A 230686-nucleotide genomic window follows, 5' to 3' on the forward strand; every position below is an offset into this window, starting at 1 on the left:
GGTTGAAACAGCTGCTCCGCGGCGTACTCCTGGAGAGGCTCATTCGCAGCGGCGCTCAGCATGGCAGTCGCAAAAACCGGGTTCACGTCGGTGTATTCAAAGTCGCTGCCCGGCGCAAAGTGCGTGTCGGTATTCGCGACCAGCTTCAAACGATCCGGCGAGCCAAAATAAATGGGGTCGTCTTCCGGGTCGAAATCGTAGGCCAGGCCTGACGCCATCGACAGCACATGGCGCAACTGGATGGCCTGCTTATCCGCTACCTGCTCTGCCAGGTCTGGCCGCGCGTCGGTGATAATCGAGGCGATATCGTCATCGAGTCCAATGCGGCCCTCCTCGATCAGCATGCCGGCCAGTAACGCGACCACGGTTTTGGTCACGGAATACAGCTCATAGTTGTGATCCCGGGTCAGCTCATTGGTGTAGCGCTCAAAGATCAGCGCGTTATCCTTGACCACCAGCAGGCTGCGAATGTCGTAGTTTTCCTCACGCAGCCATTGGGAGAGCGCCATCAATGTGGCGGAATCGACCCCCTGACTTTCTGGCGTGGCCACGGGGATATCAGTGGCCGGCGCGCTCTGGCTCGCGGCCACGGCGGTAAACGGCAAAGTCAGAGCGCCTGCCAGAAAAAGTGACGCGCTATAGCGCGAAACATGCTGAAACCTGCCCCGCGAGCAGGGCACCTTGGGAGCAGCAGCGCCCAGAGAGTTATCATTACGCATAATGGCCTCGTCTTGTTGCATCTTGTTGTTATGCATCTACCGGCTGGCGGCCGACTAACGCGGCAAGCGGCGCACCCAGGCCCTGGCATGGCTTGGTCGGGGGTTGGGTATAGCTGCCGGCGGCGGGCGTCTGGGCGGCCATATCGACCATGGCCTGAGCCTGGATCAAGGCACAGGTCACGCCATCCAGCGCGGGAACCGGCATACGGTCAGCCACTGAGCGAGCCAGGCCCGCCAGCGGCGCACCGGCAAGGATCAACACGTCGGCACCGTCTTCTTCCACGGCGCGGCGGCCCAGTTCGATCAAACGCTCGCCCTGGTTCTCCTGCACCTGACCGATATGCTGCAGCGGTTCGTCCAACGCGCGAATACTCGCCAAACGCCCTTCAAGGCCATAGGAGGCGATGCATTCGCGGTACCAGGCCTGAATGCGCTGGGAAATGGCGATGACCGAAAAGCGTCCGCCTTGCTGGCAGGCGCTCAGCACGGCCGCCTCCGTCATCCCCACCACGGGGATCGGCATGATCTCACGCAGGGCGGTCAGGCCCGGATCACCAAAGGCGGCAACCACAATGGCATCGTATTGCTGATAATGCTCTGCCGCAATTTGCATGGCGGCATAACCGCCAATCAGCGACTCTGCCCGGGTCTCGATATAGGCCACGCCGAAAGGGGCGGTGGCCATGGTCAACTCGGTGTTGGGCCGAATGCTGCGCGAGGCTTCCGCCTCGATCAGGCGCGTCACGTCCTGGGACGTATTGGGATTGATGACCAGCAGTTTCATGGCAGGCTCTTTAAGTCGGATAAATAATGTAGGCGTCGAGCCCGGCTCAGTAGCCGAGGGCGTGGGGCAACCAGGTCACGATACCGGGGAACAGAAAGCATGCCGCCAGCACCACATACTGGAAGGCAATGAACGGCCAGGCGCTCTTCATCAGTTCGCTGAGGCTGATATTGGAGATACCGCACATCACGAACAGCAGCACGCCCACCGGAGGCGTCATCATGCCCACCACCAGGTTCATCACGAACAGAAAGCCGAACAGCAAGGGATCAATGCCATAGGACATGGCGATCGGTGCCAGCAGCGGCACCAGCATGATGTAGGCGGCGTTGGATTCGATGAACATGCCGATCAGGATCAGCAGCCCCATGACCAGCAGCAGGAAAATCTGCGGATCAGAAGTGAAGTCCTTTAGCCAGCTGGCCAGCTGCATCGGGATCAGATCGATGGTGAACGCAAACGTCATGGTTGAGGCAAAAGCGATCAGCGCACCGACCATGGCAGCCGTTACTGCCGCGTTAAACATGGCCTTGGGAAGGTCAGACAGCCGCAGCTGACGCGTGACGAAAAATCCCATGAATATCGCGTAAATCACCGCGATTGCCGCGCCCTCGGTCGCCGTGAAAGCACCGGCCACGATGCCGCCAACGACCACGATGGGCATCAGCAGGATAGGCAAGGCGCGCCAGGTCTGAACCAGAATATGCTTCAGCCCCAGGTTGCCCCCGGACAAGGGATAGCGCCGCTTTGCCGAGATAAATGACGCCAGCCCCATAAAGCCCACGGCCAGAATGATCCCCGGCACCACGCCGGCCATAAACAGCCCGCCGACGGAGACGGTAGAACCTGCCATCAACGCATAGACGATCATCGCATTGCTGGGGGGAATAATAGCGCCGAGGTTAGCGGCAGAGGCCACCACCGCGCTGCTATAGCCGGTGCCATACTTCTCACGCATTGACGGCACCAGGGCACTGCCCAGAGCGCTGGCGCTGGCCACGGCGGCGCCGCTAACGGCTGCCAATACCATTCCCGCAAGAATCGCCACGTGGGCCAGGCCGCCGTGTACGCGCCCCACCAGGGAATTGGCGAAGTCGACCAGGCGCTGCAGGATGCCCGCCGCGACCATCAGTTCGCCGGCCAGCATAAACAGCGGAATAGCCATCAAGGGGAAGTTATCGATGGAGTGCATCATGCGCTGGGGCATGACGGAGAAGTCCATATCACCGACGAACAGCCCCACCAGCGAGGCCAGCCCAAGGGCAAAGGCAAGCGGCATACGCAAGAGGGCAAAAACCAAAAAAGTGATGACGATAGACAAGGTCATGAGGTTTCTCCTTCCTTGATCGCCGCAGGCGCGCTGGGCAGCGGCTCCACCTGCCAGATTTGCGCAATCAAATGCAGCAGGCTATGGCCGGCGCTGATCAGCACTGCGATATAAAACATGGCGGCGGTCACGGGAACGGTGGGCATCAGCTGCTGCCATTTGTCCGCCACCGCGCCCAGCGACAACCACACCAGGGTCACCATCACCAACGCGCTGGCCAGAGCCATCACGCGAGTCAATTGCCGCTGCACCGCCGCGGGCAGCAAACCCGCTATCGCATCAATGCCCACATGAATACCCACTTTTATCCCGTGGGGTATGGCCAGAAATATCGCCCAAACGAAGAACAGCCGCGACAGCTCATCGGCCGAATCAATCGATGTCGAGAGTACATAGCGGGCAAAAACCTGGGCAGATACCAGTAGCGTCATCGATCCCATGGCCAGAATGATGGCGTAATAGGACGTGCGGTCTATCGCCAGCATCGCCACAAGAAAACGTTTTTGCGTGGGGCTGGAAGCATGCGCTTCCAGCCATGGGGCTCTGGACTTCATTTATCCAGCTCCGCCTGAACGGTTTCCACGATGTCCGCGCCGAGACTGTTCTTCAGTTCATCGACGACCCCTTGAGTCTCTTTGCGCAGGGCCTCGCGGGTTTCGTCAGAGAGCGAGGTGAATTCCATACCGCGGTCGATAAGCGTCTGGCGGGCGGCCTTATCTTCCTCGGCGGCTTTGCTGCGCTGCCATTCAACGGCAACATCCATCGAGTCCCGGACGGCTTGCTGCTCTTCGTCGCTAAGACTCTCGAACTTATTCAGGTTAGCAATAATGACGATGTAGTCGTAGAAGTGGCGGCTATCGGACAGGTACTTCTGTACTTCATCAAGACGCCGGGTGGCGATCACGCTGTAGGGATTTTCCTGGCCATCGATCACGCCCTGCTGAAGCCCGCTGTAAACCTCCTTGATCCCCATGGAGACGGGATTGGCACCCAGAGCCCGGAACGTATCGAGGTGGGTCTGGTTGGGTTGCAGACGAATCTTGAGCCCTTTGAAGTCTTCCGGCTCTTTGATGGGGTGCTCATTATTGGTGACGTTACGGAACCCCAGCTCCATATAGCCAAGGGCCGTAAACCCTTTTTCAGCCAGTTTTTGGTTGAGCATATCGCCCACTTTGCCGTCTATCACGCGGAAGGCATCTTCACGGTTATCAAACGCGAAGGGCAGGCTTAGTGCTTCAAACTCCGCCACGATGCGCGATAGATAGGCGATACCTACCCAAGTGCCCATGACCGCGCCGGAGCTCACCTGGTCGATGTTTTCACCCGCGCCGCCTAGCTGCATGGCGGGGAAAAGTTGAGCAGTAAGGTCGCCGTCGGTGCGGTTAGCCAGTTCCTCCTGGAAGATTTCCATGGCTTTGCTGCTGGAGTGATCGTTCGGGAAGTTGCCGCCAAAGCGCAGGGTATCCGCGCTGGCGAGCATCGGCGTGCCGAGGCCCAGGGCCATAAGCAAGGTGCAGCAGTGGCGGGTTATGCGTGTTGTTGTTGTCATAATGAAAGTTTCCTTTGTGCGGTTTGTGAAGAGTCGCGCTACTCAAGGCAAGAAAACGATGCCTGAAAACACCATAGTCAATCACTGTTAAAATACAATATACAAAATACTGTTTTTTTACTTTATGTTTAAAAACAATAATTTATAATTTTAAAAAATACGCTTCTGGAGGAAATTACGACAAGGGCGCACCGAGGAAAGGGCTGTCTGGAATCACCCGGGCGTATGCACACCGTCAGGCTCGTGCAAGGCGCAACATACAAGCTGGATTGCTTCAGCGAGGGCGCCGGCAGAGGCTCATTATTCAGCCAGAAACGGGCTGCCCCTGCGCGCACAGCATGGGCTTTCCAGCCTTTGTTCTGGTAGCTACGCTTGAGCTGACGCCGTTTTGTGGTGTATCACGGTAGGCGGATATAAGTTAAAACAGGGAAGCAAACGAGACACAAGGGCATCCCGTGACCCCGCCGCGCAGAGGAGAATTGTCATGCCGAATCAACCATTTCTGACTGATATCAAGACCATCCGCGAACGTGCCCGCCAGCATATCGAGCGTGGGGCGGTCACCGAGGGCTATACCGCGGATCGTGAAAACGTCATCAGCCTGCTGAACGAGGCGCTGGCCACGGAAATTGTCTGCACGCTGCGCTACAAGCGCCATTACTATATGGCCGACGGCCTGAGCGCGAGCATCGCCAAGGCCGAGTTTCTGGAACACGCCCAGCAGGAACAGCAGCACGCCGACTGGCTGGCAGAGCGCATCGTGCAGCTGGGCGGCGCGCCGAACTTCTCGCCGGAGGGGCTGTTAAGCCGCTCCCACGCGGAATATACCGAAGGCGACTCGCTGCGCGAAATGATCAAGGAAGACCTGATTGCCGAGCGTATTGCCATCGATAGCTACCGGGAAATCGCCACGTATCTGGGCGATAAAGACCCGACCTCACGGCGAGTGATGGAAGATATTCTGGCGCAGGAAGAAGAACACGCCGACGATATGGCCGGCCTGCTAGAAGGGCTGGATAACAGCACTAACCGTAACGCTTAACGCGTCAGCAAGCCGTTCTCGCAAGACAAGCGGCCGCCCTCATCGGGGCTGATGAAGGAGTCATTCAAGGAGCGCTTCGGCTGGCGGCCGAAGCGCTCCCATGTATTACAGCAACACCAGCGATAGCACGTAGATCAAGCACATCGCGGTAACACCCTGAACCAGAGTGGCAAGCGTTTGCGCGCGGTACGCCAGCCCTACGCTCATACGGCTGAAGCGGGACACTACCCAGAAGAAACTGTCATTGGCGTGTGAGACGGTCATGGCACCCGCACCAATGGCCATGACGGTGAGCGTACGCCCGATATCACTGCCCAGCCCCAGAGAGTCAACCATGGGAGCCACCAGCGCCGAGGTGGTAACCAGCGCAACGGTGGAAGACCCCTGCGCCGACTTCAAACCCGCCGAGACGATAAACGGCATCAAAATACCGATGCCCAACGTTGAGAGCGTACTGCCCAGATAATCCCCCAGCGGCGAAGCACTCAGCACGGCACCAAACGCGCCACCGGCACCGGTAATCAGCAAAATGGGCGCGGCCGATACAATGCCTTCACTAATGCGATCGCTGAATTCGACGATCTTGTTATCACTTTTCAGCAGCACGCAGGACAGTAGCAGGCCAATCAGCAAAGCGGTTAGCGGCTGGCCCAGCAGGCTTAGCACCGCCATGGCCGTGCCTTCGCCGAAAGGCGATGCCGGCAGGCGCGCAACCGTACCGATACAGATCAACAGAATAGGCATCACGATGGGCGCGAACGCCGCCATCGGGCTTGGCAGGCGGCCATAGCTGGCCCTGAGTGCCTCCCAATCCTGCTGCTGGTCAGCAGCGTCCGGCTGCGTATCCTGCACATCGGGCTCGGTATTGGCAAAACGCTTGGCCCAAAGCATGCCGGCCACGGCAGCCACCGCGGCAATGGGAATACCCGCGGCAATCACCAGCCCGAGATTGGATTCCAGCCCCAGATTACCCGCCGCGGCAATGGGCCCAGGCGTTGGCGGAACAAAGGTGTGCGTGGCATAAAGCCCGGTCGCCAGTGCAACGCTCATCGTAATCGACGATGTATGAAGCTTTTTGGCCAGAGACTCTTTAAGCGAATTGAGGATGATAAAACCGGAATCGCAAAAAACCGGCACCGATACAATATAGCCAATGGCCGACATGGTCAGCGTAGGAAAGCGCTCACCGAGCCGTGCAATCATGAAATCGGCCATGGTGATGGCCGCCCCGCTTTTTTCCAGAATCACGCCGATGATGGTGCCCAGTACGATCACCAGGCCAATGTAGCCAAGAATGCCCCCGAACCCTGAAGTGATCGTGTCGACCACCGAGTCAATCGGCAAACGGTAGGCAAACGCCGCGATAAAAGACGCCCCCAGCAGCGCCAGAAACGGATGCATTTTCCACTTGCTGGTGGCCAGCACGATAAACCCCACCACGACCAGCAATATCAAGACCAGCCCCATGACCTTCCCCTTGTTTCGTTGTTGCTGTTGATTGATACATCCCACGACACGCCCGGCACTCTGCCACGCGCGGGGCGGCAATCATAAACGGCTCAAGGCAGCTTCGCTATGGGCATCGTCTTGCCCGCCCCGCTCCCTGCACGGTCTGCGCCGGCACTATGCTTCCGCAGTATCAGGCAATCGCACAGCCCCATCTTGAGCAATCGCTCAATAAGGACTACAGTCATCCGCAGGGCTTGTTTGAAGCCAACTTCTGCCCTTTTTTGAGTGATCGATCAAAAATAGATAACACCACATACATGCCGTTATCTTTATTCTTTCCGACCCTGTCACGAGGAGTCACTGCATGACCGAGTTCACCCTTCACGATAAGCAAAGCGCACCGCAGGAAAGCCAGCAGCTGCTTGATGCTTCCATCCAGACGTTCGGCATGGTGCCGAACCTGCACGCGGTGATGGCCGAAGCACCCGGGCTGCTCGAAGGTTACCAGCAGCTTCACCAGCTGTTTCTGGACAGCAGCTTTGATGACGAAGAGACCACCGTGGTGTGGCAAACCATTAACGTCGAACATGCCTGTCACTACTGCGTGCCTGCCCATACCGGCATCGCCAAAAGCATGAAAGTCGATGATGCCATCACCGACGCGTTGCGCAATGAAACACCGTTGCCCACGGCACGTTTGGAAGCCCTGCGTGATTTCACCCTCGCCGTTGTGCGTGGCCGTGGCAACGTCGATGACAACGCCGTACAAGCATTTCTCAAGGCAGGCTTCACCCAACGTCACATCCTCGAAGTGGTTCTGGGCACGGCGCAAAAAGTCATGAGCAACTACACCAACCACCTCGCCGATACGCCGATCGATGAACCCTTCAAGAAGTTCGAGTGGCACAAGGTAAACTGAAAAAGGTACACGACATGAACAACCTGACAGCGGTCGATGAAAGCAGCTATGTCGATGAAGTAGTGGAAAGCCAAAAACCAGTGCTAATCAAATTCTGGGCACCGTGGTGCGCTCCCTGCAAAATACTTGATCCGGTGGTCGAATCCATCGCCGAGGAGCAGGGGGAGGCCCTCAAAGTGGTGACCCTCAATGTCGATGAGGCACCGGGCCTCGCCGCTCAACACGGCGTACGCAGCCTGCCTACCGTGACACTGCTCAAGGGGGGAGAAAAACTCGAAGCACTCAGCGGCGTGCAATCCAAGGCAAGCCTTGACGCTCTTCTGACTCGCCACATCCAAGGCTAAGGAGCCAGGGTATCGAGCAGCTGGGCAGCGCTTGATCGCGAACCCACGCCCTGAAACAGGTTCGCTTCACCCAGCAACGCAACATGCAGGAGTAAGGAAAGCATCATGCTGACATTTTATTATCACCCGACCCCGAATCCGCGCAAAGTCGCTCTGTTCCTCGAAGAGGCCGGACTGCCGTTTACGCTGGTACCCGTGGACACCGCCACAGGCGAACAACACGATGCGGCTTATCGCGCCGTGAATCCTAACGGCAAAGTGCCGGCCATCGACGATGACGGCACCCTGGTATTCGATAGCAACGCCATTCTTCTCTATCTGGCGGAAAAAACCGGCAAGTTTCTTGGCGACCCGGCAGATCGCGGCGACCTGTTGTCGTGGCTGATGTTCATTGCCACCGGTTTGGGCCCTTTCTCCGGCCAATCGGTGCATTTTCACCGTGTGGCGCCAGACAACATCCCCTACGCACAAAGCCGTTATCGGAAAGAGACCGAGCGGCATTACGCTGTGCTCAATAAGCACTTGAAGGGGCGTGACTTCATCGTCGGCCACACCTTTACCATTGTGGACATCGCCGCATGGGCCTGGGTCGATCGCGCCGCGTTAACCTTGGGTGAGGAACGCTTGGGTGAATATCCGGAAGTGGAACGCTGGTTCCAGGCGATAGACGCTCGGCCGGCCGTCGCCCGCGCGCGCCTGATAGGTCAGGATATTGAATTCAAAACGCCCGGCGACGAGGATTCTCGACGCGCGCTTTATCCCAGCAATTATCCGGATTAACGCTCACGCCACCGTGTCTTTGCGTAGCGCCTCCAGGGATAACGCCATGTCCTCGGCCAAAGCATGCACCGCGGCACTGTCGACATCGCGCTGGGCAAAGGAGCGCAGCCCCATCACCTCGGCCTGCAACCGCCGGCCGAGACGGGTGGGGTCCAGCTGGCTATCCAGCTCTCCCGCCCGCTGGGCTGTCGCAAAGCGATCAATAAAACGTGTTTCCATGCCTGCCAGCAACGCTTCAGCCTTATCCCGGGCGGCCTGCTCCCGTTCGCCCAGTTCCAACAGGCTCTTGACCAGCATGCAGGCACGGCTGGGCAGCTCTTGATCGCGAAGCCCGCCAAGCCGGCGCAAATAGGCGGCCAGCCCCGCCAACGGTGACGCCTGGGCACTCAATATGCGTTCGAGCTCAATCAGCGCCAGCCGGGCATAGCGCTCCAGCGCCTCCTCGAACAGCTGGCCCTTGCTACCAAACGTGGCATAGATGCTGCCCGGACGCATATCGAGCGTGCGCTCCAGGTCTTTCAGCGAGGTGGCATGAAAGCCCTTGTGCCAGAACAGCTGCAAGGCGCGTTCCAGAGAATCCTGCCGGTTGTGAAGCGTTGCGCGAGACATGTCCCCTTCCCGTTACGACAGAGCCGCGAAACAACACGGCAACCAAAAAATTGAGTTATCGCTCAATGTTATCTTGCTTGAGCGCTCGATCAAAACCGACTGGCGGGGCCCGTGTCATGGCTTATGGCGTGCGCGAGGAAAAACTTAGCGCCGTGACCGCCAGCAGAATCAGCCCGATCCCCACAAGCTGGATCGCGGACAGGCTCTCGTTTAACACCATTACCCCGAACAGCGATGCCGTGACCGGCTCCACCATGGCGACAATGGAGGCCACTGCCGGTGCGATATGGTTAAGCCCGATGATATACAGAATAAACGACAAGCCGGCGCCCAGTCCCCCCAGTAAAATGAACAGCGGCAAGCTTCTGTCACTCAACACCGCCAAGGTCTGCTCGGCATCCGCTAGCCACAAAAGAATAAACACAAGTACCGCCAACGCGATAACCAGAATCGACTGAGGGCTGCCATGAGGAGCCGCATACTTGAAGCCGAAGATAAAAACGGCATAAGACAGCCCGGCAAGCAGCCCCGCGATGCCGCCCACCAGGGTAACACTGCCCGCCCCGACAGCATAAACCCGGGTCAATAGTACAATGCCCAGCATAGTCATGACGATCGCCCCCCACTTGGGCAACGTGGGGCGTTCCAGCTCAAGGGCAAAGGAAACGCAATAGACAAACACCGGAGCGCAGTACATCAGCGTGGCGGCCACTGCCACGTTGCCCTCGGCGATGCTGATAAAATAGAAGGTAAAATTGCCGGCCACACCCAAACCGGCGATGACCGAACCACACCATAGCCGACGGCCGAGCAGCCCGCTGCCGTGCGGACGCAGCGCCAGCCAGATGAGCACAAACACCAGCCCAATCGCGCCCCGGTACAAAGAGACCACAAGCGGCTGCCAGCCGTCGGCTATCAGCAGGCCGGCAATGCCGCCGGAAAGCCCCCAGGCCAACGCGGCCAGCATCACAAACAACGTGCTCAGACCTGACATGGCGCCTCCCGGGGACGATGGCAAGACCCCCGTTTTGCCTGACGTCGGGCAGTGACACCTATGGCTCTGGCGTTCGCCTGCCGCAAAGCAGGAATCAACCGAGGGTGGATGTTCTGCCTGAAAGATAGACGGATCGCGGATAAAATTGAAAACAAGGCACAGTCGGCAAAGGATTGTGCCTGCTTCTCGAGACGGCCACCCGTTATGGCCTAATAAGGATGCCCCATGTTTCCCACGACATCGCCGTCGATTATCGTGTTCGACGTTAACGAAACACTGCTTGATATCACCCACCTCGAACCGGTGTTTGGTCGCGTCTTCGGCGATCGGCTGGTTCTACGGGAGTGGTTTGCGCAGCTGGTGCTCTATTCGCAGACCATGACGCTTTCCGGCCTCTATACGCCTTTCGGTGAGCTTGGTGTGGGGGCGTTACGGATGGTCGCCGACATTCATCAGGTCAACGTCACCGAGGCAGATATTGCAGAACTGAAGGAACGGATGAGCACGATGCCGGCCCATGCCGACGTTGTCCCCGCGCTCACCCGGCTGCGCGAGGCCGGATTCCGGCTGATGACGCTGACCAACTCGGCCGGCAGTGCCTCGCCCACCCCACTGCAAAACGCAGGACTCAACCACTTTTTCGAACGCACGTTCAGCATCGAGACGGTAGGGAAATTCAAACCGGCTCCTGAAACATACCGTCTGGTCGCTGAGGCGTTATCTGTCGAGACGTCAGACATGTGCCTCGTCGCCTGCCACTTATGGGATACCCTCGGTGCTCAGGCGGCTGGCTGCCGTAGCGCCTTTCTCGCACGCCCGGGCAACGCCGTTTTGCCGGCAACGGGGGTACCGTTGCCGGATATTGTCGCCCCGGACCTGACCGCTCTGACCGACCGGCTGACGGGGGTGATATAAACGTAGCGCATCGGCCAAACGACGCTTTAAGACAACTCATTGTCGTCTTTTGTACATTTATGGCCACGCATCCAGGGGATACTCCCGGCAACGTTTCGCAAGGAGTTCCCCATGAACCGTAATGTCATCCTGACCTGCGCCGTAACCGGCGCGGGCGATACCACCGGCAAAAATCCCAACGTGCCGGTAACACCCCAACAGATTGCCGACAGCTGCATCGAGGCCGCCCGGGCCGGTGCCAGCATCGCGCACATCCACGTGCGCGATCCGGAAACCGGCGGTATCAGCCATTCCACCGACCACTTTCGCGAGGTCATGGAACGGGTCCGCGAAGCAGATACCGACATCGTCATGAACATCACCGCCGGCGGCGGCGGCGACTGGATTCCGGACGTCGAAGACCCGACCCGCGGCGGCCCCGGCACCGACATCCAGACCCCGGCCCAGCGCCACGAGCCGGTGGGTGAGCTGCTCCCGGAACTCTGTACCCTGGACTGCGGCAGCCTCAACTTCGGCGATATGGTTTACGTCAACACCGCCGACTGGCTACGCGAGCACGCCCGCCTGGTTCAGGCCGCCGGGGTCAAGCCGGAGCTGGAATGCTTCGATCTGGGCCACGTCTGGTTCGCCCGCCAGCTGCAGCAGGAAGGCCTGATCGATGGCGACCCGCTTTATCAGCTGTGTCTGGGTATCCCCTGGGGCGCGGAAGCCGATCCCGAAACCATGCTGGCCATGCGCAATAAGCTGCCGCAAGACGCCAACTGGGCCGCCTTCGGCATCGGTCGCCATCAGATGCCCATGGTTGCCCAGGCAATGTTGCTGGGGGGCCACGCCCGAGTCGGCCTGGAGGACAACCTCATGCTCAAGAAAGGCGAGCTGGCCACCAACGGCGGCCTGGTCGAGAAAGCCGGCGGCATCATCGAGAACCTCGGCGGCCGCGTCATGACGCCGGCCGAGACCCGCGCGCACCTCAAACTACGCGACCCGGCCACCGGCCGGACCGTCGGAACAGCCGCAGGAGGTGACGCATGAGCCAGCAGAACGGGAACAAACAGTTAAGCGTTATCGGCACCGGCGTCATCGGCAACGGCTGGATCGCCCGGGCGCTGGCCCAGGGCTGGGACGTGGTCGCCTTCGATCCGGCTGAAGGTGCCGAGGCGCGCACTCGAACCTTCGTCAAAAGTGCCTGGCCGGCGCTTGAAAAGCGGGGGCTGGCCGAACGCGCCGACCCCGCGCGGCTGACCTTCGTGGACAGCCTGGATGCCGCCGTTGGGGGCGCCGATCTCATTCAGGAAAACGTCCCCGAGCGTCTTGAGCTCAAGCGTGAGATTTTGGCCAAGCTGGACGCCGCCGCTGCGCCGGAGGTGATCATCGGCTCGTCCACGTCGGGCTTCAAGCCCAGCGACTTGCAGCGGGACTGCCTGCAAGCGCCGGGGCGCGTGATCGTCGCCCATCCCTTTAATCCGGTTTACCTGCTACCGCTGGTGGAGCTGGTGGGCGGTGAGGCCACCCGCGACGACCATACCGGCACCGCCCAGAGACTCTACCAGTCGTTGGCCATGCGCCCGCTGATCGTGCGTCGCGAGATCGAAGGGCATATCGCTGACCGGCTGATGGAAGCGCTGTGGCGCGAAGCGCTGCATCTGGTCAACGACGGCGTGGCCACTACCGAGGAAATCGACGCCGCCGTGGTCTACGGCTGCGGCCTGCGCTGGTCGCTGATGGGCACCTTCCTGACCTTCCATCTGGCCGGCGGCGAGCCGGGCATGCGCCATATGCTCGAGCAGTTCGGGCCGGCGCTGAAGCTGCCCTGGACCAAACTCGAAGCGCCGGAGCTCACCGATGAACTGATCGACAAGGTCGTCGAAGGCTGTGAGTTTCAGGCCGCTGGCCGGCCCGTCGCCGAGCTTGATCGGCGCCGCGATGATTTCCTGGTCGAAATGCTCGACCTGGTGCAGAAGTACTGGCCCGAGGCAGAAGGCCTGGAGGGGCGCATCTGATGGCATTACTCGAGACCCGCGTCGCCCCGGAATGGGTCGACTACAATGGCCACATGAACGACGCCGAATACGCCCGCGTCTTCTCCCAGGGCGTGGAAGCACTAATGGACGCCATCGGCCTCGACGAGACCGGCTGCCGGCGGCATGGCTACACCATCTACACGCTGGAGACCCACCTTTGCTATCGGCGCGAGGCTCACGAGGGTCAACCGCTCAACGTCGAAGCGACGGTGCTCGACCGCGACGCTAAACGTGTGCATGTGTTTTTCGAAATGCGTGACGCCGAAAACAATTTACTCGCTACCAGCGAGCAGATGCTGATGGGCATCGACAGCGACGCCGGCCGGCCAGCGCCCTTCCCGGCGCCCGTCGAGGCCGCCATTGGCCAGCTTCCGAAGGCTGCGCCAGACGCCTGGCCGCCGCTTGCCGGGCGTCGCATCGGGCTGCCCGCTAAGCGTTGACGTATGGCCTGCTTAGCGAACCTGTCGGGGCGAACAGCCGTAGCGCTGGCGAAACGCCCGGGAGAAGCTGGGGCTCGACGCGAAGCCGCACGCCAGACCCACCACCAGCACATCAAGATCGGTTTCGGTTAACAGGTAGTGCGCTTGCTGCAGGCGCAGATCCAGATACCAGTCGCGAGGCGAACGGCCTAGCTCGTGCGCAAAAATGCGCTGCAACTGGCGCAGCGAAACCCCGCTGCGCCGTGCAATATCGGTCAGGGCTAATGGCGCTTCCAAATGACGCTCCATCAGATCCACCGCCTCCACCAGCCGAGCATTGTGGGTATCAAGTCGTCGTGCCAGGGTCATCCGCTGCTGATCATGGCGCGTACGCATACGCTCATGGACCAGCTGTTCGGAGACGTCGATGGCCAAACGCTGCCCGTGGCGGCGGGCGATAACGTCGAGCGCCATATCCATGGCGGCGGTACCCCCGGCACACGAGAAACGCCGCGCCCCGAGTTCAAAAAGTTCGTTTGAGGTGGCAATCGCCGGAAAGCGTTCCCGAAAGGACGGCAGGCTCTCCCAGTGAAGCGTGACGCGCTCGCCGTTCAATAGCCCCGCCGCCGCCAGCGGGAAACAGCCGGTATCGATCCCGCCCAGCACGCAGCCGGTAGCGGCCAGCCGGTGCAGCCAGCGCTTCAGAGCGCGGCTCAGATAACGTTCGGGATCGAAACCACTACATAAAGCCAGCGACGGTAGATGATGCACCGCGTCAATGGCTTGATCAGCGAGCAGCGTCATACCGTTGGAGGCGGTCACGGGACTACCATCTTCGCTGATCAGCCGCCAATCAAAGAGCGGCCGGCCGCTAATACGATTAGCGATTCGCAGCGGCTCGACAGCCGAGAAGAAAGCCATCATCGAGAAGCGCGGCAATAGCAGGAAACCGATTAGCTCGGGAGTCGGACCGGAATAGTCGAGGCGCATGGGACAAGGTGTCAGGAAGGCTGCGAGCCGCCCATCATGGCCGTCTCACTTCGCCTGAACAAGTAAAGGGTTCAAACAATCGCACGTCGCCCTTTGTTCTTATGGATTCACTTCACCACCCAGACTCTACCGCGGGCATGTGAGCCGCTCATGGCATGTGGGAACGGCCTCATGCAGAGTAGAAGCTGGATCTATCGACAAGAGGAACCATTATGATCACAACATTCACGAAACAACGCTGGCTAATGGCGGGGGCGCTGTCTACCGGCCTGTTCGCCCTGGCCACCCTACCCACCGCACAGGCGGCACCGTCCGAGCAGCCTACGCTCGACGAAATCCGCTTTGGCGTGCCGCCCTGGCCGGGCATCACGGTCAAGAGCGAAGTCGCCAGCCAGCTGCTCGAGGCACTCGGCTACAGCACCCGGCAGCGCCAACTGGCGGTCAGCATAATCCTCAACTCAGTCGCTGAGGGTGATCTCGAGGTGTATCTTGCCGGCTGGTATCCGCAGGAAGCCGATATGCTGGCACCGCTACTCGAGGATGGCACGATCATTGAAATCGTCGATAACGTGCCCTCGGCACTGACGGGCATCGCCGTCACCGAGGATGCCTGGCAGGCTGGCGTGCGCAGCATTACCGATCTGGACAAGCACGCCGATCGCTTTGAGCGCCGCATCTACGGTATCGAGGCCGGCTCGGGGATCAACGATGCCGTCCTCAGCGTCATCGACGATGATCTGTTCGGTCTTGGCGACTGGCAACTGCAGGAATCCAGCAGCCCCGCGATGCTCGCCCAGGTGGGCCAGCAGATCGAAGCTGGCGAGTGGGCAGCCTTCATCGGCTGGCGGCCGCACTGGATGAACGTCACCTACGATATGCATTACCTGAAGGACGCTGACGATTCCGGCGCGGCCGAGCTCGAAGGCCGTGTCGCAACCGTCGTGCGTTCCGACCTTGCTGAGCTGGACCCCAACGTCGCGCATTTCTTCAAGCAGTTCGTGGTGGGTAGCGAGATCCAGAGCGAATGGGTCAACGCGTACTCTCGTGATGAACGCGCGGCCGAGGAAGTCGCCAGCGAGTGGATTGCCGAACACCAGGACACCGTCGCCGAATGGCTCGACGGCGTCACCACCCACAACGGCGAGCCCGCCATGGAGGCGATACGCAACCAGCTGTAGTGATCCGCCGGCCTGGTACCGCCTCGGTGCCAGGCCCACGGCTTCCCAAGACCCTACCCCTAGAGGAAGGTGAGCCCCAGGCTGATAATCCCCCCCGTGATAAACAACAGCACCAGACAATACCCCATGATGTCCTTGGCCTTCAGGCCGGCGATGGCTAACACGGGAAGCGCCCAGAAGGGTTGCAGCAAGTTGGTCCAGGCATCGCCCCATGCCACAGCCATGGCTACGCGTGGAATTTCAGCGCCTAATGCCTGAGCGGCGGGAATCATGACAGGGGCTTGAACAGCCCACTGACCACCGCCAGAAGGCACAAAGATATTCACCAACCCGGCGCTGATGAAGCTCCAGAATGGCAATGACCTTTCGGTAGCGATAGAAGCAAAGCCGCTGGAGATCGTGGCCGCAAGGCCGGATTGGATCATGACCGCCATGATGCCGGCATAAAAGGGGAATTGGATGGCAATCCCGGCACCGCCCTTGATCGCCTCATTAAGGCTGTTGAGCAGCCGGCGAGGTGTCTGGTGCAACACGATAGCCAGGAACAGAAACATGAAATTGACGATGTTCAGGTTCAACCCGCCGCCCTTAACAAAATATTGGAACAGGAAAGCGAGCCCGGAAAAACCCACCAACCAGGCTAAGACGCGACTATTCTCAAGGTGCTCGGCCGGCCGTGTGATCTCAGGGTCACCTTCATACGCTTCCTCAAGATTTTTCGGATCAACGAAGGTGCTTTCCTCCTTCGGCGGCAACATCAGCCGGTTAACCAGAGGGACAACAAGAAACAGAGCGATCACGATGGCCAGGTTAAAAAAGGCAAAGATGGTTTGGTCGGTCCCGATAATCCCGATCATATCCTGGGAAAAGTGCCCTTCCGTGGCGATAGTCAGAGGAATGGAGCCCGCCAAGCCAGCGTGCCAGACAACAAAGCCCGAGTAGGCGCTGGCTACCAGCAGTGGGTAGTGCACCTGGATGCGACGCGCCAGCGCTTTCGCGAACAGGGCACCGACGACCAGCCCGAAGCCCCAGTTAATCCAACTTGCTGCCAAGGCTACGAACGTAACTAAAAGAATGGCCTGTCCGGGAGAACGGGCGAGAGTCGCAAGCCTGTCCAGCATACCCTTGACCAGCGGCGTGTTAGCGAGCATAAATCCGGTGACTAGCACCAGTAGCATCTGCATGGAGAAAGTGAGCAGGTTCCAGAACCCCTCACCCCACATGGTCACTACGGCTGCTGGCGATTGCCCCTCGACCACCATGGCAGCGATAAAGGCCGCCAGCGTGAGGAGCAGCACAAAAATATAGGGATCCGGCAGATAACGTTCGACGAGCCGAACGAAGGGTTTAGACACGCGATTCAACATGAGTAACTCCGATTATTATGGTTGTGGAGCAAAGGAGCATCTGGACAACAGCCTAAATCAACAAACTTCTCCGTGATGAGGCATTGCTGTATGACTGTTCAGGCGACACGCTGTAGCGACCTTAATCAGCCGGAGATATGCATTTCCGGGACATGCTCGGGAATCACGAGCTTGCCCGCTGTTTTTTCGACAATTTCGTCGACGCTGACGCCCGGCGCGCGCTCCTTGAGGACAAAAGCGCCTTTTGTGACTTCCAGATAGGCCAGGTCCGTCAGCACTCGCTTGATGCAGCCAGCGCCGGTAAGAGGCAAGGTGCATTCCGAGAGCAACTTCGATTCCCCCGATTTGGACGCGTGCGTCATGGTGACGATGATATTGTCAGCCCCGGCCACCAGATCCATGGCACCGCCCATGCCCTTGACCAGCTTCCCCGGTATCATCCACGAGGCGATATTGCCGTTAACGTCGACTTCGAACGCGCCGAGAACGGTAAGATCAACATGGCCACCCCGGATCATCGCGAATGATTCAGCTGAATCGATAATGGACCCACCCGTACGCACCGTAACCGTCTCTTTGCCGGCGTTAATCATGTCGGGGTCCAGTTCGTCTTCGGTGGGATACCGGCCCATACCCAGAACGCCGTTTTCCGACTGAAGCATCACTTCGATGTCGTCGGGAACATAGTTGGCGACCAGGGTAGGGATGCCAATGCCCAGATTGACGTAGAAACCGTCTTCCAGTTCGCGGGCGACGCGTTGTGCCATTTGTTCGCGAGTAAGTGCCATTGTCCGATCCTCGTGTTGTGCGTGGTATTCAGCTACCGGTTTTCTGTTATGCCCTGACCGTGCGCTTTTCGATCCGCTTTTCGAAAGATCCCTGGATCAGGCGATCAACATAGATACCCGGCGTCTGAATCTGATCGGGATCAAGCATGCCCGGCTCAACGATTTCCTCGACTTCGACGACGGTAATTTTTCCGGCCATCGCCACCAGCGGGTTAAAATTCCGGGCAGTCTTGCGGTAAATCACGTTGCCGTAAGTATCGGCCTTCCAGCCTTTGACGATGGCGAAATCGCCGAGGATGGCTTCTTCAAGGACATAGTGACGATCGCCGAACTGACGGATTTCCTTACCTTCAGCAACGGGAGTGCCATAACCGGTTGCGGTATAAAACGCGGGGATACCGGCGCCACCGGCACGCATACGCTCCGCCAGATTGCCCTGGGGGGTGAGTTCTACCTCCAGGTCGCCTGCCAACAGCTGCTTTTCAAAAAGTGCGTTTTCACCCACATAGGAAGCAAGCATCTTCCGAATCTGGCGATCTTCCAATAGCAGCCCCAGACCGAAACCGTCCACGCCGCAATTATTGGACACCACGGTCAGATCGCGGGTACCGCGACGCTTTACTTCCGCGATCAAATTTTCCGGAATACCACAGAGGCCGAAGCCACCGGCCAGCAGGGTCATGCCATCCTCAAGCCCAGCCAGCGCGTCCTGGTAACTGCTTACACGTTTATCGAATCCGGCCATGGAGCCGCCTCCTCATGTCGCTATTTTTTTATGGGGTTAGTAGCCCGAGTCTCATGCTGCCCAACTTATTTGTTAAGTTTGTTTTTACAATTGATTAATTTGTTATATTAAACAATGGAGTCAGCAGAGTGGGGTGATAGATGACCGTGAAGCAGATTCGAGCCTTTCTGGCGGTGGCTCAGACGTTGAGCTTTGTACAGGCCTGTGAACGTCTGCACCTGTCACAACCGGCATTAAGCTTGGCGATTAAATCGCTGGAAGAAAATCTGGGAGGGCAGCTATTCAACCGCACGACCCGAAGCGTTCGGCTGACCCCGGAAGGCGAAGCACTGCTACCATTAGCGCGCCGCTTGATCACGGACTGGGACAACGCACAGGAGGAGTTACAACAACGCTTCTGCCTGGATCTCGGGCGGGTGACGGTGGCGGCGATACCCTCATTTTCTGGAAACCTGCTGCCAGCCATTCTCAAAACATTCCGCACTAACCATCCGGGCATCAGCATCAAGATTCAGGATGTGATCAATGAACAGGTCATCGAAATGGTCCAGGTTGGCGATGTAGAACTGGGGCTGGCGTTCGAACCTCATGCAGTCTCAGGTCTGCATTTTACCCCCTTGTATACCGACCGATTTGTGGCGGTGGTTCCCGGCAATTCTCCTTTGGCGCAGGCCCACCATGTGCGCTGGGAGCATCTGCTGGAGGAGCCATTCATCGCCCTTCAACGCCCATCGGCCGTGCGCTATATGCTCGAGGATGCCTTGGTGGCTTTAAACCGAACGCTGCCTGTCGAACTCGAAAGCCACCAGCTGACAACCGTGGCTCGCATGGTAGCCAGCGGATTAGGCGTGAGCGTGGTTCCAGCGCTTTGTGTGAGTCAGATGGAAGCACTCGGAGCCCGCTGTTTACCGCTGCACGATCCTACGGTTGAGCGCCCTTTCGGTGTTCTTCAACAGCCCGGCCATGAACTGTCGGTGGCCGCACGAGCCCTTTTTGATACGCTGCTCGCAACACAGTGGCGATCTCAAATTCCCGATGCAACGCACTTGTAGGGTAGAAAAATCCACGGTCGCGCTCTTGAATTCAAGAAAACAGCCCACCTCACATGGGAGGCCAGAGACGCATCCTCGCGTTTGACCGCTACGCCAGCCTCTACCATATTGAAAACGGAACCTGCACCCCCGTCGCTCAGTAGAGGCCAACAATGAAAACAACAAAATCCACGCGCTTGTCTGCGGTTATTCTTGCTTCGCTCGCCATGGGAACCGGGCTTGCGTCGTTCGCTGCCTCAGCCCAGGAAACCTATACGGTGGGGATCGAGTCTTCCTTCCCGCCATGGGCCTATGTGGAAGGCGGTGAATACAAAGGGATTGCCATTGATGCCATGGAAAAGATCGCGGATGAGGCCGACATGGACATCGAATTTAAAGACATGCCGTTTCCGTCCTTGATTCCGGCGCTGGCGGCGGAAAAAATCGACATGCTGGCCACCGGACTAACGGTCACCGAAGAACGCAGCAAAGCGATTGACTTCACCATTCCCTGGTGGGAAACCAACGATGTGGTGGTAGTCCCCGAAGACTCCGACCTCAACGTCTTCACCGCCGTATGCTGCGGCTCGAAAATCGGCGTACAGGGCGGCTCATCCCAGCAGGCATGGCTGGAAGAGAACATCGTCAACCCCGGTGACATCGACATCGAGCTGGCCAAGTACGATAGCTATGTTACCGCCGTGGACGACATGGCTATCGGCCGGATAGGCGCCGTCATCGTTGATGACACCTCGGCTCAGGAGTATATCCAAGCGGGTAAGCCGGTGAAGATCGCGGGCAAGATCTATATTCGTGCGCCGCTGGCGCTGGCCGTCAGCAAGGGCGACCCGCAGGACGTTCTGGGCAAGCTGAATCAGGGCATTCTCGCTATTTATGAGTCGGGCGCCTGGCAGGATATCGTGCATGACTACATCCCCAACATCACCGTCCCCACCATCCCCGGCAACATGCCCGATTACGTCGATACCTATCAAAAGCCGATTAAAGGCTTGCCCGACCTCGGGAACGAATAAATAACCTACAGGAGCGCCCGTTGCCGTTAAGGCAGCAGGCGCTCCTTTCGTGACGGAAGCGCTGATGGATATTTATGACGTTCTGCTGCGAGACTTTCCTTTTTTACTGAAAGGGCTGGGCGTAGCCCTCGTGTTGCTCGCCCTGCTGCTGGTGATGGGTTTTATTCTGGGCCTGGCTATTTGCCTGATTCAGCTCTATGGCCCCCGCAGCCGGTTCATCCAGTGGCCGCTGATTGCCTACGAGCGGGTTTTTCGCGGCATCCCGATCATCATCATGCTGTTCATCTTCTATTATGGAATGTCGGGCCTTCTGGACATCACCTCCTTTGGCGCGGCCGTACTGGCGCTTGGCTTTCGCTCTAGCGCTTATCAGTCGCAGATATTTCGCAGCGCCTTTCAGTCCGTTCCTGCAGGGCAAATGATGGCGGCGCGCGCCATGGGAATGTCCAAGCTCAAGGCGATTCGTCATATCCTGTTTCCTCAGGCCGCACGGCATGCCATCGGCCCCTGGACAAATGAGTTCTCCTCGGAGATCAAGGAGACGTCGCTAGCCTATGTGATCGGCGTCGTCGAGCTGACCCGGCAGGCCCACTACATCATCACCAGCACGCAGGGTAACGTCCTGACCGTGTTTGCCGTTGTTGCCCTGCTTTATTTCATCGTTAACCGCGCCGGCAATAGCGCGCTATATGCGTTCGAGAGAAAGCTCGCCGTGCCGGGCTTTGAAAAATAACGCTGGAAAATAGCGTTGAACAATAACAAGGAGGAACGGTGAATGTCGGAGAGTCTGATTCTGGATGTGCGCAACGTGACCAAGCGTTACGACAGCCTGGAAGTCCTCAAGGGCATTACCCTGGGGCTCAACAAAGGCGAAACCAAGGTGGTGATAGGCCCCTCAGGCTCTGGCAAGAGCACGCTGCTACGCTGCATTAATCATCTGACCACGCCGGACTCGGGCGAGATTTATCTGGACGGTGAAGAAATACGAGACGCCAACATCAACGCCATGCGAGCGCGCATGGGCTTTGTTTTCCAGGACTTCAACCTGTTCTCGCACCTGAACGTGCTCGACAACGTGCGAATCTGCCAGATGAAGGTAAAAGGGGCTGACAAAAAAGCCGCGACACATCGCACAGAACAGGAACTTGCCAGAGTGGGGCTGGAAGAAAAAGCGGGCGCCTACCCGGCTGAGCTATCGGGCGGCCAGCAGCAACGCGTCTCCATCGCCCGCGCATTGGCCATGGACCCAGTCGTACTGCTGTTTGATGAGCCGACCTCGGCGCTGGACCCCGAGCTGACCGGTGAGGTGGTACGGGTCATGCAGCAGCTGGCCGCCGATGGAATGACGATGGTGGTGGTCACCCATGAGATGAGCTTTGCGCGTCAGGCGGCGGACGAAATCATCTTCATGGAAAATGGCCATATCGTGGAGCAGGGCAGCCCCGATGCCATGTTCACCAGCGCTAACAATGAGCGGACCCGCGCTTTTCTCAACGTCATCGCCGATCATGGGTGAGTGCTATGCCGGAATTTATCACCTTTGGTATCAAGTGGTTGCCCGAATTACTCAAGGGCGTCCCCATCACGCTTTCGCTCTGGATCATCGCCATCACGCTGGGTTTTTTCCTTGGCTTGGCGCTGGCGTGGGCCAGAGTTTATGGCAACCGCGTGTTTTACTGGTTAAGCACGGTCTACATCGAGCTTTTCCGCGGGACGCCAATGCTGGTGCAGATGTTCTTCATCTACCTCGGGCTGCCCCGTTTCGGCATTGTGTTCGATGCCTTTACCGCGGCGGTTATTGCCATCACGCTCAACAGCGCGGCGTATCAAGCCGAATATTTTCGCGGCTCAATCCTTTCCGTGCCCAAAGGCCAACTGACCGCCGCGCGGGCCTGTGGCATGACGCAGTGGCAAGCCATCCGCTGCATCATGCTGCCCCAGGCGCTGCGGCGTGTTCTGCCCCAGTGGTCCAACGAGGCCATCGTCGAGCTCAAGTTTACCTCCATCGCCTACACCATCGGCGTCGTGGAGATCACGGCGCTCGCGTCGGATATCGGCTCGCGTACGCTGGATTTCTTTCAGATATTTCTTTGGGCGGGCCTGGTCTATCTCGTGCTGACGTCGAGCGTTGCCAGCTTCCTTGGCTGGTTGGAACGCAAGACGTACGTGCCGGGTGTCACCAACGTATAGCGGCGCGGCTGGCGTATCGGAGCGTTTCAGTTGCGTATGCCAGGAACCCGACCTAATCTCAAAAGGCCTACCTCAACCCATAACAATAACTGCCCCGGGAGTCACTCCATGATGGTTTCTCACCTCAAGCCTCTGGTCGCGGCGATGCTGCTGAGCCCGCTACTGCTGAGTGCGGCGCAGGCCGCCACTACCGTCAACCTGAGCTATAACGGCGCGCCGGACCCGGACAAAAACGCGGTGCACGCGTTCGCCACGAATCTCGAAACGCTGGTGGAAGAGAAGACCGGCGGCGAGATCAAGCTCAAGCTTTACCCTAACAGCATGCTGGGCGAGGAGCAGGAGCGCATGGAGCAGGTGATGAGCAGCCCCTCGCTCAACGTCGCTTCTTTCGCCGGCATGTCGCCGGTGGTGCCCGAGATCTATGTCAGCGCCATTCCGTTTCTGTTTGACGACTTCGACGATGCGCGTAGCTTCTTCGACAACGGCGATTACTGGCAACAGGTGCAGAGCGACCTGAACGAGCGCGCCGGATTAAAACTGCTGGCCGTGGTCGAGGAAGGCGGCTTTCTGGCCTTCACCAACAACAAGCGCCCCATCGCCTCCCCCGACGACTTCGAGGGCCTGCGCTTTCGCGCCATGGACCCCAGTCAGGTCGCGCTGTACGAGGCCTTCGGCGCCTCCGGCACGCCCATCCCCTGGACCGAGACTTACATGGGACTGAAGACCGGCGTTGCCGACGGCCAGATGAATCCGCCGATGTACATCATCCTCGGCAGCCTGGATGAGGTGCAGAAATACCTGACGCTGGCCAATATCCAGTATTCCGATCAGTTCCTGGTCGGCAATGCGGCGATGATCGACGGCTGGGACGACGACCTGCGCGAAGCCTTCCTTGAGGCAGTGCAGGAGGCCAACGACAAGGCCCGGAAGTACAACGAAGGTAAGGTCGATGAACGCATCGCCTATCTCGAAGAACAGGGCATGGAAGTGATCCGCCCCGACGAGGAGCAGCTCACCGCCTTCCGCGAGCTGGGCCAGCCGGCGTATCTGGACTGGCTGAGCGAGCAGGATATCGACCAGAACTACATCGACATGGCGCTGGAAGATGCAGGGTTTGAGAAAAAGGGTGAAGAAAAGAACGATAGCGACAGCGACAGCGAATGACGCAATTTCTGCGCTGGCCGGCCACCTTGGTCCAGCGGCTCGCCCTGTGGCTGGCCAGCGCCATGCTGGCCATCGACCTACTCGCCATTCTGTACGGTGTGTTCACCCGCTATGTGGCCGGCGGCGCACCGATATGGACCGATGAACTGGCCCGCTACCTGATCATCGGCGCGGTGATGCTGGCGATGGGCACCGTGTGGATAGAGGGCGGTCACATGCGCGTGGCGCTGATCGAGCGGTTGCTGCCCCGAGCGCTGGGCCGGCTGCTGTCGTGGTATCAATGGCTGCTGACGCTGGCACTGGCCCTTGGGGGCGCCTGGGTCAGCTACCGCTATGCCCAGTCGGTGTCCATGTTCACCAGCCAGGGGCTCGGCATCAGCCGCACGGTGCCGGTCATGGCGATGCCTATTGGCTTCACCCTGCTGGCGCTGCTGGCTCTCTGCCACGGCCCCAGGCCGCTGCCAACGCTTCATGATGAGACAGAAGAACCAAAGCCGGAGACAGCACCATGACGCTGGCCATGCTGGCAGTTTTTTTGATCCACGTGCTGCTTGGGCTACCGCTGTTCATTGCCTTGCTGACCACCGCTGTGGTCGGCTTTTTCTTCGTCGACCCGAGCATGATCCCGCGGATGATGCCACAGCAGTTCTTCGGCGGGATCAACGCCTTCGCGCTGATGGCCATTCCGCTGTTCATCCTCGCCGGTAACCTGATGAATGCCAGCAAGCTGACCGACCGGCTGATGGCACTGGCGCGGCTGTTAGTCGGCCATCTGCGTGGCGGCATGGGCCACGTTAACGTGGTTTCCAGCGTGTTCTTCGCCGGCGTCAATGGCTCAGCGGTGGCCGACACCTCGGCGCTGGGCTCATTGCTGGTGCCGGCGATGCGCAAGGAAGGCTACTCCACCGCCTTTGCCGCCGGGCTGACCGCCGGCAGCTCGTTGATCGGCCCAATCATCCCGCCCAGCATTTTCATGATTCTCTACGCCTCGCTGACCAACACCTCGGTGGGCGATCTGTTTCTCGCGGGCGTTATTCCCGGCCTGTTGCTGGGCGCTGCGTTCATGACCATGAACGCCGTACATGCCTGGCGCATCCGGCTGCCCAAGCGCGGCGGCTGGCCCAGCAAGCGCGAGCTGGCCGTGACTGCCCTCGGCGCACTGCCCGCGCTGATCGCCCCTTTCATCATCGTGGCGGGCATCGTCATGGGGGTGGTCACGCCGACGGAGTCTGGCGCCCTCACCGCGCTCTACGTGGCGCTCTACGGCGTGGTCGCCGGTAACCTGACCCTGTCGGGGCTATGGAAAGCGGCCGTCGACACCACCCGGCTGACCGCCGCCATCTTTGTCATCATGGCCGCCTCAAGCATCGTCAGCTGGCTGCTGTCTTACGCCCAAGTGCCCAGCCAGTTCGTCGAGCTGCTCACCCCCTACATCGACAGTCCGGTAATCATCCTGCTGCTGCTAAGCCTGATTACCTTCGTCACCGGCATGTTCATGGAAGAAGTCTCCGCGCTGATGCTGCTCACGCCGATCTTCGCCCCCATCGCCATGCTGGCCGGTATCGACATGGTGCATCTGGGCATTATCATCACCCTGAACATCACCATCGCGCTGATCACTCCGCCCATGGGCGCCTGTGTTTATGTGGCCGCGGCGGTCAGCCGGCTGGAAATCACCGCGCTATTTCGTACCATCTGGCCCTTCGTCATCACCGCGCTGGTCGTGCTGATGGCGCTGATCCTGTTCCCCTCACTGGCTCTGTGGCTTCCCACCACCCTTGGATGATTTCATGACCGACCCCGCACAGTGGGTATCAACGCCTATTCCTTCACTAGCCGAACCCGACTGGCCCGCGCTCTCGCGCCTGCCGATTACCGGCTCCGCCGAGCGGCTGGTGCCGATGAGCCTGGCGCCGCCGCCGATACGTGTGTTTCCTGCCTACGCACGCCTGGGCGTTCCCGACGCGGTCAACGAATGCTACCTGCGCGAAGGCGTTTATCGCCGCCTGCTGGCCGTGGCCCGCTCGCTGCCCCAGGGCCTGACCCTGCTGGTGCTCGACGGCTGGCGCCCCTGGCGCGTGCAGCAATACCTGTTCGAGACGCTCTCTGACAGCATCCGCGACGCCAGCCCCGGCATCGATGAACAGGCACTGCTTGAGCGCACCCGCGAGTTCGTCTCGCTACCCAGCCGTTCTCCCGACGCCCCCAGCCCGCACCTGACCGGCGGCGCGGTTGATGTCACCCTGTGTGATGCCGACGGCTTACCACTAAACATGGGCACGCTGTTCGACGAAGCCGTCCCGGCCTCTCATGCCGCCGCGCTGGAAACGCAGGCGACGGCTCAACTGCCCAACTCGGCCCGCGATAATCGCCGCCTGCTGTACCACGCCATGCTGGCCCAAGGCTTCACCAACCTGCCCAGCGAATGGTGGCACTTCGACTACGGCGACCAGCTGTGGGCGCATTATCACGGTCACGCCCAAGCGCTATACGGCCCGGCAGAACTCGACACCATTGAAAACCGCTGGCGTCGGCAGCTATAACAGCAATTCTTCCGCACGTCCGTTCTCCGCCATACAATCCCATCATACAGTCAGGTGTTTTTATCATGTCCAAACGTATTCAGTTTTCGCACACCGGCGGCCCCGAGGTGCTCGAGTTCGTTGATGCGCCCCCCGTTGCCCCCGGCCCCGGTGAAGCGCGGGTGAAAAACGCGGCCATTGGCCTGAATTTCATCGACATTTACGTGCGTACCGGCCTGTATCCCACACCGTCTCTGCCCTCCGGGCTGGGTAGCGAGGGCGCCGGCGTGGTCGATGCCGTGGGCGCAGGCGTGACGCACCTGCGTGAAGGCGACCGGGTGGCCTATGCGCAGGGGCCACTCGGCGCTTACGCGCAGTACCATACGCTGCCGGCCGACAAACTTGTGTCACTGCCCGACGCGGTGAGCTTCGAGACAGCGGCAGCCTGCATGCTCAAGGGGCTAACCACCCAGTACCTGCTGCGCCAGACGTATCCGCTCAAGGGCGGCGAAACCATCCTGTGGCACGCCGCGGCCGGCGGAGTTGGCTCCATTGCCTGCCAGTGGGCGCGTGCGCTGGGCGTGCGCCTGATCGGCACCACCAGCTCGCCGGAAAAAGCCGCACTGGCGCGCCGCAACGGCGCCTGGGAAGTAATCGACTACAGCCGTGAGAACGTGGTTGAGCGAGTGCGCGAGCTGACCGACGGGGCCATGTGCGATGTGGTCTACGACTCGGTGGGCAAAGACACCTGGGAGACATCGCTTGACTGCCTCAAACCGCGCAGCCTGATGGTCAGCTTTGGCAACGCCTCGGGCGCGGTAGACGGCGTTAACCTGGGCATTCTCAACCGGAAGGGCTCGCAGTTTGTCACGCGCCCCAGCCTCAACGGCTACGCCGATACCCGCGAGCGCCTTGAAGGCATGGCCAGCGAATTGTTCGCCATGCTCGAAAGCGGCCAGGTGAAGGTCGACATCGCCCAGCGCTACCCCCTGGCTGAGGCAGGCGAGGCGCAGCACGCGCTGGCCGAACGCCGCACCACCGGCTCAACCATTCTGCTGCCATAATTCGCCCAAGCGCCTTCACTCGCTCGGCGGCGAAGGTTCATCCAGCATCGCCCGAGTATGCTCGCGCTGCTGGGTTATCGCGTCGTCCAGCACGGCCAGCAACTTTTCGTAGTCCGCCGGCATTTGCTCATCCATGCCGGCGGCTTCAACGCGGGCGAGGGTTTGCTGGGTATCGTTGATGACGGCCTGAAGCTCATCAATCACCTGCTGGTGGTTATCGGGGGTCATGGCGCTCCTGAAGCAGTGAAGATTTGGAGAAATGGACTCGATTTTTCTGATTCTGTCAGCGCGAGCGCAACGTGGCGACCTTATATGCCTGTGCTGGCAAACCGCGAGATACACCAGCCACAGAATATTTACACCAGCTACAAAGGTACTCTCACCGGGCATGGTACCGCCCTCGTATAAGTCTGCTTCAGCGATATGGATTGTAGTGGCATAGTCAATTTGGCCAGCTGGTTTTGAGTGTATGATCACTCCGAGAGAAAATCAGGTGGACATGATGACCAAGAGAAGAAATTTCAGCCCGGCATTTCGTCTGGAAGCGGCGCAACTTGTCGTTGATCAAGGCTATACGCTGAAGGCAGCTTGCGAGGCCATGGGGATAGGCAAAACCACCATGGAATCCTGGGTTCGCAAGCTACGCGCAGAGCGGGCAGGCAATGCGCCGCAAAAAGGTGAAGCGCTGACACCTGAGCAGCGTGAAATTCAGGATTTAAAGCGGCGGCTACGGCGATCTGAGGAAGAAAAGACCATCCTAAAAAAGGCTACCGCTCTCTTGATGTCCGACTCCCTGAGCAATTCTCGTTAATCGAGCGACTTGAAGAGAGCTATGCGGTGCAGCGCTTGTGTAGCGTATTTGGGGTGCACCGCAGCAGTTACCGCGCATGGCGTAACAGAAATACGGTACCAAGCCAGGAAGAGCGAGCCCTGCTGCAGCGAATCGTCGATACCCATGCAGCCAGCAAGGGCTCTGCAGGGGCGCGGAGCATTGCCAAGATGGTGACCCAAGCAGGAGTGCCGCTGAGCCGCTACCGTGCCGGAAAACGGATGAAACGGCTTGGGTTGGCGAGCACACAGCCGCCGCGCCATGCCTACAAAAAGGCGATGCAGCCGCACCTGGCTATTCCGAATCGGCTCGACCGGCAGTTCGATGTAAAGACGCCCAACAAGGCTTGGACTGGTGACATCACCTATATTTGGACTGGATCACGCTGGGCGTATTTGGCGGTGGTTATTGACCTTTTTTCACGCAAGCCGGTGGGCTGGGCGATGTCGCCGTCACCGGACACAGAGCTCGTTAACAAGGCGTTGATGATGGCGTATGAATCTCGCCATGAACCCAAGAGCGTTCTTTTTCATTCGGACCAAGGTTGCCAATACACCAGCCTGGGTTTCCGGCAATGCCTCTGGCGCTATCAGATGACACAGAGCCTGAGTCGCCGAGGGAATTGCTGGGATAATGCGCCAACGGAACGCTTTTTCAGAAGCCTGAAAACAGAGTGGGTACCAGCAACGGGCTATCTCGATATGGCGGCGGCGAAGCAATCCATCACTGAATATATAATCAGCTACTACAGCTGCCTCAGGCCGCACACACATAACGATGGGCTGCCACCGAATGCGGCAGAAACGACATACTGGAATGCTCAAAAGGCCGTGGCCAAAAACACTTGACCACTACAGTCGCGCAGCAGAGCTGCCTTTACACCCGGTTTTTGGGTGCTCCTACAATCAATGAGTGCGGCACTGGGCAGGTGTTGTAAGAGGCCGGCTTTTGCCGGGCGAAGCAGGCCTTGGCCTGCCAAGTCGTGCCACCGTGACTTCCGCCACAACACCACATTCGCTGAATAAATTCAGCTCCCACAACATCACTGCCCAAGCATCTGCTGCGTATGCTCGCGCTGGCGGGTCACGGTGTCGTCCAGGATGGCCTGAAGCTCGTCGATGACCTGCTGGTGGTCGTCCGGGCTCATGATGGCGGCTCTTCATTGGTAACGGCATAGCCCTTTGCATTCAAGCCCAGCAGCGCTTGTATACGTTCACCGCCCTGTATCGCGGTACGCTGCAGGGTATCCCAGCTATCCGGCGGATGGCCTTTTTCCAGCATTTTGTAAAACGTGGTGTAGGCATCGTGTTTGCTGCCATAGGCGCGACGGGTGGAGGCGTCGTTGACCCACGCATAGATCAGAACTTTGTGGGCAAGGTCGTAACGAAAAAACAGCCGGTACTGCTGGTAAAACTTGGCCCGGCACCAGTGGCTATGCGCCGGGCCCAGCGTATTGCCCTGACGATACTGAGCCCCCTGCGGGTTTTGCGGGATATCCTCCAGCACCAGCTTGACGATCGCCGCCAAGCGCTTGGTGGCGGGCCGGCTGCGATACCCGCCCGGGTCTTTAGCTGCCAGCTGTGTGACCCGTTCGGTCAGCGCCTCGACCTGCTCAAGAAACAGCGGGTGGGCATAGATTGTCCATCCGTTGATGGCAAGCGGGGTCATTCGTCATCGTCTTCGGGCAGGGCTTCGTCCAGGTCTGGCTCCATGCCCGCCGTTAGCCGCTGGGCTTCAGCAAGGCTTGACGCCGTGACCGGGCGAATATTCTGCGGGTGAGCCTGCATATCCTGCTCAAGGAAGGCCAGAAAGCTGGCCATGGCCGGGTCCGGCGAACGCTCAGCGCGTGACATCACCACCTCGCCGTTGCTGCGCACCTCATAACGAATACGGTCGCGGCGGCCCAGGTGCAGCGCCTTGCGGATGGACGCCGGAACGGTCGTCTGGTTCCGGTCCGTCAGGGCAGAGCTATCTTCTATGGTGGCTGCTTGCATAGTGGCTTGGGATTCAGTGGCCGTGTTCATCATCGCCCCCTTTGATGGCAATGCAAAAACAATGCATTAAAGGTAATGCAGATGCATTGGGGTGTCAAGCAGCGAGCTTTCGTTGGCAACGCTCAGGACGAAGCAGGCAGGGTTCACGGACTATGCCACTACAATGCCGTCGCGCAGCAGAGCTGCCTTTACACCCGGTTTTTGGGTGCTCCTACAATCAATGGGTGCGGTGCTTGTAGTGGCGTAAGAGGCCGGCTTACCCATACCCCGGGCACAAGTGTAGTGGTTCAATGAAACCGGGCACTCACATGGGTGGTAAGATCGCCACCCCGAACGAGGTGTCTGATGACCAGAAAACGACGTTCCTTTTCCACGGAATTCAAGCAGGAAGCTGCCAGCCTGGTGCTGGATCCGACGCTTCATCAGCAAGTAGATGACACCATCGCGCAGCTAAAACTGGACGATACGGGAAATCGTCATAAAAGGGCGACTGACTTTCAGGGCTTCGTGGAAGGCGACTACACAGCGGAATTCCTACGCAAACGCTCGCCCTTTGTGTACCGGGAAGCCATGCGCCAAGGGCTGCTGACATAGCTCAGGGTTCAGGAGTCAAATTGGCTGAGCGCTGTCGCCGTCAACGGACACAAGGCTCGTCACTGACACTCCCCGCCCGCCGCGCTAAGCGCTTTGGGCGAGGGTTCTTGGGTTGCCCCGAGAACCTTCCTGCTTCAACACGCCTTCACTAGACAGTGGCTACGCCGCTGCCCCCGATCCAGTCGCTCCACAGGCTAACCCCGCCAGCCCGGCGGTTCGGATATTGTTGGCTGCGTTAATGTCGCGGTCGATGGCCTGGCCACAGCCCTCGCAGTGCCAGTGGCGCTGCGATAGCGGTAGCTTTTTAACCTTGTGCCCGCAGCCGTGGCACATCTTGCTGCTCGGCAGCCACTGGCTCACTTGCACCAGTTGCCGGCCTGCCCATTCGGCTTTGTAGGTGAGCTGGCGCACAAACTCGCCCCAGCCCGCATCGCTGATGGCCTTGGCCAGCGCCCTATTTTTTATCATGCCGGTGATGTTCAGCGTCTCAACGCAAATAACTTGGTTTTCGTTAATGAGCGTTCGAGTCGCTTTATGGATGGCATCGCGGCGGCAGTCGGCAATACGGGCATGGAGCCGCGCCACTTTTTGGCGCAGCTTGTGGCGGTTATTCGAGCCCTTTGTCTTCTTGGCCAGGCGGCGTTGTAGGTACGCCAGCTTCGCTTCATAGCGTTTTAGGTGACGAGGATTGCCGGACTTCTGGCCGTCGTGGGTGATGAACAGATCGGTCAGCCCCAGATCAATACCCACGGTGTTGGGTGTGATCGGTAGTGTCTTGGGCGTGAACTCGCACAGGCAACTGATGAAATAGCGACCGGCGCGATCTCGTGAAAGGGTGATGCTGGAAGGCGCGCTGGCTAACGGGCGGCTCCAGCGAATCGGCAGCGGCACCTTTGTCTTGGCAATGGTGATCTCGCCGTCCCGATAACGAAAGGCTGCTTTCGTCAACCGGATCGACTGGCGGCCATCCTTGCACTTAAAGCGCGGATAGCGTGCCTTGAGCTTGGGGTTGAAGAAATTATCGAACGCGGCTTTTTGATCGCGCAGCGTTTGTTGCAGGATCACGCTGGAAACGTCCTTCAACCACGGATAGTCCGCCTTGAGCGCCACCAGCCGTTTTTCCGCTACCGAATGCGATACGGATTCGTCCCGCTGCTGATAAGCCTCGGTGCGATAATTCAGGGTATTATTCCAGACAAACCGCGCGCACCCGAACGACTGTGCAAGCAGCAACGCCTGCTCGGGCGTGGGATAAAATCGTTCTTTGTAGGCGCGCTTTTTCATGCTGTATATTTATCAGGTATGGATGGTCATATCAAGACAAGCACCGCAATGCGGTGCGCCCTTATATCACCGCCCGCATTGGGCGATGCTTTACGGGCGATTTGGTAATCGGTACCAGCCAGCGCAAAATGCTGGATTTGCGCGCCTGGCAACGAGATGTCGTCAATAAACTCCCTGGGGCCAAACTCAACTCTCATGCTCTGTCCTTCTATGGCGTATCTTCTGCGCGCTATGGACCTACTTTTCACCAAGCAAGGCTTTGTCGTAGTAGGCAAGCAGCTCTTGAAGGCCAGGCATCATGGGCCCGCAAAGCAATAGCCAATAAAAAACCCGCACGATTTGAGCGTGAAGACCGGAATCTACATAGGCTTGGCGGGTATGTTGCCCATAATGATAAGGGCACCGCCTTTATCATGACAAGATATTCTTGTCATTGCTTGCGCATTTTGGCGCGCATCGGCCCGACGTCAGGCATCTGCTTCAACCTGGGCGTAGCCCCGGGCCTGCAGGTAGTCCTCGGCCAGCGCCGCATTGCACTCGGCCAATAGTCGATAGGGCAGATCGTGAATGCCAAATACCGTATCCAGCGCAAACGCCAGCCGTTTGCGCTGGTTATCGTCAAGCGCGGCGAGGCGTTTTAACGCCGTGGCGGTCTCCTTGCGGTGCCGGTGGCGAGAACCCCGAGATCGCGTCGGCAAGCTCGCGATGACGCAGAGGCCAGGCCGCTCCCTTACCGATTACTCCTGCCCCAACATCGCTTGGGTATGCCCACGCTGCCGGGTTATCGCCTCACCCAGCACGGCAAGCAGTTTTTCGTAGTCCGCCGGCATTTGCGCATCTATGCCGTCAGATTAGGCATTCAGGCAACCCGCTACTTTGACACTGGCTGGCCAAAACGCTGTAGCTGCATTTCCTGCAAACGGCTCAACGTGCGGCGGAAGGGAAAGGCTAGCGCGCCGTTGCGGTAGAGCTCGTTTAACGGCACGGCTGCATCCAGGTAAAGCGGCACGCCGCGGTCGTAACACTCATCAACCAGCGCAATGAATCGGCGCACACCATCGTCCTGATGCGATAGTGCCGGCAACTGACGATCCCCAGCCTCCACCTGCATCACACCATCCTCGGTACCACGGGCGATAGCCGCTTGCTGGCTACTACCGGTCAGCCGGGGCACCTCACTCAAGAAAACATCGGAAAAGCGATCACACAGCTCAATAAAATCCTGTGCTGCCAATTTTTGCTCGCATAGGTCGTCGTAATGGCACCACAGCGCATGCTGGCTGCGCTGCACGATCGGGATCTGACGGTGCCCCAGCAGCAAGGGGTCACTGTGAGGTTGCTCGCCCTCGCTGAGTCGTTCGGCAAAGGCGTTTTCCAGCGCTTGCGGCTGATTAACCCAATAACGTTGCTGGCGCTCCCCGGGGTGCAGCCGGTGATCCTCGCCACCATCAACGCTCACCACCTGCATGTGCTGTTTGATGGCCGCAATAGCCGGCAGCAGACGGTCACGATTGAAGCCGTCTTTGTACAATTCATCAGGCGGCTGATTAGACGTACTCACCAGCACCAGACCCTGAGCCAGCAACTGCTGAAACAAGCCACCTAACAGCACCGCATCGCCGATATCGCTGACAAAAAGTTCGTCCAGACACAGCACACGCGCCTCAGACGCCAACTCCTGCGCAAGCAAACCCAGCGGGCCTTCCTGCCCGGTTAGCTGAAACAGGCGCCGGTGTACCCAGCGCATAAAGTGGTGAAAATGCTGCCTGCGAGCCGGCACGGTTAACGCCTGGTGGAAGCGATCCATCAGCCAGGTTTTACCCCGCCCCACAGGCCCCCAGAGATATACCCCCTGAATATCCGACTGGCCCGCCTGCAGCTGTTCATAGCAGCGCTGCAAGCACAGGGCTGCCGCATGTTGAGCCGGGTCGTCTTTAAAGCCGGAGGCCAGCGCCTGCTGATAGGCTGAGTAAGGAGAAGGCGCCGTTATCGTTGAGCTGGGAGGCCGCATATAGCTGTCGAATCCCGCATGATTTATAACCCGCCTGTTAAATAATTCAGGTTGCGTGACACTAAACTATGCGCTCAGCCCATGAGTACGCCCGGTGGCATCTGCGTAGGTGCGTGTCTGTAACGGTAGTAACGCCTTACGCAACGGGCCTGATGTCTCATCCAGCCCCCAACGACGACTTGGTGAGTAGCGCCCGTGTGTTGGCCTGGTGACAGCCCCAAACAGCTGTGCGTGAAACTGTTCGGTCAGCATTTGCAGGTGGCGTGCCGTCTTGCTCTGGCACACGGGATACTGACTCAGCAGTTCCAACACGCAAAGCATGCGTTGAAACTGCTGGCGATCTGCCGTGCGCCGCAGGCCTTCCAATTCTTCCAATGTGGGGCAATAGCCACGGTACCATACGGCTTCCGCCAACTGTTTTACATCACTCACTGACCGATCAAGAGGCTGCTTTCCTGCACGGTACAGCCAACTATTGGAAGAAACAGCCACCATATCTAACCTCCGTTGTGGTAGTCGTCCAGCACCACGTTCAAATTACCCTTAATGGGCAAGTGGCTGCCAACGTAGTAATCAATCGCTTCCCGCGCCAAACGCTCAAACTCCTCGACCTCAACGTTAGGCAACCGCAATAGCGCTTGAATATCACTCTGGTCACGCTCCCCGAATCGACCAAGCTTTGAAATCGCTACATCCATCGCGCCCGCTATGTAGACTTCGACATTATCCACACCGCTCTGCGTCACCAGCCGAATCACGCGATCCTCATAGTCTTCATGCAGTGGTCCAAGCGTCGTATTGAAGCCGGGGTCTAGCTCAAGTATCTGTGATACTCCTGCTTCATCCGCAAACAGGTAGGCATCGTCATCAAGCAAGCCAATCACCTCTTTTTTATCGGCATACCCGTGTGATGCCACTTCTGCATCAACATCAGCACTCCCCCGAGCCTGCGTATGAACATGGACAGCGCAACCGCCAAACACGATGACCTGAAAGACACCATTTTCACCATCAGCGAATATAGGCTCCAGTACATCAAAAAACGCCACAAGAGCTTGGCCCAAGGCCGTATCAGGCTGAATTGTGGGATAAACTCCAAGTTCTATTGGCATGTGGGCCCCTGTCTTGATTGACGGCATTATAGCACACGCCACCAGCCAAGCCGTGCTGGGGCCATACCATGCGCCTATCGGCATCGCTGGGCACGGGTTGGCCGCTGGGGTGGTTGTGAACCAGTATCACAGCGGCGGCATTGTGGTAGGCGCTGGCGGCGTCGATGGTGCCCCGGAATAATTCGTCAAAGGTCAAAGGTAAGACAGAAGCGCAGGAAATCGATAAGCGGCTGCGTACCGTGCTCAGCGACACCGACCCTTTTTGGATGCGTTGGCGGTTTGTGGCCGAAAAGAAAGGGTGGCTGGAATGATCCATGTGCCCCAGCAGCCTGAACCTGCAAGCTTTGACCACCGCGTGCGCCTATCTCTGTGTGCATATTGAGCGGGTGACCGGCGGTGCAACGGTCGATCATTTCATCGCCAAATCACCACGACCTGACTTGACCTACGAGTGGGATAACTACCGCTTGGCATGCTCGGTGATGAACAGCCGTAAAGGGTCGTTCAACAAGGTGTTGGATCCCTTTCAGGTACAAGACGGCTGGTTTCGGCTCGAACTGGTCAGTGGAGCGATTGACCCTGCACCGGGGTTGGATCCGACGCTTCATCAGCAAGTAGATGACACCATCGCGCAGCTAAAACTGGACGATACGGGAAATCGTCATAAAAGGGCGACTGACTTTCAGGGCTTCGTGGAAGGCGACTACTTTTGTCAGGCGACACCAAGATTTCGCCGGGCTTCTTCGAGGTCATAGGCATTTTGTAGACGCAGCCAGTACCCCTCGGATGTGCCGAAGTACCGGGAAAGACGTAGGTCTGTATCGCCCGTGATGCTCCTTCGTCCAAGGCTGATTTGTCCGATCCGCGTAACGTGGACGCCGGTTTTTCGTGCCAGCGCGGACTGGCTCAGCCCCATCGGCTCCATGAAGTCATGGAGTAGTACCTCGCCTGGGTGAATGTTCGGTAGCCTGTTCATGGTGCCATCCTCCTATCAGCGGTGATAATCGACGATTTCAACGTCGTAGGCATCCCCGTTCTCGAAACGAAAACACAGTCGCCATTGATTATTGATGCGGATGCTGTGCTGTCCTTCGCGGCCGCCTTTCAGCGGCTCTAGCCGATTGCCCGGCGGTATGCGCAGATCGTCCAGCGTACCCGCTGCCTCAAGCTGACGTAGCTTGCGCAGCGCCACGCGCTGCATATCTTGCGAAAACTTTCGTGAGACGTTGCTGTGCGCGATTTTTTCGGTTTCACGGCATTTGAATGAGTTGAGCACTCGCGCCCCTTTATTATCTGCGCCACCTCCACATTATAGCGCACAACGCTAAGGTAGCGCAAAAACGCCAGGCATGCGCCCCGGCGAGACCCAATTTTCATAGTCCGCCGGCATTTCTTCGTCCATGCCGGTGGCTTCAAAGCGGGTCAGGGTGCGCTGGGTATCGGTGGTGACGGCCCGAAGCCCGTTGATAATCTGCTGGTGTTTGACGGGTGTCATGGGGCAACCATACAACAGGCTCCCAAAACCCGTTAGGCTGGCTACCCGCTTTCCTGCCACTATCCGGGTGAATGATCCTTGATGACCTTTTTCCAGCCTGCTATCGCCTATCCGCCTGCCAAGGAGGCAATCCTATGACGCCTGCTGTTTCGCTTGATCCTGATGATTGGGACGCGCTGGATAGTGCTTTCCGCCAGGCGTTGCGCGCTGGTTTTGACCACTTACAGTCATTGGACGACCAGCCCGTGTGGCAGCCGGCGCCGGAATCCGTGAAGGCGAACTTTCGTGCCCCGCTGCCGCGCGAGCCTAAGTCGCTAGAAAGCCTGCTGGTGCGCTTTCGTGACGACCTGCTGCCTTACAGCAACGGCAACACGCACCCGAGCTTTTTTGGCTGGGTGCACGGCGGCGGCAACCTTTACGGTGCCTTGGGCGAGCTATGCGCCGCGCTGCTGAATAATAATCTGGGCGGGCGCGACCACATTGCCCATCACGTTGAGCATCAGGTGCTGCAGTGGAGCCGCGAGCTGTTTGGCTATACGGCCAGCAGTACCGGCCTTTTGACCAGCGGCACCTCGATGGCAACGGTGATCGCACTTTCCGTCGCGCGTCAGGCCGCCGCCGGGCCGGAGATGAAAACCCAAGGGCTTCAGGGGCGCAGCGCGCCGCTGGTGGGCTACTGCTCGGCGCAGAGCCATAACTCGATTCTCAAGGCCTTTCAGCTGCTGGGGCTGGGCAGCGAGGCGCTGCGCGCTGTACCGGTGAACGATGACTTCACGCTGAATACACGCGCGCTGGAACAGGCCATTGCGGCCGACCGCGCCGCTGGTGTCCAGCCCTTCTGCGTGATTGCTACAGTGGGCACAGTCAACACCGGCGCCATCGATGATATCGCTACCGTGCAGGCGCTATGCCAGCGCGAAACCTTGTGGCTGCATGTGGATGCCGCCTTTGGCGGTGCCGCTGCGCTACTGGACGAATACCGCGACGCCTTTGCCGGCGTAGGCCAGGCGGACTCGCTGGCGTTTGATTTCCACAAGTGGTTTCAGGTGCCCTACGCCGTGGGCGGCTTGCTGGTAAAAGACGGCGCGGCGCATCAAGCCACGTTTTCCGAGCGCAAGGAATACCTGACCACCGATGCCCAGGGTCTGGCCGCCGGTGCGCCTTGGTTCTGCGATTTTGGCCCCGAGCTGTCGCGCGGGTTTCTCGCGCTCAAGGTGTGGTTTACCTTGCAGGGGCTGGGCAGTGAACGGCTGGCTGCCGTGGTGCGTAAACATTGCCGTTTAGCGCGCGTTACCGCCGAGCACGTGGATGCATCTCCCACCCTGGAGCGGCTGGCGCCGGTGCCGATGAACATCGTCTGCCTGCGCCATGTACCGCCTGACTTACACGGCACTGAAGGCGAGCAAAGCGCCTATTTGGCCGCGCTCAACCGCGCCATTGTCACCCAGCTGCAAATACAGGGGCTGGCCGCGCCCTCTACCACTACGCTTGACGGCCAGCTGGCCATCCGCGTTGCCATCGTCAACCACCGCACCGAGATGCCCCATATGGAAAAGCTGATCGACGATATCGAAACGCTAGGCAAGCGCATCAATTCCCGCTTTGCCGCGCTGCTTAACCCCGCGCACTGGCATTTGATGCAGGGCGGCGATGCCCGGCTGATCGTCAACCCGGACACCGGCCTGAATCGCTACGGCTGCTCGCCCTCCCCGCGCGAGGCGGCCTTCACCTTTGCCTCGTCGACCGCCACGTCGATCTCGACCACGGCTTATCAAGCCACCGATGCCTATCGCCAGCGCCTGCTTCACGACTGCATACAGGCTGATTCACTCGCCCCGTTGGCCACCCACTGCCGAACGCTGGAGCAAGAGTTGGCCGCGGTTCTGGGGCTAGCCGATCTCGCGCCGGATGTTCACCTTTCGCCTTCCGGCACCGATGCCCAGCTGCACACCGTGGCCGCGCTCACCACCGCGCAGCCGGGGCGTTGGATCAGCATCGTTTGCGGCGCGGATGAAACCGGCAGCGGCACGCCGTTTTCGGTCACCGGCTGCCACTTTGACGACACCACCTGCCTGGGCCACCGTGTGACCAAAGGCGAGCGACTGGCCGGCATGGCACCGATTGAATTTGCCGGCATCGCGTTCCGCGACGCCAGCGGGCGTTTGCGCAGCCTTGAGGAGTTGGACGACGCCATTGAAGCCCGCGTGCATGAAGCCATAGAGCAAGGCGAGCGCGTGATGCTGCACGCGATGGATCAGTCCAAATTTGGCTGCTGGGCACCCAGCCCGGCGCGGCTGGAGCAGCTTCGCCACCGCTACGGCGAGCGCTTACAGGTGATTATCGACGCCTGCCAACTACGTCTGGACGCCGACGACCTGCGTGACCACGTGGCGAAGGGCGATATTCTGCTGCTGACTGGCTCCAAGTTCTTTACCGGCCCGCCGTTCAGCGGCGCTGCTGTCTTCCCCGAGGCGTTGGCACGCCGGTTACAACAAAGCGAGCGGCCGCTACCCAGCGGCCTTACCGACTACCTGCCCCAGGCCGATACCGGCGCATGGCAGGCGCAGCTACCCGGCGCCCCCGCGCCGCTGACCATCGGCATGTATCTGCGCTGGTACGCCGCACTCGCCGAGATCAAGCGTTACTATCAGGTACCCAAAGCCACGCGCATCAATGCGCTGGAACACTTTGGCCGCGAGGTCATGGCGCTGATTGACGCCCATCCCCACGTTGAGGCGTTGTTTCAACCGGCCAGCCCCTGGTGGGCGCGCACCGGCATGCACGGCGATGAGCTAAGCTCACGGCGCAGTATTTTTGCGTTTTTGATTCGTGATGCTGAGGGGCACTGCCTTGAGCAAGCGCAGGTAAAAGCGCTCTACGAACAGCTCAACCGCAACGCAAGCGACACGCCCGGCCTGACCGCTGACGAACGCACGCTGGCCGCGCAGTGCTGCCACATCGGCCAGCCGGTCAAGATCGACGGCAAGCGCACCTCGGCGCTGCGCATCAGCATGGGCGCGCGCATTATTGCCGACGGCCAGCACAATACAAACCACCTGGAAGAAGAGCTGCGTCAGGTACGCACCGTGCTGGAAAAAATCACGCTTTGTCTGCGGGTACAGTCGTAGCCAGGTGAACACAGGTCAAACAAGCAAAAGCCCCGGCCTTGATGGCCGGGGCTTTTATGTAACGACGTCGGCTCGCGTCAACGGAGGCGAAAAACAGAGCGCTCGGCGCGCTTTTGCGCCTCTGCTGCCGTCAGGCTGACCTTTACGTCGCCCCGCTCTTTTGCCTGTATATAGCGCCGGCGAGCCTCGCGCATTTTAGCTACCTTGCGCTGCTGGGGGGCGGTTACAGCGTTATCTACGTAGGAATGCATAACATGTTCCTCCTGTGGAGGTGTATGGCTCCAAGCCTTTAGCTTTGAAATGAGCGCCATATCTTCGGTAGAGCCTCATGTAATAGTAGCTCAGCCGTAAATTGTCATCAACGGCACAACCATAATAGCCCGAGCAGGTGACATGCTTATCAAACATATCAATGGATGCCAGCAAACCACCTCCCAAAAGGTTCAGCTCTTTCAGGGTGTAAGGCGGCAGTCCCAATTCAGCGCGGGTACGAAAGCCATGAGCAGGGTGGGTGTCGTACAGGCTTTCCAAGGTATCAAACTTGATTTCATACGCGTCTGGCGGCAAGCCAATACCCAGCTCGCGTGAGACCTGAATTGCTGTGCTGTCATCCCAGGCCGTGCGAGGGACAAACAGTGCACCGTAATCGGTACCAGCCAGCGCAAAATGCTGGATTTGCGCGCCTGGCCACGAGATGTCGTCAATAAACTCGCTGGGGCCAAACTCAACTCTCATGCTCTGTCCTTCTATGGCGTATCTTCTGCGCGCTATGGACCTACTTTTCACCAAGCAAGGCTTTGTCGTAGTAGGCAAGCAGCTCTTGAAGGCCAGGCATCATGGGCCCGCAAAGCCATAGCCAATAAAAAACCCGCACGATTTGAGCGTGAAGACCGGAATCTACATAGGCTTGGCGGGTATGTTGCCCATAATGATAAGGGCACCGCCTTTATCATGACAAGATATTCTTGTCATTGCTTGCGCATTTTGGCGCGCATCGGCCCGACGTCAGGCATCTGCTTCAACCTGGGCGTAGCCCCGGGCCTGCAGGTAGTCCTCGGCCAGCGCCGCATTGCACTCGGCCAATAGTCGATAGGGCAGATCGTGAATGCCAAATACCGTATCCAGCACAAACGCCAGCCGTTTGCGCTGGTTATCGTCAAGCGCGGCGAGGCGCTCCGGCGTGGGGATGAACAGCGCCTCTGCGTTTGTTAGCTGGGTCGCCTGGGGGCGTCGGGTATACTTGCCGGCAGGAAAGTGGGTACGGTACTGCGGCTCATTCAACCGGTAGAAGGCAAAGCCGTGGCGGCTGGCCCAGTGGCTTATTTCGGCCAGGTTGGGCTGACCCGCGTGGGTGGGTGCAAAGGCAATGCCCACCTGCAGCAGCAGCGTATCGGCAAGCGCGCGCCCGCCGTTTTCCAGCACCGCGAGGGCATCGCTCAGTTCGTCAAGAATCAGCCAGTCCAGACTTGCCAGCCCTTCAATATCGTCCAGCCGCAGGGTATTAACGGGCAGGCGCGTGAGCACCCTGGCACCGTCGCGCAGGCTTTCCGGCAACTGTGCGGCGGGCAGCGGCTCAAGGGGGGCGGTAAGGGTTTCATCCAGGGTGGCGTAAAGCGTAGCCGGTTTGCCATCGCCCAGCAGCGCGTGGGGAATATGCTGAAACTCCTCCACGTTGGCGACTGTGTCGGCGGCGACGCGGCTGGCCGGGTCAAACGCCACTACGGCAAAAGCGTTGGTTGCCATGCGCTCATGAAAGTTGGCCTCGCGCGGCAGGCGGGCGGCGTTATCCACCGTGATCAGCCGGTCAGTAAACCGCCAGTCAAACGTCGGGCCAAGCGGCTCTTCCTCTTCTGCCGGCTGGCCGGGGTGCAGCTCAAAGCCCCACGGCTCCATTCCCGCGCGCTCGGCAAACATGCTGTTGGCGGCATGCACGGCACGATAAGACGCGGCGTACTCGGGGGTGCCCGGCGAAAGCTGATCGAGAAAGTTGCGCATGGCCGGGTTGGTTTCAAACACCACCAGTTTGCCGGCGTTTTCCGGCTCGGTGAGCACGGCAAAATCGACCCCCAGATAATCCACACCTACGCCGGCCAGCGCGTCTTCCAGCGCCTGCCACTGGCCCTCGGGCAGCATTTCGGCCGGGGCGGCAAAGTAATCACGCTCCCATTCGTCAATCAGCCAGGGAAAGCGCTTCACCGTGGGCTTGTGCTCGGGCATGTGCACGTTCCAGTCGCCGTGGCCAAAACGTACGTGCGTAGGGTAAAGCCGGCCGTTGATCCAGAAGGCGCGGTATTTGGGGTACAGCGTCGCCCCCGGCGCGCGAGGGTGGTCCAGCCCGCTGTCGTGGTAGTGAATGCAGTACAGCGTTTCCGGCCCTTCAGCCAGCAGCGCGTCGATGTTGGCGAAGTCGTGGGTCTCCACGTCTTCTACCTTGTGCATCAACTTGCCGTTCTGGTAGCCCGCTACCCGCACAATCAGCGGCAGCGTCAGCTCTTGGGTGTGCAGGGCCTCGCGGATGGCATCGCGGCAGTTTCCCGTTACCCCTTCCAGCTTGACGCTGCGCGGCAGAATAATCTCCGGGTGATCTTTAAAGCGCGCATAGTTACCCTCGCGGGAAGCGCCCAACACCGCCTCTGGCGGGTTAATCACGGGTTTGCCCAGCTTGCGGCACAGCTCATCTGCCAGACCCAGCGCGTGTTCGCAGCGCTCGGCGTCGGTAATGCCGTTGTAAATAACATCCACAGCCGGCAGCTTGCGCAGTATCTCAGGGTGACCGGCCAGTTCGTCCACGTAAATAACAACGGGCCGTATGTAAATGTCATCCAACAGCCCGGGTAAGTTGTTGTGCCCTTCACCCAGCTGAATGGTGAAGTCTTTGCGGCTGATGCTCCAGTCCGTTGAATAGGCTGTCTGCAACACCAGCACGCGCAGCCGAGTCTTATCAATGTCAGCACCAAATTCGGAGAACGGCTTTTCCTGGACGGCTTTACGCCGCCACTCGCCTGCCTCTACGTTGGTTCCCGTGACAAAGCACAACGCAGCCAACAGGCGCTTGATCTCGACGTTTTTTGGGGCAAGCTGATTGCAGCGACGCAGCGCACCCAGTGCGGCGCGGTCGTGGCCCAGCCGGACGTGCTGTTTGGCTAGCTGGTAGAACAGTTTGAAGTCGTTGGGCCGCAGATAAGAAACTTCCACCAACGCACTCAGCGCCCGCTGTGGCTGCTCCAAGTTGGCGTGGGCATACCCGCGCAGGCACTGCGCCTCGGCACTGCCAGGGTGCTCGGCCTCCAGCGTATCCAGCCGCTCAAGTGCCGCTTCCCAGTCGGCTTTTTCGCTTGCGTTTATCAGCTGGCGAACGGCCTCAAGTTCGGCGTTGAGATCAACGGCGGGCGCGGCATGTTCGGTCATGGAGGCTCCTGGGTGGCGGCAAGGGGGATGTGTGGGCACTATCAGTTAGCGCACTCATACAAAATTCATATAAACTCTATAGTCCAAGCACTGTGATTACTGAACATCCGTTACCCAGTGGCTCCATGAATACGCGGTAATTTTTAGTGCCGACTACTACATACTGAGCAGTAACATCTGCAGGTCGGATTCCAGCTTGGCACTTATCTGTTATCCATTTAACGAAGTCCACCTTCCCCCCAACATTACCGGCAGTTATTATTACACCCTTCCCATTAATCTTATTTTTTGATATATAAAAAAATTTTTCGTGCATAACGCACCCCATTCAAATTGATTCATCAAAAATATATCAATGCATTTTTCACTAACAGTCAGCAATACACTAAGTGAAGGTTTGACTAAAAATATGGCAGCCACACCTTCCACAAAACGGGCCCCTCTCGGGGCCCGTCATCAGTCTCTTCTCAAAACCGCCCCGAGGGGCGGTTTGGGAGCTCAGCTTAGCCCAGCAGCGAGAGTACGTTCTGCGGCAACTGGTTGGCCTGGGCCAGAATCGAGGTACCCGCCTGCTGGAGGATCTGGTTCTTGGTCATATTGGCTACTTCTGTCGCATAGTCAGCATCTTCGATGCGCGAGCGTGCCGCAGAGAGGTTGGTCTCGTTGGTGCTCAGGTTGGTGATGGCCGACTCGAAGCGGTTTTGTACCGCACCAAGGTCAGAGCGCAGTTCATCTACCTGGTTCAGCGCATTATCCATCTGTTCCATCGGGTTAGCGGTAGCACCACTCAGCAGGTCTTTGGCTCCCAGCTCGCTACCCTCAACGGTGAACGCAGCGGTAGTAGCAGCAGTAGTGATATCGGCTTCAGCCGGATCCAGCGCAACCTGGAAGGTCTGCGCATCACCAGCACCAGTTCCTGCGAAGTCAAAGCCTTGGCGGTTCAGTGCTTGTACTTCCGCATCGCTTTGAGCTTGAACGCTTACCTCAGCGTACCAGTTGCCGGCTTCATCAACTTTGGCATCGCCTGTATCTGCAGTAACAGCAGCAGCACTAACACCCAGCTCAGTTGCAAGATCGTCAGCAAAGTCGGTGACAGAGCTATCGGCAACACCTGTAGACGTACCGTAAGCGTCTGCAAAATCCGCCGCAGCCGCGTCTGCAACTGCACCCTGCGGGCCGTTAACGTTGAAGCTATCCAGTTTCAACGTTTTCGAGGTGATTTCCTCCAGTTTAACGTCGATGGATTCACCGTCGTTGGCTCCTACCTGAATGGACAGGCTCTGGTCTTCAGACAGTACCTTGACGCCGTTGAAGTCGGTCTGCTCGGAGATACGGTCGATCTCGGTCAGACGCTGGTCGATTTCTGCCTGGATGGAAGCCTTATCCTTGGCGGAGTTGGTGTCGTTCTGTGACTGAACGGTCAGCTCACGCACACGCTGCAGGTTATCGTTGACCTGGTTGAGCGCGCCTTCAGCGGTTTGCGCGACGGAAATACCGTCGTTGGCGTTACGCTGGGCAGTAGACAGACCGGTGATCTGTGCGCTCATGCGGTTGGCGATGGCCTGACCGGCGGCATCATCCTGGGCGCTGTTGATGCGCAGGCCGGAGGACAAACGCTCCATGGAGGTGGTCAAGTCATTTTGTGACTGGTTCAGGTTTTGCTGGCCGATCATCGCGGTGATGTTTGTGTTGATCACTGACATGGTGATTCTCCTTTCGATTACACAGGCCCTGTAGGCCGGCTTTTCGGCCACGTTGTGCGCCGTTGTATTAGTTAACGGCCCAGCGCGGAGAACCTTTAGGGTTTGGCGTAAAAAAGTTTGTAATTGTTTGTAATGAGGGAAGTGGTACGAAGGTGGTGAGTTGCGGTGGCGCGGCCGGGCAGGCCTGCGGCCTGCTTCGCCCGGCGCTTGTGCCCGGGGTGTGGGTATAGCCAGCCTCCTACAAAGACGGCTGGGTGCAAGGGCATCGTGGTGACGCAGCGAGAGAACGCAGCGGCGAGAGCGCTGCAGGTGCCGTTTGAGCCAGCGGGTAATGAAAAGCGGGGATCAGTGCTTATCTGCCATGCGTAATCTGGCGATGTCAGCCATCGTTAACTCTGTCGCCCCGGCAATCTGCTGATCGCTCAGCACACCCAACTCCAGCAGATGGCGGGCCGTATTGCGTTTGCTTTCTTCCACACCTTCCATGTGACCTTCCATGCGGCCTTCCAGGTGGCCTTCCCTACGTTCTTTCTGAACCCAGTTTTCAAGATTTTCAGCCAACATTGCTTTGTCCTCCATCACACTATTCAACCGGCTCAGGTCGATCCCGGCCCCAAGCCGCTGCAGGTGCCGTTTGAGCCAGCGGGTAATGATTGCGTCAACGTGCGCTTTGTCAGGGTCTGCCTCGATGATCGCCACTACCCGATCCACTGCCTGTTGCAGGGCTTTGTACCCTTCGGTAGCGTTTTCGATACTGAACACGCCGCTCAGCGGGGTATGCCGCCTGGCCAGGTCATCATCCGTGTAGCGCCCTTCATCAACCAGATAATAGCGCAGGTGAGGTTGGTAGGCGCGTAAAAACGGCGGCGGTTCCGGCTGCACCATGCCGTAAATATCTTGTTCCGCCGACCAGCGTTGCGTTCCATTATAAAGCACGATGGGAAACACGGGCGGCAGGCCTTGATGGGGCGTGGTCACGCGGGTTTTGAGCAGGTGATCGTAGAAACAGGCCACGTAGTGCATCATTCGCAGTGGCATGCGCTGATCCACCGTCGATTGAAACTCCAGCAGGATGTACAGATACACCCGCTGGGTGGTGCCCTGCCAGGTAGCCTCCACCGACCACACCACGTCTTCAAACTTTTCCTCGAACAGCGGGTACAGGCTCCTCGTGACGACACGAGAGCTTTCAAAGACACAAAAAAAGGGCCTACGCATTAACGTAGGCCCTTGAAAACTGTTTTGAAAAAATGTCTTTAAAACCGTTTTTAAATCTGGTGCGCCCAGCAGGATTCGAACCTGCGACCCTCGGCTTCGGAGGCCGATACTCTATCCAGCTGAGCTATAGGCGCTTGGTGGTTGCGTATCCTAACCGCCTCGGCGCCGTGTGTCTAGCGGTGGCGGGCGAACCGAAAAACGACGTGGGTCACCTTCAGCGTTACTGAAACGCCGTCTGCACAAAGCTCTGCCTTGCGCTGACGCGGTGGTGCCATTGCGCTAGCCGGGGGTGCTGCTCTGCCCAGCTTACCTCGGGCAGGCGGAACGTCAGGTAATCGAGCGCTACCGCGACTACAATGTCTCCAAGGGTGATGCTCGATGATGCCTGAGAGGCATCAAGCTCGTGCGCCAACCGCGCCAGCGTTCGTTGAATGGCCCGCTGGCGCCGCTGCCCCAGCACGCTGTCGTCAGACTCGTTGCCCTGATGTTTGCGGCTGATCACCGTGGTGAAGGCGGCGTCCATCAGCGCTTGGCCAAGCCCGGCGAAGTGTAGCGTTCGCGCCAGATAAGCCGGCGGAATGAGGGGCTCGCGGCGGCCAAGGCCATCCAGGTAGACGGCAATGAGCAGGGATTCGCTCAGCGTGGTGCCGTCATCGGTCATCAGTGCGGGAATACGCCCTGCGGGGTTGGCCGCAAGCAATGCGGCATCGTCAGCCCAGGGGTCGCACCAGCGCAGCGTGACGGCCTCAGCCAGACCTTTCTCCAGTGCTGCTTTCTCCAACACTGTTTTCTCCAATACCACAATGCGCACCAGCCGTGCGTAGGGTGAGGTCGCGTTGAGAAAGAGTTCCATGATGATGGCCTCCCGGGCGGGGCGATTGCAGGCTGAATCGGCGCAAACAAACCGACGCTACAACCGAATAGCGCAATATGAAACAATACCAACGCATAAGATAAAGCGATATATCCATATAGCCTTTTCCTTTTTTAGTGAAAAGGACTATAGCTAACAACCGAGGTTTTTATGACGTCAACAGAACAGCGCGATCGTGAGGATCTTGCCGCCGCTTTCCGCTGGACGGCGCGGCTGGGGCTTCACGAAGCCGTATCGAACCATTTCAGCCTGGCGCTGGACGACCAGGGTTCAAGGTTTCTCGTGCAGCCCGCCGGCCAGCATTTTTCGCGGGTGCGCGCCAGTGATCTGCTCGTGGTTGACGCTAACAACGAAGTGGTTGGCGGCCAGGGTGTGGTCGACCCTACGGCGCTGGGCCTGCACGGTGCCATTCACCGCTCGGTACCCAACGCGCGCTGCGTGCTTCACACCCACATGCCCTACGCCACCGCGTTGACCTGCGTGGAAAATGGCCGGGTCGAGCCGATCAGCCAGAATGCCCTCAAGTTTTACGAGCGCATTGCCTACGATAACGAGTTTGGCGGCATGGCCATGGACGACGACGAAACCGACCGCATCTGCGCCCTGCTGCAAGACAAGCCGGTACTGCTGATGGGCAATCACGGGGTCACCGTTGTGGGTAATACGGTCTCGGAGGCCTTTGACCGGCTCTACTTTCTGGAAAAAACCTGCGAAAGCCAGGTGCTCGCCATGTCGACCGGCCTGCCCTTGAAGTACGTCGATGAGGCAACCGCGCGGCGCACCCGCGATCAGTGGGAAAACTATCCCGGCCTGGAAGACAATCACTGGTCAGAGATCCACGCGATGCTGCAAGCCGAGCATAGCGACTATCGTGACTGACAAGCCGTGACGAACGTTCTGTGACTGAGCGCAGAACGCACCGACAGACCAACAATTAGATAGATTGGTTTCTTAATGGGGTTTACACCCAACGAGATTGCATGAGTTCAAAAAAAACCTACACCGCAAGAGACGTCAACAACAGCTTCGACCCGACGTTGATACTGGTCAGCCTGAGCGTCATTGTGGCGCTGATCGTCGGCCTGGCCATTGCGCCGGAGGCGGGCACCAGGGTTGCTAACGCGATATTCACCACCCTGACCAATATGTTCGGTTCCGCCGTACTGCTGTTCACCTTCGGCTGCGTGATATTTCTGACCATCATCGCGCTGAGCCGTTACGGCGAGATCCGCCTGGGCGACGGCCCTCCCGACTTCACTACCAAAAGCTGGATTGCGATGATGCTCACGGCGGGGCTGGGCTCGGCCACCGTCTACTGGGCGTTCATTGAATGGGCGTTCTACTATAATACCCCCGGCCTGGGCATCGAGCCGCAGTCGGACGCTGCCTACTCCTGGTCGCTGGCGTATAACTTCTTCCACTGGGGCATCAGCGCCTGGAGCCTTTACTGCATGGCGGTGCTGCCCATCGCCTACCACGTTTATGTGCGTAAAAATGAAGGGATGAGCCTGAGCTCTCTCGTCGCCCGCATCCTCGGCATCCGTTCGACGGGGCTGGTCGGCAAGCTCATTGATATCATCTTCATCTTCACCTGTATCGGCGGGTTGAGCATTACCCTGGGCCTGAGCGTGCCGCTGTTGTCGCAGGGCATTGCCCGGGTGCTGGGCATCGAAAGCAGCTTTACCCTGAACCTGATCCTTGTTGCCCTGATTTCCGTTGCCTTTACCCTAAGTGCGTACCTGGGCATCGAGAAAGGCGTCAGGCGGGTCACCAACTTCAACACCATTCTGGCCATCATCTTCGTGGCGCTGATTCTGGCGATCGGCCCGACGCTGTTCATCATCGACAGCTCGGTCAACGCGCTGGGGCTGATGTTCAACAACTTCATCCATATGAGCCTGTGGACGTCGCCGGTGGCGGGCGATTCCTTCCCCAAATCGTGGACGATGTTCTATTGGCTCTACTGGATTACCTACACGCCGTTCATGGGCATCTTTGTGGCGCGTATTTCCAAGGGGCGGCGCATCAAGGAAGTGATCATGAACATGCTGATCACCGGCAGCGTAGGCTGCTGGGTGTTCTTCGGCATCCTCGAAAACTTCAGCATGGACGCCAATATCAAGCAGCTGGTAGACGTGGCCGGCAATCTGTCGGTGGATGGCGGTAACGCGGCCATTCTGAACGTCATGAGTCTGCTGCCGGCACCGAGCCTGTTCATTCTGTTCTTCGTCGTCGTCTCCATGCTGTTCCTCGTGTCTACGCTGGATTCAGCGTCGTATACTCTCGCCGCCACGGCGACCCGCCACCTGAGCAACCATCAGGATCCGGGGCCGGGCCACCGTGTGTTCTGGTGCGTGATGGTTACCGTGATGCCGCTGATGATGATCTTCATCGACGCGCCGCTGGATACGATCAAGACGGCGGCCATCGTCACGGCCATACCGCTACTGGTGGTACTGGTGATCATGAACTACGGCATGATCCGCTGGATGCGCGAAGATTACGGCGATGTTTCACGGGAGGCCATTCGTAACGCCGGCGTGCGGTAGTAGACGAAGTAACGATGTGGGGCGCGACCAAGCAGGCCTGCGGCCTGCATCGCCCGATACTTGTGCCCGGGGTGTGGGTAAACCGGCCTCCTACAAAACCTGACCAATGCACCATGTCTAATTGTAGGAGGGCAGCTGCGCTGCGCGACCGGCGTGGCCACTGAGGCTAATTGCCACGTTTGTGGCAATTAGCTACACTTGGTTTAAAGCCCCCAATAGAGGCAAACATCATGGCAACAACCAGCATACGGTTAGATCAGGAGCTGATCGAAAAAGCGACGACAATGGCCAAAGCGCTCAACCGGACGCCGCCCAAGCAGATTGAGCACTGGGCTAAAATTGGCAAGATCATGGAAGACAACCCCGACTTGCCTTATGAATTCGTCAAGCGAGCGATTGTCGCGGAGGCGGAGCGAGAAGCGGGCGAGCTCAAGGATTACGACTTTGGCTAAAGCGACCCGGGTTTTACAAACACCCACGTTCAAGAAGGCGGCGAAAAAGCTAAAGCCGAATCAGAAGCAGGAGCTGGATGCCGCCATCAAAACGCTAATGGCCACGCCTAAACTGGGGGAGCTAATGAAAGGCGACCTGGCCTTTCTGCGCGTCTACAAGTTCAAGATGGGCCAACAACTCACCCTGTTAGGCTACAGCTTTGATGATGGCACCCTAACGCTTGAGTTGATGGCACTTGGCTCCCACGAAAACGTTTATCGGGACACCAAACGGCGCTCGTAGCCACGGCATAGACGATAAAACATGAAAAAACGGGCACCGCGTTGGCGGTGCCCGTTTTCATTAGCGCGTCTTGCAAGACTGGGGTTCAACGCTCCCCGTTAAAGCTCTTTCCCGTTAAAACTCTTCCCAGTCGTCTTCGCTGGTGGTGACCGGCGTGCGGGCCGGGGCCTGGCTTCTGGGGGCCGGGGCTGGCGCCTGACGCGACGGGGCAGACGATGACAGCGCCGGGCGTTTGAGGCCGGGCTGGCTGGCGTCTTCACCGAGGACGAAGGTGTTGATCAGCCCGCTCAGGTGCTCGGCGTGGCGACGCATGTCGGCGGCGGCAGTGGTGGATTCCTGCACCATGGTGGCGTTTTGCTGGGTCATGGTGTCCATTTCGGCTACGGCGGTGTTGATCTGGCCGATGCCCGCGCTTTGCTCTTTGGCGCCCGCGGTGATCTCGCCGATCACGTCGGTCACTTTGGCGACGCTGGCGACAATCTCACGCATGGTGCTGCCGGCATTGCGTACCAGCTCGGCGCCCGACTGGGTGTGCTTGACCGAGGTGTCGATCAGCCCGCGAATTTCGCGCGAGGCATCGCTTGAGCGGCTGGCCAGCGTACGCACTTCCTGGGCGACCACGGCAAAGCCGCGCCCGTGCTCGCCGGCGCGGGCGGCTTCGACCGAGGCGTTAAGCGCGAGGATGTTGGTCTGGAAGGCGATGGCATCGATCATGGTGATGATTTCGCTGATGCGCGTGGCGGAGTCGTTGATGTCTTGCATGGTGGTTTCCACCTGCCCCATCGCATCTTCGCCCTGATGCGCCACCTCAGCGGTCGAAAGCACCAGCTGGTTGGCCTGCTGGGCGTTGTCGGCGCTGTGGTTCACCGTGGAAGTGATTTCTTCCATTGAAGCGGAGGTTTCCTGCAGGTTGGCCGCGGCCTGCTCGGTGCGGGTAGCCAGCTCGTCGGCGCTTTGGGACATATGCCCGGTGGCATTATGAACGCTGACACTGCTGCGGCGCACGTCCAGCAGTGTCTCCTGCATGCGGCTGACAAAGGCGTTGAACTGCGTGGCCAGATTGCCCACCTCGTCGTTGCTTTCCACCGTGAGGCGGCGGGTCAGGTCACCGCGCCCTTCGGCGATGTCGCGCATGGCGTCGGCGGTGCGGCGGATGGGCCGGGTGATGTGAATAGCGCCCCAGTAGGCCAGCCCGAGGAAAATAAGCGCGAGCACCAGCCCGGTCAGCAGGGCACGCCAGGTCGCCTGATTCAGCGCGCCATAAATCTGCTGCGAGGGAACTTCCATGACCACGCGCCAGCCGCCGAACGCCAGCGGCGTGCTGAGTGCGACATAGTCAGCGCCGTTCTGGTTGAACTCGGCAAAGCTGACGTTTTCCTCCGCCGTGGTGGCGTTATCCCGCAGCAGCGTTTGCATCGTCTGTGCCGACATGTGGCCGGACATCTGCTTGTTGATCATGCTCTCGTCGGGGTGAATGACGATGCTGCCGCCTTCGTCGACCATATAAACGATACCGCTGTCACCGAAGCGGAAATCGCGGATCAGGTCGCTCATGGTGTCCATGCCCATGCCGATGCCGGCAATGCCCAGCGGCTCGCCGTCGGCTTCCACGCGCCTGTTGATGTAAAGAGCAAAGGTGTCGTCGGCTTTGTCCTTATCAAGGCTGTATTGCTCGGTGACACCGCTATCCAGAAAGTCGTAGAACCAGTCGTCTTTCCCCTGCCCTTGCTGATCGAGCGTACGCACCAGCCCTGCATCGGTGTAGTAATTGCCACTTTCAAGCGGAATAAAAAACGCGGCATGGGCCCCCAGATTCTCGCGAACCTGAGAGAGAAATCCCGTGACGGAGTCCAGTTCGTAGGTCGGCTCACCGCGCTCCGCCCAATCCTGCATCAGGGTGTTGTCGGAAATAGCCCAGGCGGCGGTGATCGGCCCGGTCAGCTCGGCATCAATTTCATGGGCAATAGAGGCGGTGCTGACCGGCAGAGCCGTATCGATCAGGTAGCGGTCCAGCAGCCCTTTTATCTGGGCAATGTTGAGCCACAGCATGGCGCCAATACAGGTGAGAAGGGCAATAGCCACTCCGAGAATAAGTTTTGCGCGAATCGACATGGTTAGCTTCCTGGCCCAGGGGTTCCAAAAAAGACGAACTACAACTACAAACGAATAGGCGCGGCGATGCCGACGTTGCGTATCAATCCGCCCTTGGGCGTTTATCGGCATGCGCTGGAATAAGTTGAGACTTTAGAAGGGATTAATATAAAAAATTACACTGGCACACAAACTTTCACACTGAAGCTGGCGCCGCATATAGAATGATCGTTCTATCTTTATTCGACCCGCCACCATGGCTATGCTAAGATATGCCGACTTTTTATATCGCGCCATTCAATGAATGGCGTTTTTTTTTAACTATTTTCCCCATCCGACCGTTTTTTCACGCCAACGACCTTCTCAACGCAACGACTTTATCAACCACTTCATCAACCACTTCCCAACTTGAACGGTGTAACGCATGCCTCAATCGTCTGATAGTACGTCTGATAGTACGCCCCAACCTAAAGGGCTTCGCGCTCTTGGTGATCCGGTAGTACTTATTTTAAGCATCGGCTTTATCATCGCCTTCATACTGCTGTCGCTTTATGACCTCGATATGGTGGCCAACGGCGTCAGCGCTGGCTTTGCCTGGACGGCGGTTACGCTAGGCTCCTACTTTCAACTGCTGCTGCTGGCGACGTTTTTTATCGCTATGGGCCTTGCGGCAACGCCGGCGGCCAAGGCCAAGATCGGCAATCTCGATAAGCCGGAGATGAGCACCTTCAAGTGGCTGTCGATCATCCTGTGTACGCTGCTGGCCGGCGGCGGGGTGTTCTTTGCCGCAGGCGAGCCGGTGTATCACTTTGTGGTCACCCCGCCGGCGCTGGATACCGAGCCGGGCACTGCCGGCGCCGTTGCCGGCGCGTTGGCGCAGTCGTTCATGCACTGGGGCTTTCTTGCCTGGGCGGTGCTGGGCACGCTCGCCGCGATTGTGCTGGCACACGCGCACTACGTAAAAGGCCAGCCGCTGCAGCCGCGCACCCTGCTTTACCCGGTGCTGGGCGAACGCCTGATGAGCGGCCCGCTGGGCGGCGTGATTGATGCACTGTGCGTTATTTCCATGGTCGCCGGCACCGTAGGGCCCATCGGCTTTCTTTCTACCCAGGTCAGCTTCGGCCTGCACGAGCTGTTCGGTGCGCCGGATAGCTTCGCCACCCAGGTGGCGGTGTTGATCACGCTGGCCGCGGTCTACGTGATCTCGGCGATGACCGGTATTCATCGCGGTATCCAGTTTTTGAGCCGCTTTAACGTCTTTCTGGCGCTGGCGATTGGCGCGGTGATTGTCCTCTTCGGGCCGACGCTGTTTTACATCAATACCTACCTCTCGAGCATGGGCTCCTACGCCACCAATTTCTTCGCCATGGCGACCATGACCGCAGACACCGCGCCGGACTGGTGGATGCAGTGGTGGACGGTGTTCTTCTTCGCCTGGTTTATCGGCTACGCCCCGCTGATGGCGATCTTTGTCGCGCGGATTTCCCGCGGGCGCAGCATCCGCGAGATGATTATCGCCGTCGCCGTGATAGCGCCGATTGCCACCACCGTGTGGTTTACCCTGCTGGGCGGCTCAGGCATCTACTACCAGCTTGAAGGCGTGATTGACCTGACCGACGCGCTGAACAACTTCCAGTTTGACGTCGCAACGCTCACCGTGGCCCAGGCGCTGCCCGGCGGCACCTGGATGGCGCTGGCGATCCTGCTGCTGACCACTATCTTTGTGGCCACCACCGGCGACTCCATGAGCTATGCGATTGCCGTGGTAGGCGCTGGCCACGACGACCCGAGCCCGAAAGTGCGTGCCTTCTGGGGCCTTGCGATGGCGCTGATGGCAGGCATTCTGCTGCAAATGGGTGCCGGCCAGGTCGGCGCGCTGCAGCAGTTTATCGTGCTGGCGGCAGTGCCGGTGTCACTCATACTGCTACCGACGCTGTGGAACGGCCCGCAGGCGGCCTACGCCATGGCGCGCGAGCAGGGCATTATTGAATAAGCACTTGCTTGTAAGACGTTAGCTCACGCTTAACGTCGTCCCAAACGCCAACGGGCCGCTATTTAGCGGCCCGTTGGCGTTTCTGCATGGTGCTTTTTTCTACCCAGTGCTGAGGCGTCTCTACCTCAGTCCACGTCGTCATCGGTGGGTTTGGTGTAGTCCGCATTTTGGCCGGTCTGCACGCCGCGGCTTGGGTCGTCGCGGCGCTTAGGTCCGGTGCTCTCGACCGAGGTGGAATCGAGCACGCGGATGTTGGCCGCCGGCGCGCTGCCGTCCTTGCGCTCGCCGAAGTACAGCGTGGTATGCGGACGCGGGATCTCGATGCCGGCGTCGTCGAAGCGCAGCTTGACCAAGCGGTTGTAGGCACGGCCCACGGCCCACTGATCGCCCGGCGTGGTCATGATCATCACGCGGATGTTCACCGAACTGTCGGCCAGCGAGGTCACACCGGCCACGGTCAGCTCTTCGAGCAGTTTGTGGCTGTGCTCGTCGCTTGCCTGCAGATCAGCAAAGGCGACCTGCAGCTGCTCAACCGCATGGTCGATGCTTTCATTGTAGGCAATGCGGTACTCACCCACGTGATAGGCAAACTCGCGCATGTAGTTGGCCACTGTGTCCACGCTTGAGAACGGCACGATGTGGTAGGTGCCGGCAAGATCGCGGATGCCCACCGAGCGAATACTGAAGCGCTCGGCGGTGCCGGTCACGCCGCCCGCGGTGACGACATCACCGGTGTTCATGGCGTTTTCGATCTGGATGAACACGCCGGTAATCACGTCTTGAACGAGCTTTTGCGAGCCAAAGCCGATGGCCAGGCCCAGCACACCGGCGCCGGCAATCAGCGGCCCGATGTTGATGCCGATTTCGGCCAGCACGATCATGCCGGTCATGGTGATCATGGTAATGATCAGCGCGTTGCGAAACAGGCTCAGCAGCGTTTTGGCACGCGCCGTGGGTTCGCCCCTGCCGGTGTCGGGGTTGAGCTTGTGCTCGATCAAGCTAGCCAGCCCCAACCATACCGCCAGCGCGACGATCAGGATAATGACTACATGGATGAGCTTGCTGACCAGTGCGATGCCCTGTTGGGAGGCGTACCAGGCGGCCAGGTCAAACACGTACCAGGCGTTCAGCACCACCATGATGACCGCCACCAGAATGAAGGTGCGCAGCACGCGCAGCATGTTGGGCACGTAGCTGTTCAGGCGTTTTTCGAGCATCGGCAGCTTGCGGTTCATGTCGGCCGAGAGCTGAATGCGCCGCCCGATGGTCTGCGACAAAAACGACGACAGCAACAGCCCCACCACCACGGCGATGAGCGTTTGCAGCGTGGCAAACAGCACGAACGGCAGCGCCTCAACGGGGCTCAGCAGGGTAATCACAAACACCCCGATAAAGTAGATCAGCGCCAGCAGATGCCAGGTGCGAGCGAGCAGCTGCAGCGCAATGCGGCTGGCGGCAAGCGTGCTGCGCGCGGCGGCAGCGTTAATGCTTGTACGCAAACGCAGGCGGTTTTTGAGTACCACGACCACCGCGTAGATAAAGGCGGCGACGGTAATCAGCGTACCCAGCGCCTGACCGAGCGAGGCGGCGAGGTAGTAGTTGACCAGCGGCACGGCCACCATCTGCCCGTAGCCGACCATGCCGACCAGCCGCGCGATCCAGCGGTTCCAGTAGGACGCCTCGGGGGCAGAAATGGGCAGCAGGCGTAGTCCTTCGTAGCGCGAAGAAAACAGCATGCGCACCGCCGCCTTGATCAGCTCGATGACCAGAAAGGCGTTTAAAAACAATGAGGCGCGGGTAGAAAGGTCACCGCTCTGACCCACCGCAAAGGTGGCGATCAGGTTGCCGCCCACGTAGGCCAGCACCACGATCAGCACGTCGATCAGCGCGGCCACCGCCACGCAGGCCACCAGCCGCAGTACCGGCGTGTAGTCGCCGCGCCGCGACCAGCCGCTGATGCGGGTGAACAGCGGCTTGGCCAGCCGGCGGCAAGCGATAAACAGCAAAAACGTCGCAGCAATGACCAGCCCAAGGTTAATCGTGGCGCTGACAAACGCGCCGGTATCAAAGCTGCCGGCACCGTCGCCGCTAACCAGCCCGCGGGCAATCTCCAGCAGCTGCCCAAGCTGGGTGCCCACGCCACCGACCACGTTACTGGTGACCTCGGCGATCTGGCGTGGCAGCGAAACATCTTCGGGGGCGATGTCGCTGCCCTGGGCGGCTTGTGCGGGCAACTGCTCGGGGAGCTGCTGCTGAACGGCGCCTTCCGGCAGATCAGCGGCCTGGTTGCGCAGCAGCTCGACCAGCTTCTGGCGAGACTGGTCGTTTTCCAGCAGGTCGGCCAGTGTGGCGTAGGTGGCCGTGTCGCCTTCGGCCCCGGCGGCATCGCTCGGCGACGTTTGAGCCAGCGCCGGGGCGCTAAGCATCACCGCGGCCAGCAGCCACAGGCATAGCCAGGCTCCCAGCTTGGGTAGCAATCGTAATGGCGTCACACCGTTGTCTCCTCGGGGTTGGGTGAGTCGGATGATTTGGCAACGCAAGGTGCCGATGATCTTTCTTACGCCAAGGAGAATCAAGGTGTTGTCCACGAAGCACAAGGCTCTTTTCAGACCCAGCCTAGCTTGGCACCTGCCCACCCAGCTGCGCGGTGATCTCGGCGGCGGTGTCCTGCACCAGCCCGCCAAGCTCCATCAGCCGCGTCTCGGGGATGCGCGCCATGGGGCCGGAAACCGAAATCGCCGTCAGCGGTGTGCCGTGCTCGTCGTACACGCAGGCAGCCACGCAGTGCAGGCCGATGGCGTGTTCTTCGCGGTCGCAGGCAAAGCCCTGGGCACGGATGCGCGCCATTTCGTCCTGCAGCGTATCCGGGGTGTACAGGGTATTTTCGGTTACGCGGGTCAGCTCACGGCCTTCCAGCAGCTGTACACGCTCGTCGTCGGGCGTCCAGGCCAGCAGCGCCTTGCCCACGCCGGAGGCATGCAGCGGCGCCCGCGAGCCCAGCCGGGTAATCATGCGCATCATCTGCGGAGATTCGTGCTGGGCGAGAAACACGGCAGTGGCGCCATCGCGGATGCCGAGGTTGGCGGTTTCGCCGGTGACGCTGGTCAACCGGCGCAGGTAGGGGCGGCTGGTGGCAATGAAGTCGCGCGCTTCCAGAAAACTGTTGCCGATGCGAAACGCCTTGACGTCAATGCGCCAGAGTCCCTGCTCGTTTTCCTGGGTGACATACCCCTGGCTCTGCAACGCCTGAAGCAACCGGTGCGCGGTGGAAGGCGCAAGTCCGGCCATATCGGCAAGCTCGGATAGCGACAGCCCCTGGGGGCTGACCGAAATATGCTCAAGCAGTTTGAGGCCGCGTACCAGCGACTGGCTGTGGCCGCCGCTGGCCTTGGCAGAACTGGCCGGCCGGCCAGCGGATCGGCGCTTCACTTCACTCACCCGACTTCCTCCTGAATCCCTGTGCGCACAACTGATATGTAAAAACCTGTGCGTAAAAAAGTCAGGATAACGTGCTTTCCCCGCCGTTGTCGCGTTTATGGAAATGGTTTCCACAAAAGTAGCAGACGCGGGCCGCGCGCCCGGGGGATCAGGCCTTTTTGCGACGCGGGTTATGCCCCAGCGGGTGCGGCTCGCCCCGGGCCTCGGCCAGCTCGATCTGGCGCTGGCGCTCGCGGGCGCTCGCGCGGGTTTTCTCGGGTAGCGAATCAATGCAGTACGGGCAGCTGATGCCGGGCTCGTAGGCCGATGAGCGCATATCCTCGGCGGAGACCGGCCGGCGGCAGGCGTGGCACTGCTCGAACGCGCCCTCGCCCAGATCGTGACGCACAGTGACGCGGTTGTCGAACACAAAGCATTCACCGCGCCAGAGTGACTGTTCTTCCGGGACTTTTTCCAGATAGTTAAGCACGCCGCCCTTGAGATGGAACACCTCGTCAAAGCCTTCCTTGAGCATGAAGCTGGAGGCTTTTTCGCAGCGAATGCCGCCGGTGCAAAACATCGCGACTTTTTTATGCTGAGCGGGGTCGTAGTGCTCGCGCACGTACTCGGGAAACTCGCGGAAGGACGTGGTCTTGGGGTCAACCGCGCCTTTGAAGGTGCCGATATCCACTTCGTAATCGTTGCGGGTATCGATCACCAGCACCTCGGGGTCGCTGATGATGGCGTTCCAGCGCTCGGGCTCGACGTAGGTGCCGACGGTATCGTTGGGGTCGATGTCAGGCACGCCCATGGTCACAATCTCTTTTTTGAGCTTGACCTTGGTGCGGTAAAACGGCGCTGCGTCGCACCAGGATTCCTTGTGGTCGATATCGGCAAAGCGGGTATCAGCGGTCAACCAGCCCAGCAGTGCATCGACGCCTTCTCGGCTGCCGGCCACGGTGCCGTTGATGCCTTCCCGCGCCAGCAGCAAGGTTCCTTTGATGCCGCTGTCCAGCATCGCCTGATGGAGCGGCTCGCGCAGCGCTTCATAGTCGTCAAGGCTGACGAATTTATACAGCGCGGCGACGACGGTCTGGGCTGACGCAGCGGGGTCGGTCATGGATGAATCGGTCATGGGGCTCTCCTGGAAATCGCCCGCGTAAAGGGCGGCCTGGATGAAAAAACCCGCGTAGTTTAACCGATCGCTGTTTAACCGGCTATCGTTTAACCGACCGCCCCGCCGCGTCCTGCCGTCTAGCTGTTGTGCGACGAATACAGCACGCGCACTTTCAGCGTATTGCCGACCTGCTTCAGCGCTTCCAGCGCCGCCTGGCCGTAGGCCTTGTCGACGTCCATCACTACGTAGCCCACGGCCGCGTTGGTTTGCAGATACTGGCCGGAAATGTTGATGCCGTTTTCCGACAGCACACGGTTGATCTCGGACATGACGCCCGGCACGTTATTGTGGATGTGCAACAGGCGATGTTTGTCGGGGTGCGCGGGTAGCGCCACTTCGGGGAAGTTGACCGAGGTAATGGTGGTGCCGTTATCCGAGTAGGTCACCAGCTTATCGGCCACTTCAACGCCGATATTTTCCTGCGCCTCAAGGGTGGAGCCGCCAATGTGCGGTGTCAGAATCACGTTCTCCAGACCGCGCAGCGGGCTCTGAAACTCGTCGGCGTTGCCCTTGGGTTCAACGGGAAAGACGTCGACCGCCGCGCCGTGCACCTTGCCGGCCTTGAGCGCTGCCGCCAGCGGTTCGATCTCGACCACGCTGCCGCGCGAGGCGTTGATGAAAATCGCCCCGGGCTTGAGCGCGGCGATTTCTTTCTCGCCGATCATCCAGCGGGTGGCGGGCACGTCGGGGACGTGCAGGCTGACCACGTCCGAGCGGCCGAACAGCTCGTCGAGGCTTGCGACCTGGGAGGCGTTACCCATGCCCAGCTTGGCGATGACGTCGTAATACAGCACGTGAAAGCCCAGCGACTCGGCAAGCACGGAGAGCTGCGCGCCGATGCTGCCGTAGCCGACAATGCCCAGCGTCTTGCCACGTGCCTCGTGGGAATTCTTGGCCGATTTCAGCCAGCCACCCTGATGCGCGCGGGCATTTTTCTCGGGGATGCCGCGCAGCAGCATGATCGCCTCGGCCAGCACTAGCTCGGCCACCGAGCGGGTATTGGAATACGGCGCGTTAAATACCGCAATTCCACGCGCAAGCGCCGCGTTCAGGTCAACCTGGTTGGTGCCGATACAGAAACAGCCCACGCCGACCAGCTTCTCCGCCGCGGCGAACACGCGCTCATTAAGCTGCGTACGCGAGCGCAGCCCGATAAAGTGCACGTCGCGGATCTTCTCGATCAGCGTGTCTTCGTCCAGCGACGTCGACAGGTGCTCGATATTGGAATAACCGGCGTTATGGAAACTATCCACCGCGCTCTGGTGGATGCCCTCGAGCAGCAGGATCTTGATCTTGCTCTTGTCCAGGGACGTTTTAGCCATGGCTGAATCAACCTCTGTGGACGGCGTACGCCGTGTATCGGTGCATGAAAAAGCACGGGGAAGGTGCGTCGTGAAGGGCGCCTACATTACCACAGCGGCGGCCTTTAAGCGGGGCCCAGGCAGATGAAAAGTGTGCGCTTTGGCCATGAAGCCAACGCATATTCGTCGATCACGGGCAGACGCCACGGGGGGGATGCGGTGTATACTCGGCGTTTTATTCGTTTGGTTTATCTTTTTCAGCAGGCTTTCACCCATGAGTGACACTGAAACGTCAGCGCAGGATTTTGCCACGACGGTCGAGCAGCTTGAGTCGCTGGTAGAGCGTCTGGAAACCGGCGCGCTGTCGCTTGAAGATTCTCTCACCGCGTTTGAGCAGGGCGTGCGGCTGGCGCGTCAGGCACAAACACGCCTGGACGACGCCGAGCTCAAGGTACGTGCGCTGAGCGAAGACGGCGCCGGTGGCCTTGAAGTGACGCCGTTCGCCGCGCCGGACGATGCCAAAAAAGCGTCTAAGGAAGGTGTCAGGGACAGTGATTCATCGAGTAGTGAGTCATCAAGTAGTGGTACATCGAGTCAGGAGACGCCGCCATGGTAGCCGTTCAAGCCGCGACGCTTAGCGCGCGCCGTCAGACCAGCAGCGCGCGGGTAGAAACCACGCTGGCGGCGCTGTTTGATGCCCGCCCGGCGCCGGCGCCCAGGCTTGAAGCCGCCATGCGCCACGGCTTGCTGGTGGGCGGCAAACGCCTGCGCCCGCTGCTGGTCTATCTGGCCGGCCAGGCGCTGGGCGCTGACGACGACGCGCTGGACGCTCCCGCCGCCGCGGTGGAGCTGGTTCACGCCTATTCGTTGATTCACGATGACCTGCCGGCAATGGACGACGACGACCTGCGCCGCGGCCAGCCTACCGTGCACAAGGCGTTTGACGAGGCCACGGCGATTCTCGCCGGCGATGCGCTGCAGGCGCTGGCCTTTGAGGTTATCGCCGGCACGGGCCACCCGCGTCTTGGCGCGCTGATCAAAACGCTGGCCGCCGGTGCCGGGCGTGACGGCATGGTCGCCGGTCAGGCGCTGGATATGGCCGCCGTGGGCCAGCCCATTGACGTCGCAGCGCTTGCCACCATGCACGCCCACAAAACCGGCGCGCTGATCGAAGCCGCCGTGCGCCTGGGCGGGCTGACCGCCGTGGCCGGGGACGACCCGCGCCTTGACGCACTGGCGCACTACGCCCGCGCCATCGGGCTGGCGTTTCAGGTCCACGACGACGTGCTCGACGTGACCGGCGACAGCACCACGCTGGGCAAAGCCGCCGGCGCGGACGCCGCCCGCGATAAGCCCACTTACCCCGGCCTGCTGGGGCTTGACGGTGCCCGGAACAAGGCCCAGGAGCTGATCGACGACGCCGTGGCTGCGCTTGCGCCGCTTGGCGAACGCGCCCAACCCCTCGCTGACCTTGCCCACTACATCATCGAGCGCGACCATTAAGCTATGACCATGAAGCTGTTCGACGAGATCCCCCGCGAGCGCCCGGCCACGCCGCTGCTCGATACCTTCGACCATCCCGCCGCGCTGCGCGCCATGTCGCCTGCCCAGCTTTCCCAGCTGGCCGACGAGCTGCGCGCCTACCTGCTGTATAGCGTGGGCGTTTCCGGCGGCCACTTTGGCGCCGGCCTGGGCGTGGTTGAACTCAGCGTGGCGCTGCACCACGTGTTTCATACGCCCCACGACCGGCTGGTGTGGGACGTGGGCCATCAGGCCTACCCGCACAAGATTCTCACCGGCCGGCGCGAGGCTCTCCTCCGCATTCGCCAGCACGGCGGGCTGGCGGCGTTTCCACGCCGCGCCGAGTCCGAGTACGACACCTTCGGCGTGGGGCATTCCAGCACCTCGATTTCTGCCGCGCTGGGCATGGCGCTCGCCGCCCGCGCCCAGGGCAGCGACCGCCGCGTGTGCGCGATTATCGGCGACGGCGCGCTGACCGCCGGCATGGCGTTCGAGGCGCTGGCGCACGCCGGCCACGTCAACGCCAACCTGCTGGTGGTGCTCAACGACAACGAAATGTCGATTTCGGAAAACGTCGGCGGCATGGCGACCTATCTGGCGCGGATGCTATCCAGCGCGCCCTACCTGAAGATGCGCGAAGAAAGCAAAAAGGTGCTCTCGCACCTGCCCGGCGCGCTCAGCCTTGCCAAGCGCACCGAAGAACACATGAAAGGCATGGTCAGCCCCGCCACGCTGTTTGAAGAGATGGGCTTTCACTACGTCGGCCCCGTCGACGGCCACGATCTGGACGCGCTCACCCAGACGCTCGACACCCTGAGCCGCGCCGACGGCCCGCAGTTTCTGCACATCAAAACCTGCAAAGGCAAAGGCTTTTGGCCCGCCGAGGCCGACCCCATCGGCTACCACGCGATTACCAAGCTGGAAAAGCCCGGCGACGGCAGTGCTAAAGCCCAAGCCAACGCCAAAGCGCCCCGGCCGCCCGCGCCGTCCAAACGCAAATACTGCGCGGTGTTCGGCGAGTGGCTGTGCGACATGGCCGCCGCCGACCCGCGTCTGCTGGGCATCACCCCGGCCATGCGCGAAGGCTCGGATCTGGTGCGTTTCTCGAAGGAATACCCCGAGCGCTACTTCGACGTCGCGATTGCCGAGCAGCACGCCGTGACGCTTGCGGCGGGCATGGCCTGCGAGGCGGCCAAGCCGGTAGTGGCGATTTATTCGACCTTTCTGCAGCGCGGCTACGACCAGCTGATTCACGATGTGGCGGTGCAAAACCTCGACGTGACCTTCGCCATTGACCGCGCAGGGCTGGTGGGCGAAGACGGCCCGACCCACCACGGCAGCATGGATCTGTCGTATTTGCGCTGCGTGCCGGGCATGGTCATCCTCGCCCCGGCCAACGAGGCCGAATGCCGCGCCATGCTCAGCGCGGCCTATCATCATCCGGGGCCGGCGGCGGTGCGCTATCCGCGCGGCACGGGGCCAGGCGTTGCCGTGCCTGAGCATCTTGAGCCCGTTGCCATTGGCCAAGCGGAACGCTGCCGCGAAAGTCGTGTCGGGGTAGACGATAGCGAGCACCATGGCCCGCGCATTGCACTGCTGGCGTTCGGCAGCATTAATACCGCAGCGGCCGAGGTCGCCGAGGCGCTGGACGCGACGCATTTCAACATGCGCTCGGTTAAACCGCTGGACCGCGACGCCGTGCTCCACGCCGCCGACGAGCACGAGCTGTTGGTCACGCTTGAAGAAAACGTGATTGCCGGCGGCGCCGGTAGCGCGGTAGGCGAGCTTCTGGCCGCTGAAGGCATGCAGATCGAAATGCTGCATTTAGGCCTGCCCGACGCCTTTGTCGAGCACGGCACACCGGCCGAACTGCTGGCCGACTGCGGGCTGGACGCCGCCGGCATCGAGCGCGCCATTCGCCGGCGATTGGCCATCGACTAACACCCTTTGCCAACCCCGTTTTGACTCACCCATGCAATGACTGACACAACCTCAAGAGAGACGCCATGTTGATAATCACCCTGATCGGCGCCTTCATCGGCTATAAAATAGGCGGCCTGATCGGCCTTTTGATCGGCGGCGGGCTGGGCTACTGGCTGGTTAAACGGCTGCGCCAGAAAATGGTCGGCAAACTGCTCGGCGCCCAGCAGCAGTTCCTGTCGTCGACCTTTGCGGTGATGGGCTGCATGTGCAAAGCCGATGGCCACGTCTCCGAAGACGAGCTGGAAGCCTCGCGCCAGCTGTGGGACAAGCTGCGGCTTAATGAAGCGCAGCGGGCGCAAGCGCGCGCGGACTTCAACCGCGGCAAAAGCGACGACTTTGACCTGGATGCCGAACTGGCCAAGGTGCGCCTGATGGCCAGCCGTCAGCCGGCACTGCGCCAGCTGTTTTTGCAGGTACAGCTCACCGCCGTGGCCGCCGACGGCGTGCTCCACCCCGCCGAGCGCGAGATGATCATGCGTGTGGTGCATGGGCTGGGCTGCTCCGAGGCGGAAATCGCTCAGGTGGAAGCCATGCTGCGCGGCGGCACACACACCGCCGCCAACGAGGGGCCGTCGCTTGAGGATTCTTACCAAGTGCTGGGCGTCTCATCCGAGGCCAGCGACGCCGAGGTGAAAAAGGCCTACCGCAAGCTGATGAGCGAAAACCACCCCGACAAACTTGCTGCCAAAGGGCTGCCCGAAAGCATGCGCGAAGTTGCCAAAGAGCGCACCGCCGAAATCGGCAACGCCTACGAGCAGATTCAGAAAGCCCGTGGCTAGGGCGAAAAGGCACTTGCCCTAGCGCTTGCGCTCAATATCAATGGCGCTTGCCCGCCTTGGTCGAAAGGTAGTGTTCATTGTGCGGGTTGAGGCCGGTGGTCAGCGCCACCCGCTATAGCTGAAAAAAACGACGGTTGTGCATTGCATGCCACCTCGAACACGCCCGCAGCTACATCGCCGGCATTCGTCCCCAGTCTTCCAGAGTCTCGCCGTCCCGGGCGATGCGCACATTGGGCGGTAGCACCGGCGGTTCGTCCAGACACTCGGCGTCCAGATCGTGACCGATATGGGTGAAATACGCCCGGGGCGGATCGAGGCGAGTGATGATGTCGAGCGCCTGGGTGATGGTGTTGTGGTTGCGCGGCGTGGCGTAGGACGCAGGGTGGCAGGCATCCAGCACTACCACATCGGGCTCCCAGGCACGCAGGAAACGCTCGGTTTCCATCGGCAGGCCGAGGGTATCGGTGAGATAGGCAAGCCGCGTGCCGCCGTCATCGAGACAGTAGCCAAGCGTCGGCCTGGAGTGGTTGAGCGCTACCGGCGTCACCGTCAGGCTCTCGAGCTTAATGGGCTTGAACGGTTTGAGTCCGGGCTGAAAGTCCAGCACGCCCGAATTTCGATACAAGTCTGCACAGCCATGGGCGTCCTTCGGGCCATACACCGGAATCGGCTCTCCCCCACCCCAGCGCAAATGGAACAGCCCTTGAACATGGTCGGCGTGATAATGCGTGATCAAAAAGGCCGCGGGGCGCTCGATCTCGCAGCTATGGGCCAAGTCCATGCGCCCGGCATCGAGCAGATAGCGCTTGCCGTCGACGTGGATCTCGGCCGCGCATGGCCCGCGCTGCAGGCTCGTAAACACCCGCGCTCGATTGCAGGCCGCACAGTCGCAGCCAAAGCGTGGCACCTGGGCACTATCACCGGTGCCGGCAAATCGAAACTCCATCGATAGCTCCCCTGCCATGACTTTCCGAGACCTTAAATCCGGGACGAACAACGCCCTTCGATCACCGCTGTCAGTTCCGCAAGACTGTCGGAAAGACTCCCGCCGTTGTCGATCCGGGCGAGCCTGGGAAAGGACTCGGCCAGTTCACGCGCTACCTCCCGGTGGCGCTCGAGTCGGCGTTCGATCTCGCCGGGCGATTCCCGTCCGCGCTCCACCAGCCGCCGACGCAGCACCTCGGAGGGCGCAGTGACCACTACCGCCACCAGCGCCTCGCCGAAGCGATCACGCGCTCTCGGCAAGGCCCGTCGACTGCCGTTAAGCAGCACCGTAGTGCCTCTGGCAAGCCATGCTTCGACCTCCACGCCAATGCCGTAATTCAGGCCGTGGGCGTGCCAATCAAGACACAGCAACCCGAGTTCGCGGCGCACCGCGAACTCGGCGTCGCCAAGCGCCACGCAGTCCTCATCGGCACCGCTTGCCCGGGTCAGGTAGCGATGCGCCACCAACCATTCGGGATACGCGCTGCGTGCAGCCTGCAGCAGGCTATCCTTGCCGACACCGCTGGCGCCAATGAGATAGATCAGCTGGCCCATCAGTGCACCTGCTTACCGGCACACCACACCCGCTGCACCAGCGGGTGGCCGTCAACTTCCTTCACCCGAATGAGATCGGCGCGCAGGCCCTCGGCGATGCGGCCACGATCGCTTAGCCCCACCGCTTCGGCGGGACGCCGCGAGGCGCAGGCCACGGCACGAGGGAGGTCGTAGCCGTTATCCATCACGGCAACCCGGAATACCGCGTCCAGCAACGCGGCGGGGTAGTAATCCGAGGACAGGATATCGAGCACGCCGAGGCGCACCAGCTCACTGGCGGCGATATTGCCGGAATGGGAACCCCCGCGAACCACATTGGGGGCGCCCATCATCACCGCCAGGCCATTGTGGTGGGCGGCACTAGCCGCCTCTTGGGTGGTAGGGAATTCCGCCACCCGGGTACCGTATTCGAGACTCTCCGCCACGTGCTCCACAGTGGCATCATCGTGACTTGCCAGCGCCAGACCGCGCTCGCGACAGGCATCAGCAATAGCCTGGCGATTGACGCTCGAATACTGGGCACTGAAGGCCTGCTGCCGCTCGATGAAGGCTTCAAGGCCGGCGTCATCGAAGCCGTGCTTGCCCTTGTAATACACCCGGTAGGCGTCAAGGCTGACGAACTGGCGCTGTCCCGGCGAGTGATCCATCAGCGATACCAGCCCAAGCTCAGGCGTTCCGGCCAGAGACTGAAAGCGCGACAGCGTGTCCGGGTGACAGACCTCGCAGCGCAAGTGAAGGCGATGATCAACCCGGGCCATGCCGCTGCGATTGATCTCGGCCAGAGCCTCGACCATCTGGTGCAGAGCGCCGTGGCGCATGCTCTGGTCATCGACGTCACCGATGGAGACGGCATCGAACACAGTGGTGATACCGCTGGCCGCCATTTGGGCATCATGGGCCAGAGCCGCCGACCGCGCCGGCCACGATACCTTGGGTCGCGGTTGGAAGTACTTTTCCATGTTGTCAGTGTGCAGCTCGATCAGTCCGGGGATCAGCAGATCGCCTTCGCAGTCGATGGCACCGGGCAGTGCGACAGGCCCGCGCTCGACGGCCTTGATTCGTCCGTCCTTGATCACGAGGCTGCCGTGGACGACTTCGTCGTCAAGCACCAGGCGGGCGTTGGTCAGAACTTGGGCATTAGCACTCATCAAAGCGGCTCCTGGGTGTCGCTTTTGTGGCGGTTGGCGTGGCAGTCGAGAGAGAGCCGGGCTGGGGTTTAGAGAGCATCGCCTCATCGGCGCCCAGCATATGCCCTTCCATCGGCAGCAACCGGTCGGCGACGCATGCACGCACATCCTCGTCGTGGAAGATACCCAGCATCGCGGTGCCGCGAGCCTTGGCTTCCTGGATCAGTCTGACCACCACATCTCGGTTGGCGCTATCCAGCGAGGCGGTGGGCTCGTCCAGCAGCAGCAGCGGATGCTCGGCGATGAAACCCCGGGCAATATTGACGCGCTGCTGCTCGCCGCCGGAAAACGTCCCCGGAGCCAGGTCCCACAACCGCTCGGGGAGATTGAGCCTGGCGAGCAGTGTCTCGGCCCGGCTGCGCGCCTCATGCGCTTCAAAGCCACGGGACAAAAGCGGCTCCATCACCACTTCCCGGGCCGAGACCCGCGGTACCACGCGCAGAAACTGGCTGACGTAGCCAATCACATCACGGCGCAGCACGTGCCAGGCTTGGCCCGGCAGGTCGGAAAGCTCAAGCTCACCATCGTCGAAGTGCAGCGTCAGGCTGCCGCCGGAGACGCGGTAATTGCCGTTGACCATCTTCAACAAGGTGCTCTTGCCAATACCGCTGCGCCCGGCCAGCACCAGGCATTCGCCCGGCGCCAAGCTCAGCTCGAGGCCACGCATTACGGTCAGTTGCTGGCCACCCTGGGCGTGCAGCTCGAAAGTCTTGTCGAGCGCTGATGCGCTCAAAAAAGGTTGACTGATCGCCGTCATAGCGGGCTCCTGAAGGTAGAATCCTTAAGATGTACGCGGCTCATGGTGTTAGCACCGATGACACCAGCAGCTGGGTATAGTCGTGCTGCGGGTCGTCAAGAATCTGGTCGGTCAGCCCAGCCTCTACCACCCGACCGCGGCGCATCACCATCAGTCGGTGGGCCAGCAGGCGGGCCACCGCCAGGTCGTGGGTGACCAGGACAACCGACAGGCCAAGTTCCCGGGTCAGCGTTCGTAGCATGTCGAGAAGGCGCGCCTGGACCGAGACGTCGAGCCCACCGGTGGGCTCATCCATGAACACCAGACGCGGCTTGGTGACCAGGGTGCGGGCGATCTGCAGACGCTGCTGCATGCCACCGGAGAAGGTTATGGGCGCATCATCGATGCGCCCGGGATCGAGTTCCACCCGGCCCATCCAGTCCTGGCCAGCGGCTCGCAGGTCGCCGTAGTGGCGCTGGCCAAGCGCCATCAGACGCTCGCCGACGTTGGCTCCGGCGGACACGCCAAGGCGGAGGCCGTCGCGAGGGTTCTGATGCACCAGCCCCCACTCCATGCGCAGCAGCGCCCGGCGCCGCGCCTCACTGATGGCGTACAGGTCAAGCTCGTCACGGGCCTCACCGGCCACGGCACTGGCCTGGTCAGTGCTGTGATAGAACACCTGGCCAGCATCGGGCTTCTCGAGCCCCGACAGCACTCTCAGAAGGGTCGATTTTCCCGAGCCGGATTCGCCGACGATGCCGAGCACTTCGCCCTGGTGCAGGGTGAAATCGATGTCCTGGCAGCCCTGGTTGGGACCGTACAAACGGGTGATGTCGCGCGCCTCCAGCAAGGCGGGACGAGTAAGCTGTGGGCGCTTCATGCCACCTCCTCGCAACGGTCCTGGCAGTAGTCAGTATCTGAGCAGACGAACATGCGCCCGCCGCGGTCGTCGGTAATGACCTCGTCGAGGTAGCTGTCGGTGGCCCCGCACAAGGTGCAGGGCTCCTCCCAGGCCTGGATCTCGAAGGGATGGTCCTCGAAGTCCAGACTCTTTACTCGGGTATAAGGCGGGAGGGCGTAGAGGCGCTTTTCACGCCCGGCACCGAACAGCATCAGGGCCTCGTTCATGTCGAGCTTGGGATTGTCGAACTTGGGGATCGGCGAGGGATCCATGACGTAGCGCCCGTCGACCTTGACCGGATAAGCATAGGTGGTGGCAATGTGGCCGTGGCGAGCAATGTCCTCGTAAAGTTTGACGTGCATCACGCCGTACTCCTCAAGGGCGTGCATCACCCGGGTCTCCTCCTCGCTCGGCTCGATAAAGCGCAGCGGCTCCGGGATCGGCACTTGGAACACCAGTATCTGGTTCTTGGACAGCGCACGCTCGGGGATGCGATGGCGGGTCTGAATCACACTGGCCGCCCGAGTTCGGGTAGTCGTCTCGACCCCGGCCACGCGCTCAAAGAAAGTACGGATGCTGACGGCGTTGGTGGTGTCGTCGGCGCCTTGGTCGATCACCTTAAGCACGTCGTCAGCGCCGAGGATGCTGGCGGTGAGCTGCATGCCGCCGGTACCCCAGCCGTAGGGCATCGGCATTTCACGGCCGCCGAAGGGCACCTGGTAACCGGGAATCGCCACCGCCTTGAGCAGCGCGCGACGGATCATGCGCTTGGTCTGCTCGTCCAGGTAGGCGAAGTTGTAGCCGCTGTAATTGCTAGAGCCACTATCGGTCTTATCATCAATGCTGGCGTTCATGCCGGACTCTCCTGGGAACGCTGAGGGTCAAAGGATTCGCGCTTATCGGCGGATGGCGTTTTGCTGCCCGCGTTTTCCCCACGGCCGGTCTCTGAGCGGGCAGTATGCTCACGGCGCAGGCGCCGCAGCAGATCGAGCTCCGACTGAAAATCGACGTAGTGCGGCAGCTTCAGGTGGGAAACGAAGCCGGAGGCCTCGACGCTGTCAGCGTGGGCAAGGACGAACTCGGCCTGCTGGGCCGGGCCCTGGATCGGTTCGCCAAGCTCTTCGGCACGCAGAGCGCGGTCGACCAGCGCCATGGCCATGGTCTTGCGCTCGTTGCGCCCGAAGGCCAGACCATAGCCGCGGGTGAACTGCGGTGCCTTCTCGCGGCTGCCGCCGAACTGGTTGATCATCTGGCATTCGCTGAGGACGATCTCGCCGATGCACAGCGGGCCATCGAAACCCTCCACTTCGATTTCCACCTCGACGGCGCCCTGGCGAATCTCCCCGGCGAAGGGGTGGTTACGTCCGTAGCCCCGCTGGGTCGAGTAGCCCAGCGCCAGCAGATAGCCCTCATCGCCCCGGGCCAGCATCTGCAGGCGGGTGGCGCGATCGACCGGAAAATCTGGCGGATCCCGGGTGATGTCGCAGGGCTCTGCGCCGTCATCGTTCTCTTGTTCGATCAGTCCTTCGGCGTCGAGGGCATCAAGGATCTGCGGACAGGCCTCAAGCGCTGCTTCGGCCTTCTCGGGCGCGGGCTTCTCGCCGTCGGCCAACAGCATGAAATCGAGCAGACGATGGGTGTAGTCATAGGTTGGCCCCAGCACCTGGCCACCAGGCACATCCTTGAAGGTGGCGCTGATGCGCCGCTCGACGCGCATGTTGGCGGTTTTGAGCGACACGCTGTCGGCGAGTCTTGGCAAGGTAGTGCGATAAGCGCGCAGCAGAAACACCGCTTCGGTCAGATCGCCGCTGGCTTGTTTCAGCGCCAGAGCGGCGAGCTCCGGGTCATGCAGCGAAGCTTCGGCCATGACACGGTCCACCGCGAGCCCCAGTTGATCGCGAACCTGGTCGACCCTGAGTTCACCCTGATCGCGGTCGCCACGACGGCGGTCCGCCATCCAGCGATGGGCGTTGGCGATGGCCTGTTCGCCCCCTTTGACGGCAACGTACATCAGGCGTCCTCCTCGGTTGGGGTGGCAGAGCCATCCGGCGACGTAGCGCCAGATAGCCTCTCGATTCGGGTACTGCGAGGAATAGCGGCAAGACGCTCTGCCGAGGTCAAAATAGCGTCGAGACCAAGTGGAAAACCTGCGCGATTGGCGGCTAGCCGCGTCATCAGCGCATCAGCCGTGACGTTGAGCTCAAGCACTCGACTATCAAGAATGCCCGGGCCGCTCAAGCGCCAGCGCTCGTTGCCTGCGACGCAGCGTTTGTCGACAACCTCGCTGAGGCTCTCGAGCACCACGATCAGCGTGGTGCTGCGATCCGGATAGCTGTCGCTGCCCCCGGCGAAGCTCGGCATGGTCTGGCAGCGCTGTGGTGTCAGCAGCGCAAAATCGGCCTCTTCGGCTCGGGTCACGGTGCGCGCCCCGGTGTGAAAGGCGATGGCCTCCGCCAGGCCATCACGGTTAAGTTCTTCGGCAATCCACACCCGAGAATCCAGATCACACAGCGCCAGCAGCGCTCCCCAGGCCGCGCTCGACAGCGCCACACCCTCAGGCAGCGGGGCCAGGTCAATCTCGGCGAAAGTACCAGGCTCGGCCATGGCGCCCAGCAGCTGACGAAACAGTCGTTGACCGTGGTGGACTGCGTCATCTAGTGATGGCCAGTCATGGGGCCGCGGCTCGCCTGCGGCATCGCTGGCTGAAGCCGGGTCTGCTGAAACCTGATTTACTGCAACATCGCTCATGGTTATTCCCCCCGAACCATGGTGAAAAAGTCGACCCGGGTCGCCGCCGCTTCCCGAGAATTCTCGGCATGCTCAGCGGCCAGGGTTTGGGACAGCGGCTTGATCAGTTCCGAATCGATGTGTCTGGCCCAGCGCTGTTGCCGTGCGCAGGCATCAATCAATGCGATCAGTTCGGCGTGTTCGCACTCTCGTCCGGCCACCCAGCCGTGGCCCAGAGCACCGCCTCCCGGAGTGTCATCATCGAGGGCGACGCTGACGCGAGTCAGGGTCATCTCGCCCAGGTTGAACAGATTGCCCGAGCCACCCATACGCCCGCGAACCATGGCCATACCAGTCTCCGGCCCCCGCACGCGACGGTGGCCAACCTGGATGCCGAGCGTTTCCCAGCCCTCGCTGAGGCGCGTGAAAGGCGTCAGCGCGAGAATGCGGTGACGTTGTTCTGGAGACATACGCTCTGGAGACATACGCTCTGGAGACCTGAATTCAGGAGTCATGATAAGCCCTCGTCGTTGTCGGCCTGGCTGAGGTAAAAACCTCGTTAACCTTCATGTTCATTAGGAAAATCAAAGTGATAAGCGACGCGATCAGCTCTGGCGCGGCTCACAGAGACCTCCACCAAGCGCTGTGTCTCGTCGACGTTGTCGCTGGTCAGCACCAGCAGCGGCGCAAGCCGGGAGCACTGCAGCAATCGGCTGTCGTCGCGGTCAGCCTGGCTCGCCTCAAGGCGCACCCCCGAACGCGATAGCCGCAGGCCGTAGTGCTGGTCGAGCAGCGCGCGAGTCGAACCGCCGCGATAGCGCTCGCACCAATCAGGCAAGCGTTCGGCGTCGAACCAGTGGCGCAGGCGCAAAAGCGGTGCAGCGCCCACAAAGCGCAGCGTATCCACACACAAAAGCCGCGCGTCTTCAGCCAGTCCAAAGCGCTGGGCGATGGCCTCGGGCGGTCGTATCAGGCCCTGTTCTAAACAGCGGGTCTCGATATTGAGCCCGAGCTCTGCGAGGTTATGGGTGACCTTGCTACCGGCGCTAACCATGTAATCCAACCGCCGATCCACCACCTGAGTGCCCCACCCCTGGTGACGGGTCACCATGCCCGCTGCCACTAATTCATCGAGGGCCCGACGCACGGTATGGCGGTTTACCGCGAAGCGTTTGGCCAGGGCCGCCTCGCTCGGCAGTTGGGTACCAGCGCGGTGCTGGCCACGAATCTCCCGGGCCAAAACGCTTGCCAGCTGCCGATAGCGCGGCTCGCTGTCCTTCTCGTTGCGTTGCGGCGTCAGTTGTCTAGACATGTTGGCTCCTAAAAAACTCTCGACTCTGGGCCTCTCTGTCTGCCCATTTTATTCCCGGCCCTAGATGAAGCGCTTGCGCAAGCGCTGGGACGCCATATCAAGAAGTATCACGGCAACGATGATCACCAGCATGATGGTGGCAGTCTCGCCGTACTGGAATCCGCGCATGGTTTCCCATAGCGCCACCCCAATGCCGCCGCCGCCGACCATGCCGAGTACCGTGGCAGAGCGAATGTTCGACTCGAAGCGATAAAGGCTGACTGAAATCCACAGTGGCAGTACCTGGGGAATCAGCCCGAAAACGATTTCCTCGATACGCCCGGCACCGGTCACGCGAATGCCTTCCATGGGGCCGGCGTCGCTGGCCTCGACGGCTTCAGAGAAAAGCTTGGACAATACCCCGGTGGTATGGACGAACAGCGCCAGGGTGCCGGCGAAAGGTCCAAGTCCCACCGCCACCACAAACAGCATGGCGAAGACCAGCTCATTGATGGCGCGGGTAGCGTCCATCAATCGACGCATGGGCTGATAGACCCACCAGGGCACCAAATTCTCCGAGGACAGCAGGCTGCAGGGCACTGCCACCACTATCGCCAGCAGCGTGCCCCAAATCGCGATCTGAATAGTCACCAGCATCTGGTCGACGTAGCGGCCGATATTGCCCCATGACGGCGGGAAGAAGTCGCCGGCCAGGGTCGCCATGTTGTCGGCATTGTCGATCAACATGCCTGGGCGCATCTCGGCGCCCTGCCAGGACCAGGTCAGCACGCTGATCAGCGCGAACCAGCCGATTAGCGTGGTCCAGCTACGCCGCTTGGGCAGCGTGAGCGGTGAATGGGGAGTTTGCGTATTCATGGTTTCTCCGGGCGGTACGAACGAGCCACGCTCGTACCGTCATGCAGGGCCTATTGGCAGTGATGGGATCAACCAGCGGTGGCGTCGGTGCCGGCCTCCGCGGCCTGAACTTCCTGCAAACGCTGATCGAGGACGTCGATCTTGGCGTCCAGCTCAGTGAGCTGCGCTTTACGATCGGCATCCGACAGGCCATCGTTCTTGGCGACTTCGGCGCGCTGTTTGAACAGCGCCAACTGACGAATCGGCAGCAGTTGGTCGTTGTCGGATGCATCGAAACGAGCCCACTGCAACGGCTCGAGAATCGCCTGCTCGTCGGCGCTGTCACCGTAAGTGAGGAAGAAGTCGCGCAGATTAGTCTTGGTTTCTTCAGCCAGGTTAGTGCGCCACACCAGCGGGTCGGACGGGATCAACGGCGACTTCCAGATCGCGCGTAGCTGCTCGGCTTTCTCCGGCGCGGTAATTTCCAGACGCTCCATGCCTTCGGTATTGAAGGTGGCGACATCCACCTGATGGTTGGCGACCGACAGTGCATTGGTCTCATGGCTTGAGTTCAGAGTGCGTTTGAAGGCAGTAGAGGCATCGATGCCGTTCTTGGCAAACACGTAGTAACCCGGCACCAGGTAGCCCGAGGTGGAGTTGGGATCACCATTGCCGAACACCAGGTCAGAGGCATTGGCCAGCACGTCGTCGATGCTTTGCAGGTCGCTGTCTTGATTGACAATCATCAAGCTCCAGTAACCCGGTTGGCCGCCTTCCGGTATGGTCTGGGCAAAGATTTCGCCACCGGCGCGATCCACGGCTTCCATGGCCGACTTGTTGCCGTACCAAGCCAGATCGATCTGGTCGAAACGCATAGCCTGAATCACCGCGGAGTAATCGGTAGCGAAGAAGGGCTCGACTTCCATACCGAGACTCTGTGACATGTCATCGAGGAACGGCTGCCACAGCGGCCGCTGGTTCTGGCTCGACTCGGTGGAAATGATGCCGAACTTGAGCGTATCGGCGGCAGCAAGCTGAGCACCGACGGCGAGGCCGAGTCCAGCGATTAGCGGCAAGGTCAGGCGACGAAAGGACGCGAAAGCCATGGAATTCTCTCTAGCAGTCTGTCGGACTTTCCGCCGCACCGTGAGATACTAACCGCTGTCACCCCGAACTGAGAACATCGCCATGAGCCGCTTTATCCCTGTGGACCGTCAGACCGATTACTTACTGCCGCCTTCGGTAGACGAGTGGTTGCCGGATGGCCACTTGGCGCGGTTCGTCGTCGATGTCGTCGAGCAACTGGACCTCTCAGCCCTGACTCGGCGTTACGCGGGCCGGGGCTCCAAGGCCCATCATCCCGCGGTACTGCTGAACCTGTTGGTCTACGGCTACGCTACCGGCGTGGTCTCCAGTCGCAAGATTGAGCGTGCCACCTATGACTCGGTGGCGTTTCGCTATTTGGCCGCCAACACCCACCCCGATCACGACACCCTGGCTACCTTTCGTCGGCGTTTTCTGCCGGAACTGGAGCAGCTGTTCGTTCAAGTTCTGCTGCTGGCCCGAGAAATGAAGCTACTCACGCTCGGCACCATCGCCTTGGACGGCACCAAACTCAACGCCAATGCCAGCAAGCACAAGGCATTGTCATATGGTCATGCCAAGAAACTGGAGGCGCAGTTCAAGGCTGAGGTGAAGGCGCTGACCCAGCGGGCTGCATCGGCGGACAAGGATGACGCGGCCGACGGCATGGATATTCCTGCCGAGATAGCCCGGCGTGAAGCACGCTTGGAAGCGATCGCCGTAGCGAAGACCAAGATCGAGGCTCGGGCCAAGGAGCGTGAGGCCGCTGAAAAAGCGGCCTACCAGGAAAAGGTGGCACGGCGTGATGCGCAGCGGAAGACGGGAAAGAAACCTCGCGGACGTGACCCTGAACCGCCAACAGGTGGCCCGCGTGACAAAGATCAGGTTAACCTTACTGATCCGCAGTCACGCATCATGCCGGTCACAGGCAAGGGCTTCGATCAATGCTATAACGCCCAGGCCGCAGTCGATACTGACAGCATGCTGGTGACTCATACCCATGTCACCCAAGCGACCAACGACAAACAGCAGGTCATGCCGCTACTGACGGCGTTGGCGAGACTCCCCGCACCGTTAGCAAAACCAGACCACTTACTGGCCGATACCGGCTACTTCAGTGCTGCCAATGTTCAAGCCTGCCACGACCACCGTATCAAGCCTCTGATAGCAATGAAGCGCGATGTCCACCATCCCCCGGTCCTTGAGCGCTTTGCCGCTGACCCGCCTACTCCAGCGAGCAAGGAGCCTGTTGAGCAAATGGCACACCACTTGAAGACACAGGCGGGGCGAGCGCTTTACGCGTTGCGTAAACATACCGTGGAACCGGTCTTCGGGATCATTAAACACGTGATGGGGTTCCGGCAGGTCTCGCTGCGAGGGCTGGAGAATGTCAGCGGTGAGTGGCGGCTGGTCACCATGGCATGGAACATTAAACGGATGCACCGGTTGGCAGCGGGCTGAGGCGCGTAGCGCTCAGCCGGTAACGACGGATAATCACCTCGCAGAGTAGAAGCCGAGGGGCAGGTTAAGGGTCATATACCATCACCAACATAAGGGATGGTTGAAAGACCTACGTCTCAATGCCTTTATCAACATCAAGTCCGACAGACTGCTAGGTGATGGAATTGTCTGATGCGAGTGTGCTGCAGTTGGAAGATCGTTCGGTACCGGGCGGCCAACGATAACGATCAGGCTCAGGCCATGACCGGCGTTGTCGGAGGTTGAGTGGTATCGCTCTGACGATTGAGAGGCGACGCATGGGCCCCCAGAGCTTCGCCAGCACGCAGTTCATCGAGGCCGGCATTCTCGTAAAGCGACTGCAGACGCGCATCGGTGAGCTCGCTAATGGCTCCATCGAAGTACAGCCGGCCGTCCTTGAGGGCGATGGCGCGATGGCAGTAGCGGCGAGCGACATCGACCTGATGCAGGGTAACGATCACGGTGCGGCCATCTTCGGCGTGGATACGGCTCAGAATTTCCATGACTTCGCGGGCACTGCGTGGATCCAGTGAGGCAATCGGCTCGTCGGCCAGAATGACGTCGGCGTCCTGCATCAGCACCCGAGCAATGGCGACCCGCTGCATCTGGCCCCCGGACAGGGTATTGGCGCGCTGATTGGTCATTTCTTCCAGACCAACTCGAGCTAAACAGGCTCGCGCCCGCTGGCGCTCCTGTTCAGTGAATCGCCCAAGCAGTGCCCGGGCGCGGGGCATGCTGCCGAGCCGCCCGATCAACACGTTGCTCAGCACACTCAGACGACCGACCAGATTGAACTGCTGGAAGATATAGCCGATGCGACAACGCTCGCCGCGACTGGCCCGACGCAGGCGACCACTGGCCTGAACTTCTCGTCCCATCAGTTCAACACGACCGCCCCGCCCGCGATTGCCGCAGGTCAGGCCGACCAGATGACGCATTAGAGTAGACTTACCGGAACCGGACGGGCCGATCAGCGCGACCATCTCGCCCGATGTGACGCGAAAATTAACCTCGTCGAGCACCTGACGGTGACCAAAGGACTTGTGCAATTGCTCAACGATAATGGTGGGAATGGACATGACACCTCTCCTCTAGGAATGGCGCCAGTCTGGGTGTCCAAGATGAAACTCAGTTGTCTAAAATATGTCAGTTTGATGATGATTTTCGCGATTTCGCACTCATCGCTCTCGAAGTTCTAAGAAAATATAGAACAATATCAACACATTATTTTTTATTGTCATCGTGTTGACATCCTTATGCCGCTAAAATGTCACCTGTTTTTCTGCGTTTTCGCTTTAAAGGGCAAACATCGTAAAGTGATCTTGCCCTAGCGCTTGCGCTCGATATCCACGGCGCTGGCCGGCGTGAAGTCGCCCAGCGTCATCATGTGACCGAGCTTGCCCGCCTTGGTCGAAAGGTAGTGCTCGTTGTGCGGGTTGAGGCCGGTGGTCAGCCCCACCCGCTCGACCACGTTGACGCCATCGCGAGACAGCGCATCGACCTTGCGCGGGTTGTTGGTCATCAGCCGGAGTGCCTTGACGCCCAGATGATCGAGCATCGGCACGCACAGGTCGTAGCGGCGCATGTCGGCGCCAAAGCCCAGCTGCTCGTTGGCTTCGACCGTGTCGGCGCCACCGTCCTGCAGGTGATAGGCGCGGATCTTGTTCAACAGGCCAATACCACGCCCTTCCTGACGCAGATACAACAGCACGCCGCAGCCCTGTTCGGCGATGCGCTTCAGCGCCTCCTGAAGCTGGTAGCCGCAGTCGCAGCGCATGGAAAACAGCGCGTCGCCGGTCAGGCACTCCGAATGTACCCGCCCAAGCACCGGCGCATCGCCGCTGACGTCGCCAAGCGTCAGGGCTACGTGGTCCTTGCCGGTGGCTTCGTCTTCGAAACCGTGCAGGGTAAATGTCGCCCAGGGGGTGGGCAGCCGGGATGCGGCAATGAAGCGAATCGTCACAGGTTACCTCGATGGTCAGACACACCCGCAGTAAAAAGCGCGTCGTGGTGCGCTTTGTGTCGGGATTAGCCGTCGTTTTTAGCCGTCGTCGTTAACAGGGGTCTTATGTCAAACGGAGCGTAAGTTTAGCAAAACACCTTCCATGCCATACAATCTATCTTACACCCTCGGTATGCCTCCCAGGCAGGCAATTTTTCAAGAGCTTGTATTCTATGACTTCAGCATCTGCGGCTTCGGCTGCTACGGCGTCAACGCTACACAACGATCGTTTTCTGCGCGCGCTGGCGCGCCAGCCGGTCGACCGCACCCCGGTATGGATGATGCGTCAGGCGGGCCGCTATCTGCCCGAATACCGCGCCAAGCGCGCCGAAGCGGGCAGCTTCATGGACTTGTGCCGCAATCAGGATCTGGCCTGCGAGGTAACGCTGCAGCCGCTTGAACGCTACCCGCTGGACGCAGCCATCCTGTTCTCGGACATTCTCACCATTCCCGACGCGATGGATCTGGGGCTTTACTTCGTTACCGGTGAAGGGCCGAAATTCAAAAAGACCGTGCGCACCCCGGCCGAGGTCGAGGCGCTCAAGGTGCCCGACGCCGAGCGCGATCTGGACTACGTGATGCGCGCCGTATCCACGATTCGCGGCGAGCTCAACGGCCGCGTGCCGCTGATCGGGTTTTCCGGCAGCCCCTGGACGCTGGCCACCTATATGGTCGAAGGCAGCTCGAGCAAGGACTTCCGCCACGTCAAAGCGATGCTCTACGACACGCCGGATGCCATGCACCAGCTGCTCGACAAGCTCGCCCACTCGGTCACCGACTACCTTAACGCCCAGATTCGTGCGGGCGCGCAGGCGGTACAGATTTTTGATACCTGGGGCGGCGCGCTGTCCACGCCGGCCTATCTGGAATTCTCGCTGCGCTACATGGAGCAGATCGTCGCGGGGCTGATCCGCGAGCACGACGGGCGCCGCGTGCCGGTGATCATGTTCACCAAGAACGGCGGCCAGTGGCTGGAGCAAATTTCCGCGGCCGGCGCCGACGGCGTGGGGCTTGACTGGTCCACCGAGCTGTCCGATGCCCGCCAGCGTGTAGGGCACCGCGTCGCGCTGCAGGGCAACCTCGACCCCAACGTGCTGTTCGCCCGTCCCAGCGCCATTCGCGCCGAGGTCGCGCGGGTGCTGGAAAGCTACGGCCACGGCCCGGGTCACGTGTTCAACCTTGGCCACGGCATCAGCCAGTTCACCAATCCGGACAACGTCACCGCGTTCATGGATGCGTTGAACGAGCTCAGCCCCCAGTACCACCGCGACATTCCCACCCAGCAAAGCGGCGTTTAAGCCAGCGAGCCCTCTCACGTTTCCACCGGCCACGCCGGTGGAAACGCCTACCCGGCGAGGTTTTAACGTCGCCCCACCCGCGTAATACTCGCCGGTTCCAGCGCTGGCTGGCGGCGGTGGCCGGTCAGCGGCTGGCCGGCCAGTACGGTGAGTAAAATCTGCAGCGGATCGCCATGGCTGACCAGCACGATGGTCTCATTGGCGGTGCGCGCCTCCCAGTCCAACATCACCTGCTGCATCCGCGCGGCGACGTGGCTGACCGCTTCCACGCCGTGGCGCCTGTGCTCGGGGTCGGCGGCATCCCACTCCCATACGCTTGCGTAATGCTCGCTCGATTCGCCTTCGAAAGTGCCGAAATAGCGCTCGCGCAGGCGCGGCTCGGGGTCGAGCGTCAGCCCGAAATGCTCGGCCACGCAACCTGCGGTTTGCGCGGTGCGCAGAAAGTCGGAATGCACCACGCGCGTGGGCAGCGAATGCTGCCAGTGGGCCGTTACGTCATCGAGCTGACGCTGCCCCGTGGGCGACAGGCCGAAGGCCTGAAGACCCCGCGCGGGGTCGCTGACGATGCGCCCCTGCTGGTTGGCCTCGCTGTGGCCGTGACGCATCAGCAAATAGCGGTTGCGCCAGGGAGTTGAGTCGCTGGATAACACAGTTGACATTGTCTTCGAGTCACACCTAGATTGAATTGAGTGATTGCGAAAATAGCCGCGTTCATCCGGGCGTATTTACGTTCGCTATAGAAAAAACAGGCTATTTAATGATCACTAATGAATGCACAACGCATAAGGCAGCGCGGCGCTCAAACCCGCCGTTGCCACCACCATCAAGCACAACGTAATCGCAATATACAGCAGCTAGCATTACCACGATTCGTATGAGAACGGCTCATATGACAAGAGCACAGTACAACAACGTATAATGAGGCTTACATCATGGTGACTTTTCCGCTTCGCAAGCGTCCGCTTGTCTGGTTGGCCGCGTGTTCCGTGCTGCCGTTTGCCGCGCTGACGGCACAGGCGCAAGACGATTGCCCCCACGGCGATCTGGACGCGATCTACTGCGATACCAACGGCGATATGGTCGCCGACCGCCCCGACGATAAAAGCCAGTGGGCCAATCCCGACACGCTGATCTTTGCCTATACCCCGGTAGAAGATCCCGCCATTTATTCCGATATCTGGGCGCCGTTTATCGAGCACCTGGAAGACGTTACCGGCCGCGATGTGCGCTTTTTCGCCGTGCAATCCAACGCCGCCCAGGTAGAAGCCATGCGCAGCGGCCGCTTGCATATTGCCGGTTTTTCTACCGGACCGACGCCCTTTGCCGTGAACCTGGCCGGCGCGGTGCCGTTTGCCCTGATGGGCTCGGACGACGGGCGCTTTGGCTATACGCTGCAGCTGTTTACCCATGTGGACTCCGATATCCACGAGATCAAGGATCTGAAAGGCAAGCGCGTGGCCCACACCTCACCCACTTCCAACTCGGGTAATCAGGCTCCCCGCGCCCTCTTTCCCGAACTGGGCATTGTGCCCGGGGAAGACTACGAAGTGGTGTATTCCGGCAGCCACGACCAGTCAATGCTGGGCGTTGTGGCGCAGGATTACGACGCCGCGCCGGTCGCTTCTGAAGTGGTCGAGCGCATGGCGGCACGCGGGCTTTACGACGAAGACGACGTCCGGCTGATTTTCGAGTCCGACCGTTTCCCTACCACCTCGTATAACTATGCTCACGATCTGGATCCCGAGCTCGTCAAGAAAATCAAAGAGGCGTTTTTCAGCTTCGATTTTGCCGGCACCGAGCTGGGTGAGGAATTCGACGGCGTCGAGAAATTCGTGCCCATCACCTACAAGGACAACTGGCGCGTAATCCGTCAGATCCAGTCGGCCAACGGCGTCAGCTACACCCCCGACAATCTGTAATTGTCGGCTGCGGTGACACGCCTTTTCGCGGCGCTGCCGGCAAGGCAGCGCCTACGGCTTCATGATCCTTTGGGTGGATGCTTGCCTTCATGCTGGAAATTAAACACCTGACCAAGCGCTATGGCCGCAACGAAGCCGTCCTACAGGGGCTCGACCTGCACGTTGAGGGCAACAGCGTGGTCGCGATTGTCGGCGCTTCGGGCGCCGGTAAAAGCACGTTATTGCGCTGCATCAATCGACTGGTCGAACCCAGCTCCGGCTCGATCAAACTCAACGGCCACGAGCTGGTCAACTTGAAAGGCGGCGATTTACGTCGCGCGCGACGCAAAATCGGCATGGTGTTTCAGGGCTTTAACCTGCTGGACCGCCTTACCGTGATGGAAAACGTACTGGCCGGGCGGCTGGGCTACTTAAGCCTCTATCAGGCGGTCATGCGGCGCTACCCACCGGCGGATATCGAACGCGCCTTTACGCTCATGGAACGCGTGGGAATCGCCCACTATGCCAACAAGCGCGCGGATGAGCTTTCCGGCGGGGAGCGCCAGCGGGTGGGCGTGGTGCGCGCGCTCATGCAGGAGCCTGACGTGCTGTTGGCCGACGAGCCCACCGCCTCGCTCGATCCGCGCACGTCCGAGCAAATCATGGTGCTGTTGCAAAGTCTGGCCAGCGAGCTGTCGCTGCCGGTGTTGATCAATATTCATAACGTCACCCAGGCCAAGGCGTATACCGAGCGCATTGTCGGGCTGCGTCACGGCAAAATGATCTTTGACGGCGTGCCGGCCGACTTTAATCAGGACGCGTTGGACGCCATTTACGGCGGTATCGAATCACCCGATGAATCCAGCGGCGACGGCGACGCGGAACAAGGGGCGCTGCCATGACCCCACAGCGCCACTGGAAAAAGCCGCCGTTTATTCAAAATCCCTGGCTACGCTACGGCCTGTGGGCAGGCGCCACGCTGTATCTGCTCGTGGCGCTATGGTCACTGCCGTTCGACTGGGCGCGCATTACCGAAGGCCTGCCCCGGGCAGCGCGGATTTTCAGCGGCGGCTTCCCGCCCAGCTTCGAGCGTCTGGACCTGCTGACCAAAGGCTTCAAGGAAAGCTTTCAAATCGCCATTCTGGCGACGCTGCTGGGCGTCGCGCTGTCTATCCCCTGCGCGGTCATGGCCGCGCGCAATATCTCGCCGCTGCCGGTTTACCTGTTCGGCCGCGCGGTGATTATCGTCTCGCGCAGCTTTCATCCGGTGATTGTCGCCATTCTGTTCGTCGCCGCCGTCGGCTTTGGCCCGCTGGCCGGCATTATCACCCTGACGCTGTATTCCATCGGCTTTGTCGGCAAATTGCTGGCCGAGGAGATCGAAGAGATCGACTGGGGTCAGGTCGAGGCGGTGCGCGCCGCCGGGGGCGGCTTTATGGCCATGCTCTGCTACGCGGTGTTTCCGCAAATACTGCCGCGTCAGGTGGGGCTTTCCATGTATCAGCTGGACAGCAACCTGCGCGCTTCGGCGGTGGTCGGCATTGTCGGCGCCGGCGGCATCGGCAGCACGCTGATGAATGCGTTTGGCCGCTACGACTACGCCTTTGCGTTCGCCATTCTGCTCATCATCATCGCGGTGATTCTGGTTAGCGAAGGAATCAGCGGCTGGGTAAGGAAAAAAATATGGTAGATCACGCACACAAGCTGGCCAATCGTGTCTGGCAGCGCCATAGCCGCAAGCAGCGTTTATCGCGCTACGGCGTGTTTTTCATCACGCTGCTGGTGGTGGTCTGGGCCGTCCGCGATATCGACATTTTCTGGCCCTGGGTATGGGACGCGCCGACGCAGATTGCCAACCTCGGCGGACGCATGTGGCCGCCCAGCGCCGCCGGGCTTGGCGCCATTATCCGCGCGCTGATCGAGACGGTGCATATCGCCACGCTGGCGACGTTTCTGACCATTTTCATCGCCCTGCCCGTAGCCTATATCGCGGCGCAAAATACCACGCCGAACCGCGCCTGCCTGTGGCTGGGGCGCTTTATTCTCGTTTCCAGCCGCTCGGTCAACACCATTATCTGGGCACTGCTGTTCGTGGCCATCTTCGGCCCCGGCGTGCTGGCCGGCATTCTCGCCATCGCGTTCCGCTCGATCGGCTTTATCGGCAAGCTGATGGGCGAGGCCATCGAGGAGATCGACCGCCGTCCGGTCGAAGCCATGCAGGCCACCGGCGCCTCCAAGGCCAAGGTGATTGCCTACGCCATTGTGCCCCAGGTCATGCCGGCCTTTTTTGCCATCGTGATTCTGCGCTGGGATATCAATATCCGCGAGTCGACCGTGCTGGGGCTGGTCGGCGCCGGCGGCATCGGCGTGATTCTGCAAAGCGCGATTGATACCTTCGCCTGGCCCACCGTGGCTACCATCCTGATGGCGATTATCGTGCTGGTACTAATCGGTGAAGCCATCACCAGCCTGCTACGCCGCCGGGTCATGTAGCGTGCCCTGCACAGCACGTCAGTTGACCTTCATCACCCCGCTTGCCATGGTGAAGCTATCGTTTCAACCCCGGTCGCTTCAACCCCGGCCGCCCCACCCCCAACCATCTCGACCAAGGAGGATGCGCAACGATGACAACCTATATCGTAGTAGCCGACGCCGCGCGTGCGCGCATTTTTACCCGCGATGCGCTGACGCTCATCGAACAGGAGAATCTGGTTCACGCAGAGGGGCGCCTGCACGAGGGCGACCTGGTGACCGACAGCCCCGTCGCCGAGGCGACGTCAAGCGCTGCCCGCACCTCGGATGAAGGCACAGCCTCCCAGCATGAAAAAGAGATGTTTGCCAAGCAGGTCGTCAAGCGCCTGTACACGGCACGCACCGAGAACAGCCTGGAAAAACTGATCCTCGTCGCCCCGCCCAAGTTTCTGGGACTGCTGCGCGACAAGCTCGATGCGCCCACGCAAAAGCTGCTGATCCACACCCTGCCCAAGGACCTCAGCAAGGCAACGCTTGAAGACATTCAAAACGCCGTCAGCGACATGCGCTGATAACGTTATGCCGGATCGCTCAAGATAATGCGGCGGCTGCCGATAAGGTTCAGGTTGACCCAAGCACCGCGTGGCACCCGCGCGGCGCTGCTTACCTCCATCTTATCCGGAGCAGTCCCCCATGTTCGTGTCACTTCGAGCCCGCCTGCTTGCCGCCGCCTTAACCGCGGTGGTGCTCGCCCTGATCGCCAACGGTATTGCCAGTTACGTGACGGTGCAAAACCACAACGACGAGCAGATTTCCGAAAACCTTGATGCCGTCGTCAGCGGTAACGCCCAGGCGCTTGATACCTGGTTCAACGCCCGCTTCAGCATGCTCACCGCGATGGACGAAGCGGTAAAAAGCGATGCTCCCCGCGCCGCGCTGCGCCAGCTCAACGCCTCGGGCGATTTCATGGCGACCTACCTCGCCAATCCGGCCACCGGCGAAACCCTCTTCTATAACGATTGGACACCGCCGAGTGACTTCGACCCTCGCGAACGCGACTGGTACAAGCGCGCCGTCAGCGAAAAAGATACCATCGTCACCAAACCCTACGTCGATGCGCAGACCGGTGATCTGGTAGTGACCTTTGCCCGCCCCTACTATCAGGGCAGCCGGCTGGTGGGTGTCATCGGCGCGGATATTACCGTGACCGCCGTAATCGATATCGTCGACGATATTTCCCCGACGCCCTCAAGCTTTGCCTTCCTGACCGCCGCCGATGGCACCCTGATTGCCCACCACGACCCCGAGCTGACGCTAAAGCCCGCCTCGCGGCTCAACGAACAGCTGAACGCTGCCATGCTGACGACGCTAGCCAATGCCAAGCAGCCCACGGCGCTGTCTCTGCAGGGCAGCGAAAAGCGCCTGCTGGGACGTCACGTGGGCGGCCAGAGCGGTTGGGAACTGGTGGTCGCGCTGGATGAACACGAAGCCACCGCGGGGCTGCGCGCCATTGCCAGCACCACTACCATCACGCTGATCATCGTAGCGATCATTACCGCCGTGGCGCTGAGCCTGCTGCTCAAGCTGCTGCTGCGCCGCCTGCATTCGGCGCGTAACGCCATGCACAACGTGGCCTCGGGCGAAGGCGATTTAACCCAGCGCCTGCCCGAAGAAGGCAACGACGAAATCACCCAGATTGCCGCGGCGTTCAACCGCTTTGTCTCGCGTATGGAAGACGTGCTGCTTGAAGTCCGCAGCGGCAGCGAAGCCGTGCACACCGCCGCCTCGGAAATCGCCAAGGGTGGCCATGACCTGTCACGGCGCACCGAAAGCACGGCTTCCAGCCTGCAGCAGACCTCCGCCTCGATGGAAGAAATCACTTCTACCGTAGAGCACACCGCCGCCTCATCCCGCGAAGCCAACCAGCTCTCCAAGGCCGCCACCGAAGTGGCTGAACGCGGCGGTCAATCGGCCGCAAAGGTCGCCGATACCATGCAGGAAATTGCCGCGTCATCGAACAAGATCGGCGATATCGTCAGGCTGATGGACAGCATTGCCTTTCAGACCAACCTGCTGGCGCTGAACGCCTCGGTCGAGGCCGCTCGCGCCGGCGAACAGGGTCGCGGCTTTGCCGTAGTTGCCGACGAGGTGCGCAAGCTCGCCCAGCGCAGCACCGATGCCGCGCACGAGATCAAGGCCCTCAACGAAGAGTCCCAAGGCAAGGTAAAAAACGGCACCACGCTGGTGCACAGCGCGGCGCAGACCATGGAAGAGATCGTCGCCCAGATTACCCGGGTGACCGACGTGCTAGGCGAAATCACCTCCGCCACCGGCGAGCAAAGCGACGGCATCGGCCAGGTTAACGTCGCCGTGGCCGACCTTGACCGCATGACCCAGGAAAATGCCGCCATGGTGGAAGAATCCAGCACCGCCGCCGAGCAGCTGCAGGAACAGGCTGACCACCTCACCGGCGTTATTGGCCGCTTCAAGCTGTCGGGCAGCAAGCTGGCTCAGGGGGCGCTACCCGGTAGCGCAGGGCAGACGCCGGCACTGAACGCGCCGCGCTAATCTGTCGCTTCTGCCCCGTAGCCGCGCCGTCAATGATAAAGTAGGCAAGATAACGCAGGCCGCCAGAGCCAGACCTCTGGCCGGCCTGCGGCCTGATTGATCATCGTCGCGCAATTGCCAAAAGGAGCCCCAATGAGCAAGTACGCCACTGCCGAAGTGCTTAGCGTTCACCACTGGAACGACACGCTGTTCAGCTTTCGCACCACCCGGGAGCAGAGCCTGCGTTTCAAGTCCGGCCAGTTTGTCATGATCGGGCTGGAAGTGGACGGCAAGCCGCTGGTACGTGCCTATTCCATCGCCAGCCCCCACTACGAAGAGCACCTTGAGTTTTTCAGCATCAAGGTGCAGGACGGCCCGCTTACCTCGCGCCTGCAGCACCTTGAAGTGGGCGACGAGATTCTGGTCAGCCGCAAGCCCACCGGCACGTTGGTCACCGATGACCTGCTGCCCGGACGCAACCTGTATCTGCTCTCCACGGGCACCGGCATGGCGCCGTTCATGAGCCTGATCCAGGACCCCGACGTCTACGACCTGTACGACAAGGTGATACTGGTGCACGGCGTGCGCCATGTCTCCGAGCTGGCCTACGCCGACTTCATCAGCAAGGAGCTGCCGGCACACGAATACCTGGGCGAAGAAATCAGCGAAAAGCTAGTTTACTACCCCACCGTGACCCGCGATGAATTCCACACTCAAGGGCGGCTGACCGACCATATCCGCAGCGGCAAGCTCGCCGCAGACACCGGCCTGCCGGCCATCGACCCGAGCAAGGACCGCGCCATGATCTGTGGCAGCCCCGCCATGCTCGACGACACCAGCGCCCTGCTCGATGAACTCGGCTTCAAGATTTCGCCGCGCATGGGCGTACCCGGCGACTACGTGATCGAACGCGCTTTTGTCGAAAAATAGTCATCGGCCAAAAGTAGCCAAGCCATAAAAAAACCCCGGCGGTCATACTGACCTCGGGGTTTTTTGACGGCTCCGTAACGCCGTTACACGGCATCCTTGCCGGTTTCGCCGGTGCGGATGCGGATCACCTGCTCAAGCGGCATGACAAAAATCTTGCCATCGCCAATCTTGCCGGTGTTGGCCACCTCGGTAATCGCCTCGATCACCTGCTCGACCAGTTCATCGTCCACGGCCACTTCCAGCTTCACCTTGGGCAAAAAGTCCACCACGTACTCGGCACCGCGGTACAGCTCGGTGTGGCCTTTCTGGCGCCCGAAGCCTTTCACTTCGGTGACGGTGATACCTTGCACGCCGATATCGGAGAGCGATTCGCGCACGTCATCAAGCTTGAACGGTTTGATAATCGCAGAGATCAGTTTCATGGCGGTATCCTTTAACGCTGTTGATAAGATGGCACTTGTCGGGGTAACGCAGCAGGCAAGGCGGTTACCATTGATGATGCCCAAGGATACACCGCCACCCGCCGATAATAAAAAACCGGTCGTCGTGACCTAGCGATGCTCAAGACGAAATTCCGGATAGGCCTCCAGCCCGCACTCCGCCACATCAACGCCTTCATATTCATGCGCCGCGCTGACGCGGATGCCCATCACGCTCTTGAGCAACCACCACACGGCCAGACTGGCACAGAATACCCAGGCGAAAATCGCAACGCCGCCCACAAACTGCATGCCAAACGTTGTTTCCGGGTTGGACAGCGGCACGGCCAGCACTCCCCAGATTCCGGCGACGCCGTGCACGGACATGGCACCGACCGGATCATCCAGCCGGCAGCGGTCCAGCATCACGATCGCCACCACCGTCATCAGCCCGCCCACCATGCCAATCGCTGCCGCACCGGCGGCCGACGGCGACAGCGGATCTGCGGTAATCGCCACCAGGCCGGCCAGCGCACCGTTCAGGGTCATGGTCAGGTCCGCCTTGCGAAACCACAGCCGTGCCAGTATCAGCGCGCCAAGCACGCCGCCCGCCGCCGAGGCGTTGGTATTTACCAGCACCTGCGCCACATTATTGGCCGAGCCGATATCCGAGATTTTCAGCTCCGAACCACCGTTGAAGCCGAACCAGCCCATCCATAGAATCAGCGTCCCCAGCGTGGCGAGCGGCATGTTGGCACCGGGAATGGCGAACACTTCCCCGCGCTTGCCGTATTTCCCCCGCCGCGGCCCCAGCACCAATACGCCGGCAAACGCCGCCGCTGCACCGGCCAGATGGACGATGCCGGACCCCGCATAATCATGATACCCCAGCGCCGCAAGCCAGCCGCCGCCCCAGGTCCAGTAACCCGAAAGCGGATAGATAAAGGCCGTCATAACCACGGCAAAGGCCAGAAACGCCCACAGCTTCATGCGCTCGGCCACCGCACCCGACACAATCGACATCGCGGTTGCCACAAACACAACCTGAAAGAAGAAGTCGGCACGGTTGGCATAGTACGGCGCATCGCCCCCTGCCAATACGGCGTCCGTGGTGTTTTCAGCGCCCAGCAGAAAACCGATATTCGGCAGGATGCCGCCGGCGTCACCGCCGTACATGAGCTGGTAACCCACCGTCAGGTAAAGCGTGCTGGCAATGGCGAACAGCGCCACGTTCTTGGTCAGGATTTCCGCAGTGTTCTTGGCTCGCACCAGCCCGGCCTCCAGCATGGCGAATCCCGCTGCCATCCACATGACCAGCACACCGCATAGCAGAAAATACAGCGTATCCAGGGCATAACGCAGTTCTATCAATTCGCTCATCGGCATTTCTCCGCAGCACAATCGGGCAGTTAACGCAGGCAGGCAGCGCCTGTCCTGTACTCCCTTTGCTATGCGTAATACGTGCCATATTTGTTTTTGTACTTATCCTTCAAATGGTTACATTAATAAATTGCCCGTCTATCGCCCTGGGGAAACGCGCCGGCACGGCATCGCCGCCGATCAACACGCCTTTATGCACCATGATGGTTCATGGCGGTGGCGCTTTTCTGCATGCGTATTGGTAATGGGTTGCGTATCCTGATTACGTATACTGTGCCTTTTGGCGAACCAAGGAGAACGCAATGGCTGCTCAAGACCGTATTAGCCAGCTCGCCCAGCAGATCGGCGACCGCCTGCAAAACGCCTCGCAGGCGCCGGAAGATATTCACAAAGGCGTGCAGCAGGTGGTACGCGGCGCCTTTGATCGCCTGGAACTGGTCTCGCGGGAAGACTTCGACATCCTCATGGACGTGCTGCAGCGCACCCGCGCCCGGGTTGAAGCGCTGGAAAGTCAGGTCGCCGCGCTGGAAGCCGCCGTTGATCCCAAGGCTGATGGCGCACCGGCGAAAGCAGACACAACCTTTCCCAGGGCAGACGACGCCCCGGCAACGGACAACAGCGACCGGTAAGCGGCGCCACTCCGCTTAAACGCGAATCACTTTCATTGACAACCTGTGCCGCTATGCTAGCCTTTCGCCACGCTTTTCATGCCGCGAGAGGCTCCCATGTCGGCTCTGCAATGGCTTCACCAGGACGCGCACACGTTAACACCGGCGTCGCTCTGCCGGCTTGGCCAGCGCCTGGGCGCACTACCGTGCACCTGCTGGACAAGGAAGCTGTTCTTACTCATGCCGTATATTCGCTTCCCGCTGGCTGCACGTTTGGCCCTGAGCGCCGCGCTCAGCCTGACGCCCTTCTTCGCTCTGCAGGCCAGTGCCGCCGAAACGCCGCCAGCCACCCCACGCTTTGCGACGCTGGACTGGACCATCGCAGAAACGCTACTCGCGCTTGATGCACCGCTGCGCGGCGTGGCGCAGGCCGACGCCTACGGTGACTGGGTCAAAACGCCCGTCATTCCCCCGTCAACGGCAGACCTCGGGCTGCGCGCCCAGCCCAATCTGGAGCGGCTGGCCGCGCTCGCGCCTGAGCGCATTTTCATCTCGCCCCTGTTCGCAAACCTTGAGCCGCGCCTGTCGCGATTGTCCCCGGTGACCACGCTGCCGCTTTATCAACCCGGCACCGACACCTGGCAGGCCATGCAAACGCTGACCCACCGGCTGGGCGAACACACCCATCGCCGCGACGAGGCCCAAGCGCTCATCAACGATACTCAGGCGCTGATGGCGGCGCTGCGCACCACCCTGCCCGCAACACGCCCTCTGCTGATGGTGCAATTCATCGATGCCCGCCACGTACGCGTGTTCGGCAAAAACGGGCTGTATCAGGCCGTGCTGAAGCAGCTGGGCATCGCCAACGCCTGGCAGCAACCCACCAACGCCTGGGGATTTTCCACCGTAGGCATCGAGGCACTCGCCGAACACGCCGACGCCCGGCTGGTCGTGGTCAAACCGCTGCCCAGTGGCGTCAAGCCTGCCCTTGCGCAAAGCGGGCTGTGGCACCATCTGCCAAGCGTGAAGCGGGACGACGTTATCATGCTGCCCCCGGCATGGAGCTTTGGCGCCCTACCCTCCGCCCAGCGCTTTGCCCGGCTGCTGAGCGATGCGTTGACAACACCAACGGCTATTCAGCGCCGACTATCCAGCGGCAGGTAAATCGGCTAGCTTAGGAAGCTGTTGAGCACAAACACGTCACCAGCGAGGGAACGCCATGACGCTTGCGATAGTTGCCACCCGGGCAGGGCTGGGCCTTGAAGCGCCGCCGGTTCAGGTAGAAGTGCATCTGGCTAACGGCCTGCCGGGGCTAACGCTTGTCGGCCTGCCCGAAGCCGCGGTGAAGGAAAGCCGCGAGCGGGTGCGTAGCGCGCTGGTCAACGCCGGCTTTGATTTTCCCAATACCCGACGGATTACCCTCAACCTCGCCCCGGCGGACTTGCCCAAGGAAGGCGGGCGCTTTGATTTGCCCATTGCGCTGGGCATTCTCGCCGCCTCCGGCCAGCTGCCGGTGGAGGCGCTCGAAGGAATGGAGTGCGCCGGCGAGCTGGCGCTTGACGGCAAACTGCGCGCCGTTCCCGGCGTGTTGCCACTGGCGCTTGCCACCAAAGCCGCCGGCCGTCAGCTGATCATCCCCCGCGCCTGCGCCGATGAAGCCGCTTTGGCCGGGCGCGGCCTGACCGTGCTACCGGCGGACTCGCTGTGGGAAGTGGTCGCCCACCTGCTCGACCAGCAGCGTATTACCCCGCACCAGCTTCCCGCACCGCCCGCCGCGACCGAACCCATGGCCGATCTGGCCGACGTGCGCGGCCAGCAGCAGGCGCGCCGAGCGCTGGAGGTCGCCGCGGCTGGCGGCCATAATTTAATTTTCGCTGGTCCTCCTGGAACAGGCAAAACCATGCTGGCCAGCCGCCTGCCGGGCATTTTGCCGCCGCTTTCCGATGACGATGCGCTGGCCGTGGCCGCGGTGCGCTCGGTATGTGGTCTGCCGCTGGAAAAACACTGGGGGCAGCGCCCGTTTCGCCAACCCCACCACAGCGCCAGCGCCGCCGCGCTGGTAGGCGGCGGTTCAAAACCCAAACCCGGCGAAATCTCGCTGGCGCACCACGGCGTATTGTTTCTCGATGAACTGCCGGAATTCTCCCGCCACGTGCTGGAAGTGCTAAGACAGCCGCTGGAAACCGGGGAAATTCATCTGGCACGCGCCAGCCACGAGCGCCGCTATCCGGCCAATTTCCAGCTCGTCGCGGCGATGAATCCCTGCCCCTGCGGGCACCTGGGCGACCCGCGCATCCGCTGCCAGTGCACCGCCAGCCAGATCCAGCGCTATCAGGCAAGGCTCTCCGGCCCGCTGCTGGACCGCATCGATTTACAGGTGGAAGTGCCGGCGCTGCCACCGGAGCAGCTTACCGCGCAAACCCAGGGCGAATCCTCCGCCGCGGTGCGCGCCCGCGTGCTTGCCGCCCGTGAACGCCAGTCCCAGCGCGGCGCGCTCAACAGCCAGCTCAGTGGCAAAGCGCTTGAAGCCGCCTGCGCGCTGGAGGCCGACGAACGCGCCTGGCTGGCCGACGTGCTGGAAAAACTCAAGCTCTCGGCCCGCGCCTACCACCGGGTGCTGCGGGTCGCGCTCACCCTGGCCGATCTGGAAGGCGCACCCAAACCCACCCAGCCGCATTTCATCGAAGCCATCGGCTACCGCCAGCTCGACCGTCTGCTGAAGGGCCAGTAACGCTGCGTTGAATATCCGTTCGCGTATACCTTGACCGGTTTTGGCTGCGCGGCTAGTCTTGGATCGTGACTTGACCGAAAGGTCAGGAAATGGCGAAACCCTCGCCACAATCCGACGACACATCCAGCCACAACAACAACAAGGTATGGGTATGAACGAGACAACCGCTCGCTCCACCGATATGGACGGCGCAGATAAAACGCGTCGCCTGCCGTTTCTGGACCGCTTTTTCAACGTGACCCAGCGCGGCTCAACGCTAAAAACCGAAATACTCGCCGGCCTTGCCACGTTTCTGGCCGGCATGTACATCATCGTGGTGAATCCGGCCGTGCTCAGCGATGCCGGCATCCCCTTCACCGCCGCGCTGTCGGCCACCGTGCTGATCAGTTTCATGGGCAGCCTGGCCATGGCTTTTTATGCCCGCAACCCCATCCTGGTCGCGCCGGGCATGGGCATGAACGCGCTGTTCACCTACACCCTGGTGCTGGGCGCCGGGCTCAGCTGGGAGGTGGCGCTGGGCTGCGTGTTCTGGTCCGGGGTGATGTTTGCCATTCTGGCCATGTTCAACGTGCGCAAGGCCATCATCGAGGCCATTCCGCTGTCGCTGCGCTATGCGATCACCTGCGGTATCGGGCTGTTCATTACTTTCATCGGGCTGCAAAACGCCGGGTTCATTACCGGAAGCGACGCCACGCTGGTGTCGCTGGGCAATATGGACGCGCATCTGGCGACCTTCTTTCTGGGGCTGATTGCCACCGCGGTGCTGGTGATCATGCGCTTTAACGGCGCGCTGGTGATGGGCATTGCGCTGACCACGCTGGCCGCCATCCCCATGGGGCGTTTGTGGGGCGGCGATGAGGTGATGGTGGCCTGGACAGGGCTTGCCGCCTGGCCGGATTTCAGCGCGGTGATGAAGGTGGATATCATGGGCGCGCTGAAAGTCGCCTACCTGCCGTTCATCTTCGTGATGCTGTTCACCAACTTCTTTGATGCCATGTCGTGCTTTATGGCGCTGTCGGAATCTGCACCGGAGCTCAAGGACGAAGACGGCAATCCGCGCAACCTGCGGCGCTCCATGACCGTCGATGCGTTTTCCTCGATGATTGCCGCACCGCTGGGTACCAGCGCCGCGCAGACGTTCATCGAGTCCGGCGCGGGCGTGGCCCAGGGCGGGCGCACCGGGCTGGTGGCGCTGGTGATTGCGCTGCTGTTCCTGCCGTTCCTGTTTCTCTCACCGCTGCTCACGCTGGTGCCGTCCATTGCTACCGCGCCGGCGCTGGTAATGGTGGGGCTGTTCATGATGGCGCCGATCAGCAAGATCGACTGGGAACACTTTGATCAGGCCTTTCCCGCCTTTCTGGCGATCATCCTGATGCCGCTGACCTACTCGATCACGCTGGGTATTGCCTTCGGTTTTATCAGCTTTGTGCTGATCAAGGTGTGCACCGGGCGCTTTGTCGAGATCAAACCGGCCATGTGGATCACCGCCGCGCTGTCGGTCGTCATGCTCATGACCACCTGATCAGAGGCAGTCCGACCCTCAGCGATCCGCCGCCTGTATAGCCTCGGGCGGCGTGTCCACGGCAGCCGGACGTTGAATGCCGCAGCCCTTGATCACCACTTGAATCAAAAACCGGGTGATATCTTCCAGATCTTCGTCATCGAGTGCCTTACGGCCGGTAATACCCAGCACCTGGGTTTCAAAGTCGGCGTAGTGCTGGGTGGACGACCAGATCAGAAAAATCAGCCACACCGGGTCGACCGGATCCATCAGCCCGCGCTCGGCCCACTGGCGAAACACCGCCGCGCGGTTTTCCACCCAGCCGCGCAGCTCGCCCTGGAGGTATTCCTGCAGGAACGGCGCGCCGCCCAGAATCTCGCTGGCGAACAGCCGCGAGCCGGCGGGGTGGCTGCGGGACAGGCGGATCTTGGCGCGGATAAAGGCGGAAATCACCTCGACCGGATCATCATCAGGAGAAATGCTGTCCAGAATCGCATTCCAGCGCGCCATCATGCGTTCCAGCAGGCGCACGTAGAGCTTGCGCTTGCTGCCCATGTAATAAAGCACGTTGGACTTGGGCAGGCCGGCCTGCCGGGCAATTTCCTGCAGGCTGGCACCGCGGTAGCCGTGGCGCGAAAAAACGTCTTCGGCCGCCTGTAAAATCGCCTGTTCGTTGCGCCGGCGAATGGTGCCGGCTTCGTGTTCGCTGGTGGAATCAGCCTTGGCCATGGCGCTCGCTCTATCGTAGACATGCTTTAGCAAAGCTAAAGCTTGCCTGAAAAGCCGGTGCCAAGGCAATTCAGCCGCGCAGCGCCTCACCGGCAAAGTGCCGGCAACGCGCTAGAATTAATCCAAAGCATCACAGCAAAAAACTTGATAAAGCTGACCACATGGTCAAGAATTGAAATGTCCTCTACACTCGGCCAACAGCATAATCCGCCACGACAATGACAACCGGAGCCGACCATGATTGATTTCTACCTCAACGGTAAGCGCCAGCGCCTGACCAGCGTCAGCGCCGATACCAGCATTCTGGAGCTGGTGCGCGAGCAGCTCGGCCAGACCGGCACCAAGGAAGGCTGCGCCTCTGGCGACTGCGGCGCCTGCACCGTGGCCATCGGTGAGCCCGACGCCAACGGCACGCTTCACTACCAGAGCGCCAACAGCTGCATTACCCCGGCCCACCAGCTTAACGGCTGCCATCTGGTCACCGTGGAAGGGCTTGCCGACGATGCGCATCTGCATCCGGCGCAGGCGGCCATGGTCGAGTGCCACGGCAGCCAGTGCGGCTTTTGCACGCCGGGCATCGTGATGTCGCTGTTTACCCTATATGAAGATCAAAACAAGCATGAAGAGCAGAACCAGCGCCCGGCTCCGCTAACCCAGCAGCGGATGGAAAGTGCACTGGGCGGCAACCTGTGCCGCTGCACCGGCTATCGCCCGATCCGCGACGCCGCGCTCACCATGCAGGACTACCCCAAAGCCACGCCCGACTGGGCCGCCAATGCGGCACTGGGTACAGACGTCGCGGCGCTGGCCAAAGACGTCAGCGACACCGGCACCGACAGCGACACGACGGGCTACGCCATGCCCCGCGACATCGCCGCGCTGCGCGAGCTCAAAGCCAAGCGCCCGGGCGCGCGTCTGGTCGCCGGCGGCACCGACCTGTGGCTGGAAACCACCCAGCAGGTGAAGGATCTGGTCGATATCATCGACGTGCGCCAGGTGGCCGAGCTGACCCGCGTGGAAGACACCGACAGCGGCTGGTGGCTCGGCGCCTCCGTGACGCTCTCACAGCTTACGCCGCTGCTGGCCGAGCACTATCCGGCGTTCGAGCACTTGATGCACCGCTTTGCCTCATCGCAGATCCGTAACCGCGCGACGCTGGGCGGCAACGTGGCCAACGCCTCCCCCATCGGCGATACCCCGCCGGTGCTGCTGGCTCTGGACGCGCGGCTGCGACTGGACGGCCCCCGGGGCAGCCGCGAGCTGGCGCTGGCGGACTTTTTCCTCGACTACAGGAAAACCGCGCTTGAGGCAGACGAATTCATTGCCGCAATTTTTCTCCCGCGCCCGGCTGCCGACCAAAACCTCAAGGTGTGGAAGCTGTCCAAACGCCGTGAGGACGATATTTCCGCCGTGCTGGGCGCGTTCGCCTGGCGCCTGGAAGACGGCCTGATGCGCGACGTCCACCTCGCCTTTGGCGGCATGGCGGGCATCCCGCGCCGCGCACCGGCCGCCGAAGCCGCGCTTGAAGGCAGCCGCCCGGATGCGGCGTCGTTTGCCCACGCCCGCGCCGCCTTGGCCAAGGAGCTTAAACCCATGGCCGACGTGCGCGGCAGCGCCGAATACCGCACCCTCGCCGCCGGCAACCTGCTGGAACGGCTACGCCTGATGATCGCCGCCGAATCCCAGCCCGCCTCCAACGACGGCGGCGACAAGCACAACGACAAGAACGGCACAGCAACCAAGGTGACTCTCGATGCGTACGCTCACTGATCTCGACCAGCCCCGCGGCACTCAAGACGGCACTCAGAACGACATCCGGCACCGCAACCAGGGCGATGCGCCCCTTGCCCGCGATGCCGTCGCCAGCCGCGGCGGTGCCGGCCATGCCCGCGCCCACGAGAGCGCGATCAAACACGTGACCGGCCGCGCCGACTACATTGATGACCTGCCAAGCCCTGCCCGCACGTTGCACGTCATGGTCGGCCAGTCACCCGTGGCCCACGGCCGCGTCACCCGCATGGATCTGGAAAAGGTCAAGGCCTACCCCGGCGTGGTTGACGTGATCAGCCTTGCCGACGTGCCCGGGCACACGGATATCGGCCCGGTATTTCCCGGCGACCCGATCTTTGCCTATGACGACATCAGCTACGTCGGCCAGAGCCTGTTTGCCGTCGCTGCCGACAGCTACAAAGCCGCGCGCCAGGCGTTACAAGCCGCCGTGGTGGAAATCGACGAGCAGCCGGCAAGCCTTGACCCGGTGGCCGCCGCCGAGCGTGAAGAGCTGGTGCGCCCCACCCACGTGCACGAACGCGGCGACTGGCAGGCCGCCCTTGACGGCGCTACCCACGTGCTTGAAGGCACCCAGTTTGTCGGCGGTCAGGAGCACTTCTATCTGGAAGGTCAGGCCTGCCTGGTCGAGCCCAGCGAAGACGAAGGCGTTGTCGTACATACCTCCAACCAGCACCCCAGCGAAACGCAAAAGCTGGTGGCCGAAGTGCTGAACATTCCGTTCCATGCCGTGACCGTTTCCACCCGGCGCATGGGCGGCGGCTTTGGCGGCAAGGAAACCCAGGCCTCGCCGTGGACGTGTATCGCCGCGATTATTGCCCGGCGCACCGGCCGCGCGGCCAAGGTACGCGTGCCCCGGGCCGACGACACCCGCGCCACCGGCAAGCGCCATCCGTTCCATAACACTTACAAGCTGGGCTTTGACGAACGCGGCGTGCTGACCGGCGGCGATATTGACGTGATCGGCGACTGCGGCTACTCGCCCGACCTGTCCGAAGCGGTGGTCGACCGCGCCATGTTCCACGCCGACAACGCCTACTCGCTGGGGTCAGCACGGGTCACCGGCAAGCGCGCCAAAACCCACACCGCGTCCAACACCGCGTTTCGCGGCTTTGGCGGTCCTCAGGGCATGATGATCATCGAGCGCGCCATGGACGACATCGCCCGCTACATCGGCGAAGACCCGCTGACCGTGCGCAAGCGCAACCTCTACCGCGAAAGCGACGCCGACGGTACGCCGCGCAACGTCACCCACTACGGTCAGCGCGTCGAGCAGCTCAGTCTGCTGCACGATATCGTGGCCCAGGTGGAAACCGAAAGCGACTACTGGAATCGCCGCCGCGAAATCACCCACTTCAACGCCCAGAGCCCGATCATCAAGCGCGGCCTTGCCTTGACGCCGGTGAAGTTCGGTATTTCGTTCACCGCCCAGCATTTGAATCAGGCCGGCGCGCTGCTGCACGTGTATACCGACGGCAGCGTAATGATCAACCACGGCGGCACCGAAATGGGCCAGGGGCTGCACACCAAGGTCTGCCAGGTGGTGGCTCGCGAACTGGGGCTCGACCTTGAACAGGTGCGCATTACCGCCACGCGCACCGACAAGGTGCCCAACACCTCGCCCACCGCTGCCTCCAGCGGCACCGACCTGAACGGCATGGCCGCCCGGGACGCCGCCAGCAAGCTGCGCGAGCGCCTGTTTGATTTCGCCGCCGTGCACTTTGAGCACGACGCCGGCGGGCTTGACCGCGAAACCATGCGCCTGGAGCACGGCCAGCTGGTGGCTGGCCTGGGCGAGGCCGAGCAGCGCATCGACTGGGGTGAACTTGTCCAGGCCGCCTATCTCGGGCGCATTTCGCTGTCCGAAAAAGGCTTCTACGCCACGCCGCTGATCCACTACGACCGCGCCACCGGCCGCGGCCGCCCGTTCTACTACTACGCCCACGGCGCCGCGGTGTCCGAGGTCGAGGTCGATACGCTGTCCGGTGAATATCGCGTCAGCCGCGTCGATATCATTCACGACGTAGGCGACTCGCTGAATCCGGCCATCGATATTGGCCAGGTCGAAGGCGGCTTTATTCAGGGCATGGGCTGGCTAACCAGCGAAGAGCTCAAGTGGAACGATGCCGGCCGGCTGATTTCCGACGCGCCCTCGACGTACAAAATCCCCGCGTTTGGCGATTTACCCGAGACGTTTAACGTCAAACTGCTGGAAGGCCACCCCAACTCCCAGGCCAACATCTACCGTTCCAAAGCGGTGGGCGAGCCGCCCTTCATGCTGGCGATTTCGGTGTGGTCAGCGCTGCGCGACGCGCTGGCGAGCCTTGCCGACTACCGTTTCTGCCCGGTGCTGGATACCCCGGCCACGCCCGAGCGCGTGTTGATGGCCGCCGAGACGCTGCGTCAGGCAAAACGCAGCCGTTACAACGACAGCGTGAGACCCGACCATGAACCGGTCTGACGTCTGGCACAGCGCGCTTGATCGCCTGCAGCGCGAAGCCCGCCCCCACGCGCTGGCAAGCGTAGTCGGGGTGGCGGGCTCCACCCCGCGGGAACCCGGTGCCAAGATGGTGATTACCGGGGAGGCCATCCACGACACCCTCGGCGGCGGCAACTTCGAGCTGCAGGTCATCGAGGCCGCGCGCGACGCGCTCGCCCGGGGCGAAAGCGGCACCCGGCTGGAAGCGTTTCCGCTGGGCGGGCGCAGCGGCCAGTGCTGCGGCGGCTACGTCCACGTGCTGCTGGAGCTTTATGCCGGTGCCGAGATGCGCGTGGCGCTGTTTGGCGCCGGCAACGTCGGCCGGGAACTGGCCGGGCTGCTGGCCCCGCTGCCCTGGCAGCTGCTGTGGTTTGATAGCCGTGAAGACGCCTTTCCCGACGCGCCGGGCAGTGATCGCCAGCAGCGCCGACGCATCATGCCCGGCACCGGCGGCGAGCCTGATATGGCCAGCGCCGTTGCCGGGCTACCCTCTGGCTGCCACGCGCTGGTGATGACTCAGGATCACGGTGAAGACCGCGCCATTGTCGATGCGCTGCTCAAGCGCGGCGACTGCGCCTCCATCGGGCTGATCGGTTCACGCTCCAAATGGGCGAGCTTTCGTCGTCGGCTGCAGGATGCCGGCCACGATGACGCCGCGCTCAAGCAGGTGCGCTGCCCCATCGGCGTCGCCGGCGCCCACGGCAAGCGCCCCTATGAAATCGCGCTGGCGGTGACCGCCGAGCTTTTGACCTTCAAGCCCGCCGACGCTCACCCCGACCGCCGTGGCGTCGCCCCCGAAACGCTGCGCGCCGCCTTTCATCCGGTCGCGCCCGGCCCACAGAAACAACGTGCCTGACCCGACGGAGATTTTATGACCGACCTGACGACTGACACCCGCGTACTGCGCGGCCCGCTGTTGAGCTTTGCCGCCGACCCCGGCGACGGTGACACCCCTGCACCGGGCAGCGTTCGCCACCTTGAAGACGGCGCCGTGTGGATGGTCGACGGCCATATTCACGCCGTGGGCGACTACGCCGAGCTGGCACCGCACCTGCCGGCCGGCATCGACGTGGTGGACTATTCCGGCAAGCTGATGATGCCGGGCTTTATCGACAGCCACGTGCACTACTCGCAGCTCGATATCATGGCCTCCTACGGCCGCCAGCTGCTCGACTGGCTCAACGACTACACCTTTCCCGAAGAGTGCCGCTTTGCCAATCGCGTTCACGCCGACGCCGTGGCCGAGGCGTTTCTCGACGAAACCCTGCGCGTGGGCACCACCACCGCCCAGGTCTTCTGTACCTCGCACCCGGGCTCGGTGGATGCGTTTTTCAGCGCCGCCAATCGCCGCGGGCTGCGCATGCTGGCGGGCAAGGTGTTGATGGACCGCAACGGCCCCGATGCCCTGACCGACGACACCCTGGGCGGCCTGGCCGACAGCGAACGGCTGATTGCCGACTGGCATGGCAAAAACCGGCTGGGCTACAGCCTGACACCGCGCTTTGCGCCAACCTCCACCCGGGAGCAGCTGGAAGCCACCGGCGCGGTGCTGCGCAACGCCCCGGACGTGCACCTGCAAACCCACCTGTCGGAAAACGAGGGCGAAATTGCCTGGGTATCCGAACTGTTCCCCGAAAGCAAAGACTACCTCAACGTGTATGAGCGCTACGGGCTGGTGGGGCCGCGCAGCACCTTCGCCCACGGCATTCATCTGGACCAGGGAATGCGCCACCGGCTGGCAGACGCCGGCGCCAGCATCGCCTTTTGCCCCACCTCGAACCTGTTTCTGGGCAGCGGCCTGTTTGACCGTCAGGCCTGCCATGAGGCCGGCCTGGCCACGAGTTTGGCCAGCGATGTGGGCGGCGGCACCGATCTGTCGGGGCTGGCGACGCTCAAAGGGGCGTATCAGGTCGGCCAGCTACTAGGCCAACCGCTTACCGCCTGGCAGGGCTTTTACCGGCTGACGCTGGGCAACGCCAAAACCCTGCACCTTGACCAGCACATCGGCCAGATCCGCGAAGGCGGCGAAGCCGACATCGTGGTGCTCGACCCTCAGGCCACGCCGCTGCTGGCGCGGCGCACGGCGCACTGCCAGACGCTTTCCGAAACCCTGTTCGCGCTGATGATGCTCGGCGACGACCGTACCGTTTACGCCACCTGGGCCGGCGGCCAGCGGGTTCACGCCCGGGACGCCGCCTAGGTCGCCCGCTCATCGAGAAAGCGCACCAGCGGGGCGAACAGCGCCTCGCGTATGGGCTCGGCTTCGTTGACCAGATGGTGGCGCGCCAGCGGATGGCGATACACCTCGGCACGCGGAAATTTTTTCGCCAGCACGCCGAGGTTATACGGCCAGTCGACGGTATGATCCTGCTCACCCTGAATCATCAACACGGGCAGCGAGCGTGGCGATTGTGCCAGCAGCTGCGGCATCCAGCGGCGCATGGCGCTGACCCAGGCAAGGCTCAGCTGCCCCGGCTGCAGCGGATCCTGCTGGTGCAGAAAGGCGACAAAGGCGGCATCGGTGGAGTTGGGCCGGTAGCGCCGCGGCACCGCGCGCACAAAGGGGCTGACCAGACGATGCAGCGCACTGGCCTGATGCCACCCCCAGGGGCGCACCAGCGGCGCCAGCAGGATAAGCCCCTCCCAGGGTGCTTCATCTTGCAGGCGGAGCGCATCGGTAGCGAGTATCGACGCGCCGGTGCTCTGCCCGATCCCCACCCAGGGCGCGGGCGCCAGCGCCTGCGCTGTTAACGTCGCCTGCACCACGTGCAGGCAGTGGCGGTAGGTCTCAAAATCATCGATCGCTGCCCGCTCGCCGCTCGACAGGCCGTGGCCGGGCAAATCCCACAGCACCACCTGCCAACCGCGCGCCAAAAGCTCTGCCAGCAGATGGCGATAAAGCCCCAGATGGTCAAAATAGCCGTGCACCACAAACACGGTACCCACCGGCTTGAGTGGCGCCCAAACCTGGCACCAGAGCGAAAACTGCCCGCTTTCGATAAAGCCCGCGTAAACCTGCCTGGCCCCCCGCCAAAGGGGCGTCAATCCGTAGCGGTTAAAGTACGGCTCTACCGCCCGGGCCTCGCCGCTGCCCGGCGACAACGGCACCAGCCGGACGTCTCCCGCGTGGCAAAACGCGGCCTTCAGCGCGTCAAACTCGTTCATCCGCCCTCTCTTGCTGTGTGACCGTTGCGACCCGTTTGTCGGCCCGGTACTCGACCTAATTCTCATCGCGATTTAACAATGCTCGCCAAATAAGGTAAAATCGTCCGCATTTGGTCGAGCCTCCTGCCGCACTGTCAAGCAAGCAAGAGCGACGCTATTTACATGCCTGCACATTTATGGAACTATTTTCCACAAGTTTTCCATAACTTATGCTGCCGGCATCTGCGTCAGTGCTGTCATTTGCACTTCGACCGGCATGAAATAGTAATTGAGACAGTGGTTGAGACGGTCGTTGAAACAGCCGTCGTATGCACTGTTGTATTCACTATGGCCGTGGCGGGCATCTGGTACCACGATTGGCCACGGACACTCTAAGGGAGAGTTTCCATGAGCGAGCGTATCACGCGTCACCGTTTACAGGTGGCAGCTGAACTTGATCGCTTTATCAACGAGCAGGCGCTGCCTGGCACAGGCGTTGATCAAGCTGCCTTCTGGGCGGGCGTTGACGCGCTGTTCCACGATCTGGCGCCGAAAAACCGCCAGCTGCTCGACGAGCGCGACTCGCTGCAGGAAAAACTCAACGCCTGGCACCGTGAAAACCCCGGCCAGATCAGCGACATGCCGGCCTACCGCCGCTTTCTCACCGATATTGGCTATCTGGCCAAGGTGCCTGCAAAAGTCGCCACCACGACCGACAACGTCGACCGCGAGCTTTCCGTGCAGGCCGGCCCCCAGCTGGTGGTGCCCGTCAGCAACGCACGCTACGCGCTGAACGCCGCCAACGCCCGCTGGGGCAGCCTCTACGACGCGCTCTACGGCACCGACGTCATCTCTGATGCCGACGGCGCGGAAAAGACCCGCGAATTCAACTTCAAGCGTGCCGAGAAAGTCATTGCCTACGCCCGCGGCGTGCTGGACCGCATGGCCCCGCTGGCCACCGGCTCTCACCGAGACGCCGTCAACTACGCCATCCGCGATGGCCACCTGAACGTCACGCTGGAAGGCGGCCGCGATACCGGCCTGCAAGATGCTGCCAAGCTGATTGGGTTTGAAGGCGACGCCGCCGCGCCGACGTCGATTCTGTTGGCCAACAACGGCCTGCACGCCGAGATCCAGATCGACGGCGAAAACCCCATAGGCAAAACCGACCCGGCGCGGATCAAGGACGTGGTTGTGGAAGCCGCCATTTCCACCATCATGGACTGCGAAGATTCCATCGCCGCCGTCGATGCCGAAGACAAGGTTGGCGTTTACACCAACTGGCTTGGCCTGATGAAGGGCGATCTGCAGGAAACCATCGTCAAGGGCGACAAATCGTTCACCCGTGAACTGCACGGTGATCGTACCTGGCAGACCACCGACGGCAACAGCGTCACCCTGCAGGGCCGCTCGCTGATGTTCATCCGCAACGTGGGCCATCTGATGACCACGCCGGCGATTCTCGACGAAAACGGTGCTGAGCTGCCCGAAGGCATTCTCGACGCCGCCGTGACCTCGCTGATTGCCCTGCACGACCTGCAGAAGAGCGCCGACCAGCCGCGTAACTCGCGCACCGGCTCGGTGTACATCGTCAAGCCGAAAATGCACGGCCCCAAAGAAGTCGCGTTTGCCGACGAGCTGTTTGGCCGCGTCGAAGACATTCTCGGCATGACGAAAAGCACCCTGAAAATGGGCATCATGGACGAAGAGCGCCGCACCAGCGCCAACCTCAAAGCCTGCATCAACGCCGCCAGCGCGCGCGTGGTGTTCATCAACACCGGCTTTTTGGACCGCACCGGCGACGAGATGCACACCATCATGGAAGCCGGCCCGGTCGTGCGCAAAGGCGACATGAAAGGCACCGCCTGGATCGGCGCCTACGAGAAGAACAACGTGCAAATAGGCCTGGCCTGTGGCCTGCGTGGTCGCGCCCAGATCGGCAAGGGCATGTGGGCCATGCCGGACCTGATGCACGACATGCTGGAAAAGAAAATCGGCCACCCGAAAGCCGGTGCCAATACCGCTTGGGTACCGTCCCCCACGGCGGCCACCCTGCACGCGCTGCACTACCATCAGGTAGACGTGGCCGACGTGCAGCGCGAGCTTGAAGGTCAGGGCGAGCCCGATCTGCTCGACGACCTGCTCAGCATTCCGGTAGAAGCCAACCCCAGCTGGAGCGCAGACGACATCCAGCAGGAGCTGGACAACAACTGCCAGGGCATTCTGGGTTACGTGGTTCGCTGGGTTGAGCACGGCGTGGGCTGCTCCAAGGTGCCGGATATCCACAACGTCGGCCTGATGGAAGACCGCGCGACGCTGCGCATCTCCAGCCAGCACATTGCCAACTGGCTGCACCACGGCATCGTCGAGAATGCGCAGGTAGAAGACACGCTCAAGCGCATGGCCAAGGTCGTCGACGAGCAGAACGCCGGCGATCCCAGCTACACGCCGATGAGCTCGCACTTTGACGATTCCACCGCGTTCAAGGCCGCGTCTGACCTGATCTTCAAGGGTCTGGAACAGCCGTCCGGCTACACCGAGCCGCTGCTCCACGAGTGGCGCCGGATAGAAAAGACAAAAGCGGAAAAAGCCAAAGCGGCAAAGGCCAGCACGCAGTAACACGCGCAAGGCGCTAGCCAAACCCCCTCATGGCCCGTCCTGAGGGGGTTTTTGTTTATGGCGTCGGCGGTTTGTTATCTTGACGTCGCTGGCCTGCAGGCGGCAATGCCCAGCGCCAGCCAGCCGGCAATCAGCAACAGGCCGCCAAGCGGGGTTAACAGCCCCACGCCCAGCCCGCCCAACGCCAAAGCGTAAAGCGAGCCGGAAAACGCCGCGATACCCAGCGCCCACAGTGCCATGACCGGCCACAGGCGTGCTTGTGGCTCAAGCCGCTGCCAGATCAGCACCGCCACGAGCGCCAGCGTGTGCCACATCTGATAGCGCACGGCAGTATCCACCGTGGCGATCGTCGCCTCGCTGGCCCACGCGGACAGCCCGTGGGCGGCATAGGCGCCGAGCATAACGGCGGCCGCGCCGGAGAGCGCCACGCCACACCACGCGGCCTTGTGGTACCCGCGGGAGGCGCTGGGCTCTTGGGGTATACGTTTTTCTGACGGCACGAAAGTGCTCCTGTGTTGTGGGCCACGGATTGTTGGCCACACGCTGTATAACGCGCAAGCGTTGACGCGAGCAGCTGCCGGAAAGCGCTAAAATCGCTACAATAGCGCGACTGCGACACCCACTAAAGCGGTAGGAAAATGACTGAGATGACAACGCATGCCATTCAGCTCAACGGCGAGCCCCATTCTCTCGCGCCCGATACCAGCGCTGCCGATCTGGTCGCGCAGCTCGGGCTCGGCGGCCGCCGCATCGCCGTTGAAATCAACGAAGAAATTGTTCCCCGCAGCCAGCTCGCCGAAACGCGCCTGGCCAACGGCGACAAGGTCGAGATCGTCCACGCCATCGGTGGCGGCTAGGGCGGGCACACTCCAAGGAATATTTATGACAACACTCAACGACGCGCCGCTGACCGTTGCCGGCCGCGACTTCCATTCTCGCCTGCTGATCGGCACGGGTAAATACAAGGATTTTGACGAGGCCGGCGCGGCGATCAACCAAAGCGGCGCCGAGATCGTCACCTTCGCCGTGCGCCGCACTAATCTGGGCCAGGAAGCCGGCGCGAACCTGCTCGACGTCGTCTCACCGGATCGCTATACGCTGCTGCCCAACACCGCCGGCTGCTATAACGCCAAGGACGCCGTGCGCACCTGCCGACTGGCGCGCGAGCTGCTCGACGGCCATAATCTGGTCAAGCTTGAGGTGCTGGGCGACGATGACACGCTCTACCCCAACGTCACCGAAACGCTCAAAGCGGCCAAAACGCTGCTCGACGACGGCTTCGACGTCATGGTGTATACCAGCGACGACCCCATTGTCGCCCGCGAACTTGAAGCCATGGGCTGCTCGGCGATCATGCCGCTGGGCTCGCTGATCGGCTCCGGCCACGGCATTCAGAACCCGCACAACGTGCGCCTGATTGTCGAGCGCAGCAATGTGCCGGTACTCGTGGACGCGGGCATCGGCACCGCCTCGGACGCGGCCATGGCCATGGAGCTGGGCTGCGACGGCGTGCTGCTCAACTCGGCCATTGCCCACGCGCGCGACCCGGTACGCATGGCCCGCGCCATGCAGCAGGCGGTACAGGCCGGCCGCGACGCCCTTCTCGCCGGGCGTATGCCGCGCCGCCAGAGCGCTGATCCTTCTTCCCCCTTTGCCGGCCGTATCAACGGCTGATGGATGCTCGCAGTAACATGACCGATACACATACAACCGACGACGACGCGACCACCGGCCCGGAAAGCGCCGATGCCCCCCTGCACCGCCGCGGTATCAAAAGCTACGTGATCCGCGCCGGGCGCACCACCCAGGCACAAACCCGCGGCCTGATGGATGTCTGGCCGCGTCTGGGGCTCAACGTTGCCGACGGCCGGCAGGATCTCGACGCCCTGTTTGGCCGCCGCGCACCCCGCGTGGTCGAAATCGGCTTTGGCATGGGCAACTCGCTGGTCGAGCAGGCCGAAACCCATCCGGATAGCGACTTTATCGGCATCGAGGTGCACGCGCCGGGCGTGGGCAAGCTGCTCGACGAAGCCGACAAGCGCGGGCTGACCAACCTGCGGATCTACCGCGAAGATGCCCTGGCCGTGCTCGAGCAGTGCCTGCCCGAAGGCAGCATCGATACCCTGCAGCTATTCTTCCCCGACCCCTGGACGAAGAAAAAGCACCACAAGCGGCGCATCGTGCAGCCGGCCTTTGTCGAACTGGTGCGCTCGCGCTTGGCACCCGGCGGTCGCTTTCATTTGGCCACCGATTGGGAAGCCTACGCCGAGTGGATGGCGGAAGTGCTGGACGCCGCACCCGGCTTTGCCAATACCGCCGACGCCGCCACGGCGCCCTACGTGCCGCGCCCGGCGTTTCGCCCGCTGACCAAGTTTGAGTTACGCGGCGAGAAGCTGGGCCACGGCGTCTGGGATCTGATCTATCGCCACGACACAGCGCCCCACGAGGCGCCATAACGGCGCCAACCGCGCAAAAAAAAGCCGCTCTGAAAAGAGCGGCAATAAGACCGTGACTAGCTATCATGAATAGCCGTCTTGACTAGCAATGAGAGGGAGAAACCATGGCAGTTAACTGGCGGTTACTGCCGTGATTTGCGGCGTCTCATCAAACGCCACCCCTGCAATGTAATCATTCTCATTTACCCCGTCAACACAAATGCGACGCTTTTTTATTTAACTCTTCTTATCAGGCGACCAACTGCAGCCATAGCGGCAGGGTGAGCATCGCCAACAGCGTCTGCCCGGTAATAATGGCGGCCATCATCTCGGCATCGCCGCCCAGCTGGCGCGCCAGAATATAGGCCGACGTCGCCGTCGGCAGCGCGGCAAAGAGCAGCGCCACATCGCGGCTGACGGGGTCCAGATGTAATAGCCAGGCAAGCGCCAGCGCCAACCCCGGCATCAACACCAGCTTGACGCCCGCCGCGGCAAACACGCCCCGGTTCAGGCGCAAGAGCGCCGGCAAGCGCAGTGCCACGCCCACCGCCAGCAGCCCGAGGGGCAGCGCGGCGCGACCCACCAGCGTCACCGTCTCTTCACTCCAGCCGGGAAGTCCCACGCCGGAAAGGTTAAGCCCCACACCCAGCAGGCAGGCAATAATCAGCGGATTTTTCATTAGCGCCAGCGCGCTTTTCCCCAACCCTCCGCGCCCCAGGGTGCCGGCGGCCACAAACCCCGCCACGCAAATCACGTTGACCGTCGGCACCATCAGCGCCACCGCGACCGCCGCCACGGTCGCGCCCGGGCCGGCGTGAAGCGCGGCGGCACCGGCCACGCCCACATAGGTATTAAATCGCAGCGCCCCCTGAAACACCGAGGTAAACGCGGCGGCCTCAAGCCCCAGCCGATGGCGCAGGCGCCACAGTGATAAGGCAAATACCGCCATGGCGCCCAGCAATACAATGGCCAGACGCCCCACGGGTACCCGGCTGATTTCCGCCGTGGCAAGCGTTCCCACCAACATGGCGGGAAACAGGACGAAATACACCAGCCGCTCCAGCTGCGGCCAGAAACCGGCCGGCAGAAAACGCCCCGCGCCCAGCACGGCGCCCAGAGCTATCAGCGCAAAAAGCGGCCCCAGCGCGTCAATGATGCTCGTCATGCATATCTCCCATAGGCCACCCTCTTCCACATTACGTCAGCTGGACAGAGCCCGCTAACCTGCGACATCCCAGCACAGGGGGGCCGGCGTAATAGCTGCTACCATGTGAGAATTGATGCTGCCTTCCCGGCGCTATCTTTCTCCCATCGCTTGGGTAGCAATAAATGTTGACTCTGTCATGAACCTTGCCAAGAGCCCTGCCATGAAACAGACGCCAGATCCCGCCGATGGCGCGCGCTTCCCCGTTCTCAGAGTGCTGATTCTGGTCACCGGTATCGCGCTGGCGGCGTTTAGCTGGTATGCGCTGTCCAACTGGCTGCGCAGCGACGACGATGTTACCTGGTACCCTCCCACGCAGGAATGCAACCTTCATCAGGGGGCCTGCTCCACGGCGCTGGGCGATAACGGCCGACTCGCGCTTCAGGTGCCCGTCAGCGGGCGTATACAGGCGCTGGAGCGGCTACCGCTAACCGTTGAGGTCGAAGGCGTGAACGCTCAGGCTGCAGCGGTAGACTTTATTGGCCGCGGCATGGATATGGGGCTTAACCACTTCCCCCTGCAGGCCGCCGGACAGGGGCAGTTCAGCGGGCAGGGGCAGGTGGGTGTCTGCACGCAGGACATCATGCCGTGGCGCGCGCGGGTGATTCTGGACACGCCCGACGGGCGCATTGGCAGCTGGTTCGATTTCGACGTGGCAAGGAGCTAGGCCATCGACCACGGCGAGATTCTTGAACAGGTATGCTTCCACCAACCCCGAAGGGCTGGTGGAAGCATTACAGGCCGCATTGGAACGGCAGGCTTAGCGGGGGGTATCCGGCGATTCCTGCAGGCGGCCGAGCATGTCCAGCAAGGCGCCGGCCTGAGTGCCGTCGCGGGTATCATGAAGCGGGTACAGCTGCCACGAGCTTTCGGCAAAGCCCCACCAGTCCCAGCAGCCCTGCGGGTTGGCCAGCGAGCTTTCGGCCTGGGGATAAAGCACCACTTCGTCGTGGGCGTCAGCCCAGGCATTGAGCCCGCTGTTTCGAGCGAAGGTATCGCCAAGGGTCTCGGCACTCATCTGGCAGCCGTGCAGCGCCAGCGTCGCGCCGCAGCCGCCGGCGGTGCACGCCTCGGGCACGTAGACGTAGCCACTATCGGCAAGCCCGCGGGCTTCAAAATCGCTTTGGTCAAAGGCGCGCAGCTCACCGGCAGCGGACGCTTGTTCAGCGCGACGCTCCGGATACAGCCAGTCCAGCATGTCGCCGGCCACCTTGTCCGCCGCTTTCGGCCAGCCGTGGCCCGCCTGCTCATCACGTTCAACCTTGAGCTGATCGCTGCTGGCCAGCCACTGATCAAGCTGTTCGGCCAGCAAATCGCCCAGCACCGGTTCAATGACGTCGTCTTGCTGGCCGTGCCAGACAAAGGCGCGCAGCCGGCTTAGCGCGGCGTCTTCGCCCAGCTGCCCCCGGGACTGATAATCAGCGCGACGCTCGTCAAGCACCGCCAGCGACGGCTCGCCGACGCGCGTCATCATGCACTGGTTGAGCGCCAGGCTCAGCTTGCCCTGCGCGCACCCCCAGGGGCCTGCGGCCAGCACGCCAAGCCCGTGAAAGCGCTCCGGCCAGGCCACCGCCAGCTGGGTGGCCATGTAGCCGCCGGACGACACGCCCACAACGCTTGCCTGATCGGCCACGGTACCCAACGCCGGCAGTGCCGGCGGCGGTATTGCCTCTTCCGCAGCCGCGCTTGATAGCGGCACGAGAAGACCTGCGACCACCCCTAGCCACGGTGCCATGGCTTACTCGTCGTCCTCTGCATCCTTCTTGGTGTCCGCGGCGCTCTCGGCTTGCTCGGCGCTCTCGACGTCCAGCAGTTCAACGCGGAAAGTCAGCACTTCGTTGGGGCCGATGGGACCCTGGCCGCGCTCGCCGTAGGCAAGCTCTGCGGGGATGTAGAGTTTCCACGTATCGCCCACGCTCATCAGCTGCAGCGCTTCCTGCCAGCCTTCGATCACCTGATTGACCTTGAAGCTGACCGGCTCGCCGCGCTCGATCGAGCTGTCGAATACGGTGCCGTCCAGCAGCGTGCCTTCGTAGTCGACCTTGACGGTATCTTCCGCACCCGGGGTCTGGCCGTCACCGGACTCAAGCGCTTCGTACTGCAGGCCGGAATCGGTCACGGTTACCGCATCGCGCTCGGCATTTTCTTCCAGAAACGCTTTACCCTGCTTCTGGTTTTCCGTGGCGACCTGCGACGCTTCTTGCTGGCGCGCTTCCATGGCGTTTTGCTGGAACGTCGCCAGCGCGTCAGCCATTTCGTCTTCGTTCAGGGCCAGTTCGTTGTCGTCGAACACGTCGCGCATGCCCTGGGTAAAGGTGTCAATATCCAGATCTTCGACATCGGCGTGCATGCTTTCGCCAAGGGTGACGCCAAGGCTGTAGGCCAGGCGCTCTTCTTCGCTTTCCGGAGCGGCAAGCGCCAGCGGGGCGGCCACCAGAGCGGCCAGCGAAACGGTAGTCAGCAATGTTTTCATGGCAGAGCCTTATCAATAAACAAAATGGGTGACTTGGAGCGATGCTTTGCGTCTCAAACATCGCATATCAAACATCGCGTTACCATAGCAGGCGAAGCGCACAGACGCACCTAAACCCCCGTTCTATTGGCTAAAACCCGGACCTTTACCTTGACATAACGCCATGATTACTCTTCTCTAAGTATGTCATTACAAAAAGGAGCACAATAATGAAACTGCACAAACTAGTAGCCGGTATTACCGCTTGCGGTCTTCTCAGCGTTGCCGCGTCAGCGAACGCGGAAACGTGGCGTTTTGGCCTCGAAGAAATCGAGGGCAGCGTGCAGGACGGCTATGCTCAGGAATTTAAAAAGCTGATCGAAGAAAAATCCGACGGTGATGTTACCGTTGAGCTGCTGCCCTACGGCTCTTGGGGATCAACGTATTCCGCCCTTTATGATGCAGTACAGAATGGCGCCATTCCGCTTGGCTTTGGTTCAGGTGCCCTAGGCGGTACCGTGCCGGAAAGCCAGCTGCTCAGCCTGAACTTTGTTATGCCCGCCGATCAGATGGAAACGGCAAAAGTGCTGAACTCCGACGAATTTCTCAAAAGCGACGCTTGGCAAGACTCGTTCCGCCAGCGCGGCCTGGTGCCCATCGCCGAACTGGCGGAAGGCTATCAAGTGTGGACCACTAACAAGGAAATCCGCGAGCCCAAAGATATGAAAGGGCTGAAAATCCGAGTGATGGATAACAGCCTGCTGCGCGAAGGCTATAAGGCCTACGGCGCTGCCCCCATCACCATTGCTTACGGCGAGCTTTACAGCGCGCTGCAGCAGGAGCAGGCAGACGGCAACATCCAGCCGGTCTTTGCCCACGAAGAAATGGGCTTTTATGAAGTCCAGGACTACATGATCTTTGCCAAGCAGTCCCAATTCGTCGCCACGCTCATGGCCAACGAAGAGTGGTACGACGGCCTTAGCGACGAGCAGCAAAGCATGCTCGACGACGTGACCGGCGAGCTGGTCCAGACGGGCTACGACATCCAGGACAAGTTCAATAGCGAGCGCCTGGAAACCATCAAGGAAAAGAGCGATATCGAGATCATCGAGCTTACCGATGAGCAGCGCGACAAGTTCCGCGAAATGGCCAAGCCGGTACGTGACAGCTTCGTTGATGACGTAGGCGAACGCGGCGGTAAAGCACTCGATGCCCTGCTTGCGGCCTTCGATGAAAAAGACGGCGACTCTGCCGACATGAAATCGTCTGACAAAGATTCTGGCGACATGAAGTCTGACGACGACATGGAATCTGCCGACATGGAATCAGAAGAGAAATAACGCGCTGCATCAGCACGCGGATCGACCCGCCGTAAAAAGCAGGTCGTAAAAAGCAACAAAGCCGAGTGGTTTTCACCACTCGGCTTTTTTTATCGATGCTACATTGTTCACTGTTCCGTATGCCGCGTTAGCTACATGTTAGTTACCCAGCGAAGGCAGCAGTAACGAGATCTGCGGGAACACGATGAGGAGTATCGTCGCCAACAGCATAATCACGATAAACGGCGGCGTGCCACGAATGACGTCCAGATAAGGCCGACGGAATACCGCAATCGCGGTGAAGATATCGCAGCCGAAGGGCGGCGTCGCCGAACCGATAGCAGCCTGCAGCGTCACGATAACGCCCACGTGGATGGGGTCCAGCCCTGTTGATATAACCAACGGCTTGAAGATCGGCACCAGGATCAGGATCACCACAATGGGGTCAACGAACATACAGCCCACGAAGAACGCCGCGGCAATCAGCGTTAATGCCAGTAGCTGACTATCACCGATGCCGTCGATCAACGGACCAAGCATCTGCTCGGGCACACCGGCGGTCCCCAGTGCCTGCGAGAACGCCGCGCCGATGGCCACCAGAATGAACACCACGGCGGTAATCATGCCGGTAGACAGCGCAAGGCCCCCCAGGTCGCGAATCGACACCTGGCGGTAAATGACCACTTCAAGAAGCAGTGCGTAGGCAACGGCAACGGCCGAGGCTTCTACCGCGCTGAAAAAGCCGCCGTAAATACCGCCAACCACCAGCACCGGAAAGCCCATCGGCAACATGACTTTGCGAATCGCGTAAAAACGCTCTTTCCAGGTTGCACGCGGTTCCGGCTCAATGCCTTTGATGCGCGCATCGATATAGCAGTAGATGGCGAACAGCATCAGAATCATTACGCCGGGCAAAATACCCGCGAGAAACAGGTCGCCGATGGATTCTTTCATCACCACGCCGTAAATGATAAAGCCGATGCTCGGGGGAATGAGCAGGGCAATATCACTGGCGTTGATAATCAGCGCCAGCGTGAAGCTATCGGTATAGCCTTTTGCCAGCAGGCGTGGGCGCATGGGGCCACCCATGGCGACTACCGTTGCCTGGGTCGAGCCGGAAACAGCGCCGAACAGCGCACAGGAGGCGGCGGTCGTTATCGGCAGGCCGCCGCGAATGTGGCGGGTAAAGGCATCGACCACGTCGAGCAGCCGGTTGGCCGTATATCCCTTGGTCAGGATGTCGGCGGCAAAGATGAACATTGGCACCGCCGCGAGTACCCAGCTACCGACCCCGTTAATCATCCAGCTAACGGCCTGATCGGGGCCAAAAAAGGTCATCCCAGTGAACATCATGTAGAGCGTTCCTGCGGCTAACGGCACCATCATGGGGAACCCCAGCAGCAGCAGCAGCAGCATCATTATCCCGAGTACAGCTAGCATGCGATTATCCTCAGTGTTGTTATTGGCATTGCGCTACAAGCTACAACATGGGTTAGCCACGCCGACGCTAAAGGCCTGGCGACGCGATCAGATACCGTCCGTCGGCACATCAGTAAACTCTTCTTTTTCCCTGAAGTTGCGATAAATATCTTTGCTGATCATATTGCGTACGGCGGTGAGCACGTACTGCACGCCGGCAAGCGTAAAGCCAATCGGCAACGACGTGTACACTATCCACATGGGGATATGCAGCGCGGAGCTGGTACGCCCACGGCTCTGCATCGTAGTGACGTAGCCCAAGGATTTGTAAGCAAAGTAAAACATCAGCGCGGCGGTGCCGATGCAGATAATAATCAACAGGCCCTTGCGCAGCCGGCCGGTTAACTGCTCGTAAATGGCCGACATGCTGATATGACGCGCGTGACGCGCCGCGTAGCTCACCCCCACAAAAGTGATGATCACGATCAGCATTTCGGTCACCTCGTAGGTACCGGAAATCCCCGCGTTAAAGATCAGGGAGCTGACCACGTGGGTGCTCATCAAAAGCGCCATGCCCAGGATGCTTACGGTAATAATCCACTTTTCGATGGTGCCAAGAACCCTGTCAAAGACGCTAAGCGCATTAAGGAGGGCATTGCTTCGCTGAGGTTTCGTTTGGGGCTGTTGGGTCATAGTGATTCACCTTAATGGCTTGCCGCCAAGATGCGGCGGCGATCTCAAGCCAAAGCCCAAAAGCAGCAGGATGTGGCTACTTTGGCTTGGCGCATTGTTGACGTTATTAGCGCGTTGGGTCATCCGTATGTCGTCGGGCTGTCGGTGGTCAAAGTCATTGGGCGTCATACTTATCACAGCATAGCGCAAGGTCGACGAGTCGCTTGCACGAAGCCGCATTTATCGCGGCAAACGCTAAAAAATCATCGCCCTACGGCTTTAACGTTAGCGTACCCGGGCAGGTGCTTCAACGCAGCGGCTCCCTCGACTGCGCCCAAAGCGCTGTCAGATCGCGCGACTGTGCCTGCGTATCAGCAAGCGGATGCGCCTCGTTGGGGAGCGCTTTCTGAACGTATCCGGCCTGCCGGGAAAGTGCCTCCAGGCGGTTAAGCGCGACTTTTTCCGCCATCAGCTCGGCCTCCTTGAGCGTGTGGCGCAGGCGTGCCAGGGCGGGGTCATCCGCCGCGGCAGACTTTAGCCAGCGCCGCCTGTCGCGCAGCGGCCAAGTATAATCGCGCTGCCAGGCGACCACCTCAGCCAGCGCTTTTTCGGCTTTTTCTGTAGGCGCCAAGCCGTGACCGTTCAGCCACAGACGCCACAACAGTACACATACATCCATACCAACCTCATCCTGCAGACGCAGCAGGCACTGCGATACGCCGGGGCGCGCGTAAAACACCAGCGCGAAATCCCACAGTGAATTCTGCTGAATGCCGGCCAATCGGGTAGAATCACGCATCAGCTATGTTCATAAACTATTTTCACCCACCATCTTCATAAATGATGCCCACCTTTTTCGGGAGAACGCATGATCGCACTGCGCCAAGTCGCTCTGCAACGCGGCACGCAAACGCTCTTGGATAACGCCGACCTGATGCTGCACGACGGCATTAAAGCCGGCATTATCGGCCCCAACGGCACGGGCAAATCCAGCCTGTTCAAGCTTTTGCTGGGCGAAATCGGCGCTGACCAGGGCGAGGTTGAAATGAGCGGCGGCCAGCGCATTGCGCACATGGCGCAGGAAATTGAAACGCTAGACCGCTCGATTATCGACTACGTGCTGGACGGCGACTACGCCCTGCGCCAGGTCGAGGCCGACCTTGACGCCGCGCGCGCGGCCGATGATGCCCACCGAGAAGCCGAACTGCACGGGCTGATTGATAACCTGGACGGCTATACCGCCGAGCCCCGCGCCGCCCAGTTGCTGGTCGGGCTGGGGTTTGTGCAGGCCGACCTGTACCGCCCGCTGTCCGATTTCTCCGGCGGCTGGCGGATGCGCGTCAACCTGGCCCGCACGCTATTTACCCCGTCGGATTTGCTGCTGCTTGATGAGCCCACCAACCACCTCGACCTGGACGCGCTGCTGTGGCTTGAGCAGTGGCTAGTGCGCTACCCCGGCACGCTGCTATTGATCTCTCACGACCGCGACTTTCTCGATGCGGTGTGCGACCACATCGCTCACATGCACCATCAAACCATCGAGCTTTACCGCGGCAACTACTCGCGTTTTGAGCGCACCCGCGCGGAAAAGCTCGCCCTGCAGCAAGCCGAAGCCGCCAAACAGCAGGCGCGGCGCGCAGAGATCGAGACTTTTATCACCCGCTTCAAGGCCAAGGCCACCAAGGCGCGTCAGGCACAAAGCCGGATCAAAATGCTCGAGCGCATGGAAGACATCGCCATGGCGCACGTCGATTCGCCATTTTATTTCACCCTGCCCGCCGCCGACAAAACCTCGCACCCGTTGCTGGTGCTCGACCGAGCGCGGCTGGGTTATTCAACGGATGACGGCGAGCGCGTCCAGCTTGACGGCGTCAACCTGACGCTGCTGCCCGGCAGCCGCATCGGCCTGCTCGGCCCCAACGGCGCGGGCAAGTCGACGCTGATCAAAGCGCTCACCGGCGAGCTTGCACTGCTCGCCGGTGAGCGCGTGCCCGGCGAGCACCTGTCGATCGGCTACTTCGCCCAGCACCAGCTTGAAGGGCTGGATGTCACCGCCACGCCGTTTGTTCACGTGCAGCGCCTCTCGCCCACGGCCAGCGACCAGTCCATTCGCAGCTTCCTGGGCGGCTTTGGCTTTAAGGGCGACAACGCCTTCGCCACGGTGGACAATTTTTCCGGCGGCGAAAAAGCACGTTTGGCACTGTCGCTAGTGGCATGGCAAAAGCCCAACCTACTGCTGCTTGATGAGCCCACCAACCACCTGGATCTGGACATGCGCGAAGCGCTGACCCAGGCCATTGCCAGCTTTGACGGCACGGTGATCATCGTCTCCCACGACCGCCACCTACTGCGCGCCAGCGTCGATGACTTCTGGGTCGTGGCCGATAACCGGGTCGAACCGTTTGACGGCGATCTGGACGACTACCACGTCTGGCTGAAAAAGCGTCTCGACGCTCAGCGCCGCGAGAGCAAACGTAAAAGTCTGAGCGCAAAGAACCAGGGGAAGGCAGCAGCCGAAAGCCAGCATCAAGAAGACAAAAGCCCGCCGACCGCGCCAGAAAAAAGTCCGGCCGCCAGCGACGAAGACCGCAAGACCTCACGCAAAGCCGCCGCCGAACAGCGCGAAAAACTGCGCCCGCTGAAGAAACAGCGCAACAACGCGGAAAAGACCATGGAGCGCGAGCAGCAGGCGCTAAAGGCGCTGGAAACTCAGCTGGGCGACCCCGCGCTTTACACCGACGCTGCGCGTAAAGACGAGCTCGCCGAGACGCTTAGCCAGCAGGCCGAGGGCAAAGCGCGGCTCAATGCCGCCGAGCAGCAGTGGCTCAGCGCCGAAGAGGCACTCGAGAGCGAGGCCTAAGCGTCGAGCAGAAACGTGACCGGCCCGTCGTTAACCAGCGCCACCTGCATGTCCGCGCCAAATTCGCCGGTGGCCACGGGTAGCGCATGGGTGCGCGCCTGCGCGACCAGATAGTCAAACAGGCGCTCGCCGTCAGCCGGCGGCGCGGCGCTGGAAAAACTCGGGCGCAGCCCCTTGCGGGTATCCGCCGCCAGAGTGAACTGCGAGACCAGCAGCAACCCGCCGCCGGCCTGCTGAACGTTAAGGTTCATCTTACCCTCGGCGTCGCTGAACACGCGGTAATGCAGCAGCTTGTGCAGCAGTTTATCGGCGTTGGCCTCAGCGTCGCCTTTCTCCACCCCAATAAGCGCCAGCAGGCCGCCGTCGATGGCGCCCACCGTGCGGCACCCTCCTGCCTCACCGTTTATCTCAACGCTTGCGCGGCTAACGCGCTGAATGAGTGTTTTCATTTGGCCCTACCTTCTTAAAAAACTACCACCAGGCGTGAAAATGGTGCACCGGCCCGCGCCCCTTTCCAACGCTTAATCGCTCGCTTGCCTCAAGGGCTTCGTGCAGCCAATCCTTGGCTTCGCTAATGGCAGCCACGGCGTCGGCGTCAGTGCTTTGCTCGCTTAGCTTGGCAAGGGTCGCGGTAATCGCCGAAGACAGCGAACAGCCGGTGCCGTGCAGGTTTTTGGTGGCAATGCGCGGCGCAGAAAGCCACTGAAAGCGCTCGGGCGTGGCCAGCAGATCCGGGCAGCGCGCGCCTTCCAGATGTCCACCCTTGAGTAGCGCATAGGGCGCGCCCAGGCGGGTTAGCTCGGGCACCAGCGCTTCCATCTGCGCCATGGTGGTGGGCGTGGGCACGTCCAGCAGCACCGCTACTTCGGGCAGGTTGGGAGTGATCACATCGGCCAGCGGCACAAGCACATCGCGCACCGCGCGGATACCCGCGTCATCGACCAGTACATCGCCGCTTTTAGCCACCATGACCGGATCCAGCACGATCCAGCGCGGCCGGCGTGCGCTCAACGCTTCAGCTATAAGCTCGGCCACCTCGCGGCTGGCGACCATGCCGATTTTCACCGCATCGATTGCGATGTCGTCGAGCACGGCGTCAAGCTGCTGGGCGATAAATTCGGCCGGCACCGGATGCACGCCACGCACGCCCTGGGTATTTTGCGCGGTCAGCGCGGTAATCACGCTGGTGCCATAGCAGCCCAGCGCCGAGAACGTCTTGAGGTCGGCCTGAATGCCGGCCCCGCCCGAGGGGTCGGAGCCGGCAATGGTCAGCACCCGGCGAATGGAAGAGTCGGTGGACATAACGCTCCTTGTCAGCAAGCAAGAATGGGAAAGGAAATCGCTGGCCTAGCCAAACTGCGCCGGCAGCCAGGTGGCCAGCCCCGGAAACAGCGCCAGCATCAACAGCATCGCCAGCTGAATCAGGATAAACGGCGCCACGCCGCGGTAGATCGAGGCGGTCGTCACCGAGTCCGGCGCCACCCCGCGCAGGTAGAACAGCGCAAAGCCGAACGGCGGGGTCAGAAACGAGGTCTGCAGGTTGATGGCGATCATGATACCCAGCCATATCGGGTCGAGCCCCATGGCCAGCAGAATCGGCCCGACGATGGGCACCACCACGAAGGTGATTTCGATAAAGTCGAGAATAAAGCCGAGCAGGAAGATCACCAGCATCACGATAAGCGTCGCGCCCACCACGCCGCCGGGCATCTGTTCAAACAGCGCGGTGACCATTTCTTCGCCGCCGTAGGCACGAAACACCAGCGAGAACAGCGCCGCGCCAATCAGAATCAAAAACACCATGCTGGTCACGCGGGTGGTGGAGCGCAGTACGTCTCGCAGCGTCGCCAGGCTCAGCTTGCGATACACCAGCGCCAGTACCAGCGCGCCGAAGGCGCCCACCGCAGACGCCTCGGTGGGCGTCGCGATGCCGGCAAGGATCGAGCCGAGCACCACCACCATCAGCACAATCGGCGGCACCAGCCCCTTGAGCAAGAGTATGCCAAGCCCCTGGGTGTGGCCGAGTTCGTCCATCAGCGCCTCGCGCGGCACCGGCGGCGCGCTCTCCGGGCGGCGCCAGGCGGTGAAGGCGATGTAGAGCATATACAGCCCTACCAACATCAGCCCCGGCACCAGCGCGCCCATGAACAAATCACCCACCGAGACCGTCTTGGGGCTGAAAATGCCCATGGACAGCTGCGCCTGCTGGTACGCCGACGACAGCACGTCGCCCAGCAGCACCAGCGCGATCGACGGCGGAATAATTTGCCCCAGCGTACCCGTGGCGCAAATGGTGCCGGTGGCAAGCGACGGCGAATAGCCGCGCTTGAGCATAGTTGGCAGCGACATCAGCCCCATGGTCACCACCGTGGCCCCGACGATACCGGTGGACGCCGCCATCAGCATGCCTACCAGCGTAACCGCAATGCCCAGCCCGCCGCTGCGCGAGCCAAACACCAGCGCCATAGCGTCGAGCAGGGTTTCGGCGACCTTGGATTTTTCCAGCAATACGCCCATCAGCACGAACAGCGGCACCGCCAATAACGTGGTATTGGTCATTATCCCGTACAGGCGATTGGGGTACGCCGCCAGATAGCCGGCGTTGAAGTTGGCGTCGACTCCCAGCGACTCAAGCCCCAGGCCCAGCCCGGCAAACGCCAGCGCCGTGCCGGCCAGCGAGAGCGCCACGGGAAAGCCCAGCAGCAGCACGACACAGACGGCGACAAACAGCACCAGAGGCATCAGTTCAAGCATCAGACGCGCTCCTCAAGATGATTGTCATTCTCCGTTGTGGCGCTAATGCGCCCGGCCACGATATAGGCGTTGCGCACGATCTCGATACCGCCCTGCGCCAACATCATCACGGCAAAGGCGGGTATCAACGTTTTCAGCAGGAAAACGCCGGGAATACCGCCGTAGTTGGCCGACGTTTCCAGAATTTGCCACGATTTTCCCACATAGCCCGCGCTGGCAGCGATGATAAAAATCATCACCGGTATCAGCAGGGTGACGATACCGAAAATATTGATCAGCGCCTGGCGCCGCGGCGTCAGCCGGCGATAGACGATATCCACCCGCACGTGGCCATCCGCGCGCAGGGTATAGGCGGCGGCGAGCATGAACAGCGTGGCGTGCATGTACATCACCATTTCCTGCATCAGAATGCTGTTGATGCCCACCGCGTAGCGCAGCACCACTACGGCAAACTCGATCAGCAACATGGCCAGCATCAGCCACGACAGCGCGTGGCCAAACCGCTCTGACGCGCGATCCAGCGCGTTAAGCCAGGGCGGCAACGGTAGGGGTTGGGGCATGATGGAGTGTCTCGTGCGTCAGTTTTTGTTGAGCCGGCGATGTGCTGAGGAGGCTTTTTAGGCAGGCTATAGCCGGGTATTGCGTATCGCATCCAGGCACGCCAGCGGCAGCGGCAAGTCTACGGCGATCGGCAGGTGATCAGAAAACAGGTGATCGAGCACGCGCACGTCGGCGGCTTCCATGCTCTGGGACACCAGAATATGGTCCAGCGCGCGGCGCGGCTGCCAGGACGGGTAGCTCATCAGCGGCTTGACCGGGTGCAGCGGCAGCGAAGTGCGAAAGCGTTCGTGGGCGTTGATCTGAGCGGGCGTCGAGTTCAGATCGCCCATCACCACCACGTGGCGCAGCGGCTTGATGATCTCGCTCAGGTAATCAAACTGGCGGCTGCGGCCGCGCTGGCTAAGTGCCAGATGCGCGACAAACACGTGCAGCGCGTCAGGGCCTTCGCCAAAACGCGCGTGTATCGCGCCGCGACCGGGGAGCATGCCCGGCAGGCGGTGCTCCTCCACGGCGTCGGGCGACAGCCGCGATAGCAGCCCGTTACTGTGCTGGGCCACGCGCCCGAGGTTGCGGTTGAGCTGCTGATAATGGTGCGGAAAGCCCGCCTGCGAGGCCAGGTATTCCACCTGATTGACGCGGCTGGAACGAAAGCTGCCGCCATCGGCTTCCTGCAGCCCCACCACGTCAAACTGGCTTAACACATCGCCGATCAACGCCAGCCGCTTGATGCGCCGGGGATTGGGCAACAGATGCTGCCAGCTGCGCGTCAGGTAATGATGATACGCCGAGGTCTGGATCCCCACCTGAAGATTAAACGTCAACAGACGCAAATGACCGCTGCTTAACAGCGACGACGGGGTATCCAGCGAGCTCATAAAAAAGCGCCTCTCAGCGGGTGGCGTTACTCGGCGCGAGGGTTATTCAACACGCTCATTCAGCACGGTCTTCGCGCACGCGCTCGACCAGAACATCGGCAATCTGGGGCATGTTGTCGAGGCTGCCGGCACTTTGCGGCGTGACCAGATAACGGCCGTCAATCAGCAGCGCCGGTACGCCTTTCAGGCGCATATTGCGCAGGCGTGCATGGGCACGATTGACCTGAGACTTAACCCCGAACGAGCCCAGCGCTTCGCGCGCTTCATCTTCGCTGACGCCGTAGTTGGCAAAAAACGCCGCCAGCTTGTCGGTATCGGTCAGCGAACGCCCGTCTTTGTGGATCGCGTCGAAGAAGTCCTGATGCAGGTCTTTTTCAATGCCCAGCGCCTCGGCGGCATAAAAAGCCGCGGCGTGAACGTTCCAGGCGCCGCCCATGGTTGCCGGCTGGTGAACCACGCTGACGTCATCGGGCAGGGTCTCGTACCACTCGGCCGCCAGCGGCTGCAGGCGGTAGCAGTGCGGGCAGCCAAACCAGAACACTTCGGTGACTTCGATCTGGCCGTCGTCCACCCAGGTTTCCACCGGCGTTTCCAGACGCTCGTAGTCTTCGCCTTCGGTCAGCGTCTGAGCGCTCACCGCGGCCGAAAGCCCCAGCCCGGCAAGCGCGACAATGATTGATTTAAACATAGACTCATTCTCCCTAAAAAAGTTGGCCAAAGGCCACGCAGCGGCGCATAAAATGCGGCTTGCCCGCGCCGCTTAGCGCAGGTTTAATGCAGGCCCAGCACGTAGTTGGCGACCGCTTCCATGTCGCTATCGCGCATTTTGTCAGCGATATCGCGCATCACCGCGCCCGGATCGTTAGCGCGCTCGCCGGCGGCAAAGTCGCTCAGGGTCGAGACGACATACTCCGGATGCTGACCGGAAAGAGCCGGATAAACGGCGCTGCCGATGCCCGCGCCGGTGGGCGTATGGCAGGCGGCGCAGGCCGGAATACCGTTGCTCAGATCACCCGCGCGATACAGAGTTTCACCGCGCGCCAGCACCTCGGCGTTCTCGTCGTCGGCCTGACCCTGGCTGGCCGTCTGATCGGCGAAGTAGGCCGCCACGTCCCAGGCGTCCTGATCAGAAAAATCGTCAACCTGACCGGCCATCTGCGGCACCGGGCGATCACCGTCACGGATATCCATGATCTGCTTGGCTACATACGACATCTGCTGGCCGGCGAGGTTCGGAAACATCCCCATCTGGCTGACGCCGCCATCCCCGTGGCAGGCCGCACACGACTGCGCCATTTCCTTGCCTGCCGCCGCGTCAGCGTTGGCGGAAAGCTCCGCCGTTTGTGCCTGAGCCGTGCCCACGGCTCCCATAATCATTGCCAGGCTTGCCAGTAACTTCCTCATTGCGACTCCACTATCCCGTTGTTTGGTCCCGTTGATCGGTGACGGATACGCACCCTGGGCGCTGCCCGGGCTTAGCAATACGCCAGGATCAGCAGGTTATTATAGGGCTGTCGCCGATGGTAACAGCGCAGTGGTAGACTAGCGCCCCAGGTCGCAGGTATAAACCCGCCTGAGTATACCGAATCACCCAGGCCGCGGGAATGCACCACCACGCTGCTTTCGCGGTAATTCCCCAAGGACTTGCCGTTCGTCATGTTTGCGACGGCCGGTGCGCCGTGCCCCACCATCGTGGCCAGCGGCCCGCTTTTTGCCAGGATTAATGCCATGCCCGCAACGCCCGCCGTCAAGGCGCTGAACTATGCCACCGCGCGTTTCATGAAAAGCGCCCCGACGCTTGCGCTATGCCCGGATGACGCCGGCGCTGAAGTCGCCTTTGCCGGGCGCTCCAACGCCGGCAAGTCCAGCGCCATCAACGCGCTGACCCGGCAAAAAGCGCTCGCGCGCACCTCACGCACGCCGGGGCGCACCCAGCTGATCAACAGCTTTTGCCTGGGCAACGACGAAGCCCTGCGGCTGATTGACCTGCCCGGCTACGGCTACGCCAAAGTGCCCGGCGCGGTTAAACGCGAATGGCAGGCGCATTTATCCGACTATTTATGCAACCGCCAGAGCCTGCGCGGGCTGGTGCTGATGATGGACGTGCGCCATCCGCTCACCGAATTTGACGAGCTGCTGCTGAGCTTTGCCGACGAGCGCGACCTGCCGGTGCATATTCTGCTGACCAAAGCCGACAAGCTGAAAAAAGGCCCCGCCAGCGCCTCGCTGCAAAAAGTCCGCAAACAGCTGATCGAATGGGAAGATCTGGTCACGGTACAGCTGTTCTCGGCGCTGAAAAAAGACGGGCTGGAGACGCTTTCCGCACAGCTGGATAAGTGGCTCGACAGCCCCGAACCGGCAGACGAGGATCACTGAAAAGTGAGGGTCGCTGAAAAAAAGTAGCCCCCGTAAATAACGCTACGCCGCTGGCTTTTAGCTGCCGGCTTGCCCTCTGCACGCTTTGCCCCTACACCTAAGAGGAACACCCTTTCCCCCGTATCGGGGCGAATTCACAAGGGACGATGGTGGCCAACATGGGTCAACCGGAATCAGCACGCGCTCGGCATCAGGGCAGGCACAGCGGACAACCGCCCCGGGGAGCGCGCGGCATGCTGCGCTTTCTCGGGCTGGTGGTGCTGGGCGCGCTGATAGGCAGCCTTGCCGCGCTGGCCGCGGTGGGGTTTGTCAGCGCGGTGATCTGGCTCAATGATCTCTTATTGATCTCGCCGCGCGGGCGCATGATGTTCGACCATCCGGAGGCGCTGGCGATCGCCACGGTTGCCGTACCCACGTTGGGCGGGCTGGTGGTGGGACAACTGCATCGCGCTATCCGCGAGCGTCGCCCCCACACGCCTGCCGACCTGATCGCCGCCGTGCAAACGCGCCGAGGCCGCCTGCCGGCCCGAGCCGGCTTTCTCTCGGCGCTTTCCGGCCTGATCTCGCTGGGCAGCGGCGCGTCGGTTGGGCAGTACGGCCCGCTGGTGCATATGGGCGCCAGCCTGGGTTCACTGGGGGCAAAACTGCTGCGTTTGGGCCGCTCCGACGATAACGTGGCCATCGCCGCCGGCGTGGCAGCGGCTATTGCCGCGGCCTTTCATGCGCCGCTCGCCGGTATCGTCTTCGCCCATGAGGTCGTGCTACGCCACTACGCCCTGCGCGCCTTCGCCCCCGTGGCCGCCGCAGCCATTGCCGGTCACGTCATTGCCACGCAGGCGCTGTCGCGCGGCGCGCTTTTCCACGTCGCCGATACCGCCGTGCCGCGCCCCTGGGAGTTTGTGGCGTTCATCGTCATCGGCGGTTTGGGGGCACTGGTGGCCGGTGCCTACATGCACGCGATTCTCGCCGTGAGCCGCTGGGCCGCGCGGTTACCGGTCATGGCCTCACTACGCCCGGCATTGGCGGGAGCGGCTCTGGGGCTGGTGGCGCTCTGGGTGCCGGACATCCTCGGCATGGGTCAGGAGACACTGCGTTTTGCCACCATCAAGGGCGCGTTCAGCAGCCTTGATCTGGTCGTCGTACTGGTGCTAAAGCTGGCCGCCACGGCAATGTGCATCGGCATGGGCTTCGGCGGCGGTGTCTTCAGCCCGGCGCTGGTGATCGGCACCCTGTTTGGGGCGCTCTGCGGCACGCTGGTCGCTCAGACCGGCCTGGCCGGCGATACCTTTGTGTTTTATGCCGTCTGCGGCATGGTCGCGGTCACCGCGCCGGTAATTGGCGCGCCGTTGACCACACTGCTGATCGTCTTCGAGCTCACCGGCAGCTATGTGCTGACCACCGCCGCCCTCGCCAGTGTGATACTTGCCAGCCCCATCGCCGCACAGCTTTTCGGGCGCTCCCTGTTCGATACCCAGCTCGCCCAGCGCGGGCTGGACCTTTCCGCCGGACGCAGCCGCGCGCTACTGCAAAGTGCCTACCTCAAACCCTTGTTGAGTCAGGACTGCGTGACGCTGAACCCGCACGACAGCGTACACCAGGCCGTGATAGCCCTGAGCGAAGGCGGCCATGGCGAGGCCTACCGGGTCGATGACCAGCAACGCTATCGTGGCAGCGTGACATTGGCCGACCTGGAGGTGATGCGCGGCAAGGGCCAAGGCCATCTGCGCGTCAGCGAATGTCCGGATACGCCGCGACCCGTATTGGATCCCGACGCCTCGGTGTGGGACGCCATGCATCATCCGCAGGATGTGACCGGCGAGGCCATTGTGGTGGTCGACGACAAGGCCGGCGACATCTTCCTCGGCGTGGTGTATGAGGCCAGCATCACCCGCGCCTACATGCAGCACAGCGAAGAGCTGCAACGGGAGGAACATGGCACGGGTTGATCAACCGGAAAAGCGGGCATTCAACGGCCTTGCCCGAGTGCTGACACTCATGCTGATGGCCTTGATGTCGCTGGCTCAGGCGAGTGGCGCGGAACCCACGGCCGAGCCGCTGGACATTCTCAGCTGGGGCGGTCCCTATGAACGCGCTCAGCGCCGCGCCCTCTTCGCGCCGTTTACCGAGGCCACGGGCATACCGATCCAGGTGCATCGCTACAACGGGGGCTTATCCCAACTGCGTGAGGCTATCAGCCGTGGCCAGGTGCCCTGGGACCTGATCGACATGCGTCGCAGCCAAGCCCAGACCGGTTGCGCCGACGGCCTGCTGCAACCCCTGTCGCCGGAGATCCTCTCCCCCTCGCCCCAAGGCACGCCGGCCAAACGCGACTTCATCGACGGCGCTTTGAACCGCTGTTCCATCACCCACTCGATATTCGCCACCGTGGTCGCCTACCGGCGCGATGCCTTCCCCGGGCAACGGCCCACCAGGATCGCCGACCTGTTTGATCAAGCGCGTTTTCCCGGCCCCCGCGCGCTGCAGGGCGACCCGGCCGTCAATCTGGAGTGGGCGCTGCTCTCCTACGGGGTTCCCGAGCAGGAAATTTACCGTCTGCTGAGTACGCGTCGCGGCCTCTCACTGGCGCTAAAGCGCCTCGACGGCCTGAAAAATCTGCAGTGGTGGGAAGCCGGCGATACCCCCGTACGCCTGCTGGCCGAGAACAAGGTGGTCATGGCCTCGGGGTATAACGGGCGTTTCTTTGACGCCATCGTCAATCGCGGCCTGCCCCTCGAGATTATCTGGGATGGCCAGGTTCAGGAACACGAAGTCTGGGCGGCACCCCGGGGAGCCAGGCAGAGCGAAAGCGCACGCAAATTCATTCGTTTTGCCACCGCCACCCAGCGCCAGACCGCGCTGGCCCAGCTCATACCCTATGGCCCTTCGCGGCGCTCGGCCACGCTGCAAGTCAGCAACCACCCCGATAGCGGGGTCGATATGCGCCTGCACATTCCCACTCACCCGCTGAACGCCGAGCGCGCCATTACCAAGGACGTTAACTGGTACGCGCGCACCCATGCGCGCATCAGCGAATACTTCCAGGAAGCCCTATTCGGCGACCCACCGGGCGATAATGGCGACCCATGATGCCGGCAGCCGTGTATCACCGCGATATTCTGCCGGTAGACAAAACGTCACGCCGGCACAGCAATGCTGCCCCTATCGTATAATAGCGCGAGTCAACCGACCTGCCTGCCAGCGGCAATCGTCATCTCGGTGGCCCGTTGCTCGGGCCGGATTTCCCCCGGATAAAAAGAGCGTGCCATGCACTGGAAAGTAGTCGTGACAGGCCTTGCGGGCCTCCACTCTTCGTTAGCCATAGCGGACTACGATCAGGGCGTCAGAGAGTTTCAGCAAAACAGTTACGCATCGGCGCTGCATGAGTAGACCGGAAATAGTCGACGACCCCACGCTCGGCATGCGACAAAAAACGGGAGCATCGGCCAAGCCGACACTCCCGCTATTTAGGCTTTCGCCCTAAAAAAACATGGCTCTTCGTCGTTAGGTGTGGAATTCGCCCCCTAAATTAGGCCAAAATATGGCCTCCACAACGACAGGAAATATGACATGGATGGCACTCAGATTCTGACCCTCGGCCTGGGCCTTGAAGCGCCCTGGATTCTCAAGGAGCAGCACCTGGATACCGCCGTGTCACCTCACCCCGCCTTATTCACCGGGCTGAGACAGAAAAGAAGATGGCGAGCAGTTTCTCTTGTAGAATCAATATGTTCCTAACCGAACTTGACTCAAGAGGACCACTCGCCATGGGTGAAAGCCTATCCCCCTGGACCCCGTCATGCAACGGGTCCATCCGCGTCGAGCTCAGCGGCCATCGCACCACCAGCGACAGCGGTGCTTTGCTGTTGCGTGAAGCCCTCGACAACAGCGGCATGATCGATGCGCTGGACGACCATCTGGTCGATCATCGCGACCCGGATCGCGTCCGCCACTCGTTAGCCAGCCAGCTGCGTACCCTGGTGCTGCAGCGTTCGATGGGCTGGATCGACCTCAGCGATACCGATACGCTTCGCCGTGACCCGCTCTGGCAGCTAGCCTGCAGTGATGCCCGCGGGACAACGCCGTTGGCTCAGGACCGGCCATCTCAAGCGACGCTGTCGCGGCTGCTGACGTGCCTGGGCCGCGACGACAATATCGATACCGTGCATGAGGGCCTGCTGCGGCTGGCGGTCTGGCGACTGACCTCGCTGAACGGCGGCGAACGCCCCGAGCATCTGACGCTGGACATCGACGGCTTGCCGATCGACGTTCACGGCCACCAGGGCGGTTCGGCGTTTCATGGACTTTACGGGGCCAGAATCTACTCGCCTTTGGTGGCCTCGCTGGCAGAGACCGGCGACATGGTGGGCGGTCTGCTGCGTGAAGGTAACGCCGGCCCAGCCGAGAATGCCGATACCTGGATCCCACATCTGGTGCGGCGACTCAACGAGAGCACCGGGGCCAAGGTCAAGGTACGCATCGACGCGGGTTTCACCGACAACGACACGCTTGAGGCGCTGGAAGATCGCGACATCGAGTATCTGGGCCGGTTGCGCAGTCATACGGGCCTGCAGACACTGGCAGCGCCACATCTGAAGCGGCCACGCGGCCGGCCCCCCGAGCAACCTCGGGAATGGTGCCATGACCTGGCGTACCAAGCCGGTACCTGGCCGGCGCCGCGGCGCGTGGTGCTGGTGGTACAAGAGCGGCCCGATGATCTGCTGCTGCATGCCTTCTTTTTGGTCACCAACCTCGGCAAGTTCAACTGGCCGCCGGAAAAGGTCCTGGCGCTTTATCGCAAGCGCGGCAGCGCCGAAGCCCACATGGGCGAGGTGAAGTCGGCGCTCGACCTGCATCTCTCCTCGACTGATCGCGGTGTCTCCACCGTCCAGGACGTCATGGCCCGCAACGAGGTAAACCTGCTGCTGACTCTCTGCGCTTATCAGGTGCTACACGGGCTGCGTTGCCTGTTGGAACGACAGACCCGGCAGGGCTGGAGCCTGAAGCGGATGCGCGAGCAGGTGCTTAAGGTGGCCGCCACGCTGACAGTGCACGCCCGGCGCATCACCGTGCACCTCGGCGATGCCGCCGATAAATGGTGGCCATCTTTACTGAAAGGGTTGCCGCGGCTGACGGCATTGACCTGACACGTCGCATTACTCAGCCTTTTCCAGCAGACAAAACGGCCACTATGGAGGCCGACGACCACGGCTGCGCCGTCACTCGAAACCAATGAACTTCAGTTATAAATATCACGGCATTGATACGATAAAGCTATGTGCTAATCGGCTACTCAGCGACCGTATGACATAAAAGCCGGTCGGTCCCGGTCACCACGGGACGTAAAACGCTCGTTCGGCGTCCTGATGAATAAGGCGGGCTCACCGCTTGAACCTCACCGTCGAGGCAGAACGTGGCAGCCTTTACCCTTGCCCCGAGTGTGGTGACGCTTGCCCGGCGCATGATTTTGCCGACAAGACCTGGCGGCACCTGAACTTCTTTCAACATCACTGCTATCTGCATGCGCGAGTGCCGCGCACCAAGTGCCCCACGCACGGCATTAAGCGGATCGAAGTCCCCTGGGCCCGCCCCGGTAGCGATTTCACCCTGTTGTTTGAGCAGGCCGCCATGGCTCTGGTCAGGGAGATGCCGGTGCTCGCCGCCGCCCGCCTGATAGAGATCACCGACAAGCGGTTATGGCGTATCGTGCATCACTATGTCGGGTGCATGCTCGACCAACTTGACCTCTCTCAGGTTAAGGCCGTGGGGCTTGATGAAACCGCCGCCAAGCGCGGCCATCGCTACGTCACCGTATTTCTGGATATGCAGCGCAAGAGCGAGCCGGTTGTCTTCGCGATACCCGGCCGTGGCAAGGCCACCGTCAAGGCCTTCAGCGAGTTTTTGGCTGCACATCAGGGCGACCCTCAGGCCGTTCAGGAAGTGGTCTGCGATATGTCGCCAGCCTTCCTCAAAGGCGTGGAAGAGCACCTGCCCAAGGCCGAGGTCACCGTCGACTGGTTTCATATCGTGCAGATCTTCACGCGCGCCCTTGATGACGTCAGAAAGCGTGAGCGGCGCGAGCAGGAACCCCCCAAGCACTTACGCTGGGCTGTCTTGCGCAATGCCGACGCCGGCAACTTAACGGCTAATCAAATCGCTGCGCTGCAGGAACTGATGGCCGACCAGAGCGCCACGGCCGACGCTTGGATCATCAAAGAGAAACTGCGCTGGATTCAGCAGGCACCCACGCTTCGCGGGGCTCGCTGGCGAATCACGCGCTTCCTCAATTTTGCCCGAGAGGCGATCGCTGGCAAGGGCCTGCTGTCTCCGATGAATAAGGCGCTGAATACCCTGGAACGGCATACCGACCGCGTTATCCGCCGCTGGTTATCGGGCCTGACCAACGCACGGTTGGAAGGGATGAATAGCCTGTTTCAAGCGGCCCGATCACGCGCTCGCGGCTACCGAAACGAGAGCACTTTCATCACCATGATCTACCTGATTGGCAGCCCTGTGGGCAGCATGCTGGATCAGGCCAAATCCACATGAAACGTCGAAGAGCCAAAAACATTAACAACCTCTACATAAGAATTGCATCTTCAGTCTGGCTAATGCCCACCTCGGACACCTCGACGGTATAATCGCCGGTAGAACCGCTATAGGTAGAACCCGATGCTTCCAGGTAGTAGGTGTCGTCAGCCTCGGCAATATAGGAGAATTCAGCCCCATCGCGGAGACGTCCAGACTCCAGCAAATCAAGGTAATCGCCTCTTTGGCGGTGGAGCGTTACATCCCCATTTTCCAAGCCTTCAGATGCCATATCAAACAGGTAGCGCTGGCCTTCTTCCAGATCGATCTGGAGGAAATCTGTATCAGAAACAACTTCAACGCTACCTGCCATCGCTTCGCCTAGCGTCAGAGCCGTTGCACCGTCCGGGGTATCGGAATGATCATCATCCAGCAACACCTCGGACACCTCGACGGTATAATCGCCGGTAGAACCGCTATAGGTAGAACCCGATGCTTCCAGGTAGTAGGTGTCGTCAGCCTCGGCAATATAGGAGAATTCAGCCCCATCGCGGAGACTTCCAGACTCCAGCAAATCAAGGTAATCGCCACTTTGGCGGTGGAGCGTTACATCCCCATTTTCCACGCCTTCAGATGCCATATCAAACAGGTAGCGCTGGCCTTCTTCCAGATCGATCTGGAAGAAATCTGTATCAGAAACAACTTCAACGCTACCTGCCATCGCTTCGCCTAGCGTCAGAGCCGTTGCACCGTCCGGGGTATCGGAATGATCATCATCCAGCAACACCTCGGACACCTCGACGGTATAATCGCCGGTAGAACCGCTATAGGTAGAACCCGATGCTTCCAGGTAGTAGGTGTCGTCAGCCTCGGCAATATAGGAGAATTCAGCCCCATCGCGGAGACGTCCAGACTCCAGCAAATCAAGGTAATCGCCTCTTTGGCGGTGGAGCGTTACATCCCCATTTTCCAAGCCTTCAGATGCCATATCAAACAGGTAGCGCTGGCCTTCTTCCAGATCGATCTGGAGGAAATCTGTATCAGAAACAACTTCAACGCTACCTGCCATCGCTTCGCCTAGCGTCAGAGCCGTTGCACCGTCCGGGGTATCGGAATGATCATCATCCAGCAACACCTCGGACACCTCGACGGTATAATCGCCGGTAGAACCGCTATAGGTAGAACCCGATGCTTCCAGGTAGTAGGTGTCGTCAGCCTCGGCAATATAGGAGAACTCGGGCCCGTCGCGAAGGGAATTATATTCCAGATAATCTAGCCAGTCGCCGTTCGAGCGATGGAGATTTAGCTCTCCACTTTCCAAGCCTTCAGATGCCATATCAAATAGATAGCGCTGGCCTTCTTCCAGGTCGATTTGGAAGAAATCTTTGTCATTGATCACTTCGATGCTACCCGCTACCGCTTCGTCTAGCGTCATGGCTGTTGCACCATCCGGCGTATCGGCATGGTCATCATCCAGCATCACCTCGGACACCTCGACGGTATAATCGCCAGTGCTAGAGTAGCCTGATGCCTCCAGGTAGTAGGTGTCGTCAGCCTCGGCAATATAGGAGAACTCGGGCCCGTCGCGAAGGGAATTATATTCCAGATAATCTAGCCAGTCGCCGTTCGAGCGATGGAGATTTAGCTCTCCATTTTCCAAGCCTTCAGATGCCATATCAAAGAGGTAGCGCTGGCCTTCTTCCAGGTCGATCTGGAAGAAATCTTTGTCATTGATCACTTCGATGCTACCCGCCACCGCTTCGTCTAGCATCATGGCTGTTGCACCATCCGGCGTATCGGCATGGTCATCCAGAGTCGGTTCAGGTTCGGGAGTAGGGGGCGGAAGATCGTCGTCTTGATGGATAATAACGTTATCTACGCCCGAGAATTGATCAGCGTTTTCCAGTCTGGAAATGTCCAGTTTTCCACCGAAAACGTTCAGTGCCCCGCCATTGAGACTGATAGAACTGTCGGCGGACAGTTCAAGTACGCCAACATCATTTAATCGAGTTTGTGTAAAATCAAAAGTTAGATTGCCGCCGTCAAGGTCAAAGGCTAACGCTATTGGATCTTGAGGGGGGGAGGCACTGAAAAAAGTAACGAGGAATTCGCCTGGACCTGTAATTGAATACCCTGAAGTATTAAATGTTTCTAACACATCGAAATCGGCCGAAACCTCGACTCCTTCATCTATGAAAATTTGCTTTTCATTAATAGAAACGGTTGTGTTGTCGCTTTCTTTCCAATATTTAAAAATACTATCGTCTTCGGTCAACATGCCATCTGCAACGATGCTGAAAACGGGCTCGGGCTCGGGTTCAGGCTCGGGCTCGGGCTCTGGTTCCTGCGCAACCAGGCCGCCGTCCTCATAGATGTAGGTCGTATCTGCCTGAGCTTGACCATTAATCGAGAGGCCGCTCACCGTCACTGCAAAATCATCGCTCGGTGATTCATCAAAACTGAACGGCAAGTTCAGTATTCCCGTGCCCTTCCCATTACTCGCAGTGATGGAATACGTCGCCGTCGTCACACCACCTATCGTTGAGCTTGACGCGGATGTCGACATTGACCCGCCACCCTGCAAGGAAACACCTTCCAGTTCAGCCTCTGAAGGAAATGTCAGCTCGAAACTTACCGTATTGCTGCCGGCACTCCACGCATCCGGGAAGGACAGCGATAAAGCGGTATCTTCAGGCTCGGGCTCAGGCTCAGGCTCGGGCTCGGGCTCGGGCTCAGGCTCAGGTTCCGGTTCGGGTTCGGGCTCGGGCTCGGGCTCAGATGTATTGAGCTCTTCCACCTTTTGCTGCAATGCGGCCTGATCCTGTTCCCCTGTTCCCCTGCGCCCTCTGCGATGGCAAAGGCAATGTTCGCCAGGTCCAGCGTGCCGCTGGAAAGCTGCTCGACCCAGTAATTAATGCCCTCTGTCTCAGCATCACGGGAGAAGAAGCTTTGATAGAGCGCCCCCACTTGCTCCTCATCGCTCAACGATCCGAAACGCTCGATATACTCGTCAGACTCACCAAATGCTTGGATGACGTGATCGAGATTGCCATATGACTGCTGGATCTGCTCGACCCAATAATCACGGCCGTCTTCATCAGCCGCGCGGTCATAGTAACCCGCATAGAGCGTATCAATTAGTTCTCCATAGGATGCCTCGGTTGCATCATCGATACGCGCAGCTATCGCTTGTTGATCACTACCCTGGGTTCCATCACGAATCTCACGTACCAGATCCGCCGGAGTGGCACCTTCATTAAGTCGTCCTTCCCAGAAAGCAAGCCCGGCTGGCTCCGGTGCGCGCCCTAGCAGGTGCTCATAAAGGTAAGAAACCTGCTCTTTATGAGTGAGCCCGGCATAGATCTCATCAAATTCGGGTGCCTGAGTGAACGCATCAGCGACGGCGTCAAAGTCCTTCGTTTCCAGCTCTGCGGTCCAGTACTGCAGACCAGCCCAATCTGCAGGCCGTTCATAAATGGTGAGATACAGTCCTTGAATAATATCGGTCGATGACATCTTCTTCCCCTGAATGAAGTAATTTTTTTTAAATTTAAATTAATATATACACATAAACATCTCACTTATCACACAGGTAAGCAATCCATTCTCTGGGCATGGCGAAACTTTCTTAGGGACACGTATTTTCTTCCTGATGCCCTAATCATCACCCATTGCAGTAGTCAAAACTCGGGCGATGGGCGCATAAGCTCACTGGTAAAGGGCAGCGCCTGTCCAGCTACGCTTTAATGCAACCCAGCTGCCTAAACCGATAATTCAGCACCAGTTTCCTGAGCGCTTTTCGAGCCACTCGAGGAGCGCGGGGAGTTCTTTGACGTGGGCAATGCGCTGGACGCGAGGGGGCAACGGGCGGTCGTGGCGCTCGGCGATCCAAGCGGCATGCATGCCTAGCCGCTGGGCGGGGAGAACGTCTTCGTCCCACGAATCCCCCACGTGCATGGCGTGCTCGGGAGCGGCATCAAGGCGTGCAAGCGCAGTGAGAAAGGCCCTGGGATCGGGTTTGGGGGCGAGTATCTCGCCGGCGGCGATGGCCACGGGAAAGTGGTGCGCCAGCGGCTGGCGCGCCAGTTGAATGTTGCCGTTGGTGATCGCTGCCAGCCGGTAACGCTGGGCAAGCGTGGCCAGTAACGCGTCGGCTTCGGGGTGCGGCATGACTTTTAACCGCAGGCGGTGAAACTCGTTCATCGCCGCCGCCGCCAGCATCAGCGCGGCGCGGTGGTTGAGCCCGCAGGCTTCCAGCTGCTCGTTCAGCGCGTGCCTGCGCAGCCAGGTAAAATCGCCCCGCCGCTCGGGCACCTCAACGGCGAGGCGCTGGCGGCGGGCGAGATAGTCAGCCAGCCCGTTCGTTTGATTAAGCTCGGTGCCTCCAAGTCTCAGCGGCGGCTCGGCGCGCGCGGCTCGCCATGCCCCAAGTGCTGCCAGCAGCCAGCGATAGTGGCCGTGCTCGGTGCGCTCCATCACGCCGGCGTTGTCCCACAGGGTATCGTCCAGATCGAAGGTAATCGCGTGCAACATGGCGGTTGGCTCCTGGTTTTACTCTGACTCTTCGCGCCGGCGTTTGGCGCGCGGGTGGGCGGCGTCATAGCTCGCGGCCAGATGCTGCCAGTCAAGGCGCGTATACACCTGGGTGGTCGCCAGATTGGCGTGACCCAAAAGCTCCTGCACCGCGCGCAAATCCTGGCTGGATTCGAGCAGGTGACTGGCAAAGGAGTGGCGCAGCCGGTGTGGGTGAAGGTGCTCGGGCAACCCGCGCTCCAGCGCCAGCCGCGCCAGCCGCTTTTGAATTGCGCGGTGGCCAAGGCGGGCGCCTCGCCGGCCCACAAACAACGCCGGCTCCTCAGCGTCGGCAAGCACGCCGCGCACCTTGTGCCACTCGGCCAGCGCGTCGGCGGCGCGGCGCCCCACCGGCACCTGACGCGGCTTGCTGCCCTTACCCATCACCCGCGCACGCGACGCGTTGACATCGCCCGTATCCAGCGCGGCAAGCTCCGCCAGGCGCAGGCCGCTGGAGTAAAAAAGCTCCAGCATCGCCTGATCGCGCAGGCCAAGCGGGGTGTCATCAAAGGGCGTATCGAGAAAGCGCGCCAGCACGTCGACGTCCACCGGGCGTGGCAGGTGACTGGGCTGTTTGGGCGTACGCAGAAGCGCAATCGGATTATCCGCCAGCAGGCCTTCTGCTACCGCATGCTCACAGAAGCGCGACAGCGCTGCTCGGCGACGTGCCAGGCTGCGTGGGGCCAGGCCGCGGCTGCGTTCAGCGCCGAGAAACCGGCGCGCCAGCGCAGTATCCACATCCCCCGCGTTTGCAATACCCTGCCGCTCGGCAAACGCCGTGAAGGCGGCAAGATCGCGCCGGTAGGCGGCAATGGTTGCGGGGCTTGAGTGCTGGCCCAGCGCGGCGAGAAACGCCTCGATCTGGCCGCCAAGCGCCGCACTATTCATTCAGCGCCTCACTCATGGGGCGCCAGCCGCACCAGCAGCCGGGCGACGATATCCCCCAGATACTCGGTGAACTGGGTATCCATGCTGACGCGATACTGCTCGGGATCAGGGCTTGCCAGCAGCAGGTAGCCCAGCGCGTCACCGGCGGCCAGCCGCGTCACCGCGCACGAGCCGGGCTTACGCGGCGGCGCCACGTGGGGCAGCAGGCACTTCCAGTCGCTCACGCCGAGTTTGGCGCAGCGGCTGGTGCGCCCGTCAAGCAGCGCGGCAAGGCGCGTGCCGGCGTGGTGGGACAGCACCTGACGCGGCGGCTGCGGCGGAGCGACCTCTGCGTCGCTGAGCTCGGCCGCGCACCATAGCGCGACGGCCGGTGTGGCAAAGCGCTCGCTCATTTGCGTGGCCAACGCCTGCGCCAACGCGTCGCGGTCGGGCGCTTCCACCAGCGCCAGCAGCGTTTCGCGCAGCCGGCGATACTGCGCCTCGCTCTGGCGCGCAGTGCCGAGCAAACCCTCAAGGCGGCCTTCTGCTGACTCGGCGCGAGTGCGCAGATCCAGCACCAGCCGTTCCAGCAGCGATACCGCGCCGTCAATATGCGGGTGTGGCACCTTGAGCTGCTGCAAGAGCCCTTCGCGGCCGACAAAAAAATCGGGATGGCGCGCCAGCCAGAACGCTACTTGATCGGGATCGAGTGTTTTGCGTGGTTCAGGGGCTTCGGACATCGCCATTCTCCTTGAGCATTGGGTTCGGGCGCCGGAATCAAACGTCGGCTTAGCCCAGCGTCACGCGGCCGTCAAACACCCGCGCTACCGGCCCCACCATCACCAGCGGAGCTTCGGGGCCGGCCCATTCAATAGTCAACTCGCCGCCGGGCAGCACTACCCTGACCGGGCTTTTCAGCAGCCCCTGACGAATGCCGGTGGCCACCGCCGCGCAGGCGCCGGTGCCGCAGGCAAGCGTTTCACCCGTGCCGCGTTCAAATACCCGCAGGCGGAGTTCGCTGGGTGAGACAACCTCCATGAACCCCGCGTTGACCTTGTTGGCAAAGCGCGGGTGCGCTTCGATCAGCGGGCCCAGCCGCGCCACCGGCGCGCTGTCTACATCCGGCACCTGCAGCACCGCGTGGGGGTTGCCCATGGATACCACGCCAATCTCGAGCGTGTCGTCGCCTACGTCCAGCGCGTGCAGCGGGCGGTCGCCGGCGGCGTCAAACGGCAGCGTGGATGGCGTAAAGCGCGGCCGCCCCATGTCTACGCGCACCTGGCCGTCGTGCTGCACGGTCAGCGCCAGCGGCCCGCCGGCGGTTTCCACGCGAATCTCGCGCTTGTGCGTCAGCCGCTGGTCACGGACAAAGCGGGCGAAACAGCGCGCGCCGTTGCCGCAGTTTTCGACCTCGCTGCCGTCAGCGTTATAGATCCGGTAGCGAAAGTCCATGTCCGGATCGCGGGGCGGCTCGACGACCAGCAGCTGATCAAAGCCGATGCCAAAGCGACGATCGGCAAAAGCGCGCACCTGCTCGGCGTCGATGCGGGCGCGCTGGGTCACCAGATCCACCATCATGAAGTCGTTGCCCAGACCGTGCATCTTGGTGAAGTGCAAAAGCATCAGCGGGCCGCTCCGGCGTCAGGCAGCAGCGCTTCGCCGGCCCACAAGTCCTCGACGCTTTCGCGCTGGCGAACCACGTGGCAGACGTCGCCGTCGACCATCAGCTCAGGAGGGCGCGGGCGGCTGTTGTAGTTCGACGCCATGACAAAACCATAGGCGCCGGCGGAGCGCACCGCCAGCAGGTCGCCTTCGGCAATCGCCAGCTCGCGGTCCTGGCCCAGAAAATCGCCGGTTTCGCACACTGGGCCGACCACGTCGTACACCGCCGGTTTGCGCGCCGTGCGCGTATCCACCGGCACAATGGCCTGCCACGCCTGATACAGCGCCGGACGAATCAAGTCGTTCATGGCGGCATCGACAATGGCAAAGTTTTTGCTCTCGCCGGGCTTCAGGAACTCGACCCGGGTCAACAGCACGCCGGCGTTGGCGGCAATCGAGCGCCCCGGTTCGAACAGCAGCGTGAGGGTTTCGCCACCCTTCCAGCGCGACAGACGTGCCAACAGCTGGCTGGCGTAGTCAAACGGGTGGGGCGGCGTTTCGTCGCGGTAGGTCACGCCCAGGCCGCCGCCCAGATCCAGATGTTCGATCTCGACGCCGCGCTCGCGCAGGCGCTCCATCAGCACCAGCAGGCGCTCCAGCGCGTCGAGAAACGGCGCAGTTTCGGTCAGCTGCGAGCCGATGTGGCAGTCAAGCCCGACCACGTTCAGATAGGGCAGTTCGGCAGCCAGCGCGTACACGTCCAGCGCCTCGTCGACCGGAATGCCGAACTTGTTGTCCTTCAGCCCGGTGGAAATATACGGGTGCGTGCCGGCGTCGACGTCGGGATTGACCCGCAACGATACCGGCGCCACCACGCCCACCTCACTGGCCACCGCGTTGAGCCGCTCAAGCTCGGAGCGCGATTCGACGTTGAAGCATTTAATCCCCACCTCAAGCGCGCGCCTGATCTCGTCGGCCTGCTTGGCCACACCCGAAAACACTACCTTGGCGGGGTCGCCGCCGGCCTTCAGCACGCGCTCAAGCTCGCCCACGGAGACAATATCAAAGCCCGCGCCAAGCCGCGCCAGAAGCCCCAGCACCGCGAGGTTGGAGTTGGCCTTGACCGCGTAGCAGATCAGGTGCGGGTGGCGGCCCAACGCCTCGGTATAGGCGCGAAAGTGGCGCTCAAACGTGGCTTTGGAATAGACATAGCAGGGCGTGCCGTGCTCGGCGGCGATGCGCGCAAGCGGCACGTCCTCGGCATATAGCTCGCCGTCTTTGTCGTTGAAAAAATCCATGCGGCTCCTCTTTATCGATCAGCTGTTTCGGCCGGCTCGATAGCATCAGTCGGTTCGACGGCGTTTTCAGCTGGCGCGGCGTTCTCGGCGTCCGGCGGGTACAGCGGCCCTTTCTGGCCGCAGCCGGCCAGCATCATCGTCATGCCAATCAGCAACGCAGCCCCAGCGGTGCTTACCGCCCTGAGTGATAAACGGCTCATGTGCTGGCCTTGATGTCGGCGAGAGCGGCACGAGCGCGGCTGGCGGCGGCGCGGACCTGATCCGGCGCGGTGCCGCCGATGTGATTGCGCGCGGCGACCGAGCCTTCAAGGGTGAGCACGTCGAACACGTCGGGCTCGATCACCTCGGAAAAGCGCTTGAGCTCGTCCAGAGTCATTTCCGAGAGGTCCTTTTCCTGCTGCAGGCCGTAGGCCACCGACTGGCCGACGATATCGTGGGCATCGCGGAAGGCCACGCCCTTGCGCACCAGATAGTCGGCCAGGTCCGTGGCGGTGGAGAAGCCCTGACGCGCCGCTTCGAACATGTTGGCCTTTTTCGGCTCGACGGCCGGCACCATGTCGGCAAAGGCTTTGAGGCAATCGAGCACCGTGGTCACGGTGTCAAACAGCGGCTCTTTATCTTCCTGATTGTCCTTGTTGTAGGCCAGCGGCTGGGACTTCATCAGCGTCAGCAGGCTCATCAGGTGGCCGTAAACGCGCCCGGTCTTGCCGCGCACCAGCTCGGGCACGTCGGGATTTTTCTTCTGCGGCATGATCGAGGAGCCGGTGCAGAAACGGTCGGGCAGGTCGATGAAATCAAACTGCGCGCTGCTCCACAGCACCAGCTCTTCGCTCATGCGCGACATGTGCATCAGCAGAATGCTGGCGAAGCTGGCGAACTCGATGGCGAAGTCGCGATCGCTCACCGCGTCCAGCGAGTTTTCCGCGGGGCGCTCAAAGCCCAGCAGCTCAGCGGTGACGTGGCGGTCGATGGGGTAGGTGGTGCCGGCAAGGGCGGCGCTACCCAGCGGCAGCACGTTCATGCGCCGGCGGCAGTCGAGCAGGCGATCGTGATCGCGGGCGAGCATTTCCTGCCACGCCAGCAGATGGTGGCCAAAGGTCACCGGCTGGGCGGTTTGCAGGTGGGTAAAGCCGGGCATAATGGTGTCAGCTTCGCGCTCGGCAAGCGCCACCATGCCGTCGCGCAGGCGGATCAGTTCGGCTTCCACGCCGTCAATGGCGTCGCGCAGGTACAGGCGGATATCGGTTGCCACCTGATCGTTGCGCGAACGGCCGGTGTGCAGCTTCTTGCCGGTAACGCCGATCTTTTCGGTCAGCCGCGCCTCGATGTTCATGTGAACGTCTTCAAGCGGCACCGACCAGTTAAACTCGCCGCGTTCAATCTCAGCGCGAATCTCGTTCAACCCCGCCACAATGGCGTCGCGCTCATCGTTGCTGAGCACGCCCACCCGCGCCAGCATGGTCGCGTGGGCGATGGAGCCCTGGATATCCTGATGTGCGAGTCGCTGATCAAACGTGACCGAGGCGGTAAAGCGTTCGACAAAAGCGTCGGTCGGCTCGCTGAAACGACCGCCCCAGGACTGGTTGGTGGCTTGACTCATGGCAGAAGTCCTTTACGTATGAAAAGAGAAGCGCAAGATCGGGCGCCCACGGCACAGCGACGCCCGGTCGCGGCCGCTGATTTGGCTCATGGCTCGGATTTAGGTCATGCTCTGGATTTAAATCACGATTAAAGGCATTGAGCGAAAGTGTACCAGAGTCGCCACAGCCTGCGGCATGCCGTGGGGCGCGATTTTTCCAAACCGCTCAGGTGCTTTATGATAAGGCATATCATCGTTTATACGGTCGTTTAACGGCCCAAGGGAGAGAAACGTGTCCATTAGCAAGCTGCGTATCGCTACGCGTAAAAGCCAACTGGCTATGTGGCAGGCCGAATACGTGCGTGATCGCCTGATGGCAATCCACCCGGAGCTCGAGGTCGAGCTGGTGGCGCTGTCGACCAAGGGTGACAAGATCCTCGATACGCCGTTGTCCAAGATCGGCGGCAAGGCGCTGTTCGTCAAGGAACTGGAAGAAGCCATGCTCGACGGTCGCGCGGACATCGCCGTGCACTCAATGAAAGACGTGCCGATGAGCTTCCCCGAAGGGCTGGGGCTGTCGGTCATCTTTGCCGGCGCTGACCCCAGCGATGCGTTTGTGTCCAACCACTACCAAAGCATCGACGAGCTGCCCGAAGGCGCCAAGATCGGCACGGCCAGCCTGCGTCGCGGCCTGCAGATGCGCGAAGCGCGCCCGGATCTCGAGATCCTCAACCTGCGCGGCAATGTGCAAACGCGCCTGCGCAAGCTCGACGAAGGCGAGTTTGACGCCATCATTCTGGCTTCCTCAGGCCTGCAGCGGCTGGGGCTTGATGCGCGCATCGCCCATGCAATGCCGCCGGAACTCTGCCTGCCCGCCTGCGGCCAGGGCGCGCTGGGCATTGAGTGCCGCCTGCACGATCCCGAGATGATCGGCCTGCTGGCGCCGCTGGACGATGCCGACACCGCCACCCGCGTGCGCGCCGAGCGCGCCATGAACACACGCTTGGAAGGCGGCTGTCAGGTGCCTATCGGCGGCCACGCGATTCTCGACAAAGACGCCGAAACCCTGTGGCTGCGCGGCCTGGTAGGCAACCCCGAAGGCACCGAAGTGCTGCGTGCCGAGGGCAAAGGCTCGATGTATGAGCCCGAAGCGCTGGGCATTCGCGTGGCCGAAGAGCTGCTCGATCAGGGCGCCGGCGATATCCTCGCCGACGTGTACGGACGCCAGTAGCCATGCTACCGGTACTGATCACCCGCCCCGGCGAGCGCGGCGATGCGCTGGCCGATGCCCTGCGCAAAAACGGCTATGCGGTAGACATGCTGCCCATCATGCAGCTTGTTCCTCTCACCGAGACGCCCGCGCAGCGCAGCCTGTGGCTGGATATTGATCAGTACCGGAAAATCATTGTGGTCAGCCCGTTTGCGGCGCACTGCCTGAGCGATGCGCTGGAGCGCTACTGGCCGCAGCTGCCCGTGGGCATTGACTATTACAGCGTCGGCACCGCCACCGCCGAGGCGCTGCATCAGCGGCTCGGCGTGCGCGTACGCACGCCGCCGACCGATGCCGTGGAAGACACTAGCGAAGCCCTGCTGACGCTGCCGTCGCTGCGTCAGCTGGCCGAGCAAAAAGTGCTGCTGGTGGCCGGTGAGGGCGGGCGTTTATTGATGACCCACACGCTGCGTGAGCGCGGCGCCCGGGTGACCCGTAGCGAAATCTACCGCCGCGACTATAGGGCGCCGTCACCGGCGGCCGTGCAGCAGCTGCACACCGGTCGCTATCAAGCGTTGATCGTGACCAGCGGCGAATTGCTGCAACATCTGGCAACATGGTGCCACCACGGTGCCTTGCACCAACCGCTAATCGTTTCCAGCCGGCGTTTGGCTACACTGGCTAATACTCTGGGCTTTACGGCCACTACGGTGGCGTCGGGAGCAACACCGCCCGCATTACTCGCTGCGCTTGCGCGCGTTGGCTCTTCACCGGGCGCCGATGTCGATCAAGGACTTTAACAAAGGCTAGTGACACATGACTCAACACTCCAATGATCAGGACGACGCGCGCAAGGCAGATGCCGGGCGCGATGACGCCACGCCCGACGCCAAAAGCAATAGCGGTAACGGCAATGGCCAAAACAACGGCAACGGCGGCGCCAACCGTTCGCGCCGGCGCGGCAAAGGCGGGCACAAAACCGAAGGCAGCGCATCGGCTCAGGCCGCGTCGACGCCGGCCTCATCTACCGCTGATGCAAGCGGTGGTAAACCGGCGGAAACACCGGCCAAGCCGACTTCGGGCGGTAACGGTGGCAACACTCCACCAAAAAACGGTGGCAAGCCACCAAACAACGGCGCTAAATCACCACAGAACGGTGGTAAACCACCAGAGGGCGGTGGCAAGCCACCAAAAGGCGGCGGCAAAGGCGGTATTATCGCCATCGTGCTGGTGCTGATTGTTGCGCTGGTAGTGGCATTTCTCGCCTGGCAGGGCTGGCAGCGGCTGGAAAACCAGCAGCAGCGCCTTGACGCGCTGTCCAGCGAAAGCGCCTCGCAGCAAGCCGTCAGCCAGCTTGAAACCCGTCTGGACAGCGGCGAAAAAGACCGCAAACAGGCGTTGGACAACACGCTGGGATCGCTGCGCAGCGAGTTTTCCGACTACCGCCAAAGCGTTGATAGCACTCTCGACAAAGTGCTCACTCAACTCTCTCAGGAGCAGGAAACCGACGATCGCGACTGGCTCCATGCCGAAGCCGCCTACCTGCTGCGTCTGGCCAACCAGCGCCTGCAGTTTGAAGGCGACGTGAAAGGCGCGGCGGCGCTGCTGCAGTCTGCCGATGACCGTCTGGTGGACGCCGACAACCCCGCGCTGACCCCGGTACGCCGCGAAATCGCCAGCGAGCTGGCTGCCCTGAACGCGGTACCGGACGTTGACCGCACCGGCCTGTACCTTGCCTTCGATGCCCAGCAAGAGCGTATCCAGACCCTGCACCTTGATCAGGACGTAGAGGCTGAAAAAGTCGAATCCGGCATGGACGAGGCGCCCAGCGGCACTTTCCAGCGCCAGCTGGCACGCTTTGGCGACGAGCTCAAGGATCTGGTGGTCGTGCGCAAACACGACGAAGGGCTGGAAACGCTGGTCACCCCCGAGCAGGAAGCCTACCTGCGCCAAAGCCTGCGGCTGATTATTGAGCAGTCCCAGATTGCTCTGCTCAAGCAAGAGCAAAAGCTCTATGACGCCAGCATCGACGACGCGCTGGAGCTGCTCAACGGCTACTACGACACCGAGCGCCCCGATACGCAAAGCGTTATCAGCCGCCTGAAAGAGCTCAAGCAAACGCAAATCACGCCCGAGCTACCCGATATCAGCGGCTCCCAGCAGGCGCTTGCCGAGTTCATCGACAAGCGTTTTGAAACGCGCCGCGAAGGCGGAGGTGACGCATGAGAAAACTCATTTTGCTGATCGTCGCCGGGCTGGCTCTCGGCGCGCTGTTCGGGCACCTGATGATGTCGGTGCCCGGCTACTGGCTGATCCGCGTGGGCGAAACCTCGGTACAAACCTCGTTCTGGTTTGGCTTGGTGGTTCTGCTCGCCGCGTTTATCGCTCTCCACTTCGTGCTACGCCTGCTCACCGGCATTCTGCGCCCCATGGGTCGCTTTCGCCGCTGGAACGGCCGCGCGCGTAACCGCCGCGCCATGAAGCGCACCGTACGCGGGCTGGTGGCGCTGACCGAAGGGCGCTGGAAAAAAGCCGAGAAAACCCTCTCGAATGCCGCCGATGACTCCAGCACGCCGCTGGTCAACCACCTGTCCGCCGCGCTGGCCGCGCACTATCAGGGGCACTACGACAAGTCACAGGAACATTTGAATCAGGCGCAGCTCACCACCGACGGCGCCGACGCCGCCATCGGGCTGATGCAGGCGCAGCTGATGATCGACCGCCAGCAGCCCGAAGAAGCGCTGGCGATCCTCAACCGTCTGGACAAAAAGCTGACCAACCACCCGCAGGTGCTCAAGTTGCTCAAGCAGGTTCACCTCAGCGTCAACGACTGGGACGGCCTGCGCCGCTTGATTCCACGACTGGCCGCGCAAAAGCTGATTTCCCAGACCGAGCGCGAACAGCTCGAATCCCGCGCCTACCGCGAGCTGATCCTCTTCGAGGCCAAAAACCCCAGCGATATCGAGCGTGTGCGCAGCCTGTGGGCCGATATGCCCGACTACCTGCGCGCCAATACCGAGCTCATCGTGCTCTACACCGAAGCGCTGGTGCAGGCCGGTGAAGACACCATTGCCGAGCGCTTGCTCAGCCACTCGCTGGACTTCCACTGGGACGCACGGCTGGTCAAGCGCTACGGGCTGTTGAACGTGGACGCTCGCCGCCAGCTGGCCAAGGCCGAAGGCTGGCTCAAGGAACGCCCCAACGACCCCGAGCTGCTGCTGGCCTGCGGGCGGCTGTCGCTACGCACCGGCGCCTGGGTCAAGGCGCAGGAATACTTTGAAACCAGCCAGCGTCAGCGCCCCAACGGCGTGGTTTGTGCCGAGCTTGCCCGCCTTTATGCCAGCCTTGGCGAGCACAACAAGAGCCAGCTTTACTACCGCCACAGCGTAGAAATGCTGGCGAAGTCGCTGCCGTCACTGCCCCAGCCAAGCGAAGCCCAGGGCGCCGACGGCATCTCGGAAAAAGCCAAGGGCAAGGGCAAGAAAAGCGCCTGACCCCGTGCAACTGACACGCTGAAAACGTGTATTGCTAAAAGCTGCGTATTGAAGGGGCGCCTGCGGGCGCCCTTTTGCGTGCATGATGTTTTGCGCTGCTGTGTTTAATCTCTGTCTTTCCCTTATGCTTTTTAACACCCACTACGTTAGACCACTGCCGTGTTATCGATGATTTCTATTGCCCAGACGCTGGGCCTGACTCGCAAAACCGCCGTATTTGGCGCCAGCACGGCGGCGATGGCGCTGACCTCCTTTGCCATCGCTTCGCTGTTTCACCTGCCCAACGCCTTCTGGGCGCCCATGGCGGTGTGGATTGTGGCGCAGCCCTCCCGTGGGCTGCTGCTGGAGCGCGGCGTGTACCGCCTGGTGGGCACGCTGGCCGGCGCGGCGGTGGGGTTTGCGCTGCTGGCCGCTCCCTTGCCCACCCCGCTAACGCTTGTGCTGTTGGCCAGCTGGGCCGGCGGCTGCGCGGCGTTCACCCACCTTACCCGCGCCTCGTTTGGCTACGCTGCGCTAATGGCGGGACTAACCGCAAGCGTAGTGCTGCTGCCCAGCATGGCGGCGGACTCGGGCGGCGCAGCCATCGCCATGGCGCGGGTGGTTTGCACGCTGATCGGCGTTATCTGCGTGATTGCGATGGGGCTGGTGCTGCTGCCCGCGCCGCCCCAACGCGAGCTGCTCAACCGCGTGCGCGGCCTCACCGGCGACGCGCTCCAACAGCTGGCACGGCGCCCCGCCCACGCTAGCCAACAGCTCCCCGACGGCGAACTGCTGCTGACCCTGACGCAGCTTGAGCAGCAGCTGGGCCCCAGCCATGCCGGCCCGCTGAGGCGTTCGTCGGGCGCGCTGGTAAGCGGTGCCTTTGTGGCTACCACGCTGAGCCTGCTGGCGATGACCCGGCTCACCGGCCAACAGCCTATTCCTGCGGCGTTGGCAGCGGCGCTTAACGACGCCGCCGATACCCTCGGCCAGCCACTTGATAACGGCAATGCTACCGATGCCTTACGCCGCGCAGCACACCACGCCCAGGATTTTTCCCCGCGGCTGGCGCGCCTTTTAGCGCGGTTAGAACAGGCCGAAATAGCCGGCGAGGCCTGGCTTGAGCGGCGCTCGCCTCACCGGCACTTGCCACACATGGTGACCCTGCCCACGCGCAAAGACCTGCCCTCGGCGCTGATCGCCGGGTCGGCCAGCGCCATGGTCACGCTGATGGCGGGGCTGCTGGTAGCCTACTCGGGGTGGGATAACGCTTGGCTGCCGGCGATGGGGCTTTGCACCTTCACCATGGTGCTGTCGAGCATGGACGTGCCCCAGGCGCTGGCGCCGCGCATGCTGCAGGGGATTATCGTGGGGGTGAGCTTGGCCGCCGCGTTCCGGCTGTGGCTGATGCCCCACGCCGACGGTTTGGGCGATATCTGCTGATGCTGGCGCCCTTTATGCTGTTCGGCGGCCTGGCGCGCGCCAGCAGCAAAACGCAGGTGCCGGCGCTGGATGGCAACATGTGCTTTATGCTCGCCAGCCAGCCGTTTTTGCAGGCGCCGACCGCAGCGGGCAACGTACTGCTCGACGCCGGCTCGCTGATCGCCAGCATCGCGCTGGTGGCGCTGGCCTACCGCTTGCTGCCCCGCGACCCTACGCGGCGCGCCGGCTATCTTTCCCGATTGATGCTGCGCGATATCGAACGCCTGTGCGGCCAAAGCGACGGGCTAACCCCCGACGCGCGCTGGCACAGCCGCATGTATCGCCGCCTGCTGCGGCTGATGATCCACGTCGGCCGCGCGCAGGAAGCGGGTAGCGCAAGCCACGCGGGTACGCTGGGGATACTCAACCTGGCCGATGCCGTGATTCAGCTGCGCACGCTGCTGTCCACCTCGCAGCTCAACGAGGCCGAGCAGCAAGCGGCTCGCCGTCTACTACAGGCGCTGCGCCGTCTGACCCAGGACCCCGACGCCGTCACCCAGGCGCTTACTGCACTGCCGTTAGAGGGCGACGCCCTTCCCGAGGTTGCCGCACAGATGCGCCACGCGCTTGCCGATACCGCCGCGCTGCGCCACCGCTAAGCTGCGCCTGACCTTAAGGCTTGCTGGCCGCCGCCATCACCGCGTCCAGCGCGGCGTGGTAGCCCTGAGTGCCGAGCCCCGCAATCACGCCGTCGGCACGCAGCGAGACGTAGGAGTGGTGGCGAAACGCCTCGCGCTTGTGCACGTTGGAGATATGCACCTCGATCACCGTGCCGTCAAAGGCGTTGAGCGCATCAAGAATCGCCACCGAGGTATGCGTATAGGCCGCCGGATTGATGATGATGGCGCTCGTGCCGTCGTCGCGCGCCGCCTGAATGGCGTCGATCAGCTCGCCTTCGTGATTGCTTTGCCAGTGCGCAAGCGTCACGCCCGCCGCTTCTGCCCGGCTTGCCAGCGCGTTGTTAACGTCGGCCAGGGTTTCTCCGCCGTAAATCTCGGGCTGCCGGGTGCCCAGCAGGTTCAGGTTGGGACCGTGCAGCACCAGCACTTTCAGCGCACCTTTTTCATTTGCCATCTTTTCAGTTGCCATCTAAGGGTTTCCTCCGCGTGTCTCTGGTCGTGAATCCATGTTGCCGTGTCAGCGCTCGGCAAGCCACTGTCCGGCGCGTGCCGCCATCAGCCAGCCGGCGACGCTTACGCCCACATAAACAAACGCAAACAGCGGCTGCTGGCGCTGCCAGAGCATCACCGCCTCCACGCTGAACAGGGAAAACGTGGTAAAGCCGCCGCACACGCCGACCGTCCAGAAACCGTGCCAGCGTGCCAGCGCGCCGTGGGGAGAACGCGCCGCCCGAGTCGAGTACCAGGCGATCAGCCCTGAACCCAGCAGATTGGCGGCCAGCGTTCCCGCCCAGAACGCCGGCCCCATGAGCGCGACGGCGACCAGCGCCACCAAATAGCGTAGCCCCGCGCCCAGCGCACTGCCCGCCGCCACGGCGCCATAAAACGGTAACGCGGTCATCAGCTACCCCCTCCCGCCAGCGCATAGCCCACCGCGGCAAGCGCGATGCCGCCGGCTACGCTCAGCGTCAAATAGACAACGGCGGCGCCCCGGCGCGGCTGCTGCCACAGCCCCAGGCTTTGCTGGGCCAGCGACGACACCGTCGATAGCCCGCCCAGCGCGCCGGTGGCGGCAAACGCCCAGAACAGGCCGGCCGTTTCGCTCTGCGCCATACCCCCGGCAAGCGCGCCCAGCGCCAACGCCGCCGCATAGTTAACGCCTAGCGTGCCCCAGGGCAGCGTCTCGCCCAGGTGGCGCGCGCCCAACCGGCTCGCCAAGGCGCGCAGCACGCCGCCAAGGGCACCGCCGGCCATCACGCCGATCAGCGTCGTCACACTTAACATAGGTTCTCCTGTTATCTCCTGCGGCCGGGCTGCAAGGCAGCCTCGACGCTGCGCTGTACGCTGGTTATTCATCGTTTTATCCACAGCTTATGAGCGCCTTTTCAAACTGTTGATAACATCGTTGGCAAAGGGCCGCCGGCTTTTCTGACACGCTCAACGAGGGTTCCTCACGCCGACCGTTCCGTCCCTGTCCCGCCTGTGGAAAAATGGCCCAAAAGCCTGTTACACGGCGTTTCCACGCAGAAGGACGGGGGCAAAAATCGACAATAGCGTATTGACAACGCGCTTCTCAGCGGCTATTTAGGCGTTCAAAAAAACAGGATTGCCTGTGGATAGTTCAGGGGAAAACCTCTTCCCCGTTTGTGTATAGCCACGGAAAACGGCGTTTCAACGCAGGTTTTGTCGCACCCGGCTGGTACACACTGCACTGATCGGATAAATTGCACATACTTTCGGAACAACGCTGGCATACGGTAACGCTAAACGTCCAGTGCGTTTGGCGTACCCTGAATTCCGAAACGATGCGCCTTTAGCGCATCCAAAATAACTTACTATAACGCACTTTAATAATAGGTGATGTATGGCAAAACTTGCTCATGCACAGTGGTCATCGCGAATGACTTTTGTGCTGGCGGCTGCGGGATCAGCCGTGGGCCTCGGGAACATCTGGCGCTTTTCTTATATGGTCGGGGAAAACGGCGGCGCGGCTTTCGTGCTGGTGTATCTGGCCTGTGTCGCGCTGGTGGGGCTGCCTATTCTGGTCGCGGAGTGGCTGATGGGCCGTCGCGGGCAGAAAAACCCCGTGGATACCATGGCCGAGCTGGCCAGAAAGAACGGCAAACCGCGTGCCTGGATGGGTATTGGCATTACCGGGGTACTGGCGGCTTTTCTGATTCTGTCGTTTTATAGCGTCATCGGCGGCTGGTCGCTCAACTACACGCTGGGCACGGTGATCGGCACCTTCAGCGGCGGCGACTCGGACAGCATCGGTGCGCTGTTCAGCAACATGCTGGCAAACCCCATGACGCTGCTGGGCTGGCACACGGCCTTTATGGTGCTGGTGGTTGCCATCGTGGCGCGCGGCGTCACCAAAGGGCTTGAGAGCGCGGTACGCTCGATGATGCCGGCGCTGGTCATTTTAATGCTGATTCTGGTCGGCTACGGCATGACCACCGGCCACTTCGGCGAAGCCATGGCCTTCATGTTCCGCCCGGAATGGAGCGCGCTTGACGGCGGCGTGGTACTTGCGGCTATGGGGCAGGCGTTTTTCACCCTGTCGCTGGGCATGGGCATCATGATGGCCTACGGCTCGTATCTGGGTCAGGACGTGAACCTGATCAGCACCGCACGCACCGTGATCATTCTGGATACCGCGATTGCGCTGCTGGCGGGCATGGCCATCTTCCCCATCGTGTTTGCCAACGGGCTGAGCCCGGGCGAAGGGCCGGGGCTGATCTTCGTCACCCTGCCACTGGCCTTCGGCAACATGGCCGGCGGTACGATTCTTGGCCTGATGTTCTTCCTGCTGCTGACCTTCGCCGCGCTGACCTCGGCGATCTCGCTGCTGGAACCCACGGTGGAAATGCTCGAAGAACGTACCTCGCTGCCGCGCGTCAGTGCCGCGCTCATCAGCGGCGCGGCCGTGTGGCTGCTGGGCGTGGCGGCACTGCTGTCGTTCAACGTCTGGTCGGATGTGCTGGTCTTTGGCCTGAACATCTTTGACCTGCTCGATACCTTCACCGCCAAGTTCCTGCTGCCGCTGACCGGCCTGGGCTCGATTGTATTCGCTGCCTGGTGCCTGGACCGCAAAAGCGTGGAACAGGAGCTGGGGCTGTCTGCCGCCGGCGTCACCGCGTGGAACGTGATTGCCCGCGTTGTCGCGCCCATCGGCGTGGTGGTGGTGTTTATCACCGGCGTTATCGGCTTGATGTAAGCCGTCAGCCACAGGTGATCCAGATAAAAACGCCCGGCCATTTTGGCCGGGCGCTTTTTTTTGCCTGTCTGTTTTGCCTGTCCTTTCACGCCGGTCTGTCGCGATGGCGCTTTATCCTGCCGCCTTCACGACATTCAGGACGTCTTGCGCGGCTTGTGGGCGATATCCCACTCGCGGCCGGTGAGCATCTGTTTCCAGTAAAATGCCGGCAGCAGGTGCTTTTTCACCACCCAGTAAAAGCGCGTTTCCTTGAACGGATCAAGCGGCAGCGTCGGCGTGACCACGCCGTCGTAGATAAACTCGGCGATCATCACGCGGCCGTAATCGGTCACCAGCGGGCAGGAAGTATAGCCATCGTACTGTGCGGTAAGCGCTTTGCCGTCAATTTCGGCGAGCAGGTTTTTTACCGTCACCGGCGCCTGCTTGCGTACCGCAGCGGCGGTTTTGGACGTCGGCAAGGAGCTGGCATCGCCCAGCGAGAACACGTTGGGGTAACGCACGTGCTGAGTCGTGCCCTTGTCGACCTCGACCCAGCCGCCGGCGTTGGCCAGCGCGCTCTGGCTGATGAAATCCGGCGCGCACTGGTGCGGGGTCACGTGGAGCAGGTCAAAGGGCTGCTCGACACGGGTCTTTTCACCCTCGGCGTTTTGCGTCTCGAAGGTGGCAACCTTGCGCTCACCGTCTACCGCCACCAGATCGTGAGATAACAGCACCTCAACGCCGTGGCGCTTGGCCACTCGCTCAAGCGGGGGTACAAACGCGGGCACGCTGAACAGCGCCCCGCCGCCGCTGTAAAACTTGAGCGTACTGTTGTTGCTGATCCCTTTCTGCTTGAAATGATCGGCGGCCAGATAGGCGATTTTCTGCGGCGCACCGGCGCACTTCAGCGGCGGCGGCGGCTGAGTAAAGATGGCGTTGCCGCCGGTAAAGCCGTCCAGGCACTGCCACGTATAGCGCACCGTCTCGGGGCTGTAGTTGCTGCATACGCCGTTCTTGCCCAGCGTTGCCTCAAGGCCTTCAACACGGCCCCAGTCCAGCTTGATTCCCGGCGCCACCACCAGCTGCGAATAGCCCAGGCGCTGACCGTCGTCGAGCTGCACGGCGTTCTCGTCGGGGTCAAACGCGGTAACCGCCGCCTGAACAAGCGTCGCGCCTTTGGGCACCACGTCGCGGATGGCCCGGCGGGTATTATCCAGCGCGTAAGTGCCGCCGCCCACCAGGGTAAAGGCCGGCTGATAATAATGTTGTCCGGACGGCTCGACAATGGCTACGTCAAGCCCCGGCCGGCGGCGCAACAACGACGCGGCCACCGTGATGCCGGCCGTACCGCCGCCGATAATAACGACCTGATGACGGCGATTTTCGGATTCCGTTGGCATGTGTCTCTCCTTGGTTTAAGCATGGATGAAACGATAAAGCACTAAGCGGGCGACTCTTAATAACTATTGAGCATATAATTACATATCAAATACATAGCTCTAGCGTCATGCGTCGCCATTTAGCCCGCTATCTTTTTAACCTGTTGTTTATAAAGATAATTTCATTTATTAAGGTAGCGAACACGCCGCCTTATAACAAGATCATATAAAAAATAGGTCGGTTAATATCACAAAACAATATCAATCTTTTTACAAACCCCCGGCGCTCCGGTGGTAGGTTACGTAAAAATGTTAACCATGCTGACCGTATTTCATGAAAAATGCCCTATGAAAATTGATCCGAGTAATTCTCCCCTATCGGCTGATCAGGCCAACGGCCTGAATCGCCTGTTAGAAACGCTGGCGCCCCACCAGTTTGACTGGCTGGCAGGCTTTATTGCCGGCCATCAGGCCGCTCAGCCGGGCGCGCCAGGTACCGCCGCCGCCCAAGGTGCCGGTGATACCGGCCAGGAGCACCCCTCGCTGACCGTGCTTTACGGCTCGCAAACCGGCAACTGCGAAGGGCTGGCGGAAGCGCTCGGCGAGCAGGCCAACGCCCACGGCATTAATGCCCGGGTGCTGGATATGGCCGACTACAAGCCGCGCCAGCTGAAAAGCGAAAGCTACGTGGTCGTGGTCACCTCGACCCACGGCGAAGGCGAGCCGCCGGATAACGCGCTGGACCTCCACGAGTTCATCCACGGCCGCAAGGCGCCGTCGCTCAAGCATTTGCAGTACGGCGTGCTGGCGCTGGGCGACACCAGCTACGAGCATTACTGCCAGACCGGCAAGGATTTTGACGCCGCCTTTGCCAAGCTGGGCGCCACCGCGCTGGTCGAGCGTGCCGACTGCGACGTCGACTACGACGACGAGGCCGAGGCCTGGTGCAAAACCCTGATCGAGCGTTTGCAAAACGAAGCCGGCGCCTCGGGCATGCCCACCGCCGGTGGCGTGAGCGCTGCGCCCACTACCGAGGCGTATACCCGCCGCTATCCGTTCATGGCCGAGGTGCTCGACAACCAGTGGCTCAACGGCCGCGGCTCGAGCAAGGAAACCCGCCACATCGAGCTGTCGCTTGAAGGCTCGGGCCTGAGCTATCAGCCGGGCGATTCGCTGGGGCTTTACCCGCAGAATGACCCGGCGCTGGTGGCCGCGATCATCGAACGGCTAGGGCTTGATGCCGACACGCCGGTTACTGCCGGCGACATCGAGACAACGCTTGCCGGCGCGCTGAAGCATCACCGCGAAATCACCCTGCTGACGCGCCCGGTGGTGGAAAAATGGGCCGCGTTGAGCGGCAGCGCCCAGCTTACCGAGCTGACGACTGACAACGCCAAGCTCACCGAGTGGCTTTACGGACGCGACCTGCTCGACCTCGCGGAAGACGCGCCGGTTACAGGCCTCGACGCCCAGACGCTGATCGAGACGCTGCGCAAGCTGCCGCCGAGGCTCTACTCCATCGCCTCGAGCCAGTCTGCCGTGGACGACGAAGTCCATCTGACCGTCGCCGCGGTGCGCTACGAAACCGAGGGGCGCAAGCGCGAAGGCGTGGCCTCGTCCTGGCTTGCCGACCGCCTCGCGGACGACACCACCGTGCCGGCGTATATCGAAGCCAACAAACACTTCCGTCTGCCCGAGGACGACGCCGCGCCGGTGATCATGATCGGGCCGGGCACCGGCATCGCTCCGTTCCGCGCGTTTATGCAGGAACGCGAAGAGCGCGAGGCCGAAGGCGCCAACTGGCTGCTGTTCGGCGACCGCAATTTCCACTCGGACTTTCTCTACCAGAGCGAGTGGCTGGCGTGGCGCCGTCAGGGCGTGGTCGACCGCATCGACGTAGCGTTCTCCCGCGATCAGGGCGAAAAAGTCTACGTTCAGCAGCGTCTGCGCGAAAACGCCGAAGACGTCTGGCGCTGGCTTGAGCGCGGCGCCTACCTCTACGTCTGCGGCGACGCCGACAGGATGGCGCCCGACGTTCACCGCGCGCTGCTCGACGTGATCATCGACGCCGGCGGCAAGAACGAAGAAGATGCCACCGACTACCTGCGGGAGTTGACCCGCCAGAAACGCTACCAGCGGGATATCTACTAATGAGCGACAAGTTACCTGATGCCGAGATCATCAAGCGCGAAAGCAACTACCTGCGCGGCACCATCGCCGAAGGGCTTGACGACCTGGCCACCGGCGCGATCTCGGACAACGACAATAAGCTGACCAAGTTCCACGGCACTTATTTGCAGGACGACCGCGACGTACGCGACGAACGCCGTCGCCAGCGCCTCGAGCCGCTGCACATGTTCATGGTGCGCCTGCGCCTGCCCGGCGGCGTGCTCACTCCCGAGCAGTGGCTGGGGATGGATGACATCGCCGGCGACTGCGCCAACCACACCCTGAAGCTGACCACGCGCCAGACATTCCAGTTTCACGGCGTGTTCAAGCACAAGATGCGCCCGCTGATGCGTGCCATCGACGCGCTGGGGCTCGATACCAAAGGCGCCTGCGGCGACGTCAACCGTAATGTGGTATCCAACGTCAACCCGCATGAGTCTCAGGTGCACGCCGATATCCACCGCTACTCCGTGGACATCAGCGAGCGGCTGAAGTGGCGCTCCAGGGCCTACGCCGAAATCTGGCTGGGCGAAGACCGCGTTGAAGCGCGGGGCGAGGACGAGCCGGGTAAAGAGGAAGAAGAGCCGTTTTACAGCTACTACTACATGCCGCGTAAATTCAAGATTGCGCTGGCCGTACCGCCGGAAAACGACGCCGACGTGCTGTCCAACGACATCGCCCTGATCGCCATCGTCGAAGACGGCAAGCTGGTCGGCTTTAACGTCGGCGTGGGCGGCGGCATGGGCATGACCTACGGTAACGAAGCCACCCACCCGCGCCTTGCCGACGTCGCCGGTTACGTGCCCGCCGACCAGGTCGTGGACGCCTGCGAGGCCATCGCCGCCATCCAGCGCGACCACGGCTGCCGTACCGAGCGCACCCACGCGCGCTTCAAATACACTATGGCCGACCACGGCGTCGAGTGGTTTCTGGAACGTTTTGCCGAATACCACGGTACGCCCATGGCGCCGGTGCGCGACTACGTCTTCACCCATAGCGGCGACCGCTTTGGCTGGGTCGAAGGCGAAAACGGTAACCAGCACCTGACGCTATCCATCCGCAGCGGCCGCGTGCTGGATACCGACGAGCTCGCGCTGCGCACCGCCCTGCGCGACATCGCCAAAATCCACACCGGCGATTTCCGCATCACCTGTAACCAGAACCTGATCATCGCCAACGTCGCGCCGGAGAAGAAGGCTGAAATTCAGACGCTGGTCGATCACTACGGGCTGGAAGACGGCAGCGGGATCTCTGCGCTGGCACGCAACTCCATGTCGTGTGTGGCCTTTCCCACCTGCGCGCTGGCCATGGCCGAGTCCGAGCGCTACCTGCCATCGCTGACCGACAAGCTCGACGCGCTGATGGACAAGGCCGGGCTTGCCGATACACCGATCAACGTGCGCGTCACCGGCTGCCCCAACGGCTGTGCGCGACCGTACCTGGCCGAGATCGGCCTGACCGGCAAGGCGCTGGGCAAGTACAACCTCTTCCTTGGCGGCGACGAGCGCGGCGAACGCATGAACCGCCTCTACCGCGAGAACATCGACGAGGCCACCATTCTTGAGCTGCTCGAGCCGATGCTTGAGCGCTTTGCTGCCGAGCGTAACGACGGCGAAGGCTTCGGCGACTTTCTGATCCGTGGTGGCATCGTCGATGCCGAACGCCCGCCCGAGGTGTTCCACAAGGCCTACGCGGTTTAGCAGCACCCACGCCGTACGTCGCACACACAAACGCCCCGCCGGTCAGTGCTTGCCGGCGGGGCGTTTGCGTTATGCCTGATGCGTTATGGCCTGACGTTTAACGTGGCTAGCCTGGCCACGCCTCAGTGCAGCCCGCCGTCGGCGTGCTTTTCCAGGGGATCGGGGAGCTCGGCAATTTGCCGGGCGAGCGACTGAATTTCGCGATGCAGCTCAATGCCGCGGCGGGCACGCAGGTGGCGTTTGGCCGAGTCGCGGCGGCGGTTTTCATGTTCGTCCACTTCCATGGTCATGAAAATATCCAGCAGCTGAGTCTTGACCGAAGTGACTCGTTCGACATTACGCATAATCGACGTTCCTCCAGAGGCTGATACCCGCGCCTGACCGCGTCCGTGACGCCCGTGTTACCTACAGCGCGGCACTTCCTTTATTACCACTTCCATTATTACTATAGCCCAAGTGACAAAATGATGAAGGGCGTAGCGAAACGGAGCTAAATACGCCCAACGTGACAAACGTGCGATAATTCGGCGACTCGTCCCCGTCCTGTCATTCAACGGTGTGCGCCTGTTGTTCAGCCCGGTCGTGTAACCCCGTTATTCAAAGCCGTCATTAACACCAAGGAGCCTGCCGTGAGCCGTGCCCTGTTCGATGAATTGAGACACCGCATGGAGCACTTTCGCCGCTCCGAACAGAAAGTGGCGCGCTTTGTGCTGCGAAACCCCGACGAAGTCATCCACATGCGCATTGTCGATCTGGCCACCGAAGCCAAGGTCAGCGAGCCAACCGTGGTGCGCTTTTGCCGGGCGCTGGGCTGCGGCGGCTTTCAGGATTTCAAGCTCCAGCTGGCGCAGATGCTGGCAACCGGCAGCCAGTTCGCCCAGTTCTCGATGAACGACAGCGACTCCATTGCCGAGTTTTCCCACAGCATTTTCGACTCCACTGTAGGCACGCTGCTGTCGGTGCGCGACCGTATCGATCATCAGGCACTGGGGCGCGCAGTGAATGCGTTGGCCGGTGCCAACCGGGTGGAGTTTTATGGCTTTGGCGCCTCTGGCGCGGTGGCGGCAGACGCCCAGCACAAATTCTTCCGCCTGCAGATTTCCACTTCGTCCTATTCCGACCCGCACATGCAGAACATGTCGGCGGCCACGCTTAGCCCGGGCGATGTAGTGGTGGCCATTTCCCAGACCGGGCGCACCCGCGCGCTGGTGGCAAGCGTACGGCTAGCGCGCGAAGCCGGCGCCACGGTGATCGGCCTTTGCCCCAGCGGCTCGCCGCTGGCCACCGAGGTTACCCTGCCGCTTTACGTCGACGTGTTCGAAGACACCGAAATCTACACGCCCATGAGTTCGCGCATCGCGCATCTGGTGTTGGTCGACGTGCTCGCCGTGGGCGTGGCCAAAACCCGCGGGCCGCAGCTTGCCGAACAGCTTCAAGCGGTTAAGAAAAGCCTCCACCCGCTGCGCTTTCCCGACGGCGGCGCGCGCTGATACGCCACCCACGCCCGGATAACGCCCCTGCCGGCTATCTGCTGGCGGGGCGCTTTTCATGCGGCACCAAATTTTGAGCTACTAGTAGGCGTGTGGCTCAAAAAAGTAGCGGAAACGACGAGCTGGAAGCGGTATATCTCAGGTAGTCACAGCCTGTGGCCTAGCAAAAGCATTCAAAATAAGGCGGGTAATCCTGAACTTATCGTCCCTGAGGAATGAGGCAGATCGGTTGAAAGCTACTGGGGCTAACGAAACGCCTTGACATAATTCCATCCGTGTTAGAGATTCTGACCCGGATGATACGTGTAAGTTTTAGACTAAGCACTTAATCAAGACGTTGAAAAGCTTATGAATCAAATCTATTCACACGATCATTTAACTTTATACGCTGTCTTCGAGAAGTTAAAAGTTTAGTATCCCAATCCTCTGGAGTTAGGGAATATTTGCTATTTTTGTTATTCAACCTGAACCGGCGTTCTGCCCCCACTGGCATTTTTTCTGGGCCATATATTGCAACCAAAAGTATAGAGATACTAATAAATTCTAGACTTCCTCGAGGAATATGGCCGTCCATATCTAAACCTTCTTCTTTCCCTATTCGACATATAAGTGAATTAAAACTACCGATATGTAAATATCCTCCCGACGCGAGAGGGCCTTGTCGGGTATTATCGGACAGCTTACCTATAGGGTCGCCATGAACATTAGGGTCGCTATCGTTTTCACTGTTGTTGTCTTCGCTAGAAATATGTTCTAAATCTGTTACATCTAATTCAATAGTGCCCTGGTTTGTTTCTATCTCTGCGAAAACATATGATATAAAAATAGCTTCAGCGCTCATATTGCTAATTATGCAAAGTGCATTTATGTCCTTTTTACTACCCCTATTGATTATTAATTTTGGACTTCGCTGGCGACGAAATCCAGAATAAAGTAACTGGGCATAGACTAACCAAATTATGAGAGTTCCAAAATTAGTTGACACGATCAGTATATCTTTGTTTTGAGTTATCAAATCCCACATATTATCTACCTTTTACATATTAAATGTAGTAACTACTTTGCCGCAGAAACTGAGTGCAACACCTTAGCAAAACTTCTAGGTGTTTAACTCAGTTTCTGCGACCAAGATTGATTCATAAATAATTATGATAAGCGCTGCTATTTGTTTGTCTTTCTTGTGACCGTGCAGTGGCACACATCGTCGTCGATACTATCAATACGAATAACAGCTGGGCTGTCATCGGCCATGTCTTTGGTAAATAGGAGCCAGCTATTGGAATCGATCCCTCGGACATATTCCCTGCCCACCTCAGGCTCCTCCACCTGATGAATGCCAATCCTTGTGGTCATGCCAACCTCAAGACGTCTTATATCTTGCATAGACTTCTCCTATATAAAGTACACTAACTGCGAAGGCCGGATTTGGCGCACCTTCGCGCTACTACCATACATTGAAACCAGCGCGATGAAGGAATCTAGTAATGCTGGGGCTGCCAATCGGTCGTTTTATTTATGTCATGGCCACCAGAGGCTGGTGGCCAGGTTTCGCCGTTTTCGCGTACAGACATTGCGTAAAAAACCCTAGTAGTTGGCAATGCCCGAAACGATGGACAAACTGTCTGCCTTCTACCCGCCTAATTCACCGGGCTGAGACAGAAAAGAAGATGGCGAGCAGTTTCTCTTGTAGAATCAAGATGTTCCTGAACGAACACAATTCAAGAGGACCACTCGCCATGGGTGAAAGCTTATCCCCCTGGACCCCGTCATGCAACGGGTCCATCCGCGTCGAGCTCAGCGGCCATCGCACCACCAGCGACAGCGGTGCTTTGCTGTTGCGTGAAGCCCTCGACAACAGCGGCATGATCGATGCGCTGGACGACCATCTGGTCGATCACCGCGACCCGGATCGCGTCCGCCACTCGTTAGCCAGCCAGCTGCGTACCCTGGTGCTGCAGCGTTCGATGGGCTGGATCGACCTCAGCGATACCGATACGCTTCGCCGTGACCCGCTCTGGCAGCTAGCCTGCAGTGATGCCCGCGGGACAACGCCGTTGGCTCAGGACCGGCCATCTCAAGCGACACTGTCGCGGCTGCTGACGTGCCTGGGCCGCGACGACAATATCGATACCGTGCATGAGGGCCTGCTGCGGCTGGCGGTCTGGCGACTGACCTCGCTGAACGGCGGCGAACGCCCCGAGCATCTGACGCTGGACATCGACGGCTTGCCGATCGACGTTCACGGCCACCAGGGCGGTTCGGCGTTTCATGGACTTTACGGGGCCAGAATCTACTCGCCTTTGGTGGCCTCGCTGGCAGAGACCGGCGACATGGTGGGCGGCCTGCTGCGTGAAGGTAACGCCGGCCCAGCCGAGAATGCCGATACCTGGATCCCACATCTGGTGCGGCGACTCAACGAGAGCACCGGGGCCAAGGTCAAGGTGCGCATCGACGCCGGCTTCACCGACAACGACACGCTTGAGGCGCTGGAAGATCGCGACATCGAGTATCTGGGCCGGTTGCGCAGTCATACGGGCCTGCAGACACTGGCAGCGCCACATCTGAAGCGGCCACGCGGCCGGCCCCCCGAGCAACCTCGGGAATGGTGCCATGACCTGGCGTACCAAGCCGGTACCTGGCCGGCGCCGCGGCGCGTGGTGCTGGTGGTACAAGAGCGGCCCGATGATCTGCTGCTGCATGCCTTCTTTTTGGTCACCAATCTCGGCAAGTTCGACTGGCCGCCGGAAAAGGTCCTGGCGCTTTATCGCAAGCGCGGCAGCGCCGAAGCCCACATGGGCGAGGTGAAGTCGTCGCTCGATATGCATCTCTCCTCGACTGATCGCGGTGTCTCCACCGTCCAGGACGTCATGGCCCGCAACGAGGTAAACCTGCTGCTGACTCTCTGCGCTTATCAGGTGCTACACGGGCTGCGTTGCCTGTTGGAACGACAGACCCGGCAGGGCTGGAGCCTGAAGCGGATGCGCGAGCAGGTGCTCAAGGTGGCCGCCACGCTGACAGTGCACGCCCGGCGTATCACCGTGCACCTCGGCGATGCCGCCGACAAATGGTGGCCATCCTTACTGAAGGGGTTGCCGCGGCTGACGGCATTGACCTGACACGTCGCATTACTCAGCCTTTTCCAGCAGACAAAACGGCCACTATGGAGGCCGACGACCACGGCTGCGCCGTCACTCGAAACCAATAAACTTCAGTTATAAATATCACGGCATTGATACGATAAAGCTATGTGCTAATCGGCTACTCAGCGACCGTATGACATAAAAGCCGGTCGGTCCCGGTCACCACGGGACGTAAAACGCTCGTTCGGCGTCCTGATGAATAAGGCGGGTTCTAGCCAAAAGCCGGACAGTTTGCGCCGCCCACGGAGCCTAACCCCATGAATGACGCCACTTCTCCCGCCGTAGCGGAGTGGGGTCAGGATAGGCGCAGCCTGTCTGCCCAACGCGGAGGGGGCGAGCAGCGCGCCGCGCCGCACGTGCTCAAAATCCTGCTGTTACCGCTAGCCTGGGCTCGCTGCATCGGCGCCCAGGGCGCCGCTATTTCGACATCAGCGATGTGTTGAATACGCACCGATTTGACGCTCGGGATGACCTGGAGACCACGCTCAAGCGCTATAATTGGTTGTATAATCACCATATCAACCAAAAAGCCTTGCATCACCGGACGCCGATTGGTGCAATGAAGCAATGGCAGCAAGATCGCCCCGAGTTATTCCGGAAACGCGTAATTAATCATGCGGGACCCGACAGGTATGCACATGTCCCCCTCGCGCGGGAGCCGCTGAGCCAATGACACAGGGATCCCCAAGAAAATTGCGCTGGTGGTGGCTCGTCCCCCTGTTGCTGGTGGCGCTGGTCGTCGCCACGGTGCAACTGATGTCATGGAACGTGCTCAAGCCAGTCATCATCGGGCGTGTCGAGCAGGCGACCGGGCGCTCCGTGGCCATCGAGGGCGACGTGAAGGTCGATTTTCTCCCCCGCCCGGAGATTTCCCTGCACGAGATCAAGCTCGGCAACCCAGAATGGGCGACCTCACCGTACATGCTCGAGGCGCAGCGTCTCAGCGTCTCGCCTTCGTTTGTCGACCTGCTCGATGGCGAGTTCGTGCTGGACGCGGTCGAGATGGCAGGCCCCACTCTCAGCCTGGAGCAACGCCGCGATGGCCCCGGCAACTGGGTATTCAAGGCTATGCAGCAGGGGGAAACCGGGCAGCCATCTGCATCCGATGACGAGTCGGCATTGCCGGTGATCATCCGTCGTCTCTCCCTGTCGGATGCGCAGGTGCGCTAACGGGCACCCGAGGCCGATGCCCCGACCGAGCTGATGATTCCATCTCTGCAGATCCAGCGTGACGACGCGTCCCTGGACACCGAGGCGACGCTCACCTTCAGAGACCGCCGCTTTCATCTGGAGGCCAGGACCGACTCGCTCGAGACACTGCTGGGCAACACAAAGCCATTCGGTGGCGAGATATCGCTCGGCTCCGACGAGGACCGACTGACGGGCACCTTCACCCTGCCCGATCTGCCGTCGCTGGCCTCCCTGCAGGCAGACGCCGAACTCAGCGTGGCGGCAACCGCCGACTGGGCCCGCTGGCTGGGATTGTCTGTCGTGACGCTGGGCTCTCTCGAGGTGGCGACACATCTCGAGCGCCACGGCAGCGAGTGGCAGCTCAGTGAGATCGAGGTTTCCGCCCTCGACAGCCGCATCACCGGTGAACTCGGGATGGAAACAGCCGGTGAGGCTCCCCGCCTCAGCGGGCGCCTGCATGCCACGCAACTGGATATCGCCGCCTGGCGAAAGGCCCTCCCGGAAGGGGAGAAAGTGGCAGGCATCGCCATTCCGGTGCTGCCGGATCTGCGCGGAGAGCTGGCGCTTTCGACGGATCGGCTGACGCTGGAGCGCAGCGTCCTGCGGGATCTCGAGACCACAGTGCATCTCGCCGACCACTCGCTCACCCTCGAGCGTGCCGCCTTCGGCATGGCAGGCGGCAGGGTCGAGGCCAGCGCCGAGCTGACAAGCAACCTCGACAGGTTCTCGGCAAAGGCGCAGGTCACGCTGCAGGGCCTGGACGTGGACGCCCTGGGTATCGCCCTTGACCTGGGGGGCACCCTGGATGGCGACGTTGATCTGCGCCTTTCCCCCCTCGAACAACGCCCCGCTTTCGAGCTCGATACCCTGCTTGCCAACCTGGCGATCGACAGGGGCCGTTTCTCCTACCGCAACGAGGACGCCGGAAGCGACCTCGATCTCGCCCTGTCCACCGGCGAGGCGACGCCACTGCGACTTGCCATGGAGGGCACCCTCCGCGACAAGCCGTTGACCATGACGATCAAGGGAGGCGCCCTGCCCAGACTGGTCGCGTTGGATGAGGACTATCGGCTCGACGCCGAGGCCAGTTCCGGGAATCTTCAGGCTCGGGTCGATACCACCCTCGCCTCGCTGCTGAATCCGGCGACGCTCGCCGGTGACGTGGCGCTTCAGGCCTCGGGCGCTCGTGACTTGGAGGCCTGGGTAGGACCGGTGCTGCCTCCCTTGCCCGCGTTTCACCTCGCAGGTCGCCTGCAGCGGGACAACGAACGCTGGTCCGCCACCGGCCTCGAAGGCGAGATAGGCGGGGCCTCCGTCGCCGGCAGCGTCGAGTTTCGCAATGCCGAGCGAGCCGAGGTACAGGCCGACCTCGAGGCGGGGCGCATTGTTCTTGCCCGCCTTCTTCCCGATGCGGCCGCGGCTGACTCGCTGCTGGCGCCGCTGCGTGTCGTCGACGGGCAGTTGACGCTGCGCGCAGACAGCCTGGTACTGCCCGACGGCACCGCATTACAGGATCTTGTCCTCTCTGCCGGCCTCGATGCGGGAAGGCTGGACGTCGATCCCCTGCGTTTCGGTCTTGCCGACGGCTTGGTCACGAGTCGTCTGTTTTTGGACGCGACCGGGCAGGCGGCGTCGGGACGCCTCGATGTGGCCATCGACGACATGGCGCTGGCGGGTCTGGTCGACACCTTCACGCCGGTGGAGGACCGGCTGGGTAGGTTTTCCGCTGACTTGCACCTCGAGATTCGCGATACCCTGTCCATCGACAGGCGCGATGACCTGCTACTGCCGTTCATCGGCCGGATGAGGCTCGAGCCCTCGACGCTTCGCTTCGAGGCGCCCCAGGCCGATACCGACCTGACCCTGAGGCTCGCGACCCGCGACGGGGAAAATGGCGATCGGCGCTTTCACCTGACGGGGGAGGGGCGCTACGACGGCCACCCGGCATCGCTCTCCCTGGTAGGCGATTCTCTGCTTAACGCCCGCCGTCTCGCTCGACCCTATGCGGTGGATCTCGATGCCGAACTCGTCGGCAGCCGGTTCGGGATTCATGGCACGCTACTGCGACCCCTGGCCCTGGAGGGCCAGAATCTGGCATTTACCCTAGAGGGCCCCAGCCCCCAGCGCCTGAGCCGGCTGCTGGGCGTGGCGCTGCCGCAGCTGCCACCTTACTCGCTCTCGGGCAACCTGGAGTTGAATGACCAGCGCTGGGCGCTCGAGAACATTCAGGGAGAGATCGGTGGCAGTGACCTCGATGGCTGGCTCAGCCTCGATACGCGGCCCCGTCCGCCAAAGCTGACGGGCGAGCTGCGTTCCGTCTCCCTCGACATCGCCGACCTGGGGGTTATCATCGGAGTGACACCGAACGGTGAGGGAAGCGAGGGCCGCTTCATCCTGCCCGACACGCCCTTCGTCGGCGAGGGCTGGCATACCGTGACGGCAGACGTAAGCTACCGTGCAGAGTCGGTGCGGGCGGGGAAGGTGCCCTTGAGCAAGGTGGTCATCGACTTTCGCCTGGAGGATGGACACGGCCGCTTCGACCCGGTCAGTTTCGGCATCGGCGAGGGGAGCATCGATCTGGTGCTCGACCTGGATGCCGGAAGCTGGCCACCTCTCGGCACCGTGCAAGTGGAGATGCGGCGTGTGGAGCTCAACGATGTCCTCCGGCACTGGAACCTGGCCGATGAAAGCGTGGGTATCGTCGGGGGGCGCGGCAAGTTCTGGATCGAGGGTCGATCGGTCGCCGATCTTCTGGCGTCCGCTGACGGTGGCCTGCTCCTGCTGATGAAAGGCGGCAGGCTGGATGCGGTGCTCGTGGAGCTGGCCGGACTCGACACCCTCCAGGCGTTTCTCAGCTGGGCGCGCGGGCGTGATCCGGTGCCCATCGAATGCGCCTATGCCGACCTGCAGGCGCGCAGCGGTGTCGCCAAACTGGATACCTTCGTCATCGATACCCTGGATACCACCTTCACGGCCGGCGGCGAGGTGGACCTGAACACGGAACGCCTGGATATCTCCATCTTCGCCTACCCCAAGGATCCCAGTGTCTTTGCCGGGTACGCGCCCTTTCATCTGGGCGGCACCTTCGATGATATCGAGCCCGGTGTTCATGGTGGCGGCCTGGGGCTAGGGTTGCGCGCCGGGGCCAGTGCTGTGCTCGGCGCCATCGGCGGACCCATTGCCGCGCTCCTGCCCTGGCTGGGAGCGGGCGACGATCCCGACATGGCGTATTGCGAGGGGCTGGTCAGTCGCTCTCGCGAGGCGATCCGAGGCGAGGAAGGTGGACCATGAACCGACGCGACTGGATCGGCGCCCTGCTGGCAGCGGCACTCCTCGTGGGCTGCGCCGACACCCCCATCAACGAATCCGCGCGGCTCGAACATCAGGATTCCCCCCAGGCGGTGAGGATCAAGGCCCTGCTTCTCGAGGAGCCGGACCTCGCCGGTGCGGCCATCGACGTGGACATGAGCGACGAGCGCGTCATCCTGGAGGGCTTCGTCGAGACCGAGGATCAGCGCGAGCGGGCTGAAGCCATCGCGCGTGAGCAAGGCTCGGGCAGCGAGGTCGAGAACAGGATCACCGTCAAGTGAGCGCCAAGGGCAGGGTCGAGAGACCCCGGCCAGGAAGCTCTTCTCAGGTCAGGTTGAAAATCACCAGTGCCAGGGTGCCGCCGGTCAGGGTGTAGCCCAGCAGAGCCATCAGGCCATCGTTGGCCAGCAAGGCTAGGGCGAAGAGCGTGAGGATAGGAATTTCAACGGAGCTTTGCTCCGGAGGTAGTCTGTATTGCCGACGAGGGTATCCCATTTGAACTGGGTTGGTTTTGGATGTGAACTGACGAATTGACCGCGGCGATACTGCGAAGGAAGCGGTTGGATTTCCTATCCTCCGGTCTTCGGTCTGCTGCTGGGTGGGCTGTTCTTTGGCGAACAATTCGGCTCGATTCAGGCCATCGGCATCCTCGTAACGATCCTCGGCATTCAACTGGTGGCAAGCAAGTCGTCACCAGCAGGACAACGCACACTGTAATAGCCGCGCCGCAGCGCCCTTGAACCGAACTTCACGCAGCCAAGCGGCTTTCTTGATCGAACCCGGTTTCCGTGGCTGCCGTAGCCGCGCCTCGACTTGAACGCCTGCTGAAACGCCGTGGTTTGCCTAGCCTTGCCACCTTGAACAAGCAGGAGAAGGCAGCTCAAAACCGCCTTACAAGCCGTTCAAGGACTATGAGCCGGGCTACGTTCATGTTGACGTCAAATACCTTCCCAAGATGCCTGACGAAGACCAGAAGCGTTATCTCTTCGTGGCTATTGACCGGGCAACCCGCTGGGTTTATCTGGAGGTGCGTCAACATCAGTCCGCCAACGATGCTGAGGTCTTTTTACATCACGTTCGCGAGCAAGCCCCGTTCAAAATCAAAACGTTGCTGACAGACAATGGCAAGTGTTTCACTGACCGTTCTGCGGCAGGGGGAGAACGTCGGCCTACTGGCAAACATCGGGTGGATCAGTTCTGTGAGCATCACGCGGTGGAGCACCGTCTGATACCCCCTTACCGGCCGCAAACTAACGGCATGGTAGAGCGCTTCAATGGCCGCATCAGCGATGTGTTTAATACGCACCGATTTGACTCTCGGGATGATCTGGAGATCACGCTCAAGCGCTATAATTGGTTGTATAACCACCATATCAATCAAAATCCTTGCACCACCGGACGCCGATTGGTGCAATGAAGCAATGGCAGCAAGATCGCCCCGAGTTATTCCGGAAACGCGTAATTAATCATGCGGGACCCGACACTTATGGAAAAATCGATTCTTAATTAGGAGAAATTAATATGAGTAAATCGACTACAAGCCTTTCTCGTAATCAGTCACAGATGGAAGAATTGGCGAACAGCATCAGTCATGGTTTGGCACTTGTAGCTATTGTTGTCGGAACGCCTTTTCTGGTCGTTAGCGCTTTGATAACTGGCTCATTGGGCACTCTTTTTGGCAACTTAGTTTTTTCAATAACTGCTATGCTGTTATATCATAAGCTCTATGATTTACCATGCATTAACGCCGGGCAAAATAAAAGATATTTTTCAGGTCATCGATCATTCGGCGATATTTCTACTTATTGCGGGCACCTATACGCCCTTCACCCTTGGGGTGCTCAAAGGCACATGGGGTTGGACGCTGTTTGGAATTGTTTGGAGCATCGCAGCGGCAGGCATTGCGCTAAAAGTTTTTCAAGGTATATCCCACCCCCTTATTTATACCGGACTTTATCTATTGATGGGCTGGCTAATCGTTTTTGCCATTAAACCCTTAATGGCTACTATGCCCACTGCGGGCTTACTCTGGTTGATCGCTGGTGGCTTGTTTTACACCCTTGGCGTTGTATTCTTTGTAGCCGACTCTAAACTGAAATTCGGCCACTTTGTCTGGCACCTATTTGTTATTGGCGGAACTGTGTGCCACTACTTTGCAATTCTTTGGTATGCGAGCTGATATATTTTTTTGGGACGAGATGACGAATAACATAGAATAATCCGAATATAAAGGCTTCAACAAAACGATTCGAGTTCAATACTTATCTTTTTAATCAGAGTAAAGTCATAAGTCAACTGTTTAAATACTATTTTAAATAATTACTTTATAAAAGTTGTACCTAAGCTCACTAACAACTGGAAAGATAGATGTATAAATTAATCAGAAACACACTCATTTATGATAAGCGCTGCTATCTATTTGGCTTTTTTGTGACCGTGCAGTGGCACACATCGTCGTCGATACTATCAACACGAACAACAGCTGGGCTGTCATCGGCCATGTCTTTGGTAAATAGAAGCTAGCTATTGGAATCGATCCCTCGGACATATTCCCTGCCCACCTCAGGCTCCTTCACCTGATCAATGCCAATCTTTGTGGTCATGCCAACCTCAAGACGTCTTATATCTTGCATAGACTTCTCCTATATAAAGTACACTAACTGCGAAGGCTGGATTGACGCACCTTCGCGCTACTACCATCCATTGAACCCGCCTTATTCATCAGGACGCCGAACGAGCGTTTTACGTCCCGTGGTGACCGGGACCGACCGGCTTTTATGTCATACGGTCGCTGAGTAGCCGATTAGCACATAGCTTTATCGTATCAATGCCGTGATATTTATAACTGAAGTTCATTGGTTTCGAGTGACGGCGCAGCCGTGGTCGTCGGCCTCCATAGTGGCCGTTTTGTCTGCTGGAAAAGGCTGAGTAATGCGACGTGTCAGGTCAATGCCGTCAGCCGCGGCAACCCTTTCAGTAAAGATGGCCACCATTTATCGGCGGCATCGCCGAGGTGCACGGTGATGCGCCGGGCGTGCACTGTCAGCGTGGCGGCCACCTTAAGCACCTGCTCGCGCATCCGCTTCAGGCTCCAGCCCTGCCGGGTCTGTCGTTCCAACAGGCAACGCAGCCCGTGTAGCACCTGATAAGCGCAGAGAGTCAGCAGCAGGTTTACCTCGTTGCGGGCCATGACGTCCTGGACGGTGGAGACACCGCGATCAGTCGAGGAGAGATGCAGGTCGAGCGCCGACTTCACCTCGCCCATGTGGGCTTCGGCGCTGCCGCGCTTGCGATAAAGCGCCAGGACCTTTTCCGGCGGCCAGTTGAACTTGCCGAGGTTGGTGACCAAAAAGAAGGCATGCAGCAGCAGATCATCGGGCCGCTCTTGTACCACCAGCACCACGCGCCGCGGCGCCGGCCAGGTACCGGCTTGGTACGCCAGGTCATGGCACCATTCCCGAGGTTGCTCGGGGGGCCGGCCGCGTGGCCGCTTCAGATGTGGCGCTGCCAGTGTCTGCAGGCCCGTATGACTGCGCAACCGGCCCAGATACTCGATGTCGCGATCTTCCAGCGCCTCAAGCGTGTCGTTGTCGGTGAAACCCGCGTCGATGCGTACCTTGACCTTGGCCCCGGTGCTCTCGTTGAGTCGCCGCACCAGATGTGGGATCCAGGTATCGGCATTCTCGGCTGGGCCGGCGTTACCTTCACGCAGCAGACCGCCCACCATGTCGCCGGTCTCTGCCAGCGAGGCCACCAAAGGCGAGTAGATTCTGGCCCCGTAAAGTCCATGAAACGCCGAACCGCCCTGGTGGCCGTGGACGTCGATCGGCAAGCCGTCGATGTCCAGCGTCAGATGCTCGGGGCGTTCGCCGCCGTCCAGCGAGGTCAGTCGCCAGACCGCCAGCCGCAGCAGGCCCTCATGCACGGTATCGATATTGTCGTCGCGGCCCAGGCACGTCAGCAGCCGCGACAGCGTCGCTTGAGATGGCCGGTCCTGAGCCAACGGCGTTGTCCCGCGGGCATCACTGCAGGCTAGCTGCCAGAGCGGGTCACGGCGGAGCGTGTCGGTATCGCTGAGGTCGATCCAGCCCATCGAACGCTGCAGCACCAGGGTACGCAGCTGGCTGGCTAACGAGTGGCGGACGCGATCCGGGTCGCGATGATCGACCAGATGGTCGTCCAGCGCATCGATCATGCCGCTGTTGTCGAGGGCTTCACGCAACAGCAAAGCACCGCTGTCGCTGGTGGTGCGATGGCCGCTGAGCTCGACGCGGATGGACCCGTTGCATGACGGGGTCCAGGGGGATAGGCTTTCACCCATGGCGAGTGGTCCTCTTGAGTCAAGTTCGGTTAGGAACATATTGATTCTACAAGAGAAACTGCTCGCCATCTTCTTTTCTGTCTCAGCCCGGTGAATAAGGCGGGTTGAAACGAGCGCGATGAAGGAATCCAGTAATGCTGGGGCTGCCAATCGGTCGTTTTATTTATGTCATGGCCACCAGAGGCTGGTGGCCAGGTTTCGCCGTTTTCGCGTACAGACATTGCGTAAAAAACCCTAGTGGTTGGCAATGCCCGAAACGATGGACAAACTATCTGCCTTCTAACCAAAAGCTGGACAGTCCGCGCCGCCCACGGCGCCTAACCCCTTGAATAACGCCGCTTCTTCTCGTGTGATCAGCCTGCGACCAGCCACTGAAAACCGGACAGTGCGCACGCGCTCGGCCAATGATGGATCAAAAGGTTTTATCCTTGTTTTTTCCGGGGCCTTCCCCCTTTGAGGCCATTCGCTCTGGCTGCGTTGCTCTTGGCTGGGCTACGGCTTTTCCCGCCTGCCGCACCCAGCTGGCGAGCCATCCACGCCTTGGAGCCAAACTGCCCCTCCAGGAACGCTGGCACATAGAGGTCAGCATCGAGTTGAGGCCAGCGTAGCCCGAGCCCAGAGGGCGATATTTCTATCTCGGACAAGGCATCCGGCGTCGCATCGGCGAGCCCTTCTACCAGGTGCGGGGGAAGCGCGAGCTCAAGCCCTGTGTGAAGGCTGACAATCACGCGGTTGTTACGGCGATTGTACCGAGCTGCCGTGGCGTGAGCGTGGCTGCGTTCGGCGGCCATACGGGCTTCTGCCTGCTTGATGTCATCATCAGTCATAGCCATGACTTTCTCTCCATTTGGCACATAACACTATGTTTAGCATAAACCCAAGCGGTTCGATTACAGCTATCGCCAATATCTGACCTTTTCATCACAACGCTCCTCTCGGGCGCGCCATCACCCGTTCCCGCCCCTGTGCTAAACTAATCGCCCACTTTTGACCCTCGGCAGCGGCTTTTATGGACGACGTGACGGCGATTCTCGATCAGCTCAATTCCGCCCAGCGTGAGGCGGTGAGCGCTCCCCAAGGCAACCTGCTGGTGCTCGCCGGCGCGGGCTCGGGCAAGACCCGGGTGCTGGTGCACCGCATTGCCTGGCTGATGCAGGCCGAGGGGTTGTCGCCCTACGCGCTGCTGGCGGTGACCTTTACCAACAAGGCCGCCAAGGAAATGCGCACGCGGCTGGAAGCGCTATTGGGGCTGTCGCTGCGCCACGTCTGGGTGGGCACCTTTCACTCCATCGCCCACCGCCTGCTGCGCACTCACTGGCACGATGCGCGCCTGCCCCAGAATTTTCAGATTATCGACAGCGACGACCAGCTGCGGCTGGTCAAGCGCCTGCTCAAGGATTACAGCATCGACGCCGAGCGCTTTCCGCCGCGTCAGGTGCAGGGCTTTATCAGCGGCTGCAAGGAAGAAGGCCTGCGCCCCGCCCAGGTGGATACCGCCGGTGACGCCTACCTCGGCCAGCTGGTCGAGCTGTACCACTTCTACCAGCTGACCTGCGAACGCGGCGGGCTGGTGGATTTCGGCGAGCTGTTGCTCAGAAGCCTTGAGCTATTGCGCGACAACCCCGCGCTGCTTTCGCACTACCGCGAGCGCTTCGGCCACGTGATGGTGGACGAGTTTCAGGACACCAACACCCTGCAGTACGCCTGGCTCAAGTTGATCACCGGCCAGCAAACACCGACCACCGTGGTGGGCGACGATGACCAGTCGATCTACGGCTGGCGCGGCGCCAAAGTGGAAAATATCGGCCGCTTCGAGGACGAATTCAATCAGGTCAAAACCGTACGGCTGGAGCAAAACTACCGCTCCACCAGCGCCATTCTGGACGCCGCCAACGCGCTGATCAGCCATAACAGCGAGCGCATGGGCAAGAACCTGTGGACCGACGGTGCCAAGGGCGAGCCGATCTCGGTGTATGCCGGTTTCAATGATCTGGAAGAAGCACGCTTTATCGTCGATACGCTCAAGGAGCGCACCGCAGCGGGGCTCAACCGCCGCGACGTGGCGATTCTTTACCGCTCCAACGCGCAGTCGCGGCTGCTGGAAGAAACCCTGATTCGCCAGGGCGTGCCCTACCGCATTTACGGCGGCCACCGCTTCTACGAACGCCTTGAAATCAAGAACGCCCTGGCCTACCTGCGATTGCTGCTCAACCGCGACGACGACGCCTCGTTTGAGCGCGTGATCAACGTGCCCACTCGCGGCATCGGCACGCGCACGGTGGAAATCCTGCGCTTTCGCGCCCGCGATCAGAGCATCCCGCTGTGGCAGGCGCTGCACGACAGCGTCGCCGACGGCACGCTAAAAGGCCGCGCCGGCAACGCCGTGCAAACGTTCGCCAACCTGATCGAACAGTTGGATAACGACGCCGCCGGGCTGTCGCTGCACGAAATTATCGAGCACGTTATCGCGCATACCGGACTGATCGAGCACCACCAGAACGAGCGTGGCGAGAAAGGTCAGGCGCGGGTCGAAAACCTCGAAGAGCTGGTCAACGCCGCGCGCAACTTCACCCAGGGCGACGTGTTCGACGCCCCCGAAGCCGGCGAAGGTCTGGTCGCGCTGGAAGCATTTTTATCCGAAGCGGCGCTAAACGCCGGCGACCACGAGGCCGCCGAGTTTGAAGACAGCGTGCAGCTGATGACGCTGCACTCGGCCAAGGGGCTGGAGTTTCCGCTGGTGTTTATCACCGGCGTGGAGGAAGGCCTGTTTCCGCACAAGATGTCGCTTGAGGAGTCCGGCCGGCTCGAAGAAGAGCGCCGGCTGGCCTACGTGGGCGTCACCCGGGCGATGCACAAGCTGTATTTGACCCACGCCGAAACCCGCCGCCTGCACGGCAAGGAAGTGTTCCCCCGGCCATCGCGGTTTCTGCGCGAGCTGCCGCCGGAGCTGCTGGAAGAAGTGCGCATGCGCGGGCAAATCTCCCGGCCGGTCACGGCGGCCCGCGGCGGGCTGACCCAGCAAAGCGTGGAAGGCGATGACGATTTACCCAGCCTGCACGTCGGCCAAGCCGTTGAGCATCCGGTCTTCGGCGAAGGAGTGATCCTTAACGCCGAAGGCGAAGGCGCCCGCGCCCGGGTGCAGGTCAGCTTCGAACACGAAGGCGCCAAATGGCTGGTGCTGGGGTTTGCTAAACTGATTCCGCTGTAGCCGCACATTATCTTTTATCCATTAACAAGAATCGGAGTCTGTCCATGACCCTGCCACGCCGCCACTTCCTCAAGCACACCCTGACCACCGCCGGCCTCGGCGCGGCCGGTGCCGCTGCCGTGCCGTTTATCTCCACCGCCAGCGCCGCTGACACCATCACCTGGGACATGGTCACCTCCTGGCCGAAAAACTTCCCGGCGCTGGGCACCGGTGCCAACGAGTTTGCTCGCCGGGTCGAGGCGCTTTCCAACGGTCGCATGCGCATCCGCGTACACGGCGCGGGCGAGCTGGTGCCAGCGATGGAAGTCTTTGACGCGGTATCCGCGGGCACCGCGCAGATGGGCCACTCGGCCTCTTACTACTGGCGCGGCAAGGTGCCGGCGGCGCAGTTTTTCACCGCCGTGCCCTTCGGCATGACCGCACAGGAAACCAACGCCTGGCTTTACTACGGCGGCGGCCAAAAGCTCTGGGACGAGATCTACCGCGAGCACAACCTCAAGCCGTTTGCCGTGGGCAACACCACCACCCAGCCCGCCGGCTGGTTCAAGAAAGAGATCAACTCGCTCGACGATTTGCAGGGCCTGCAGCTGCGCCTGCCCGGCCTTGCCGGCGAGGCCATGAACCGTATCGGCGTGACCACGCGCAACATGCCCGGCAGCGAGATTTTCACCTCGATGCAAACCGGCGCGCTGGACGCCGCCGACTGGGTCAGCCCGTACAACGATTTGGCCTTTGGCCTGCACGAAGTCGCCGACTACTACTACACCTCGGCGTGGAACGAGCCCAGCGCCACGCTGGAAGGCACCGTCAATCTGGAGGCGTGGAACGCGCTGCCCGACGACTTGAAAGCCGTAGTCAGCGAGGCCGCGCAGGCCTCCAACCTGTCGATGATCAGCGAGTTCACCTTCCGCAATGCCCAGGCGCTGAAAGCGCTGGTCGACGAGCACGGCATCAAGCTGCGCGCCTTCCCCGACGACGTCATGCAGGCGCTTTTCGAGGCGTCCAAAGAGGTGATTCAGGAGCAGGTGGACGACGATGCCGCCTCAAAGAAAGTCTACGAGTCCTATCGTGCGTTCCAGCAAACCGTACGCCCGGTCACCGATACCGGCGAGTTTGCCTACCTGAAAGCCCGCGACCAGATAACCAAAGCCTGATCGACGCGGCCGCTTAGCGCACCGCGCGAATGCGGCCATTATCGTCCAGCGCCACCCGCACGAAACACGCTTCGGTCACTTTCAGGCGCTCGTGGGGGTGAGCGTGGGGCGCACGCACCCAGACTTCCACGTCGATCCTGATCGAGCTGTGGCCAATGTGGCGCACCTGCGTGAACACACTGACCACCGAGCCGGCGCGTACTGGGCTTAAAAAGTCCATCGCCTCAATGGCCACCGCCGCGGTGCGGCCGCCGGCCTCGCGCCCGGCGGCAAGCTCGGCGGCCTGATCCATCTGGCTGACCAGCCAGCCGCCGGGGATGTCGCCGTAAAGGTTGGTGTTCTGGCGCGTCGCGGGCAGTTTCAGCGTAAGCTGCCCGCCCGGCGCGGGGATCTCGTCCGCGCCGCCGGCGGCAGGCTGATTGTCGTCGTTTACTAAAAGAGTCATTTTCCTGTCGCTTCTACCGGTTATTGTTGTGGGCCGCTGCTGCTCGGCTGCGCTGGATCGGGTCGCGCTGGCGCTGCAGTTAATCACAGGAGGTTATCCGTTTGAACCGTTACGCTACGCCCCCGCGCCTGATAACGCGCCTTGCCGCTGTGGCCACCGCCCTGGCCGTCGCCCTGGTCATCACCTTTGCCAGCACGCCGGCAGCGGCGAATACGGCGGCGGTCCGCGGCACCCTCGGCGCCGTGGGCTCAGACACCATGGCCGGGCTGATGCTGCGCTGGGGCGAGGCGCTGGCGCAGCGCTACCCCGACGTGACCCTGCAGTTTCAGGCCGGCGGCTCGGCCAACGCGGCCTCGGCGCTGATTGCCGGCACCGCGCGGCTGGGGCCAATGTCGCGCCCCATGACCCGCACGGAAAAACAGCGCTTTGCGCGCCGCTACGGCTATCCGCCGCTGGAGCTCAAGGTCGCACGGGATGCGCTGGTGGTCGTGGTTCACCGGCACAATCCGCTGCGCGTCCTGACCCGCCGCCAGCTGGACGCGATTTTTTCCACCACGCGCGAATGCGGCGCCGAGCGGCCTATTTTACGCTGGCAGGCGCTTGAGGCCACGCGCGACTGGCCGTTTGGCCGCATTGCCCTTCACGGGCGCAATCTGGCGTCCGGCACCCATGCCCTGTTTCAGCGCCGCGCCCTGTGTGGCGGCGAGTTTCGGCGCGATATCAGCGAGCACCCCGGCTCTGCGGCCGTCGTCGCGGCGGTGGGTGAGTCGCCCGGGGCGATGGGCTACGCAGGCTATCATCACCTCAGCGCGGCGGTACGCGGCCTGAGCCTGTATAACGCTGCGGGCAAGGCCATTGCGCCGTCCCGCGCGGCGATTCAGCGCGGCGACTATCCGCTGTCCCGCAGCCTGTATCTCTACGTCAACGCCCCGCCAGACGCCGCATTGCCGCCGGCTGAACGGGCGCTGCTTGCGCTGATTTTCTCGCCCCGCGGCCAGCAGATTGCCCGGGCGGCAGGCTTTGTGGCCTTGCCCGAGCCCCAGCGCAAGGCACAAAATCGCTGGTGAATGTCATCCGGACGTCACACAGTGGCGCTATCCTATTCTGCTGCATGTTCCCCCATCGACCGGCACCCGACCCATAACGGCACCCGACCCATAACGGCACCCGAAGCATGACACCACCCCGAAAGCTTCAAGGTACGCAGCCGCTGCGCCAGTTTCGCGATCGGCTGGCCACCACCGTGATTGTGGTGGGCGCCGTGGCCGTGCTGGCGGCGATTCTGGCCATCGGCGTGTTTCTCGTCTGGCAAAGTCTGCCGGTGCTTTTCATCCCGCTGGAAACCACCGTAGCCAAGCTCTCGGTGCTCGCCTGGGGCACGCTCAAGGCCGCGCTGGCGACGCTACTGTTTGCCATTCCCGTGGCGCTGTGTGCGGCGGTCTACACCGCCCTGTACCTGCCCGCCCGGTGGCGCCTGCGGATCAAACCGGCGCTGGAAATGATGGAAGCCGTGCCCGGCGTGGTAGTGGGTTTCATCGCCGGGGTGATTCTGGCGCCCTGGGTGGGGCAGCATCTGGCCAGCGCGCTGGCGCTGCTGGTCTGGCCGCCGGCAAGCGCGTTGCTGGCGGGGCTTTTATGGCAGGCGTTGGCTCCCCAGCGGCTGCCCTTCAGCCAGGCGTGGCTGTGGCTGATTCCCTGGCTGCTGGCCATGGGCTGGCTGGCGCTATGGGCCGCGCCGCTGATCGAGCACCAGCTGCTGGGCGCTGATCTGCGCCATGTGCTGGAAACGCGGCTGGGCGTGGATTATGCCACCCGCAACGCGCTGATTGTGGGCATGGCCATGGGCTTCGCCGTGGTGCCGGGCATTTACGCGCTGGCCGACGACGCCCTCGCGGAGGTGCCGGCCTCGCTGATGGAAGGCGCTCAGGCGCTGGGCGCCGACCGCTGGCAAACGCTCTGGCGCGTGGCCTTGCCCGCCGCCGGCCCGGGGATTTTTTCCGCGGTGCTGATCGGCGCCGGCCGCGCCGTGGGCGAAACCATGATCGTGCTGATGGCCAGCAGCAACGCCGCGCTGATCAGCGCCAACCCGCTTGAAGGCATGCGCACCATCGCCGCCGCGGTGGCCATCGAGCTACCCGAGGCAGCGCCCATGAGCGCCACTTATCATCTGCTGATTTTTGCCGCGCTGGTGCTGTTCCTGTTCACGTTTCTGGTCAATACGCTGGCCGAAGTGGTGCGTCTGCGGCTGCGAACCCGTCTGCAGCGGTTGGGAGGTGGCGTATGAGCCAAAGGGTGGCATGGCGCGGGCTATGGCCGTGGCTGTGCGCGGCCAGCGTCGCGCTGTCACTGCTGCTGCTGGGGCTGCTGCTCGCGCTGCTGGTCAGCCGCGGGCTGGGGCATTTCTGGCCGGCGCCGCTGGAGGCCGTGACGCTTGCCTCGGGCGAAACCTTCGCCGGTGAAGCCATCCGCGAGGCCGAACTGCCCAACCGGCCGGGCCACGAACGGCTGTATTTTATCGGCAACCGCGATAGCCGCGAGCACGGCGCCCGCGGCGCGCGCTTTCGCTGGGTCGGCCTTGAGAGCATCCGCCAGCAGGCAACGCCCGCGCGGCTGGTGCGTCTGTCGCGCAGCCCCTGGGGCGATTTTATCGGCCGCCTTGAGGCCTTTGAACAAGGCGGCCAGCGGCTTGAAGGGGACGCCGCATGGCAAGCGCTCAGCCAGACGCTGGCGCAGCCGGAAAACACCCGCCCTGATGCGAAGCTGATCCTCAATCCGCTGAACGGTGAGGCCTTTGTTCAGCCCCTTACGGAGGTCTATCGCGCCTCGCGCCCCAACGCCATGAGCTGGCTTTCCAAAGTGCGTTACTGGGGTGACGGCGTGGGACGATTTCTCAGCCAGGGGCCACGCGCGGCCAATACCGGCGGCGGCGTCTGGCCGGCGATTTTCGGCACCGTGGTGATGGTGATCGTGATGTCGGTCATCGTCATGCCGTTTGGCGTGCTGGCGGCGATTTATTTAAACGAGATCGCCGAGCAAAACCGCTTCACCCGGCTGGTACGCATCGGCGTGCGCAATCTGGCCGGCGTGCCGTCCATCGTCTACGGCGTGTTTGGGCTGGGCGCGTTTGTCTACGGCATCGGCTCGACCATGGATGAATGGTTTTTCAGCGACAGCCTGCCCTCGCCGACCTTTGGCACCGGCGGTCTGCTGTGGGCCTCGCTGACGCTGGCGCTGCTGACGCTGCCGGTGGTGATTGTGGCCACCGAAGAAGGCCTTGCGCGGATTCCCGATGCCCAGCGCGAAGGTGCTGTGGCACTGGGCGCCACGCGACTGGAAACCTTGACGCGCGTGGTGCTGCCCATGACCGCGCCGGCCATGCTGACCGCGCTGATTTTAGCCGTGGCGCGGGCCGCCGGCGAAGTCGCGCCGCTAATGCTGGTCGGGGTGGCCAAACTGGCGCCCCAGGTGCCGGTCGACGCGACGTTTCCCTACCTGCATCTGGAACGCAAGTTCATGCACCTGGGCTACCATATTTTCGATACCGCCTTTCACGGCGACAGCGTGCAGGCCGCGATACCGCTGGTCTACGCCACCGCGCTGCTGCTGGTGCTGATTGTGCTGGTGCTTAACCTGACTGCCATTTTTCTGCGTCATCATCTGAGACGCAAACGCGCGACGACGTAAGCGGCGACGGCGTTAACGAGGACCGCCATGCACGATGCTGAGATAAGGAAGGCTGAGATAAGCAACGCCGACATAAGGGCGGCGGGCAAAACGCCCGCGGTGCGCTTTGCCCCGGAACACAGTTCGCTGTGTCTCGAGAGGTTAACGCTGGCCTACGCCGGCAAACCGGCGCTGAATGACTTGACGCTGCAAATACCGCGCCACCGCATCACCGCGTTTATCGGCCCGTCGGGGTGTGGCAAGTCCACGCTGCTACGCGCGCTTAACCGGCTGCACGACCTCAATCCGGCGGTGACCCAGCAGGGCAGCATTACCTTTGAAGGTGAGGACATTCACGCGGCGCACACCAACGTGGCCGAGCTACGGCGGCGCATCGGCATGGTGTTTCAGACGCCGAATCCGTTTCCCCTGTCGATTTATGAAAACGTGGCATTCGGGCTGCGGCTGCAAAATCGTTTGAAAAAGCGCCAGCGCGACGACGTGATTGAATGGGCGCTACGCTCGGCGGCGCTGTGGGATGAAGTCAAAGACCGCCTGCATACGTCGGCCTGGCAGCTTTCCGGCGGCCAGCAGCAGCGTCTGGTGATCGCCCGCACGCTGGCGGTCAAACCCGACATTCTGCTGCTCGACGAGCCGGCCTCGGCGCTTGATCCGATTTCCACGCTCAAGATTGAAGAACTCATGGGCGACCTGAAACACCAGCTCACGCTGGTGCTGGTCACCCACAACATGCAGCAGGCCGCCCGCGTGTCCGACTACACAGCGTTTGTCGACAACGGCCGGCTGATCGAATACGGCACCACCGATGACATCTTTACCAACCCGCGCCTCCGGCGCACCGAAAACTACATTACCGGCCGCATGAACTAGCTACACAGCGACGCGCCCGGCGACGCCCCAAGGAGTGCTCATGGACATTACCCGCGACGTTCACAGTCAACATATTTCCCGCCAGTTCAATCAGGAACTGGAGGCGCTGAAAACCCACCTGATGACCATGGGTGGCCTGGTGGAAAAACAGCTCAAGGAGGCCATCATCGCGCTGGCCGAAGGCGACAGCAAGCTGGCCGCCTACGTGCGCGATAACGACGAAGCGGTCAACGCGCTGCAGCTCCAGCTCGACAACGAGTGCACCCGGATACTCGCACGCCGCCAGCCTGCCGCCTCCGATCTACGCCTGGTGCTGGCGGTCATCCGTGCGACTTCGGATCTGGAGCGTATCGGCGATGAAGCCAGCAAGATCGCGCGTAATGCCATTACCTTAAGCGAAAGCAATGAGGCGGTACGCGGCCTGATCGAAGTGCGCCATATCAGCGATCACGTGCGCCACATGCTGCGCGACGCGCTGACCGCCTTTGCCCGCTTTGATACCCAGCTGGCCGTTAGCGTGGTCCGTGAGGACGAGCTGGTCGATAACGAATACAGCAGCGCCATGCGCTCACTGGTCACCTTTATGGTCGAAGACCCGCGTTCGCTATCGTCGGTGCTTAACGTCATGTGGATATTGCGCGCGCTGGAGCGCGTGGGCGACCACGCCGATAACCTGGCCGAACACGTGGTCTATCTGGTCAAAGGCATGGATATTCGCCACAGCGACGCCGATACGCTGGAGCAGGTCAACGACGAGAATGCTTGACCCCTGAGCGTATTCGCCCTGCAATACGCGCTTTACGCCATCGTCATGAGGTCTTGCCATGCTCAATGCGTTTAGCGCCATCGTTGAGGGCACCCGCTGGGTTTATCGTCCCGGCCTTCGGCGCTATGTATTTTTGCCCATCGTTATCAATCTGATCGTTTACGTCGCGCTGTTGAGCGTGGTGATCAGCCGCTTCGAAGGCTGGCTGGCGCACTGGATGGGGCTGGTGCCCGGCTGGCTCGACTGGCTGTCGTGGCTGATCTGGCCGCTTTTCGTGCTGAGCCTGCTGGCGGTGATCTTTTTCACTTTTACGCTGGTGACCCAGCTGATCGCCGCGCCGCTGTACGGTTTTCTTGCCGCCAAGGTGGAGGTGGTCGCTACCGGCCGCGAACCGCTGGACGACCGCGGCCTGACCCGCACCGCGGTGGATGCGCTGGGCCGCGAACTGGTCAAGCTGGGGTATATTCTGCCCCGGGCGATGGTGCTGTTCATCATCAGCTGGATACCCGGCATCAACCTGTTTGCGCCGCTGTTATGGGCGCTGTTTTCCGCCTGGATGATGGCCATCAGCTACCTCGACTATCCCATGGATAACAACAAGGTGAGCTTTGCCGACATGCGCGGCAGACTCAAGCGCCGCTGGTGGCACAGCCTGAGCTACGGCGGCGCAGTGACGCTGATCACCTGGCTACCGCTGGCCAACCTGTTTTTGATTCCCGGCGCGGTGGCCGGCGCGGTGCTGATGTGGGACGCTCACTACCGCACGCCTTTACCCGTTAACAGGAATTCATCATGAGCATGAGCGACGGTGTGATGCAGAGCGCCGCCACAAGCGGCTAGGGGCGCAGCCGTACGGGCGCAAACGCGCAGCGAAACAGCGCCCCGGCGCCGGGGTGGGAGTCAATTTCGAGGTGGGCGTCGTGGCGCAGCAGCACGTGCTTGACGATGGCCAGCCCCAGCCCGGTGCCGCCGCTGGCCGTGCTGCGGCTTTTATCCACGCGATAAAAGCGCTCGGTCAGACGCGGAATATGCATCGGGTCGATCCCTTCGCCGTCGTCTTCCACCTCGATAAAGCCGCCGCTGGCATCGCTGCGCCAGCGCAGCACAATGCGGCTGCCCTCGGGGGTATAGCGCACGGCGTTGAAGGCCAGATTGGAGACCGCGCTTTGCAGCTCCGCCTCGCTGCCCAGCAGCGCCGCCCGGCCCGCTTCCCCGCGCTCAATCTCGACCTCAACCTCGATGACGTGGCGATCGCCGGAAAGCGCGCGCGCATCAAAGGCAATGCGCTCAAGCAGCGCCTCCGGCGCCAGCCGCGCGTGATCCTCCCCGCCCTGATCAATCTCCAGCCTTGAGAGCAGCAGCAGATCATTGACCAGATTCTGCATCCGTGACGCCTGCGCCTGCATCTGCCCGATGCCGCGCCCCAGACGTGGCGGCAGGGTGTCGGCCAGGTCGCCGTAGGTTTCCAGATACCCCGCCAGCACGGTCAGCGGGGTGCGCAGCTCGTGGGACACGTTGGCGACAAAGTCGCGGCGCATCTGCTCAAGGCGGTGCAGGCGGGTAATGTCCCGCGCCATCAGCAGCCGTTCGCCGTCGCCGTAGCGGGTCACCTGATATTCCAGAATGCAGCGCTCATCAATGGGGGAAATCAGGGTCAGCGGCTCGGCGTAGTCGCAGCCGGCAAAATAGCGCACAAAACGCGGGTCGCGCAGCAGGTTGGTGATGTGCTGGCCGCGGTCGTGGCCGGCTACCAGCCCGAGCATGTCGGTCGCGGCGCTATTCCACCATTGCATATCGCCGTGGCGGTCGAGCATCACCACGCTCTCGCGCAGGGCTTCGGACGACTGCTGAATTCGCTCGAGCCTGGCCTGCAGGCGGTTCTGGATCAGGTGCTGGGCTTTCTGGTAGCGGTACAGCCGGTCAAACAGCTCGCCCCACAGGCCGGGCGCCACCGGGGGCTCTGCCCGGGGAGTGCGGGTCAGCCAGCGGTACAGCGCGCGCAGGCGGATCAGGTGGATGGCAAGCGTAGCCCCCAGCCCAACGGCCAACCCCAGCGCCCAGGCTCCAAGCAGGCTGCCCAGCCCCACGCCCAGCGCGGCCAGCCCGGCCAGCTGCCAGAGTTCACGGCTCCACAGGCGCACGCGGCGTTATACCTGCGCGGAAAAGCGGTAGCCGGTGCCTCGCACCGTCTGCACCAGCGCCTGATGCGGCTGGCCAAGCGCCTTGCGCAGCCGACGGATGTGAACATCCACGGTGCGCTCTTCCACGTAAACGTTGCCGCCCCAAACCTGATCCAGCAGCTGGCCGCGGGTGTAAACGCGCTCCTGATGGGTGATGAAAAACTGCAGCAGGCGATATTCGGTGGGGCCCAGATCCAGCAGCTGGCCATGGATACTGACCCGGTGGCTGACCGGATCCAGCCGCAGGCCGTCGATCTCGATGGCGTCTTCCACGCCCTGGGGCGTAGTGCGGCGCAGCACCGCCTTGAGCCGGGCCACCAGTTCGCGGGGCGAGAAGGGCTTGGTGATGTAGTCGTCCGCGCCGGCCTCAAGCCCTTGAATCTTGTTATCTTCTTCGCTTTTGGCGGTCAGCATGATGATCGGCAGCTCGGCGGTGGCGGTATCACGCTTGAGCCGCCGGGCAAGCTCGATGCCGCTGGCGCCGGGCAACATCCAGTCAAGCAGCACCAGATCGGGGCGATGGTCAACGACCATGGCGTGGGCATCCTGGACGTTGTCGGCCTCCAGCACGCGGTAGTCGGCCATTTCCAGCGCCACGGCGATCATGTCGCGAATGGGGGCTTCGTCTTCAACGAGCAACACGGTCTTGGCGGTCATGCAAAACCCTCACGATGTTAATCAGACGGCGTTTAACGCCGCGATGACAGTAGCATGACGATCTCACCATGACTTGATGACAGGGGCATGACACCGTCGGTTTATCCCACGGCCGGCCACAGGCTCAGCGCAATGCCGGCGAAGACTAAAAGCCCCGACCAGAAGTTGTTCAAAAATCCCTGAAAGCAGCGCTCGCGGTCGCGCCCGCGAATCAGCCACTGCTGGTAGACAAAGGTCGCCGCCATGCCGGAAAGCCCCAGCCAGAAAAACCCGCCCGGGGCCAACCGCAGCCCCGCCCAGGCCAGACACCCCAGCGCGATCAGCTGAAACACGCCGATCATCAGCTTGTCGGCGCGGCCGAACAGCACGGCAGTGGATTTCACCCCGATCTTGAGATCGTCGTCGCGGTCGACCATGGCGTACTGGGTATCGTAGGCCACCGTCCACGCCACGTTGGCGGCGAAGAGCAGCCATGCCTCCACCGGTACGTGTCCCAGCACCGCTCCGTAGGCCATGGGAATCGCCCAGGAAAACGCCGCCCCCAGAAAGAACTGCGGAAGGTTGGTGTAACGCTTCATGAACGGGTAGATAAACGCCAGCACCACGCCGCCAAGCGACAGCAGAATGGTGAACAGGTTGGTCATCAGCACCAGAATGAACGCCACTACGACCAAGCCGACAAACAGCCCCTTGGCCTCATTCTCGCTGATGCGTCCGGTGGCCAGCGGGCGTTTTTTCGTGCGCTTGACGTGGCCGTCGACGTGGCGGTCGGCGTAGTCGTTGACCACGCAGCCGGCGGCGCGCATGACGTACACACCGGCCACGAAAATCAGCAGCACGCCGCGCCCCGGCACGCCGTCAGCGGCCAGCCACAGCGCCCAGAGCGTCGGCCACATCAGAAGCCAGGTGCCGATGGGGCGATCAAGCCGGGTCAGATGAAGAAAATCCGCTACCCGCGAAAACCCCGTTGGCCGCAACAAAGAACGATCCATGCCCTACCTCTTTATCAAAAATACGTCTGGATTGTGTCTGCACAGACCAGAGTTTGTGCGAAAAATCGTCGAGCGCAGGCATTTTTCGGACAAAGCCTAGCGTGACGGCAGGCCCAGTTCATCCGCCATCGCGGGGAGAAAATACTCCTGCACCAGCAGCGCCAGCCGGCCGTGGCGAAACACCGAACGCCGCCCCCAGAGGCTGTCCGCGGCGATAAAGCGCGGCAGATTGTCGGTAACTTCCAGCGGGCGGCGATCAAGCCCCGGCTGGCGGAACAGCCAGCTGCCCAGCGAGCGCTCGCCCAGCGCATATAAACGCTGGCCCCGCAGGGTGGCAAGCGGCGCCACCGAGCGCGCCACGACCCAGGGCGAACCGTCCAGGCACAGCGCGACTTCGCGCTGCCAGACATAGCGCTTGGCGTCGATACCCAGCGCGCGCGCCTCGTCGGCAAACGGATAGCCCACGCGTTGGCGCAGCAGGCGCACGCTAAAGCGCCGCGCACCGCCGGCGGCGATCAAGCGCGCGGTGAGCGAATCCGTCGATGCGACCCAGCGCCACCAGTGCGGCGACATTATTGGGCGGGCGGCGCTAACCGGCCGCCATGTTGGCATAACACGGCTGTTGATGGCGTTGGCTTGCAAAACGCGGCCTTCCACGACAGAAACGAAGGGCGCTAGTGTAACATGGGCCTATGAATACGCTTTTACCCAGACGCCGTGATTAACCTCAGGGGAATACATGCCCGCTCAACACGCCGACCTGGTGATTATCGGTACCGGCATGGCCGGGGTTGGCCTGGCCCGCGCGCTGCGCCGCGAAGGCGATACGCGAACGCTTGCGCTGATCAGCCAGGACGCCGGCGAGGCCTACAGCAAACCGCTGCTCTCCACCGGCTTCGCCAAGCGCTTGCCGCCGGACAGGCTCGCCCAGCGCAGCGCCGCCGCGCTTGCCGACGAGCTCGACGCCACGCTGTGGCCACGCACCGCGGTCATCGCCATCGACCCCGACGCGCGCCGGCTGACGCTCGCCCCGCGCGACGCGCACAATATGACCCTAAGCTTTAACGATCTGGTACTGGCCACCGGCGCCGCCCCGCGCCTGCCTTTCACCCTGCCGGCCGAGGCCGCCCCGCGCTGCTTTACGGTCAACGACCTTGACGACTACCGGCGCTTTTACTCAGCCCTGGGCGAGCACCCCGCGCGGGTCGCGGTGATCGGCGCGGGGCTTGTCGGCTGCGAGTTTGCCAACGACCTGCACGCCGGCGGCCATCAGGTCAGCCTGATCGCCCCGGAATCTACCCCGCTGCCGCGGCTTTTGCCCGAGCCGCTGGGCGAAGCGCTGGGCGAGGCCTTTAGCGCGGCGGGCATCGAGCTGGCCCTTGGCCGAACGCCCGAGCGCATCAGCATCGACGCCGACGACAACCTCGCCCTGAAACTCGACAACGGCGTCACCCTTCACGCCGACGTCGCCCTGCTAGCCACCGGCCTGGCCCCGCGCACCGAGCTTGCCGGCGCCTGCGGGCTTGAGGTGAGCGCCAGCGGCATAACCGTCGACCGCACGCTGGCTACCTCGCAGCCGCACATTTATGCGCTGGGCGACGCGGCCTGCATCGACGGCGTCAACGCCATGTACGTCCAGCCGCTGCAGGCAAGCGCCAGGGCGCTGGCCCAAACCCTGGGCGGCACGCCCACGCCGGTGCGCTTTGGCGCCTGGCCGGTGATCGTTAAAACGCCGCTGCTGCCGGTGGTGGCCTACCCACCGATTGCGCCCCCCGCGCGCTGGCGGATTGAGGCCGACGGCAGCGATATCAGTGCCCTGGCGGAAGACAAAAACGGTCGTTTGCTTGGTTTTGCGTTGACAGGCGGCTGCGTGAAAAGGAAAGTGGAGCTTTCCAGAGCGGCACCAGCGCTGCTAGGCTGATTTTGCCGCCGGCACCACCGCGGCGTACTTGATAGACCCGAGGTGCCGGATTACCCCACGCACCTGAAGAATACGTAGCTGATTAATACGTACCTGATTAACTCCAAGGGAGATACCTTATGCGCAAACCCGAACTGGCTGCCGCCATTGCCCAAAGCGCCGACCTGTCCAAAGACAAGGCCGGTCAGGTCCTCAACGTGATTCTTGATGAAATTACCCACAGCGTCGCCAAGGGTGACGACGTGGCGCTGATCGGTTTTGGTACCTTTACCGTTCGCGAACGTGCCGCACGTACCGGCAAGAACCCGCAGACCGGCGCCCCGCTGCAGATTCCGGCCAGCAAGAACGTAGCCTTTAAGCCGGGTAAAGCGCTCAAGGATGCGGTTTCCTGATGAAACTCAGGCTTGCGCTGTGGTTTCTGGGCGTGCTGCTCAAACGCGCGCTGCGCCGCAAGCCGCGCTTTATCGAGCAGCTGGAAAAAATGCGCGGCATGGACTTCGGGATTGCCACCGAGGATCTCTCCATTGCCCGCTACTATCGCATGTCGCCCGAGGGCATTCAGACGGACACGGGCCTGCCCACCGATCTGGATCTGGAGCTACGCTTTGCCGACGCACAATCAGCCCTCGCGGTGCTGAAAAAGCCCACGTCCAAGGCGTTTCTTGACGGCATGATGCAGGACAAGGTGCGTCTGGTCGGCGACTCGGCCGACATGACGCGGCTGCAAAAGCTGCTCAAGCACCTGTAACGGCCGGCCGTTGGCGCGCCAGTTGCGCGGCTGATCTCAAGCCCGCAGGTACGCATTTTACGCATAACGCCCCGCGGCATTGGGCGTAGAATGCTGACCTGTCGGGCTTTCTTGCCGGACGTTCTTGCCGGGCCTTCTTTCCGGACGTTCTGCCCGGTTTACGGTTTGCTAATGGCTGTCGCTCCCCATGACGCATCCTCTCCGCCGCCTCTGGACACTCAACGCCTTCGCCGACAGCCTGCGCGTGTGCATCGCCCTGAGCGCTGCGCTGGCGATCAGCCTGCTGCTGGGCCGCATTGGCCTGGTCATCCCCCTGTTTCTGGGCATTATTGCCTGCGCGCTAGCCGACACCGACGACGACTGGCAGGGGCGGCTACAGGCGCTTGGCGTCACCCTGGGCTGCTTTGTGCTGGCCTCCACGGTGGTGCAGTGGCTCTACCCCTGGCCGTGGCTGTTTGCCCCGGGGCTGTTTCTTTTCACCTTCGGCGTGATCATGCTCGGCGCGATCGGCCAGCGCTACGCCACCACCGCGCTGGGCACGCTGATTCTGGCGCTGTATGCCATGCTCAACCGCGAGCAGCACGGCGACGCGGCCGCCGCCCAGCAGCTGTTGCTGATTGCCGGCGCGGCCGGCTACGGGCTGATTTCAGTGATCTGGAGTGCGCTGTTCGCGCGCCAGCCGCTCAAGCAAAGCCTGGCCCGGCTATACAAGGCGCTGGGCAAGCTGCTGATGCTCAAGGCTGCGCTGTTCGAACCGGTGCGCGGCGCGGACATCGACGCCCGCCGGCTGGCCTTTGCGCACCGCAACGCCGACGTGCTGGCGGCCTTCCAGCAGACCAAGGAAATGCTTTTTCGCCGCCTTGAAGGCCGCCACGACGCACCCAAACTCAACCGCTACCTGCGGCTTTACTTCATCGCCCAGGATATTCACGAGCGCGCCTGCTCGACCCATTACCCTTACGACGCGCTGATGCGGGCGTTTTTTCACCACGACGTGCTGTTTCGCTGCCAGCGGCTGCTGGATCAGCAGGGGCTCGCCTGCCGCCGGCTGGCCAAGTCGCTGCTGCTCAACCGCACGTTTGATCACCACCAGAGCGAACAGGCGCTGACCGACCTGCACGCCTCAATTGAAAGCCTGTCCGAGCGTGGCCGGCAAGAATGGCAGCCGCTATTACCTCCGCTGAATGCCCTGGCAGACAACCTTGCCGCACTGGAAGCCCGGCTGGCCGACGCGCATAACCCCGAGGCGCTCGCCGACAGCCAGCTCCACGACCGCTCGCCGGCCACGCTGAAAGATGCCTGGCAGCGCGTGCGGCAAAGCCTGACGCCGGCCTCGCCCACGTTTCGCCACGCCGTGCGGCTGGCCACCGCGCTGACCGCGGGCTACGCGCTGGTGCAGTGGCTCGACCCGACCCAGGGCGTGTGGGTGTTGCTGACCACGCTGTTTGTCTGCCGCCCCAACTTTGCCGCCACGCGGCGGTTTCTCTACCGGCGGGTGGCGGGCACCGTAGCCGGGCTGGTGGCCGGCTGGGCGCTGATCAGCCTGTTTCCCGCACCCGGCATTCAAAGCCTGATTGCGGTGGCCGCCGGGGTGACGTTTTTTGCCAGCCGCGAGCGCTCCTACCTGCTGGCAACCGCCGCCATCACGCTGCTGGTGCTGTGCAGTTTCAATCAGGTGGGCGACGGCTTTGACCTGATCTGGCCGCGCCTGTTGGATACTCTGCTGGGGGCGCTGATCGCCGCGCTGGCGGTACGCTTTGTGCTGCCCGACTGGCAGCGGCGGCGGGTCTACGTCGAAGCCGCCACCCTGCTGGACAGCCAGCGCCGCTATCTGGCGGCGATTATCCACCAGTACGCGGCGGGCAAGCGGGATGACTTGGCGTATCGGCTGGCGCGGCGCAATGCCCACAGCGCCGATGCGGCATTCTCTACCCTACTGGGCGATATGCGCAACGAACCGGGGCACAAGCGCGACGCCGAGGCGGGAATGCGTTTCTGGCTGCTGGCCAACGCGCTGTTAAGCCATCTTTCCGCGCTGGGTGCCCACCGCGAACCGCTGGCGGAACACGCCGCGCTGGTGCCTATTGCCGAGCAGCTGGGCGAACGGCTGGAAGAACTGGGCAATGCCCTGGCCGCGCGCCGGCAGGCGCCTTCGCGGCCTCCGCCGTTGATCCCCACGGCCCCGTTTGAGCACGCCGACGCCGCCACCCAGCGCATGGTCAGCCAGCTTGAGCTGATCGCCGAACAGCTAGCGCCGCTGCACGAGGCCACCAACCGGCTGGTGGCCGACTAGACCTGCCCGTAGCGGCCGGCGGCGTCGCCCAGCCAACGGCGGATCAGCACCGCGGCGGTGTCGGCGTCGCCCTCTAGCGCCCGGGCCAGCGCGCTGACGCTGTCCAGCAGGTCGGCGTCGCGCTCCAAATCGGCGATTTTCATCTGCGCCAGCCCGGTCTGGCGAGTGCCCAACACTTCGCCCGGCCCGCGCAGTTCAAGATCTTTCTCGGCGATGCGAAAACCGTCGCTGGTCTCGCGCATCACGCCCAGGCGCTGGCGCGAACTATTCGACAGCGGCGGCGGGTAAAGCAGCACGCAAAAGCTTGCGGTGCTGCCGCGCCCCACGCGCCCGCGCAGCTGGTGCAGCTGCGAAAGCCCCAGCCGCTCGGGATTTTCAATCACCATCAGGCTGGCGTTGGGCACATCCACGCCCACTTCGATCACCGTGGTGGCCACCAGCAGATCCAGCTCGCCCTCTTTGAACGCGGCCATGACGGCGGCCTTTTCAGCGGCTTTCATACGCCCGTGGACCAGCCCGATGGCGAGCTCGGGCAGCGCCTCGGTGAGCTCTTCGCAGGTCACCTGCGCGGCCTGGCACTGCAGCGCTTCGGACTCTTCGATCAGCGTACACACCCAATACGCCTGACGGCCTTCGCCGCAGGCGCGCTCAATACGCTGCACCACTTCGGGGCGGCGCTCGTCGGAGACCACCACGGTCTTGACCGGCGTGCGCCCGGGCGGCAGCTCGTCGATCAGCGAGACGTCAAGATCGGCGTAGGCGCTCATCGCCAGCGTGCGGGGAATCGGCGTGGCGGTCATGATCAACTGGTGGGGTGTCAGCCCGCCGGCTTCGCCCTTTTCGCGCAGCGCCAGCCGCTGGTGAACGCCGAAGCGGTGCTGCTCGTCGATAATCGCCAGCCCCAGCCGCTGAAAATGCACGTCATTTTGAAACAGCGCGTGGGTGCCCACCACCATGCGCGCACGGCCGTCGGCAATGGCGGCCTTGGCGTCGAGCCGCGCCTTGCCCTTGAGCTTGCCGGCCAGCCACGCCACCTCGATTCCCAGCGGCTCGAACCACGCCTTGAACGAGCGGTAGTGCTGTTCGGCGAGAATTTCGGTGGGCGCCATGATCGCCGCCTGGCAGTTGCTTTCCAGCGCGGCGAGCGCGGCCATCGCCGCGACCACGGTTTTGCCCGAGCCGACGTCGCCCTGCACCAGCCGCAGCATCGGCGCGGGGCGGGCTAGATCGAGGGCGATTTCTTCCAGCACGCGCTGCTGGGCGCCGGTCAGCGCAAACGGCAGCTGGGCGAGAAAACGCGCCTGCAAGCCACGCCCGGCGGCAAGCACCGGCGCACCGTCCTGCTGAATCCGTAGCCGCACCTCGCGCAGGCTCAGCCGGTGGGCTAAAAGCTCCTCAAGCGCCAGCCGCCTTGTCGCCGGATGCTGGCCGGCGCCGAGCTGATCGATATTGGCGTCCGGCGGCGGGCGGTGCAAAAGCGTCAGGCTGGCGTGCAATCCCATCAGTGAAAATCGTTGGCGCAGGGCGTCAGACAGCACTTCGGGCAGCGCCTCAGGCTCGCGTTCCAGCAACCCCAGCGCCTGCTGCACCAGCGCGCGCAGGCGCGGCTGATTCAAGCCTTCGGTGGTCGGGTAAATCGGCGTGAAGTGCTCTTCCACAGATGCGTCTACCGGTGCGTCAGCACCGCCCGGGCCGTGCCCGATCAACGAGTACTCGGGGTGATACAGTTCAAGGCCGGTGGCGCCGGCGCGGGCTTCGCCAAAGGCGCGTACCCGCGCGCCCACGTGCAGCTGTTGCTGCTGGGCGGGGGCGAAGTGAAAAAACCGCAGGCTGACAATTCCGCTGGTGTCGCGCAAGCGCACCAGCAGGCTACGCCGGCGGCCCTTGACCACGTCGTTGGCGGTCACCTCGCCTTCGATCACCGCTTCCTGACCGGCGCGCAGCGTACCCATGGGCGTCAGCCGGGTGCGGTCCTGATAGCGCAGCGGCAGATGGAACAACAGGTCGCTGACGCGCTCGATACCCAGCCGCCCAAGCTTGATGGCCAGCGCCTCGCCGACGCCCTTGAGCGTAGTCACCGGTGCGTCGAGCGTGCTCATGCTACCTCGATTGCGCCGTTAACCGGCTGGCGGCAGCGCTCGGCGGCGCGGATCAGCGCCTCAATGGCTTTGGGCCGTGGAAAGCTCGCCCGCCAGGCGATGGCCACCGTGCGCGACGGCGCCGGCGGCGCGAACGGCCGGCTGATCAGCATCGAGTGCTCGTGGGTCTCGCTACCCAGCGCCGACTGCGGCAGCACGGTAATGCCCAGCTTAGAGGCGACCATGTGGCGGATGGTTTCCAGCGAGCCACCTTCGGCAATCAGGGTGTTGCTGGGGCTATTGAGCTTCTGGCTAATCGCCGGGCAGGCTTCCAGAATCTGGTCGCGGAAACAGTGGCCTTCGCCCAGCAGCAGCAGGCGCTCTTCGAGCAGGTCTTCCTTGTGGATGGTCTCACGCTCGGCCCAGCGGTGGCTGGCGGGCAGCAGCACCTCGAAGTTCTCTTCATAAATCGGCTTGGTCAGCACGTCGGTTTCGGTAAACGGCAGCGCGACGATAATCACGTCGAGCTCGCCGCTGCGCAGCTTGCCGCGCAGCGTGCCAGTCAGGCCTTCTTCGATGTACAGCGGCATTTGCGGCGCGGCATCGGCAAGCGCGGGGATCAAATGCGGGAACAGGTAGGGCCCGATGGTGTAGATCGCGCCGATGCGCAGCGGAGTCGCCAGCTGATCTTTCCCCTCGCTGGCCATGGCGTAAATCATGCTGCTCTGCTCCAGCACGCGCTGCGCCTGGGCGACGATTTTCTCTCCCAGCGGGGTGACCTGTACAGTAGATTTGGAACGTTCGAAAAGCGGCACGGCCAGCTCTTCTTCCAACTTTTTGACCGCGACCGAAAGCGTGGGCTGGGAGACGTGACAACGCTCGGCGGCGCGGCCGAAATGGCGTTCCTGAGCGAGGGTTACGATGTAGCGGAGTTCTGTTAGCGTCATAGCAGCGCCCTTGGCATCCTTTCGTGATAAACGCGTTGACGGTATCGCGAACCTGGTGATTGGTGTTAGCACTATGTATAAGGCATTCTAAATGAGAGAGGCCTTTGCTGATAGGGACGGTTTATCAACTGAGAACGCCGCTTGAACAAGCGCGTTTTCAACAGGAGTCAACAAGGTGAAACTAAGCGTACTGATTATCGGCTGTGGCGATATTGGCATCACGCTGGGGCGTGAACTGATTGCCGAGGGGCATCGCGTGATTGGCGTGCGCCGCCATACCGAGGCGCTGGCTGACACCGGCATTGAGCCGCTGGCGCTGGACTTGAACACGCTCGACGACAAAGGCGCTAAAGCGCTGCCCGAGGCGGATTACGTCGTTTACACCGTCAGCGCCGACCGCTTTGAGGAAAGCGCCTACCAGAGCGCCTATCCCGAGGGTCTGAAACGCGTGCTGGGCGTGCTCTCGAAGCACAAGACGCCGCCCAAGCGGGTGTTTTTTGTCTCGTCGACCAGCGTTTACGGCCAGCAGGAAGGCGAAGTGATCGACGAGCAGAGCCCCGCCAGCGCGCAGAGTTTTTCCGGCCTGCTGATGCGCGAAGCCGAGCAGGCGCTGCTGGATCACGCGCTTCCCGGCAGCGTGGTGCGTTTTTCGGGCATTTACGGCCCCGGGCGCGACCGCATGATCCGTCAGGTGGCCGAAGGCCGCGTGGCCGCGATCACCCCGGAGATCTATTCCAACCGCATTCACCGCGACGACTGCACCGGCATCCTGCACCACCTGATCAACCGTCACGAGCGCGGTGAGACGCTGGACCCCATCTATCTGGGCAGCGACAGCGAGCCCGCCACGCTGTACGCGGTGATGACCTGGCTTGCCGGCCAGCTCAAGGTCGAAGCCACCGAAACCATGCAGTCGCCCCTGCGCCGGCGCGCCAGCAAACGCTGCGACAACAGCCGGATTATCGCGAGCGGCTACGCCTTCCGCTATCCGAGCTTTCGCGAAGGCTACGCCCAGTTAATCAAGGAAGGCGGCTTTCTTACTGCGGTAAAGGCCTGATCTGCTAAAACTCAGTCGCCGATGACCATGACCGCTTCGGCTTCCACCTGGCTGCCTTTGGGCAGCGCTTTCACGCCGACGGCGGCGCGGGCAGGAAACGGCGCGGTGAAGAACTCCTCCATCACCGCGTTAACCGTGGCAAAGTGCTCAAGCTCGACCAGATAAAGGTTGAGCTTGACGATATCGCCCAGGCTGCCGGCGGCTTCTTCGCATACTGCCTTGAGGTTGGTGAATACCTGGCGTGTCTGAACTTCCACGTCGCCTTCCACCAGCGTCATGGTGGCCGGGTCGAGCGGAATCTGGCCGGACATGTACACGGTGTTGCCCGCCTTGATGGCCTGCGAATATGGGCCGATAGCGGCCGGCGCTTTCTGGGTATTGATCACTGCTTTATTGCTCATGTGAGCCGGTCTCCTGGGGTAGATGCCTTACCGGAAATGACGTATCGCGCAGTGGGTACGCCGCAAGAAAGAAAAAAGGCACACGGCGCCGGGCTACTGGCCCAGCCGGTAGATTTTTTCCACGCTGTGCAGATTGCGGAGGCGCTTGATGATGCGTGCCAGATGCACGCGGCCTTTCACCGACAGCGTCAGATTGACCGACGACAGCCGCGCGTCGCGCTCTTCGATGCCGATACGCTCGATGTTGGCATCGGCGTCGGTCACCAGGCCGGCAAGTTCGGCCACCAGCCCGCGATGGCTTTCGATTTCAATCCGCAGCGCGACGGGGAAGTCTTCATCGATGCTGTCTGACCACTCAAGCGTGAACAACTTATCGGGGTTATTTTTGTCGGTCAGGTTTTTGCATTCGGCGCGGTGCACCACCAGCCCCTTGCCGGCGGAAAGATGGCCTACCACGGCGTCGCCGGGCAGCGGGTGACAGCAGCGAGCGAAGTTGGTCACCATGCCTTCGCTGCCGCTGATCACCACCGGCTGCTGGCTTCGCGCTTCAGCGCCGCTGGGCGCACCTTGCCCGTCGACCAGATCAATCAGGTGGCGCGCCACCACGTAGGCCATATGCCGGCCCAGCCCGATGGACTCCAGCAGCGTCTCCTGATCGTCCATCTCCAGCTGGCTCAGCGCGCGCTCCATCACCTCGGCGTCAAGCTCTTCAACGCTGGTTTCAAACACCGACAGCGCCTTGTTCAACAGCCGGCGGCCCAGCTGCATGGCCTCTTTCTGCTGCTGATGTTTCAGCGCGTGGCGAATGGCCGAACGCGCCTTGGCCGTGCCCACGAAGTTGAGCCAGGCCACGTTGGGGCGCGCCGCCGGCGCGGTGATGATATCCAGCGTCTGGCCGCTTTCGAGCCGTGTGGAGAGCGGCGCCAGCTGACGGTCAATGCGACAGGCGATGCAGTTGTTGCCAATATCGGTATGCACGCTGTACGCGAAATCAATCACCGTCGCGCCCTGGGGCAGCTCCATGATGTCGCCTTTGGGCGTGAACACGTAGATATCATCGGGGAAAAGATCGTTTTTAACGTGCTCGATAAACTCCAGTGAATCGCCGGCGTTGCGCTGCATTTCCAGCAGCCCCTTGACCCAGGCACGGGCACGGGCGCGGCTGCCTTCGGCAATCGGGTGCTCGGTCTGGCCGGCCTTGTAAAGCCAGTGGGCGGCAATGCCGTTGTTGGCCATGGCCTCCATCTCGCGGGTGCGGATCTGCACCTCGATGGGCATGCCGCGGGGGCCAAACAGCGTAGTGTGCAGGCTCTGGTAGCCGTTGGCCTTGGGAATCGCGATGTAGTCCTTGAAGCGTCCGGGCACCGGCTTGTAGAGGTTGTGCACCACGCCCAGAATCCGGTAGCAGCTGGCGACGTCGTCGGTGACGATGCGAAACCCGAACACGTCCATGATCTCGGCGAACGGTTTGCGCTGGTCGCGCATCTTGCGATAGATCGACAACAGATGCTTTTGCCGCCCCATCGCCGTGCCGTTGAGCCCGTCGTCATCGAGGCTTTTTTGCAACGTGGTTTGCACCTGGCGCATGGCGCTGCGCCGGTTGCCGCTGGCGCTGACCACGGCGCGCTTGATGCGCTCGGCGCGCATCGGGTGAATCGCCTGAAACGACAGGTCTTCAAGCTCAATACGGATGGTGTTGATGCCCAGACGGCCGGCCACCCGAGCGTAGATCTCCAGCGTTTCCCGGGCGATGCGGCGCTTCTTGTCCGGCCGGAGCGCGCCGAGGGTGCGCATGTTGTGCAGCCGGTCGGCGAGCTTGACGATGATCACGCGGATATCCCGCGACATCGCCAGCACCATTTTCTGGAAGTTTTCCGCCTGGGCAACGGCTTTGTCTTCAAAGGCGATCTGGGTCAGCTTGGAGACGCCGTCGACCAGCTCGGCCACGGGCTTGCCGAACTGGGTTTCAATCGCCGGTTTGTCGACGCTGGTATCTTCGATGACGTCGTGCAGCATAGCGGCCATCAGGCTCTGATGATCCATGTGCATGTTGGCCAGAATATTGGCCACCGCCAGCGGGTGGGTCACATAGGCCTCGCCCGAGCGGCGGCGCTGGCCGTCGTGGGACTGTTCGGCGTAGTAAAAGGCGCGTTTGACCTGCTGAATCTCATCCGGGGGAAGATAGCCGCCAAGTCGATCCGCCAGGTCATCAATGGTAAACATTCGCCGCGCCTCTGTTGGGTGTCAGGGTTGCTGACCGCTTAGTCGTCGATGGGCATGCCGGCATCCATCGGGCGCGGGCGTACCGCCGCTTCGACCGGCTCGTCCAGCACGCTGCGATCGACCACGCCGGCGGCAATTTCACGCAGCGCCATGACGGTGGGCTTGTCGTTTTCCCACGGTAGCAGGGCATCGCGGGAGCCGCGCGCCAGCTGGCGCGAACGCTGGCTGGAAATCATCACCAGCTGAAAGCGGTTTTCCACATTTTCCAGACAATCTTCAACGGTAACACGGGCCATGAGCGTCTTCCTGTAAAAATAAGTGCGGCACCGGGCCGATGCTTACATCAGCCCGATGAAGAATAAAGAGGGTAGTGACAACCGAGTCGTGACAACCGGATCGTAAAACCCAGTTAAAAACTGACTAAAGCCAGCTAGACTACTCGACGCCGGTCAGCCATGACAAGCGCGCGGTTTACGACAGCAGCGCTTCAAGCAGCGGCGCGTGGCGCTCGCGGATCATCCCCGCGGTAAGCCGGCGGCTGAGAATCAGCGCGCGCAACTCTTCAAGGGCGGTGGTGAAGTCATCGTTGATCACGATGTAGTCGTATTCTTTGTGGTGCGACATTTCACTGACCGCATCCTGCATGCGCCGCTCGATGACCGCGTGGGCATCAGTGCCGCGCCCGGCCAGACGGCGTTCCAGCTCATCGCGCGAGGGCGGCAGAATGAAGATCGACACCGCCTCGGGCATCTGCTCGCGCACCTGCTGCGCGCCCTGCCAGTCAATCTCCAGAATCACGTCCTGACAGGCGTCGAGCCGCGCCTGCACCGCGCTTTTCGAGGTGCCGTAGTAGTTATCAAACACCTGGGCGTATTCAAAAAACTCGCCGCGCTCAACCATCGCCTCAAACTCGGCGGTCTGGGTGAAGTGGTAGTTAACCCCGTCAACCTCGCCTTCGCGGCGCGCGCGCGTGGTGTGCGAGACGGAGACCTGAATACCGCTCAGGTTTTCGATCAGCTCGCGCACCAGGCTGGTTTTACCGGCCCCCGACGGAGCAGAGACAACAAAAAGCGTACCTTGGGACATGACGCGCTTCCCTACCTTGGCGACGAAAAAGGATGAATGAAAGTTGATGCGATAACGCCGATGCGATAACCGAGCGATTATCGCATACCCGCTGTTTAGACAGTAGAGGCAGAACGGGTGAGCTCAGTCAGGCGGTAGCCGCAGAGCGGCCGCGTTTTTCCAGCCGCTGCCCCAGCGCAAACAGCACCAGCCCGCACAGCGCCAGCGCGGTGCCCACCAGACCGGTGCTCGACCAGCCCAGCTCCGCGCTGATGGCAAGCCCCGCCAGCCATGCGCCCAGCGCGTTGGCGCCGTTGAATGCCGCGTGGTTAAGCGAGGCCGCCATGGTCTGGGCGTCTTCCGCCACGTCCATCAGCCGGGTTTGCAGCGCCGGCGCCAGCGCAATGCTGGTGCCCACCAGCGCCACCGAGACCAGCCCCGTCCAGACGTTGCTGGCAGTAAAGTAAAACAGCCCCTGAATTACCGCGCACCACACCAGAATGACCGGGATCGCGCGCATCAGGTTTTTATCCGCGGCGCGCCCGCCCACCACGTTGCCCAGCAAGGTGCCCAGCCCGAACACCACCAGCACCAGCGGCCCCAGCGCCTCGTTCATGCCCGCCTGATGGGTGAGCGTGGGCATCACGTAGCTGAAAATCGCGAACATGCCGCCGCAGCCGAAGCAGGCCACTGCCAGCGTCATCAGCACCCGCGACTTGAACAGCGCCGACAGCTCGCGCAGCGGGCTGGCCAGCGCATCCACCGGCTGCACCGGCACCCACAGGCGGATGCACAGCGCGGTTATCAGCGCGTTGACCCCGACCGCAGCAAAGGCAATTTGCCAGCCAAACAGATTGCCCGCCCAGGTGCCCAGCGGCGCGCCGATCAAAATCGCCACCGTTAACCCCAGCATCACCCGCGAGACCGCACGCGCGCGCTGATCAACGGGCACCGCGCCTGCGGCCACCAGCGCGGCCACGCCAAAATAGGCGCCGTGGGGCAGGCCGGCGAGAAAACGCAGCCCGACAAACGAGGCAAACCCCGGCGCCATGGCGCTGGCCACGTTACCCAGCGCGAACATCAGCATCAGCGCGATCAGCAGCCCGCGTCGAGGCGCCCGGGCGGCCAGCGAGGCAATCAACGGCGCACCCACCACCACCCCCAGCGCGTAGCTGCTGATCGCATAGCCCGCCTGCGGCACGCTCACTGCCAAATCGTCCGCCACGCGGTTCATCAGCCCCATAATGACAAACTCGCTGGTGCCGATACCAAACCCGCCCAGCGCTAATGAAAACTCCGCCAGCCGAGGATGACGCGCCCGCTCGGGCGTTGACTGCTGCATGATGACTCCTGAACGATGGATATGACGGACGTTAACGAACCGAGGAAAATACCATGCCTCAAGACACACTGGAAAACGCCATGCAGTCACTTGCCGAACAGGATGCCGATATTGCCTGCGTGCTGCCGCAGGTTGGCGCGCCAGCGCCGCGCCCGCGCGACAAGGGTTTTGCCACGCTGTTTACCACGATTGTCAGCCAGCAAATTTCCACCGAAGCCGCGCGTGCAATCATGGGCCGCATCAACGCGCAGCTGCCCGCGCTAACCGCCAGCGCCGTTGCGGCCATCGACGGCCAGGCGCTGCGCGATGCGGGGCTTTCGTGGCGCAAAGTGGAATATGCCCAGGGGCTGGCCGAGGCCGAGCTCGCCGGCACCTTCAACGCCGACGCACTGGATGCCATGAACGATGCCGACGCCATCGCCGCGATTACCGCGCTGCGCGGGTTTGGCCGCTGGAGCGCGGAGATTTACCTGATGTTCTCGCTCGGGCGCAGCGATATTTTCCCCGCCGACGACCTGGCGCTGCGCGTGGCGCTGGGCCGGCTCAAAGGGCTGGATGAAAAACCTACCCCCGCCCAGGCACGCCGCATGGTCGAGCACTGGGCACCCCAGCGCAGCGCCGGCGCGCTGTTTTTATGGCACTACTATCGCGGTGCTCCCGCCTAGCGGAACAGCGTGCAAAAGCCAAAGGTTTAAAAGCCAAAGTCCGCCTGACCCACGGCCAGCAGAAACAGCGCAATCACCGCAAAGTGGCCGGGATACCAGGCCAGCCACATCCGCCGCGGCATCAGCCAGGGTGACTTGGGCAGCAGCGCGCTAGCACCCGCCGCCAGCAGCAGCACGCAAAGCGCGGTGACCACGGTAAACGATTTGGCCATATCGGAGCTGTTCATCATGCCGGCCACTGCCAATATCGGCAGGCAAGCGGCAACCGCCGTCAGACGCTCCGAAAGCGCCGGTCCGCTGCGGAAAAGCGGGCCAATTGCCAGCATGAAAAACGGCACCAGCAACAGCCCCAAGTGGGAGTATTCCACCCACGGCCCTATCAGATACCACGCGCCCACCACCAGCGCCGCCTCAATCACCAGCCGCCCGGCGGGCGCGGTGCGCTGCTGCAAGCGTTCCGGCAACCGCACCAGCCAAGCACCGGCCAACAGCCCCAGTCCCAGGGTAAAACAGATATTGAACTGCACCAGCGCTTCGCGCGGCATCAACTGGTAAGGCAGCTGCGCGACCACGCCGATCACCATCACCCGGCGGGCATAGCGTACGGGGTTACGCGTATTAAACAGCCCGTGCCAGGCCACCATGCCGGCAAACAGCGGAAAGGCAATGCGCCTGACGCTGCTATCGACCCAGCCAAGCCCCCAGCTGTCAGCGGCCATATAGCGCGCCACGTGATCGAGCGTCATGGTAACCAGCGCCAGCCACTGCCCCCAGCTCGCCCAGTCGGACGACGGGCGCGCAGCGCGAGCGGGTGAAACGGCGGTAGCAGTCGTCATCGTGAATCTCTATGGGAAACGTGACCCGATAGACTCCCCACCAGCGGGCGGGTTCCCAGCTACAGCCATGCATAGCGCCCGCTAGCCTCTCAGGCGAATATAAACCACAATCGGTGCTTATTTTGCTATGAAAAATCCCAAGGAGACTGAGTTGACCACCGATCGTTACCAACAAGGCATGGATAAGCTGAAAGAGTTGACCACCCCCGACGAAAACAACCCCACAGGGCATATGGAAGTGGGCGAAAGCTTCAAGGATATTGCCCCCGACCTGACCCAGATGGTGGTGGAGTTTGCCTTTGGCAACGTCTATTCACGCCCCGGCCTCGACAACAAACAAAAAGTGCTAACCACCATTTCAGCGCTGGTGGCCCAGGGCACGCCGCAGATCGGCATGCACGTAATCACCGGCCTGAAGGTTGGCCTGACCCCCGATGAAATTGCCGGCTGCATCATGCACCTGATCCCCTACGTGGGATTCCCGCGTTCCCTGAGCGCGCTGAAGGTGGCCCAAGACGTCTTTGCCGAACAAGGCGTGGCGATTAGTGAAGAGATGGCGGAGCAGTTGAAGAACCGCTAGAGCAGCGGTAACTATAATTCCTCTTGGTAAACCTGCCCGATAGGCTATACGCCGCCGGGCAGGTTTGTAAGTATTCACAACTATCACTTCTCTCACCCCCACGCGACAATAAAAAAATACTGCTTCATCTGTGCCGTACCAAAAGCGCGGTGACTGGTGCCATACCTCCAAACTATACTTATTTTTAATTAACCAAAAACTATATTGCCATAGCCGTGAAATACAATATTAATAATATACGCATGCGTACTCCAGCCAATAAGCACGCGTGCAGGCTGACATCCGTTAGATAATAAAAAGGAAAGTAATAATGAAAAAACTTTTACTTGCTTCGACAGTTCTGTCCTTAAGCATTTTCAACATGGCGAATGCGGACGACTACATATACGGTCAATCGGGCACAACCTACCATAAAATCGGTAGCACAACGATTGGATCTGATGGTTCAAGCCGTCATCGCATTGGTAATACCACGGTTGGCTCTGATGGAAGAAGCTCAACCAGAATAGGAAATAGTACGATACGCTCTAATGGGTCATCGTCTTCCAAAATCGGCAATACGCGATTAAACTCTGATGGATCATCCGTCACTAGAATCGGAAATTCTGTAGTAAACTCAAATGGATCCATATGCACAAAAGTTGGCTCAATGACTGTCTGCAATTAAGGTCTAAAAAGCCGCTGTAGTTGGCCGTCCCAAGCGCTGCTGCGCTCTAGCATCAACCTTTCCTAATTATAGGCTCTTGGCCGGAAGCTGCCCGGCGTGCCAGGCAGCTACTGAGTCAGTCGGAATAACGGACTGCTTTATACTAAAATACACTGCCCGAAAGCAGTGCTAATTTTCATATTATATTTTACCAAGATATTGCATTTTATCGCGCATGTGTCGAGGAACATCCTCGATCATGACCAACGTAATTTCAGATTCACTCTCGGAATTAATAGCAACACTGTCCCCCAGCGTAGCATTAAGCGTATCGGGAGTAAGGTTATACATTGCGCCAGTCAGCGGATCGACAATGAGCCAGCCAATGAGACCACCAAAAATAATGTTACCGCCAATGTACCAACCATTGACAGAAGAGTTTATTTTCATGGAACGACTTTCATAACCATCTTTTGAAATTTCGACGGTATAGGTCTTGCCACTAAAATAACCAGCAGATTTTTTCAACGTTACCGTGGCAGGCGTAGTCCCTGCGTGCACTTCCGTGCTACGTTCATCGGTAATCAACAGCTGTGCATTACTTGGGCTGCTATTAATAGTGACTGCTTGTTCTTTATCACCAACAATAGTGGCACAGCCACCCAGCATTGATATAGCTGCAATAGCAGCTGTTATTTTTAGCAATTTCATAAAGATCCCTGATAATCCTTTAAAATATTGATACTTTCATGTCGCCATTCTTTTTCTGTTTACTTGATGATACGCGGCATTTCGGTAGTTTTCAACCCAGTTGTCCAAATAGCCACGTTTAAGCGGCCAGTTTATTGAGCTCTATTTCCTGTTGCTTGCCAGGATTGAGCGATACCGATCCGGTGGCCTCCCAGCGTCGGATATCGCCCGACCAGCGCCCGGGATTCAGGCGCTTGGCACGTTCATATACGGCTTTTCGGTGGGCCAGGCGCTGGGTATCCACGCCTCGATGCCGGTCGGCGGGCGTAACGAAGTTGATGCCGCTGTGAAGGTGCTGTTTGTTATAGGCGTGCTCGAACGTCAACATCCATTTACGCACGGCGGCCAGCGATGCAAAGCCCTTTGTGGGCCACGCCGGGCAGTATTTGACGGTGCGGAACAGCGCCTCTGAATAAGGATTATCGTTGCTCACCCGGGGGCGGCTGTGGGACATCAGCATACCCAGTTCCGCCAGCCTAGCGCGCAGAGTGTACGAGGTCATCGGCGCACCGTTATCCGAGTGCAAAATTGGTGGCGTGTGCCAGCAGCTTTCACGCAATAGAGCGCGCTCCACCAGTTGCTTCGCCAAGTCGCCGGACTCGTTGTCATACACGTCCCAGGCAATGATCTTGCGACTGTAGACGTCCATGATCAGGTAAAGGTACCAGTGCTCGCCACGGACTACAGAGGGGCAGTAGCTGATGTCCCAACTCCACACCTGGTTCGGGCCCGAGGCGGTAAAACTGGTCGGCTCAGCGAGCTTTCGGGCCGGTTTCATGCGGCCTCGGTGGTTTAGCTGTTGGTGCTTTTTCAGCACCCGATAAAACGACGATTCCGAGGCCAAATAACGGCCTTGGTCTGCCAGTCGCGGGACTATTTGCGACGGTGGCAAGCTCCGGTATTCCGTTTGGCAGCAAGTGGTTAGAATCGCCTCTTCTTCCGCTTGAGTCAGCTGATGGGCCTGCACAACCCGCACGGCCTGTGAGCGCTGATCCGTGGTCACATCGCCATTGGCCTGCCGCCAGCGTTTTAACGTGCGCTGGCTTAGCCCCATCAGTTCTGCCGCCTTGTAGCGAGCGGCGCCACCAGCTACCGCTTCATCAACGTCTTGTAGCAGCCTTGTACGTTCGCTCAACGGCGTCAGTTGTCCTCGTTGTCCGGGTCTTCGCCGTACAAGGCTTCGAGCTTTTTTGACAGCACCAGTAACGAGGTCGTCTCCGCCAAGGCCCGGTCTTTACGGCGAACCTCCGACGTCAGCTTCTTGATCGTCTGGCGGTCTTCTTTACGCTGTTTTTGGGCCGTTTTTTCCTGATCTTCGTGCCGATCGGCGCCTTGGAGGCAGGCGTCTTTCCAGCGCTGCACCTGCTCAGGATATACGCCCTTTTCCCGGCAATAGGCGCCAAGCTCGGTCTCCGACAGGGGAGCTGTTTCAATCACCACGGCCAGCTTGGCATCAGCCGACCATTCGTCTCCGGTCTTACGCTTGCCTGGCACAGGCACTCCTTGTTGTCGGCATGTTTTCAGCCAACCATACAGGGTTGCGTTCGCTATGCCTTCCTCGGCGGCGACCGACGCCACACTACGGTTTTCTGGCGGTAATAGTTTCTTCAGCACCGCGGCTTTACGTTCCTTGGAATAACGTGGCATGAACCATCCTATGCCGCCCATTCTGATGTTAATTTAGGCGAAATCGCCAGCTGGACAACTAGGCTGACAGAGGGGGATTTGGCATCATTCCAGATCTGTCTTCGTTATAATTTTTATAGAAAAGGCTTTAGTTCAGAGCAGAATAAAAAAATGCCCATGAGCAAGGTCCTTAAAAACATTACGAAAACAAATCGCGAATAATTCTGAATGATATGGATTACAAAAACAACGTAAAACAGCGTTTTATAATAATAATTTGATCTTGATCAAAAAACACACTTACTCTAACGCGTCAATTTGCATATCGTCTGACCGGCGCTGCATAAACCAGTGGGTCGCGCCGAGCACCGGCTCGGTGGCGACGGTAGTAAAGCCAAACCACTCATAAAGCCTGACGTTTTCCTGCCGGTCGGTTTCCAGATAGCCGGCGAGTTGACGCTTATCCAGCTCATCGCACAGGCATTGCAGCAGCGCGCTGCCGATGCCCTGGCCCTGCCACTTCGGCGCCACCGCCAGCGGGCCTAAGTGGCCGTGGCGGGGCATTTTTGCGTCGCGTTGTTTCCAGATACGCGTCCAGCGATACAGGTTCCACAACACGTGCCACAGGCCAACCGGGCCGCAGATCAAAAACAGCGCCGGCAAGGTGCAAAGCTTATCCTTCAGCGCCGGCTGGCATTGGCCGGGCAGGGAAAAGCCGGAAACGCCCACCAGCTTATCTTCGATAAACGCGCCAAACACAACGCCCTCTTGGGCCTGACGGCGCATAAAGGGCGCAAACATGGCGACAAGCGCTTGCCGGCGGCGCTCGGGATTGTTGCCAAAGGCGCAAACGTGAGTGGGATTATCACGCATGCCCTGCCCCAGCAGTGCGCTGGCGGCGGGCATCTCCGAAACGCTCAGGCGGCGAAGACTATACGGCGACGACGGGTTAAACGGTGCTGAAGCCAGCATCTCTCCTCCTTTCTGACGCTAGTGGGTGGCCAAAAGTGTGGAAAGGAGGTAGATATAAGCCAGGTGCGAGCATCAAAAGTACAGCGTGCCGGTCAGGCTGGCGCTACGTTCAGCACCGGGTACTTCGCCGTAGGCGTCATAAGAGGTATCCAGCAGGTTCTGACACTCCCCGCCCGCCGCGCTAAGCGCTTTGGGCGAGGGTTCTTGGGTTGCCCCGAGAACCTTCCTGCTTCAACACGCCTTCACTAGACAGTGGCTACGCCGCTGCCCCCGATCCAGTCGCTCCACAGGCTAACCCCGCCAGCCCGGCGGTTCGGATATTGTTGGCTGCGTTAATGTCGCGGTCGATGGCCTGGCCACAGCCCTCGCAGTGCCAGTGGCGCTGCGATAGCGGTAGCTTTTTAACCTTGTGCCCGCAGCCGTGGCACATCTTGCTGCTCGGCAGCCACTGGCTCACTTGCACCAGTTGCCGGCCTGCCCATTCGGCTTTGTAGGTGAGCTGGCGCACAAACTCGCCCCAGCCCGCATCGCTGATGGCCTTGGCCAGCGCCCTGTTTTTTATCATGCCGGTGATGTTCAGCGTCTCAACGCAAATAACTTGGTTTTCGTTAATGAGCGTTCGAGTCGCTTTATGGATGGCATCGCGGCGGCAGTCGGCAATACGGGCATGGAGCCGCGCCACTTTTTGGCGCAGCTTATGGCGATTGTTCGAGCCCTTTGTCTTCTTGGCCAGGCGGCGTTGTAGGTACGCCAGCTTCGCTTCATAGCGTTTTAGATGACGAGGATTGCCGGACTTCTGGCCGTCCTGGGTGATGAACAGATCGGTCAGCCCCAGATCAATACCCACGGTGTTGGGTATGATCGGTAGCGCCTTGGGCGTGAACTCGCACAGGCAACTGATGAAATAGCGACCGGCGCGATCTCGTGAAAGGGTGATGCTGGAAGGCGCGCTGACTAACGGGCGGCTCCAGCGGATCGGCAGCGGCACCTTTGTCTTGGCAATGGTGATTTCGCCGTCCCGATAACGAAAGGCGGCTTTCGTCAACCGGATCGACTGGCGGCCATCCTTGCACTTAAAGCGCGGATAGCGTGCCTTGAGCTTGGGGTTGAAGAAATTATCGAACGCGGCTTTTTGATCGCGCAGCGTTTGTTGCAGGATCACGCTGGAAACGTCTTTCAACCAGGGGTGTTCGGCTTTTAGAGCGACCAGCCGTTTTTCCGCTACCGAATGCGATACGGATTCGTCCCGCTGCTGATAAGCCTCGGTGCGATAATTCAGGGTGTTATTCCAGACAAACCGCGCACACCCGAACGACTGTGCAAGCAGCAAAGCCTGCTCGGGGGTGGGATAAAATCGTTCTTTGTAGGCGCGCTTTGTCATACTGTATATTTATCAGGTATTGATGGTCATATCAAGACAAGCACCGCGTTGCGGTGCGCCCTTATATCACCGCCCGCATTGGGCGATGCTTTACGGGCGATTTGGTAAAGGTCGAGCCCCAGGTCAAAGTGCTCGCTGTGCCCCAGGCCCAGCCGGGCGTTGAGCGTGCCGTAGCCCGACGCGCGTGAGGTCAGTTCGCCGTCGGCGTTGCGCAGCTTGGCACCGCTTTCACCGCGCAGATACAGGTCGGCATCAGCCATCAGGGTGTCAGACACCGGCCTTGCGTGGCGCACCCCGGCACGCCCGCTAAAACGTGGTGTACCGCTATCGGTGGTCGTCACCTGGCCGTAGTCCAGCTCACGCTCGAGCACGCTGCCCTTGGCATAAAGCGTCGTCGTATCCAACGTCGGCAGGGCGTACTCCGCCAGCAGTTCAAGCCCGGTGGTATTGGCCCGGTCGACGTTGATGAAGTGCCGCGGCGCGGGCCCCGGGCCAGCGGCGGGCAGGTCTTCCTCGCCGATGTAGTCTTTGGCGCGGGTGTGAAACAGCGTCGCATCCAGGGTGACCGGCCCGCCGCGATAGCGTGCGCCCAGCTCCAGCGTGTTGGCGCGCTCCGGCGATAAATCGGGATTGCCGTAAACGGCGGTGCCGCTGGCGCTGGTGGTTAAAAACAGCTGCTCCAGAGTCGGGTAGGAATAGCCCTGCGCCAGATTAGCGCGCAGCGACCAGTCATCACTCGGCCGATGAACCAGGCCAAGCGAGCCCAGCAGCCGTTCGTCGCTGTTGTCGGTGAGAGGCTTGTCGCTGCTGGCGTCAAGGTTTGCCTCCACCAGATACCCGCGCGCGCCCAGGTAGAGCGTGGTGGCATCACTCAGCGTCAGCGCCTGCTGGGCGTAGGCGGAGAACGTCTCGATATGAGCCTCGTCCTGAATCGACTTGGTCTGATGCTGCCCTTGAGGCGGCGGAAACGGCAGAAACACCCGGGAGGTCTTGTCGGCCTCCAGGCTGTCATGCTCGTACTCCACGCCCACCAGCGTCTTGCCCGGCGCGATCAGATCAAGCGTGGCCCGGGTATTCATGCCGTAGGTGATCTGGCGGTCATCGCTTTCGCTGCCGATGGCTCGGCCGGAGGCCATTTCGGCCTGGCTTTCAAAGCGCCGGTCCACGGTCTGGTAATACACACTGGCCTTGAGCTCGCCAAGCCATGGCGTCAGTTCCGTGCTTTCGTAAAACAGGCCGCTCTTGCGCAGATCGCGCTGGGGCAGGCTCACCGAGAAGTCGGTAAAGCCGGCCGGCGGCGGGCTGTAAACGTCGGCCTCAAGCCGATACTGGTCGGCCTTGAAAGCCAGATAGTGCTGCGCATTGAAGCGGTAGCCCAAGTGAGTCGAGAGCTGATCGTGAGCGTGGCCGGTATTGTCCAGCGTGCCGTCCGGCGTGCGGCGATCGCCCTCGTCGCCCACCCCGGCGGATACCCGCCAATCGACGTTTCCCCGTGCGCCCTGCAACGTGGCGCTGGTGCTGCCGCCCCGGGTGGCGCTGTGGCCGGTGGCCGTGACGCTGCCGGAGAACGGCGTATCGCCGCCGCGCCGGGTGATGATATTAACCACCCCACCGATAGCGTTCGAGCCGCTGAGTACCGACGACGGCCCGCGCACCACTTCGATGCGCTCGATAGTAGAAGGGTCCAGCAGCAGCGGCGCGCCTTTGGGGGAATGATCGGTAAGGGCGTGGCCGTCGATTTGCACGGTCACCCGCCGAGAGGATTCACCGCGCAGGGTAATACGCGGCATGCCCGGCGAGCCGTTGTCTTGGATCGTCAGCCCGGGCACGTCGCGCAGCAGCTCGGCGACGCTTGCGGAAGAGGCCCGCCCCAGGGCAGCGGCATCAACCGTGGAGACCGAGGCCGGGTTATCAAATACCGAGACCTGCTGCCCGGTGCCCAGCACCACCAGCGTATCCAGCGCCTCTGACTCGGCGGCCTGAACGCCGCCGACGCCCACCATCGATATGCCTGCCGCCAACAGCCAGCGCTTGTCCCTGTTATTGAGCATGTACCCTCCTGAACGCTCGCCGGCTATTGCACATCAACACCGGTATAACAGGCATGTAAAACGATTCTTCAGCGGGCCTCAAACACAAAAATGACGCGGGATGATCTGTATCAATCGGGGTGAATATTTACCACTGCATGAACTCCTGTCTTGCCCCAATCACCGTTTTCTCGTCACCGCGCTGGTGTTGCTGGGAATGGCAATGATCATGCTCGGGCTAAGGGATTCTTAAAGACATTATGGTATCCAAAATAGCCTAAAATAGGCTATAATAGACACCATAATAGCCAAAGGTGCACGATATGCCGCGTTTTCTCTTGCTTGATGATAGCGACGTGCAGCAGGCGTTTGCCGCCTATCTGCGCCGGCGGCGCGATGAAGAAGGCCTTTCCCGGGAAGCGCTGGCCAAGCGCAGCACCGTGCCTGCCTCTACGCTGAAGAAATTCGAGCTGACCGGGCAAATCTCGTTTCGCCAGCTACTGCTGCTCTGGCAGTGTCTGGACGACCTCAAGCGCCTGTATGAGCTGACCCAAACGCCGGAACACGACCGATCCCGCCAGCCTGCCTCCATTGAGGAGGTGCTGAAAGATGGCTTTTAGCCCCATACAAAAACTGGACGTTTACCGCACGCTCACCACCGGGACAAACGTTCCGGTAGGAACATTGGCACAAAATCGCCGTGGTGTATTCTTTCAGTACGACGCGGACTATCTTGCCCGGCTGGGCAGCCTTTCCCCTTTTACGTTGCATGCCACCACGGCACTGCAAAAAGCTCCCAAAGAACCCCACGATGGTCTACACGGCCTGTTTGCCGATAGCCTGCCGGACGGCTGGGGACGGCTGCTGCAAGACCGCGTGTTTCGTCAGCACGGCATTATCCCATCACAGGTGACGCCAATGGATCGGCTGGCCTTTGTCGGCAAACGCGGCATGGGGGCGCTGAACTTTGCTCCGGTTTCCGACCTGCAGCCACCTGACACCGACGAGGTGGATATGGCGGTGCTGGGCCTTGAAGCCGAAGCTCTGTTTGATGGCCAGACCAACGACGTGCTCTCGGCGCTGGTCGCTGCCGGAAGCTCCGGCGGGGCTCGTCCTAAAGCACAGCTGTTCTTTACCGCCGATAATCCTGATTCATGCCGAACGTATCCGGCGTATGGCGATGATGCCTGGCTGGTCAAATTCACCTCGCAGAATCTGGCCCTTGGGCATGAAGAAGGCCTGTGCGAAGCAGTCTATTTAGCGCTGGCGAAAGCCGCAGGGCTTCAGCCGCCTGAATGGCAGCTGCTGGAGGCACCGAAAAGTAGTGGCGCGCGCGCCTGGCTTGCGGTCAAGCGATTTGACTGGTGTTGGCCAACTGACACGCACAGCGCCGGGCGTCTGCACATGCACAGCGCCTGCGGCCTGCTGGATGCCGATTATCGTGCGCCCAGTCTGGACTATCTGGATCTCATCAAGGCCAGCCGGCAGCTATGCCGCTCTCCCGCCGCCGGGCAGCTGCAGTTTCGTCGCGCGATTTTCAATTTATTGGCCTGCAATCAGGATGATCACAGCAAGAACTGGGCATTTTTGCAGGATGATAGCGGCCAATGGCAACCGGCCCCGTTTTACGATGCCACCTTCAGTCCGCACCCTTTTAATGAACATGCCACGGCCTTTATGGGATATGGCAAAAAGCCGCCGCTGAAAGCAATGCAGAAACTGGCCGACGCTGCAGGGTTTGACGACTGGCCCCGGGCACAGCGCCATATTCAACAGATGGCCGATGTGCTTACGGCGTTTACTGCCACGGCCCGGGATTACGGCGTCAGTGACAACACTATTTCGGAGATTCAGACCACGTTTGAACAGCGCCGCCGGGAAAACAGCGCGCTGCTGACGTAGTCGGCCTTTTGGCATTCACTCTATGTTCTGCACCTGCTCGCGCATCTGTTCGATCAGCACCTTGAGCTCGACGGCGCTGCGGGTGGTGTCGGCGACGATGGATTTTGATGAGAGCGTATTGGCTTCGCGGTTGAGTTCCTGCATCAAAAAGTCCAGCCGGCGGCCCTTGGGGCCGGGTTGGCCAAGCTGGCGGCGGACTTCTTCGACGTGGGCATCGAGGCGGTCGAGCTCTTCGGCAACGTCGCTTTTTTGTGCCACCAGCACCAGCTCGGCTTCGAGCCGCTGGGGGTCAAGCTCGGTGCGGGCGGCGTCGAGGCGCTCCAGCAGCTGGGCACGCTGGCGCTGTTGAAGATCCGGCAGCAGCTGGCGAACGGTGCTGACCTGCCGAGTAACGCCGTCGAGCCGAGTGGTGATCATCACGGCGAGCTTTTCGCCTTCGCGGGCGCGGGCGTCCAGCAGCTCGTCAATCGCCTGATCGAACAGCGCACGGGCAGCGGCGTTGATCGCCTCACCGTTGTGGCGGCGGCTTTCCTGCACGCCGGGCTGGTTCAAAAGCTCAAGGGCAGTGGGCGCGGCAGTGCCGGGCACTTCGCGCTGCACCACTTCTAAGGCGGTAGCAAGCTCGGCCAGGCGCCGAGTATTGACCGCCGGCGTGTGGCTGTCGTCAATGGCTTCAAGCCGCAGGGTGACGTCCACTTTACCTCGGGCAAGGCGCTGGCGCAGTGCTTCGCGCAGGTGCGGCTCCAGCGCGCGCAGGGCCTCGGGCAGGCGAAAGTTTGGCTCCAGATAGCGCTGGTTCACCGAGCGCAGCTCGACTTTCAACGTGCCGAATTCGGCGGCCTGCTTGGTGCAGGCAAAGGCGGTCATGCTGTGAACAGTGTTGTCACTGGCTTGGGTGGTATGGCGCATATCGACTCCCTGATGGCAGTGTCTTAAACATAACGGTTGCCAGTTTATCCGATATCCCGCCGGGGTCGGGCAAGGCATGTACAATAGCCTGCCCGATTTTCATCACAAGGTGCCCTATCATGAGCAAAACGCCGCAACCCGAGGTGATCCGCCCGAGCAATCGCCAGCACGACGAACCGCGCGACGTGCGTCTGACGCGCAACTACACCCGCCACGCCGAAGGCTCGGTACTGGTGGAGTTTGGCGATACCAAGGTGCTGTGCAACGCCAGCGTAGAAGCCGGCGTGCCGCGCTGGCTGCGAGGCAAGCATCAGGGCTGGGTGACCGCCGAATACGGCATGCTGCCCCGCGCCACCCACACCCGGGGTGGGCGCGAAGCCACTCGCGGCAAGCAGGGCGGGCGTACGCTTGAGATCCAGCGGCTGATTGGCCGCAGCCTGCGCGCGGCGGTGAACCTGAAGAAGCTCGGCGAGTTCACCATCACTGTGGACTGCGACGTGATTCAGGCCGACGGCGGAACGCGCACCGCGGCAATTACCGGCGGCTGCGTGGCGCTGGTGGATGCGCTGCGCTACCTGCAGCGCGAGAAGAAGATCAAGAGCGACCCGCTCAAGCAGCTGGTCAACTCGATGTCCGTGGGTATTTACAAGGGCGTGCCAGTGGTCGACCTGGACTACCCCGAAGACAGCAGCGCCGATACCGACATGAACGTGGTGATGACCGAGGGCGGCGATCTGATCGAAGTGCAGGGCACCGCCGAGGCGGGCGCGTTCAACCGCACCGAGCTCAACGCCATGCTCGACTTGGCCGAACAGGCCGGCAGCACGCTGACCCGCTATCAGCGCGAAGCGCTGGAAATGCGCGACTGATCAACAAGCCAAACGCCACGCGTTAAGTAAGAACCACAAGAAAACGATCCATAAAAAAATCCACAGGCCCTTCATCGTGCTGGCCTGTGGATAACGTTCTTTATCGTTCGCGCTTAGCGTTCTTTCCTACAAATCGAGATCGTACTCGACGATCAACGGGGCGTACTCGGAGAAGGTGGCGTCGTAGTCGATCCACGCATCCACCACGTGGCGGCGGAAGTTGGGGCCAACCATCTGGTAGTCGAGCCGCCAGCCTTCCTGACGCGTACGGGGCAAGTCCTGATCGAGCTTGGGCCACCAGGTGTATTCGTCGGCGCGGCGGTTTATTTCGCGGAAGGTGTCGATAAAACCGGTCGGGCCGAGCACGTTGTCCATCCACGCGCGCTCTTCGGGGCGAAAGCCCGGCGTCAGCTGATTGTCGGACCAGTTGGCCAGATCGAGCGTCTTGTGCGCCACGTGCCAGGTCCCGCAAATAATGTACTCGCGGCGCTTGCGCGACATCTTGCTCAGGTATTCCTGATACTGCTCCATGAAGTGCTGCTTGGCGCGCTGGTCACGGCCGTCGGGCATCAGGAAAGTGGCAATACTGAAGCGGTCGTAGTCGGCCTGCAGAAAACGCCCTTCCTGATCGCACTCGGGGAAACCCAGGCCGTACATGATCGCCTTGGGAATCTTGCGGCAGTAAAGCGCCACGCCGGAAAAACCGTCTTCTTCGGCATCCAGAAAGTAGCCTTCGTAGCCTTCGGGATAAAGAATATGATCGCCCAGCTCGAAACTTTTTACCTGGGTATCCTGCACGCAGACCACGTCGGCGTCCTGCTGAGCCAGCCAGTCCAGGAAACCACGCTCGACGGCACCGCGAATACCGTTGACATTGATGCTGGCAATTTTCATAAATCGTCCCTTTTGCGTCGCTGCTGTATGATACCCGACGTTTCCACCTTTGAGTAAATCCCCCCAGCAAAAATAGCGAGGAGCGCCGTGGCTGCCCCCCTACAACCGTATCAACGCGATTTCATTACCTTTGCCATTGAACAGGGCGTGCTCAAGTTTGGCGAGTTCACGCTGAAATCCGGCCGCATCAGCCCGTATTTCTTCAACGCCGGGCTGTTTCAGACCGGCGGTGCGCTGGCGCGCCTCGGGCGCTTTTACGCGCGTGCCATTGTGGATAGCGGCCTCTCCGCCGACGTGCTGTTCGGCCCGGCCTACAAGGGTATTCCGCTGGCCGCCGTGACCGCCGCGGCGCTGGCCGATCATCACGACCGCGATATGCCCTACGCTTTCAACCGCAAAGAGGCCAAGACCCACGGCGAAGGCGGCAGCATCGTCGGCGCGCCGCTGGCCGGCGGTATTTTCATCATCGATGACGTGATCACCGCAGGTACCGCGGTGCGCGAAGTCATGGACATCATCGAACAGCACAAGGCCCACGCCGCCGGGGTGATTATTGCGCTGGACCGCCAGGAACGCGGCCAGGGGGAAAAAAGCGCGATTCAGGAAGTTCAGGACAGCTACGGTATGCCGGTGGTCAGCATCGTCACACTGGACCAGGTGCTGGCCTATCTGGAAGAGCACGCCGGCCCCGAGATGCAGCCCCACGCCGAGGCGATCCGCGCTTACCGCGCGCGCTACGGCGTCAATTAAACCGCGCCCGTAAAGCCGTTTTGGCGCCACGCCTCATAGCTGACCAGCGCCACGGCGTTGGACAGATTCAGGCTGCGGTTGTTGGGCTGCATGGGCACCAGCAGCTTTTGCGCCTCGGGCAGGCTTGCATGCGCCTCAGCCGAGAGGCCGCCGGTTTCCGAGCCAAACAGCAGGACATCGCCCGGGGCAAAGGCCGCATCGGTGTAAAAGCGCGTACCGTGGGTGGTCAGCGCCCACACGGTGCGCCCCTGCATGGCCGCCTGAAAGGCGCTAAAATTGGCGTGCCGCGTGACGTTGGCCGCGTCGCGGTAATCCAGCCCCGCGCGGCGCAGCTTGCGCTCTTCCAGATCAAACCCCAGCGGCTCGATCAAATGCAGCCGGCAGCCGTTATTGGCCGCCAAGCGCATGATGTTGCCGGTATTGGGCGCCATGCGCGGTTCAAACAGCGCAATTTCGAACATGCTCGTGGTCTCGTATTTGGGGCAGTTGGTCATTATCGCAGCCACGCACGCGCTAATACATAGCGTCCGGCCCACGTTAGAACGTCGTATGAGCCAGCATCGGCACTTTTCAGACGCAGCCCAAGAGGTATTTCCCCATGAAGCCCAGCATTGCCCAGCGCATACGCGGTCTGAACCCCAGCCAGCAGGAAGCGGTGCACGCCATCGACGGCCCCTGCCTGGTACTGGCCGGCGCGGGGTCGGGCAAAACCAGCGTGATTACCACCAAGATTGCCTATCTGGTGAAAGAGTGCGGCATGAGTGCCCGACGCATCGCCGCCGTCACCTTTACCAACAAGGCCGCTCGCGAGATGAAAGAGCGCGTGGGCAGCATGCTGGTGGGCAAGGAAGGTCACGGCCTGACGGTGTCGACGTTTCATACCCTGGGGCTCAATATCATCCGCGGCGAGCTCAAGGCGCTGGGCTACAAGCCGGGCTTTTCGCTGTTTGACCCCGAAGACGCCAAGGCGCTGCTGCGCGACCTGATGAACAAGGATGCCCAGGTCGATGCCGAGGCGATCAACGCGGTGCAGGGGCAAATATCGCAGTGGAAGAACGACCTGGTGCTGCCGGGCGAAGCGCTGTCCCACGCCGCCGATGACGACGCCCACTTTGCCGCCCGGGTTTACGAAGCCTACGTGCGCCACCTGCGCGCCTACAACGCGGTGGATTTTGACGACCTGATTCTGCTGCCGGTGGTACTGCTGCGCGATAGCCCCGAGGTATTAGCGCGCTGGCAGCGCAAGATTCACTACATGCTGGTAGACGAATACCAGGACACCAACGTCAGCCAGTACCTGCTGGTGAAGCTGTTGATGGCCGATCGCCAAACCTTCACCGTGGTTGGCGACGATGACCAGTCGATCTACGCCTGGCGCGGTGCACGGCCGGAAAACCTGATTACCCTGGGCGAAGATTTCCCGCGCCTGAAGGTCATCAAGCTGGAGCAGAACTACCGCTCCACCGGGACGATTTTGCGCGCCGCCAACGCGCTGATCGCGCATAACCCCCACGTGTATGAAAAAACGCTGTGGTCGCAGATGGGCGACGGCGCGGCAATCCGCGTGGTGGTCAACCGCCACGAAGAGGCCGAGGCCGAGCGCGTGGCCAGCGAAATCCTCACCCGCCGGATCAAGGAATCCGCCGCCTGGCGGGACTTTGCCGTGCTTTACCGCGGCAACTTTCAGGCGCGGCTATTAGAGCTCAAGCTGCAGCACTACCAGATTCCCTACAAGATCTCCGGCGGCACCTCGTTCTTCTCCCGGGGCGAAATCAAGGATGCCATGGCCTACTTGCGCCTGTTGATCAACCCCGCCGACGATAACGCCTTTTTGCGCATCGTTAACGTACCGCGCCGCGAGATCGGCCCCTCGACGCTTGAGAAACTCGCCAACTACGCCACCGAACGGGGCACCGCGCTGTTCGCCGCCTGCCATGAGATGGGCCTTGAGCAGCACCTGCCCGAACGCGCCGTGGAGCGGCTGACGCGCTTTACCCAGTTTATTGACGGCGCGCGCCGGCGCATGGATAGCGGCGATGCGATTGCCGCCATCCGCCAGATGATGACCGAAATGGACTACGAAGCCTGGCTGTATCAGAACGCCAGCGCGCCCACCGTGGCCGAGCGGCGCATGGGCAACGTGTGGATATTGATTGACCAGCTGGAAAAATCGCTTAATCGCGACCCCGAAGACAATAGTCCTGAAGACAGCAACTCTGAAGACACGGATTCAACAGCCACCGAAACCGACAGCGTCGACGCGGCCATCTCAAGGCTGGTGCTGCGCGATATTCTCGAACAGCAGGCCGAAGAAGACGACTCCGACCGCGTGCAGCTTCTGACCATGCACGCCTCCAAGGGGCTGGAGTTCCCCCACGTTTACCTGATGGGGCTGGAAGAGGATTTGCTGCCCCACCGCAACGCCGTGGAAAACGGCAGCGTAGAAGAAGAGCGCCGGCTGGCCTACGTGGGTATTACCCGCGCGCGCCGCACGCTGACGCTGACGCTTGCGCGCCAGCGCAAAACCTACGGCGAGCTGTCGGACTGCACTCCGAGCCGCTTTTTGGACGAGCTGCCGGCGGAAGACCTGGACTGGGAAGGCCGTCCGGATAAAGAAGACCCCGAGAAAAAGCAGGCCCGCGGGCAAAGCGCGCTGGCCGATCTGCGTTCGTTAATCAACTAACGTTCAGGCACAAAAAACCCCGCAGGGCCGGCGGCTGAAAACCGGCTCCTGCGGGGTTTGGCGAATGCGGCTAACGCACGCTTACTGGCTTCTATTTACTGGGACTCTTCCACCATGTAGTCAACGGATGCCTTGACCTCATCGTCAGACAGGCCAGCCTGGCCGCCTTTGGCCGGCATGGCGTTAAAGCCGTTGATGGCGTGGTCGTAGAGGGTGTCTTTGCCCTTTTCAATGTGCGAAGCCCACTGCTCGGCGTTACCCACCACCGGAGCACCGGCAGCACCGGTGGCGTGGCAGGCCATGCAGGCCTTGTCGAAAACGGCTTTACCATCAATGCTTGCCCAGGCGGATTCGCCGCCGGCCGTGTCTTCGGCCTGAGCCTGGTCACCGGCTTCTTCAGCGCTTGCGTCATCTGCCGCGGCGGTGTCTTCCTGCGTGGCAGCGTCGGCGCTTGCGCTATTTTCCTTGGCGCTATCTTCAGCGCTATCTTCAGCGCTCTCTTCCGTAGCGTCTTTGGCCGGGGCGCCTTCGGCGTCGGGGACGTCCATCACCGGCTCGACCATATAGGCCACGGCGGCGTGCATGTCGTCATCGCTTAAGCCTGGGTTGCCGCCTTTGGCCGGCATGCCGTTAAAGCCGTTGATGGCGTGGTCTAAAAGCGTATCAAAGCCCTTATCCACCCGCGCCGCCCACTGGTCTTCATCGCCGCGTACCGGCGCACCCGCTACGCCCGAGTCGTGGCAAACGGAACATACCTGGCCATAAATGCCTTCGCCGTCGGCGCCGCCGCCGTCATCGCTACTGCTGGCCGCCGGTGCGGCGGAGGCGCTGCCACAATCCTGACTTGCCAGGCAGACTTCGCCCACCGGCGCGAGACGCTCGGCAATGGCGTCTTTATCCACGGCCGCCTGGGCGCCAGACACGCTCACCAGCACACCGAGGGCCGCCAGCCCGCTTTTGATCAGCTTGAAATCCACTCTCACCACCTCATTAGTATTATCATCGAAACCTGCGCGCGGCGGCGCCGTTCGGCGGTTTGCCGTGACGCCCGGACGAGCCTATCGGGCTAGTATACCGACAACGCTGATCTCGGGAAAATAGCGGGTTAACCAGCGGCCAGCCCGCGGGCACGGTGGCGGCGCAGGCGCTGGCTGATAATGCCGTAGCGCGGGCCGGCAATAAACGCCAGCAGCAGGAACACGCCGGTCATCACCGCCATCATGCCGCCGATGGAAACATCCCAGCGCACGGCCAGATAATAGCCGCTAACGCTTGCCGCGGTGGAAATCAGCGCGCCGAGTGCCAGCATCAGCCAGAGGCGGTCGGTGAGCAGGTAAGCCGCCGCCGGCGGCACGATGGCGAAGGCGATGAACAGCACTGCCCCCACGGCGTCAAAAGCGGCTACGGCGGTAGAGCTGGTCAGCATCAGCAGCGCATAGAACAGCACCCCCGGCGCAAAACCCAATGCCTTGGCCAGCGCCGGGTCAAAGGTCGAAAGCTTGAGCTCTTTGAAGAACGCGCCGACAAACAACAGGTTAAGCGTCAGCATGATGGTCATCGAGACCACCGCCTGGGGGACGTGATAGCCGAGTATTTCCACGGTATCCAGCCACACAAAGCCGATTTCGCCCAGCAGCACCGTGTGGGTGTCGATGTGGACATCGTTGGCGTAGACGTTTAACAGCAGCACGCCGATGGAGAACAGCGCCGGAAATACCAGCCCGATGGCGGCGTCCTGCTTCATGCGCTTGGAGCTGGCCAGAAGCTCAGTGAGAAACACCGTGAGCAGGCCGGTGAGCGCCGCGCCGATCAGCTGCACCGGGCCGCTCTGGTGATGGGTCAACAGCCACACCACGACAATGCCGAACACGATCGAGTGACTGATCGCGTCGGACAGCATACTGTTGCCGCGCAGCACCAGAAACGTGCCGACGATGGACGACGCCGTGCCGACCATCGCTCCCACCAGCATGATCTGTAACTCTGCGTTGTTGAAAAATGCCTCGAGCATTATCGCCTCTGCCGCTTTATTGATGGGTGTTAAAGGTTGCCGTGATGCGCTGCGCCTGGCGCACGCCCGACGGCGTCAGCTGCCACTCGCGCGGGCGGGGCGAGGTCAAAAACCCCTGGCGCCGCAGGCGGTAAAGCGCCAACGCAGTCAACGCGCTGCGGCTAAGCCAGGGGCTACGCTCGCTTTCGTCTTGCTCGAGGCGCGTCTGGTAGAGCACATAGAGGATCTGGCGCTTTTGCAGCGACCAGCGTTGCCGGGCAAGACGCAGCACTTCCCACAGAATCCCGCGGCCGGGGGCAATCGCCAGCGACACCAGCACGATGGCCGAGGCGCTGAGGATAATCAGCGGCCCGGTGGCCAGCCCGCGGCCCAGGGTGCTCAGCGTGGCGCCGGAAATCCCGCTGATCACGCCGATAAACGCCGAAATCATCACCATGCCGCCCAGGTGACGGCTCCACTGCCGCGCAGCCACCGCCGGTGCCACGATCATCGCGGCCATCAGCACCACGCCGACCATTTGCAGCCCGACCACCACGGCCAACGTGATCATGGTGGTCAGCAGCACTTCGATCAGCGTCACCGGCATGCCCAGGGTGCGGGCAAACTCAGCGTCAAAGGTGACCAGCTTGGCCTGCTTCCACAGCGCTGCGAGAATCCCCAGTGCTGCGAACGTAATGCCGCCCATGACCCACACATCCGAGCGCAGCGTGGCCGCCGCCTGGCCGAACAGGAAAGCATCAAGCCCGCCCTGAGAGGCGTTTTCCGTGCCCTGAATATAGGTCAGCAGCACCACCCCGATGGCGAAGAACAGGCTCAGGCAAACGCCCAGCGCGGCATCGGTCTTGAGCCGGCTCAGGCGCGTCAGTGCCAGCATCAGCAGCGCGGCCAGCCCGCCGGTCACCGCCGCGCCGACAATAATGCTGCCCATATTGCGGCTGCCGGCCACAATAAAACCGAGGCATACGCCGGGCAGCGCCGCGTGCGAAATGGCATCGCCCAGCAGGCTTTGCCCGCGCAGCACCGCAAAGCTGCCCAGCGCACCGCTGATAATGCCGAGAAACGCAGCCCCCATGACCACGTTTTGAAAGGTGTAATCACCCAGAAGAGATAGCCAGGACATGGATTATTCGGCTCGCTCCGTTGCGGTGAAGGCGGGTGCCCCGGTGGTGTCGAACACGCTGCTTGCGTTAGCCACATCGTGCTTATCCAGCAAGGCAATCTGGCCGCCGTAGGCGCGCTTGAGGTTGTCGCCGGTGAACACCTCGTCAATCGGCCCCGAGGCAATCACCTCGACGTTGAGCATCAGCAGCCAGTCAAAGTAGCGCTGTACGGTCTGCAGATCGTGGTGCACCACAATCAGGGTTTTGCCCGCATCGCGCAGGCGCCGCAGAATGTCGATAATCGCCCGCTCGGTGGTCGCATCCACGCCGGCCATGGGCTCGTCGAGAAAGTAAATATCGGCCTGCTGCACCAGCGCGCGGGCGAGAAACACCCGCTGCTGCTGGCCGCCGGAAAGCTGGCTGATCTGGCGGCCGGCAAAGTCGTGCATGCCGACCATTTCCAGCGCCTCAAGCGCTTCGTGGCGCTCCTTGCGCCCGGGGCGTTTGAGCCAACCCAGGCGGCCGTAAAGGCCCATCATCACCACATCGAGCACGGTAGTAGGGAAATCCCAGTCCACGCTCGAACGTTGGGGCACATAGCCGATACGCTTGCGCTGCGCCTTGTACGACTGGCCGTGGAAGCTCACGCTGCCCGAGAGCGACGGCACCAGCCCTAAAAGGCTTTTGATAAAGGTACTTTTGCCCGCGCCGTTAGGGCCGACAATACCGGCCATCACGCCCGCGGGAATAGCCAGATTGACGTCCCAGAGCACCGGCGTGTTGTGGTAGCTGACGGTCAGGTGCTTGACCTTGACGGCGGCATCGGTATCCATAACGTCTCTTTTTTGCATTTACGCCTCGTCGAAATCCCACTGCTCAGCCCAGGATTCAAGCGCTGCGGGGAGCGGTGCGACTTCGCCGCCCAGCGCCTCGACAATGGCTTGGGTGTTGGCGCGCAGCATGCCGATGTAAGTGCCGTCGGCGGTATCGTTGGCGCCCATTGCGTCGGAGTAGAGCTGGCCACCAATAACGACCTCATGGCCGCGTTGTTCAGCCGCCTGGATCACCGCCTGAATGGTGCGCGGATTGATCGTGCTTTCGATAAACACCGCCGGCACCTCGCGGTCGATCACCACGTCGGACATGCGACGAATATCGGCAATGCCGGTTTCGGTATCGGTACTGATGCCCTGAATCCCTTCCACTTCGATGTTGTAGGCGCGGCCGTAATAGTTGAACGCATCGTGGGCGGTGACCAGAATGCGCTGCTTTTCGGGGATAGTGGCAACGCTGTCTTCGATCCACTCGTGCAGCGCCGCGAGCTGCGCCGCGTAGGCCTCGGCGCGATCGCGAATGGCGTCTTCGCACTCGGGGCGCGCCTCACTCAGCGTATCGCTGACGGTCTCCACGGTTTGTGCCCAAATCGACACGTCCATCCACAGGTGCGGATCGATGCCGTAGACGTCCTGAGCGGTCAGCAGCTGCGCCGGATCAATCGATTCCGGCGCCACCGCCACGGTGGTTTTCTGGCGCGAAAAGTTATCCAGCACGTCGCCCAGCTGGCCTTCGAGCGCATACCCCGAATACAGGATCTGGTCAGCGTCGCGCAGGGTTTTTACGTCGTTGGCGCTGGCCTGATACAGGTGCGGGTCAACGCCCGGGCCCATCATTGCCTCAACCGCCACGCACTCACCGCCGACTTCGCGGGCCACGTCAGCAATCATGCCGATGGTGGTCACCACGTTCAGCGGTGCCTGTTCAACGTCGGCTTGCCCGGCGCCGGCATGGGCCAGCGGGGCGGCCAGAGCCAGCGTCAGCAAGGAAGCGGCGTAGCGGGTCGTCATGGGGCAGTTCTCCAAGGCGGTATAGTTTAGCGTAAAGCTATAAAGTAAGCCTTGGCTAAGTTTAGCCAGCCGCCCATTCAAATACAAGACGCATTCGCCAATGCGATAGCGTCAGCCGCGAGAGTTGTCAGCCGGTCGGGAAAGGAGGGGGGAGGAAAAGAAGCAGTGAGAAACGCCGACCGTCACGTTCCCGGGTCGGCTTACTGCCGTGGTGCAAAGTGCGCTAACATGGGATGCCGTTAGCTTTTATTCTCATTAACTCCTTCTGATTAACCCTTATGCCGATACGTCTGATGCCTTCATGAGTCACGATCAAACGCCCCAGAGCGCACCCCAAAATGCCAGCGTTGATGCGCTGCCGCCGGTCAAACAGCACGCGCGCCAGTACGCCACGGTGCGCCAGGCCCATGAAACCGAGCTGATTGAAGATTACGTCGAGCTGATTGGCGACCTGCTGACCCACCGTGGCGAAGCCCGGGCAACGGATATTGCCGCGCGCATGGGCGTCAGCCAGGCCACCGTGTCGAAGATGATCCGCCGGCTCAACGAGCTTGAGCTGGTCACCAACCGCCCCTATCGCTCGCTGTTTCTGACCGAAGCCGGCCACGCCATGGCCAAGGCCTCCCGCGAGCGCCACGACATCATGCTCAACTTCCTGCGCGCGCTCGGCGTCAGCGACGACGCCGCGCGCATCGACGCCGAAGGCATGGAACACCACGTCTGCGATGAAACCCTCGACGTCATGCAGCGCTTTATTGCCGCTTCGCGTTAATCACTCCTGAAATAAATCAGTGTGACTGCCCATACGCGCTAACTGTAATTCATCGCCGTCAACGCGATACAGCAGCAACCAATCCGGTTCTATATGCGCGTCTCGGTAGCCTTTCCAGTTTCCCCGCAGGGCGTGGTCTTGATAAGCGTCGGGCAGAGGTTTTTGCTCGATCAGCAGGCCAAGCAATTCCCGCAGCTTGGCCATGTCCTTGGCGCGTTTCTGGAGGCGCTTTACGTCCCGTTTGAACTGACGGGTGCGTACCGGCGTCAGCATCAGATACCCAAGTCCTCAAACAGGCCATCGGCGCTCTCGGAGCGCTTGCCCTTGCCCGATTCCAGCTCATCCATTGCCGCGGCAGTCGTGGAATTGGGTACCTGAACGGTAAAAGGCAGACGCTGCTCATCGGCGATACGTATCATCAACAGACGGATGGCGTCAGAGGCCGACAGCCCCATTGCTTCAAGCGCTGCGGTGGCGCGTTCTTTGGTTTCACGATCGATGCGGGCGCGTACTACGGCATCGCTACTCATGGTATTTCCTCCTTTATAGTAGCTACATTGTAGACACAAATAGGCAGTTTTGCATCAGGATCTTGCTGGCTGCTGCTTTCGGCATCATTAAAACTTATGCCGCAGCAGGCGCATGGCGTTGAGCGTGACCAGCACGGTGGCGCCGGTATCGGCCATCACCGCGATCCACAGGCCGGTAATGCCCAGCGCGGTGGTGACCAGAAAAATCGCCTTGAACCCCAGCGCCAGCGCGACGTTGGTTTTGACGTTGGCAAGCGTGGCCCGCGACAGCTGAATCAGCTCGGCGATGCCCGCCACGCGGTTTTTCAATAGCGCCGCGTCGGCGGTTTCAAGCGCTACGTCGGTGCCGCCGCCCATAGCGATACCGACATCGGCGGCGGCCAGCGCCGGCGCATCGTTGATGCCGTCGCCCACTTTGCCCACCGGCCCTCGGCCTTCCTGCTGCCAGCGGGACACGTAGCCGGCCTTGTCTTCGGGCATCAGCTCGCCGTGGGCTTCAATACCCAGCATTTTGCCAATGGCCGCCGCGCTGCGGGCGTTGTCGCCGCTTAACATCACTGCCTTCACGCCCAGCTTGGAAAGCGCGTCCAGCCCTTTCCTGGCGTCTTCCCGCGGCTCATCGCGCAGGGCGATAGCGCCAACGGCCACGCCGTCCTTGAGCAGCACGCTGATGCTTTTACCTTCTTCTTCCAGCGCGTTAATCCGCGCGTTGGCCACCTCATCCAGGGTGGCGACGCCGGCGGCGTAGCGCGGGCTGGCAAGCGTTACCTCAACGCCGCCAATGCGACCGCTAACGCCCGCGCCGGCGATGGCACGGCCGTCTTCGACCGCTGGCAGCTGCGGCTTTTCTCGCGCTGCGTTGGCATACGCGACGATCGCCGCGGCAATCGGGTGGCCGGATTCACGCTCAAGCGCGCCGGCCAGACTCAGCACCTCGGCCCGCTCTACGCCGTGCCAGGCCTCAATATCGGTCACCTCGGGCGCGCCGGCGGTCAGCGTGCCGGTTTTATCCAGCGCGACCACCTTGAGCTTGCCCAGGCTTTCCAGCACCGCGCCGCCCTTGATCAAAAGCCCGCGCCGCGCACCGCTGGAAAGCCCCGCGGCAATCGCGGCCGGGGTGGAAATCACCAGCGCGCAGGGGCAGGCGATCAGCAGCAGCGCCAGCGCCCGATAAATGGATTCCGACCACGCCATACCCGATACCAGCGGCGGCACCACGGCCAACAGCAGCGCCAGCGCGACCACGACGGGCATGTACCAGCGGGCAAAACGATCGATGAAACGTGCCACCGGCGCCTTGGCGGCCTGGGCGTCTTCGACCAGACGAATGATCCGCGCGATGGTGTTGTCGTCAGCGCGGCGGGTGACTTCAACGGTCAGCGCGCCGTCCTGATTGACCGTGCCCGCAAACACGTCGTCGCCCCCACGCTTGTAGCGCGGTTCGGCCTCGCCGTTGACCGGCGATTCATCGATATAGGAGCCGCCCTGCTCGATGCGGCCATCGCAGGGGAGACGGTCACCCGGGCGCACCAGTACGCGCTGACCCGGTGCCAGCGAGTCGGCCGGTACCTCTTCGGGGGCTTCGCCCACGCTGGCAAGGCGCCAGGCGGTGCTCGGGGTAAGATCGGAAAGCGCGGAAATACTCCGCCGCGCCCGGGATGAAGCCACGCCTTCCAGCAGCTCACCCACGGCAAACAGCACCACCACCACGGCGGATTCCGCCGCCGCGCCGATAATCAGCGCCCCCACCGCGGCAATGCTCATCAGCGCTTCAATGGTGAACACTTCGCCCACGCGCAGCGCCTGCCACGCGGCCTGCACAATCGGATAAAGCCCCACCAGCGTGGCCGCCACGAACGGCCAGCTACCCAACGCCGGCCAGGCAAGGTGCAGCACCGCTGCCAGCGCCAGCAGCGCGCCGCTGGCCAGCACCAGCTTGCCCTTGGCACTTTGCCACCAGGCGGGTTCATCTACCGCCTCACCGGCGGCCGGCTTGCTGACGACGGCGTAGCCCAGCCCGCGCATGGCCTGCTCGATCGCCTCGGGCGAAGGCGTGACGTTGGGCTCGGGGGTGATATCCAGCGTGCCGGCGGCGGCGTTGGCCTCGGCGTGCGCCACACCCGCCACCCGCGTTGCCGCGGCAACGGCCTTGCGCTCGCAGCCGGCACAGTCCATCCCGCTGACGCGCAGCCGCTGAAACGACGGATGTGCAGTATTGTTTGCCGATAGCGTCATACGTTCCTTCCCGGCCGTCCGGCCTTGCAATCTGAGTGTCTTCACCCAAGATAAAACCTGAAGCCACTTTAGGTGCAAGTCAAAAAAAGCCGGTTCAAGCAAAACGACAGGTTCAAGAACGACAACGGGTGCAAATCGATAAAGGAGCCTTCTATGTCACACGCCACCGCGACTACCGCCTTCGGCATCGGCACGCTTGCACAGCGGGCCGGCTGCCAGGTTCAGACCGTGCGCTACTACGAACAGATCGGGCTGCTGCCGCCGGCCACGCGCAACGCCGGCAACCAGCGCCGCTACGACAACGCTACGCTGCGCCGGCTGACGTTTATTCGTCACGCACGGGATTTTGGGTTTTCAGTGGAGGCGGTGCGCGAGCTGCTGGGCATGGCCGACCATCCCAACATGCCCTGCGACCACGCCGACGTCATTGCCAAACGCCACCTCGACGAGGTCGAGGCGCGCATTGCACGGTTGAGTGCGCTCAGAGACGAGCTGAAAAGAATGGTGGCCCAATGCGCCGGCGGACGTGTGGACGAGTGTCGCATTGTGGAAGTGCTGAGCGACCATCAGCAGTGTTTGCACGCTGCCGGCCACGGCGGCCAGCAGACGATTCGTTAATGCGCTTTTTTAACCCGCTAAAACGGTTTAAAACATCGACGCATTGATCCACAAATGTGTGCCCACGCTTGCCGCGTAGCCCAGCAGAATGGCCGGCGCCCAGCGCAGGTGAACGGCAAAGGTATAAATGCCGCGCGCCTGGCCCATCAGCGCCACGCCCGCCGCCGAGCCCATGGACAACAGGCTGCCGCCCACGCCGGCGGTCAGGGTAATCAGTAGCCAGTTGCCCTCGGACATATCCGGCGCCATGGACAGCACCGCAAACATCACCGGAATGTTATCCACCACCGCGGAAATCATCCCCAGCACCACGTTGGCGAATACCGGGTTGCCGCCGCCATAAAGGGTTTCAGAGAGCAGGCTCAAGTAACCCAGAAAACCCAGGCCGCCCACCGACATCACCACGCCGTAGAAGAACAGCAGCGTGTCCCACTCGGAGCGCGCAATCCGGCTGAAAATATCGAACGGCACGACGCTGCCCAGCTGTTCGAGCTTGCGCCAGTCACCACGGCGCGAGTAGCGTTCGCGCTTACGCTCCAGCGACCGCGGCAGGCTGCGACGCAGGTAATAGCCGAAAAACTGCAGCAGCCCCAGGCCAAACATCATGCCCATGGCCGGCGGCAAATTAAGCACCGAGTGGCACAGCACGGAAATGGCTACGGTCAGCAAGAACAGCAGCACGATACGCCGTGCACCGCGCTTGAGCCACACGTTCTCGGAAAGCGACGCTGGCTTCTGGTTGACGATGAAGAAGTTCATGATCAGCGCCGGCACCATGAAATTGACGATGGCCGGCAGCAGCAGCACAAAAAAACCGCCAAACGGGATCTGGCCGGCCTGCCACACCATCAGCGTGGTGATATCGCCAAAGGGGCTGAATGCGCCGCCGGCGTTGGCCGCCACCACCACGTTCACACAGCACAGGCTGATAAACTTTTTGTCGCCTTCGGCCACCTTAAGCACCACCGCACACATCAACATCGCCGTGGTCATGTTATTGGCCACCGCTGAAATCCAGAACGCCATAATGCCGGTAATCCAGAACAGGCTGCGGTAGCTGAAGCCCTTGTACACCAGCCAGGAGCGCAGTTTGTCGAACACGCGGCGCTCTTCCATGGCGTTGATGTAGGTCATCGCCACCAGCAAAAACAGCAGCAGTTCGGTGTACTCCAGCAGCGTTTCACGAAACGCCGTTTCGGCCACGTCGGGCAGGCCCGCGCGCATGTACATCCACGCCACCAGCGTCCAGATCAGCCCGGCGGCAATCAATACCGGCTTGGACTTGCGCATGTGCAGCAGTTCTTCGCCCATCACCAGCGCATAGGCCAGCAGGAAAATGGCCACCGAGGCGATGCCGGCCACCGATAGCGTTAGATCGAGCGGCCCGGCATCAGCAAAGGCGAAGGCGGGAAAACACAACAGACAGGCAGCAAAAAGCAGCCGGCGAACCCGAAGATAACGGGGCCGAAAGGCGGGAGCACTTGGTAGCATGGCATAAACCTTGGGGAGGACAGAGAGGGTCAAGAGGCGAGAAATTGCCACAATGATAAGCACACAAACAAATGCCTGCAATGCACTGCGGCAGAAATAGTGCTACAGCCAGCGCTGGCGCCGGAACAACCAGATCAGCCCAAAGGCAATCGCAGCCATGCTTCCCAGCAGGAAAAAATAGCCGTAGCGGTAACTTAGCTCGGGCATATAGGCAAAGTTCATGCCGTAAAGGCCGGCCAGAAAACTCAGCGGCACAAAGATCGCGGTGATCACCGTGAGCACCTGCATGGTGCGGTTCAGCTGGTGGGAGGAAAGCGACATATAGCCGTCGATCAAGTCACCGCAAATGTCGTAATACATGCTGGTCAAGCTATAGAGGCGCTCAAAACGCTCGTGCACGTCGTTGATCGCATGCTCGGTATCTTCGTGGCCGTGGGGAATATGCGCACATTCCGTGGACAGCAGTTCGCCGGTGATCGACTGGTGGTAATTGAAGATGCGGCGCATTTTCAACAGCCGCGAACGGTAGCCGATAACCTGCTTCATCAGCGTATCGGTGCCGTTTTCCACCAGCGCGTCCTCAAGCTCACTAAGGCGGGCTTCAAACTCGGTCAGGCTTTCCTGATAAAACCCCGCCGAGAGGTACATGATACGCAGCGCCAGATGCCCGGGAGACTTGTTGAGCAGCGCACCGCCGTTTTGCCCGCGCATCCGGTCGATGCTCATGGCCTGGCCGGCGTGCAAGCTGATCAGGTAACGCTCGCCGATAAAAAAGGGAATTTGCTGCGGCTGATATTCCAGATCGGCATCAAACGCCGCCAGCCCACGGTAGATGATCAGCGTATGGGTCTCGAACGTTTCGATTTTCGGCGGATGACGATTGTCCTTCTGGGCATCAATAATCGCCAGTGGATGACACCCGAACGCCTCCAGCAGCGCTTTCTCCCGCGCGCTGTTTTCCCCCTGCACATCAATCCAGATCCGACTTTCAGGCTCGGCATGAAAGCGTTCGATCAGTTCTTCACCGCCGGTGTGAGTTTCGCCACCGGCGGTGGTTAAAAGCGTGCGTATCATCGACGTCCTCTTGTGCCTGCGGCTATAGCCGTCCCTCAGCCTGCTGCGGTCAAGGCAATGAAGAAACCCGCAATGGTCGCAGACATCAAATTGGACAGGGTACCCGCCAGCACCGCCTTAAGACCAAAGCGGGCAATATCGTGACGCCGACTCGGGGCGATGCTGCCCAGCCCACCCAGCAGAATCGCGATGGACGATAGATTGGCGAAACCACAGAGGGCAAACGACAAGATCGCCACGGTATGCGCCGATGCCACCTCACCGGTAGCGGCCACCACGGTGTCACCATCGATATACGGGGCCAGATTGACGTAAGCCACAAATTCGTTGAGCACCAACTTCTGGCCAATGAACGAACCGGCAAACGTCGCCTCTTGCCAGGGGATACCGAGCAAAAACGCCAGGGGCGCGAACAGCCAACCCAGCAGCCATTCAAGACTCAGCCACTCCATGCCGAACCATCCGCCTATACCGCCGAGAAGGCCGTTGACCAACGCGATCAAGCCAATGAACGCCAGCAGCATAGCGCCCACGTTGGCCGCCAGCTGCATCCCCGAGGAAGCCCCCGAGGCCGCCGCATCCAGCACGTTACTCGGCCGTGCCTGATCTTCCATGGTCTCGCTGGCCTCGGTAACGCTATCGATGACCTCTTCGGTCTCGGGCATCAACAGCTTGGCGAACAGCAGGCCACCCGGGGCGGCCATAAACGACGCCGCGACCAGGTATTCCATGGGAATCCCCAACGCGGCATAGCCCGCCAGTACAGAGCCGGCAACCGACGCCAGTCCGCCACACATTACGGCAAACAGCTGCGATTGCGTCATGCGGGTAATGAACGGTCGCACAACCAGCGGCGCCTCGGTCTGACCCACAAAGATATTGGCGGTGGCCGAAAGCGACTCGGAACGCGAGGTACCCAGCGCTTTCTGCAGTCCACCGCCAAGAATGCGTACGACCCACTGCATGATGCCCAGGTAGTAGAGCACCGAGGTCAGCGAAGCGAAAAAGATAATAACCGGCAGCACCTTGATCGCGAAGACAAAACCCACCGATTCCACCTCGGCCAGCCCGCCGAACAGGAAGTTGATGCCGTCGTTGGCGTACTGCACGACCTGACTGACCGCATCGGAGATCGATGTGAGTACCGCCTGGCCGAAAGGCACGTAGAGCACAAAGGCACCGATACCCGCCTGAAGGGCAAACGCGACCCCTACCGTGCGCAGGCTTATCGCTTTACGGTCGGTAGAAAATACCAACGCGATAAGGATCAGGGTCGCCATCCCGACAAGGCTCATGATCAATACCATGGTGGAATCCTTTTCTTTACAGAAAATTGTATTTGAGGGTATAGATCATGGCGTTCTGATAATGATCGGGAGTCCCCAGCTTGTTCTTGGAGTAGCGATATTGCACGCCGGTGGTGATGGTATCAACCGGATGCCACCACAGGCCCACGGCACCGTTGGTGCCGACACTGCCGGCAGACCCGTTGACGTAGTTACTCGACAGGTAGTCATCATCCCGGTCGAACGTCTGTTCGTGCCAGTTGGTCAGGCTCAGATCCTGGCCGAAGGCCTCGAAGCCGTAGCCCAGCACCCAGCCCAGCATGTAGCCGTTTGAGCCGCTATAGCTCCCGGATTCGCTGTCCACCCAGGCTTTGCCCAGAAACGGCTTGAAGAAGAAACCGTTATCGAAGGTATGGCGGTATCCCAGCCCGACAATGCGGTCCTGCTCCCGGCTGTCGAAACCGTAGTCGCGAAAGTCATAGACGTGAAAGTAAAGCGACAAGGGCGTTTCACCCAGATAAATATGCGAGGTGACCTTCGCGGCGCTGCGTCGATTATCGCGACCGTCTTCCTCATGCTGGTCGTTCTGCGGGTTCTCGAAGTCATAGAAACCGTACACTTCCCCCCAGTCAAAACCCGCGCCACCCTCGAATTCGAGATAAAAAAAGTCGCCCTTGGCGGCGTTATCGGCGGTACGCTTCTCGGTGCCATTCGACCAGTCGAGGTAATTGACCGAGACGTTGGCAAACGACCAGTTGGGGGTGAAGGTATCAGCGGCCTGTACCGGGGAGGCGGCAAGAGACACGGCGCCCGCAGCGATCAGAAAGAGCACGGCGGCGCGGGAGATGGCCCCCTCTGTCAGCCTAGTTGTCCAGCTGGCGATTTCGCCTAAATTAACATCAGAATGGGCGGCATAGGATGGTTCATGCCACGTTATTCCAAGGAACGTAAAGCCGCGGTGCTGAAGAAACTATTACCGCCAGAAAACCGTAGTGTGGCGTCGGTCGCCGCCGAGGAAGGCATAGCGAACGCAACCCTGTATGGTTGGCTGAAAACATGCCGACAACAAGGAGTGCCTGTGCCAGGGAACCGTAAGACCGGAGACGATTGGTCTGCTGATGCCAAGCTGGCCGTGGTGATTGAAACAGCTCCCCTGTCGGAGACCGAGCTTGGCGCCTATTGCCGGGAAAAGGGCGTATATCCTGAGCAGGTGCAGCGCTGGAAAGACGCCTGCCTCCAAGGCGCCGATCGGCACGAAGATCAGGAAAAAACGGCCCAAAAACAGCGTAAAGAAGACCGCCAGACGATCAAGAAGCTGACGTCGGAGGTTCGCCGTAAAGACCGGGCCTTGGCGGAGACGACCTCGTTACTGGTGCTGTCAAAAAAGCTCGAAGCCTTGTACGGCGAAGACCCGGACAACGAGGACAACTGACGCCGTTGAGCGAACGTACAAGGCTGCTACAAGACGTTGATGAAGCGGTAGCTGGTGGCGCCGCTCGCTACAAGGCGGCAGAACTGATGGGGCTAAGCCAGCGCACGTTAAAACGCTGGCGGCAGGCCAATGGCGATGTGACCACGGATCAGCGCTCACAGGCCGTGCGGGTTGTGCAGGCCCATCAGCTGACTCAAGCGGAAGAAGAGGCGATTCTAACCACTTGCTGCCAAACGGAATACCGGAGCTTGCCACCGTCGCAAATAGTCCCGCGACTGGCAGACCAAGGCCGTTATTTGGCCTCGGAATCGTCGTTTTATCGGGTGCTGAAAAAGCACCAACAGCTAAACCACCGAGGCCGCATGAAACCGGCCCGAAAGCTCGCTGAGCCGACCAGTTTTACCGCCTCGGGCCCGAACCAGGTGTGGAGTTGGGACATCAGCTACTGCCCCTCTGTAGTCCGTGGCGAGCACTGGTACCTTTACCTGATCATGGACGTCTACAGTCGCAAGATCATTGCCTGGGACGTGTATGACAACGAGTCCGGCGACTTGGCGAAGCAACTGGTGGAGCGCGCTCTATTGCGTGAAAGCTGCTGGCACACGCCACCAATTTTGCACTCGGATAACGGTGCGCCGATGACCTCGTACACTCTGCGCGCTAGGCTGGCGGAACTGGGTATGCTGATGTCCCACAGCCGCCCCCGGGTGAGCAACGATAATCCTTATTCAGAGGCGCTGTTCCGCACCGTCAAATACTGCCCGGCGTGGCCCACAAAGGGCTTTGCATCGCTGGCCGCCGTGCGTAAATGGATGTTGACGTTCGAGCACGCCTATAACAAACAGCACCTTCACAGCGGCATCAACTTCGTTACGCCCGCCGACCGGCATCGAGGCGTGGATACCCAGCGCCTGGCCCACCGAAAAGCCGTATATGAACGTGCCAAGCGCCTGAATCCCGGGCGCTGGTCGGGCGATATCCGACGCTGGGAGGCCACCGGATCGGTATCGCTCAATCCTGGCAAGCAACAGGAAATAGAGCTCAATAAACTGGCCGCTTAAACGTGGCTATTTGGACAACTGGGTTGAAAACTACCGATGGATCGAGGCATGGTGAAGTCCACTTTTGTTGTAATAAGCAACACGGCTGTCCAGATAAAGACGCTTTACAGTACCTAAGGTGAAACCTATAACACATAGTGTTATTTTTCTAACAAAATTAATAATTCGTGCTCAT

General features: G+C 61.2%; 216 protein-coding genes, 1 tRNA gene and 5 pseudogenes (1 of these 222 running past the window's edge). 102 read left to right on the forward strand and 120 right to left on the reverse strand.

Annotation, left to right across the window (positions count from 1 at the left end):
- The 5 genes from B5495_RS08270 to B5495_RS08290 all read right to left on the reverse strand — a co-directional run.
- Nucleotides 1–605 carry the 5' portion of a serine hydrolase domain-containing protein gene (locus B5495_RS08270; protein WP_197685612.1) on the reverse strand. Its footprint begins 535 nt before the window's first position, so only the first 605 of its 1140 coding nucleotides appear in the window; its start codon is at nt 603–605; its stop codon lies off the left edge, out of view.
- A gap of 142 nt (nt 606–747) precedes the next feature.
- Nucleotides 748–1503 carry an aspartate/glutamate racemase family protein gene (locus B5495_RS08275; RefSeq protein WP_079552873.1) on the reverse strand — a complete coding sequence of 252 codons (756 nt, stop codon included), beginning with the start codon at nt 1501–1503 and terminating at the stop codon, nt 748–750.
- 46 nt (nt 1504–1549) lie between these two features.
- Nucleotides 1550–2830, reverse strand: a complete 1281-nt coding sequence (locus B5495_RS08280) for a TRAP transporter large permease (RefSeq protein ID WP_079552875.1) — start codon at nt 2828–2830, stop codon at nt 1550–1552.
- Nucleotides 2827–3384, reverse strand: a complete 558-nt coding sequence (locus B5495_RS08285; RefSeq protein WP_079552877.1) for a TRAP transporter small permease — start codon at nt 3382–3384, stop codon at nt 2827–2829. The genes B5495_RS08280 and B5495_RS08285 overlap by 4 nt, the downstream gene beginning before the upstream one ends.
- Nucleotides 3381–4379, reverse strand: coding sequence for a TRAP transporter substrate-binding protein (locus tag B5495_RS08290; protein WP_079552879.1), 999 nt, complete (start codon nt 4377–4379; stop codon nt 3381–3383). The genes B5495_RS08285 and B5495_RS08290 overlap by 4 nt, the downstream gene beginning before the upstream one ends.
- Before the next feature lie 484 nt (nt 4380–4863).
- Here B5495_RS08290 and B5495_RS08295 point away from each other — a divergent pair, with 484 nt between their 5' ends.
- The gene (locus tag B5495_RS08295; protein WP_079552881.1) at nt 4864–5421 is read left to right on the forward strand and encodes a ferritin-like domain-containing protein; all 558 of its coding nucleotides are present in this window, start codon (nt 4864–4866) and stop codon (nt 5419–5421) included.
- A gap of 105 nt (nt 5422–5526) precedes the next feature.
- On the opposite strand, the gene B5495_RS08300 is transcribed toward B5495_RS08295, so the two are convergent.
- Nucleotides 5527–6888 carry a GntP family permease gene (locus B5495_RS08300; RefSeq protein ID WP_079552883.1) on the reverse strand — a complete coding sequence of 454 codons (1362 nt, stop codon included), beginning with the start codon at nt 6886–6888 and terminating at the stop codon, nt 5527–5529.
- 346 nt (nt 6889–7234) lie between these two features.
- Here B5495_RS08300 and B5495_RS08305 point away from each other — a divergent pair, with 346 nt between their 5' ends.
- From B5495_RS08305 to B5495_RS08315, 3 genes are all read left to right on the forward strand, one after another.
- The gene (locus B5495_RS08305) at nt 7235–7789 is read left to right on the forward strand and encodes a carboxymuconolactone decarboxylase family protein (RefSeq protein WP_079552885.1); all 555 of its coding nucleotides are present in this window, start codon (nt 7235–7237) and stop codon (nt 7787–7789) included.
- Complete coding sequence (gene trxA, locus B5495_RS08310; RefSeq protein ID WP_422821993.1) at nt 7771–8133, forward strand: thioredoxin; 363 nt, start codon at nt 7771–7773, stop codon at nt 8131–8133. The genes B5495_RS08305 and trxA overlap by 19 nt, the downstream gene beginning before the upstream one ends.
- 105 nt (nt 8134–8238) lie before the next feature.
- The gene (locus B5495_RS08315) at nt 8239–8913 is read left to right on the forward strand and encodes a glutathione S-transferase family protein (RefSeq protein WP_079552888.1); all 675 of its coding nucleotides are present in this window, start codon (nt 8239–8241) and stop codon (nt 8911–8913) included.
- Between the two features lie 3 nt (nt 8914–8916).
- Here the strand turns inward: B5495_RS08315 and B5495_RS08320 are convergent, their stop codons facing one another.
- The gene (locus B5495_RS08320) at nt 8917–9522 is read right to left on the reverse strand and encodes a TetR/AcrR family transcriptional regulator (protein ID WP_079552889.1); all 606 of its coding nucleotides are present in this window, start codon (nt 9520–9522) and stop codon (nt 8917–8919) included.
- A 121-nt stretch (nt 9523–9643) separates the two neighbouring features.
- The gene (locus B5495_RS08325; protein ID WP_079552891.1) at nt 9644–10516 is read right to left on the reverse strand and encodes a DMT family transporter; all 873 of its coding nucleotides are present in this window, start codon (nt 10514–10516) and stop codon (nt 9644–9646) included.
- A gap of 225 nt (nt 10517–10741) precedes the next feature.
- Here B5495_RS08325 and B5495_RS08330 point away from each other — a divergent pair, with 225 nt between their 5' ends.
- The 4 genes from B5495_RS08330 to B5495_RS08345 all read left to right on the forward strand — a co-directional run bounded on the left by B5495_RS08330 (nt 10742) and on the right by B5495_RS08345 (nt 13892).
- Complete coding sequence (locus B5495_RS08330; protein ID WP_079552893.1) at nt 10742–11431, forward strand: haloacid dehalogenase type II; 690 nt, start codon at nt 10742–10744, stop codon at nt 11429–11431.
- A gap of 111 nt (nt 11432–11542) precedes the next feature.
- A complete protein-coding gene (locus B5495_RS08335) occupies nt 11543–12463 on the forward strand; it encodes a beta-keto acid cleavage family enzyme (RefSeq protein WP_079552895.1) in 921 nt (306 codons plus the stop codon).
- Nucleotides 12460–13431, forward strand: a complete 972-nt coding sequence (locus B5495_RS08340) for an L-carnitine dehydrogenase (protein WP_079552897.1) — start codon at nt 12460–12462, stop codon at nt 13429–13431. The genes B5495_RS08335 and B5495_RS08340 overlap by 4 nt, the downstream gene beginning before the upstream one ends.
- Nucleotides 13431–13892, forward strand: a complete 462-nt coding sequence (locus B5495_RS08345) for a thioesterase family protein (protein ID WP_079552898.1) — start codon at nt 13431–13433, stop codon at nt 13890–13892. Before B5495_RS08340 ends, B5495_RS08345 begins: the two co-directional genes overlap by 1 nt.
- A 12-nt stretch (nt 13893–13904) precedes the next feature.
- Here the strand turns inward: B5495_RS08345 and B5495_RS08350 are convergent, their stop codons facing one another.
- Nucleotides 13905–14861 carry a GlxA family transcriptional regulator gene (locus tag B5495_RS08350; RefSeq protein ID WP_079552900.1) on the reverse strand — a complete coding sequence of 319 codons (957 nt, stop codon included), beginning with the start codon at nt 14859–14861 and terminating at the stop codon, nt 13905–13907.
- Between the two features lie 212 nt (nt 14862–15073).
- Between B5495_RS08350 and B5495_RS08355 the strand changes: the two genes are divergently transcribed.
- Entirely contained in the window at nt 15074–16039 is a 966-nt protein-coding gene (locus B5495_RS08355; RefSeq protein ID WP_079552902.1) for an ABC transporter substrate-binding protein, read from the forward strand.
- Nucleotides 16040–16098: 59 nt separating this feature from the next.
- On the opposite strand, the gene B5495_RS08360 is transcribed toward B5495_RS08355, so the two are convergent.
- From B5495_RS08360 to B5495_RS08370, 3 genes are all read right to left on the reverse strand, one after another.
- Complete coding sequence (locus B5495_RS08360; protein ID WP_079552904.1) at nt 16099–17406, reverse strand: short-chain fatty acid transporter; 1308 nt, start codon at nt 17404–17406, stop codon at nt 16099–16101.
- Nucleotides 17407–17531: 125 nt separating this feature from the next.
- The gene (locus tag B5495_RS08365) at nt 17532–18194 is read right to left on the reverse strand and encodes a CoA transferase subunit B (protein WP_079552906.1); all 663 of its coding nucleotides are present in this window, start codon (nt 18192–18194) and stop codon (nt 17532–17534) included.
- A gap of 46 nt (nt 18195–18240) precedes the next feature.
- Nucleotides 18241–18939: a CoA transferase subunit A gene (locus B5495_RS08370; protein WP_079552908.1), complete on the reverse strand. Its 699-nt coding sequence runs from the start codon at nt 18937–18939 to the stop codon at nt 18241–18243.
- A 140-nt stretch (nt 18940–19079) separates the two neighbouring features.
- On the opposite strand from B5495_RS08370, the gene B5495_RS08375 reads away from it, so the two are divergent.
- From B5495_RS08375 to B5495_RS08420, 10 genes are all read left to right on the forward strand, one after another.
- Nucleotides 19080–19991: a LysR family transcriptional regulator gene (locus tag B5495_RS08375; RefSeq protein WP_079552910.1), complete on the forward strand. Its 912-nt coding sequence runs from the start codon at nt 19080–19082 to the stop codon at nt 19989–19991.
- A 152-nt stretch (nt 19992–20143) separates the two neighbouring features.
- The gene (locus tag B5495_RS08380) at nt 20144–21004 is read left to right on the forward strand and encodes an ABC transporter substrate-binding protein (protein WP_079552912.1); all 861 of its coding nucleotides are present in this window, start codon (nt 20144–20146) and stop codon (nt 21002–21004) included.
- Between the two features lie 64 nt (nt 21005–21068).
- Entirely contained in the window at nt 21069–21737 is a 669-nt protein-coding gene (locus B5495_RS08385) for an amino acid ABC transporter permease (RefSeq protein WP_269457151.1), read from the forward strand.
- A 42-nt stretch (nt 21738–21779) separates the two neighbouring features.
- Nucleotides 21780–22520 carry an amino acid ABC transporter ATP-binding protein gene (locus B5495_RS08390; protein ID WP_079552916.1) on the forward strand — a complete coding sequence of 247 codons (741 nt, stop codon included), beginning with the start codon at nt 21780–21782 and terminating at the stop codon, nt 22518–22520.
- A gap of 5 nt (nt 22521–22525) precedes the next feature.
- A complete protein-coding gene (locus B5495_RS08395; RefSeq protein WP_079552917.1) occupies nt 22526–23194 on the forward strand; it encodes an amino acid ABC transporter permease in 669 nt (222 codons plus the stop codon).
- Nucleotides 23195–23302: 108 nt separating this feature from the next.
- Nucleotides 23303–24358 (forward strand): TRAP transporter substrate-binding protein DctP, encoded by a 1056-nt coding sequence (gene dctP / locus B5495_RS08400; RefSeq protein ID WP_079552919.1) that lies wholly within the window; start codon nt 23303–23305, stop codon nt 24356–24358.
- Nucleotides 24355–24870: a TRAP transporter small permease gene (locus B5495_RS08405; protein WP_079552921.1), complete on the forward strand. Its 516-nt coding sequence runs from the start codon at nt 24355–24357 to the stop codon at nt 24868–24870. Before dctP (B5495_RS08400) ends, B5495_RS08405 begins: the two co-directional genes overlap by 4 nt.
- Nucleotides 24867–26144, forward strand: a complete 1278-nt coding sequence (locus B5495_RS08410; protein WP_079552923.1) for a TRAP transporter large permease — start codon at nt 24867–24869, stop codon at nt 26142–26144. Before B5495_RS08405 ends, B5495_RS08410 begins: the two co-directional genes overlap by 4 nt.
- Nucleotides 26145–26148: 4 nt before the next feature.
- The gene (locus B5495_RS08415) at nt 26149–26901 is read left to right on the forward strand and encodes a M15 family metallopeptidase (protein WP_172824542.1); all 753 of its coding nucleotides are present in this window, start codon (nt 26149–26151) and stop codon (nt 26899–26901) included.
- A 65-nt stretch (nt 26902–26966) separates the two neighbouring features.
- Nucleotides 26967–27944 carry a quinone oxidoreductase family protein gene (locus tag B5495_RS08420; protein WP_079552925.1) on the forward strand — a complete coding sequence of 326 codons (978 nt, stop codon included), beginning with the start codon at nt 26967–26969 and terminating at the stop codon, nt 27942–27944.
- Nucleotides 27945–27959: 15 nt separating this feature from the next.
- Here the strand turns inward: B5495_RS08420 and B5495_RS08425 are convergent, their stop codons facing one another.
- Complete coding sequence (locus B5495_RS08425; protein WP_079552927.1) at nt 27960–28172, reverse strand: hypothetical protein; 213 nt, start codon at nt 28170–28172, stop codon at nt 27960–27962.
- Between the two features lie 274 nt (nt 28173–28446).
- On the opposite strand from B5495_RS08425, the gene B5495_RS08430 reads away from it, so the two are divergent.
- A protein-coding gene (locus B5495_RS08430; protein ID WP_154045301.1) for an IS3 family transposase occupies nt 28447–29621 on the forward strand; the annotation gives its coding sequence in 2 pieces (ribosomal slippage) (nt 28447–28702 and nt 28702–29621; 1176 coding nt in all).
- Between the two features lie 295 nt (nt 29622–29916).
- On the opposite strand, the gene B5495_RS08435 is transcribed toward B5495_RS08430, so the two are convergent.
- The gene (locus B5495_RS08435) at nt 29917–30441 is read right to left on the reverse strand and encodes a type II toxin-antitoxin system YhaV family toxin (RefSeq protein ID WP_079552929.1); all 525 of its coding nucleotides are present in this window, start codon (nt 30439–30441) and stop codon (nt 29917–29919) included.
- Nucleotides 30438–30797, reverse strand: a complete 360-nt coding sequence (locus B5495_RS08440; RefSeq protein ID WP_231897140.1) for a type II toxin-antitoxin system PrlF family antitoxin — start codon at nt 30795–30797, stop codon at nt 30438–30440. The genes B5495_RS08435 and B5495_RS08440 overlap by 4 nt, the downstream gene beginning before the upstream one ends.
- Before the next feature lie 315 nt (nt 30798–31112).
- On the opposite strand from B5495_RS08440, the gene B5495_RS08445 reads away from it, so the two are divergent.
- Complete coding sequence (locus B5495_RS08445; protein ID WP_079552931.1) at nt 31113–31361, forward strand: transposase; 249 nt, start codon at nt 31113–31115, stop codon at nt 31359–31361.
- Nucleotides 31362–31520: 159 nt separating this feature from the next.
- On the opposite strand, the gene B5495_RS08450 is transcribed toward B5495_RS08445, so the two are convergent.
- The 7 genes and pseudogenes from B5495_RS08450 to B5495_RS14965 all read right to left on the reverse strand — a co-directional run.
- Nucleotides 31521–32645 (reverse strand): RNA-guided endonuclease InsQ/TnpB family protein, encoded by a 1125-nt coding sequence (locus tag B5495_RS08450; protein WP_079552933.1) that lies wholly within the window; start codon nt 32643–32645, stop codon nt 31521–31523.
- 26 nt (nt 32646–32671) lie between these two features.
- Complete coding sequence (locus tag B5495_RS14640) at nt 32672–32842, reverse strand: hypothetical protein (RefSeq protein ID WP_154045245.1); 171 nt, start codon at nt 32840–32842, stop codon at nt 32672–32674.
- A 270-nt stretch (nt 32843–33112) separates the two neighbouring features.
- A complete protein-coding gene (locus B5495_RS08455; protein ID WP_079552935.1) occupies nt 33113–33343 on the reverse strand; it encodes a hypothetical protein in 231 nt (76 codons plus the stop codon).
- A gap of 173 nt (nt 33344–33516) precedes the next feature.
- Nucleotides 33517–34656, reverse strand: a complete 1140-nt coding sequence (gene zapE / locus B5495_RS08460; RefSeq protein WP_197685613.1) for a cell division protein ZapE — start codon at nt 34654–34656, stop codon at nt 33517–33519.
- 66 nt (nt 34657–34722) lie between these two features.
- Nucleotides 34723–35088, reverse strand: a complete 366-nt coding sequence (locus tag B5495_RS14645) for a hypothetical protein (RefSeq protein ID WP_154045246.1) — start codon at nt 35086–35088, stop codon at nt 34723–34725.
- Nucleotides 35089–35153: 65 nt separating this feature from the next.
- Nucleotides 35154–35768, reverse strand: a complete 615-nt coding sequence (locus B5495_RS08465) for a DUF6036 family nucleotidyltransferase (protein WP_079552936.1) — start codon at nt 35766–35768, stop codon at nt 35154–35156.
- A 67-nt stretch (nt 35769–35835) separates the two neighbouring features.
- Nucleotides 35836–35964, reverse strand: a pseudogene (locus B5495_RS14965) (JAB domain-containing protein); the annotation flags it as partial.
- A gap of 118 nt (nt 35965–36082) precedes the next feature.
- On the opposite strand from B5495_RS14965, the gene B5495_RS14650 reads away from it, so the two are divergent.
- Nucleotides 36083–36523: an HNH endonuclease family protein gene (locus tag B5495_RS14650; protein WP_154045247.1), complete on the forward strand. Its 441-nt coding sequence runs from the start codon at nt 36083–36085 to the stop codon at nt 36521–36523.
- Here B5495_RS14650 and B5495_RS08475 read toward each other — a convergent pair.
- From B5495_RS08475 to B5495_RS14655, 3 genes are read right to left on the reverse strand one after another with little or no spacing between them, the layout of a single operon-like run.
- Nucleotides 36481–36744, reverse strand: coding sequence for a HigA family addiction module antitoxin (locus tag B5495_RS08475; RefSeq protein ID WP_079552940.1), 264 nt, complete (start codon nt 36742–36744; stop codon nt 36481–36483). The genes B5495_RS14650 and B5495_RS08475 overlap by 43 nt on opposite strands.
- Before the next feature lie 15 nt (nt 36745–36759).
- Entirely contained in the window at nt 36760–37044 is a 285-nt protein-coding gene (locus B5495_RS08480; RefSeq protein WP_079552942.1) for a type II toxin-antitoxin system RelE/ParE family toxin, read from the reverse strand.
- 48 nt (nt 37045–37092) lie between these two features.
- The gene (locus B5495_RS14655; protein WP_154045248.1) at nt 37093–37263 is read right to left on the reverse strand and encodes a hypothetical protein; all 171 of its coding nucleotides are present in this window, start codon (nt 37261–37263) and stop codon (nt 37093–37095) included.
- Nucleotides 37264–37397: 134 nt separating this feature from the next.
- Between B5495_RS14655 and B5495_RS08485 the strand changes: the two genes are divergently transcribed.
- Nucleotides 37398–40391, forward strand: a complete 2994-nt coding sequence (locus B5495_RS08485; protein WP_079552944.1) for a pyridoxal phosphate-dependent decarboxylase family protein — start codon at nt 37398–37400, stop codon at nt 40389–40391.
- Nucleotides 40392–40622: 231 nt separating this feature from the next.
- Here the strand turns inward: B5495_RS08485 and B5495_RS08490 are convergent, their stop codons facing one another.
- The 6 genes from B5495_RS08490 to B5495_RS08515 form a co-directional block, all read right to left on the reverse strand.
- The gene (locus B5495_RS08490) at nt 40623–41126 is read right to left on the reverse strand and encodes a hypothetical protein (RefSeq protein WP_079552946.1); all 504 of its coding nucleotides are present in this window, start codon (nt 41124–41126) and stop codon (nt 40623–40625) included.
- 270 nt (nt 41127–41396) lie between these two features.
- Complete coding sequence (locus tag B5495_RS08495; RefSeq protein ID WP_079552948.1) at nt 41397–43799, reverse strand: tetratricopeptide repeat protein; 2403 nt, start codon at nt 43797–43799, stop codon at nt 41397–41399.
- Nucleotides 43800–44302: 503 nt separating this feature from the next.
- A complete protein-coding gene (locus B5495_RS08500) occupies nt 44303–45502 on the reverse strand; it encodes a FliC/FljB family flagellin (protein ID WP_079552950.1) in 1200 nt (399 codons plus the stop codon).
- 345 nt (nt 45503–45847) lie between these two features.
- Nucleotides 45848–46720, reverse strand: coding sequence for an Rpn family recombination-promoting nuclease/putative transposase (locus B5495_RS08505; RefSeq protein WP_154045249.1), 873 nt, complete (start codon nt 46718–46720; stop codon nt 45848–45850).
- A 57-nt stretch (nt 46721–46777) separates the two neighbouring features.
- A tRNA-Arg gene (locus B5495_RS08510) sits at nt 46778–46854 on the reverse strand.
- Nucleotides 46855–46940: 86 nt separating this feature from the next.
- A complete protein-coding gene (locus B5495_RS08515) occupies nt 46941–47573 on the reverse strand; it encodes a glutathione S-transferase N-terminal domain-containing protein (protein ID WP_079552952.1) in 633 nt (210 codons plus the stop codon).
- Nucleotides 47574–47744: 171 nt separating this feature from the next.
- Here B5495_RS08515 and B5495_RS08520 point away from each other — a divergent pair, with 171 nt between their 5' ends.
- The 4 genes from B5495_RS08520 to B5495_RS08535 all read left to right on the forward strand — a co-directional run bounded on the left by B5495_RS08520 (nt 47745) and on the right by B5495_RS08535 (nt 50878).
- Complete coding sequence (locus B5495_RS08520) at nt 47745–48473, forward strand: class II aldolase/adducin family protein (protein ID WP_079552954.1); 729 nt, start codon at nt 47745–47747, stop codon at nt 48471–48473.
- A gap of 101 nt (nt 48474–48574) precedes the next feature.
- Nucleotides 48575–50143 carry a BCCT family transporter gene (locus tag B5495_RS08525; RefSeq protein ID WP_079552956.1) on the forward strand — a complete coding sequence of 523 codons (1569 nt, stop codon included), beginning with the start codon at nt 48575–48577 and terminating at the stop codon, nt 50141–50143.
- A 230-nt stretch (nt 50144–50373) separates the two neighbouring features.
- Nucleotides 50374–50595 (forward strand): TA system antitoxin ParD family protein, encoded by a 222-nt coding sequence (locus B5495_RS08530; protein WP_079552958.1) that lies wholly within the window; start codon nt 50374–50376, stop codon nt 50593–50595.
- Entirely contained in the window at nt 50588–50878 is a 291-nt protein-coding gene (locus tag B5495_RS08535; RefSeq protein WP_079552960.1) for a type II toxin-antitoxin system RelE/ParE family toxin, read from the forward strand. Before B5495_RS08530 ends, B5495_RS08535 begins: the two co-directional genes overlap by 8 nt.
- Nucleotides 50879–50992: 114 nt before the next feature.
- Here B5495_RS08535 and B5495_RS08540 read toward each other — a convergent pair whose 3' ends face one another.
- A complete protein-coding gene (locus B5495_RS08540; protein ID WP_154045251.1) occupies nt 50993–52990 on the reverse strand; it encodes a methyl-accepting chemotaxis protein in 1998 nt (665 codons plus the stop codon).
- A 403-nt stretch (nt 52991–53393) separates the two neighbouring features.
- Here B5495_RS08540 and B5495_RS08545 point away from each other — a divergent pair, with 403 nt between their 5' ends.
- On the forward strand, nt 53394–54962 hold the full coding sequence (locus B5495_RS08545; RefSeq protein WP_079552961.1) for a BCCT family transporter: 1569 nt from the start codon (nt 53394–53396) through the stop codon (nt 54960–54962).
- Nucleotides 54963–55087: 125 nt separating this feature from the next.
- On the opposite strand, the gene B5495_RS08550 is transcribed toward B5495_RS08545, so the two are convergent.
- The 4 genes from B5495_RS08550 to serA form a co-directional block, all read right to left on the reverse strand.
- Entirely contained in the window at nt 55088–57454 is a 2367-nt protein-coding gene (locus B5495_RS08550) for a mechanosensitive ion channel domain-containing protein (protein WP_079552963.1), read from the reverse strand.
- Between the two features lie 124 nt (nt 57455–57578).
- Complete coding sequence (locus B5495_RS08555; RefSeq protein ID WP_079552965.1) at nt 57579–58400, reverse strand: IclR family transcriptional regulator; 822 nt, start codon at nt 58398–58400, stop codon at nt 57579–57581.
- Between the two features lie 148 nt (nt 58401–58548).
- Complete coding sequence (gene trhO, locus B5495_RS08560; protein ID WP_231897141.1) at nt 58549–59514, reverse strand: oxygen-dependent tRNA uridine(34) hydroxylase TrhO; 966 nt, start codon at nt 59512–59514, stop codon at nt 58549–58551.
- 119 nt (nt 59515–59633) lie between these two features.
- Entirely contained in the window at nt 59634–60878 is a 1245-nt protein-coding gene (gene serA / locus B5495_RS08565; protein WP_079552967.1) for a phosphoglycerate dehydrogenase, read from the reverse strand.
- Nucleotides 60879–61131: 253 nt separating this feature from the next.
- On the opposite strand from serA, the gene xseB reads away from it, so the two are divergent.
- The 4 genes from xseB to djlA all read left to right on the forward strand — a co-directional run bounded on the left by xseB (nt 61132) and on the right by djlA (nt 65140).
- Complete coding sequence (gene xseB / locus B5495_RS08570) at nt 61132–61473, forward strand: exodeoxyribonuclease VII small subunit (protein WP_079552969.1); 342 nt, start codon at nt 61132–61134, stop codon at nt 61471–61473.
- Nucleotides 61467–62360, forward strand: a complete 894-nt coding sequence (locus B5495_RS08575; RefSeq protein ID WP_079552971.1) for a farnesyl diphosphate synthase — start codon at nt 61467–61469, stop codon at nt 62358–62360. The genes xseB and B5495_RS08575 overlap by 7 nt, the downstream gene beginning before the upstream one ends.
- 3 nt (nt 62361–62363) lie before the next feature.
- Entirely contained in the window at nt 62364–64319 is a 1956-nt protein-coding gene (dxs, locus tag B5495_RS08580; RefSeq protein ID WP_079552972.1) for a 1-deoxy-D-xylulose-5-phosphate synthase, read from the forward strand.
- A gap of 65 nt (nt 64320–64384) precedes the next feature.
- Nucleotides 64385–65140, forward strand: a complete 756-nt coding sequence (djlA, locus tag B5495_RS08585) for a co-chaperone DjlA (RefSeq protein WP_079552974.1) — start codon at nt 64385–64387, stop codon at nt 65138–65140.
- 169 nt (nt 65141–65309) lie between these two features.
- On the opposite strand, the gene phnP is transcribed toward djlA, so the two are convergent.
- The 12 genes from phnP to phnD (B5495_RS08645) all read right to left on the reverse strand — a co-directional run bounded on the left by phnP (nt 65310) and on the right by phnD (B5495_RS08645) (nt 75482).
- A complete protein-coding gene (phnP, locus tag B5495_RS08590) occupies nt 65310–66086 on the reverse strand; it encodes a phosphonate metabolism protein PhnP (protein ID WP_079552975.1) in 777 nt (258 codons plus the stop codon).
- 32 nt (nt 66087–66118) lie between these two features.
- Entirely contained in the window at nt 66119–66679 is a 561-nt protein-coding gene (gene phnN / locus B5495_RS08595) for a ribose 1,5-bisphosphokinase (protein ID WP_079552976.1), read from the reverse strand.
- Nucleotides 66679–67827, reverse strand: a complete 1149-nt coding sequence (locus B5495_RS08600) for an alpha-D-ribose 1-methylphosphonate 5-triphosphate diphosphatase (protein WP_079552977.1) — start codon at nt 67825–67827, stop codon at nt 66679–66681. The genes phnN and B5495_RS08600 overlap by 1 nt, the downstream gene beginning before the upstream one ends.
- Nucleotides 67817–68623, reverse strand: coding sequence for a phosphonate C-P lyase system protein PhnL (gene phnL / locus B5495_RS08605; protein WP_079552978.1), 807 nt, complete (start codon nt 68621–68623; stop codon nt 67817–67819). The genes B5495_RS08600 and phnL overlap by 11 nt, the downstream gene beginning before the upstream one ends.
- A gap of 40 nt (nt 68624–68663) precedes the next feature.
- A complete protein-coding gene (gene phnK / locus B5495_RS08610; protein WP_079552979.1) occupies nt 68664–69482 on the reverse strand; it encodes a phosphonate C-P lyase system protein PhnK in 819 nt (272 codons plus the stop codon).
- Nucleotides 69479–70357 (reverse strand): alpha-D-ribose 1-methylphosphonate 5-phosphate C-P-lyase PhnJ, encoded by an 879-nt coding sequence (locus tag B5495_RS08615; RefSeq protein WP_079552981.1) that lies wholly within the window; start codon nt 70355–70357, stop codon nt 69479–69481. Before B5495_RS08615 ends, phnK begins: the two co-directional genes overlap by 4 nt.
- Nucleotides 70354–71514 carry a carbon-phosphorus lyase complex subunit gene (locus tag B5495_RS08620; RefSeq protein ID WP_079552982.1) on the reverse strand — a complete coding sequence of 387 codons (1161 nt, stop codon included), beginning with the start codon at nt 71512–71514 and terminating at the stop codon, nt 70354–70356. Before B5495_RS08620 ends, B5495_RS08615 begins: the two co-directional genes overlap by 4 nt.
- Nucleotides 71514–72251, reverse strand: a complete 738-nt coding sequence (gene phnH / locus B5495_RS08625; RefSeq protein WP_079552983.1) for a phosphonate C-P lyase system protein PhnH — start codon at nt 72249–72251, stop codon at nt 71514–71516. The genes B5495_RS08620 and phnH overlap by 1 nt, the downstream gene beginning before the upstream one ends.
- 2 nt (nt 72252–72253) lie before the next feature.
- Nucleotides 72254–72700: a phosphonate C-P lyase system protein PhnG gene (gene phnG, locus B5495_RS08630; RefSeq protein WP_079552984.1), complete on the reverse strand. Its 447-nt coding sequence runs from the start codon at nt 72698–72700 to the stop codon at nt 72254–72256.
- An 89-nt stretch (nt 72701–72789) separates the two neighbouring features.
- Nucleotides 72790–73542 carry a phosphonate metabolism transcriptional regulator PhnF gene (phnF, locus tag B5495_RS08635; RefSeq protein ID WP_079552985.1) on the reverse strand — a complete coding sequence of 251 codons (753 nt, stop codon included), beginning with the start codon at nt 73540–73542 and terminating at the stop codon, nt 72790–72792.
- Between the two features lie 60 nt (nt 73543–73602).
- Nucleotides 73603–74397 carry a phosphonate ABC transporter, permease protein PhnE gene (gene phnE, locus B5495_RS08640; RefSeq protein WP_079552987.1) on the reverse strand — a complete coding sequence of 265 codons (795 nt, stop codon included), beginning with the start codon at nt 74395–74397 and terminating at the stop codon, nt 73603–73605.
- A 68-nt stretch (nt 74398–74465) separates the two neighbouring features.
- A complete protein-coding gene (gene phnD / locus B5495_RS08645; protein ID WP_079552989.1) occupies nt 74466–75482 on the reverse strand; it encodes a phosphonate ABC transporter substrate-binding protein in 1017 nt (338 codons plus the stop codon).
- 82 nt (nt 75483–75564) lie between these two features.
- Between phnD (B5495_RS08645) and B5495_RS08650 the strand changes: the two genes are divergently transcribed.
- Nucleotides 75565–76920 carry an IS1182 family transposase gene (locus B5495_RS08650; RefSeq protein ID WP_079551616.1) on the forward strand — a complete coding sequence of 452 codons (1356 nt, stop codon included), beginning with the start codon at nt 75565–75567 and terminating at the stop codon, nt 76918–76920.
- Between the two features lie 233 nt (nt 76921–77153).
- Here B5495_RS08650 and phnC (B5495_RS08655) read toward each other — a convergent pair whose 3' ends face one another.
- Together phnC (B5495_RS08655) and ribA are read right to left on the reverse strand one after the other, a co-directional pair.
- Nucleotides 77154–78017 carry a phosphonate ABC transporter ATP-binding protein gene (gene phnC, locus B5495_RS08655; protein ID WP_079552990.1) on the reverse strand — a complete coding sequence of 288 codons (864 nt, stop codon included), beginning with the start codon at nt 78015–78017 and terminating at the stop codon, nt 77154–77156.
- A 248-nt stretch (nt 78018–78265) separates the two neighbouring features.
- On the reverse strand, nt 78266–78901 hold the full coding sequence (gene ribA / locus B5495_RS08660; protein WP_079552992.1) for a GTP cyclohydrolase II: 636 nt from the start codon (nt 78899–78901) through the stop codon (nt 78266–78268).
- Between the two features lie 212 nt (nt 78902–79113).
- On the opposite strand from ribA, the gene hemE reads away from it, so the two are divergent.
- Nucleotides 79114–80238: a uroporphyrinogen decarboxylase gene (gene hemE / locus B5495_RS08665; protein WP_079552993.1), complete on the forward strand. Its 1125-nt coding sequence runs from the start codon at nt 79114–79116 to the stop codon at nt 80236–80238.
- A 62-nt stretch (nt 80239–80300) separates the two neighbouring features.
- On the opposite strand, the gene B5495_RS08670 is transcribed toward hemE, so the two are convergent.
- A complete protein-coding gene (locus B5495_RS08670; RefSeq protein WP_079552995.1) occupies nt 80301–80897 on the reverse strand; it encodes a histidine phosphatase family protein in 597 nt (198 codons plus the stop codon).
- Between the two features lie 273 nt (nt 80898–81170).
- Between B5495_RS08670 and phnD (B5495_RS08675) the strand changes: the two genes are divergently transcribed.
- The 7 genes from phnD (B5495_RS08675) (at nt 81171) to B5495_RS08705 (ending at nt 88085) form a co-directional block, all read left to right on the forward strand.
- Nucleotides 81171–82157 (forward strand): phosphate/phosphite/phosphonate ABC transporter substrate-binding protein, encoded by a 987-nt coding sequence (gene phnD / locus B5495_RS08675; RefSeq protein ID WP_079552997.1) that lies wholly within the window; start codon nt 81171–81173, stop codon nt 82155–82157.
- An 89-nt stretch (nt 82158–82246) separates the two neighbouring features.
- On the forward strand, nt 82247–83038 hold the full coding sequence (phnC, locus tag B5495_RS08680; protein ID WP_079554996.1) for a phosphonate ABC transporter ATP-binding protein: 792 nt from the start codon (nt 82247–82249) through the stop codon (nt 83036–83038).
- A complete protein-coding gene (gene phnE / locus B5495_RS08685) occupies nt 83035–83826 on the forward strand; it encodes a phosphonate ABC transporter, permease protein PhnE (protein WP_079552999.1) in 792 nt (263 codons plus the stop codon). Before phnC (B5495_RS08680) ends, phnE (B5495_RS08685) begins: the two co-directional genes overlap by 4 nt.
- Nucleotides 83820–84629, forward strand: coding sequence for a phosphonate ABC transporter, permease protein PhnE (gene phnE, locus B5495_RS08690; protein ID WP_079553001.1), 810 nt, complete (start codon nt 83820–83822; stop codon nt 84627–84629). The genes phnE (B5495_RS08685) and phnE (B5495_RS08690) overlap by 7 nt, the downstream gene beginning before the upstream one ends.
- A gap of 131 nt (nt 84630–84760) precedes the next feature.
- The gene (locus B5495_RS08695) at nt 84761–85180 is read left to right on the forward strand and encodes a host attachment protein (RefSeq protein WP_079553003.1); all 420 of its coding nucleotides are present in this window, start codon (nt 84761–84763) and stop codon (nt 85178–85180) included.
- A 121-nt stretch (nt 85181–85301) separates the two neighbouring features.
- Nucleotides 85302–87176, forward strand: a complete 1875-nt coding sequence (locus B5495_RS08700; protein WP_079553005.1) for a methyl-accepting chemotaxis protein — start codon at nt 85302–85304, stop codon at nt 87174–87176.
- Nucleotides 87177–87308: 132 nt separating this feature from the next.
- Nucleotides 87309–88085 (forward strand): ferredoxin--NADP reductase, encoded by a 777-nt coding sequence (locus B5495_RS08705; RefSeq protein WP_079553007.1) that lies wholly within the window; start codon nt 87309–87311, stop codon nt 88083–88085.
- A gap of 83 nt (nt 88086–88168) precedes the next feature.
- On the opposite strand, the gene glnK is transcribed toward B5495_RS08705, so the two are convergent.
- The gene (gene glnK, locus B5495_RS08710) at nt 88169–88507 is read right to left on the reverse strand and encodes a P-II family nitrogen regulator (RefSeq protein ID WP_079553009.1); all 339 of its coding nucleotides are present in this window, start codon (nt 88505–88507) and stop codon (nt 88169–88171) included.
- A gap of 129 nt (nt 88508–88636) precedes the next feature.
- On the reverse strand, nt 88637–89884 hold the full coding sequence (locus B5495_RS08715; RefSeq protein WP_079553011.1) for an ammonium transporter: 1248 nt from the start codon (nt 89882–89884) through the stop codon (nt 88637–88639).
- A gap of 302 nt (nt 89885–90186) precedes the next feature.
- Here B5495_RS08715 and B5495_RS08720 point away from each other — a divergent pair, with 302 nt between their 5' ends.
- The 4 genes from B5495_RS08720 to B5495_RS08735 all read left to right on the forward strand — a co-directional run bounded on the left by B5495_RS08720 (nt 90187) and on the right by B5495_RS08735 (nt 94745).
- Nucleotides 90187–90513: an accessory factor UbiK family protein gene (locus B5495_RS08720; RefSeq protein WP_079553013.1), complete on the forward strand. Its 327-nt coding sequence runs from the start codon at nt 90187–90189 to the stop codon at nt 90511–90513.
- 96 nt (nt 90514–90609) lie between these two features.
- Nucleotides 90610–91656 carry an iron-siderophore ABC transporter substrate-binding protein gene (locus tag B5495_RS08725; protein WP_231897142.1) on the forward strand — a complete coding sequence of 349 codons (1047 nt, stop codon included), beginning with the start codon at nt 90610–90612 and terminating at the stop codon, nt 91654–91656.
- 55 nt (nt 91657–91711) lie between these two features.
- Nucleotides 91712–93223 (forward strand): YifB family Mg chelatase-like AAA ATPase, encoded by a 1512-nt coding sequence (locus tag B5495_RS08730; RefSeq protein WP_079553017.1) that lies wholly within the window; start codon nt 91712–91714, stop codon nt 93221–93223.
- 151 nt (nt 93224–93374) lie between these two features.
- Nucleotides 93375–94745 carry an NCS2 family permease gene (locus B5495_RS08735; RefSeq protein ID WP_079553019.1) on the forward strand — a complete coding sequence of 457 codons (1371 nt, stop codon included), beginning with the start codon at nt 93375–93377 and terminating at the stop codon, nt 94743–94745.
- Nucleotides 94746–94763: 18 nt separating this feature from the next.
- Here B5495_RS08735 and B5495_RS08740 read toward each other — a convergent pair whose 3' ends face one another.
- Complete coding sequence (locus tag B5495_RS08740) at nt 94764–95453, reverse strand: TetR/AcrR family transcriptional regulator (protein WP_079553020.1); 690 nt, start codon at nt 95451–95453, stop codon at nt 94764–94766.
- 237 nt (nt 95454–95690) lie between these two features.
- Between B5495_RS08740 and xdhA the strand changes: the two genes are divergently transcribed.
- From xdhA to guaD, 4 genes are read left to right on the forward strand one after another with little or no spacing between them, the layout of a single operon-like run.
- Complete coding sequence (gene xdhA / locus B5495_RS08745; RefSeq protein ID WP_079553022.1) at nt 95691–97223, forward strand: xanthine dehydrogenase small subunit; 1533 nt, start codon at nt 95691–95693, stop codon at nt 97221–97223.
- Entirely contained in the window at nt 97207–99702 is a 2496-nt protein-coding gene (xdhB, locus tag B5495_RS08750) for a xanthine dehydrogenase molybdopterin binding subunit (RefSeq protein WP_079553024.1), read from the forward strand. Before xdhA ends, xdhB begins: the two co-directional genes overlap by 17 nt.
- Nucleotides 99689–100576 carry a xanthine dehydrogenase accessory protein XdhC gene (gene xdhC / locus B5495_RS08755; RefSeq protein WP_079553026.1) on the forward strand — a complete coding sequence of 296 codons (888 nt, stop codon included), beginning with the start codon at nt 99689–99691 and terminating at the stop codon, nt 100574–100576. The genes xdhB and xdhC overlap by 14 nt, the downstream gene beginning before the upstream one ends.
- A gap of 15 nt (nt 100577–100591) precedes the next feature.
- Nucleotides 100592–101920 (forward strand): guanine deaminase, encoded by a 1329-nt coding sequence (gene guaD / locus B5495_RS08760; protein WP_079553028.1) that lies wholly within the window; start codon nt 100592–100594, stop codon nt 101918–101920.
- Here the strand turns inward: guaD and B5495_RS08765 are convergent.
- Nucleotides 101917–102885 (reverse strand): alpha/beta hydrolase, encoded by a 969-nt coding sequence (locus B5495_RS08765; protein ID WP_079553029.1) that lies wholly within the window; start codon nt 102883–102885, stop codon nt 101917–101919. The two genes, guaD and B5495_RS08765, sit on opposite strands and share 4 nt — an antisense overlap.
- 387 nt (nt 102886–103272) lie before the next feature.
- On the opposite strand from B5495_RS08765, the gene B5495_RS08770 reads away from it, so the two are divergent.
- The gene (locus tag B5495_RS08770; RefSeq protein WP_079553031.1) at nt 103273–105483 is read left to right on the forward strand and encodes a malate synthase G; all 2211 of its coding nucleotides are present in this window, start codon (nt 103273–103275) and stop codon (nt 105481–105483) included.
- A 74-nt stretch (nt 105484–105557) separates the two neighbouring features.
- Here B5495_RS08770 and B5495_RS08775 read toward each other — a convergent pair whose 3' ends face one another.
- Nucleotides 105558–105983: a DUF423 domain-containing protein gene (locus tag B5495_RS08775; protein ID WP_331712876.1), complete on the reverse strand. Its 426-nt coding sequence runs from the start codon at nt 105981–105983 to the stop codon at nt 105558–105560.
- Nucleotides 105984–106130: 147 nt separating this feature from the next.
- Between B5495_RS08775 and thiS the strand changes: the two genes are divergently transcribed.
- From thiS to trmB, 3 genes are read left to right on the forward strand one after another with little or no spacing between them, the layout of a single operon-like run.
- Nucleotides 106131–106340, forward strand: coding sequence for a sulfur carrier protein ThiS (thiS, locus tag B5495_RS08780; protein WP_079554999.1), 210 nt, complete (start codon nt 106131–106133; stop codon nt 106338–106340).
- Between the two features lie 25 nt (nt 106341–106365).
- Nucleotides 106366–107157, forward strand: coding sequence for a thiazole synthase (locus B5495_RS08785; RefSeq protein ID WP_079553033.1), 792 nt, complete (start codon nt 106366–106368; stop codon nt 107155–107157).
- 17 nt (nt 107158–107174) lie between these two features.
- Complete coding sequence (gene trmB / locus B5495_RS08790) at nt 107175–107939, forward strand: tRNA (guanosine(46)-N7)-methyltransferase TrmB (protein WP_079553035.1); 765 nt, start codon at nt 107175–107177, stop codon at nt 107937–107939.
- Between the two features lie 229 nt (nt 107940–108168).
- On the opposite strand, the gene B5495_RS08795 is transcribed toward trmB, so the two are convergent.
- Entirely contained in the window at nt 108169–109083 is a 915-nt protein-coding gene (locus tag B5495_RS08795; protein WP_079553037.1) for an AEC family transporter, read from the reverse strand.
- A 202-nt stretch (nt 109084–109285) separates the two neighbouring features.
- On the opposite strand from B5495_RS08795, the gene B5495_RS08800 reads away from it, so the two are divergent.
- Nucleotides 109286–109789, forward strand: coding sequence for a hypothetical protein (locus B5495_RS08800; protein ID WP_079553039.1), 504 nt, complete (start codon nt 109286–109288; stop codon nt 109787–109789).
- A gap of 93 nt (nt 109790–109882) precedes the next feature.
- Here the strand turns inward: B5495_RS08800 and B5495_RS08805 are convergent, their stop codons facing one another.
- Nucleotides 109883–110857, reverse strand: a complete 975-nt coding sequence (locus B5495_RS08805) for an alpha/beta hydrolase family protein (protein ID WP_079553041.1) — start codon at nt 110855–110857, stop codon at nt 109883–109885.
- A gap of 3 nt (nt 110858–110860) precedes the next feature.
- Nucleotides 110861–111595 carry a BamJ family beta-barrel-assembly machinery protein gene (locus tag B5495_RS08810; protein WP_079553043.1) on the reverse strand — a complete coding sequence of 245 codons (735 nt, stop codon included), beginning with the start codon at nt 111593–111595 and terminating at the stop codon, nt 110861–110863.
- A 209-nt stretch (nt 111596–111804) separates the two neighbouring features.
- Between B5495_RS08810 and dctP (B5495_RS08815) the strand changes: the two genes are divergently transcribed.
- A complete protein-coding gene (dctP, locus tag B5495_RS08815; protein WP_079553045.1) occupies nt 111805–112914 on the forward strand; it encodes a TRAP transporter substrate-binding protein DctP in 1110 nt (369 codons plus the stop codon).
- 138 nt (nt 112915–113052) lie between these two features.
- On the opposite strand, the gene B5495_RS08820 is transcribed toward dctP (B5495_RS08815), so the two are convergent.
- The 3 genes from B5495_RS08820 to B5495_RS08830 all read right to left on the reverse strand — a co-directional run bounded on the left by B5495_RS08820 (nt 113053) and on the right by B5495_RS08830 (nt 115783).
- Nucleotides 113053–114333: a TRAP transporter large permease gene (locus B5495_RS08820; protein WP_079553046.1), complete on the reverse strand. Its 1281-nt coding sequence runs from the start codon at nt 114331–114333 to the stop codon at nt 113053–113055.
- 87 nt (nt 114334–114420) lie between these two features.
- On the reverse strand, nt 114421–115005 hold the full coding sequence (locus B5495_RS08825) for a TRAP transporter small permease (protein ID WP_079553048.1): 585 nt from the start codon (nt 115003–115005) through the stop codon (nt 114421–114423).
- Nucleotides 115006–115291: 286 nt separating this feature from the next.
- On the reverse strand, nt 115292–115783 hold the full coding sequence (locus B5495_RS08830) for a TIGR02444 family protein (RefSeq protein ID WP_079553050.1): 492 nt from the start codon (nt 115781–115783) through the stop codon (nt 115292–115294).
- 69 nt (nt 115784–115852) lie between these two features.
- Between B5495_RS08830 and B5495_RS08835 the strand changes: the two genes are divergently transcribed.
- Entirely contained in the window at nt 115853–117844 is a 1992-nt protein-coding gene (locus B5495_RS08835) for an ATP-binding cassette domain-containing protein (RefSeq protein ID WP_079553052.1), read from the forward strand.
- Here the strand turns inward: B5495_RS08835 and dtd are convergent.
- From dtd to B5495_RS08870, 7 genes are all read right to left on the reverse strand, one after another.
- The gene (dtd, locus tag B5495_RS08840) at nt 117841–118293 is read right to left on the reverse strand and encodes a D-aminoacyl-tRNA deacylase (RefSeq protein WP_079553054.1); all 453 of its coding nucleotides are present in this window, start codon (nt 118291–118293) and stop codon (nt 117841–117843) included. The genes B5495_RS08835 and dtd overlap by 4 nt on opposite strands.
- Nucleotides 118294–118315: 22 nt before the next feature.
- Nucleotides 118316–119146 carry a bifunctional hydroxymethylpyrimidine kinase/phosphomethylpyrimidine kinase gene (gene thiD, locus B5495_RS08845; protein WP_079553055.1) on the reverse strand — a complete coding sequence of 277 codons (831 nt, stop codon included), beginning with the start codon at nt 119144–119146 and terminating at the stop codon, nt 118316–118318.
- A gap of 45 nt (nt 119147–119191) precedes the next feature.
- The gene (locus B5495_RS08850) at nt 119192–120598 is read right to left on the reverse strand and encodes a TRAP transporter large permease (RefSeq protein WP_079553057.1); all 1407 of its coding nucleotides are present in this window, start codon (nt 120596–120598) and stop codon (nt 119192–119194) included.
- Nucleotides 120598–121158 carry a TRAP transporter small permease subunit gene (locus B5495_RS08855; protein WP_079553059.1) on the reverse strand — a complete coding sequence of 187 codons (561 nt, stop codon included), beginning with the start codon at nt 121156–121158 and terminating at the stop codon, nt 120598–120600. The genes B5495_RS08850 and B5495_RS08855 overlap by 1 nt, the downstream gene beginning before the upstream one ends.
- A 66-nt stretch (nt 121159–121224) precedes the next feature.
- Nucleotides 121225–122034, reverse strand: coding sequence for an endonuclease/exonuclease/phosphatase family protein (locus tag B5495_RS08860; RefSeq protein ID WP_079553061.1), 810 nt, complete (start codon nt 122032–122034; stop codon nt 121225–121227).
- A gap of 55 nt (nt 122035–122089) precedes the next feature.
- On the reverse strand, nt 122090–122722 hold the full coding sequence (locus B5495_RS08865; RefSeq protein ID WP_079553062.1) for a thiol:disulfide interchange protein DsbA/DsbL: 633 nt from the start codon (nt 122720–122722) through the stop codon (nt 122090–122092).
- Nucleotides 122723–122805: 83 nt separating this feature from the next.
- The gene (locus tag B5495_RS08870; RefSeq protein WP_079553064.1) at nt 122806–123438 is read right to left on the reverse strand and encodes a c-type cytochrome; all 633 of its coding nucleotides are present in this window, start codon (nt 123436–123438) and stop codon (nt 122806–122808) included.
- A gap of 324 nt (nt 123439–123762) precedes the next feature.
- On the opposite strand from B5495_RS08870, the gene yihA reads away from it, so the two are divergent.
- The 5 genes and pseudogenes from yihA to B5495_RS08895 all read left to right on the forward strand — a co-directional run.
- Nucleotides 123763–124410 carry a ribosome biogenesis GTP-binding protein YihA/YsxC gene (gene yihA, locus B5495_RS08875; protein WP_079555001.1) on the forward strand — a complete coding sequence of 216 codons (648 nt, stop codon included), beginning with the start codon at nt 123763–123765 and terminating at the stop codon, nt 124408–124410.
- A 233-nt stretch (nt 124411–124643) separates the two neighbouring features.
- Nucleotides 124644–126356 carry a chloride channel protein gene (locus B5495_RS08880; RefSeq protein ID WP_079553066.1) on the forward strand — a complete coding sequence of 571 codons (1713 nt, stop codon included), beginning with the start codon at nt 124644–124646 and terminating at the stop codon, nt 126354–126356.
- Nucleotides 126343–127497 carry an extracellular solute-binding protein gene (locus B5495_RS08885; protein WP_079553068.1) on the forward strand — a complete coding sequence of 385 codons (1155 nt, stop codon included), beginning with the start codon at nt 126343–126345 and terminating at the stop codon, nt 127495–127497. Before B5495_RS08880 ends, B5495_RS08885 begins: the two co-directional genes overlap by 14 nt.
- Nucleotides 127498–128135: 638 nt before the next feature.
- Complete coding sequence (locus B5495_RS08890; protein WP_079553070.1) at nt 128136–129554, forward strand: IS1380 family transposase; 1419 nt, start codon at nt 128136–128138, stop codon at nt 129552–129554.
- A 226-nt stretch (nt 129555–129780) separates the two neighbouring features.
- Nucleotides 129781–130956: pseudogene (locus B5495_RS08895) on the forward strand (ISL3 family transposase); the annotation flags it as partial.
- 2610 nt (nt 130957–133566) lie between these two features.
- On the opposite strand, the gene B5495_RS08900 reads toward B5495_RS08895, so the two are convergent.
- From B5495_RS08900 to argH, 8 genes are all read right to left on the reverse strand, one after another.
- Entirely contained in the window at nt 133567–134451 is an 885-nt protein-coding gene (locus B5495_RS08900) for a DUF4214 domain-containing protein (protein ID WP_079553073.1), read from the reverse strand.
- A gap of 258 nt (nt 134452–134709) precedes the next feature.
- Nucleotides 134710–135468, reverse strand: coding sequence for an HAD family hydrolase (locus B5495_RS08905; protein ID WP_079553075.1), 759 nt, complete (start codon nt 135466–135468; stop codon nt 134710–134712).
- 18 nt (nt 135469–135486) lie between these two features.
- A complete protein-coding gene (locus B5495_RS08910) occupies nt 135487–136395 on the reverse strand; it encodes a tyrosine recombinase XerC (protein ID WP_079553077.1) in 909 nt (302 codons plus the stop codon).
- An 8-nt stretch (nt 136396–136403) separates the two neighbouring features.
- On the reverse strand, nt 136404–137114 hold the full coding sequence (locus tag B5495_RS08915) for a DUF484 family protein (RefSeq protein WP_079553079.1): 711 nt from the start codon (nt 137112–137114) through the stop codon (nt 136404–136406).
- 49 nt (nt 137115–137163) lie between these two features.
- The gene (dapF, locus tag B5495_RS08920) at nt 137164–137997 is read right to left on the reverse strand and encodes a diaminopimelate epimerase (RefSeq protein ID WP_079553081.1); all 834 of its coding nucleotides are present in this window, start codon (nt 137995–137997) and stop codon (nt 137164–137166) included.
- Complete coding sequence (gene lysA / locus B5495_RS08925; RefSeq protein ID WP_079553082.1) at nt 137997–139274, reverse strand: diaminopimelate decarboxylase; 1278 nt, start codon at nt 139272–139274, stop codon at nt 137997–137999. The genes dapF and lysA overlap by 1 nt, the downstream gene beginning before the upstream one ends.
- Nucleotides 139275–139285: 11 nt before the next feature.
- Entirely contained in the window at nt 139286–139474 is a 189-nt protein-coding gene (lptM, locus tag B5495_RS08930; protein ID WP_079553084.1) for an LPS translocon maturation chaperone LptM, read from the reverse strand.
- The gene (argH, locus tag B5495_RS08935; protein WP_079553086.1) at nt 139471–140874 is read right to left on the reverse strand and encodes an argininosuccinate lyase; all 1404 of its coding nucleotides are present in this window, start codon (nt 140872–140874) and stop codon (nt 139471–139473) included. The genes lptM and argH overlap by 4 nt, the downstream gene beginning before the upstream one ends.
- A gap of 271 nt (nt 140875–141145) precedes the next feature.
- On the opposite strand from argH, the gene hemC reads away from it, so the two are divergent.
- From hemC to B5495_RS15035, 6 genes are all read left to right on the forward strand, one after another.
- Nucleotides 141146–142084 carry a hydroxymethylbilane synthase gene (gene hemC, locus B5495_RS08940; protein ID WP_269457127.1) on the forward strand — a complete coding sequence of 313 codons (939 nt, stop codon included), beginning with the start codon at nt 141146–141148 and terminating at the stop codon, nt 142082–142084.
- Between the two features lie 2 nt (nt 142085–142086).
- On the forward strand, nt 142087–142863 hold the full coding sequence (locus B5495_RS08945) for a uroporphyrinogen-III synthase (RefSeq protein WP_079553087.1): 777 nt from the start codon (nt 142087–142089) through the stop codon (nt 142861–142863).
- A 16-nt stretch (nt 142864–142879) separates the two neighbouring features.
- Nucleotides 142880–144289, forward strand: coding sequence for a uroporphyrinogen-III C-methyltransferase (locus B5495_RS08950; protein WP_079553089.1), 1410 nt, complete (start codon nt 142880–142882; stop codon nt 144287–144289).
- Nucleotides 144286–145557: a heme biosynthesis HemY N-terminal domain-containing protein gene (locus tag B5495_RS08955; RefSeq protein ID WP_079553091.1), complete on the forward strand. Its 1272-nt coding sequence runs from the start codon at nt 144286–144288 to the stop codon at nt 145555–145557. Before B5495_RS08950 ends, B5495_RS08955 begins: the two co-directional genes overlap by 4 nt.
- 168 nt (nt 145558–145725) lie before the next feature.
- A complete protein-coding gene (locus B5495_RS15030; protein ID WP_079553092.1) occupies nt 145726–146979 on the forward strand; it encodes an FUSC family protein in 1254 nt (417 codons plus the stop codon).
- Nucleotides 146979–147617: an FUSC family protein gene (locus tag B5495_RS15035; protein WP_079553093.1), complete on the forward strand. Its 639-nt coding sequence runs from the start codon at nt 146979–146981 to the stop codon at nt 147615–147617. The genes B5495_RS15030 and B5495_RS15035 overlap by 1 nt, the downstream gene beginning before the upstream one ends.
- Before the next feature lie 13 nt (nt 147618–147630).
- Here B5495_RS15035 and aroQ read toward each other — a convergent pair whose 3' ends face one another.
- The 3 genes from aroQ to B5495_RS08980 are packed head-to-tail and all read right to left on the reverse strand — an operon-like array spanning nt 147631 to nt 148922.
- Entirely contained in the window at nt 147631–148107 is a 477-nt protein-coding gene (aroQ, locus tag B5495_RS08970; protein ID WP_231897143.1) for a type II 3-dehydroquinate dehydratase, read from the reverse strand.
- Between the two features lie 48 nt (nt 148108–148155).
- Nucleotides 148156–148539, reverse strand: coding sequence for a fluoride efflux transporter FluC (locus tag B5495_RS08975; RefSeq protein WP_079553095.1), 384 nt, complete (start codon nt 148537–148539; stop codon nt 148156–148158).
- The gene (locus B5495_RS08980; RefSeq protein ID WP_172824544.1) at nt 148539–148922 is read right to left on the reverse strand and encodes a fluoride efflux transporter FluC; all 384 of its coding nucleotides are present in this window, start codon (nt 148920–148922) and stop codon (nt 148539–148541) included. The genes B5495_RS08975 and B5495_RS08980 overlap by 1 nt, the downstream gene beginning before the upstream one ends.
- A 580-nt stretch (nt 148923–149502) precedes the next feature.
- Here B5495_RS08980 and B5495_RS08985 point away from each other — a divergent pair.
- Nucleotides 149503–150855 (forward strand): sodium-dependent transporter, encoded by a 1353-nt coding sequence (locus tag B5495_RS08985; protein ID WP_079553098.1) that lies wholly within the window; start codon nt 149503–149505, stop codon nt 150853–150855.
- 134 nt (nt 150856–150989) lie between these two features.
- Here the strand turns inward: B5495_RS08985 and B5495_RS08990 are convergent, their stop codons facing one another.
- Entirely contained in the window at nt 150990–152234 is a 1245-nt protein-coding gene (locus B5495_RS08990; RefSeq protein ID WP_079553100.1) for an NAD(P)/FAD-dependent oxidoreductase, read from the reverse strand.
- Between the two features lie 327 nt (nt 152235–152561).
- On the opposite strand from B5495_RS08990, the gene B5495_RS08995 reads away from it, so the two are divergent.
- Together B5495_RS08995 and cysI are read left to right on the forward strand one after the other, a co-directional pair.
- A complete protein-coding gene (locus B5495_RS08995) occupies nt 152562–154364 on the forward strand; it encodes an assimilatory sulfite reductase (NADPH) flavoprotein subunit (protein WP_079553101.1) in 1803 nt (600 codons plus the stop codon).
- Nucleotides 154364–156082 carry an assimilatory sulfite reductase (NADPH) hemoprotein subunit gene (cysI, locus tag B5495_RS09000; protein WP_079553103.1) on the forward strand — a complete coding sequence of 573 codons (1719 nt, stop codon included), beginning with the start codon at nt 154364–154366 and terminating at the stop codon, nt 156080–156082. The genes B5495_RS08995 and cysI overlap by 1 nt, the downstream gene beginning before the upstream one ends.
- Before the next feature lie 122 nt (nt 156083–156204).
- Here the strand turns inward: cysI and B5495_RS09005 are convergent, their stop codons facing one another.
- Nucleotides 156205–156426, reverse strand: coding sequence for a PA3496 family putative envelope integrity protein (locus tag B5495_RS09005; protein WP_079553104.1), 222 nt, complete (start codon nt 156424–156426; stop codon nt 156205–156207).
- Between the two features lie 285 nt (nt 156427–156711).
- Between B5495_RS09005 and hexR the strand changes: the two genes are divergently transcribed.
- Nucleotides 156712–157572 (forward strand): transcriptional regulator HexR, encoded by an 861-nt coding sequence (gene hexR / locus B5495_RS09010; RefSeq protein WP_079553106.1) that lies wholly within the window; start codon nt 156712–156714, stop codon nt 157570–157572.
- Between the two features lie 346 nt (nt 157573–157918).
- Here hexR and B5495_RS09015 read toward each other — a convergent pair whose 3' ends face one another.
- Nucleotides 157919–158557: a hypothetical protein gene (locus B5495_RS09015; RefSeq protein WP_172824545.1), complete on the reverse strand. Its 639-nt coding sequence runs from the start codon at nt 158555–158557 to the stop codon at nt 157919–157921.
- Nucleotides 158558–158733: 176 nt separating this feature from the next.
- Nucleotides 158734–158955 (reverse strand): hypothetical protein, encoded by a 222-nt coding sequence (locus tag B5495_RS09020; protein ID WP_079553110.1) that lies wholly within the window; start codon nt 158953–158955, stop codon nt 158734–158736.
- Between the two features lie 314 nt (nt 158956–159269).
- Here B5495_RS09020 and B5495_RS09025 point away from each other — a divergent pair, with 314 nt between their 5' ends.
- The 6 genes and pseudogenes from B5495_RS09025 (at nt 159270) to B5495_RS09045 (ending at nt 165493) form a co-directional block, all read left to right on the forward strand.
- A complete protein-coding gene (locus B5495_RS09025) occupies nt 159270–160688 on the forward strand; it encodes an IS1380 family transposase (protein WP_079550256.1) in 1419 nt (472 codons plus the stop codon).
- A 281-nt stretch (nt 160689–160969) separates the two neighbouring features.
- Complete coding sequence (locus B5495_RS09030; RefSeq protein ID WP_079553112.1) at nt 160970–161155, forward strand: hypothetical protein; 186 nt, start codon at nt 160970–160972, stop codon at nt 161153–161155.
- Nucleotides 161101–161385: pseudogene (locus tag B5495_RS14975) on the forward strand (hypothetical protein); the annotation flags it as partial. The gene B5495_RS09030 and the pseudogene B5495_RS14975, both read left to right, overlap by 55 nt.
- Nucleotides 161382–161882, forward strand: coding sequence for an AsmA family protein (locus B5495_RS09035; RefSeq protein ID WP_079553113.1), 501 nt, complete (start codon nt 161382–161384; stop codon nt 161880–161882). The pseudogene B5495_RS14975 and the gene B5495_RS09035, both read left to right, overlap by 4 nt.
- 33 nt (nt 161883–161915) lie before the next feature.
- Nucleotides 161916–165194, forward strand: coding sequence for an AsmA family protein (locus tag B5495_RS09040; RefSeq protein ID WP_079553115.1), 3279 nt, complete (start codon nt 161916–161918; stop codon nt 165192–165194).
- The gene (locus tag B5495_RS09045) at nt 165191–165493 is read left to right on the forward strand and encodes a BON domain-containing protein (RefSeq protein ID WP_079553117.1); all 303 of its coding nucleotides are present in this window, start codon (nt 165191–165193) and stop codon (nt 165491–165493) included. Before B5495_RS09040 ends, B5495_RS09045 begins: the two co-directional genes overlap by 4 nt.
- Before the next feature lie 43 nt (nt 165494–165536).
- Here B5495_RS09045 and B5495_RS14810 read toward each other — a convergent pair whose 3' ends face one another.
- Entirely contained in the window at nt 165537–165884 is a 348-nt protein-coding gene (locus tag B5495_RS14810) for a hypothetical protein (RefSeq protein ID WP_197685614.1), read from the reverse strand.
- A 140-nt stretch (nt 165885–166024) separates the two neighbouring features.
- On the opposite strand from B5495_RS14810, the pseudogene B5495_RS09050 reads away from it, so the two are divergent.
- Nucleotides 166025–166718: pseudogene (locus tag B5495_RS09050) on the forward strand (DDE-type integrase/transposase/recombinase); the annotation flags it as partial.
- Nucleotides 166719–166938: 220 nt separating this feature from the next.
- Nucleotides 166939–167391, forward strand: a complete 453-nt coding sequence (trhA, locus tag B5495_RS09055; protein ID WP_231897144.1) for a PAQR family membrane homeostasis protein TrhA — start codon at nt 166939–166941, stop codon at nt 167389–167391.
- Nucleotides 167392–168153: 762 nt separating this feature from the next.
- Here the strand turns inward: trhA and B5495_RS09060 are convergent.
- Complete coding sequence (locus B5495_RS09060) at nt 168154–169572, reverse strand: IS1380 family transposase (RefSeq protein WP_079550240.1); 1419 nt, start codon at nt 169570–169572, stop codon at nt 168154–168156.
- 383 nt (nt 169573–169955) lie between these two features.
- Entirely contained in the window at nt 169956–170366 is a 411-nt protein-coding gene (locus B5495_RS09065) for a DUF2442 domain-containing protein (RefSeq protein WP_079553119.1), read from the reverse strand.
- 176 nt (nt 170367–170542) lie between these two features.
- Between B5495_RS09065 and uvrD the strand changes: the two genes are divergently transcribed.
- A complete protein-coding gene (uvrD, locus tag B5495_RS09070; RefSeq protein ID WP_079553121.1) occupies nt 170543–172741 on the forward strand; it encodes a DNA helicase II in 2199 nt (732 codons plus the stop codon).
- Between the two features lie 50 nt (nt 172742–172791).
- A complete protein-coding gene (locus tag B5495_RS09075; protein ID WP_079555005.1) occupies nt 172792–173895 on the forward strand; it encodes a TRAP transporter substrate-binding protein in 1104 nt (367 codons plus the stop codon).
- A 13-nt stretch (nt 173896–173908) separates the two neighbouring features.
- On the opposite strand, the gene B5495_RS09080 is transcribed toward B5495_RS09075, so the two are convergent.
- Nucleotides 173909–174340 (reverse strand): acyl-CoA thioesterase, encoded by a 432-nt coding sequence (locus B5495_RS09080; RefSeq protein ID WP_079553123.1) that lies wholly within the window; start codon nt 174338–174340, stop codon nt 173909–173911.
- A gap of 197 nt (nt 174341–174537) precedes the next feature.
- Between B5495_RS09080 and B5495_RS09085 the strand changes: the two are divergent.
- The 6 genes and pseudogenes from B5495_RS09085 to cysZ all read left to right on the forward strand — a co-directional run.
- Nucleotides 174538–175407 (forward strand): annotated as a pseudogene (locus tag B5495_RS09085) (PstS family phosphate ABC transporter substrate-binding protein); the annotation flags it as partial.
- A gap of 107 nt (nt 175408–175514) precedes the next feature.
- Complete coding sequence (locus B5495_RS09090) at nt 175515–176624, forward strand: ABC transporter permease subunit (RefSeq protein WP_079553124.1); 1110 nt, start codon at nt 175515–175517, stop codon at nt 176622–176624.
- A complete protein-coding gene (gene pstA / locus B5495_RS09095; protein WP_079553126.1) occupies nt 176621–178024 on the forward strand; it encodes a phosphate ABC transporter permease PstA in 1404 nt (467 codons plus the stop codon). The genes B5495_RS09090 and pstA overlap by 4 nt, the downstream gene beginning before the upstream one ends.
- 27 nt (nt 178025–178051) lie before the next feature.
- Complete coding sequence (gene pstB, locus B5495_RS09100) at nt 178052–178894, forward strand: phosphate ABC transporter ATP-binding protein PstB (RefSeq protein ID WP_079553128.1); 843 nt, start codon at nt 178052–178054, stop codon at nt 178892–178894.
- Between the two features lie 40 nt (nt 178895–178934).
- Nucleotides 178935–179660, forward strand: a complete 726-nt coding sequence (gene phoU / locus B5495_RS09105) for a phosphate signaling complex protein PhoU (RefSeq protein WP_079553130.1) — start codon at nt 178935–178937, stop codon at nt 179658–179660.
- Nucleotides 179661–179718: 58 nt separating this feature from the next.
- On the forward strand, nt 179719–180456 hold the full coding sequence (gene cysZ, locus B5495_RS09110) for a sulfate transporter CysZ (RefSeq protein ID WP_079553132.1): 738 nt from the start codon (nt 179719–179721) through the stop codon (nt 180454–180456).
- A 40-nt stretch (nt 180457–180496) separates the two neighbouring features.
- Here cysZ and phoR read toward each other — a convergent pair whose 3' ends face one another.
- The 4 genes from phoR to B5495_RS09130 form a co-directional block, all read right to left on the reverse strand.
- Complete coding sequence (phoR, locus tag B5495_RS09115; protein ID WP_079553134.1) at nt 180497–181801, reverse strand: phosphate regulon sensor histidine kinase PhoR; 1305 nt, start codon at nt 181799–181801, stop codon at nt 180497–180499.
- A 6-nt stretch (nt 181802–181807) separates the two neighbouring features.
- The gene (gene phoB, locus B5495_RS09120; protein WP_079553136.1) at nt 181808–182497 is read right to left on the reverse strand and encodes a phosphate regulon transcriptional regulator PhoB; all 690 of its coding nucleotides are present in this window, start codon (nt 182495–182497) and stop codon (nt 181808–181810) included.
- A gap of 101 nt (nt 182498–182598) precedes the next feature.
- The gene (gene ubiA / locus B5495_RS09125; protein WP_079553138.1) at nt 182599–183489 is read right to left on the reverse strand and encodes a 4-hydroxybenzoate octaprenyltransferase; all 891 of its coding nucleotides are present in this window, start codon (nt 183487–183489) and stop codon (nt 182599–182601) included.
- 96 nt (nt 183490–183585) lie between these two features.
- Nucleotides 183586–184101: a chorismate--pyruvate lyase family protein gene (locus tag B5495_RS09130; RefSeq protein WP_079555009.1), complete on the reverse strand. Its 516-nt coding sequence runs from the start codon at nt 184099–184101 to the stop codon at nt 183586–183588.
- 127 nt (nt 184102–184228) lie between these two features.
- On the opposite strand from B5495_RS09130, the gene B5495_RS09135 reads away from it, so the two are divergent.
- From B5495_RS09135 to yccS, 4 genes are all read left to right on the forward strand, one after another.
- A complete protein-coding gene (locus B5495_RS09135) occupies nt 184229–185410 on the forward strand; it encodes an NAD(P)/FAD-dependent oxidoreductase (RefSeq protein WP_079553139.1) in 1182 nt (393 codons plus the stop codon).
- A 119-nt stretch (nt 185411–185529) separates the two neighbouring features.
- Nucleotides 185530–185802 carry an HU family DNA-binding protein gene (locus tag B5495_RS09140; RefSeq protein WP_079553141.1) on the forward strand — a complete coding sequence of 91 codons (273 nt, stop codon included), beginning with the start codon at nt 185530–185532 and terminating at the stop codon, nt 185800–185802.
- Nucleotides 185802–186158 (forward strand): hypothetical protein, encoded by a 357-nt coding sequence (locus tag B5495_RS09145; RefSeq protein ID WP_079553143.1) that lies wholly within the window; start codon nt 185802–185804, stop codon nt 186156–186158. Before B5495_RS09140 ends, B5495_RS09145 begins: the two co-directional genes overlap by 1 nt.
- 187 nt (nt 186159–186345) lie before the next feature.
- Nucleotides 186346–188451 (forward strand): YccS family putative transporter, encoded by a 2106-nt coding sequence (gene yccS, locus B5495_RS09150; protein ID WP_079553144.1) that lies wholly within the window; start codon nt 186346–186348, stop codon nt 188449–188451.
- On the opposite strand, the gene recG is transcribed toward yccS, so the two are convergent.
- Nucleotides 188448–190550: an ATP-dependent DNA helicase RecG gene (gene recG, locus B5495_RS09155; protein WP_079553146.1), complete on the reverse strand. Its 2103-nt coding sequence runs from the start codon at nt 190548–190550 to the stop codon at nt 188448–188450. The genes yccS and recG overlap by 4 nt on opposite strands.
- Nucleotides 190547–191476, reverse strand: a complete 930-nt coding sequence (locus B5495_RS09160) for a hydrogen peroxide-inducible genes activator (protein WP_079553148.1) — start codon at nt 191474–191476, stop codon at nt 190547–190549. The genes recG and B5495_RS09160 overlap by 4 nt, the downstream gene beginning before the upstream one ends.
- A gap of 175 nt (nt 191477–191651) precedes the next feature.
- Here B5495_RS09160 and B5495_RS09165 point away from each other — a divergent pair, with 175 nt between their 5' ends.
- The gene (locus B5495_RS09165) at nt 191652–192533 is read left to right on the forward strand and encodes an SDR family oxidoreductase (protein ID WP_079553149.1); all 882 of its coding nucleotides are present in this window, start codon (nt 191652–191654) and stop codon (nt 192531–192533) included.
- Between the two features lie 11 nt (nt 192534–192544).
- Here the strand turns inward: B5495_RS09165 and B5495_RS09170 are convergent, their stop codons facing one another.
- The 5 genes from B5495_RS09170 to B5495_RS09190 all read right to left on the reverse strand — a co-directional run bounded on the left by B5495_RS09170 (nt 192545) and on the right by B5495_RS09190 (nt 197564).
- Nucleotides 192545–192934, reverse strand: a complete 390-nt coding sequence (locus B5495_RS09170; protein ID WP_079553151.1) for a RidA family protein — start codon at nt 192932–192934, stop codon at nt 192545–192547.
- A gap of 93 nt (nt 192935–193027) precedes the next feature.
- Nucleotides 193028–195157, reverse strand: a complete 2130-nt coding sequence (locus B5495_RS09175) for a RelA/SpoT family protein (protein WP_079553152.1) — start codon at nt 195155–195157, stop codon at nt 193028–193030.
- A 38-nt stretch (nt 195158–195195) separates the two neighbouring features.
- Nucleotides 195196–195453, reverse strand: coding sequence for a DNA-directed RNA polymerase subunit omega (gene rpoZ, locus B5495_RS09180; RefSeq protein WP_079553154.1), 258 nt, complete (start codon nt 195451–195453; stop codon nt 195196–195198).
- 175 nt (nt 195454–195628) lie between these two features.
- A complete protein-coding gene (gmk, locus tag B5495_RS09185) occupies nt 195629–196243 on the reverse strand; it encodes a guanylate kinase (protein ID WP_079553156.1) in 615 nt (204 codons plus the stop codon).
- A 127-nt stretch (nt 196244–196370) separates the two neighbouring features.
- Nucleotides 196371–197564, reverse strand: a complete 1194-nt coding sequence (locus tag B5495_RS09190; protein WP_079553158.1) for an MFS transporter — start codon at nt 197562–197564, stop codon at nt 196371–196373.
- 53 nt (nt 197565–197617) lie between these two features.
- Between B5495_RS09190 and B5495_RS09195 the strand changes: the two genes are divergently transcribed.
- Nucleotides 197618–198229, forward strand: a complete 612-nt coding sequence (locus B5495_RS09195) for a DNA-3-methyladenine glycosylase family protein (RefSeq protein WP_079553159.1) — start codon at nt 197618–197620, stop codon at nt 198227–198229.
- 26 nt (nt 198230–198255) lie between these two features.
- On the opposite strand, the gene B5495_RS09200 is transcribed toward B5495_RS09195, so the two are convergent.
- The gene (locus tag B5495_RS09200) at nt 198256–199065 is read right to left on the reverse strand and encodes a TraX family protein (protein ID WP_079553161.1); all 810 of its coding nucleotides are present in this window, start codon (nt 199063–199065) and stop codon (nt 198256–198258) included.
- 151 nt (nt 199066–199216) lie between these two features.
- Here B5495_RS09200 and B5495_RS09205 point away from each other — a divergent pair, with 151 nt between their 5' ends.
- Nucleotides 199217–199645, forward strand: a complete 429-nt coding sequence (locus B5495_RS09205; protein WP_154045254.1) for a carboxymuconolactone decarboxylase family protein — start codon at nt 199217–199219, stop codon at nt 199643–199645.
- 847 nt (nt 199646–200492) lie between these two features.
- Here the strand turns inward: B5495_RS09205 and B5495_RS09215 are convergent.
- The 5 genes from B5495_RS09215 to B5495_RS09235 form a co-directional block, all read right to left on the reverse strand.
- The gene (locus tag B5495_RS09215; RefSeq protein WP_079553164.1) at nt 200493–201002 is read right to left on the reverse strand and encodes a hypothetical protein; all 510 of its coding nucleotides are present in this window, start codon (nt 201000–201002) and stop codon (nt 200493–200495) included.
- Between the two features lie 118 nt (nt 201003–201120).
- A protein-coding gene (locus tag B5495_RS09220; RefSeq protein WP_231897145.1) for an IS3 family transposase occupies nt 201121–202688 on the reverse strand; the annotation gives its coding sequence in 2 pieces (ribosomal slippage) (nt 201121–202200 and nt 202203–202688; 1566 coding nt in all).
- Nucleotides 202689–202967: 279 nt separating this feature from the next.
- On the reverse strand, nt 202968–203639 hold the full coding sequence (locus tag B5495_RS09225; RefSeq protein WP_079553166.1) for a GNAT family N-acetyltransferase: 672 nt from the start codon (nt 203637–203639) through the stop codon (nt 202968–202970).
- A gap of 256 nt (nt 203640–203895) precedes the next feature.
- Entirely contained in the window at nt 203896–205020 is a 1125-nt protein-coding gene (locus tag B5495_RS09230) for an RNA-guided endonuclease InsQ/TnpB family protein (protein WP_079553167.1), read from the reverse strand.
- Nucleotides 205021–205046: 26 nt separating this feature from the next.
- The gene (locus tag B5495_RS09235) at nt 205047–207071 is read right to left on the reverse strand and encodes a TonB-dependent receptor plug domain-containing protein (protein ID WP_079553169.1); all 2025 of its coding nucleotides are present in this window, start codon (nt 207069–207071) and stop codon (nt 205047–205049) included.
- A 302-nt stretch (nt 207072–207373) separates the two neighbouring features.
- Here B5495_RS09235 and B5495_RS09240 point away from each other — a divergent pair, with 302 nt between their 5' ends.
- Nucleotides 207374–207670: a helix-turn-helix domain-containing protein gene (locus tag B5495_RS09240; protein ID WP_079553171.1), complete on the forward strand. Its 297-nt coding sequence runs from the start codon at nt 207374–207376 to the stop codon at nt 207668–207670.
- Complete coding sequence (locus tag B5495_RS09245; protein ID WP_079553172.1) at nt 207660–208952, forward strand: type II toxin-antitoxin system HipA family toxin; 1293 nt, start codon at nt 207660–207662, stop codon at nt 208950–208952. Before B5495_RS09240 ends, B5495_RS09245 begins: the two co-directional genes overlap by 11 nt.
- A 15-nt stretch (nt 208953–208967) precedes the next feature.
- Here the strand turns inward: B5495_RS09245 and B5495_RS09250 are convergent, their stop codons facing one another.
- Complete coding sequence (locus tag B5495_RS09250) at nt 208968–209861, reverse strand: YicC/YloC family endoribonuclease (protein WP_079553174.1); 894 nt, start codon at nt 209859–209861, stop codon at nt 208968–208970.
- A 119-nt stretch (nt 209862–209980) separates the two neighbouring features.
- On the opposite strand from B5495_RS09250, the gene rph reads away from it, so the two are divergent.
- A complete protein-coding gene (rph, locus tag B5495_RS09255) occupies nt 209981–210730 on the forward strand; it encodes a ribonuclease PH (protein WP_079553176.1) in 750 nt (249 codons plus the stop codon).
- Between the two features lie 126 nt (nt 210731–210856).
- Here the strand turns inward: rph and B5495_RS09260 are convergent, their stop codons facing one another.
- Nucleotides 210857–211624: an exodeoxyribonuclease III gene (locus tag B5495_RS09260; RefSeq protein ID WP_079553177.1), complete on the reverse strand. Its 768-nt coding sequence runs from the start codon at nt 211622–211624 to the stop codon at nt 210857–210859.
- 87 nt (nt 211625–211711) lie between these two features.
- On the opposite strand from B5495_RS09260, the gene pyrE reads away from it, so the two are divergent.
- A complete protein-coding gene (pyrE, locus tag B5495_RS09265) occupies nt 211712–212374 on the forward strand; it encodes an orotate phosphoribosyltransferase (protein WP_079553179.1) in 663 nt (220 codons plus the stop codon).
- Here the strand turns inward: pyrE and B5495_RS09270 are convergent.
- A complete protein-coding gene (locus tag B5495_RS09270; RefSeq protein ID WP_079555012.1) occupies nt 212371–212835 on the reverse strand; it encodes a tRNA (cytidine(34)-2'-O)-methyltransferase in 465 nt (154 codons plus the stop codon). The two genes, pyrE and B5495_RS09270, sit on opposite strands and share 4 nt — an antisense overlap.
- Before the next feature lie 137 nt (nt 212836–212972).
- Here B5495_RS09270 and rep point away from each other — a divergent pair, with 137 nt between their 5' ends.
- On the forward strand, nt 212973–215057 hold the full coding sequence (rep, locus tag B5495_RS09275) for a DNA helicase Rep (RefSeq protein ID WP_079553181.1): 2085 nt from the start codon (nt 212973–212975) through the stop codon (nt 215055–215057).
- A 95-nt stretch (nt 215058–215152) separates the two neighbouring features.
- On the opposite strand, the gene B5495_RS09280 is transcribed toward rep, so the two are convergent.
- The 5 genes from B5495_RS09280 to B5495_RS09300 form a co-directional block, all read right to left on the reverse strand.
- Complete coding sequence (locus B5495_RS09280) at nt 215153–216034, reverse strand: c-type cytochrome (RefSeq protein ID WP_079553182.1); 882 nt, start codon at nt 216032–216034, stop codon at nt 215153–215155.
- A 128-nt stretch (nt 216035–216162) separates the two neighbouring features.
- On the reverse strand, nt 216163–217068 hold the full coding sequence (locus tag B5495_RS09285; protein ID WP_079553184.1) for a metal ABC transporter permease: 906 nt from the start codon (nt 217066–217068) through the stop codon (nt 216163–216165).
- Nucleotides 217069–217084: 16 nt separating this feature from the next.
- Entirely contained in the window at nt 217085–218188 is a 1104-nt protein-coding gene (locus B5495_RS09290; RefSeq protein ID WP_079553186.1) for a metal ABC transporter permease, read from the reverse strand.
- Between the two features lie 3 nt (nt 218189–218191).
- Entirely contained in the window at nt 218192–219019 is an 828-nt protein-coding gene (locus B5495_RS09295; RefSeq protein ID WP_079553188.1) for a metal ABC transporter ATP-binding protein, read from the reverse strand.
- Nucleotides 219020–220012 (reverse strand): metal ABC transporter solute-binding protein, Zn/Mn family, encoded by a 993-nt coding sequence (locus B5495_RS09300; RefSeq protein ID WP_079553190.1) that lies wholly within the window; start codon nt 220010–220012, stop codon nt 219020–219022.
- A 301-nt stretch (nt 220013–220313) separates the two neighbouring features.
- Between B5495_RS09300 and mntR the strand changes: the two genes are divergently transcribed.
- Complete coding sequence (mntR, locus tag B5495_RS09305) at nt 220314–220784, forward strand: manganese-binding transcriptional regulator MntR (protein WP_079553191.1); 471 nt, start codon at nt 220314–220316, stop codon at nt 220782–220784.
- Here mntR and B5495_RS09310 read toward each other — a convergent pair whose 3' ends face one another.
- The 3 genes from B5495_RS09310 to B5495_RS09320 form a co-directional block, all read right to left on the reverse strand.
- Complete coding sequence (locus tag B5495_RS09310) at nt 220785–221057, reverse strand: type II toxin-antitoxin system YafQ family toxin (RefSeq protein ID WP_079553193.1); 273 nt, start codon at nt 221055–221057, stop codon at nt 220785–220787.
- A complete protein-coding gene (locus tag B5495_RS09315; protein WP_079553195.1) occupies nt 221057–221314 on the reverse strand; it encodes a type II toxin-antitoxin system RelB/DinJ family antitoxin in 258 nt (85 codons plus the stop codon). The genes B5495_RS09310 and B5495_RS09315 overlap by 1 nt, the downstream gene beginning before the upstream one ends.
- Nucleotides 221315–221401: 87 nt before the next feature.
- On the reverse strand, nt 221402–223549 hold the full coding sequence (locus B5495_RS09320; RefSeq protein WP_079553197.1) for a heavy metal translocating P-type ATPase: 2148 nt from the start codon (nt 223547–223549) through the stop codon (nt 221402–221404).
- 153 nt (nt 223550–223702) lie between these two features.
- Here B5495_RS09320 and B5495_RS09325 point away from each other — a divergent pair, with 153 nt between their 5' ends.
- The gene (locus tag B5495_RS09325; RefSeq protein WP_079553199.1) at nt 223703–224167 is read left to right on the forward strand and encodes a MerR family transcriptional regulator; all 465 of its coding nucleotides are present in this window, start codon (nt 223703–223705) and stop codon (nt 224165–224167) included.
- Nucleotides 224168–224194: 27 nt separating this feature from the next.
- Here B5495_RS09325 and nhaD read toward each other — a convergent pair whose 3' ends face one another.
- From nhaD to B5495_RS09345, 4 genes are all read right to left on the reverse strand, one after another.
- Nucleotides 224195–225658, reverse strand: a complete 1464-nt coding sequence (nhaD, locus tag B5495_RS09330; protein ID WP_079553201.1) for a sodium:proton antiporter NhaD — start codon at nt 225656–225658, stop codon at nt 224195–224197.
- A 102-nt stretch (nt 225659–225760) separates the two neighbouring features.
- Entirely contained in the window at nt 225761–226732 is a 972-nt protein-coding gene (locus B5495_RS09335; protein WP_079553203.1) for a magnesium transporter CorA family protein, read from the reverse strand.
- Between the two features lie 35 nt (nt 226733–226767).
- Nucleotides 226768–228039: a NupC/NupG family nucleoside CNT transporter gene (locus tag B5495_RS09340; protein WP_079553205.1), complete on the reverse strand. Its 1272-nt coding sequence runs from the start codon at nt 228037–228039 to the stop codon at nt 226768–226770.
- A gap of 16 nt (nt 228040–228055) precedes the next feature.
- Entirely contained in the window at nt 228056–228823 is a 768-nt protein-coding gene (locus B5495_RS09345) for an outer membrane protein OmpK (protein WP_231897147.1), read from the reverse strand.
- A 120-nt stretch (nt 228824–228943) separates the two neighbouring features.
- Between B5495_RS09345 and B5495_RS09350 the strand changes: the two genes are divergently transcribed.
- Nucleotides 228944–230511 (forward strand): IS3 family transposase gene (locus tag B5495_RS09350; protein WP_231897150.1). Its coding sequence is split into 2 segments (ribosomal slippage): nt 228944–229429 and nt 229432–230511, totalling 1566 coding nucleotides; the frame shifts between segments, so codons are not numbered across the junction.
- Nucleotides 230512–230686: the final 175 nt, after the last annotated feature.

It is taken from the genome of Vreelandella subglaciescola, assembly GCF_900142895.1.
Lineage (GTDB): Bacteria > Pseudomonadota > Gammaproteobacteria > Pseudomonadales > Halomonadaceae > Vreelandella > Vreelandella subglaciescola.

Coding starts and splice junctions, on each gene's coding strand:
- B5495_RS08275 (WP_079552873.1), bottom strand. CDS start 1,503: ATGAAACTGCTGGTCATCAATCCCAATACGTCCCAGGACGTGACGCGC.
- B5495_RS08280 (WP_079552875.1), bottom strand. CDS start 2,830: ATGACCTTGTCTATCGTCATCACTTTTTTGGTTTTTGCCCTCTTGCGT.
- B5495_RS08285 (WP_079552877.1), bottom strand. CDS start 3,384: ATGAAGTCCAGAGCCCCATGGCTGGAAGCGCATGCTTCCAGCCCCACG.
- B5495_RS08290 (WP_079552879.1), bottom strand. CDS start 4,379: ATGACAACAACAACACGCATAACCCGCCACTGCTGCACCTTGCTTATG.
- B5495_RS08295 (WP_079552881.1), top strand. CDS start 4,864: ATGCCGAATCAACCATTTCTGACTGATATCAAGACCATCCGCGAACGT.
- B5495_RS08300 (WP_079552883.1), bottom strand. CDS start 6,888: ATGGGGCTGGTCTTGATATTGCTGGTCGTGGTGGGGTTTATCGTGCTG.
- B5495_RS08305 (WP_079552885.1), top strand. CDS start 7,235: ATGACCGAGTTCACCCTTCACGATAAGCAAAGCGCACCGCAGGAAAGC.
- B5495_RS08315 (WP_079552888.1), top strand. CDS start 8,239: ATGCTGACATTTTATTATCACCCGACCCCGAATCCGCGCAAAGTCGCT.
- B5495_RS08320 (WP_079552889.1), bottom strand. CDS start 9,522: ATGTCTCGCGCAACGCTTCACAACCGGCAGGATTCTCTGGAACGCGCC.
- B5495_RS08325 (WP_079552891.1), bottom strand. CDS start 10,516: ATGTCAGGTCTGAGCACGTTGTTTGTGATGCTGGCCGCGTTGGCCTGG.
- B5495_RS08330 (WP_079552893.1), top strand. CDS start 10,742: ATGTTTCCCACGACATCGCCGTCGATTATCGTGTTCGACGTTAACGAA.
- B5495_RS08335 (WP_079552895.1), top strand. CDS start 11,543: ATGAACCGTAATGTCATCCTGACCTGCGCCGTAACCGGCGCGGGCGAT.
- B5495_RS08340 (WP_079552897.1), top strand. CDS start 12,460: ATGAGCCAGCAGAACGGGAACAAACAGTTAAGCGTTATCGGCACCGGC.
- B5495_RS08345 (WP_079552898.1), top strand. CDS start 13,431: ATGGCATTACTCGAGACCCGCGTCGCCCCGGAATGGGTCGACTACAAT.
- B5495_RS08350 (WP_079552900.1), bottom strand. CDS start 14,861: ATGCGCCTCGACTATTCCGGTCCGACTCCCGAGCTAATCGGTTTCCTG.
- B5495_RS08355 (WP_079552902.1), top strand. CDS start 15,074: ATGATCACAACATTCACGAAACAACGCTGGCTAATGGCGGGGGCGCTG.
- B5495_RS08360 (WP_079552904.1), bottom strand. CDS start 17,406: ATGTTGAATCGCGTGTCTAAACCCTTCGTTCGGCTCGTCGAACGTTAT.
- B5495_RS08365 (WP_079552906.1), bottom strand. CDS start 18,194: ATGGCACTTACTCGCGAACAAATGGCACAACGCGTCGCCCGCGAACTG.
- B5495_RS08370 (WP_079552908.1), bottom strand. CDS start 18,939: ATGGCCGGATTCGATAAACGTGTAAGCAGTTACCAGGACGCGCTGGCT.
- B5495_RS08375 (WP_079552910.1), top strand. CDS start 19,080: ATGACCGTGAAGCAGATTCGAGCCTTTCTGGCGGTGGCTCAGACGTTG.
- B5495_RS08380 (WP_079552912.1), top strand. CDS start 20,144: ATGAAAACAACAAAATCCACGCGCTTGTCTGCGGTTATTCTTGCTTCG.
- B5495_RS08385 (WP_269457151.1), top strand. CDS start 21,069: ATGGATATTTATGACGTTCTGCTGCGAGACTTTCCTTTTTTACTGAAA.
- B5495_RS08390 (WP_079552916.1), top strand. CDS start 21,780: ATGTCGGAGAGTCTGATTCTGGATGTGCGCAACGTGACCAAGCGTTAC.
- B5495_RS08395 (WP_079552917.1), top strand. CDS start 22,526: ATGCCGGAATTTATCACCTTTGGTATCAAGTGGTTGCCCGAATTACTC.
- dctP (WP_079552919.1), top strand. CDS start 23,303: ATGATGGTTTCTCACCTCAAGCCTCTGGTCGCGGCGATGCTGCTGAGC.
- B5495_RS08405 (WP_079552921.1), top strand. CDS start 24,355: ATGACGCAATTTCTGCGCTGGCCGGCCACCTTGGTCCAGCGGCTCGCC.
- B5495_RS08410 (WP_079552923.1), top strand. CDS start 24,867: ATGACGCTGGCCATGCTGGCAGTTTTTTTGATCCACGTGCTGCTTGGG.
- B5495_RS08415 (WP_172824542.1), top strand. CDS start 26,149: ATGACCGACCCCGCACAGTGGGTATCAACGCCTATTCCTTCACTAGCC.
- B5495_RS08420 (WP_079552925.1), top strand. CDS start 26,967: ATGTCCAAACGTATTCAGTTTTCGCACACCGGCGGCCCCGAGGTGCTC.
- B5495_RS08425 (WP_079552927.1), bottom strand. CDS start 28,172: ATGACCCCCGATAACCACCAGCAGGTGATTGATGAGCTTCAGGCCGTC.
- B5495_RS08435 (WP_079552929.1), bottom strand. CDS start 30,441: ATGACCCCGCTTGCCATCAACGGATGGACAATCTATGCCCACCCGCTG.
- B5495_RS08440 (WP_231897140.1), bottom strand. CDS start 30,797: ATGAACACGGCCACTGAATCCCAAGCCACTATGCAAGCAGCCACCATA.
- B5495_RS08445 (WP_079552931.1), top strand. CDS start 31,113: ATGACCAGAAAACGACGTTCCTTTTCCACGGAATTCAAGCAGGAAGCT.
- B5495_RS08450 (WP_079552933.1), bottom strand. CDS start 32,645: ATGAAAAAGCGCGCCTACAAAGAACGATTTTATCCCACGCCCGAGCAG.
- B5495_RS14640 (WP_154045245.1), bottom strand. CDS start 32,842: ATGAGAGTTGAGTTTGGCCCCAGGGAGTTTATTGACGACATCTCGTTG.
- zapE (WP_197685613.1), bottom strand. CDS start 34,656: ATGCGGCCTCCCAGCTCAACGATAACGGCGCCTTCTCCTTACTCAGCC.
- B5495_RS08465 (WP_079552936.1), bottom strand. CDS start 35,768: ATGCCAATAGAACTTGGAGTTTATCCCACAATTCAGCCTGATACGGCC.
- B5495_RS14650 (WP_154045247.1), top strand. CDS start 36,083: ATGTGCCCCAGCAGCCTGAACCTGCAAGCTTTGACCACCGCGTGCGCC.
- B5495_RS08475 (WP_079552940.1), bottom strand. CDS start 36,744: ATGAACAGGCTACCGAACATTCACCCAGGCGAGGTACTACTCCATGAC.
- B5495_RS14655 (WP_154045248.1), bottom strand. CDS start 37,263: ATGACACCCGTCAAACACCAGCAGATTATCAACGGGCTTCGGGCCGTC.
- B5495_RS08485 (WP_079552944.1), top strand. CDS start 37,398: ATGACGCCTGCTGTTTCGCTTGATCCTGATGATTGGGACGCGCTGGAT.
- B5495_RS08490 (WP_079552946.1), bottom strand. CDS start 41,126: ATGAGAGTTGAGTTTGGCCCCAGCGAGTTTATTGACGACATCTCGTGG.
- B5495_RS08495 (WP_079552948.1), bottom strand. CDS start 43,799: ATGACCGAACATGCCGCGCCCGCCGTTGATCTCAACGCCGAACTTGAG.
- B5495_RS08500 (WP_079552950.1), bottom strand. CDS start 45,502: ATGTCAGTGATCAACACAAACATCACCGCGATGATCGGCCAGCAAAAC.
- B5495_RS08505 (WP_154045249.1), bottom strand. CDS start 46,720: ATGCGTAGGCCCTTTTTTTGTGTCTTTGAAAGCTCTCGTGTCGTCACG.
- B5495_RS08515 (WP_079552952.1), bottom strand. CDS start 47,573: ATGGAACTCTTTCTCAACGCGACCTCACCCTACGCACGGCTGGTGCGC.
- B5495_RS08520 (WP_079552954.1), top strand. CDS start 47,745: ATGACGTCAACAGAACAGCGCGATCGTGAGGATCTTGCCGCCGCTTTC.
- B5495_RS08525 (WP_079552956.1), top strand. CDS start 48,575: ATGAGTTCAAAAAAAACCTACACCGCAAGAGACGTCAACAACAGCTTC.
- B5495_RS08530 (WP_079552958.1), top strand. CDS start 50,374: ATGGCAACAACCAGCATACGGTTAGATCAGGAGCTGATCGAAAAAGCG.
- B5495_RS08540 (WP_154045251.1), bottom strand. CDS start 52,990: ATGTCGATTCGCGCAAAACTTATTCTCGGAGTGGCTATTGCCCTTCTC.
- B5495_RS08545 (WP_079552961.1), top strand. CDS start 53,394: ATGCCTCAATCGTCTGATAGTACGTCTGATAGTACGCCCCAACCTAAA.
- trhO (WP_231897141.1), bottom strand. CDS start 59,514: ATGACCGATTCATCCATGACCGACCCCGCTGCGTCAGCCCAGACCGTC.
- serA (WP_079552967.1), bottom strand. CDS start 60,878: ATGGCTAAAACGTCCCTGGACAAGAGCAAGATCAAGATCCTGCTGCTC.
- xseB (WP_079552969.1), top strand. CDS start 61,132: ATGAGTGACACTGAAACGTCAGCGCAGGATTTTGCCACGACGGTCGAG.
- B5495_RS08575 (WP_079552971.1), top strand. CDS start 61,467: ATGGTAGCCGTTCAAGCCGCGACGCTTAGCGCGCGCCGTCAGACCAGC.
- dxs (WP_079552972.1), top strand. CDS start 62,364: ATGACCATGAAGCTGTTCGACGAGATCCCCCGCGAGCGCCCGGCCACG.
- djlA (WP_079552974.1), top strand. CDS start 64,385: ATGTTGATAATCACCCTGATCGGCGCCTTCATCGGCTATAAAATAGGC.
- phnP (WP_079552975.1), bottom strand. CDS start 66,086: ATGGAGTTTCGATTTGCCGGCACCGGTGATAGTGCCCAGGTGCCACGC.
- phnN (WP_079552976.1), bottom strand. CDS start 66,679: ATGGGCCAGCTGATCTATCTCATTGGCGCCAGCGGTGTCGGCAAGGAT.
- B5495_RS08600 (WP_079552977.1), bottom strand. CDS start 67,827: ATGAGTGCTAATGCCCAAGTTCTGACCAACGCCCGCCTGGTGCTTGAC.
- phnL (WP_079552978.1), bottom strand. CDS start 68,623: ATGACGGCGATCAGTCAACCTTTTTTGAGCGCATCAGCGCTCGACAAG.
- phnK (WP_079552979.1), bottom strand. CDS start 69,482: ATGAAGCGCCCACAGCTTACTCGTCCCGCCTTGCTGGAGGCGCGCGAC.
- B5495_RS08615 (WP_079552981.1), bottom strand. CDS start 70,357: ATGAACGCCAGCATTGATGATAAGACCGATAGTGGCTCTAGCAATTAC.
- B5495_RS08620 (WP_079552982.1), bottom strand. CDS start 71,514: ATGTACGTTGCCGTCAAAGGGGGCGAACAGGCCATCGCCAACGCCCAT.
- phnH (WP_079552983.1), bottom strand. CDS start 72,251: ATGAGCGATGTTGCAGTAAATCAGGTTTCAGCAGACCCGGCTTCAGCC.
- phnG (WP_079552984.1), bottom strand. CDS start 72,700: ATGTCTCCAGAACAACGTCACCGCATTCTCGCGCTGACGCCTTTCACG.
- phnF (WP_079552985.1), bottom strand. CDS start 73,542: ATGTCTAGACAACTGACGCCGCAACGCAACGAGAAGGACAGCGAGCCG.
- phnE (WP_079552987.1), bottom strand. CDS start 74,397: ATGAATACGCAAACTCCCCATTCACCGCTCACGCTGCCCAAGCGGCGT.
- phnD (WP_079552989.1), bottom strand. CDS start 75,482: ATGGCTTTCGCGTCCTTTCGTCGCCTGACCTTGCCGCTAATCGCTGGA.
- B5495_RS08650 (WP_079551616.1), top strand. CDS start 75,565: ATGAGCCGCTTTATCCCTGTGGACCGTCAGACCGATTACTTACTGCCG.
- phnC (WP_079552990.1), bottom strand. CDS start 78,017: ATGTCCATTCCCACCATTATCGTTGAGCAATTGCACAAGTCCTTTGGT.
- hemE (WP_079552993.1), top strand. CDS start 79,114: ATGACTTCAGCATCTGCGGCTTCGGCTGCTACGGCGTCAACGCTACAC.
- B5495_RS08670 (WP_079552995.1), bottom strand. CDS start 80,897: ATGTCAACTGTGTTATCCAGCGACTCAACTCCCTGGCGCAACCGCTAT.
- phnD (WP_079552997.1), top strand. CDS start 81,171: ATGGTGACTTTTCCGCTTCGCAAGCGTCCGCTTGTCTGGTTGGCCGCG.
- phnC (WP_079554996.1), top strand. CDS start 82,247: ATGCTGGAAATTAAACACCTGACCAAGCGCTATGGCCGCAACGAAGCC.
- phnE (WP_079552999.1), top strand. CDS start 83,035: ATGACCCCACAGCGCCACTGGAAAAAGCCGCCGTTTATTCAAAATCCC.
- phnE (WP_079553001.1), top strand. CDS start 83,820: ATGGTAGATCACGCACACAAGCTGGCCAATCGTGTCTGGCAGCGCCAT.
- B5495_RS08695 (WP_079553003.1), top strand. CDS start 84,761: ATGACAACCTATATCGTAGTAGCCGACGCCGCGCGTGCGCGCATTTTT.
- B5495_RS08700 (WP_079553005.1), top strand. CDS start 85,302: ATGTTCGTGTCACTTCGAGCCCGCCTGCTTGCCGCCGCCTTAACCGCG.
- B5495_RS08705 (WP_079553007.1), top strand. CDS start 87,309: ATGAGCAAGTACGCCACTGCCGAAGTGCTTAGCGTTCACCACTGGAAC.
- glnK (WP_079553009.1), bottom strand. CDS start 88,507: ATGAAACTGATCTCTGCGATTATCAAACCGTTCAAGCTTGATGACGTG.
- B5495_RS08715 (WP_079553011.1), bottom strand. CDS start 89,884: ATGAGCGAATTGATAGAACTGCGTTATGCCCTGGATACGCTGTATTTT.
- B5495_RS08720 (WP_079553013.1), top strand. CDS start 90,187: ATGGCTGCTCAAGACCGTATTAGCCAGCTCGCCCAGCAGATCGGCGAC.
- B5495_RS08725 (WP_231897142.1), top strand. CDS start 90,610: ATGTCGGCTCTGCAATGGCTTCACCAGGACGCGCACACGTTAACACCG.
- B5495_RS08730 (WP_079553017.1), top strand. CDS start 91,712: ATGACGCTTGCGATAGTTGCCACCCGGGCAGGGCTGGGCCTTGAAGCG.
- B5495_RS08735 (WP_079553019.1), top strand. CDS start 93,375: ATGAACGAGACAACCGCTCGCTCCACCGATATGGACGGCGCAGATAAA.
- B5495_RS08740 (WP_079553020.1), bottom strand. CDS start 95,453: ATGGCCAAGGCTGATTCCACCAGCGAACACGAAGCCGGCACCATTCGC.
- xdhA (WP_079553022.1), top strand. CDS start 95,691: ATGATTGATTTCTACCTCAACGGTAAGCGCCAGCGCCTGACCAGCGTC.
- xdhB (WP_079553024.1), top strand. CDS start 97,207: ATGCGTACGCTCACTGATCTCGACCAGCCCCGCGGCACTCAAGACGGC.
- xdhC (WP_079553026.1), top strand. CDS start 99,689: ATGAACCGGTCTGACGTCTGGCACAGCGCGCTTGATCGCCTGCAGCGC.
- guaD (WP_079553028.1), top strand. CDS start 100,592: ATGACCGACCTGACGACTGACACCCGCGTACTGCGCGGCCCGCTGTTG.
- B5495_RS08765 (WP_079553029.1), bottom strand. CDS start 102,885: ATGAACGAGTTTGACGCGCTGAAGGCCGCGTTTTGCCACGCGGGAGAC.
- B5495_RS08770 (WP_079553031.1), top strand. CDS start 103,273: ATGAGCGAGCGTATCACGCGTCACCGTTTACAGGTGGCAGCTGAACTT.
- thiS (WP_079554999.1), top strand. CDS start 106,131: ATGACAACGCATGCCATTCAGCTCAACGGCGAGCCCCATTCTCTCGCG.
- B5495_RS08785 (WP_079553033.1), top strand. CDS start 106,366: ATGACAACACTCAACGACGCGCCGCTGACCGTTGCCGGCCGCGACTTC.
- trmB (WP_079553035.1), top strand. CDS start 107,175: ATGACCGATACACATACAACCGACGACGACGCGACCACCGGCCCGGAA.
- B5495_RS08795 (WP_079553037.1), bottom strand. CDS start 109,083: ATGACGAGCATCATTGACGCGCTGGGGCCGCTTTTTGCGCTGATAGCT.
- B5495_RS08800 (WP_079553039.1), top strand. CDS start 109,286: ATGAAACAGACGCCAGATCCCGCCGATGGCGCGCGCTTCCCCGTTCTC.
- B5495_RS08805 (WP_079553041.1), bottom strand. CDS start 110,857: ATGGCACCGTGGCTAGGGGTGGTCGCAGGTCTTCTCGTGCCGCTATCA.
- B5495_RS08810 (WP_079553043.1), bottom strand. CDS start 111,595: ATGAAAACATTGCTGACTACCGTTTCGCTGGCCGCTCTGGTGGCCGCC.
- dctP (WP_079553045.1), top strand. CDS start 111,805: ATGAAACTGCACAAACTAGTAGCCGGTATTACCGCTTGCGGTCTTCTC.
- B5495_RS08820 (WP_079553046.1), bottom strand. CDS start 114,333: ATGCTAGCTGTACTCGGGATAATGATGCTGCTGCTGCTGCTGCTGGGG.
- B5495_RS08825 (WP_079553048.1), bottom strand. CDS start 115,005: ATGACCCAACAGCCCCAAACGAAACCTCAGCGAAGCAATGCCCTCCTT.
- B5495_RS08830 (WP_079553050.1), bottom strand. CDS start 115,783: ATGCGTGATTCTACCCGATTGGCCGGCATTCAGCAGAATTCACTGTGG.
- B5495_RS08835 (WP_079553052.1), top strand. CDS start 115,853: ATGATCGCACTGCGCCAAGTCGCTCTGCAACGCGGCACGCAAACGCTC.
- dtd (WP_079553054.1), bottom strand. CDS start 118,293: ATGAAAACACTCATTCAGCGCGTTAGCCGCGCAAGCGTTGAGATAAAC.
- thiD (WP_079553055.1), bottom strand. CDS start 119,146: ATGTCCACCGACTCTTCCATTCGCCGGGTGCTGACCATTGCCGGCTCC.
- B5495_RS08850 (WP_079553057.1), bottom strand. CDS start 120,598: ATGCTTGAACTGATGCCTCTGGTGCTGTTTGTCGCCGTCTGTGTCGTG.
- B5495_RS08855 (WP_079553059.1), bottom strand. CDS start 121,158: ATGCCCCAACCCCTACCGTTGCCGCCCTGGCTTAACGCGCTGGATCGC.
- B5495_RS08860 (WP_079553061.1), bottom strand. CDS start 122,034: ATGAGCTCGCTGGATACCCCGTCGTCGCTGTTAAGCAGCGGTCATTTG.
- B5495_RS08865 (WP_079553062.1), bottom strand. CDS start 122,722: ATGTTTAAATCAATCATTGTCGCGCTTGCCGGGCTGGGGCTTTCGGCC.
- B5495_RS08870 (WP_079553064.1), bottom strand. CDS start 123,438: ATGAGGAAGTTACTGGCAAGCCTGGCAATGATTATGGGAGCCGTGGGC.
- yihA (WP_079555001.1), top strand. CDS start 123,763: ATGCCCGCAACGCCCGCCGTCAAGGCGCTGAACTATGCCACCGCGCGT.
- B5495_RS08880 (WP_079553066.1), top strand. CDS start 124,644: ATGCTGCGCTTTCTCGGGCTGGTGGTGCTGGGCGCGCTGATAGGCAGC.
- B5495_RS08885 (WP_079553068.1), top strand. CDS start 126,343: ATGGCACGGGTTGATCAACCGGAAAAGCGGGCATTCAACGGCCTTGCC.
- B5495_RS08890 (WP_079553070.1), top strand. CDS start 128,136: ATGTTCCTAACCGAACTTGACTCAAGAGGACCACTCGCCATGGGTGAA.
- B5495_RS08900 (WP_079553073.1), bottom strand. CDS start 134,451: ATGTCATCGACCGATATTATTCAAGGACTGTATCTCACCATTTATGAA.
- B5495_RS08905 (WP_079553075.1), bottom strand. CDS start 135,468: ATGTTGCACGCGATTACCTTCGATCTGGACGATACCCTGTGGGACAAC.
- B5495_RS08910 (WP_079553077.1), bottom strand. CDS start 136,395: ATGAATAGTGCGGCGCTTGGCGGCCAGATCGAGGCGTTTCTCGCCGCG.
- B5495_RS08915 (WP_079553079.1), bottom strand. CDS start 137,114: ATGTCCGAAGCCCCTGAACCACGCAAAACACTCGATCCCGATCAAGTA.
- dapF (WP_079553081.1), bottom strand. CDS start 137,997: ATGCTTTTGCACTTCACCAAGATGCACGGTCTGGGCAACGACTTCATG.
- lysA (WP_079553082.1), bottom strand. CDS start 139,274: ATGGATTTTTTCAACGACAAAGACGGCGAGCTATATGCCGAGGACGTG.
- lptM (WP_079553084.1), bottom strand. CDS start 139,474: ATGAGCCGTTTATCACTCAGGGCGGTAAGCACCGCTGGGGCTGCGTTG.
- argH (WP_079553086.1), bottom strand. CDS start 140,874: ATGAGTCAAGCCACCAACCAGTCCTGGGGCGGTCGTTTCAGCGAGCCG.
- B5495_RS08945 (WP_079553087.1), top strand. CDS start 142,087: ATGCTACCGGTACTGATCACCCGCCCCGGCGAGCGCGGCGATGCGCTG.
- B5495_RS08950 (WP_079553089.1), top strand. CDS start 142,880: ATGACTCAACACTCCAATGATCAGGACGACGCGCGCAAGGCAGATGCC.
- B5495_RS08955 (WP_079553091.1), top strand. CDS start 144,286: ATGAGAAAACTCATTTTGCTGATCGTCGCCGGGCTGGCTCTCGGCGCG.
- B5495_RS15030 (WP_079553092.1), top strand. CDS start 145,726: ATGATTTCTATTGCCCAGACGCTGGGCCTGACTCGCAAAACCGCCGTA.
- B5495_RS15035 (WP_079553093.1), top strand. CDS start 146,979: ATGCTGGCGCCCTTTATGCTGTTCGGCGGCCTGGCGCGCGCCAGCAGC.
- aroQ (WP_231897143.1), bottom strand. CDS start 148,107: ATGGCAACTGAAAAGATGGCAAATGAAAAAGGTGCGCTGAAAGTGCTG.
- B5495_RS08975 (WP_079553095.1), bottom strand. CDS start 148,539: ATGACCGCGTTACCGTTTTATGGCGCCGTGGCGGCGGGCAGTGCGCTG.
- B5495_RS08980 (WP_172824544.1), bottom strand. CDS start 148,922: ATGTTAAGTGTGACGACGCTGATCGGCGTGATGGCCGGCGGTGCCCTT.
- B5495_RS08985 (WP_079553098.1), top strand. CDS start 149,503: ATGGCAAAACTTGCTCATGCACAGTGGTCATCGCGAATGACTTTTGTG.
- B5495_RS08990 (WP_079553100.1), bottom strand. CDS start 152,234: ATGCCAACGGAATCCGAAAATCGCCGTCATCAGGTCGTTATTATCGGC.
- B5495_RS08995 (WP_079553101.1), top strand. CDS start 152,562: ATGAAAATTGATCCGAGTAATTCTCCCCTATCGGCTGATCAGGCCAAC.
- cysI (WP_079553103.1), top strand. CDS start 154,364: ATGAGCGACAAGTTACCTGATGCCGAGATCATCAAGCGCGAAAGCAAC.
- B5495_RS09005 (WP_079553104.1), bottom strand. CDS start 156,426: ATGCGTAATGTCGAACGAGTCACTTCGGTCAAGACTCAGCTGCTGGAT.
- B5495_RS09020 (WP_079553110.1), bottom strand. CDS start 158,955: ATGCAAGATATAAGACGTCTTGAGGTTGGCATGACCACAAGGATTGGC.
- B5495_RS09025 (WP_079550256.1), top strand. CDS start 159,270: ATGTTCCTGAACGAACACAATTCAAGAGGACCACTCGCCATGGGTGAA.
- B5495_RS09030 (WP_079553112.1), top strand. CDS start 160,970: ATGAATGACGCCACTTCTCCCGCCGTAGCGGAGTGGGGTCAGGATAGG.
- B5495_RS09035 (WP_079553113.1), top strand. CDS start 161,382: ATGACACAGGGATCCCCAAGAAAATTGCGCTGGTGGTGGCTCGTCCCC.
- B5495_RS09040 (WP_079553115.1), top strand. CDS start 161,916: ATGATTCCATCTCTGCAGATCCAGCGTGACGACGCGTCCCTGGACACC.
- B5495_RS09045 (WP_079553117.1), top strand. CDS start 165,191: ATGAACCGACGCGACTGGATCGGCGCCCTGCTGGCAGCGGCACTCCTC.
- trhA (WP_231897144.1), top strand. CDS start 166,939: ATGATTTACCATGCATTAACGCCGGGCAAAATAAAAGATATTTTTCAG.
- B5495_RS09060 (WP_079550240.1), bottom strand. CDS start 169,572: ATGTTCCTAACCGAACTTGACTCAAGAGGACCACTCGCCATGGGTGAA.
- B5495_RS09065 (WP_079553119.1), bottom strand. CDS start 170,366: ATGGCTATGACTGATGATGACATCAAGCAGGCAGAAGCCCGTATGGCC.
- uvrD (WP_079553121.1), top strand. CDS start 170,543: ATGGACGACGTGACGGCGATTCTCGATCAGCTCAATTCCGCCCAGCGT.
- B5495_RS09080 (WP_079553123.1), bottom strand. CDS start 174,340: ATGACTCTTTTAGTAAACGACGACAATCAGCCTGCCGCCGGCGGCGCG.
- B5495_RS09090 (WP_079553124.1), top strand. CDS start 175,515: ATGACACCACCCCGAAAGCTTCAAGGTACGCAGCCGCTGCGCCAGTTT.
- pstA (WP_079553126.1), top strand. CDS start 176,621: ATGAGCCAAAGGGTGGCATGGCGCGGGCTATGGCCGTGGCTGTGCGCG.
- pstB (WP_079553128.1), top strand. CDS start 178,052: ATGCACGATGCTGAGATAAGGAAGGCTGAGATAAGCAACGCCGACATA.
- phoU (WP_079553130.1), top strand. CDS start 178,935: ATGGACATTACCCGCGACGTTCACAGTCAACATATTTCCCGCCAGTTC.
- cysZ (WP_079553132.1), top strand. CDS start 179,719: ATGCTCAATGCGTTTAGCGCCATCGTTGAGGGCACCCGCTGGGTTTAT.
- phoB (WP_079553136.1), bottom strand. CDS start 182,497: ATGACCGCCAAGACCGTGTTGCTCGTTGAAGACGAAGCCCCCATTCGC.
- ubiA (WP_079553138.1), bottom strand. CDS start 183,489: ATGGATCGTTCTTTGTTGCGGCCAACGGGGTTTTCGCGGGTAGCGGAT.
- B5495_RS09130 (WP_079555009.1), bottom strand. CDS start 184,101: ATGCCAACATGGCGGCCGGTTAGCGCCGCCCGCCCAATAATGTCGCCG.
- B5495_RS09135 (WP_079553139.1), top strand. CDS start 184,229: ATGCCCGCTCAACACGCCGACCTGGTGATTATCGGTACCGGCATGGCC.
- B5495_RS09140 (WP_079553141.1), top strand. CDS start 185,530: ATGCGCAAACCCGAACTGGCTGCCGCCATTGCCCAAAGCGCCGACCTG.
- B5495_RS09145 (WP_079553143.1), top strand. CDS start 185,802: ATGAAACTCAGGCTTGCGCTGTGGTTTCTGGGCGTGCTGCTCAAACGC.
- yccS (WP_079553144.1), top strand. CDS start 186,346: ATGACGCATCCTCTCCGCCGCCTCTGGACACTCAACGCCTTCGCCGAC.
- recG (WP_079553146.1), bottom strand. CDS start 190,550: ATGAGCACGCTCGACGCACCGGTGACTACGCTCAAGGGCGTCGGCGAG.
- B5495_RS09160 (WP_079553148.1), bottom strand. CDS start 191,476: ATGACGCTAACAGAACTCCGCTACATCGTAACCCTCGCTCAGGAACGC.
- B5495_RS09170 (WP_079553151.1), bottom strand. CDS start 192,934: ATGAGCAATAAAGCAGTGATCAATACCCAGAAAGCGCCGGCCGCTATC.
- B5495_RS09175 (WP_079553152.1), bottom strand. CDS start 195,157: ATGTTTACCATTGATGACCTGGCGGATCGACTTGGCGGCTATCTTCCC.
- rpoZ (WP_079553154.1), bottom strand. CDS start 195,453: ATGGCCCGTGTTACCGTTGAAGATTGTCTGGAAAATGTGGAAAACCGC.
- gmk (WP_079553156.1), bottom strand. CDS start 196,243: ATGTCCCAAGGTACGCTTTTTGTTGTCTCTGCTCCGTCGGGGGCCGGT.
- B5495_RS09190 (WP_079553158.1), bottom strand. CDS start 197,564: ATGCAGCAGTCAACGCCCGAGCGGGCGCGTCATCCTCGGCTGGCGGAG.
- B5495_RS09195 (WP_079553159.1), top strand. CDS start 197,618: ATGCCTCAAGACACACTGGAAAACGCCATGCAGTCACTTGCCGAACAG.
- B5495_RS09200 (WP_079553161.1), bottom strand. CDS start 199,065: ATGACGACTGCTACCGCCGTTTCACCCGCTCGCGCTGCGCGCCCGTCG.
- B5495_RS09215 (WP_079553164.1), bottom strand. CDS start 201,002: ATGAAATTGCTAAAAATAACAGCTGCTATTGCAGCTATATCAATGCTG.
- B5495_RS09225 (WP_079553166.1), bottom strand. CDS start 203,639: ATGCTGGCTTCAGCACCGTTTAACCCGTCGTCGCCGTATAGTCTTCGC.
- B5495_RS09230 (WP_079553167.1), bottom strand. CDS start 205,020: ATGACAAAGCGCGCCTACAAAGAACGATTTTATCCCACCCCCGAGCAG.
- B5495_RS09235 (WP_079553169.1), bottom strand. CDS start 207,071: ATGCTCAATAACAGGGACAAGCGCTGGCTGTTGGCGGCAGGCATATCG.
- B5495_RS09240 (WP_079553171.1), top strand. CDS start 207,374: ATGCCGCGTTTTCTCTTGCTTGATGATAGCGACGTGCAGCAGGCGTTT.
- B5495_RS09245 (WP_079553172.1), top strand. CDS start 207,660: ATGGCTTTTAGCCCCATACAAAAACTGGACGTTTACCGCACGCTCACC.
- B5495_RS09250 (WP_079553174.1), bottom strand. CDS start 209,861: ATGCGCCATACCACCCAAGCCAGTGACAACACTGTTCACAGCATGACC.
- rph (WP_079553176.1), top strand. CDS start 209,981: ATGAGCAAAACGCCGCAACCCGAGGTGATCCGCCCGAGCAATCGCCAG.
- B5495_RS09260 (WP_079553177.1), bottom strand. CDS start 211,624: ATGAAAATTGCCAGCATCAATGTCAACGGTATTCGCGGTGCCGTCGAG.
- B5495_RS09270 (WP_079555012.1), bottom strand. CDS start 212,835: ATGTTCGAAATTGCGCTGTTTGAACCGCGCATGGCGCCCAATACCGGC.
- rep (WP_079553181.1), top strand. CDS start 212,973: ATGAAGCCCAGCATTGCCCAGCGCATACGCGGTCTGAACCCCAGCCAG.
- B5495_RS09285 (WP_079553184.1), bottom strand. CDS start 217,068: ATGCTCGAGGCATTTTTCAACAACGCAGAGTTACAGATCATGCTGGTG.
- B5495_RS09290 (WP_079553186.1), bottom strand. CDS start 218,188: ATGTCCTGGCTATCTCTTCTGGGTGATTACACCTTTCAAAACGTGGTC.
- B5495_RS09295 (WP_079553188.1), bottom strand. CDS start 219,019: ATGCAAAAAAGAGACGTTATGGATACCGATGCCGCCGTCAAGGTCAAG.
- B5495_RS09300 (WP_079553190.1), bottom strand. CDS start 220,012: ATGACGACCCGCTACGCCGCTTCCTTGCTGACGCTGGCTCTGGCCGCC.
- mntR (WP_079553191.1), top strand. CDS start 220,314: ATGAGTCACGATCAAACGCCCCAGAGCGCACCCCAAAATGCCAGCGTT.
- B5495_RS09310 (WP_079553193.1), bottom strand. CDS start 221,057: ATGCTGACGCCGGTACGCACCCGTCAGTTCAAACGGGACGTAAAGCGC.
- B5495_RS09315 (WP_079553195.1), bottom strand. CDS start 221,314: ATGAGTAGCGATGCCGTAGTACGCGCCCGCATCGATCGTGAAACCAAA.
- B5495_RS09320 (WP_079553197.1), bottom strand. CDS start 223,549: ATGACGCTATCGGCAAACAATACTGCACATCCGTCGTTTCAGCGGCTG.
- B5495_RS09325 (WP_079553199.1), top strand. CDS start 223,703: ATGTCACACGCCACCGCGACTACCGCCTTCGGCATCGGCACGCTTGCA.
- nhaD (WP_079553201.1), bottom strand. CDS start 225,658: ATGCTACCAAGTGCTCCCGCCTTTCGGCCCCGTTATCTTCGGGTTCGC.
- B5495_RS09335 (WP_079553203.1), bottom strand. CDS start 226,732: ATGATACGCACGCTTTTAACCACCGCCGGTGGCGAAACTCACACCGGC.
- B5495_RS09340 (WP_079553205.1), bottom strand. CDS start 228,039: ATGGTATTGATCATGAGCCTTGTCGGGATGGCGACCCTGATCCTTATC.